General features: G+C 42.5%; 214 protein-coding genes, 13 pseudogenes, 4 riboswitches and 1 other annotated feature (2 of these 232 cut by a window edge). Of the genes and pseudogenes, 65 read left to right on the forward strand and 162 right to left on the reverse strand.

The genetic code is table 11. The features are described 5' to 3' along the window. The 5 genes from AC3ZVC_RS00870 to AC3ZVC_RS00890 all read right to left on the reverse strand — a co-directional run. Positions 1-39: the 5' end (the start) of a YjiH family protein gene (locus tag AC3ZVC_RS00870; RefSeq protein ID WP_490065863.1), read on the reverse strand. The gene continues 1329 nt to the left of window position 1, outside the view; 39 of the gene's 1368 nt are visible here — the first part of the coding sequence; it begins with the start codon at positions 37-39; its stop codon lies beyond the left edge, outside the window. A 16-nt stretch (positions 40-55) separates the two neighbouring features. Further along, a complete protein-coding gene (locus AC3ZVC_RS00875) occupies positions 56-1372 on the reverse strand; it encodes an aspartate aminotransferase family protein (protein ID WP_490065864.1) in 1317 nt (438 codons plus the stop codon). Positions 1373-1455: 83 nt separating this feature from the next. Then, positions 1456-2832 (reverse strand): sigma-54 interaction domain-containing protein, encoded by a 1377-nt coding sequence (locus AC3ZVC_RS00880; protein ID WP_490065865.1) that lies wholly within the window; start codon positions 2830-2832, stop codon positions 1456-1458. Between the two features lie 323 nt (positions 2833-3155). Then, positions 3156-5033: a ribosomal protection-like ABC-F family protein gene (gene abc-f / locus AC3ZVC_RS00885; RefSeq protein ID WP_490065866.1), complete on the reverse strand. Its 1878-nt coding sequence runs from the start codon at positions 5031-5033 to the stop codon at positions 3156-3158. A gap of 413 nt (positions 5034-5446) precedes the next feature. Then, entirely contained in the window at positions 5447-5596 is a 150-nt protein-coding gene (locus AC3ZVC_RS00890; RefSeq protein ID WP_490065867.1) for an RAxF-45 family protein, read from the reverse strand. Positions 5597-5758: 162 nt separating this feature from the next. On the opposite strand from AC3ZVC_RS00890, the gene AC3ZVC_RS00895 reads away from it, so the two are divergent. Then, positions 5759-6493, forward strand: a complete 735-nt coding sequence (locus tag AC3ZVC_RS00895; RefSeq protein WP_490065868.1) for a TspO/MBR family protein — start codon at positions 5759-5761, stop codon at positions 6491-6493. Between the two features lie 55 nt (positions 6494-6548). Here the strand turns inward: AC3ZVC_RS00895 and AC3ZVC_RS00900 are convergent, their stop codons facing one another. From AC3ZVC_RS00900 to AC3ZVC_RS00925, 6 genes are all read right to left on the reverse strand, one after another. Next, positions 6549-7502 (reverse strand): cation diffusion facilitator family transporter, encoded by a 954-nt coding sequence (locus AC3ZVC_RS00900; protein WP_490065869.1) that lies wholly within the window; start codon positions 7500-7502, stop codon positions 6549-6551. Positions 7503-7629: 127 nt separating this feature from the next. Then, entirely contained in the window at positions 7630-8262 is a 633-nt protein-coding gene (locus tag AC3ZVC_RS00905; RefSeq protein WP_490065870.1) for a response regulator transcription factor, read from the reverse strand. A 45-nt stretch (positions 8263-8307) separates the two neighbouring features. After that, positions 8308-9330, reverse strand: a complete 1023-nt coding sequence (locus AC3ZVC_RS00910; RefSeq protein ID WP_490065871.1) for a sensor histidine kinase — start codon at positions 9328-9330, stop codon at positions 8308-8310. Further along, positions 9327-10061: a cell wall-active antibiotics response protein LiaF gene (liaF, locus tag AC3ZVC_RS00915; RefSeq protein ID WP_490065872.1), complete on the reverse strand. Its 735-nt coding sequence runs from the start codon at positions 10059-10061 to the stop codon at positions 9327-9329. The genes AC3ZVC_RS00910 and liaF overlap by 4 nt, the downstream gene beginning before the upstream one ends. Positions 10062-10642: 581 nt before the next feature. After that, positions 10643-11281 carry a PspA/IM30 family protein gene (locus AC3ZVC_RS00920; RefSeq protein WP_490065873.1) on the reverse strand — a complete coding sequence of 213 codons (639 nt, stop codon included), beginning with the start codon at positions 11279-11281 and terminating at the stop codon, positions 10643-10645. A gap of 32 nt (positions 11282-11313) precedes the next feature. Next, on the reverse strand, positions 11314-11661 hold the full coding sequence (locus tag AC3ZVC_RS00925) for a lmo0954 family membrane protein (protein ID WP_490065874.1): 348 nt from the start codon (positions 11659-11661) through the stop codon (positions 11314-11316). Between the two features lie 246 nt (positions 11662-11907). Here AC3ZVC_RS00925 and AC3ZVC_RS00930 point away from each other — a divergent pair, with 246 nt between their 5' ends. Both AC3ZVC_RS00930 and AC3ZVC_RS00935 read left to right on the forward strand, forming a co-directional pair. Next, positions 11908-12069 (forward strand): hypothetical protein, encoded by a 162-nt coding sequence (locus AC3ZVC_RS00930; protein WP_490065875.1) that lies wholly within the window; start codon positions 11908-11910, stop codon positions 12067-12069. Next, positions 12054-12416 (forward strand): hypothetical protein, encoded by a 363-nt coding sequence (locus AC3ZVC_RS00935; RefSeq protein ID WP_490065876.1) that lies wholly within the window; start codon positions 12054-12056, stop codon positions 12414-12416. Before AC3ZVC_RS00930 ends, AC3ZVC_RS00935 begins: the two co-directional genes overlap by 16 nt. Before the next feature lie 142 nt (positions 12417-12558). Here the strand turns inward: AC3ZVC_RS00935 and shc are convergent, their stop codons facing one another. Further along, positions 12559-14463, reverse strand: coding sequence for a squalene--hopene cyclase (gene shc, locus AC3ZVC_RS00940; RefSeq protein ID WP_490065877.1), 1905 nt, complete (start codon positions 14461-14463; stop codon positions 12559-12561). Positions 14464-14593: 130 nt separating this feature from the next. Here shc and AC3ZVC_RS00945 point away from each other — a divergent pair, with 130 nt between their 5' ends. Together AC3ZVC_RS00945 and AC3ZVC_RS00950 are read left to right on the forward strand one after the other, a co-directional pair. Beyond that, positions 14594-15517 (forward strand): glycerophosphodiester phosphodiesterase family protein, encoded by a 924-nt coding sequence (locus AC3ZVC_RS00945; protein ID WP_490065878.1) that lies wholly within the window; start codon positions 14594-14596, stop codon positions 15515-15517. 76 nt (positions 15518-15593) lie between these two features. Further along, positions 15594-16529, forward strand: a complete 936-nt coding sequence (locus tag AC3ZVC_RS00950) for a VanW family protein (protein ID WP_490065879.1) — start codon at positions 15594-15596, stop codon at positions 16527-16529. Here AC3ZVC_RS00950 and AC3ZVC_RS00955 read toward each other — a convergent pair. Both AC3ZVC_RS00955 and rraA read right to left on the reverse strand, forming a co-directional pair. Further along, positions 16526-16786 carry a hypothetical protein gene (locus tag AC3ZVC_RS00955; protein ID WP_490065880.1) on the reverse strand — a complete coding sequence of 87 codons (261 nt, stop codon included), beginning with the start codon at positions 16784-16786 and terminating at the stop codon, positions 16526-16528. The two genes, AC3ZVC_RS00950 and AC3ZVC_RS00955, sit on opposite strands and share 4 nt — an antisense overlap. A gap of 94 nt (positions 16787-16880) precedes the next feature. Then, the gene (gene rraA / locus AC3ZVC_RS00960; RefSeq protein ID WP_490065881.1) at positions 16881-17360 is read right to left on the reverse strand and encodes a ribonuclease E activity regulator RraA; all 480 of its coding nucleotides are present in this window, start codon (positions 17358-17360) and stop codon (positions 16881-16883) included. Between the two features lie 235 nt (positions 17361-17595). Here rraA and AC3ZVC_RS00965 point away from each other — a divergent pair, with 235 nt between their 5' ends. Continuing rightward, positions 17596-17739, forward strand: coding sequence for a hypothetical protein (locus tag AC3ZVC_RS00965; RefSeq protein WP_214729147.1), 144 nt, complete (start codon positions 17596-17598; stop codon positions 17737-17739). A gap of 63 nt (positions 17740-17802) precedes the next feature. Here the strand turns inward: AC3ZVC_RS00965 and mutM are convergent, their stop codons facing one another. Next, a complete protein-coding gene (mutM, locus tag AC3ZVC_RS00970; RefSeq protein WP_490065882.1) occupies positions 17803-18612 on the reverse strand; it encodes a bifunctional DNA-formamidopyrimidine glycosylase/DNA-(apurinic or apyrimidinic site) lyase in 810 nt (269 codons plus the stop codon). 177 nt (positions 18613-18789) lie between these two features. Between mutM and AC3ZVC_RS00975 the strand changes: the two genes are divergently transcribed. After that, complete coding sequence (locus AC3ZVC_RS00975) at positions 18790-19281, forward strand: hypothetical protein (protein ID WP_490065883.1); 492 nt, start codon at positions 18790-18792, stop codon at positions 19279-19281. A gap of 73 nt (positions 19282-19354) precedes the next feature. On the opposite strand, the gene AC3ZVC_RS00980 is transcribed toward AC3ZVC_RS00975, so the two are convergent. From AC3ZVC_RS00980 to AC3ZVC_RS01000, 5 genes are all read right to left on the reverse strand, one after another. Next, on the reverse strand, positions 19355-20491 hold the full coding sequence (locus AC3ZVC_RS00980) for a trans-sulfuration enzyme family protein (protein WP_490065884.1): 1137 nt from the start codon (positions 20489-20491) through the stop codon (positions 19355-19357). A 118-nt stretch (positions 20492-20609) separates the two neighbouring features. Next, the gene (locus tag AC3ZVC_RS00985) at positions 20610-21803 is read right to left on the reverse strand and encodes a Ger(x)C family spore germination protein (protein ID WP_490065885.1); all 1194 of its coding nucleotides are present in this window, start codon (positions 21801-21803) and stop codon (positions 20610-20612) included. Then, positions 21800-23389 (reverse strand): spore germination protein, encoded by a 1590-nt coding sequence (locus tag AC3ZVC_RS00990; RefSeq protein ID WP_490065886.1) that lies wholly within the window; start codon positions 23387-23389, stop codon positions 21800-21802. Before AC3ZVC_RS00990 ends, AC3ZVC_RS00985 begins: the two co-directional genes overlap by 4 nt. Further along, a complete protein-coding gene (locus AC3ZVC_RS00995) occupies positions 23386-24507 on the reverse strand; it encodes a GerAB/ArcD/ProY family transporter (protein ID WP_490065887.1) in 1122 nt (373 codons plus the stop codon). The genes AC3ZVC_RS00990 and AC3ZVC_RS00995 overlap by 4 nt, the downstream gene beginning before the upstream one ends. Positions 24508-24687: 180 nt before the next feature. Next, on the reverse strand, positions 24688-24918 hold the full coding sequence (locus tag AC3ZVC_RS01000; RefSeq protein ID WP_490065888.1) for a hypothetical protein: 231 nt from the start codon (positions 24916-24918) through the stop codon (positions 24688-24690). Positions 24919-25322: 404 nt separating this feature from the next. Between AC3ZVC_RS01000 and AC3ZVC_RS01005 the strand changes: the two genes are divergently transcribed. Beyond that, the gene (locus AC3ZVC_RS01005; RefSeq protein ID WP_490065889.1) at positions 25323-26852 is read left to right on the forward strand and encodes an FAD-dependent oxidoreductase; all 1530 of its coding nucleotides are present in this window, start codon (positions 25323-25325) and stop codon (positions 26850-26852) included. A 112-nt stretch (positions 26853-26964) separates the two neighbouring features. Here the strand turns inward: AC3ZVC_RS01005 and AC3ZVC_RS01010 are convergent, their stop codons facing one another. The 6 genes from AC3ZVC_RS01010 to AC3ZVC_RS01035 all read right to left on the reverse strand — a co-directional run bounded on the left by AC3ZVC_RS01010 (position 26965) and on the right by AC3ZVC_RS01035 (position 35700). Further along, positions 26965-27099, reverse strand: coding sequence for a hypothetical protein (locus tag AC3ZVC_RS01010; RefSeq protein WP_258309396.1), 135 nt, complete (start codon positions 27097-27099; stop codon positions 26965-26967). Between the two features lie 75 nt (positions 27100-27174). Further along, on the reverse strand, positions 27175-28659 hold the full coding sequence (locus tag AC3ZVC_RS01015) for an amidase (protein ID WP_490065890.1): 1485 nt from the start codon (positions 28657-28659) through the stop codon (positions 27175-27177). 389 nt (positions 28660-29048) lie between these two features. Further along, the gene (locus tag AC3ZVC_RS01020) at positions 29049-30173 is read right to left on the reverse strand and encodes a DEAD/DEAH box helicase (protein ID WP_490065891.1); all 1125 of its coding nucleotides are present in this window, start codon (positions 30171-30173) and stop codon (positions 29049-29051) included. A 182-nt stretch (positions 30174-30355) separates the two neighbouring features. Beyond that, positions 30356-32734 carry an immune inhibitor A domain-containing protein gene (locus AC3ZVC_RS01025; RefSeq protein WP_490065892.1) on the reverse strand — a complete coding sequence of 793 codons (2379 nt, stop codon included), beginning with the start codon at positions 32732-32734 and terminating at the stop codon, positions 30356-30358. A gap of 396 nt (positions 32735-33130) precedes the next feature. After that, complete coding sequence (locus AC3ZVC_RS01030) at positions 33131-34372, reverse strand: ATP-binding protein (protein WP_490065893.1); 1242 nt, start codon at positions 34370-34372, stop codon at positions 33131-33133. A gap of 194 nt (positions 34373-34566) precedes the next feature. Next, positions 34567-35700 carry a zinc-dependent alcohol dehydrogenase gene (locus AC3ZVC_RS01035; RefSeq protein WP_490065894.1) on the reverse strand — a complete coding sequence of 378 codons (1134 nt, stop codon included), beginning with the start codon at positions 35698-35700 and terminating at the stop codon, positions 34567-34569. A gap of 271 nt (positions 35701-35971) precedes the next feature. On the opposite strand from AC3ZVC_RS01035, the gene AC3ZVC_RS01040 reads away from it, so the two are divergent. Beyond that, the gene (locus tag AC3ZVC_RS01040) at positions 35972-37237 is read left to right on the forward strand and encodes a S8 family peptidase (protein ID WP_490065895.1); all 1266 of its coding nucleotides are present in this window, start codon (positions 35972-35974) and stop codon (positions 37235-37237) included. Between the two features lie 497 nt (positions 37238-37734). Here AC3ZVC_RS01040 and tatC read toward each other — a convergent pair whose 3' ends face one another. The 4 genes from tatC to AC3ZVC_RS01060 all read right to left on the reverse strand — a co-directional run bounded on the left by tatC (position 37735) and on the right by AC3ZVC_RS01060 (position 42060). Beyond that, positions 37735-38460, reverse strand: a complete 726-nt coding sequence (gene tatC / locus AC3ZVC_RS01045) for a twin-arginine translocase subunit TatC (RefSeq protein ID WP_490065896.1) — start codon at positions 38458-38460, stop codon at positions 37735-37737. Between the two features lie 56 nt (positions 38461-38516). Further along, positions 38517-38705 carry a twin-arginine translocase TatA/TatE family subunit gene (locus tag AC3ZVC_RS01050; protein WP_490065897.1) on the reverse strand — a complete coding sequence of 63 codons (189 nt, stop codon included), beginning with the start codon at positions 38703-38705 and terminating at the stop codon, positions 38517-38519. Positions 38706-38714: 9 nt separating this feature from the next. After that, positions 38715-40355 (reverse strand): PhoX family protein, encoded by a 1641-nt coding sequence (locus AC3ZVC_RS01055; protein ID WP_490065898.1) that lies wholly within the window; start codon positions 40353-40355, stop codon positions 38715-38717. Between the two features lie 247 nt (positions 40356-40602). After that, positions 40603-42060, reverse strand: coding sequence for an alanine/glycine:cation symporter family protein (locus AC3ZVC_RS01060; protein ID WP_490065899.1), 1458 nt, complete (start codon positions 42058-42060; stop codon positions 40603-40605). A 275-nt stretch (positions 42061-42335) separates the two neighbouring features. Here AC3ZVC_RS01060 and AC3ZVC_RS01065 point away from each other — a divergent pair, with 275 nt between their 5' ends. Further along, entirely contained in the window at positions 42336-43544 is a 1209-nt protein-coding gene (locus tag AC3ZVC_RS01065; RefSeq protein WP_490065900.1) for an MFS transporter, read from the forward strand. A 327-nt stretch (positions 43545-43871) separates the two neighbouring features. Here AC3ZVC_RS01065 and AC3ZVC_RS01070 read toward each other — a convergent pair whose 3' ends face one another. The 9 genes from AC3ZVC_RS01070 to AC3ZVC_RS01110 form a co-directional block, all read right to left on the reverse strand. Further along, on the reverse strand, positions 43872-45203 hold the full coding sequence (locus AC3ZVC_RS01070; protein ID WP_490065901.1) for a CoA-disulfide reductase: 1332 nt from the start codon (positions 45201-45203) through the stop codon (positions 43872-43874). A 130-nt stretch (positions 45204-45333) separates the two neighbouring features. Continuing rightward, positions 45334-46122 carry a class II aldolase/adducin family protein gene (locus AC3ZVC_RS01075; protein ID WP_490065902.1) on the reverse strand — a complete coding sequence of 263 codons (789 nt, stop codon included), beginning with the start codon at positions 46120-46122 and terminating at the stop codon, positions 45334-45336. Positions 46123-46308: 186 nt separating this feature from the next. Continuing rightward, positions 46309-47586 carry a S8 family peptidase gene (locus tag AC3ZVC_RS01080; RefSeq protein WP_490065903.1) on the reverse strand — a complete coding sequence of 426 codons (1278 nt, stop codon included), beginning with the start codon at positions 47584-47586 and terminating at the stop codon, positions 46309-46311. A 667-nt stretch (positions 47587-48253) separates the two neighbouring features. Beyond that, positions 48254-49318: an S-methyl-5-thioribose-1-phosphate isomerase gene (mtnA, locus tag AC3ZVC_RS01085; protein ID WP_490068774.1), complete on the reverse strand. Its 1065-nt coding sequence runs from the start codon at positions 49316-49318 to the stop codon at positions 48254-48256. A gap of 13 nt (positions 49319-49331) precedes the next feature. Continuing rightward, positions 49332-50555: an S-methyl-5-thioribose kinase gene (mtnK, locus tag AC3ZVC_RS01090; protein ID WP_490065904.1), complete on the reverse strand. Its 1224-nt coding sequence runs from the start codon at positions 50553-50555 to the stop codon at positions 49332-49334. A 160-nt stretch (positions 50556-50715) separates the two neighbouring features. Further along, positions 50716-51531 carry an STAS domain-containing protein gene (locus tag AC3ZVC_RS01095; protein ID WP_490065905.1) on the reverse strand — a complete coding sequence of 272 codons (816 nt, stop codon included), beginning with the start codon at positions 51529-51531 and terminating at the stop codon, positions 50716-50718. A 105-nt stretch (positions 51532-51636) separates the two neighbouring features. Further along, positions 51637-51858 (reverse strand): hypothetical protein, encoded by a 222-nt coding sequence (locus AC3ZVC_RS01100; RefSeq protein WP_490069013.1) that lies wholly within the window; start codon positions 51856-51858, stop codon positions 51637-51639. After that, positions 51824-52138 (reverse strand): hypothetical protein, encoded by a 315-nt coding sequence (locus AC3ZVC_RS01105; RefSeq protein WP_490065906.1) that lies wholly within the window; start codon positions 52136-52138, stop codon positions 51824-51826. The genes AC3ZVC_RS01100 and AC3ZVC_RS01105 overlap by 35 nt, the downstream gene beginning before the upstream one ends. A gap of 21 nt (positions 52139-52159) precedes the next feature. After that, a complete protein-coding gene (locus AC3ZVC_RS01110; RefSeq protein WP_490065907.1) occupies positions 52160-52936 on the reverse strand; it encodes a hypothetical protein in 777 nt (258 codons plus the stop codon). Between the two features lie 128 nt (positions 52937-53064). On the opposite strand from AC3ZVC_RS01110, the gene AC3ZVC_RS01115 reads away from it, so the two are divergent. Next, the gene (locus AC3ZVC_RS01115) at positions 53065-54105 is read left to right on the forward strand and encodes a lactonase family protein (RefSeq protein WP_490065908.1); all 1041 of its coding nucleotides are present in this window, start codon (positions 53065-53067) and stop codon (positions 54103-54105) included. Between the two features lie 327 nt (positions 54106-54432). Here AC3ZVC_RS01115 and AC3ZVC_RS01120 read toward each other — a convergent pair whose 3' ends face one another. The 7 genes and pseudogenes from AC3ZVC_RS01120 to AC3ZVC_RS01150 form a co-directional block, all read right to left on the reverse strand. Next, positions 54433-55428 (reverse strand): zinc-binding dehydrogenase, encoded by a 996-nt coding sequence (locus tag AC3ZVC_RS01120; protein ID WP_490065909.1) that lies wholly within the window; start codon positions 55426-55428, stop codon positions 54433-54435. A 244-nt stretch (positions 55429-55672) separates the two neighbouring features. Next, a complete protein-coding gene (gene tyrS / locus AC3ZVC_RS01125) occupies positions 55673-56929 on the reverse strand; it encodes a tyrosine--tRNA ligase (RefSeq protein ID WP_490065910.1) in 1257 nt (418 codons plus the stop codon). A 284-nt stretch (positions 56930-57213) separates the two neighbouring features. Further along, positions 57214-57421 (reverse strand) — a binding site (T-box leader). Positions 57422-57643: 222 nt separating this feature from the next. Continuing rightward, positions 57644-57973, reverse strand: a complete 330-nt coding sequence (locus tag AC3ZVC_RS01130) for a hypothetical protein (protein WP_490065911.1) — start codon at positions 57971-57973, stop codon at positions 57644-57646. Positions 57974-58074: 101 nt separating this feature from the next. Next, positions 58075-58815 carry a type I methionyl aminopeptidase gene (gene map / locus AC3ZVC_RS01135; RefSeq protein WP_490065912.1) on the reverse strand — a complete coding sequence of 247 codons (741 nt, stop codon included), beginning with the start codon at positions 58813-58815 and terminating at the stop codon, positions 58075-58077. A gap of 110 nt (positions 58816-58925) precedes the next feature. Beyond that, positions 58926-59500 (reverse strand): annotated as a pseudogene (locus AC3ZVC_RS01140) (nucleotidyltransferase family protein). Further along, positions 59491-60123 (reverse strand): NUDIX hydrolase, encoded by a 633-nt coding sequence (locus AC3ZVC_RS01145; protein ID WP_490065913.1) that lies wholly within the window; start codon positions 60121-60123, stop codon positions 59491-59493. The pseudogene AC3ZVC_RS01140 and the gene AC3ZVC_RS01145 overlap by 10 nt, the downstream one beginning before the upstream one ends. Positions 60124-60141: 18 nt before the next feature. Next, positions 60142-60954 (reverse strand): DUF2268 domain-containing putative Zn-dependent protease, encoded by an 813-nt coding sequence (locus AC3ZVC_RS01150; RefSeq protein WP_490065914.1) that lies wholly within the window; start codon positions 60952-60954, stop codon positions 60142-60144. 83 nt (positions 60955-61037) lie between these two features. On the opposite strand from AC3ZVC_RS01150, the gene AC3ZVC_RS01155 reads away from it, so the two are divergent. The 6 genes from AC3ZVC_RS01155 to AC3ZVC_RS01180 all read left to right on the forward strand — a co-directional run bounded on the left by AC3ZVC_RS01155 (position 61038) and on the right by AC3ZVC_RS01180 (position 67070). Further along, positions 61038-61307, forward strand: a complete 270-nt coding sequence (locus AC3ZVC_RS01155; protein ID WP_490065915.1) for a hypothetical protein — start codon at positions 61038-61040, stop codon at positions 61305-61307. 216 nt (positions 61308-61523) lie between these two features. Next, a complete protein-coding gene (locus AC3ZVC_RS01160; RefSeq protein WP_490065916.1) occupies positions 61524-63293 on the forward strand; it encodes a LytS/YhcK type 5TM receptor domain-containing protein in 1770 nt (589 codons plus the stop codon). After that, positions 63262-63993 (forward strand): LytR/AlgR family response regulator transcription factor, encoded by a 732-nt coding sequence (locus AC3ZVC_RS01165; protein WP_490065917.1) that lies wholly within the window; start codon positions 63262-63264, stop codon positions 63991-63993. Before AC3ZVC_RS01160 ends, AC3ZVC_RS01165 begins: the two co-directional genes overlap by 32 nt. A gap of 479 nt (positions 63994-64472) precedes the next feature. After that, positions 64473-65924 carry a carbon starvation CstA family protein gene (locus AC3ZVC_RS01170; RefSeq protein WP_490065918.1) on the forward strand — a complete coding sequence of 484 codons (1452 nt, stop codon included), beginning with the start codon at positions 64473-64475 and terminating at the stop codon, positions 65922-65924. Then, positions 65924-66073, forward strand: a complete 150-nt coding sequence (locus tag AC3ZVC_RS01175; RefSeq protein ID WP_490065919.1) for a hypothetical protein — start codon at positions 65924-65926, stop codon at positions 66071-66073. Before AC3ZVC_RS01170 ends, AC3ZVC_RS01175 begins: the two co-directional genes overlap by 1 nt. Before the next feature lie 76 nt (positions 66074-66149). Beyond that, a complete protein-coding gene (locus AC3ZVC_RS01180) occupies positions 66150-67070 on the forward strand; it encodes a ketopantoate reductase family protein (protein ID WP_490065920.1) in 921 nt (306 codons plus the stop codon). Positions 67071-67336: 266 nt separating this feature from the next. Here AC3ZVC_RS01180 and AC3ZVC_RS01185 read toward each other — a convergent pair whose 3' ends face one another. Beyond that, positions 67337-69166, reverse strand: coding sequence for a M6 family metalloprotease domain-containing protein (locus AC3ZVC_RS01185; RefSeq protein ID WP_490065921.1), 1830 nt, complete (start codon positions 69164-69166; stop codon positions 67337-67339). Positions 69167-69400: 234 nt separating this feature from the next. Between AC3ZVC_RS01185 and AC3ZVC_RS01190 the strand changes: the two genes are divergently transcribed. From AC3ZVC_RS01190 to AC3ZVC_RS01205, 4 genes are all read left to right on the forward strand, one after another. Beyond that, positions 69401-69589 carry a hypothetical protein gene (locus tag AC3ZVC_RS01190; protein ID WP_214724141.1) on the forward strand — a complete coding sequence of 63 codons (189 nt, stop codon included), beginning with the start codon at positions 69401-69403 and terminating at the stop codon, positions 69587-69589. Then, positions 69589-69786, forward strand: coding sequence for a YwbE family protein (locus AC3ZVC_RS01195; protein WP_490065922.1), 198 nt, complete (start codon positions 69589-69591; stop codon positions 69784-69786). Before AC3ZVC_RS01190 ends, AC3ZVC_RS01195 begins: the two co-directional genes overlap by 1 nt. 65 nt (positions 69787-69851) lie before the next feature. Next, complete coding sequence (locus AC3ZVC_RS01200) at positions 69852-70430, forward strand: LytS/YhcK type 5TM receptor domain-containing protein (protein ID WP_490065923.1); 579 nt, start codon at positions 69852-69854, stop codon at positions 70428-70430. After that, entirely contained in the window at positions 70427-71107 is a 681-nt protein-coding gene (locus AC3ZVC_RS01205; RefSeq protein ID WP_490065924.1) for an ATP-binding protein, read from the forward strand. The genes AC3ZVC_RS01200 and AC3ZVC_RS01205 overlap by 4 nt, the downstream gene beginning before the upstream one ends. A gap of 87 nt (positions 71108-71194) precedes the next feature. Here the strand turns inward: AC3ZVC_RS01205 and AC3ZVC_RS01210 are convergent, their stop codons facing one another. Continuing rightward, positions 71195-71803, reverse strand: coding sequence for an exonuclease domain-containing protein (locus AC3ZVC_RS01210; RefSeq protein WP_490065925.1), 609 nt, complete (start codon positions 71801-71803; stop codon positions 71195-71197). A gap of 72 nt (positions 71804-71875) precedes the next feature. After that, positions 71876-72100, reverse strand: coding sequence for a hypothetical protein (locus AC3ZVC_RS01215; protein ID WP_214724133.1), 225 nt, complete (start codon positions 72098-72100; stop codon positions 71876-71878). A gap of 138 nt (positions 72101-72238) precedes the next feature. Between AC3ZVC_RS01215 and AC3ZVC_RS01220 the strand changes: the two genes are divergently transcribed. Both AC3ZVC_RS01220 and AC3ZVC_RS01225 read left to right on the forward strand, forming a co-directional pair. Next, on the forward strand, positions 72239-72961 hold the full coding sequence (locus tag AC3ZVC_RS01220; RefSeq protein ID WP_490065926.1) for a DUF3784 domain-containing protein: 723 nt from the start codon (positions 72239-72241) through the stop codon (positions 72959-72961). A 139-nt stretch (positions 72962-73100) separates the two neighbouring features. Then, complete coding sequence (locus AC3ZVC_RS01225; protein WP_490065927.1) at positions 73101-74057, forward strand: calcium/sodium antiporter; 957 nt, start codon at positions 73101-73103, stop codon at positions 74055-74057. 35 nt (positions 74058-74092) lie between these two features. Here AC3ZVC_RS01225 and AC3ZVC_RS01230 read toward each other — a convergent pair whose 3' ends face one another. The 5 genes and pseudogenes from AC3ZVC_RS01230 to AC3ZVC_RS01250 form a co-directional block, all read right to left on the reverse strand. Further along, on the reverse strand, positions 74093-74302 hold the full coding sequence (locus AC3ZVC_RS01230; RefSeq protein WP_490065928.1) for a hypothetical protein: 210 nt from the start codon (positions 74300-74302) through the stop codon (positions 74093-74095). A gap of 152 nt (positions 74303-74454) precedes the next feature. Beyond that, complete coding sequence (locus AC3ZVC_RS01235) at positions 74455-75921, reverse strand: cbb3-type cytochrome c oxidase subunit I (protein WP_490065929.1); 1467 nt, start codon at positions 75919-75921, stop codon at positions 74455-74457. Then, entirely contained in the window at positions 75921-76466 is a 546-nt protein-coding gene (locus tag AC3ZVC_RS01240; protein ID WP_490065930.1) for a cytochrome c oxidase subunit II, read from the reverse strand. Before AC3ZVC_RS01240 ends, AC3ZVC_RS01235 begins: the two co-directional genes overlap by 1 nt. A gap of 178 nt (positions 76467-76644) precedes the next feature. Then, positions 76645-77444 (reverse strand): annotated as a pseudogene (locus tag AC3ZVC_RS01245) (GNAT family N-acetyltransferase). Next, the gene (locus tag AC3ZVC_RS01250; RefSeq protein ID WP_490065931.1) at positions 77437-77922 is read right to left on the reverse strand and encodes a DinB family protein; all 486 of its coding nucleotides are present in this window, start codon (positions 77920-77922) and stop codon (positions 77437-77439) included. The pseudogene AC3ZVC_RS01245 and the gene AC3ZVC_RS01250 overlap by 8 nt, the downstream one beginning before the upstream one ends. Positions 77923-78066: 144 nt before the next feature. On the opposite strand from AC3ZVC_RS01250, the gene AC3ZVC_RS01255 reads away from it, so the two are divergent. Next, entirely contained in the window at positions 78067-79581 is a 1515-nt protein-coding gene (locus tag AC3ZVC_RS01255; protein WP_490065932.1) for a glycine betaine uptake BCCT transporter, read from the forward strand. A 40-nt stretch (positions 79582-79621) separates the two neighbouring features. Here AC3ZVC_RS01255 and AC3ZVC_RS01260 read toward each other — a convergent pair whose 3' ends face one another. Beyond that, a complete protein-coding gene (locus AC3ZVC_RS01260; RefSeq protein ID WP_490065933.1) occupies positions 79622-80485 on the reverse strand; it encodes an AraC family transcriptional regulator in 864 nt (287 codons plus the stop codon). Between the two features lie 489 nt (positions 80486-80974). Beyond that, positions 80975-83080 (reverse strand): catalase, encoded by a 2106-nt coding sequence (locus tag AC3ZVC_RS01265; protein ID WP_490065934.1) that lies wholly within the window; start codon positions 83078-83080, stop codon positions 80975-80977. A gap of 341 nt (positions 83081-83421) precedes the next feature. On the opposite strand from AC3ZVC_RS01265, the gene AC3ZVC_RS01270 reads away from it, so the two are divergent. Further along, positions 83422-84687, forward strand: coding sequence for an ATP-binding protein (locus AC3ZVC_RS01270; RefSeq protein WP_490065935.1), 1266 nt, complete (start codon positions 83422-83424; stop codon positions 84685-84687). A 38-nt stretch (positions 84688-84725) separates the two neighbouring features. Here AC3ZVC_RS01270 and AC3ZVC_RS01275 read toward each other — a convergent pair whose 3' ends face one another. The 5 genes from AC3ZVC_RS01275 to AC3ZVC_RS01295 form a co-directional block, all read right to left on the reverse strand. Next, complete coding sequence (locus AC3ZVC_RS01275) at positions 84726-85433, reverse strand: nucleotidyltransferase domain-containing protein (protein WP_490065936.1); 708 nt, start codon at positions 85431-85433, stop codon at positions 84726-84728. Positions 85434-85435: 2 nt separating this feature from the next. Beyond that, positions 85436-86026 carry a histidine phosphatase family protein gene (locus AC3ZVC_RS01280; RefSeq protein WP_490065937.1) on the reverse strand — a complete coding sequence of 197 codons (591 nt, stop codon included), beginning with the start codon at positions 86024-86026 and terminating at the stop codon, positions 85436-85438. A gap of 541 nt (positions 86027-86567) precedes the next feature. After that, entirely contained in the window at positions 86568-87113 is a 546-nt protein-coding gene (locus AC3ZVC_RS01285; protein WP_490065938.1) for a DinB family protein, read from the reverse strand. A gap of 105 nt (positions 87114-87218) precedes the next feature. After that, positions 87219-88043: an MBL fold metallo-hydrolase gene (locus tag AC3ZVC_RS01290; RefSeq protein WP_490065939.1), complete on the reverse strand. Its 825-nt coding sequence runs from the start codon at positions 88041-88043 to the stop codon at positions 87219-87221. Between the two features lie 97 nt (positions 88044-88140). Next, positions 88141-88515 carry a GNAT family N-acetyltransferase gene (locus AC3ZVC_RS01295; protein WP_490068775.1) on the reverse strand — a complete coding sequence of 125 codons (375 nt, stop codon included), beginning with the start codon at positions 88513-88515 and terminating at the stop codon, positions 88141-88143. A gap of 463 nt (positions 88516-88978) precedes the next feature. Between AC3ZVC_RS01295 and AC3ZVC_RS01300 the strand changes: the two genes are divergently transcribed. Further along, a complete protein-coding gene (locus AC3ZVC_RS01300; protein WP_490065940.1) occupies positions 88979-90658 on the forward strand; it encodes a hypothetical protein in 1680 nt (559 codons plus the stop codon). A 65-nt stretch (positions 90659-90723) separates the two neighbouring features. Here the strand turns inward: AC3ZVC_RS01300 and AC3ZVC_RS01305 are convergent, their stop codons facing one another. From AC3ZVC_RS01305 to AC3ZVC_RS01330, 6 genes and pseudogenes are all read right to left on the reverse strand, one after another. Continuing rightward, a complete protein-coding gene (locus tag AC3ZVC_RS01305; protein ID WP_490065941.1) occupies positions 90724-91569 on the reverse strand; it encodes an STAS domain-containing protein in 846 nt (281 codons plus the stop codon). Between the two features lie 80 nt (positions 91570-91649). Beyond that, positions 91650-92960 (reverse strand): MFS transporter, encoded by a 1311-nt coding sequence (locus AC3ZVC_RS01310; RefSeq protein ID WP_490065942.1) that lies wholly within the window; start codon positions 92958-92960, stop codon positions 91650-91652. Positions 92961-93167: 207 nt separating this feature from the next. Beyond that, a pseudogene (locus AC3ZVC_RS01315) lies at positions 93168-94359 on the reverse strand (class I SAM-dependent rRNA methyltransferase). Positions 94360-94662: 303 nt separating this feature from the next. Continuing rightward, a complete protein-coding gene (gene dctP / locus AC3ZVC_RS01320; RefSeq protein ID WP_214727479.1) occupies positions 94663-95961 on the reverse strand; it encodes a dicarboxylate/amino acid:cation symporter in 1299 nt (432 codons plus the stop codon). A gap of 111 nt (positions 95962-96072) precedes the next feature. Continuing rightward, positions 96073-96762 (reverse strand): response regulator, encoded by a 690-nt coding sequence (locus tag AC3ZVC_RS01325; protein WP_490065943.1) that lies wholly within the window; start codon positions 96760-96762, stop codon positions 96073-96075. Beyond that, on the reverse strand, positions 96752-98383 hold the full coding sequence (locus AC3ZVC_RS01330; protein ID WP_490068776.1) for an ATP-binding protein: 1632 nt from the start codon (positions 98381-98383) through the stop codon (positions 96752-96754). Before AC3ZVC_RS01330 ends, AC3ZVC_RS01325 begins: the two co-directional genes overlap by 11 nt. Before the next feature lie 193 nt (positions 98384-98576). On the opposite strand from AC3ZVC_RS01330, the gene AC3ZVC_RS01335 reads away from it, so the two are divergent. After that, positions 98577-99632: a TRAP transporter substrate-binding protein gene (locus tag AC3ZVC_RS01335; RefSeq protein WP_490065944.1), complete on the forward strand. Its 1056-nt coding sequence runs from the start codon at positions 98577-98579 to the stop codon at positions 99630-99632. Positions 99633-99722: 90 nt separating this feature from the next. Here AC3ZVC_RS01335 and scpC read toward each other — a convergent pair whose 3' ends face one another. Together scpC and AC3ZVC_RS01345 are read right to left on the reverse strand one after the other, a co-directional pair. Further along, positions 99723-101255, reverse strand: coding sequence for a succinyl-CoA:acetate CoA-transferase ScpC (gene scpC / locus AC3ZVC_RS01340; RefSeq protein ID WP_490065945.1), 1533 nt, complete (start codon positions 101253-101255; stop codon positions 99723-99725). Between the two features lie 132 nt (positions 101256-101387). Further along, positions 101388-102032: a LytTR family DNA-binding domain-containing protein gene (locus AC3ZVC_RS01345; RefSeq protein ID WP_214727469.1), complete on the reverse strand. Its 645-nt coding sequence runs from the start codon at positions 102030-102032 to the stop codon at positions 101388-101390. Positions 102033-102210: 178 nt separating this feature from the next. Here AC3ZVC_RS01345 and cbpA point away from each other — a divergent pair, with 178 nt between their 5' ends. Next, positions 102211-102855 (forward strand): cyclic di-AMP binding protein CbpA, encoded by a 645-nt coding sequence (cbpA, locus tag AC3ZVC_RS01350; RefSeq protein ID WP_490065946.1) that lies wholly within the window; start codon positions 102211-102213, stop codon positions 102853-102855. Between the two features lie 257 nt (positions 102856-103112). Here cbpA and AC3ZVC_RS01355 read toward each other — a convergent pair whose 3' ends face one another. The 14 genes from AC3ZVC_RS01355 to AC3ZVC_RS01420 all read right to left on the reverse strand — a co-directional run bounded on the left by AC3ZVC_RS01355 (position 103113) and on the right by AC3ZVC_RS01420 (position 116897). Continuing rightward, positions 103113-103568 carry a hypothetical protein gene (locus tag AC3ZVC_RS01355; RefSeq protein ID WP_490065947.1) on the reverse strand — a complete coding sequence of 152 codons (456 nt, stop codon included), beginning with the start codon at positions 103566-103568 and terminating at the stop codon, positions 103113-103115. A gap of 85 nt (positions 103569-103653) precedes the next feature. After that, a complete protein-coding gene (gene lhgO / locus AC3ZVC_RS01360) occupies positions 103654-104862 on the reverse strand; it encodes an L-2-hydroxyglutarate oxidase (RefSeq protein ID WP_490065948.1) in 1209 nt (402 codons plus the stop codon). Between the two features lie 121 nt (positions 104863-104983). Further along, positions 104984-106249 (reverse strand): (Fe-S)-binding protein, encoded by a 1266-nt coding sequence (locus AC3ZVC_RS01365; RefSeq protein WP_490065949.1) that lies wholly within the window; start codon positions 106247-106249, stop codon positions 104984-104986. Continuing rightward, complete coding sequence (locus AC3ZVC_RS01370) at positions 106242-107657, reverse strand: FAD-binding oxidoreductase (protein WP_490065950.1); 1416 nt, start codon at positions 107655-107657, stop codon at positions 106242-106244. Before AC3ZVC_RS01370 ends, AC3ZVC_RS01365 begins: the two co-directional genes overlap by 8 nt. Next, positions 107654-108373: a FadR/GntR family transcriptional regulator gene (locus tag AC3ZVC_RS01375; protein ID WP_490065951.1), complete on the reverse strand. Its 720-nt coding sequence runs from the start codon at positions 108371-108373 to the stop codon at positions 107654-107656. Before AC3ZVC_RS01375 ends, AC3ZVC_RS01370 begins: the two co-directional genes overlap by 4 nt. A gap of 15 nt (positions 108374-108388) precedes the next feature. Beyond that, positions 108389-110353: a TRAP transporter permease gene (locus AC3ZVC_RS01380; protein ID WP_490065952.1), complete on the reverse strand. Its 1965-nt coding sequence runs from the start codon at positions 110351-110353 to the stop codon at positions 108389-108391. 13 nt (positions 110354-110366) lie between these two features. Further along, positions 110367-111383: a TAXI family TRAP transporter solute-binding subunit gene (locus AC3ZVC_RS01385; RefSeq protein WP_490065953.1), complete on the reverse strand. Its 1017-nt coding sequence runs from the start codon at positions 111381-111383 to the stop codon at positions 110367-110369. Between the two features lie 268 nt (positions 111384-111651). Next, positions 111652-112146 carry a GNAT family N-acetyltransferase gene (locus tag AC3ZVC_RS01390; RefSeq protein WP_490065954.1) on the reverse strand — a complete coding sequence of 165 codons (495 nt, stop codon included), beginning with the start codon at positions 112144-112146 and terminating at the stop codon, positions 111652-111654. 216 nt (positions 112147-112362) lie between these two features. Continuing rightward, a complete protein-coding gene (locus AC3ZVC_RS01395) occupies positions 112363-113574 on the reverse strand; it encodes a benzoate/H(+) symporter BenE family transporter (protein WP_490065955.1) in 1212 nt (403 codons plus the stop codon). Between the two features lie 151 nt (positions 113575-113725). Continuing rightward, complete coding sequence (locus AC3ZVC_RS01400; protein WP_490065956.1) at positions 113726-114724, reverse strand: DUF3231 family protein; 999 nt, start codon at positions 114722-114724, stop codon at positions 113726-113728. Positions 114725-114808: 84 nt separating this feature from the next. After that, positions 114809-115594, reverse strand: a complete 786-nt coding sequence (locus tag AC3ZVC_RS01405; protein ID WP_490065957.1) for an STAS domain-containing protein — start codon at positions 115592-115594, stop codon at positions 114809-114811. After that, positions 115581-116225 (reverse strand): cobalamin B12-binding domain-containing protein, encoded by a 645-nt coding sequence (locus tag AC3ZVC_RS01410; RefSeq protein WP_490065958.1) that lies wholly within the window; start codon positions 116223-116225, stop codon positions 115581-115583. Before AC3ZVC_RS01410 ends, AC3ZVC_RS01405 begins: the two co-directional genes overlap by 14 nt. Position 116226: 1 nt before the next feature. After that, positions 116227-116595, reverse strand: a complete 369-nt coding sequence (locus AC3ZVC_RS01415; RefSeq protein WP_490065959.1) for a hypothetical protein — start codon at positions 116593-116595, stop codon at positions 116227-116229. After that, positions 116592-116897 (reverse strand): antibiotic biosynthesis monooxygenase family protein, encoded by a 306-nt coding sequence (locus AC3ZVC_RS01420; RefSeq protein ID WP_490065960.1) that lies wholly within the window; start codon positions 116895-116897, stop codon positions 116592-116594. Before AC3ZVC_RS01420 ends, AC3ZVC_RS01415 begins: the two co-directional genes overlap by 4 nt. A gap of 969 nt (positions 116898-117866) precedes the next feature. Between AC3ZVC_RS01420 and AC3ZVC_RS01425 the strand changes: the two genes are divergently transcribed. Together AC3ZVC_RS01425 and AC3ZVC_RS01430 are read left to right on the forward strand one after the other, a co-directional pair. Next, positions 117867-120929: an efflux RND transporter permease subunit gene (locus AC3ZVC_RS01425; protein WP_490065961.1), complete on the forward strand. Its 3063-nt coding sequence runs from the start codon at positions 117867-117869 to the stop codon at positions 120927-120929. 381 nt (positions 120930-121310) lie between these two features. Then, the gene (locus tag AC3ZVC_RS01430; protein ID WP_490065962.1) at positions 121311-121637 is read left to right on the forward strand and encodes a hypothetical protein; all 327 of its coding nucleotides are present in this window, start codon (positions 121311-121313) and stop codon (positions 121635-121637) included. A 4-nt stretch (positions 121638-121641) separates the two neighbouring features. Here AC3ZVC_RS01430 and AC3ZVC_RS01435 read toward each other — a convergent pair whose 3' ends face one another. The 3 genes and pseudogenes from AC3ZVC_RS01435 to AC3ZVC_RS01445 all read right to left on the reverse strand — a co-directional run bounded on the left by AC3ZVC_RS01435 (position 121642) and on the right by AC3ZVC_RS01445 (position 124757). After that, complete coding sequence (locus tag AC3ZVC_RS01435; RefSeq protein ID WP_490065963.1) at positions 121642-122076, reverse strand: GtrA family protein; 435 nt, start codon at positions 122074-122076, stop codon at positions 121642-121644. Continuing rightward, positions 122030-123067, reverse strand: a complete 1038-nt coding sequence (locus AC3ZVC_RS01440) for a glycosyltransferase family 2 protein (RefSeq protein WP_490065964.1) — start codon at positions 123065-123067, stop codon at positions 122030-122032. Before AC3ZVC_RS01440 ends, AC3ZVC_RS01435 begins: the two co-directional genes overlap by 47 nt. Positions 123068-123082: 15 nt before the next feature. Continuing rightward, positions 123083-124757: pseudogene (locus tag AC3ZVC_RS01445) on the reverse strand (DUF6044 family protein). A gap of 237 nt (positions 124758-124994) precedes the next feature. On the opposite strand from AC3ZVC_RS01445, the gene galU reads away from it, so the two are divergent. After that, positions 124995-125855, forward strand: a complete 861-nt coding sequence (gene galU / locus AC3ZVC_RS01450) for a UTP--glucose-1-phosphate uridylyltransferase GalU (RefSeq protein WP_490065965.1) — start codon at positions 124995-124997, stop codon at positions 125853-125855. Positions 125856-125859: 4 nt separating this feature from the next. On the opposite strand, the gene galE is transcribed toward galU, so the two are convergent. The 4 genes from galE to AC3ZVC_RS01470 form a co-directional block, all read right to left on the reverse strand. Continuing rightward, a complete protein-coding gene (gene galE / locus AC3ZVC_RS01455; RefSeq protein WP_490065966.1) occupies positions 125860-126849 on the reverse strand; it encodes a UDP-glucose 4-epimerase GalE in 990 nt (329 codons plus the stop codon). 260 nt (positions 126850-127109) lie between these two features. Further along, positions 127110-127679, reverse strand: coding sequence for a CBO0543 family protein (locus AC3ZVC_RS01460; protein ID WP_490065967.1), 570 nt, complete (start codon positions 127677-127679; stop codon positions 127110-127112). Positions 127680-127818: 139 nt separating this feature from the next. After that, positions 127819-128586 (reverse strand): MerR family transcriptional regulator, encoded by a 768-nt coding sequence (locus tag AC3ZVC_RS01465; RefSeq protein ID WP_490065968.1) that lies wholly within the window; start codon positions 128584-128586, stop codon positions 127819-127821. 127 nt (positions 128587-128713) lie between these two features. After that, positions 128714-129106, reverse strand: coding sequence for a hypothetical protein (locus AC3ZVC_RS01470; RefSeq protein WP_490065969.1), 393 nt, complete (start codon positions 129104-129106; stop codon positions 128714-128716). 840 nt (positions 129107-129946) lie between these two features. Here AC3ZVC_RS01470 and AC3ZVC_RS01475 point away from each other — a divergent pair. Beyond that, positions 129947-130819: an aminoglycoside 6-adenylyltransferase gene (locus tag AC3ZVC_RS01475; RefSeq protein ID WP_490065970.1), complete on the forward strand. Its 873-nt coding sequence runs from the start codon at positions 129947-129949 to the stop codon at positions 130817-130819. A 27-nt stretch (positions 130820-130846) separates the two neighbouring features. On the opposite strand, the gene AC3ZVC_RS01480 is transcribed toward AC3ZVC_RS01475, so the two are convergent. Then, positions 130847-132154 carry a uracil/xanthine transporter gene (locus tag AC3ZVC_RS01480; RefSeq protein WP_490065971.1) on the reverse strand — a complete coding sequence of 436 codons (1308 nt, stop codon included), beginning with the start codon at positions 132152-132154 and terminating at the stop codon, positions 130847-130849. Between the two features lie 238 nt (positions 132155-132392). Here AC3ZVC_RS01480 and AC3ZVC_RS01485 point away from each other — a divergent pair, with 238 nt between their 5' ends. Further along, positions 132393-132911 (forward strand): hypothetical protein, encoded by a 519-nt coding sequence (locus AC3ZVC_RS01485; RefSeq protein WP_490065972.1) that lies wholly within the window; start codon positions 132393-132395, stop codon positions 132909-132911. Positions 132912-133041: 130 nt separating this feature from the next. On the opposite strand, the gene AC3ZVC_RS01490 is transcribed toward AC3ZVC_RS01485, so the two are convergent. The 4 genes from AC3ZVC_RS01490 to AC3ZVC_RS01505 form a co-directional block, all read right to left on the reverse strand. Next, positions 133042-134268, reverse strand: coding sequence for a DUF819 family protein (locus AC3ZVC_RS01490; protein WP_490065973.1), 1227 nt, complete (start codon positions 134266-134268; stop codon positions 133042-133044). Between the two features lie 141 nt (positions 134269-134409). Then, complete coding sequence (locus AC3ZVC_RS01495) at positions 134410-134862, reverse strand: SRPBCC family protein (protein ID WP_490065974.1); 453 nt, start codon at positions 134860-134862, stop codon at positions 134410-134412. Further along, positions 134859-135206 (reverse strand): MerR family transcriptional regulator, encoded by a 348-nt coding sequence (locus AC3ZVC_RS01500; protein ID WP_490065975.1) that lies wholly within the window; start codon positions 135204-135206, stop codon positions 134859-134861. Before AC3ZVC_RS01500 ends, AC3ZVC_RS01495 begins: the two co-directional genes overlap by 4 nt. A gap of 136 nt (positions 135207-135342) precedes the next feature. Continuing rightward, positions 135343-136074, reverse strand: a complete 732-nt coding sequence (locus tag AC3ZVC_RS01505; RefSeq protein ID WP_490068778.1) for a DUF1836 domain-containing protein — start codon at positions 136072-136074, stop codon at positions 135343-135345. Between the two features lie 208 nt (positions 136075-136282). Here AC3ZVC_RS01505 and htpX point away from each other — a divergent pair, with 208 nt between their 5' ends. Beyond that, complete coding sequence (gene htpX / locus AC3ZVC_RS01510) at positions 136283-137164, forward strand: protease HtpX (RefSeq protein ID WP_490065976.1); 882 nt, start codon at positions 136283-136285, stop codon at positions 137162-137164. 132 nt (positions 137165-137296) lie between these two features. Here htpX and AC3ZVC_RS01515 read toward each other — a convergent pair whose 3' ends face one another. The 5 genes and pseudogenes from AC3ZVC_RS01515 to AC3ZVC_RS01535 form a co-directional block, all read right to left on the reverse strand. Further along, positions 137297-138166 carry a DMT family transporter gene (locus tag AC3ZVC_RS01515; protein WP_490065977.1) on the reverse strand — a complete coding sequence of 290 codons (870 nt, stop codon included), beginning with the start codon at positions 138164-138166 and terminating at the stop codon, positions 137297-137299. A gap of 448 nt (positions 138167-138614) precedes the next feature. Further along, positions 138615-139850, reverse strand: a pseudogene (locus AC3ZVC_RS01520) (IS110 family RNA-guided transposase). Positions 139851-140229: 379 nt separating this feature from the next. Continuing rightward, a pseudogene (locus tag AC3ZVC_RS01525) lies at positions 140230-140848 on the reverse strand (nitrite reductase). A 71-nt stretch (positions 140849-140919) separates the two neighbouring features. Then, positions 140920-142353, reverse strand: a complete 1434-nt coding sequence (locus tag AC3ZVC_RS01530; protein WP_490065978.1) for an MFS transporter — start codon at positions 142351-142353, stop codon at positions 140920-140922. Positions 142354-142718: 365 nt separating this feature from the next. Next, positions 142719-143498: an MBL fold metallo-hydrolase gene (locus AC3ZVC_RS01535; RefSeq protein ID WP_490065979.1), complete on the reverse strand. Its 780-nt coding sequence runs from the start codon at positions 143496-143498 to the stop codon at positions 142719-142721. 131 nt (positions 143499-143629) lie between these two features. On the opposite strand from AC3ZVC_RS01535, the gene AC3ZVC_RS01540 reads away from it, so the two are divergent. After that, a complete protein-coding gene (locus tag AC3ZVC_RS01540) occupies positions 143630-144040 on the forward strand; it encodes an Lrp/AsnC family transcriptional regulator (RefSeq protein WP_490065980.1) in 411 nt (136 codons plus the stop codon). Between the two features lie 170 nt (positions 144041-144210). Further along, a complete protein-coding gene (locus AC3ZVC_RS01545) occupies positions 144211-144414 on the forward strand; it encodes a hypothetical protein (protein WP_490065981.1) in 204 nt (67 codons plus the stop codon). Between the two features lie 459 nt (positions 144415-144873). Here the strand turns inward: AC3ZVC_RS01545 and AC3ZVC_RS01550 are convergent, their stop codons facing one another. From AC3ZVC_RS01550 to kynU, 6 genes are all read right to left on the reverse strand, one after another. After that, positions 144874-145470: an SAM-dependent methyltransferase gene (locus AC3ZVC_RS01550; RefSeq protein ID WP_490065982.1), complete on the reverse strand. Its 597-nt coding sequence runs from the start codon at positions 145468-145470 to the stop codon at positions 144874-144876. A gap of 85 nt (positions 145471-145555) precedes the next feature. Beyond that, the gene (locus AC3ZVC_RS01555; RefSeq protein ID WP_490065983.1) at positions 145556-146395 is read right to left on the reverse strand and encodes an STAS domain-containing protein; all 840 of its coding nucleotides are present in this window, start codon (positions 146393-146395) and stop codon (positions 145556-145558) included. Between the two features lie 772 nt (positions 146396-147167). Beyond that, on the reverse strand, positions 147168-148514 hold the full coding sequence (locus AC3ZVC_RS01560; protein ID WP_490065984.1) for a sodium-dependent transporter: 1347 nt from the start codon (positions 148512-148514) through the stop codon (positions 147168-147170). Between the two features lie 208 nt (positions 148515-148722). Beyond that, a complete protein-coding gene (gene kynA, locus AC3ZVC_RS01565) occupies positions 148723-149580 on the reverse strand; it encodes a tryptophan 2,3-dioxygenase (protein ID WP_490065985.1) in 858 nt (285 codons plus the stop codon). A 318-nt stretch (positions 149581-149898) separates the two neighbouring features. Continuing rightward, entirely contained in the window at positions 149899-150528 is a 630-nt protein-coding gene (gene kynB, locus AC3ZVC_RS01570) for an arylformamidase (RefSeq protein WP_490065986.1), read from the reverse strand. Beyond that, on the reverse strand, positions 150525-151796 hold the full coding sequence (gene kynU, locus AC3ZVC_RS01575) for a kynureninase (RefSeq protein WP_490065987.1): 1272 nt from the start codon (positions 151794-151796) through the stop codon (positions 150525-150527). The genes kynB and kynU overlap by 4 nt, the downstream gene beginning before the upstream one ends. A 173-nt stretch (positions 151797-151969) precedes the next feature. Between kynU and AC3ZVC_RS01580 the strand changes: the two are divergent. Continuing rightward, positions 151970-152586 (forward strand): annotated as a pseudogene (locus tag AC3ZVC_RS01580) (TetR/AcrR family transcriptional regulator). Positions 152587-152781: 195 nt separating this feature from the next. Here AC3ZVC_RS01580 and AC3ZVC_RS01585 read toward each other — a convergent pair. From AC3ZVC_RS01585 to AC3ZVC_RS01600, 4 genes are read right to left on the reverse strand one after another with little or no spacing between them, the layout of a single operon-like run. Next, positions 152782-153480, reverse strand: coding sequence for an ABC transporter ATP-binding protein (locus tag AC3ZVC_RS01585; RefSeq protein ID WP_490065988.1), 699 nt, complete (start codon positions 153478-153480; stop codon positions 152782-152784). A gap of 14 nt (positions 153481-153494) precedes the next feature. Beyond that, positions 153495-154952 (reverse strand): ABC transporter permease, encoded by a 1458-nt coding sequence (locus AC3ZVC_RS01590; RefSeq protein WP_490065989.1) that lies wholly within the window; start codon positions 154950-154952, stop codon positions 153495-153497. A 13-nt stretch (positions 154953-154965) separates the two neighbouring features. Next, the gene (locus tag AC3ZVC_RS01595; protein ID WP_490065990.1) at positions 154966-155841 is read right to left on the reverse strand and encodes a peptidylprolyl isomerase; all 876 of its coding nucleotides are present in this window, start codon (positions 155839-155841) and stop codon (positions 154966-154968) included. A gap of 14 nt (positions 155842-155855) precedes the next feature. Continuing rightward, complete coding sequence (locus tag AC3ZVC_RS01600; RefSeq protein WP_490065991.1) at positions 155856-157055, reverse strand: S1C family serine protease; 1200 nt, start codon at positions 157053-157055, stop codon at positions 155856-155858. Positions 157056-157483: 428 nt separating this feature from the next. Here AC3ZVC_RS01600 and AC3ZVC_RS01605 point away from each other — a divergent pair, with 428 nt between their 5' ends. Next, complete coding sequence (locus tag AC3ZVC_RS01605; RefSeq protein ID WP_490065992.1) at positions 157484-157951, forward strand: hypothetical protein; 468 nt, start codon at positions 157484-157486, stop codon at positions 157949-157951. A gap of 134 nt (positions 157952-158085) precedes the next feature. Beyond that, complete coding sequence (locus AC3ZVC_RS01610; protein ID WP_490065993.1) at positions 158086-158253, forward strand: hypothetical protein; 168 nt, start codon at positions 158086-158088, stop codon at positions 158251-158253. Between the two features lie 604 nt (positions 158254-158857). Here AC3ZVC_RS01610 and AC3ZVC_RS01615 read toward each other — a convergent pair. After that, a complete protein-coding gene (locus tag AC3ZVC_RS01615; protein ID WP_490065994.1) occupies positions 158858-159058 on the reverse strand; it encodes a cold-shock protein in 201 nt (66 codons plus the stop codon). A gap of 422 nt (positions 159059-159480) precedes the next feature. Between AC3ZVC_RS01615 and AC3ZVC_RS01620 the strand changes: the two genes are divergently transcribed. The 3 genes and pseudogenes from AC3ZVC_RS01620 to AC3ZVC_RS01630 all read left to right on the forward strand — a co-directional run bounded on the left by AC3ZVC_RS01620 (position 159481) and on the right by AC3ZVC_RS01630 (position 163371). Further along, positions 159481-160014, forward strand: coding sequence for an MEDS domain-containing protein (locus AC3ZVC_RS01620; RefSeq protein WP_490065995.1), 534 nt, complete (start codon positions 159481-159483; stop codon positions 160012-160014). A gap of 232 nt (positions 160015-160246) precedes the next feature. Then, positions 160247-160436: riboswitch (cobalamin riboswitch) on the forward strand. Positions 160437-160584: 148 nt separating this feature from the next. After that, positions 160585-162867 (forward strand): annotated as a pseudogene (gene metE, locus AC3ZVC_RS01625) (5-methyltetrahydropteroyltriglutamate--homocysteine S-methyltransferase); the annotation flags it as partial. 48 nt (positions 162868-162915) lie between these two features. Continuing rightward, positions 162916-163371: an acyl-CoA thioesterase gene (locus AC3ZVC_RS01630; RefSeq protein WP_490068779.1), complete on the forward strand. Its 456-nt coding sequence runs from the start codon at positions 162916-162918 to the stop codon at positions 163369-163371. A 37-nt stretch (positions 163372-163408) separates the two neighbouring features. Here AC3ZVC_RS01630 and AC3ZVC_RS01635 read toward each other — a convergent pair whose 3' ends face one another. After that, positions 163409-164017: a YitT family protein gene (locus AC3ZVC_RS01635; protein ID WP_490065996.1), complete on the reverse strand. Its 609-nt coding sequence runs from the start codon at positions 164015-164017 to the stop codon at positions 163409-163411. 95 nt (positions 164018-164112) lie between these two features. Between AC3ZVC_RS01635 and AC3ZVC_RS01640 the strand changes: the two genes are divergently transcribed. After that, the gene (locus tag AC3ZVC_RS01640) at positions 164113-164625 is read left to right on the forward strand and encodes a GNAT family N-acetyltransferase (protein WP_490065997.1); all 513 of its coding nucleotides are present in this window, start codon (positions 164113-164115) and stop codon (positions 164623-164625) included. Between the two features lie 281 nt (positions 164626-164906). On the opposite strand, the gene AC3ZVC_RS01645 is transcribed toward AC3ZVC_RS01640, so the two are convergent. The 7 genes from AC3ZVC_RS01645 to AC3ZVC_RS01675 form a co-directional block, all read right to left on the reverse strand. Continuing rightward, positions 164907-166796: a Xaa-Pro dipeptidyl-peptidase gene (locus AC3ZVC_RS01645; protein ID WP_490065998.1), complete on the reverse strand. Its 1890-nt coding sequence runs from the start codon at positions 166794-166796 to the stop codon at positions 164907-164909. A gap of 191 nt (positions 166797-166987) precedes the next feature. Beyond that, positions 166988-168211, reverse strand: a complete 1224-nt coding sequence (locus tag AC3ZVC_RS01650) for a YeeE/YedE family protein (protein WP_490068780.1) — start codon at positions 168209-168211, stop codon at positions 166988-166990. 206 nt (positions 168212-168417) lie between these two features. Continuing rightward, positions 168418-169716 (reverse strand): replicative DNA helicase, encoded by a 1299-nt coding sequence (gene dnaB, locus AC3ZVC_RS01655; RefSeq protein ID WP_490068781.1) that lies wholly within the window; start codon positions 169714-169716, stop codon positions 168418-168420. After that, positions 169716-170057 (reverse strand): replicative helicase loader/inhibitor, encoded by a 342-nt coding sequence (locus AC3ZVC_RS01660; RefSeq protein WP_490068784.1) that lies wholly within the window; start codon positions 170055-170057, stop codon positions 169716-169718. The genes dnaB and AC3ZVC_RS01660 overlap by 1 nt, the downstream gene beginning before the upstream one ends. Next, positions 170050-170802, reverse strand: coding sequence for a conserved phage C-terminal domain-containing protein (locus AC3ZVC_RS01665; protein ID WP_490065999.1), 753 nt, complete (start codon positions 170800-170802; stop codon positions 170050-170052). The genes AC3ZVC_RS01660 and AC3ZVC_RS01665 overlap by 8 nt, the downstream gene beginning before the upstream one ends. A 390-nt stretch (positions 170803-171192) precedes the next feature. Then, a complete protein-coding gene (locus AC3ZVC_RS01670; RefSeq protein WP_490066000.1) occupies positions 171193-172437 on the reverse strand; it encodes an MFS transporter in 1245 nt (414 codons plus the stop codon). A 447-nt stretch (positions 172438-172884) separates the two neighbouring features. Beyond that, positions 172885-173106, reverse strand: coding sequence for a hypothetical protein (locus tag AC3ZVC_RS01675; RefSeq protein WP_490066001.1), 222 nt, complete (start codon positions 173104-173106; stop codon positions 172885-172887). Between the two features lie 137 nt (positions 173107-173243). Here AC3ZVC_RS01675 and AC3ZVC_RS01680 point away from each other — a divergent pair, with 137 nt between their 5' ends. Further along, the gene (locus AC3ZVC_RS01680; RefSeq protein WP_490066002.1) at positions 173244-173645 is read left to right on the forward strand and encodes a hypothetical protein; all 402 of its coding nucleotides are present in this window, start codon (positions 173244-173246) and stop codon (positions 173643-173645) included. Positions 173646-173951: 306 nt separating this feature from the next. Here AC3ZVC_RS01680 and AC3ZVC_RS01685 read toward each other — a convergent pair whose 3' ends face one another. Continuing rightward, positions 173952-174431 carry an Lrp/AsnC family transcriptional regulator gene (locus tag AC3ZVC_RS01685; protein ID WP_490068786.1) on the reverse strand — a complete coding sequence of 160 codons (480 nt, stop codon included), beginning with the start codon at positions 174429-174431 and terminating at the stop codon, positions 173952-173954. A gap of 514 nt (positions 174432-174945) precedes the next feature. Here AC3ZVC_RS01685 and AC3ZVC_RS01690 point away from each other — a divergent pair. Both AC3ZVC_RS01690 and trmL read left to right on the forward strand, forming a co-directional pair. Then, positions 174946-175855, forward strand: a pseudogene (locus AC3ZVC_RS01690) (DMT family transporter). A gap of 155 nt (positions 175856-176010) precedes the next feature. Then, positions 176011-176480: pseudogene (gene trmL, locus AC3ZVC_RS01695) on the forward strand (tRNA (uridine(34)/cytosine(34)/5-carboxymethylaminomethyluridine(34)-2'-O)-methyltransferase TrmL). Between the two features lie 281 nt (positions 176481-176761). On the opposite strand, the gene AC3ZVC_RS01700 reads toward trmL, so the two are convergent. The 4 genes from AC3ZVC_RS01700 to AC3ZVC_RS01715 all read right to left on the reverse strand — a co-directional run bounded on the left by AC3ZVC_RS01700 (position 176762) and on the right by AC3ZVC_RS01715 (position 180007). Beyond that, positions 176762-177049 carry a hypothetical protein gene (locus AC3ZVC_RS01700; RefSeq protein WP_490066003.1) on the reverse strand — a complete coding sequence of 96 codons (288 nt, stop codon included), beginning with the start codon at positions 177047-177049 and terminating at the stop codon, positions 176762-176764. 593 nt (positions 177050-177642) lie between these two features. Beyond that, the gene (locus AC3ZVC_RS01705) at positions 177643-178581 is read right to left on the reverse strand and encodes an MFS transporter (RefSeq protein WP_490066004.1); all 939 of its coding nucleotides are present in this window, start codon (positions 178579-178581) and stop codon (positions 177643-177645) included. Between the two features lie 109 nt (positions 178582-178690). Then, positions 178691-178825, reverse strand: coding sequence for a hypothetical protein (locus tag AC3ZVC_RS01710; protein WP_490066005.1), 135 nt, complete (start codon positions 178823-178825; stop codon positions 178691-178693). A 72-nt stretch (positions 178826-178897) separates the two neighbouring features. Next, positions 178898-180007, reverse strand: a complete 1110-nt coding sequence (locus AC3ZVC_RS01715) for a flavin monoamine oxidase family protein (RefSeq protein WP_490066006.1) — start codon at positions 180005-180007, stop codon at positions 178898-178900. A 407-nt stretch (positions 180008-180414) separates the two neighbouring features. Between AC3ZVC_RS01715 and AC3ZVC_RS01720 the strand changes: the two genes are divergently transcribed. Further along, positions 180415-180837, forward strand: a complete 423-nt coding sequence (locus tag AC3ZVC_RS01720; protein ID WP_490066007.1) for a hypothetical protein — start codon at positions 180415-180417, stop codon at positions 180835-180837. A gap of 101 nt (positions 180838-180938) precedes the next feature. On the opposite strand, the gene AC3ZVC_RS01725 is transcribed toward AC3ZVC_RS01720, so the two are convergent. Further along, a complete protein-coding gene (locus AC3ZVC_RS01725) occupies positions 180939-181232 on the reverse strand; it encodes an antibiotic biosynthesis monooxygenase family protein (protein WP_490066008.1) in 294 nt (97 codons plus the stop codon). Positions 181233-181528: 296 nt separating this feature from the next. After that, entirely contained in the window at positions 181529-182569 is a 1041-nt protein-coding gene (locus AC3ZVC_RS01730) for an NAD(P)-dependent alcohol dehydrogenase (protein ID WP_490066009.1), read from the reverse strand. Between the two features lie 247 nt (positions 182570-182816). Between AC3ZVC_RS01730 and AC3ZVC_RS01735 the strand changes: the two genes are divergently transcribed. Then, the gene (locus tag AC3ZVC_RS01735; RefSeq protein ID WP_490066010.1) at positions 182817-183218 is read left to right on the forward strand and encodes a MerR family transcriptional regulator; all 402 of its coding nucleotides are present in this window, start codon (positions 182817-182819) and stop codon (positions 183216-183218) included. Between the two features lie 456 nt (positions 183219-183674). Here the strand turns inward: AC3ZVC_RS01735 and AC3ZVC_RS01740 are convergent, their stop codons facing one another. Both AC3ZVC_RS01740 and acsA read right to left on the reverse strand, forming a co-directional pair. Then, complete coding sequence (locus AC3ZVC_RS01740) at positions 183675-184937, reverse strand: L-lactate MFS transporter (RefSeq protein ID WP_490066011.1); 1263 nt, start codon at positions 184935-184937, stop codon at positions 183675-183677. 96 nt (positions 184938-185033) lie between these two features. Then, entirely contained in the window at positions 185034-186749 is a 1716-nt protein-coding gene (gene acsA / locus AC3ZVC_RS01745) for an acetate--CoA ligase (RefSeq protein WP_490066012.1), read from the reverse strand. Between the two features lie 278 nt (positions 186750-187027). Between acsA and AC3ZVC_RS01750 the strand changes: the two genes are divergently transcribed. The 3 genes and pseudogenes from AC3ZVC_RS01750 to AC3ZVC_RS01760 all read left to right on the forward strand — a co-directional run bounded on the left by AC3ZVC_RS01750 (position 187028) and on the right by AC3ZVC_RS01760 (position 188492). Beyond that, complete coding sequence (locus AC3ZVC_RS01750) at positions 187028-187690, forward strand: LytR/AlgR family response regulator transcription factor (RefSeq protein WP_490066013.1); 663 nt, start codon at positions 187028-187030, stop codon at positions 187688-187690. A gap of 83 nt (positions 187691-187773) precedes the next feature. After that, positions 187774-187935, forward strand: a pseudogene (locus AC3ZVC_RS01755) (MerR family transcriptional regulator); the annotation flags it as partial. A gap of 140 nt (positions 187936-188075) precedes the next feature. Beyond that, positions 188076-188492: a DUF1284 domain-containing protein gene (locus tag AC3ZVC_RS01760; RefSeq protein ID WP_490066014.1), complete on the forward strand. Its 417-nt coding sequence runs from the start codon at positions 188076-188078 to the stop codon at positions 188490-188492. A 156-nt stretch (positions 188493-188648) separates the two neighbouring features. Here the strand turns inward: AC3ZVC_RS01760 and AC3ZVC_RS01765 are convergent. Further along, positions 188649-189187, reverse strand: a pseudogene (locus AC3ZVC_RS01765) (group-specific protein). A 380-nt stretch (positions 189188-189567) separates the two neighbouring features. Here AC3ZVC_RS01765 and AC3ZVC_RS01770 point away from each other — a divergent pair. The 3 genes from AC3ZVC_RS01770 to AC3ZVC_RS01780 are packed head-to-tail and all read left to right on the forward strand — an operon-like array spanning position 189568 to position 190628. Continuing rightward, complete coding sequence (locus tag AC3ZVC_RS01770) at positions 189568-189933, forward strand: DUF2089 domain-containing protein (RefSeq protein WP_375350493.1); 366 nt, start codon at positions 189568-189570, stop codon at positions 189931-189933. Positions 189934-189946: 13 nt separating this feature from the next. Next, positions 189947-190336, forward strand: coding sequence for an SHOCT-like domain-containing protein (locus AC3ZVC_RS01775; protein ID WP_490066015.1), 390 nt, complete (start codon positions 189947-189949; stop codon positions 190334-190336). A gap of 10 nt (positions 190337-190346) precedes the next feature. Continuing rightward, entirely contained in the window at positions 190347-190628 is a 282-nt protein-coding gene (locus tag AC3ZVC_RS01780; protein ID WP_490066016.1) for a hypothetical protein, read from the forward strand. A gap of 180 nt (positions 190629-190808) precedes the next feature. Here AC3ZVC_RS01780 and AC3ZVC_RS01785 read toward each other — a convergent pair. The 6 genes and pseudogenes from AC3ZVC_RS01785 to AC3ZVC_RS01810 all read right to left on the reverse strand — a co-directional run. Next, a pseudogene (locus tag AC3ZVC_RS01785) lies at positions 190809-191003 on the reverse strand (MFS transporter); the annotation flags it as partial. A 99-nt stretch (positions 191004-191102) separates the two neighbouring features. Then, positions 191103-193439: an RNA polymerase recycling motor HelD gene (gene helD / locus AC3ZVC_RS01790; protein ID WP_490066017.1), complete on the reverse strand. Its 2337-nt coding sequence runs from the start codon at positions 193437-193439 to the stop codon at positions 191103-191105. 363 nt (positions 193440-193802) lie between these two features. Continuing rightward, on the reverse strand, positions 193803-195125 hold the full coding sequence (locus AC3ZVC_RS01795) for a TrkH family potassium uptake protein (RefSeq protein WP_490066018.1): 1323 nt from the start codon (positions 195123-195125) through the stop codon (positions 193803-193805). A 1-nt stretch (position 195126) separates the two neighbouring features. Further along, positions 195127-195783 (reverse strand): potassium channel family protein, encoded by a 657-nt coding sequence (locus AC3ZVC_RS01800; protein ID WP_490066019.1) that lies wholly within the window; start codon positions 195781-195783, stop codon positions 195127-195129. Between the two features lie 77 nt (positions 195784-195860). Further along, positions 195861-196009: riboswitch (cyclic di-AMP (ydaO/yuaA leader) on the reverse strand. A 218-nt stretch (positions 196010-196227) separates the two neighbouring features. After that, positions 196228-196791 (reverse strand): dihydrofolate reductase family protein, encoded by a 564-nt coding sequence (locus AC3ZVC_RS01805; RefSeq protein ID WP_490068788.1) that lies wholly within the window; start codon positions 196789-196791, stop codon positions 196228-196230. A gap of 186 nt (positions 196792-196977) precedes the next feature. Further along, entirely contained in the window at positions 196978-197547 is a 570-nt protein-coding gene (locus AC3ZVC_RS01810; RefSeq protein WP_490066020.1) for a DUF4256 domain-containing protein, read from the reverse strand. A 327-nt stretch (positions 197548-197874) separates the two neighbouring features. Here AC3ZVC_RS01810 and AC3ZVC_RS01815 point away from each other — a divergent pair, with 327 nt between their 5' ends. Continuing rightward, positions 197875-198813 carry a nucleoside hydrolase gene (locus AC3ZVC_RS01815; protein ID WP_490066021.1) on the forward strand — a complete coding sequence of 313 codons (939 nt, stop codon included), beginning with the start codon at positions 197875-197877 and terminating at the stop codon, positions 198811-198813. 51 nt (positions 198814-198864) lie between these two features. Here AC3ZVC_RS01815 and AC3ZVC_RS01820 read toward each other — a convergent pair whose 3' ends face one another. After that, on the reverse strand, positions 198865-199266 hold the full coding sequence (locus tag AC3ZVC_RS01820) for a hypothetical protein (protein ID WP_490066022.1): 402 nt from the start codon (positions 199264-199266) through the stop codon (positions 198865-198867). A gap of 206 nt (positions 199267-199472) precedes the next feature. Between AC3ZVC_RS01820 and AC3ZVC_RS01825 the strand changes: the two genes are divergently transcribed. Genes AC3ZVC_RS01825 through AC3ZVC_RS01835 form a run of 3 tightly spaced genes read left to right on the forward strand, consistent with a single transcriptional unit; the run spans position 199473 to position 200879 of the window. Then, the gene (locus tag AC3ZVC_RS01825; RefSeq protein ID WP_490066023.1) at positions 199473-199901 is read left to right on the forward strand and encodes a MarR family winged helix-turn-helix transcriptional regulator; all 429 of its coding nucleotides are present in this window, start codon (positions 199473-199475) and stop codon (positions 199899-199901) included. Between the two features lie 27 nt (positions 199902-199928). After that, a complete protein-coding gene (locus AC3ZVC_RS01830; protein ID WP_490066024.1) occupies positions 199929-200564 on the forward strand; it encodes a nitroreductase family protein in 636 nt (211 codons plus the stop codon). A 21-nt stretch (positions 200565-200585) separates the two neighbouring features. After that, positions 200586-200879 (forward strand): putative quinol monooxygenase, encoded by a 294-nt coding sequence (locus AC3ZVC_RS01835; protein WP_490066025.1) that lies wholly within the window; start codon positions 200586-200588, stop codon positions 200877-200879. An 88-nt stretch (positions 200880-200967) separates the two neighbouring features. Here AC3ZVC_RS01835 and AC3ZVC_RS01840 read toward each other — a convergent pair whose 3' ends face one another. Together AC3ZVC_RS01840 and AC3ZVC_RS01845 are read right to left on the reverse strand one after the other, a co-directional pair. After that, entirely contained in the window at positions 200968-201171 is a 204-nt protein-coding gene (locus AC3ZVC_RS01840) for a ChaB family protein (RefSeq protein ID WP_490066026.1), read from the reverse strand. 225 nt (positions 201172-201396) lie between these two features. Further along, positions 201397-201534: a hypothetical protein gene (locus AC3ZVC_RS01845; protein WP_490066027.1), complete on the reverse strand. Its 138-nt coding sequence runs from the start codon at positions 201532-201534 to the stop codon at positions 201397-201399. A 180-nt stretch (positions 201535-201714) separates the two neighbouring features. On the opposite strand from AC3ZVC_RS01845, the gene AC3ZVC_RS01850 reads away from it, so the two are divergent. Both AC3ZVC_RS01850 and AC3ZVC_RS01855 read left to right on the forward strand, forming a co-directional pair. Further along, positions 201715-202029, forward strand: a complete 315-nt coding sequence (locus AC3ZVC_RS01850; protein WP_490066028.1) for a hypothetical protein — start codon at positions 201715-201717, stop codon at positions 202027-202029. 34 nt (positions 202030-202063) lie between these two features. Next, the gene (locus AC3ZVC_RS01855; RefSeq protein WP_490066029.1) at positions 202064-202267 is read left to right on the forward strand and encodes a DUF2187 family protein; all 204 of its coding nucleotides are present in this window, start codon (positions 202064-202066) and stop codon (positions 202265-202267) included. 183 nt (positions 202268-202450) lie between these two features. Here the strand turns inward: AC3ZVC_RS01855 and AC3ZVC_RS01860 are convergent, their stop codons facing one another. The 5 genes from AC3ZVC_RS01860 to AC3ZVC_RS01880 all read right to left on the reverse strand — a co-directional run bounded on the left by AC3ZVC_RS01860 (position 202451) and on the right by AC3ZVC_RS01880 (position 204710). After that, positions 202451-202612: a hypothetical protein gene (locus tag AC3ZVC_RS01860; protein WP_490066030.1), complete on the reverse strand. Its 162-nt coding sequence runs from the start codon at positions 202610-202612 to the stop codon at positions 202451-202453. A 69-nt stretch (positions 202613-202681) separates the two neighbouring features. Beyond that, on the reverse strand, positions 202682-203134 hold the full coding sequence (locus AC3ZVC_RS01865) for a GNAT family N-acetyltransferase (protein ID WP_490066031.1): 453 nt from the start codon (positions 203132-203134) through the stop codon (positions 202682-202684). A gap of 169 nt (positions 203135-203303) precedes the next feature. Beyond that, positions 203304-203816, reverse strand: a complete 513-nt coding sequence (locus AC3ZVC_RS01870; RefSeq protein ID WP_490066032.1) for a GNAT family N-acetyltransferase — start codon at positions 203814-203816, stop codon at positions 203304-203306. A gap of 206 nt (positions 203817-204022) precedes the next feature. Continuing rightward, a complete protein-coding gene (locus tag AC3ZVC_RS01875; RefSeq protein ID WP_490066033.1) occupies positions 204023-204244 on the reverse strand; it encodes a hypothetical protein in 222 nt (73 codons plus the stop codon). A gap of 148 nt (positions 204245-204392) precedes the next feature. Beyond that, entirely contained in the window at positions 204393-204710 is a 318-nt protein-coding gene (locus tag AC3ZVC_RS01880; RefSeq protein ID WP_490066034.1) for a hypothetical protein, read from the reverse strand. Positions 204711-205723: 1013 nt separating this feature from the next. Between AC3ZVC_RS01880 and AC3ZVC_RS01885 the strand changes: the two genes are divergently transcribed. Further along, entirely contained in the window at positions 205724-209062 is a 3339-nt protein-coding gene (locus AC3ZVC_RS01885; protein WP_490068789.1) for a trifunctional glycoside hydrolase family 18/polysaccharide deacetylase/glycosyltransferase family 2 protein, read from the forward strand. A 93-nt stretch (positions 209063-209155) separates the two neighbouring features. Here the strand turns inward: AC3ZVC_RS01885 and AC3ZVC_RS01890 are convergent, their stop codons facing one another. The 5 genes from AC3ZVC_RS01890 to AC3ZVC_RS01910 all read right to left on the reverse strand — a co-directional run bounded on the left by AC3ZVC_RS01890 (position 209156) and on the right by AC3ZVC_RS01910 (position 213478). Beyond that, complete coding sequence (locus AC3ZVC_RS01890) at positions 209156-209767, reverse strand: hypothetical protein (RefSeq protein ID WP_490066035.1); 612 nt, start codon at positions 209765-209767, stop codon at positions 209156-209158. A 223-nt stretch (positions 209768-209990) separates the two neighbouring features. Beyond that, entirely contained in the window at positions 209991-210281 is a 291-nt protein-coding gene (locus AC3ZVC_RS01895; protein WP_490066036.1) for a hypothetical protein, read from the reverse strand. A 112-nt stretch (positions 210282-210393) separates the two neighbouring features. Continuing rightward, positions 210394-211911, reverse strand: a complete 1518-nt coding sequence (locus AC3ZVC_RS01900; protein WP_490066037.1) for a tripartite tricarboxylate transporter permease — start codon at positions 211909-211911, stop codon at positions 210394-210396. Positions 211912-211925: 14 nt separating this feature from the next. Continuing rightward, positions 211926-212384, reverse strand: a complete 459-nt coding sequence (locus AC3ZVC_RS01905) for a tripartite tricarboxylate transporter TctB family protein (protein WP_490066038.1) — start codon at positions 212382-212384, stop codon at positions 211926-211928. A gap of 89 nt (positions 212385-212473) precedes the next feature. Then, the gene (locus AC3ZVC_RS01910) at positions 212474-213478 is read right to left on the reverse strand and encodes a tripartite tricarboxylate transporter substrate binding protein (protein WP_490066039.1); all 1005 of its coding nucleotides are present in this window, start codon (positions 213476-213478) and stop codon (positions 212474-212476) included. A 265-nt stretch (positions 213479-213743) separates the two neighbouring features. On the opposite strand from AC3ZVC_RS01910, the gene AC3ZVC_RS01915 reads away from it, so the two are divergent. Next, positions 213744-213875, forward strand: a complete 132-nt coding sequence (locus AC3ZVC_RS01915; protein ID WP_285289083.1) for a hypothetical protein — start codon at positions 213744-213746, stop codon at positions 213873-213875. Between the two features lie 99 nt (positions 213876-213974). Here the strand turns inward: AC3ZVC_RS01915 and AC3ZVC_RS01920 are convergent, their stop codons facing one another. The 3 genes from AC3ZVC_RS01920 to AC3ZVC_RS01930 form a co-directional block, all read right to left on the reverse strand. Beyond that, the gene (locus AC3ZVC_RS01920; protein ID WP_490066040.1) at positions 213975-214337 is read right to left on the reverse strand and encodes a hypothetical protein; all 363 of its coding nucleotides are present in this window, start codon (positions 214335-214337) and stop codon (positions 213975-213977) included. A gap of 114 nt (positions 214338-214451) precedes the next feature. After that, on the reverse strand, positions 214452-215120 hold the full coding sequence (locus AC3ZVC_RS01925; protein ID WP_490066041.1) for a response regulator: 669 nt from the start codon (positions 215118-215120) through the stop codon (positions 214452-214454). A 3-nt stretch (positions 215121-215123) separates the two neighbouring features. Then, a complete protein-coding gene (locus AC3ZVC_RS01930; protein WP_490066042.1) occupies positions 215124-216734 on the reverse strand; it encodes an ATP-binding protein in 1611 nt (536 codons plus the stop codon). Between the two features lie 162 nt (positions 216735-216896). Here AC3ZVC_RS01930 and AC3ZVC_RS01935 point away from each other — a divergent pair, with 162 nt between their 5' ends. The 3 genes from AC3ZVC_RS01935 to AC3ZVC_RS01945 all read left to right on the forward strand — a co-directional run bounded on the left by AC3ZVC_RS01935 (position 216897) and on the right by AC3ZVC_RS01945 (position 220930). Further along, entirely contained in the window at positions 216897-218099 is a 1203-nt protein-coding gene (locus AC3ZVC_RS01935) for an NAD(P)/FAD-dependent oxidoreductase (RefSeq protein ID WP_490066043.1), read from the forward strand. 9 nt (positions 218100-218108) lie between these two features. After that, the gene (locus tag AC3ZVC_RS01940; RefSeq protein WP_490066044.1) at positions 218109-219767 is read left to right on the forward strand and encodes a bifunctional metallophosphatase/5'-nucleotidase; all 1659 of its coding nucleotides are present in this window, start codon (positions 218109-218111) and stop codon (positions 219765-219767) included. 722 nt (positions 219768-220489) lie between these two features. Next, positions 220490-220930, forward strand: coding sequence for a hypothetical protein (locus AC3ZVC_RS01945; RefSeq protein ID WP_214988250.1), 441 nt, complete (start codon positions 220490-220492; stop codon positions 220928-220930). Between the two features lie 58 nt (positions 220931-220988). Here AC3ZVC_RS01945 and AC3ZVC_RS01950 read toward each other — a convergent pair whose 3' ends face one another. From AC3ZVC_RS01950 to AC3ZVC_RS02000, 11 genes are all read right to left on the reverse strand, one after another. Continuing rightward, entirely contained in the window at positions 220989-222008 is a 1020-nt protein-coding gene (locus AC3ZVC_RS01950) for a MoeB/ThiF family adenylyltransferase (protein WP_490066045.1), read from the reverse strand. Further along, positions 222005-222772, reverse strand: coding sequence for a thiazole synthase (locus tag AC3ZVC_RS01955; RefSeq protein WP_490066046.1), 768 nt, complete (start codon positions 222770-222772; stop codon positions 222005-222007). Before AC3ZVC_RS01955 ends, AC3ZVC_RS01950 begins: the two co-directional genes overlap by 4 nt. Position 222773: 1 nt before the next feature. Further along, the gene (thiS, locus tag AC3ZVC_RS01960) at positions 222774-222977 is read right to left on the reverse strand and encodes a sulfur carrier protein ThiS (RefSeq protein WP_490066047.1); all 204 of its coding nucleotides are present in this window, start codon (positions 222975-222977) and stop codon (positions 222774-222776) included. Positions 222978-222991: 14 nt separating this feature from the next. Then, positions 222992-224113, reverse strand: coding sequence for a glycine oxidase ThiO (thiO, locus tag AC3ZVC_RS01965; protein WP_490066048.1), 1122 nt, complete (start codon positions 224111-224113; stop codon positions 222992-222994). Beyond that, the gene (tenI, locus tag AC3ZVC_RS01970; protein WP_490066049.1) at positions 224114-224722 is read right to left on the reverse strand and encodes a thiazole tautomerase TenI; all 609 of its coding nucleotides are present in this window, start codon (positions 224720-224722) and stop codon (positions 224114-224116) included. Positions 224723-225048: 326 nt separating this feature from the next. After that, positions 225049-225157, reverse strand: a riboswitch (TPP riboswitch). Between the two features lie 29 nt (positions 225158-225186). After that, entirely contained in the window at positions 225187-226971 is a 1785-nt protein-coding gene (gene thiC / locus AC3ZVC_RS01975; protein WP_490066050.1) for a phosphomethylpyrimidine synthase ThiC, read from the reverse strand. Positions 226972-227095: 124 nt separating this feature from the next. Beyond that, positions 227096-227209: riboswitch (TPP riboswitch) on the reverse strand. A gap of 220 nt (positions 227210-227429) precedes the next feature. Beyond that, the gene (locus tag AC3ZVC_RS01980; RefSeq protein ID WP_490066051.1) at positions 227430-228299 is read right to left on the reverse strand and encodes a cation diffusion facilitator family transporter; all 870 of its coding nucleotides are present in this window, start codon (positions 228297-228299) and stop codon (positions 227430-227432) included. A 191-nt stretch (positions 228300-228490) separates the two neighbouring features. Next, entirely contained in the window at positions 228491-228826 is a 336-nt protein-coding gene (locus tag AC3ZVC_RS01985) for a YmaF family protein (protein ID WP_490066052.1), read from the reverse strand. A gap of 41 nt (positions 228827-228867) precedes the next feature. Further along, the gene (locus AC3ZVC_RS01990; protein WP_490066053.1) at positions 228868-229656 is read right to left on the reverse strand and encodes a DUF2935 domain-containing protein; all 789 of its coding nucleotides are present in this window, start codon (positions 229654-229656) and stop codon (positions 228868-228870) included. 134 nt (positions 229657-229790) lie between these two features. Then, complete coding sequence (locus AC3ZVC_RS01995; RefSeq protein WP_490066054.1) at positions 229791-230348, reverse strand: hypothetical protein; 558 nt, start codon at positions 230346-230348, stop codon at positions 229791-229793. Beyond that, positions 230345-230686, reverse strand: the 3' portion of a protein-coding gene (locus AC3ZVC_RS02000; RefSeq protein WP_490066055.1) for an SCO family protein. It continues 294 nt past the right edge of the window; only the last 342 of its 636 coding nucleotides appear in the window; its start codon lies off the right edge, out of view — the gene reads right to left on this strand; it ends in the stop codon at positions 230345-230347. Before AC3ZVC_RS02000 ends, AC3ZVC_RS01995 begins: the two co-directional genes overlap by 4 nt.

Raw genomic sequence — 230686 nt, forward strand, 5'->3', positions numbered from 1 at the left:
TGTGACTGCTTGCGGTTTGACTCTAGTCTCAGCCTTCATTCTCATTCCCCCTTTTTTATTTGGCAACAACAGCTTTATGCTCTGTCAGTGCTTCATCCAAAACTTTTAGTCCCTGGTCAATTTGCTCTTTTGTCACGATCAGCGGCGGAATCATCCGAATGACCTCACCTGAATTTCCGCATAAGTAGAAAAGAACCCCTTTATCCAGTGAGGAATTCAAAATATCCATTACTGCATTTCCATCAGGCTTCCCCGTGTGCGGATCAATGATTTCAATGCCAATCATCAGCCCCAAACCTCTTACACTTCCCACAGCGGGGTGCTTTACTTTTAGTTCATGGAGTTTCTGTAACGCATAATTCCCCATTTGTTTAGCGTTTTCCAATAGATCCTCCGTTTTCAAAACTTCAAGAGAGGCTAAAGCTGCAGAGCAAGCAATTGGATTTCCCCCAAAGGTTGTTCCATGGGCACCCAACGGCCATTTCTCCATTAATTCTTTAGATGCTGCAGTTGCACTTAATGGAAGACCGGCGGCAATTCCCTTTGCAATTGCCATAATATCTGGAGTGACACCAAATGCCTGTGCCGCAAACCATTCCCCAGTCCGTCCAAAGCCGGTTTGCACTTCGTCAAAAATTAGTAAAATTCCATGCTGATCACAAATTCCCCTGATTTTTTTCATCCAATTTTTCGGTGGAATGACATAGCCGCCTTCTCCAAGGACCGGTTCAATAATCATACAGGCTACTTCTTCAGGGTCTACCTGATGCTTGAACAATGTTTCAACGTCCTTTTCCAGTTTCCTTGGGAAGTACTCCTCAGGGTCTTCTCCATATGGGCAATCCTTTTCATTGGCATATGGCAGCTGATAGGTCAGCCAGGATGGCTGCTGGTGCTTCCGGTATTTGCTCTTGGATGTGGAAACACTTAATGCCCCCATTGACCGCCCATGGAAACAGCCGGTGAAGGATACCACATAAGGTCTTTTTGAAACATACTTTGCCAGCTTAATGGCTCCTTCGATTGCCTCAGTTCCGCTGTTCGCAAAGAAAAAGCAATCCAGGTTTCCCGGCGTGATTTTTCCTAGTTCTTCTGCGAGTCTAAGTATCGATTCATAGATGATGACCCCTGATGGTCCGTGAACCAAATGATCCGCGCTGTCCTTGATGGCCTGTACAACTTTTGGATGGCGGTGGCCAACATTTTCAACTGCAATACCTGATGTAAAGTCCAAATACTCCCTGCCATCCACTCCGTAGTAATAGCAGCCTTCCGCTTTGACTACCGGCAAATTCGGATGGTCTTTCGCCATGCTTGGCGCTAATAAATTCGAGATATTTCCAACAAGATGACTCCAATTTTCTCCGTTCATACTATCCCCTCCTGAAACGCGCAAATGTAAAATTTATTATTTCTCTGTTTATCTTTAATGCAATAATCATGCCAAAGTATGTATTAACAATCATATTTTTTTAATTTTCTTACTACTGAAGGCTGACTGATGCCTAAAGCGCCTGCTATTTCAGTCGTTGTTCGAAAGCGTTTCTTTGCGTTGATTAAAACTTTTTTTTCAACTTCCTCCAGTATGGCAGGCAACGGCCGTCCTTCGAAATGCATAAAATTGTCTTTCTTCTCTTGCATATGATATTCATAAGGCAAGTCTTTTTTTGTGATAACCGAATATCGGCTTGTAACAATTAGCCTCTCCATTAGGTTTTCAAGTTCCCTTACATTCCCCTTCCACTCCAGCTGCAGCAAGTGGTCAACCAATGCCTTGTCCAGTTCCCGCGCACGATTATGGCGTTTTGAAATGGCATGGAGAAAATAGTGAATCAGAGCAAATAAATCTTCCTGCCTTTCTCTCAATGGCGGTATCTTCAGAGGCACGACATTAAGGCGAAAGAATAAGTCCTGCCTGAATTCCTTCGTCTGGACTGCTTTCTCAAGATCCTTATTTGTGGCAGCAAGCAAGCGAAAGTCTGCGTTTACAGGCTTGGTTCCCCCAACTCTATAAAACTTCTTATCCTGTATAAATTTCAGAAGCTTTGCCTGCAGATGTGCTGATAGCTCGCCAATCTCGTCCAGAAAAAGCGTGCCTCCCTTTGCCATTTCGGCAAACCCCATTTTCCCTTTATTTTTGGCACCTGTAAAAGCCCCGCCTTCATAGCCAAAAAACTCAGCTTCAAAGATAGACTCCGGAATGGCACTGCAATTAACTTCAATAAAAGGGCCGTCCTTGCGTATGCTATTTTGATGGATCCATTTAGCAAGAGCTGATTTTCCAACACCTGACTCTCCTAAGAGCAGGACTGTAACATCTACATCTCTAATCCTTCTTATCGTTTCAGCAATATTTTTCATCGGCTGGCTATCTGCAATGATTCCATCCATTTTGTTGCTCTTATTGCGCAGAAGATCCAGCTCGCTCTTTACCCTCGCCATTTCTTCTTCCACACTATTCAGGTATTCTTTTATGACGAGCAGTTCTGAAACATCATAAGAATAACTGACAATATGATCGATTTTCCCGGCTTCATTAAATACTGGAATGCCCGTCACAAGTATCTTTTTTCCTGATCCAGCCTTCTGTACTAAAATGACCTTCTTCTTTTTTTTTAATACTTCAGGGGTTATAGCAGGCTTGAAAACTCCTTTTCTCTCAAGCTCATAAACTGATTCTCCCAGCAGTGATTCCGGCTCAACTCCATAATGACTGCCGCTTCCTTTACTGACTTTTATAATTATACCGTCTGAATTGGTCACCATAATATCTTCTTCCATTGAAGAAATAACTTCTTTTTCATTATTCCAGTCCATAAAAAAGCTGTTCATTTGTATTCCCCCTACAATTATTCAATTGTGAATAATACAAATACCAATAAAACCCTAATCCAAAGAAGCAAGTTGCACTATTTTATTCAGATTTAAATAATTATTCAGATTTGTATAACACTATACAATATTTGTAGAACAATGGGAAGGTGTCTTCGTGAATTTTTTATAAAAATACATTTTTTTGTATTAAAAAAAGGCTTTTTTCTAGAAGATTGTTGTTTTTAAATAGAGTCCCTAAATTAAAACATTTATAATAAGTTTGGTTGATTGGAGCGCAAAGAAAAAACGAAGGCTAATCATCTGTTAGCCTTCTTTAATCTTTATAAAATAGCATCCAATCTTCCGTATAGTACCTCCCTTTGAACTTCTAATCCTTCTTTTTTGTCATAAAGGAATTGCAGCTTTTCCAAATCGGTTTCCGTTTCCAATGATTTCTCTAATTTTAGGAGAGAGGACTCGAGATTTTCAATCTCCATTTCCAGTTCCTCGGGTAATGGCTCTTTCTTTCCTTTTAAAGGAAGATCATCTTTTTTTGCCTTTATCAAAACTGGCATCTCTATTGCCGCTTTCCACTTATCCTCCATCTTTTTTCTCGCACGATTATAATTCCCTTCAAAAAAATGGACTTCCTGCTGATCAATCCAATAGATTTTGCTAAACAAACGATTGATAAAATAGCGGTCATGGGAGACAGCCAAAATGGTTCCCGAGAAGTCATCCAATGCATCTTCCAATACCTCTCTTGATTCGATATCCAGATGATTGGTTGGCTCATCGAGAATAAGAAAGTTAATATCCTGATGCATCAGCTGAGCCAGGCGAAGCCTCATTCTTTCACCTCCGCTCAAGCTTGATACCTTGCGGAAAACGGTATGGCCATAGAAAAGGAAACCAGCCAGAATATGGCGTGCATCCCCCTCTGTTACAGATAATTCCTCCCTAAAGGCATCAATCACTGTTTGATCAGTGTTATCTGAGAATACATGCTGAGACAGGTAGCCAATTTTAAGATTGCTTCCGCACCTGACTTCTCCTGTATCCGCTTCAATTTCTTTAAGGATCATCTTTACCAAAGTCGATTTTCCCGTCCCATTGTTCCCGACAATAGCGGTCCGGTCCTGAAATTGCATATGCATGTTGATGTTCCTGAATAGTTCTTGGCTGCCAAAGGACTTACTTATCTCCTTCATCACCACAACATCTTTTCCGCTTCGGTCGGCAGCATCAAGATCGATATTCATCTTTTTGCGGTTCAGCACTGGGCGGTCTAGTTTTTCCATGCGCTGGAGTGCTTTTTCCATGCTGCTTGCCCTCTTATGAAGGCCAGCATTGGGAGGATTGGATTGATTGGCCCATTCTCTCAGTCTTTTAATGGCTTCCTTCATTTTCTTTATTTTCTTCTGCTGTTCTTCATATTGCTGAAACTCTCTTAACAGCCTTTCTTCTTTCTCTTTTACAAAGCCGGAGTAATTGGTAAGGTATAGAGTAATTTCTCCATCTTCCAGATCAAGAATTTTGCCAACAGTCTCATCCAAAAAATACCGGTCATGCGATATCAGGACGACTGTTCCTTCATACCCCTTTATAAAGTCAGCAAGCCATTCGACTGCCTTGATATCCAGGTGGTTGGTCGGTTCATCCAGAAGAAGCAGATTCGGGCTTCTAAGAAGCATGTGGCCGAGGCACACTTTTGTTTTTTCGCCTCCGCTTAGACTGGTGAAGTCTTTATCCAGCAAGCTTCCAATATTAAGTCCATAGGAAATGCGGTCAATCTGGCTATCCATTTCATAACCGTTTTTCAGCGCGAATTGATCCTGCAGCTCTCCATATTCACTGATAAGTTTATTTAATAGATCTGGATCGGTTTCACAAGCCATTTGCTGCTCCATTTGCTTCATTTTAGTTTCCATTTCCAGCAAACCGGCAAAAGCTTTTTTTAAAACTTCAATAGACTTCATGTTAGCAGGATAGTCAGGTATCTGTGCCAGGTAGCCAATCTCACACCCCTTTCTCCAATGAATCTGTCCAGTATCCGGTACCTCAGCACCTGCAAGAAGTTTGAACAATGTCGTTTTTCCGCTTCCATTCCTGCCTGTTAAACCGATCCGATCTTTTTCATGGATTTCAAATGATAAATTTTCAAAGACATGGCTGCCCCCATACATTTTTCCAATTTGCTGTGCACTGCATGCGATCATACTCATTTCCTCCAAATTTTTTTAATGGCTGTTTTTTAACAAGTTGTGAGGAGTGGTTGATTTCCGCTCCAGGTTGCTCGCTTTCCGCGGGGCGGGCGGTGAGCATCCTCGGCGCGCAGCGCCTGTGGGGTCTCACCTGTCCCACTCCTCCCGCTGGACGTTGAATAAGCATCCTTGAATCATCACCGCACGAAGGAAATGCGAATGCATTTTCGAGGATCTCGCACCTTCCGCTCCAATCAACCAACCTTATTTTTAAATTTTTTTTAATCACAAAATCCATTAGAATAGACCCTTTTAAATTAAACGCAAAAAAGACCATAGGAAAGCATGCTCCTATGGCCTGGCTAGAGATCCAATTAAAAAGGAGAGCTTGAAGAAGCCCTCCATTTCACCGCTGTATTCTATAGTGGCTAAAGAGATGTTCTCACTGTTTTGTTTTTACTATGAAATTTGCTAAAAAAGGGCATACTTGTCCCGTTAAAAGCAAAACCATGAAAAATTGCACGGTAAATAGTAAGGAATTCAATCCATTCACCACGTGCAAAAACAGTTCCAATCATCTCTTCTCCACCTCCATTTCCAATAAGTTAGTTTTATTTTAATATTTCTTCAATTCAAAAGCAATGGGCATATACCTAAAGCTTCCATGCAATGTGCTCGTTAAGATTATTAAGGCCCAAAAGTGGAATATATATTCTATTAGGGAAAGGGGATGGAGACTTTTGATTTTTATCGTTCAAATATTTGCCTACTTGATCATGATTACAGTTAATGCGCTTGCAAATATATTGCCATTAAACGGACAGACAACAGGTGAAATTTCTAATAAACTGGACGTTCTATTCACTCCTGCAGGTTATGTGTTCAGTATCTGGGGGTTGATTTATTTACTGCTCGGCATTTGGATTGTGAGGCAATTTCCCGAAAAACGCAGAAACCTCCCAATCTATAAGAGAGCCAGTAATTTATTTATACTGACCTGCATTTTAAATAGCTTGTGGATTTTCGCCTGGCATTTCGAATTTTTTCTTATTTCAGTTTTCGTTATGATTTCACTGCTTTTTGCTTTAACCGGCTTGTATAGGAAAACAAAAAATTCGGACCCAGACTTTTTGGATATTGTACCGTTTTCCATTTATTTAGGATGGATTTCCGTAGCCACCATTGCAAATATTAGCTATTATCTTGTGAATATTGGCTTGATTGGGACCGGGCTGCCCGAAATATGGTGGACATATATCATGCTTGCTATCTCTGCCGCTTTGGCTTTAATGTTTCGCATTAAAAATGACGACTGGGTTTATCCCCTGGTATTTGCGTGGGCATTCATCGGGATTGGGATTAACAATATTTATGATTATCCAAACATAGCATTTGCAGCGTACTTCCTGACGGTTTTTACCGCTGCAGGAAGTATGCTGGCGACTAAACTAACAATCAGATATAAGTTTCACTAATCATTTCTTTTCGCTGCAGCAAAAAGGAAGCCTGCACTGCAAGGCTTCCTTTTCTTTATTGTTTCCACGTTTGGATTTGGTCTGTTTCCAATATTCCAATGGTCACATCACTAATATCCGGGTCATCGAGCAATTTGTTTCTTACGCCAATTTTAATATCATCAGCAACCGCAAGGGTCAGGCCTTCAACTAGCTCGATATAGCCCTCCACATGGTATCTTCTTCCCTCTTGGATAAGCCTCAGCTGTTTGATATCAACAACATCAGGATCATCAAGAATAATTTTGGCAATTCGGTCTTCAATATCTTTTGGTGCTGCAACACCGATCAGGCCCAATGTGTTCTCAAAACCGATTTTGATGGCGATTCCAACCAGCAGGAGCCCAATTAGAAGGGTTCCGACGCCATCGAGAAAATATAAGCCGGTAAAATGGGCTATCACAATGGATATTAGAGCAAGGAGTGCACCAAAGGTAGCAATGATATCTTCATAAAAAACAAGCCGTGTTGGAGGAGTGGCAAGCCCGACATTTTTAAATGCAACAGGCACTACTCCCAAGCCTTTGGCCGGAGTTCTGGTTTCATGGGCAATTTCCTTCATTGCCTTTACTAAAATAAAGCCATCTACCAAAACCGCCAGTACCATAACGCCCACATTAAGCCAGAGATCTGTCGATTCTTTCGGATGCTGAATCAGCTCCCATCCCTTATGTATGGTTTCGTAAGCCATTATGGAAATAACAATAACTGCTATCAGAACAAATAGATTAATGACCCTTCCAAATCCCGTAGGAAATCTCTTGGTTGGTTCCTTTTCAGCAAGAGCACTGCCAAAGAAGACAAATCCCTGGTTCAGGGCATCCGCAAGAGAATGAAGTGTTGTGGCAAGCATGGCTCCGCTTCCGCTCACCATGGCCGCTATCCCTTTGGCAATCGTTAATGCCGTATTTCCGAGAGCGGCCATTCCTGAAGATTTATTCCCTTTTTTTAGTAACGCTATAACTGACATTATATCACCGCCAAATTTTTTGTTTGTTTTATTGTTACCCTCCTGCACTGTATCTGAATCATGATTTTTTCGATTGCGGCTATTTGTGCAAAATAAAAAGAGCTAACAAATCATTAGCTCTTTCACTCTATTTTACCAGCGAGTGCTTGAAGGCATAGATAACAGCCTGCGTCCTGTCCTGGACCTGCAGCTTGCTTAAGATGTTGCTAACATGTGTTTTGACTGTTTTTAAGGCAATGAAAAGTTCGTCAGCAATTTCCTGGTTCGTTTTTCCTTCTGTCATTAACAGAAGAATTTCCATCTCACGGCTGGTCAGCTCTTCATGGGGCTGATGCTGGTTTTTCTGCCTCATTTTCACCATCATTTTGCCGGTCACTTCCGGCTCCAGCACGGATTGGCCATGGTAAGTGGAACGGACTGCATCCGCGATTTCACTTGCTTTGGAGGTTTTAAGCATATAGCTTGTAGCCCCTGCTTCAAGTGCCGGATACACTTTTTCATCATCCAGGAAGCTTGTCACAATAATGATCTTTGCTTCCGGCCATTGCTCGATGATATTCCTGGTTGCTTCGATTCCGTCCATTTCTTTCATTACCAGATCCATTAAAATAATATCCGGCCGCAATTTAAGTGCCATCTCAATAGCCGTTTTCCCGTTATCCGCTTCTCCTATGACTTCAATATCCGGCTGTGCCGTCAGATACGAAGACACTCCGATCCGAACCATTTCATGGTCATCGACAAATAAAACTTTAATCATTGGCCTCACCCTCTGCATTTAGTCTCGCCTCTTCGCAGACATTTTTTACATAATTGGAACCTTTACCTCAAGTCGTGTTCCTTTATCTTTCACACTGATGATTTTCATGCTCCCGCCGACTTCGGCTGCCCGTTCATACATATTTTGCAGCCCGTATGATCCGGCCTTTGTTTCCTCAACATCAAAGCCGACTCCGTCATCTGCCACACGGAGTATGGCATAATCATCCCTTTGAATAAGCAGCACTTCCAAATTATGCGATTTCGCATGGCGGAGTGTATTGGAAACTGCTTCCTGGAGAATTCGGAACAAGTGGTCCTCTACCCCTTTATCAAGCGGAAAGTTTTCCACCCTCCAATCAATCTCCAGCGCTACTTTTTGAAGCAATTCAACAAGCAATTCTTCAATTCCTTCTTGAAGCGTTTTGCCTTTCAGTGCAGCCGGACGTAAATGCAGAAGAAGAGCACGCATTTCAAGCTGGGATTGGTGAATCATTTCTTCTACCATTTTCAGCTGCTTCGCCTGCCTGCCTTCCTGGTCCTGCTGGGTTTCATTTATGGCAGACATCATCATGGATGCTGCAAAAAGCTGCTGGCTGACTGAATCGTGAAGCTCACGGGCCAGCCTGTTCCGTTCCTGAGAAATGATTTCCTGCATTCGGCTTTCAATATCTTCCGCTTTTTCATTTGCAAGCTTTTGAGAGATTTTTGCCTGATCAGCAATATGCTTTTGGATCTTTCCCACCCTGCCGGCAATGGACTGGAGTTCTTTGCCTGTATTCAGTTCATCAGCATCCAGCTGGCGCCCTTCCTCAACCTGATGAAGAAGGCTATCAACCGTCTGAAGCTTCCGGCGCCAATATAAGCCTGACATGAATCCAAAAATCAGGCCGATCGCCAGACTGACGCTTGGCACGAAGATAATAAACGGAATATCCAGTACCTCTGTTTCCCATAAATCACCCCAATCAGGAATGGGAAACATCGTGAAAAAGGAAGCAGTCAGGACAGCAAGAATCAGAAGGGACATGCTGGCCCCCCAAACAATTTGCCGCTGGATGATACTCATACACGTTTCACCTCTATATCGCCTACCAGCAGTGAGGTGAAGATCTTGATGCGCTGGCCCGATTTATCATAGCCTGGTGTCTGAAGCTGCAGTGCTTGGTTAAAAAGCTTTGATTCTTCATATTCAAATATTCTTGCAGCGCCTGCAATGGCTGAATGACTGACACTTACTTCCACATCGTAAGGAACAAGCACCTTTACATTGCCGATAAAATTCCGGATAAAGATGACGGTTTCTCCCTTTGGAAGGACGGTATAGCTTAAGTCAATAACAGAGTCGCCAATGCCCGTCTGTATATTAATATCATTCCATTCATACACTTGCTCGGGCGTTGTCTGCTGGCCGACAAATATATTGGAAAAAAGCGGATCTTTTTTAATGACCGTTTCTTTTTGAAGATTAACACTTGGTTCTTTAAACTCCGGCCTGATTTGTTTCGGTTCCTTTTTGGATTGCGCAAACTGAATCAGCAGATGAATCAGAATAGCCAGCAGGAAAAATTTTAACGTCATCATGCTAAAAATATTGATGAGCAGAAAAATTAACCCCAGCCAGAAAAGCCATTTTCCAGAGGTTCGCGGCATCCACTTTCTTCCAATATACACCATTCCAATTGGCACAAGAAGAGAGAAAATCACTCCCCTATTAAAAAAGGCAATTTCTACAAAAAGGACGACAATGCCCACCATTACGATCCAGCTTAAATAATCGCTTTTTATTTTATAGTTCATGAGGCATCCCTCCTTCTGCGTATTGGAATGATCAGTTAAGCGCAAGGCGCCTGCTTATCGGCGGCTTTATGAGCTCAACCGATGACGCCTGAAACCAGACAGTTATCTAAGTTCAGAAATTTAACTTATAAAAATAAGGCCGAAAAGGCGCAGCATCCCTACGCCTTTTTAGAATACCATTTTTTGTTCATAAAATAGAATGAGTTTTTGGTTTTTACGAGAAAAAAGAGACTGTACGGAGGATTAAGTGAGCCGTACGGTCTTTTTTAAAAAGCAGTTTTTTATACAGGCAGGATTTTTAATTTGGTTTAATGTTTATCTTGCACGTTTTTAAATAGCTTTTTCGCAAAGTTTGTTGCCTCAAACTAGTTTTAATTACTGAGTTGATTGGAGCGGAAGGCACTTGACTCCTGCGGGAGAAGAGGGAGCGGGAGACCCCGCAGGCGTGAAACGCCGAGGAGGCTCCCGTTCCTCCCCGCGGGTTCGCTGCGTGACTGGAGCGGAAATCAACGGGCAAGCTTTATAATCCAAAGACAACATTCTATACGAAAAGAGCCTTTTTAAACCTCTGACACGATGGATTATATAACAGGCTTCTTCTCGAGCTCTTTTTCCAGCTGAGCGATGCGGGCATCAATAGTACTGCGGTGGTATGAGCTTTTCACCTGGTGCTCGAGACGGTCAAGGTATGATTCGATTTCCTTGAATCTTGAGAAGGACTTATCAGAATAGCTGCCGTTTTCCAGTACTTTATCCATTTGATGGTTGGCGCGTGTAATGTTTTCGCGGCCCATCAGTTCCATGCGGCGGATGTGCATATCTTTGAGCTTATGCTTCATTTCCTCATATTTTCTTTCAAGGTCTCCCATTTGCTGTATTGCTTGAGTTAATAGATCTCTTAAGCGACTGGCACGCTCATCATATTGCGTTTGTTCCTGAGCTGCAAATTGGTAGAGTTCCTCTTCTCCTGCTTGTGAAGCAATTTCAGCCTGGCGTTTGCGCTTGCCTGCAAGCTCCATTGCCTGCTCGTATTCACGAGTGAACTCTTCTTTTAATGTATATTGGCGTTCCAAAAGCTTGCGGACCTTTTCTGTTTCGCGTTCACATTCGCGGAGATATTGATTAAGCAGCGCTATCGGATTCTTTTTCTCCTTTGTATCCAATGCTTCATGCAAGTCAGCCATTACCGTGTCTTTAATGCGTGTAAATAAGTTTGCCATATTGATCTCTCCTTTTCATGCTTTCATTTTTATTAGTTTTGTTTTAATTCAGCCCACTGCTTTTCAAAGTTCGCGAAAGGGTCATTGTCTTCTTCTTTTACGATAGAACTTGATTCGTTCCACTTTTTATAGACAAGGTAAAGCACGTATGCAGCTGCAACGCCAAGAATGGCCGGGAAGTTCGCTGCTGTAGCCATAAATGCGATGAGACCAATGATCCCGTAACCGAATTTAGCCAAAGTGCTATTGGCTTTTAAAAATTGTTTTACCACAAAATATAGAATCGCTGCACTTATTGCCAGCCCTGCCATTGGGCCTAAATTCGTAATCAGCACCATTGCTGCAACCCCACCTGCTATCAGTAATCCAAGTTTTTTCATTTTCATTTCCTCCTTTCTTGATTTCATCTTACCTGTATTTCGTTTTTGCTATAACGAGCCTCAGCTTTATTTTCATATAAGACCTGAGACGTAGCAGATGGTCGGTCTCCTTTGTCCATGTTGGCAAATATGGAAAAAGAATGTACGTTAATGTTCAAACATAGGGGGTACACAGGGGATATGCAAACAAATAAGGATGCCTAATATGCAGGCTTTTCTTAGAACATTAGAAATGGAGGTCCTCAGATGTTTGGCTATGATGATTTTATGAAGTTCATTCAGGCCTTTTTCGTTGTTTTTCCGGTGGTCACCCTTATTCACTTATTGGGGCACATTTTGTTTGCGGCCATATTTGGGGCCAAAGGGATCGCGTTGTCATCGGATCAGGCAAATTGCTTTTTTCACTGAAGTTTCTAGAGGTTAGACGCTTTTATTTTTGGTACGGAGGGTGCGAGTATGCCTCTTTAAAATATAATAATAAGCTGACAAAATCACTGATCTTCTTAGGCGGTTCGATTTTTAATGTAGCAAGTATTTTTATTGTTAACTATTTAATCCGCATTGATATTCTGGAGGTTTCCATGCTCTGGTACCAGTTCGTATATTTCTCGTTTTATTATGTATTTTTTGCCCTGCTTCCAATGGATATGGCTGACGGCACACTTAGTGACGGAAAAGCCATGTACAAACTATGGCGGAATAAAAATAAAGATGATTCATCATCAGACTGCCAGCTGGTTAACGAGAAAAGGTAGGGGATATTTGAATTGGCAGGGGCCTCTGTTAAGGCATATTGCCGTTTCAATACCCTGATGTTTGGATAGAAAATCAGCCTCTCCTCACTGCTAAAAAAGCAGCAAAGTTTACGTAAACAGCCAGTATAAAAAGGAAGCCCTCTTACTCCGGGCTTCCTTTTTGGTTGAATTTCTTCTCATAATGGCTTAGTGCCAATAATGGCCAGATATACCGGTAGCTGTGGTAATGCATATAGAAGAACCCGGCCATTCCCTGGCCTTTTGGGTAGTCTGTTGTCCAGTCATCTCTTTGTCCTTCGCGAATGAGAAAGGCAATGCCCTTTCTGATTTCGGGACTGTTTTCTTTCGAGACTGCAATGAGGGCATCCACTGCCCATGCGGTATGTGTCAAGGTGCTGGCACCCAGTGGGATATACCTCTTTTCTATATCGCTTCTGCAGGATTCTCCCCAGCCGCCATCATTATTTTGAGCCGACTTTATCCAATTAACTGCCTTCCTGATATAAGCCTCATCCGGTGATTCGCCTGCAGCGGCTAGACCAGTAAGAGCTGCCCATGTTCCGTACAGATAGCAAATGCCCCAGCGGCCATACCAGGACCCATCTCGCTCCTGATTCTTTTTCAGCCACTTTATGGCTCTTTTTATAGAATTGTCAGTTTGGTCAAGGGCAGTGTATTTCCCTAAATACTCCAGTGTTCTTCCGGTTAAGTCAGCTGTAGATGGGTCTGTGAGGATAAATTCAGCCCCCTGGATGGGCAAGAGATTCAACAGCTGGTTATCCACATTTTTTTCAAATGCCGGCCACCCCCCATCCCGGTTTTGCATGGATTGGGCCCACTCCTGCCCTCTCTTCATGGATTGCTCAAATACCGGATCCTGTAAAGCTTTCTTATGAATGCTTCTTAAGCTGGCGGTTGTATCATCCACATCTGGATGCATAGTATTAAAATCGGAAAATCCCCATCCGCCCGGGAGTGCTTTCCGATTGTGGACAATCCAGTCGCCATAACGTGTATGCTGCCTGGAAAGCAGATATTGATTGGCTTTTTGAATCATGTCGTCTGACTCATCAACCCCCGCTTCCTGAAGGGCATGTGCAATTAAAGCCGTATTCCATACCGCGGCATCTGTATATTGGATGTGAGTATGGCTATCGATGGTACTGGCCATTCCCTTTAACCCTTCTACAGCTTTTGTAATGACCGGATCCCTGGAAGTATAGCCGAGTGCAAGGAGTGCAAAGATCATATAAAAAGTGCTGCTAAAATAATTCAATAACGTTCCGTCGGGTTCCATTCGCTGAAGCATGTATTGCTTCGTGCCTTCAAGGGCCATGCTGCGGAGCCGCTCCGGAACGCCAATCAGACCTTTAACCAGGCTGGACAAGGAATTCATAAACTTTTTCCAATCATCAGAGCGTGTCTCTCCCCAAAGTTCCTCCCTATTTCCTGTTCCATAAAGTTCACTTAAATCGGGACTATTTTTTGTCCGGAGGCTGTATTTTTTGTTTCCCAGCAGAATAACCGGCAATAAATTAATTCTTGCAAAACTTGAAAGCTGATAAATGCTGATTGGGCAGGATGGCGGAAGCAGAACGATTTCAATGGGGACCGGAAAGATAATTGGCCATGGATATTGGCCCGTCATTGCCAGCATGATTTTTGTATACATACCAGCTTTCTTTATGCCGCCCTTTGATAAAATAAACTTTCTTGCCGCTGCCATATTGGGATCATGCCTTTGTTTATAGCCTGAGTATAAAAGGGCGTAATAGGCATCAATCGTTAACGACAAATTACCTTCCCCCTCGTCTCTAAAAAGCTTCCATGCCCCGTTATGTTCCTGGCGGCTTTCGATTCTCTCCGCCAATTTTTTAATAAGTGCTTCATCCTTCATTTTCAATGTCCGCAATAGGATAATCATATACGCATCTGTCATGATTCCTGTTTCAAACGGATGCCTCCAGGAACCATCTCCTGTCTGGGTTTTCCTAAGCTCTCCGATTAATCGGTTCATTTCTGCCTGGACTGGCTGCAATTTCCTCATTCCCTCACGATCAGATTTATATCAATATATTCTTTAATAGAGGGAAGGATTCGGGCTCTTATAGGAGAAGGATTTTTCATGTTATTAGCGAATTTTGACATATGGATTTTTTTAAGAGAGGAAAATGAAAATGCCGCAGCTGCAAATAGGCAAAACAAAAACCTATAAAGCACTGATGATGATAGCGGCCTTTGCTGCCGCTCTGGTCGCTATCCAGTTTCTGCCTGCAGAAAAACGGGAGGCTAAGCCTTTTTTCGAATCAGAAAGGCCAATGGTTATTGCCCACCAGGGTGGAGAATTATTGGCACCTTCGAACACAATGGCTGCTTTCCAGGGTGCTGTTGATATGGGCGTAGATGCTCTTGAATTCGATATTCACATAACAAAGGACGGGCATTTAGTGGCCATCCATGATGCGACTGTTGATAGGACGACCAATGGCACGGGCGCTGTTGAGGAGCTGACCTTGGAGGAAATACAAGCCCTGGATGCAGGCTATGACTTCGAAGATCTTAATGGAGAAAAAAGCTATAGAGGAAAAGAGACATATATTCCAACGGTGCATGAGATTTTTATTGCGTTTCCAAATATGAAGATGGTGATTGAGATCAAGGATGATATCCCTGCCAGCAGAATAGAGGAAGCTGCGGGTAATCTATGGACGCTGATTAAAAAATATGGAAAGGAGGAGCAAGTGATCGTTGTTGCTTTTGACCAGGAGATCGTGGATGCTTTTGCCGAAATTTCATACGGGAAAACCGCTTTAGCAGGCGGGCGGCAGGAAATAAAAAATTTCGTGATCATGCATACACTGTTCCTGCGCAATTTTTACAGTCCCAGCGTGGATGCATTTCAGATTCCTGTAAGAGAAGGCAAGATTGATTTGACTGCCAAAAAGTATATGAATGGAGCGCATCGCAGAGGAATTGCTGTACATTATTGGACAATAGATGATAAAGAAACGATGGCAGAGCTTATCAGGAAAGGAGCGGATGGCCTCATTACCAACCGGCCCGATGTGATGATCGAGCTTCTTGAAGAAATGGGCTATTAACGAGATCATTTTACTTTTTTCGGCACATGAAACCATGCCTTCCCGCCTATACTAAGGTCGGAGGTGTGCCAGTGATATGAAATTCTCATGGGTGTTCGGTTTAATGCTTTTAGTTCAATCTCATACGGCCAATCTTCCTGAACGCTTAATAATTGAAAGTGAAGGAAAATCCATTTCAAGCATGACCAGGGCTGAATATCAAATCCCTTTCCCAGGAACGTCCCTTATTGACCTTGAAAGGTATAATCAGTTCCTTGTCAAATTGGATCGCAGGACATATATACCGCCGGTAAATGCGTATATAGATGATACAGGAAAAATTATCTCTGAGCAGGCGGGCAGAAGGCTTCACCGCAAAGCGTTTACAGATCTATTTTATACATATTTTTATCAAGAAGGCCCGGCAAGAGTTGAGGTTCCATTGCTTTTCATTTATCCGAGAGTGGACCGGGATCTCCTTGCCCATATCCGCGTTAAGCGAATTGCCCAGTATGTAACGTATTTTAATCCGAATAATACAACACGTTCCCATAATATAGAACTGGCAGCAGAAGCCATCGATAACCATGTTGTATTTCCGGGGGAGACATTTTCCTTTAATCGTGTAGTTGGCAAGAGAACGAAGGAAAAAGGATATATGCGCGCCCCGGTTATCGTAAGGGGTGAGCTTTCAGAGGATATTGGAGGAGGCATTTGCCAGGTATCTTCTACTCTTTTCAATGCGGTTGACAGGGCGGGCGTCAAGGTTCTGGAGCGGTACTCCCACAGCAAAAAGGTTCCATATGTACCGCCAGGACGAGATGCAACGGTCAGCTGGTATGGCCCTGACTTCACTTTTAAAAACCGGTACAGCTACCCATTGCTTATTCGCGCAAAAGCCATACACGGCCAAATGGTCATCAGAGTGTTTTCCTCTGATGAAATCGATTATGAACCCCGCCCGGTGCCGGAAGCTTCGAAAATGCTCCCTGAAGAAATCAGCATTGAAAGGGAAGCCAACACTTTGGATTAATTTAAAAACAAACCGAGAATCATCATGATCAAACCGAAAATAGCTGCTCCGCGCTTAACACTCTTATTTTGCTGCGGTTTTAAAAACAAGCTTATGACAAAACCAACTGGAAGAACGAGTCCATTCAGACTAAAATTAAATGAGCCCAGGAGATAATAGCCGATTAGCTTTAAAAATAGCAGATGTTCATCTTCTTCCCTTTTGCGAAACAGGATATAAAGACCAGCAGCCCATAATAAAAATATAATGATAAACATACTTGCACCCCCTTTTCTATAGGTTATTCCCCTGTTTTAGGGAAAGTGCTTAAAAGCAGAAACACCCGCCAATAATGACGGGTGTTTCTTTCCTCTATAGGAGGCTTCTCGCAGCGACTATGACTCCATCCTCGTCTGCATAAACATAATCACCAGGCTTCCAATCAATTCCGCCGAATGTAACAGGAATATCCCGATCTCCTTTTCCTTCTTTTTTGCTTTTTAAGGGATTGCTGCCAAGTGCAATTATCCCGGTCTCCAAACCGCCAAGCTCCACGGTATCCCGGACACAGCCATAAATAATTACACCCGAGAGTCTTCTTGATTGGGCAATCTCACCGAGCCGGTCGCCCATTAACGCACACCTTTTTGAGCCGCCGCCGTCAACGACCAGCACATTTCCTTCTGGAATGGACTCCAATGCCCCTTTTACCAGCACATTATCTTCAAAAACTCTAACGGTTGAAATGGGGCCCGAAAACTTGCTTCTTTTTCCATACGATTTAAATTCCTGCTGGCATACAAGAAGCTCACTGCTGTATTCATCACACAGGTCAGCTGTTTTAAAATCCAATGAAATCTCCTCCTTTATTGAATTTCGGAATAGTACCCTTTTTGGGCACCCTGCTTTACACCAGTCCAACTTTGAAATACTCCCTGCCTTTATTCTTCGTGATTCATACTTCTGTTCCCTTCCTTTTTTCGCATTGGAAAGGGAAAGATTATCGATTTCAGGCATATACCTTAACTAAGGAAGCGCTTTCACATTCCCGTTTACTTCATTGGCTGATGAAAAGGGAGGTTAAAAGATGGCTTTAATGTGGACGATTACGGCAGGTTTTATGATTTCATTGGGGCTTGCCGGATTTATGCTTGTCTATTTCTTAAAAGGGGCAATGAATACCAAGGATTCCACGTCAGTGGACCCGGTTCAAAGAGATTCAGCAGAGTAAGGAGAATGGGCTGCCAGATATGGCAGCCTCTTAGTTTTGAGCACAGTAAGGGTGAATCGGGCGTTAATTTTGGCAATTCCTGCAGTAAAATGTTTTCCGTGACGAAATTTCTTCTTTTACAATGGGGCTGCTACAGCGAAGGCATGCTTCTCCTTCCCTGTCATAAACCCTGCACTGTTCATTATATCCCCCTGTTTTTGTGTCCCCTCTAAACAGCGGTTCCTCCATATAGCCCCCAAACTGGATGGCTCTCGTTAGAACACCCTTTAAGGACTGGTAGAGAATTTTGATTTCGTCCTCATCCAGTTCATCCGCTTTTTTCATAGGAAGCAGACCGGCTTCGAAGCAGATTTCATCGCTATAGCAATTGCCGATTCCGGACATAAACTGCTGATTAACAAAAGTAGTCTTCAGCATCCCCCTTCTGCTCCCAATTAGCTCATGGAACACAGGAAAACTGAATGTTTGATCCATAGGCTCCGGACCTAAGTCAGCCAGCTCTTTCTCCAATTCAGTGTCTGTTAAGAGGTGAAGATAGCCCAGTCTTAAGCCGATAAAATATAATTTTTTGTCCCCAAAGGAAAGGATGACCTGTTTTGTCCGATCAGGGCTGTCTTCGTCATTGCCAATATACATCCAACCGCCAAGCATAAGATGCAGCAGCAGGTTTTTGCCGGAACTTAGCTTGAAGATAAGGTGCTTGGCCCTCCGCTGAATTTCCGTGATTTGCGCATTTAATAGCTGGCTCTGAAATTGCCCGGGATTGATATTAATCGACTTTTCCCGGTTAATTTCCACACCCGTAATGGTTCTGCCAGCCAGCTGTTCAGTCAATAACCTTCTGTAAGTTTCCATTTCCGGCAGCTCAGGCATAGTATCAGCTCCTTCCAAAAATACTGTTACCTTAGTATTGAATGGAAAGAATATCTTCATCCCTTCGCGTTAAAAAAATTGCTGCTTGATTCTTTTATATAGGTTCATAAATATGTAACATAATTTCCCAATATTTTAATGGTGAAAATGGTACGATGATGCCAAGGGGGGCATATTATGCAAATCCGCCGTTCCACAAAGCAAATAGCACTTTTCTTTATCATCTATTTCGCTTTACTATGTTCCTTAATTTTTGCCGCTGCTGCCTTTAAGCCATCCTTTCAAAAGGAACAGCCCGCTGAAATTTCATCTGCCTTTACAAAGGAAATCCAAATCCAGGATGAAAAACAGAAAAGGAAAGCGGCTGAAAATGAAGGAAAATGGCAGCCCTCCAAGACTTTTATTATTACGGCTATTTCAATCGGCTCTGTCCTGGATATTATCATTGCCATCCTTTGGGCCCGCCATGAAAATAAAAAGAACCAGGAAAGCCAAACTTATAATCCTAATAAGCGGACAAATAAAAAATGGTTCTGGTACCTGGTATCGATGGGGATTGTTCTGCCAAAGAACGGCAAGTTGACGATCAGCTGGAAAAACTTGATTTTAACCATCCTCTTTTTGGTTTTGTTGAAGTTTTGGCTTTTTGAAAAGCTGGAGAGCATTTAGAGGATAATTTGTTATTGGGAAGAAAGCTTAACAAGAAAAAAGATTCCACGGCGTCGCCGGGAATCTTCTTCGTTTAGGCTAGCCCTTGTTTGATCGCATGAGTTAGCTGGGCAATAATATCTTCTGCATGCTCAATTCCGATTGAAATGCGTACAACATGGCTGGTTATGCCTAGTTTCCTGCAGGCTTCAGGAGGCAATGCCCTGTGTGAGGTTGTCAGCGGATGGGATACAGATGTTTCAACGCCTGCAAGGGTTGGGACAATTTTTACCCAGCCGAGTCCTTTGAAAAACTCATTCACTTTAATCCTGTCAGCCAATTCAATTGTCACAATCGCTCCAAAGCCGGCGTCCCCGTGCTCAAACGGATAATAGACTGTTTTAATATCCTGGTTTTCCTTTAGTGCCTCAGCCACTTTTTTAGCGTTAGAGGATTGCTGCTTCATTCTAAGTGCAAGCGTTTTGGCCCCCCTGCATGTCAGCCATGCTTCAAACGGACTTAAATTGGCTCCAAGGTTCACGATTTTTCCGCGCGCTTTCCCAATCAGCGCTTCGTCCCCAACGAGGACACCTGCTGTAATATCGCTGTGCCCGCCAATATATTTCGTTGCACTGTGCACAATTAAGTCAATGTCCGTAAGATACGGCTGGCAATGGGATGGGGTTGCAAACGTATTATCAATCAGGGATATAAGGTTGTGCTTTTTCGCCAGGCGTGCGACTTCCTCCAAATTTTCCACTCTCAATAATGGATTGGTGATGGATTCGGAATAAAGCAGTTTGGTATTGTCCCTAATTGCTTCCTCAACTTTCTCCATATCGGAAAAAGGTACGACCGTTACTTCTATTCCCAGCTGTGACAGCTCTTCTTTAATCAAATGAAAGCTGCCTCCATACAGGTCATCTGCAGCCACAATATGGTCCCCGCTTTTAACAACAGCCAGCACTCCGGCTAAAATGGCTGACAAACCTGATGATGCGGCTACACCAGCCGGTGCCCCTTCCAGCCCGGCAATTAAATCGCCAAGCTCATCCGTATTCGGGTTTCCTACCCGGGAATATAAATAATTGCCGTTTCCCTGGTAAAACCCCTCCAGTTCCTCAAGGTCATTAAAGGCAAAAGCAGAGGTTTGGTAAATAGGCGTCACTTTGCTTTTGATGGTCCGACCAGTCTTATTTTTCCTATGTAATACAGCGGTCTCAAAGTTCATCTGTCATGGCCCCTTTAAAAAAGAAATAAGGGCTGGACTATGCCCAGACCTTTGTTGCAATAAGCTTCCCACAAAAATAGGCTGAATTGTAAATCAATTTCGATAGAAAAATTATATCTTATTTAACTTCATTCAAAAAGCTTTTTGTCCTGATTCCTGATCTTCTAATTATAACTGTTGTATCTACATTCACATCTGCTTCTGCAAATTTTTCATCCCAGCTGTCTTCTACTTGTTTAAAGTCTTTATAATCCTGCCTTTGCACCACTTCTCCAAAGCCAAAAATATCCGCTTCGTACTCTTCCTGGACCTTTTTTATCGTCCCTGAAATGGCTTTTTCTAAATATTTTTCTGCACAGTTATCGCAATCAAAAAAAGTTTTCGCTTTATCAAATTGATTATTGCAATGGGTGCCATCCACGTACGCTTCAGCCCTTATATTAATATCTATTTTTGGCTGGCCGCCTTGAATTTCTCCGTTTATCTTCGTTCTTGTATTATACACCCTTAGCCCCATATAGCGATCTTCTGCACATTCTACTGTAATAGACGTTTTTATTATTTTATCCTGAATCCATAAATAGTTCCTTGAATCCTCTAAGGAAAGATAGCCCGCTAACTTATCCTTTTTAAATATTGCAAGGGAGTCGAGTATTACGAGAGCATCCGGAGTCACTTTTTTCATATTCTCGGAACTGAGACCCTTCTTTGGATTCCCCAGAACGGTAACGGCTGCCATGACAGGCTCCCGGCCAGAAGAAGTCCAGGCCTTTATGACATCATTCATTCTCACACCGGGGTCGCCCCCCCAATCCTTCATCATGGTATCAAGCTGCGTATGGAGCTTTAGGGAGGGAGACTTTTGGAATTGATAGGTTACCCTTAAGATATCAGCCCCCCGCATACCTCTAGCAATTAAAATATTGAAGTCATCACGAATTTCCCTGTTTCTTTCAAGATAATCAATAAAATCAATGATTCCTTCCTTAGCCAGTTCTTCTCCGATGATTAATGTCCTCATATGCGAATAGATCAAATGTCTCGAAATTCCTTCATTCACTTTGTAGGCCAGTTCAGCAAGCGAGTTGCCTTCCACACCATAAACGATAGAAGGAGCAAATCCGCTTGCTGTCTGTTTATTTAGTTCAGTCGCATTAATGCCCTCTACAGTCAGAATATATTTATCGTTTTCACCTTTGTCTACCGCCATTCCAGTAACAACGGTTATTTCCCCGAGTTCCCTTTGGTCCCAGCATCCTGAAAGCAGGATCATAACTTGAATAAGAATGGCCAAAAAAGCAACCTTTTTCAATTTGCCCGCTCCCCTTTCATAGGCGGAGGAGAAGGTGAACCTGTATTAGGCATTTTCTCAGGGTTCTGTGTTTTTAAGTAAGCAGGGCGCTGCCGCATGCTCCAGAACGGAAAACGAAAGAAAACATCTTTCTGCTGTTCAATAATAAACGGTGCAACTGGTGATAAATAAGCAACCCCAAATGATCTAAGGGAGCTTAAATGAGCTACAATAAACACAAGGACGAGCAAAACACCATAAAGCCCCAAGATAGCCGAGACAATAATCAGCATAAATCGCAATAGCCTTGCTGCCGCAGCAAAGCTATATGTCGGTGATACAAAATTGGCAATGGCAGTAATCGCAACTATAATGACCATGATATTGGAGATAATCCCTGCTTCGGCGGCAGCCTGCCCGATTACAAGCGCCCCTACAATAGAAACGGTTTGTCCAACTGCCCTGGGCATTCGGACACCGGCTTCCCGCAAAATCTCAAAGGTTACTTCCATAATAAGGACTTCAATTACTGCCGGAAAAGGAACACCTTCACGCTGGGCAATGATCCCCAGCAGGAGCGGTGTTGGCAAAAGCTCATGGTGAAAGGTTAAAATACCGACATATAAAGAAGGGGTAATCAGTGCAATCATAAATGCCAAATACCTTATCATTCTTAAGAAGCTGCCCATCATAAAATTTTGATAATAATCTTCTGCAATAGAAAAGAAATCAACCAGGACAGCCGGAACCATTAAAACAAACGGCGTGCCATCAACCAAAATAGCAATCTTGCCATCAAGCAGATTTGCCGCCACCGTATCAGGCCTTTCTGTATTTAGCGCAAGCGGAAAGGGTGTGGCCGTTTTATCTGCGATCAGCTCTTCAATATTGCCGGATTCAAAGATGGCATGGACCTTTATTTTTCTAAGCCTTTTACGAACCTCCTCCACCATTTTTTTATTCGAAATGCCTTCCATATAGCTAATATAGACAGAAGTATTCGTCTCGGATCCGATGATAAACTTCTCGAAGCGCAAATTTCTGTTTTTTATTCTTCTTCTTAACAGGCTTACATTAGTGGATATTGACTCAACAAATCCATCCTTTGGTCCCCTGATAACTGTCTGCGTGCTCGGCTCTGTAATCGATCGCTCTTCACTGCTTGTCATGGAAAGGGAGAGTGCCTTATCAAAGTCTTTAAAAACGATAATGATATTTCCGTAGAGCAGGGCAGTAATAATGTCATTAAACGTTTCAATGAGCCGGTAGCCCGCCCCTCCAAATTTCTCCTTGCATAACGATTTCAGATCATCCTCCGTTGTTAGCTCAAGTCCATCATGCTTTCCACTGAGTGATTGCAAGAAGGTTTCTTTCAGCTGTTTTGTATCAACCATGCTTGTAAGATAGACAAGCAGTGCATCCTTGCCTTCTGTTTTCAGCTCATCCATGCTTAAATCTATAGTGTTTCCGAACTCTTCCTTTATTTTTTCCTTCAGCTGCTCTAAACTCAGCGTTTTGAGGTCTTCTCCAGCCTCTGGAGGTTCTTCAACTTGGATAGGAAGCTCTTTCTTCTTGCGCATCTTTAAAAGTGATTTAAGAATACTCAAAACTTCATCTCCTTTGCACTGGATTTAGACTTTTTCTTTCTTAGCTTCAAGATTAAAACGAATAACAGAAGCGACGGAAAACCGAACTGCATCGGCAGGTGCAGATAATATGGAACCAGCTCAAGCCCCTCCTGCCAATGGTCACCAAAGTTAACGGAAATCAAAACGGAAAACACGGATACAATCATCGCCACCGGCAGGGAAAAATACCGGTATGGAAGCCGGAAGGTATATTCAAGGCCTTTTAACCCCGCAAACATAAATACTGAGCCTTTAATCAATATCCCCAGCATCATGATAAAAACAACCAGCGCATCGATTCTCTCGATAAAGTTTCCAATGGAGACTTCCCGTGCTGAACTCAGCATTGGAAAATTGGAGCGCAGCAGCGCATCCACTCCCAGTGTGACAATCATAAGAAACATGGCAAATAGCAGGAGTGCTCCTGCTATTCCCACTCCCATTAAAGACACACGCATACAATATTTAAAATTAGTCACAACCGGAAGAATCAGTGTAAACGCAATCAGCTCACCAAAGGGAAACACAATAAGCGTTGGGAATAATGCTTTAAAAACAGGCTGAAATCCATCTCCCAGGACTGGCTGCAGTTCAAACAAGTTCACGTTCCCGCTGGCGAATAAAAGGATCGTGAGAAGAAACAGAAACCCGAATAAATACGGAGTGAAAATCTCCGAGGTTCTCCCGAGCACTTCAAGCCCCAGATATAAAATATAGGCCATCAGCATACATATCGTCAGTGAAATGACTTCGATTGGCGTTGACGGGAGAATGGCAGAAGCAATCAATTCGCCAAAGTCACGGACCACCCGGCTGGCAAGGTACAGAAAATAGATGATATAAACAATAGAAAGCATAATAGCAATGGGCCTTTTAAAACAAAACTCCATAATTTCAAACAGATTCTTTCCTGGCATCCGGCTAATGATAAAATAAAAAAACAGCATGATCCCAAGCCCGATGACAACCGAAATCGCGATGGCGATCCACGCGTCTTTTTTTGCATCCCCGCCAACTCCAACAACAATGGCACTGCCTAAAAGGAAATTGATCAATAAAGTCAGCAGCTGGCTAAGAGAAATGTTCTCCTTTAACATCTAATCACCATTCCCTTTTAATAAAAAGCCTTGGACGTCTGCATATACTGGATCACAGCCTAAAATCCAATCAGAGTTTTCCGTTCCTTGTGCTGGGCATAATTCTAATCCACTCACTAAAAGCTGCGGTTTTTGCTCTTTGTTCTCCTCCAGCTCAAGGCACATTGCTAAAGTATAGGATCAAGAAGAGCGTGATTGTTTTCGCGCTTTAAAAATACGAAAATCAGCTACAATGCTGGATACCAATCCAACGGCAATCGTAACAAGTATAATCATTCTTCCAGTGGCAACCTCTGAAAACAGCAAATTTTTTAAAGCTTCCCAAAAGGTGAAATCAAAAATTTTCATATCAAATTCTGTGGACAAAAGAGCCATTAGTATAAAAATTGTCAAATAGCTAAACGTAACCATCGCAGATACCCCATTAACATTCGATACTGTTTATCTTTTCTCACACTGTTTTTTTTATCCAAAAATACAATAAAAAACCCTTCTCCCGGCAGGAAGAAGGGGTGTTGCTGTGTTCGATTGTGAAGCTGCGCGCGTTCTCATGCTTTTTTACAACAATGATTAAAAGATTTATGCGCCGTGTTGACCGATCATTGCGTTGTCATCACTTCTTCACAGAACAACAGGTTATAAAAGGATAAGCGCCTTCCTCCTTTGCCTGCACCAGTAATTTCAAGAGAGATAGGATATTCAGGCCTGATTAATAGCGGCCTGAATGGGTATGGTTAGATAAAGACTGGAATTTGTATACAAATAGGATTTGAAGGAAAAATTATGAATGAATATGACCTTACAGGAGGACAGGTATGACAACATCCAACCATAAAATGCCCCAGTATCCGGAGCCTTATTGGAGAGAAGAGGAGCTTCCGGCTTTCGACAGACTAAGAGAGGATGCCCAAACAGAAGTTGCGATTGTAGGAGGCGGCATAACCGGAATTACAGCTGGTTACCTCCTTGCCAAAGAAGGTTTCAAAGTGGCCATTCTTGAAGCCGGCAATATTTTAAACGGGACCACAGGCCATACAACAGCGAAGGTTACTGCCCAGCATGGGTTAATTTATGATGAATTGATCAGCCATTTCGGCGAGGACAAGGCCAGGCTGTACTACCAGGCCTCAACTGATGCCATTGAGTTTGTTCGAAATACGGTTTCGGAAAAACAAATTGACTGTGACTTCAGCAATGAAGAAGGAATCATTTATTCTGTTTCTGATGAGTATGCAAAAAAAGTGGAAAAAGAGTGGCAGGCATACGAAAAGCTCGGCATTAACGGCGGTATGAAGGACAGCATTCCTTTTAACATTGATACAACAGCAGTCCTGGCCATGCATCATCAGGCTCAATTCCATCCGCTGAAGTATTTGAAAAAGCTGCTCAAGGATTTTGTCGATATGGGCGGAACGGTTTATGAAAATACTACTGCAACTGATATTGAAGAAGGCAGCCTGCCTGATGTAGTGACAAGAGACGGGCAGCGCCTGAAGTGCAAATATGTCATTGCTGCTTCCCACTTCCCTTTCGCGGACATGAAGGGATTCTATTTTGCCAGATTATCTCCGGAGCGATCGTATGTCCTTGGGGTGAGAACGAAAACCGATTTTCCTGGAGGCATGTATTACAGTGCCGATTCCCCAACCCGATCTCTAAGGTATACGCCTTATAATGGAGAAAAATTGATTTTGGTGAGCGGTGACAGCCATAAAACGGGCCACGGACCTGATACGATGCAGCATTACACGGCTTTGGAAAGCTTTGCTGAAAAGGTGCTCGGCATTACTGATTATCCATATCGCTGGTCTGCCCAGGATTTATATACACTCGATAAGATTCCTTATATCGGACCTATTACTTCCAAGCAGAAAAATATTTTTGTGGCAACCGGCTATCGAAAATGGGGTATGACGAACGGTACTGCTGCTGCCATGCTGATTAAGGATTTGATTATGGAAAAAGAAAATCCATATGCAGAGCTGTTCACTCCTTCAAGATTCCAGGCTGATCCGAGCATTAAGAAGTTTATTACTGCAAACACGGATGTAGCCGGCCAGCTAATTAAAGGGAAGCTTGAATTCGTGCCAAAGGAAACAACAGACCTGGAGAACGATGAGGGCGGAGTAGTCATGATTAAAGGCAAGCGGACCGGGGCCTATAAAGATCCTGACGGCCAATTGCATCTGGTTGACACAACCTGCACCCATATGGGCTGCGAATGCGAATGGAATCACGGCGACCGTACCTGGGACTGCCCGTGCCACGGCTCCCGCTTCTCCTATGACGGAGCAGTCGTCGAAGGACCTGCAGAAAAACCGCTAAAAAAAGTGGAAGCAGATTGATTTAAGAGTACCATTAAAAGTACCAGGTACCTATACCAGTTGCGCAAAGTGGTATAGGTACCTGGCACCAAAAAAAAAATCCTCCTTCAGATGAAAGAGGATTTTTTTATTGTTAGTCTTGTACGTTGTTTTCTTTCTTTTCTTTGCTTCCAGTTGTGAATTCTACAAGTTCTTCACTTGTTCGCTGTGGTCTGTGTTTATTGTTGTTGCGCTGTGCGTTGCCGTTCCCTTTCTTTGTTCTGCCCATATTCTCACCTGCTCCTTTTTTCTTTTTCAAAAGTAGTATGAGTATTATGGCAGGCTCTTATTCTTTTTTGAATGCTTACGATAAACCGCCAAGCTCCGGAGCCTTTCTTTTCTTTGTCGCCTGCTCATAGGCATAAGCAAGTTTAATTAAGGACGGTTCACTATAGGCAAGTCCTGTAAAGGTTATTCCCACAGGTTCACCTTCTGGCGTGTATCCGGCTGGAACCGTAATAGAAGGATAGCCTGCTTTGGCAGGAATTCCTGCTCCAAAGTTATTGGGGAACACGATTGCATCAAGCTGATGCTCCTGCATCACATGGTCAATGCCCTGTTCAGTTGATAGATAAATATCCTTCTCTAATGAGGAGATATAAGCTTTTTCTGTAAGGCTTCCGCTTGTTTCTTCCGACTCTGTTAAAATAGTTTGACCATATTTTAAGGTTTTCCCGCTGTTTTTTTCGTTAAATTCAATGACATCGGCCAGCGAGCGGATATTTAAATGCGGTGCGACAGTACGCAGATAGGCATTCAAATCTGCCTTAAATTCGTATGTCAGCACATCATAGCTCCACTCTGCTTTTGTGGAAGGAATCACTACTTCCTCCACTACCTCTGCTCCAAGCCTTTTCAATTGGGCCACTGCCTCGTTCATAACAGCAAGCTTCTCTTCGCTTAAATACTCGAAATACGTTTCCCTTGCGATGCCAATTCGGGATCCTTTCAAGCCATCATGATCAAGAAACTCTGTAAAATCTTTTCCCTGCAGATCTTGATTTGTTAAGGTAATGGAATCATTCTCGTCAGATACTGCCAGCACACTTAATAAAATAGCCGCATCCCTAACAGATCTCGCCATTGGTCCTGCGGTGTCCTGGCTATGTGCGATCGGGATAATGCCCGTTCGGCTAATGAGCCCTACCGTCGGTTTAATGCCTACAAGGGAATTCTGGCTTGCAGGGCTCAGAATGGAACCTGATGTCTCAGTTCCGATTGCTGCCGCGGCAAAATTGGCTGCAATCGCTGCACCTGAGCCTGCACTCGAACCTCCAACATCAAACTTGCCGGGTCCATAAGGGTTCAGGGTCTGTCCGCCCCTTGAACTATATCCGCTTGGCATCCCTTCTGTCATAAAATTGGCCCATTCTGTCATATTTGTTTTTCCCAGGATAACCGCTCCTGCTTTTCTTAATTGGGCAGCCACAAATGAATCCTTTTGTGCACAATGATCTTTCAGAGCAAGCGAACCTGCACTCGTATGCATTTTATCTCCAGTGTCAATATTGTCTTTTAGCAAAATAGGAATTCCGTGAAGAGCACTTCTCGGACCCGCCTTTTTCCTTTCTGCATCAAGTGCTGCCGCTATATGTAAAGCCTCCGGATTTAGTTCCAGAACGGAATTGAGCGCAGCACCCTGCCTATCCTGCTCCCCGATCCGCTCCATATACAACAGAACGAGTTCCCTGGAAGTAACCTCTCCACTCTCCATCTTATCCTGCAATTCATCTATCGTAGCTTCAAGCAATACTTCATCGTGAAACTTTTTCAGTCTCAAATTCTCCATCTTATGTATCCCCTCATTCTTTAGTAAAGTAAAACCTGCCTATTAAATTCGCTAGGATATAGGGAATTTCCTTTTTAAAAAGGCTCTGTTAAATTTGCCTGTTGATTTCAGCACGAGGCACTCCCTTTCCGCGGGCGGTCCGGGAGCCTCCTCGTCGCTTTGCTCCTGCGGGGTCTCCCTTTGATCCGCACTCCCGCAGGACTTTGAATAAGCTTCCTCGAATTTACACCGCACGAAGGAAATGCGAATGCATTTTCGAGGATCTCGTGCCCTCCGCTCCAATCAACAGGGTGCTAAAAAACAACAATAAGCTTTAACAGAGCCTTAAAAAAAGTACCAGGTACCTATACCAGTTGGAGTGACTGGTATAGGTACCTGGTACTGTGCTTTTAAACGATTTCTCCGCCGCGCATAACCTTTTTCTCTGCGGTTTGGCCGAGTTCTTTAGTGAATTTTTTGAGTTCGCGTTCTTCTCTTTCGGTGACGAGAGAGATAACCGTTCCGCTGGCGCCAAATCTGCCTGTTCTGCCTGAACGGTGGATGTATTGGTTAATATCTTTCGGGAAATCAAAATGAACAACATGGGTTACTCCCTTGATATCCAAGCCACGTGCTGCCACATCGGTTGCAATCAGCATATTGGTTTTGCCCGTCCGGAAATTTTTAATGGCTTTTTGCCGGTCAAATTTACTTAGGTCGCTGTGAAGTGTGCTGGAGGCAATATTTTTAAAATCAAGCTTCTCGGCCATCACGGTCAGATTTCCGATATCCTTCACAAACACCAAAGCCTTAATGCCTTCCAGCCTGGATATCTTTTCGAGCATTTTTATTTTATCCCGTGATTCGGCAACAAAATAAATATGATCGACAGCTGCAGCCTGAATCGTTTCATCCTTTTCGACACGAATGACTTCAGCATCTGCTGTCAGTTCTTTTGCAAACTGTTCGATAACCGGCGGCAGGGTCGCTGAAAAAAGCAGAATCTGTCGTTCTTTCAGCGTCGATTTAACAATATTCTGGACCGCCTGTGCATGCTCGGGCACTAATAGCTGATCGCCTTCATCAAGCACAACTGTCTTAACTTCATGCATTTTCAGCTTCTTCTGCTTAATTAGCTCCAACACACGCCCAGGTGTACCCAATGCGATATGAGGATGCTTCTTTAATTTTTCAAGCTGCCTTTTCACATTGGCTCCGCCGATAAAAGAGGCAGCTTTAATGCCGCTTCCCTCCGCCCATTTTTGGACCTCCTGGAGGATTTGCATCACAAGCTCCTGGGAGGACGCTAAAATAACTGCCTGCACTGCCTGTTTATCAGGATCAATTTTTTCAAGCACCGGCAGCAAGTATGCAAGTGTCTTGCCTGTTCCGGTTGGTGATTCTGCAACAATATCTTTTCCTGCCAAGGCAGCCGGGATCGCTTCTGTCTGAATCGTCGTCGGCTGGACAAATGCGGACTTTTTCCACACTTCCTGGATAAAAGGGTTCATATTTTCAATAATAGATTGTGTCATAGGTAACTCCTTTAAACTTAATTGCGTTATATCATATTTAATAATAGTATAGCCGAAAATCGGAAAAAATGAGTATCGGTAATGATACTAGCTTATAGGCAGGTAGTTGTCCAGCAAATCAGCGCTCATAACAGGAAAAGGCCCGAAGCCCAAAACAGGGATCCGTGCCTTTTCCAAAAATCTTATTTGTGAATCCATACGGCTCCAGCAGAGTTGTCCTTGGCTTCACCGATGACTTCAAACTTCAAACCGTGTTCAGGAACAATTCGTCCTGCATCAGGAATAAGGTCATTCTTGTATGTTTGTGAATCATCAAATAAAGGGTTTCCTTTTAAACCAGCATAATTGTAATCACCGCGTGATGGGGAACTTACTTCCCAGGCAGGTGATTGATCAAGAGAGAACGCAGCATCCGCGATTTGATATCTTGTGCTTCCGATTATAGAAGGTTCTCCATTTTTGTCACCGACGATTGCCTCAGGATGGGAATCGACTACTCCAAGGAATCCTTCTCCAGGGTGTTCGCCAACCCAGTTATCCGTAAAGCTATCATCTGCGTACCAAACAACTAAACCGGTATTGTATTTTACACCTCTTGAGGATGCTAATGCTGTATCAGAACCTGCATGGTTTCTCCATTCTAAATAGTAGTGATTCTTTGCAAAGCTAATGCCATTGGAAACAATGAATCCTTCAAGAGTCATTGGCGTCTCGCCTTCCGCATCATCAGAGAAAATTTCACTTCCATCAGCTATCACTGAAATGTTATCCATTGCAAATCCATCTAATGCCAGACCGCCATCAGTTACATATTCAAATGTAAGGCTTACTTTGCTGCCTGCAAATTGGCTTAAATCGTATGATTGGTCTACCCATTGGCCTTTCGACGATTCAGCGCGGGTATCTCCATCTGTATCTTCATCACCAATTACATCAAGCTCAACCTCTTCACCGTCAGCTGTCTGTGCAGTAACATATAGATAGTCATAATCGAACTCAATATCATAAAACATTTTTGCATTAAATGTTGCTGTTGCTGCAGCTGTTAAATCAATCTCAGGTGTTGTTAAAGCTGTGTGCAGGTCATCGCCTTTAGTGCTGTAGTAATATTTCTCGCCGAAAGCTGGCTTAATACCCTGCACTTCTTTTTCAGGAAGATTTACTTTAACAATTCCCGGATTTTTAGATTTCGTGACACTTTGGTCAATGACAGTCGACAGTCCATTTTCATCAATATCTTCATAATTAACTTCAGTGATATTAGCCCAGTTTCCGCCCATTAGCTTTTGGAAGAATTCCTTGTTTTGCGGGGAGAAGCTTGTAGGCTCTGTTCCTGCAATATTTCCATTCCAGCTGCCGCCGCTCATGACAGACCAGGAAGCAATCGGCTCACCATGTCCAGAATAGATTGTATCGTACTCATCCGGCAAACCTAAATCATGTCCGAATTCGTGGGCAAATACCCCAACAGCTCCATCTTCAGGCTGGATTGTGTAATCAAAAGCGCCCATTTTTCCGCCCCAATAATCAACCTTGGCAGTTGTATCCGGAACTGCAAATACTCCGCCAAGTGTCCAGCGGTGAGACCAAATGGCATCGTCACCAATCACTCCGCCTCCAGCTTCCTGTCCTGTACCAGCATGGATGATCATCAGGTGATCCACTAAACCATCTGGTTCATTGAAGTCACCATCTGCATCTAAATCATATAGGTCATATACATCATATTCGGAAAGGTCCATTCCTGCATTAACCGCTGCCTTTAAAGCTTCTTTGACTAAATCCCTCGGTCCTTTTGGAGCCAAATTATCATGGCCTCCGTCCGGATTATCATCGCCGTACTCTTTTGCCGTACCAGGGACTGTAAGCCAATCTGAAACCGTTCCATCCACAGTATAGCTTCCGCCTGACTGCTCTTCATAAAACTGTTTGAAGGTCTTAACTTTGTCACCGTTGAAAAGCTTAAACTCCTGATCTCCGAACATAAGCTGTTCATAATGCTCGCGGCTGAAGTCGTCAGCATACATATAGCCTTCTTCCTGCTCTACATTGTTGTGTTTAAGGTCTTCGAACTCTGTCAGTAGAACAAGTACCTTGTCTGTTCTTACTCCACCTTTATAAGTTTCCTCTTTGGCAGTTGCAACTTTTACACCTGATTTTCCATCTTTAAAGCTATCATGACCTTTGTTAAGCTTTTTTGATAATTCTTCTTTTTGCTTGGTTAGAAAATCTTTTGCTTTTTTATCAAACTCATCCTGCTTATTGTCTTTTTCAGTTTTGCCTGGTTTTTCACCCTGCTTTTCTTTTATATAAGCTTTAACCGCCTTTTCAACTTCTTGCTGAGAAGCGTCTTTGGCAATTACCCCTCTCTCTTTTAATGCTTTACCCAATCTGTCCTCATCCACTATATTTAAGTCGATTGGAGCAGACAGTTCTTCTGCTGATACTTGTGAAGGGGCCGCTGTAGTTCCTGCAAAAGATCCCGCAAATAAAGCAGCAGCCATCATCGTGCTGGCTGTAATTGAAGATAAAACCTTAAACGGTCTATTCTTATTACTCATTCTTGTAGCCTCCCTATTTCTTCGCTTTTCAAAATTTCTGAACATTGCGAGATTAATTCTATCAAACTATTCAAACTTTTTTAATAGTCCGATAATACCGTTATACTTATATTTAATAGGGGAAGTTACAGGTAATTCCTCTCATTCTATTTATAGGAAATTATAAAAAATAGGAATTTATATCTGTTTTGAGCAAGATAGAAAAAGAGCAACGGTAAATTCCGGTGCTCTTCTCCCCATTATTAATGGGCTCTATTCCCGCCTTCTGCTTTCTCTTTCAACTCGTTCGCCAACAGCGAAAGGCTTTCTCTGTTGTATGGTTGACTTCCTGGATGGATTGGATGATGCGTGAATAGAGGCTGTGCAGTAAAACGCACACCCTCTATTTTTTCGTTTCTATTTAATTTTTTTTTGGCTTAATGGGATATTGATGTTCACAACTGTGCCTTTCCCTACTTCACTGTCAAAAGCGATACTTCCGTCATGTTCTTCAATGATCTGATTGGTAACCATCAGCCCCAAACCTGTACCATCTGACTTGGTCGTATAAAATGGGTCGCCAACTCGATCGATGTTTTCAGCCATTATGCCGTAGCCCTCATCTTTAACGCGAATCAATACTCGCTGTCCCTGTAGCATTTTAGCAAAAATAGTAATGGTTCCGCCGTCAGGCATTGATTCGATAGCATTTTTAACGAGATTTATAAACACCTGCTTCATTAGCTTCTCATCACATTCAACTTTCGGAATATTTGCCATGTCTTCTGCAGCAAATGTGATATTCTGATTGGAGGCCTGCTCTTTCATAATGGAAATAACGTAGCTAAAAAGCGAGTTTAAATCTACTTTTTCAAACACTGGCTGCCTTGGCTTACTCAGGAACATAAGGTCATCAGCGATCAAATTGATGCGGTCTATTTCCTCTATCATGATTTGATAGCGGTCCCGGTCTTCCGGATGCCTTTCCATCTGCAGCTGTGTAAACCCCTTTAAGGCGGAGAGGGGATTCCTGACTTCATGCCCAACCACTGAGGCCATCTGCCCGACAGCAGCCAGCTTTTCTGTTTGCCGCAGCTCCTGAAAAACAGTTGTCAGGGATTGAATATAGGAAAAGAAACGATTCAGAAGCACATAAGAAACACTTGAAAAAATGACCAGCAGCACGATGGGCACCATGACCTTTTGGCTGCTCAGCAGAAAGCCTGCAACCAGATACTTACTTACCATTCCCCCTGTAACAATCCAAAAATAACGCTTATTGACAAAGAGCGGAGCGAATATGATAAAAAACAGCTCTACAGCGTTTCCTGTCTGAAACTCCTTGGATTCACCAAAGTAAATCATCATGCTATTTGTAAAATCAATCAGCACAAAGCCGATAAAGTACAAGTATTTTACCTTAAAAGGACTGCCTGTTTTAAAGAAATACACCGCCGCCGGCAAAAGGCCGATAATGGCCAAATAATAACCTAATCCTAGTCCGCCTTGCGGAAGTCCCGGAGTGCCCCCTGCATTGAGAGGAAGGAGATAATAATAAAATAAATCATAGAGTGTAAAAATAAGATAAAACAGCCACATAAAAAGCCTGACTGCTTTTGTTTCTTCATTTATTAATGTCACTTGACTAAAACCCTTCATAAAAAAGCTCCTCGGTTAACTCTATTAAAATGATTCCAATAGCATTATTATAAACGGTTGAACCCATCATTGTATATTTTTCTTCATTATAAGGTGTTCTTCACACCTAGATCAGATTAAAAAGCCGGCCTGCGAAATGCAGACCGGTTCTCGTGTGGATGGCTAAATGAGCAATTGTCGGTCGAGCCGCGGATTTACGGCTTTAATATAACCTTTATACAATCATCTTCATGGTCGTTAAATATTTTATACGCGCGATCAGCTTCTTCCAATGGAATCTGATGTGTAATAATCGATTTCGGATCGAACTCCTGATTGGTGATTTTTTTGAACAGTTCTGGCATGTAATGCACGACCGGAGCCTGTCCCATTTTAATCGTGATGTTTCTTGAGAAAAACTCTTCAAGCGGAAACATGTTATAGGTTAATCCATATACGCCTGTCAGCTGGACGGTTCCAAACTTCCGGACTGCTTTCGCGGCAATTTGAATAGGGCCTAGCGTTCCACCCTGCAGCTTCAGCTTTTGCTCAACCTTTTCAACAGCGGATTTTTTCCCGTCCATTCCCACACAATCAATGACCACATCTGCCCCGCCCTTAGTAATTTCTTTTATATATGCACCCATGTCATCATATTTTGTAAAATCGTAAACTTCTACATCATTTGTAAGCTTGGCGTGGTTTAGCCTGTAATCCAAATGGTCAACAGCAATTACCCGTTTGGCTCCCTTCATCCAGGCAAACTTTTGGGTCATTAATCCGATGGGCCCGCACCCTAGTACCACAACTGTATCACCCTTTTTCACACCAGAATGCTCCACGCTCCAATAAGCGGTCGGCAGGACGTCAGATAAAAACAACAGTGATTCATCCTCCAGCTCACAGGATTCCGGTACAACAAAAGGCATGAAATTGCCGAAAGGGACTTTTAAGTATTCAGCCTGGCCACCCGGGTGGTTCCCGTATTTTTCTGTGTAACCAAAGTAGCCTCCTGCGTCTTTATGGGGGTTGGAGTTATCGCATTGGCTCTCCATTTCGTTCTGGCAGTAAAAGCAATGTCCGCAGGAAACATTAAATGGGATCACAACCCGGTCTCCTTTTTTTACTCTCGTTACATCAGGCCCTGTCTCTTCAACAATCCCCATGGGTTCATGCCCAATAATATAGCCGGGGCGCAGTGGCATGTTCCCCTGATATAAGTGGAGATCCGAACCGCAAATGGCCGTTGACGTGATCCTGACAATAATATCATCCCGTTTCTCAATTCCTGGATCCTCTACATTTTTCACCTGAATATCTTTAGCTCCCTGATAGGTTACAGCTCTCATCTTTCACACTCCTTCAGCAATTTACTAGGCTATACCCTGCTGGAAGGTAGGTTAACTCCATTTATATCCAATCCCCTCTTGTAATATTTACCTATAATTAGAAGAATATTTTCTGGAAGATTAAAAGATAGATACAGCTTTTCTCAGATTAATAGTCAAAAATGCTCAAATACGAGGCATATAGGAAAGTTTAACTATTTTGAATTTTGTGAATATAATTGAAGTACAGCATTTAGCTGTGACAAATACATAGTTTGAGAGGAGACTTTGGATGAAGAAAAAAAGAGTAATTGGGTCAGCAGTACTAAGTGTGGCAATGGGGCTTTCTGTATTTGCATCTGGGGCTTTCGGCCAGCAGGTTGAGAGCAACGAGACGTACCGGGTCATGATTCAGGGACCAGGCGCTGAACAAGCGAAGGCTAAAGCAAACTATGGCGTGCGCTGGGATTTCGGGAAGGACGGTTTTACCACAACAGTAAACGTAAAACAGTATCAAGCCTTATTGAAAAATAAGAATTTGGAGATTGAGAGAGTCGATCAGGTAAGCCTTGCTCCTGTCAGCAAGGAATCTGCCGCCAAGCCGGGAGCAGAGGCTGCAGCCGTTCCGAATGATAGCACCCCTTGGGGAATTGAGGCTATTTATAATGACAGTGCTATTCAAACTACTTCAGGCGGAAACGGAGTAAAAGTGGCGGTGCTCGACACTGGAGTTAATACAGCACATACTGACCTGGCAGGACAGGCGGAACAATGTAAAGACTTTACTCAAAGAAAATCTCCTTTAATTGATGGAAGCTGCGGGGATAAAAACGGACATGGCACGCATGTTGCCGGAACTGTCCTTGCACATGGCGGCGCTAGTGGACAAGGTGTGTACGGTGTTGCACCGGACGCCGACTTATGGGCATATAAAGTGTTGAACGACAGGGGTTCAGGCTACTCCGATGATATCGCCGGTGCCATTCAGCATGCGGCAGATCAAGCAGTTAGCACGGGATCAAAAGTAGTCATTTCCATGTCTTTAGGTGCAAGTTCTAAGAGTTCATTAATCGCTGATGCGGTTGATTATGCTTATGGTAAAGGCGTTTTAGTTGTGGCTGCAGCTGGAAACGATGGCCCTTCAGATAACACAATCGGCTATCCTGGCGCATTGGTAAACGCGGTTGCAGTTGCTGCACTGGAAGACGTTCAGGAGAATGGCTCATACCGTGTAGCCGACTTCTCTTCTCGCGGAAATCCTGCAACTGACGGCGACTATTTCATCCAGGAACGCGATGTTGAGCTTTCCGCACCAGGCAGAGCGATTGAATCTACTTGGTTCGATGGCACTTACAACACAATCAGCGGTACTTCCATGGCTACTCCTCACGTATCAGGATTGGCTGCAAAGATTTGGGCTGAAAACCCTTCATTGACTCATGTTGGTCTTCGCGCAGAGCTTCAAACCCGCTCCAAGCAATATGACATCCTTGGCGGAACAGGAGCTGCAGCTGGTGATGATTACGCATCAGGATTCGGTTTCCCTCGCGTGAAATAATAGAATGGTAGAAAAGCTTGGATTCCTTTTAGGGATCCAAGCTTTTTTGGGGATGAGTTGATGATATATCCAAAAATGCACCCCAGCCGGTGCGTGTAAAAATACCAATTTGCAAATATACTTGAAAATCTGCAAATATATAAGGGAATTTGCAAATAAAAAGCAGAATTTGCAAAAAAGTCCTGAACAAGAGAAAATATACTCCTTCAGCTTTAGTTTTAAATGCTTTTTTTCTATAGGCTCTTTTCTAAAAGATTGTTGGCATTAAATTCATTTTGTAAAAAAACTTTGATAAATAAGGTTGGTTGATTGGAGCGCAAGGTGCGAGACCCCAGCGGGAGGAGTGGGACAGGTGAGACCCCACAGGTGCTTGCACCGAGAAGGCTCACCGCCCGCTCCGCGGTTCGCTGAGCGTCCTGGAGCGGAAATCAACCACTCCTCACAACTAGTTTAAATAGCAACAAAGTTTGCGAAAACAGCCTTTCTATAACCATTTTCTACTGCAAAGCCGCCTGTTTTTTCTGTTTTCGGTTATAAATGAGCTTTGATAAGCTGACACTTGCCTCATACAGCAGCAATAGCGGCAGCGTGACCAAAATATCAGATATGAAGTCAGGCGGTGTGACCAAAATGGCAACGACAATCAGCACAAAATAAGCATATTTTCTTATTTTCTGCAGCGAATAGGGATTGATGATGCCAAGGCTGGTCAGGAACATAATAACAACCGGCAATTCAAACAAAAAGCCGAATGGCAGTGTTAAATGCAGAACGAATTTAATATATTTTTCTGTTGTAAAAAAGGCTGTAAACATCTCACCGGATAAGGCCATCAGAAAGTTCAGCACGAGCGGCAGCAGGACGAAATAGCCAAATGATATCCCTGTTAAAAACAAGAAAAATAGAGCCGGAATATAGGATAAGGTCACTTTTCTTTCTGTTTTAGTCAGTGCCGGGCTGACGAACAGCCAGATTTGGTGGGCAGCAACCGGGATAGCCCCTGCTATCGCTACAACGGATGCGAGCATAAAATAGACCCAGAGAATTTCGGAAGGTCCCAGAACAGCCAGCTTAAAATCCAAATCTTTTACAAGCCATTCATAAATATCACTCACAAAAATAAAGGATAGTGCTAAAAATACAATAAAAGTAACCGCAATAATAATCAGTCTTTTACGAAGCTCCTCAAAATGCTGAAGGACGTTGACTGCCTGATCATTCATGTTCAAACACCTCAATAGCAAAAGGAAGGAAGAAACTATCTTCCTTCCTCTTATTTTTATAGTAATTCTTTCTTCTTCTCTTCAGCTGGCTGGTCATCCGACACAAGTTCGCGTGTTGATTTCTTAAACTCTTTCAAGGTCGTTCCAAACGCCCTTCCGATTTCCGGCAGTTTGGATGGACCGAAGATGATCAGTGCCAATACCAATACTAATATCAATCCTGGAATTCCGATGTTTGATAGCATAATAACCTCCTAGTATTTAAAGCCTGTGATGGCAACGACACCCGGACGCGGCATTGTATCTCCCTTGCGGTGAGGCCATCTGCTTGTCAGGTTGTTTAAGTCTGCGGATTCTTCCCCGGGATGCTGGATGGACAGGAATAATGTTGTTTCGTTTGGAGTAAAGGACGGTCCTGTCAATTCGGCTTCTATCGGCGCAGATGCAAACTGGAAAGCTTCGCCAACATTTTTTCCGATTGTCGGGATGACGAACATGCCATTATTGGCAAAGTGTGTATAAATTCCGCTGTTCAGCTTGCTTGAAGACATATCTGTAACAGTCCAAAGGTTGCCGAGGCTATCAAAGGTCAAATTATCGGGCGCACTGAATCCGCTTTGCTTTCCGCCGGCTGCAAAAATCTCAAAATCGAATGTAAGAGCACCAAGATCATCATCTTTTTCTATGAATCTAGTAATATGACCATGGAAGTTTCCATGTCGATCATTATTTGTATGAGCGATAAATACAGTTTTATCAAACGGGCTGATTTCCACGTCTTCAGGACGGTCTGTAGGCGTTCCGCCGACCAGCAGCGCCGCTTCATGACAGTTGACGACAACATCGGCCTGAGTCTGGAATTTGTTTAATAGCTCCGCCTTGTCCTTTGCTGCTTTACGAACATTTTCAATCGTTAAAGGCACCCATTTGCCGCTGCCCATATTGGCCACATAAAGAGTCCCTTCTTCCAGAAGATCAGCATTCGCTTTCCCGCGTGATTCCACATATTTATTTCTGCTGATAAATTTATACACACAGGCGTCTTTTTTGTCATCGCCCATATACACCACAACACGGTTGTCATTTGTCAGGCCGACAGATGCGTTTTCATGGTTAAAGCGTCCCAGAGCGGTATGCTTGCGCACCTTAAAGTTAGGATCGAATGGGTCGACTTCCACAATCCATCCATAATGAGTATCGTTTAGGCCTGCGTCCTTTGCTGTATTTTCAAAGTTTTCTTCTGCGGATAAAACTGTTCCCCATAAAGTCATGCCGCCCGAGCAGTTCGCAAAAGTTCCTTGGACATTTGTTGCGCCGCCAACTGATTTTGAACCTTTCGCAGGGCCTGTCAGCTGAAATGGTGTTAGTCCAGAAACGCGTCGCGCATATTTTGAATTAGTATCCATTTTCCATGTACCTTCTTTGTCTCGGTACACTTCGATGATGGATCCACCCTGGTTATATAGCATTTTTTGAACCTGAGATTCAGTATATTTGCCGCTTGCCGGCTTAGCTCCATGTACGAACATTTCACTCGAGTATTCATGGTTCACCCACAATAAGCCACGTTTGTCTCCATCAATGGGAAAATATAATGTAAAGTCATTGTTAAAGCCAAATGTATCCCCTTTTTGGTTGATAACATCTCCATACGCTGCCACAACATCATACTTATACCCACGCGGAAGCACCAGGTCATCCTTATCCGTCGGGTCAATCGGCTTAAAGTTCAAACCAGAGATTTTCTTTTGGAACCCAAATAGATGGGATGCAGCTTCTGCACCTTTGGCTTCCGCTTTTGGCACCATTGTGCCTAAACCAGCAGAAGCGACTGTTAAAGCTCCTACTCCTGTACCTACATACGTTAAAAATTTGCGGCGATTTAATTCAGTCATCCTTTCGCACCTCTTCTTTTCATTTAATAATGCTTGCAGCTTATTTATGTATCAATCCCAAGTACAATATTAGGGAAGGAATATTAAGAGAATGCTAAGGAATAGCCGGAAAATTGTAAAAAAAAATTAAGAATTGTAAAAATCAGAAAGGTGGAGGCGCAGTGATAGACTGTTATGAAAGATTAGATTACCCTCTTATCCAATAAAAAAATGCCCGGCATCTGCCGGACATTTTTTAACTATTCTATCAAGATACTTTTTCTTCCTGGTGCTTGTATTCTTCTTCCCAATACTCGGCGTTTTTGATGCCAAGCTTTTTGGAATTGAATACAGGATCGAGACCTTGTTTCTTTTGGGCTTCGTAATCTTTTAAAGCAATCAGGGCCGGTTTCGCAAGGATCAGAATGGCGATAACATTGAGCCAAACCATTAATCCCAGGCCAACATCCCCAAGTGCCCAGGCAAGGCCTGCCGTCTTGACGGAGCCATAGAAAGTTGCACCAAGCAGCACAAACTTAAGAACGAACATGGCAATTTTGCTATTTTTGCCGCTTACTAAGTAGGCTACGTTTGTTTCGGCCATATAGTAGTAAGCCATAATGGTTGTGAATGCGAAGAAAAATAGCGATACAGCAACAAACCCTGCACCGAATCCTGGAAGAACAGATTCAACTGCTGCCTGTGTATAACCAGGGCCAGCTTCAACTCCAGGAAGGTTTTCTACGATAGGAGTCTTTCCATCTGCTCCGACAGTATTGAACATTCCAGTAAATAGAATCATGAACGCTGTTGCGGAACATACGAATAAAGTATCAATGTAAACAGAGAACGCCTGAACAAGGCCTTGCTTTGCAGGGTGGGACACTTCCGCAGCAGCCGCAGCATGCGGGCCTGTACCCTGTCCAGCTTCATTGGAATAGATTCCGCGCTTTACGCCCCAGGCGATTGCGCTTCCGATGATGCCGCCAAACATGGAATCGGCGCCAAAGGCACTGCTAAAGATTAATGAGAATACGCCAGGCAATTCTCCGATGTTCATGCCAATAATAACTAAAGAAACAAGAATATAACCTACTGCCATAAACGGCACTGTATATTGGGCAACCGTTGCAATACGCTTTACCCCGCCAAAAATGATAAGAGCCAGCAAGCCGACAACAACGAGGCCGGTTACTGATTTACTGATACCAAATGCATTTTCCATACCCAAAGCAATGGAATTTGACTGGATCCCCGGCATTAAAAGAGACATTGCCAAAAGAGTCGCAACCGCGAAGAGTACGGCAAACCATTTGATTCCAATCCCTTTTTCAATGTAATAAGCAGGCCCGCCTCGGTAGACACCGTCTTTTTTCACTTTGTAAATTTGGGCTAAAGTGGACTCAACGAATGCGCTGCCTGCTCCGATAAAAGCAATGGTCCACATCCAGAAAACGGCACCAGGACCACCCATTGCGATCGCAGTGGCAGTACCGGCAATGTTACCAGTTCCTACGCGGCCGGAAAGAGCAATAGATAAGGCCTGAAAAGATGAAACACCCGCATCGGAACTTCTTCCTTTGAACATAAGCAAAACCATGTCTTTGATGTGCCGGACCTGCAAGAATCGGGTTAAAATCGAAAACAGCAGCCCTACTCCAAGCAAGATGTAAATAACTGGTGTGCTCCATAAGATCCCATTAAGCTGATTAACAAAAGCTTCCAAACAACTTCCCCCTTTTTATTATATATTCTGAATCTTTTTCCTATTAAGAATTATAGTTTATAGACTGTTATATTACAATGGTTTTTTAACGGTCATACGGAATAATGTCATAGAACTTTTTGGCTTGCTTTACTTTTTCCGGGAGTGAGTTCGTTTTGTTCAATGATAATGGGATAAATAGAATTATAGAGAACATAAACCTTCCTATTTTCGGAAATTTCCGCTATTATATATTTAGGGAAACGAAATGTTGACCGGAAAGAAGTGTTTCAAGCATGAATAAACAAACAAAACGCAATTTAATGATCATGTGGTTCGCCAATTTCTTTGTGGCAGGCAGCATGACAATGGTACTTCCATTTATTTCTTTATATATAGAAACGTTTGGAGATCATTCTTCAACCTATGTTCAGAATTGGTCAGGCTGGACGTTTGCCATTACGTTTGTCACCGCCTTTCTTTTTTCGCCTGTTTGGGGAAGAATCGGAGATCTTTTCGGACGCAAAAAAATCCTGATCCTATCCGGAATTGGAATGGGTATTTCCATATTTCTGATGGGGTATGTGACTAATGTCTGGCAGCTGTTCTTCCTTAGATTATTTATGGGAATCTTTACAGGCTTCATCGGCATGTCCCAGGCATTTATTTCGACCCAGACACCTAAGGAGATTGCCGGCAGAGTGATGGGTACCCTTCAAACAGGAAGCATCACTGGCTCCCTGATGGGACCGCTGCTCGGAGGGGTTCTGGCAGATTTATTCGGGTTTGCAGATACATTTAAATGGACCTCTGTCGCCATCTTTGTTTCCGCGCTCCTCGTATTTTTTACAAGGGAATATAAAGTTGAAACCCAAAAGGGAGAAAAAACCCGGTACTCAAGTAAAGCCGTAATCCAGCATATTATCCGCAATCCGATTTTACTGACGGTAATGCTGATCTCAACGCTTGTACAAATGGCCCATTTCAGCATTCAGCCAATCCTATCTTTATATGTCAGCGAATTGCACGGACCGGAAAATTTGGCCTTTTTTGCCGGAATCGCCTTTTCTGCAGCCGGTGTCGGTAATTTATTAATGGCAAGGCAATGGGGGAAAATTGGGGACCAGCATGGATATATCAAGACTTTAGTTGTTCTGCTTCTCCTTGCAGGCGTATTTTACTTGCCGGGCGGATTTGTCACAAACATGTGGCAGCTGGTCCTTGTCCGTTTTGCGCTTGGTGTGACAATCGGGGGCATTATTCCTGTCCGGATCGCCTATATCCGCCAGGAAGCGCCGGTTGCCATGCAGGGTGAAGTGCTTGGTTACAACACAAGCCTGCGTTTCTTCGGAAACATTATCGGACCTGTTCTGGGCGGTTTAATCTCTGCTTACTTTGGCTTTTCTGCAGTTTTCGTTGTGACCAGTTCACTGCTGATTTTAAGCGGACTGATTTTGCTGGGTGCGATGAACCGCCATCCGAAACTGGCGAAGGATTCTTATTAGCGGAAGCCGTGTCCAGGGGTAGAGAAAATTTTGCCCGATTACTTTTTATGAACGATTAATTCATTTTATCGGTGAAAATCTTTTTTTCATCGCATTATAATATAAGAATTGAACGTAAAAAGCTGCCTCCAGGAATGAAAGGAGGCAGCTTTCTGTTTATTCGCTAAAATGGCAGACGCCAAGTTTATTTCCATCAAGGTTTTCGAACTCATACCACTTTACAGTCCCATCATACTGAATCTGCTCTGCTGTAACCTCGTGCCGGAGCAAATGGCGGCTTTTTACAGAGCCAAATGCAAAAAGCCAGCGTTTCAGCTGGCTTTGCTATTACTTAGCTGCATTGCTGGCGATATGGATGGCATCCCAGACACCTGCAAATGGCGGTGCATAGCATAAATCAACCATGCCAAGTTCATCAGCAGGCATATTGTTGTGAATGGCTACGGCAAACACATCGATTCTCAGGACGACGCCTTTGTTGCCGATTGCATGAGCGCCAAGTATTCGGTTCGTTTCTTTTTCACAAATGAGCTTTATCCAAATGGGTGTTGGATTCGGATAATAGCTCGGATGGTCTGCAGCCTTCACAAATTCGGTTGAGTAGCCGATGCCCATCTTTTTCACATCTTCCTCGGAAAGCCCTGTTCTGCCAAGCTCCATGTCAAAAATTTTAATGGCGGCACTTCCCAGTGTTCCCACATACTTTTCATGGCTGCCGGCTATATTGGCTCCTGCAAGGCGGCCGCATTTATTGGCATTGGTTCCGAGAGGGATATAATCATTTTCTTCAAGTACTTTATGATAAACTTGCGCACAGTCACCTGCTGCATATACATCCTCAATATTGGTGCGCATTTCGCGATCGATAATGATGGCGCCATTTTCCGCTAATTCAATGCCCGACCCTTCCAGGAATTTGGTCGCCGGCCTTACGCCAACTGCAACCAGCACCAAATCAGCTTTATAGGTGCCTTTGTCTGTTTTAACACTTTGCACTTTTTTGTCCCCGCTGAAGCTCTCTACCTTTTCACCCAGGTTCAATTCAACACCATTTTCCCGGATTTCTTTTTCGGCAATTTCTGTTATTTCTTTATCAAAAGGCGCAAGAATTCGCTCTCCCATTTCGATGACTCTAACGTTTTTGCCGATTGTTTTCATTGCTTCGACCACTTCGATTCCGATGTAGCCTCCGCCAACAATGACGATATCTTTAACTTCCGGTTTATGGGCAATTTCTTTTAAAACCATTCCATCTTCAAGTGTTTTCAGCACATGAATGTTCTCAAGATCTACTCCGGGAAATGGGGGCATAACCGGGAATGTACCTGTACCAATCATTAGTTTATCGTATGTATCTGTAAAAGTTTTATCAGCTGCAAGGTCTTTAACCGTTACTTCTTTCTTGTTGGTATCCACTTTTACGACTTCATGCTGGAGGAAGGTTTTGATTTCCCTCTCAGAAAATTGTTCTTGTGTCCGTGCAATCATTTTTCGATAATCATCATTTTCACCTGATACATAATAGGGAAGGCCGCAGGCTCCATAGGATAAAAACCTGCCTTTTTCATATACGGCAATTTCGGCTTTCTCATCCATTCTTCTAAGCTTTGAAGCGGCCGACATGCTCGCTGCCACCCCGCCAATGACTAATAGTTTCATAGGGATCTCTCCTAACGTCTTATTCAATGACCGATTTTTATTAAGCTTTTTCAACATAGCTTTAGTTAAAAGGTTAAAATTATGCACTTCTGCAAACAGCGTCTATACCCTTATAGCTATCCTATTTTGATCATTTTAAAACGTTTTTAAGGACTTCTTCAGTTACTTTTCTGACTATGGTTTCGACCATTTCTTCAGATATCCCTGCCGTTGTTTCAGGTTTCCATTCGCTGCTGGGAGCTGGGATTCCGCCTGTGTGGATGCCCATTTTTCCACGGATGGAAATGAGCTCAGCGATTTGTCCAGTGCTTAATTCATTTGATTTTTTAATAATATGGTTGGAATATAGGAGCATAAGCGCATAATGCTCGAGTGACTCCATCCTGAAATAGGCTTCTGTAATGTCACGGCCCCAGGTTAATGCACCGTGGTTGGCAAGCAGAACAGCATTGTAGTCCTTGCAATATGGCGCTATGGAATCAGGCACTTCCTGTGTGCCAGGAGTAGCATACGGTGCAACCGGAACCTTACCAAGCAAAACGATGGCTTCAGGCGAAACGGGCTTATCAAGGCTTATGCCGGCAATGGCAAATGATGTCGCCACAGGCGGATGGGCATGGACAACTGCGGTTGCATCCGGATTTTCCCGATATACTCTCAGATGCATTTTCACCTCTGAAGACGGCTTACTCTTTCCTTCTAAAACATTGCCAGATAGATCCATTTTAACCATCATCTCAGGGGTCATAAAGCCTTTGCTTACACCTGTTGGCGTTGTCCAGATTTCGTTATCACCAGTTTTGATTGAGATATTTCCGTCATTAGCCGCTACAAAATTTTTATTGTACACTCTTCTGCCCATTTCACAGATGAGTTCCTTTGCTTCATGGTCGCTTATATATGATTGTGGTTCAGCCATGGCTGCCATCTCCTTTCCTATTCACATCCTCTCCTATTGTATATTCAAAATCAATTGGCTTCAGCAATTTTTATAACTTTTCACCTTTCGCTAAAATCTGATCATTTCCGCGGAAATATTTTTACATTTCGCGGTAAAAAAACCGCCTGATCATTGGACCAGACGGTTTCGGGGGTTATCTAATTATTATCTTACGCGAGGGTATCCGAAGCCTGATGCGTAGTCATCGCCAGTTGCTGCTCCGTAACCGCCTTTAATATCATACTGCTTTGCACGGTTTCTAAGCTCTGTGCGAAGCTGTGTATGGCTCATATAAGAATTGGAAGACCAAATTTTAGCTGCAAGGCCTGCTACGTGAGGAGTAGCCATGGATGTGCCGCTGATTGTGTTGTAGCCGCCGTTATACCAAGTGGATTCGATGCTTGCTCCCGGTGCGGATACTTCCACATCTCGCTCTTGGATATAATAGTCGCCATCCGTGTTCGGGTTGCCGCGGGATGAGAAGTTGGCTACACGGTATGTACCGTTTTGCTGAACATTTTCAAGGGCCGCAACGGCAATTGCATTTGTTAAAGCACCCGGGTAACCAATCGTATTAGCGCTATAACCGGAGTTTCCTGCTGCGGCAACAATAAGGACACCTTTGCTGTATGCATAATCAACTGCGCTCGCAATTAATGAGTCTTTGCCGCTGGAACCAAGTGACATGTTAATCACTACTTTTGAACCTGTGCGAACCGCTTCGTCTGCAACATGGCGGATCGCTCCTGCGATATCATCGGAATATCCAGAACCGTTATCGCCTAAAACTTTGTACGCCCATAATTTTGCCTGGGGCGCTACGCCATAAACGCCAAGGCCGTCATAGCCTCCATGCGCCAAAACCGTACCCGCTACGTGCGTTCCGTGACCCTGGCGGTCAGTACAGGTTCCGTTCACCATGGAAGAATATGATTGTGTGAAATCTTTACATTGCTCAGCAGAGCCTTCCAAGTCAATATGATTTGTATATACGCCTGTATCAAGAACAGCAACTTTAATTCCGCTTCCGCCTGATGTACTGCTAATGTAACTGTTATTATAAATAGATTCGATTCCCCATGGAGTCTGGTCGCTTGGATATCCTGCTGCTTCTAATGAGATTGAGTTATTCTTGGATGAAGAGGCTTCCGTTCTGGCTGTATCGAGTGTTACCTCGCTTACTTTTTCAATCGTTATGTTCTTGTTCTTTAAGAGTGCCTGGTACTGTTTCGAATTAACCTCTGCAGTAAGGCCGTCTTTTCCAAAATCCCAACGTTCTTCGATCTGCGCTTTTACATTTGCACGCTCAGCTGCAGGTCCCTGGATAAGAACTCGATAAGATTCATTTGCCTCTGGCCCTTTCGCAAATGCTCCTGCTGTAAAAACGGATAAACCCATGGTCATACTTAGAAGTGCTGCTCCTAATGCCCTTTTTTTCTTCATCCTTTTCTCCTTTCAAATCCTTTATTTTTTCTGTCGGTTCTTGTTGCTTTTTAAGTATATTTAAAACATTCTGACTTTAACAATGTGCTAAATTATGTAATTTACAAACTCTGGAATCAGGCATAGATTCATAGCTTCTAAAAAAGTATCAGGTCTTTTGATATATTTGCAAATGTTTTCCACTACTTCCATATTGTTTAATTCATAATTTTTTACAAAAATAATAATATTTTACAGTATTTTATAGTCTGAAAGTTTTATTTGAAGAGTCAAATTACACTCATTTTTTTGGTTGCAGCAGGGATATTTTCCTAGTGAAACGCTTTAAAGGTTTAAAACATAGTCTCTTTTCAAATAGGTTGTTGTTTTTTCCTATGAATTCAGCCTTTGATTTCCGCTACGGGCACTTGCTTTCTGCGGGGAGGAACGGGAGCCTCCTCGACGCCCTGCGTCTGTGGGGTCTCCCGCTTCCTCTCCTCCCGCAGGACATTGAATAAACTTCCTCGAATAGACATCGCACGAAGGAAATGCGGCAGCATTTTCGAGGATCAAATGCCCACAGCGAGATCACCTCAGCGAATTAAATTGAGTTATTGAAAAACAACAGACTTTACTAAAACACCCACATCAAAAAAAGCCTCCTGCCATTTGGCGTGGAGGCTTTCATCTATTTTTTGAACATTTTAGGCAGGCTTTCAGTAAATGGGGCATATGCAATGCCGTTTTCTGTGATAATGCCTGTGATCAATTCATTATCTGTCACATCAAATGCTGGATTGTACGTCTGCACACCCTCTGGTGCCATCGGCCTCTCATACCATTTGGAGGTGATTTCTTCAGATGGCCTTAGCTCGATATGGATGTCCTCGCCTGTCTGGCATGTGAGATCCACTGTTGAAAGGGGCGCACAAACATAGATTGGGATATGATAATGCTTGGCTAGAATCGCAACTCCGGATGTCCCGATTTTATTGGCTGCATCACCATTTGCTGCTACCCGATCACAGCCAACGAGTACGGCCTGAATCTTGCCTTCTTTCATCACAATGCTGGCCATATTATCGCAAATCAGCGTGACATCAACACCTGCTTCTTTCAGCTCCCAGGCTGTCAGACGGGCACCTTGGAGAAGCGGGCGTGTTTCATCCGCATACACTTTAAAATCATACCCTTGTTCCTGGCCAAGATAGATTGGGGCCAGTGCAGTCCCATATTTTGCGGTCGCGATGGTTCCCGCATTGCAGTGAGTCAGGATGCCCCAGCCGGGCTTGAGGACTGAAAGAGCATGTTTGCCGATTGATTCGCATACCTCTTCATCTTCAGCACGAATATTTTCAGCTTCCTCTTTCAAAGCAGTTTTCACTTCAGATGCACTTTTGCCTTCTTCCTTTTGAAAGCGGGCTTCCATACGGTCAAGCGCCCAAAACAGATTAACGGCAGTAGGCCTTGAAGAGGCAAGGTATTCCTTCGCTTTTTTAAAGTCGCTATAAAGTTCTTCAAAAGTCTCTGCACTGGATTTCTTTGTGCCTAAATATACTCCATAAGCAGCGGCAATGCCAATCGCCGGCGCGCCGCGAACCTTTAAATGATAGATTGCCTCCCATATATCCTTTAATTCTTTTAAATGCAGAAAGTTCTTTTCGTTTGGAAGAACTGTTTGGTCTAAAAGTATAAGAGCATCGTGTTCATCGTCCAATCTGACAGACTGGATCACATCCATTGGTTTTCCCATCATGCTGCCTCCTCTAGAATCTTTTTTCACAGCTTTTAAGAGCGCCTACAAAGTCTGCGCCTGTTTTGAAAGATTCCCTATCCATAATAAACACTTTGCCGGCTGCCAGACAAATTTTTTCTGCAGCAGCTCTGCTGGTCGGGTCTTCAATTGATGTGACATCTTTTACAGATGCCAATCCGATAATTCTTCTGCAGAGTTCAAGCCCGGCTACAGCCGCTGTGTCGCGAAGAACTGTATCCAGGTAGTATTCTTTAAAGCCATCATAACGGGCTGTTTGTTCAGCTGCTTTTTCATCCCAGACCTTCAGAAATTTATCCTTAAAAAGGTCTACGATATCTTCAATCGTATTTTGGAGATATTCCTTTTGATCGGCTCTTAATTCTTCATCTGCAATTGTATATTTTGCGTTAACATAAGCGAAGATCAGGTTGGCAAGGACGTTTCCGATATCGTAGCCGGCAGGTCCATAAAAGGCGAATTCCGGATCGATGATTTTAGTAGAATCTTCTTTTATAAAAATAGACCCGGTGTGCAGGTCGCCATGAAGAAGAGACTGGGCATTGGACATAAACTCAAACTTAAGCTTTGCCGTCTCAAGCTGCAGCTTCGGATCTGACCAGATTTCCTGTTCTGCATACGATCTTGTTCCCTCAAATACTTCATTTCTAGGACAATCATAAAATGGCTCTGTAAATACAAGGTCCTCAGAAATTTCACATAATTCAGGGTTGGTGAATTTTTGGACAAGCGCCTTCTTTTCCTTATGTCCCATCACTACGTCTGATGTAAGCAGTAATGTATTCACTAGGAACGTTGTTATATGGTCTGCAAACAGCGGAAACTTTTTATGCTGCATCAGTGCGGTTCTCATGATCGTATGGTCGGACAAATCCTCCATGGCCGTACAGTTCATAATCGGATCATAATGATACACCTTTGGCACGAACCCTGGCGCCAGCTTGTTTTGAATCTCTAAAATCTCAAATTCAATACGGTTGCGGTCAGGAGACAGCTTAAATTCATCAGAAATTCTGGCTACAGGGCCAGCCTGCTTTATGATAAGAGACTTATTATTTTTACGATCAATCAGTTTAAATACATAGTTTAAGTTGCCATCCCCAATTTCCCTGCACTCCAATTCCACACCCGGTGCAAAGAAATCCAGCCTTGTTTTTGCGTACTCGATGGCTTCCTGTTCATTCATAGTAAAATAGGCAGATGTGAAAACCGTCATGTTAAAAGCCCTCCTCATTCCCATACGAAACGTTAAAATAATCTATGATTTCGTGTATTTTATATATTTTAAAATATCTAAATACTATCATGGGATGGGAGCTTCGACAATCCTTTTTTAATAGAAAAGAGCTGCCATGATAGCAGCTCCGGTGTTTTTCTTATTTAATGCTCGTAATTGCCTGCTGTACGGTAGAGTAGACTTCAAGCGAAGAAAGGTCAATTCCCAGGTTGACTGCGCTTTTCGCCAGATCGGGGCGCACGCCTGTTGCAATTGTATTCACTCCTGTCAGGAGGAGGATGTTGCGGATATCAAAAATATGCTTGGCAATTTGAATGTCGATATTGACTGTGCCCGAAAAGTCGATAATGAGGGTTTCGATGCCCAATTGATTTACTTTCGGGACCGCTTTTTCAATAATGATTTGTGCCCGGTCATAGTCGATGTTCCCGATCAATGGCAATATCGCGATACTATCCTGGATCGGCACGATGGTTGCGGAAAGTTCATTTACCTGTAATTGCGTTTCTTTTAATCGTTTTTGTGTATGGCGTTCGAAGGCAAATACGGTTTCATTGATGCTTATATCAAGCATATGGTTTACTTTTTTTACAATGGTAATGGTCTCATCAGCCGTTAGCCCATGATCTTTACCGATTGTTTTAAGTCTATCAGTAAATACGATGCGTGTGTCCGGATAGCGGGTGACGATATCTGAAATCTTTCCGCCCATTGATGCCGCCCGTTCCCCGTTTCCTTTGCTCCATTCAACCAGGCCGTCAGGAACTTGATCGCCGTCATTCGCAATCATCTTTCCCAGAAATTTTATAAACTCAATATACATCGAAACAGCAGCGTCAAATTCTTGTTTTGGAATCTCAAAACCGAATCTGTCCACAATTTCTGCAACGATTTCTTCCGATAATCCCTCCGCATTTTGAGTAAGATACGCTGAAACTTTTTGTATAGGCTCCATCTGTATGTATATCTCCTCTCTTATGTCATGCTTCGATTATAACCTACTACCTCTTAAAATTGGCAGATTGGGGAAATAAATAGGATCATTTTACTTGGGTTGTATTCACAAATTTTTTTGTATAAACGATGGACCTTTTCTTTCCACAGGCACTTGCTTTCCGTTAGTTACTGCCACTGGCAAATAATGATTGATACTTTCCATGACCCGGTTGAAGCGCAGCCTAGCCTGTTCTCGCTGATCGGCCTTCCCCATTTCGCAGATCAAAGGCCAAAGATTAACCCAATCATTTTTACTGGCCCGCCTGATTTTGATTTTTTTGTTCATAATCTTCTTCCTTTATGCTGCTGGCGAGCAGGGATTGGAACTTTTTGAACAGCTCCTGAATTTCATTGTCCTGATTGATCAGCGGCAGCATATTATGATACTCCTTTTCAGACTTGAAATAGCTGATTTCTGTCCACTTTGATTGGTCTTCTTTGCTTTTTAAGACAGATATCTGAACATCAATGTACTTTCGGTAGATTTCTACGGCTTTCTTCTGTATATCCAGCAGTTCCTGTTCATTTTCAGGCCGGATGTGGTATTCATAGAGTTTAACAAACATAATGGCTCCTTTGTGTATGTTTTATGGGTTATCCTGCATCATTCCAAGTTTCCGATAAATACTCAGGGATTCTAGTAAAAATTTCTGGCTATAGCCAGTCCTCTCATGGATTCTGGATGCCCATTCTTCAATGGAACTGGCTGGCTCCTCCTTATATAATCCTTCTGTAGTACTCAGAAAGCTATGCCAATTATAAAATTCCCAGTGGGCCGTTTCGTTTTTAAAAGAAACCCTTTGCTCCAGCAGCGGCTTAGGTTTTATCCTATTTTGCGAGTATTCGGCTGCTTCCAGAAACGTGTTCATAGCAATTGGTGATGTGTCATATGCCTGCCTCGATACTTTACCGTTTGGGCGATGGTAGGAAATCTCAAGCCCATTCTCTATTGTAGACAATTGGACTTCTGCTGCCGGGAAGAATCCGCTTAACTTTTCCGAAGTAAAATTCTCTGCCGCTTGATCGATTAAGATTGGCTGCAGCCATTGGTCACCGAGATCACATAAATAGCGGCGGCCATCTTCATCGACAGCCACTGCTGCCGCATGGGAAGAAGGTGTATGTAACTGGTGGCCAACCGGATAGGCATGGATTCCAGCCTGCTTAAATTCATGAAGAAGCCAGATGGCCAGATCAAAGCAGTTTCCCGTGATTCCGAACTGTGCACGATGTTCCTCCATAAGGGAGACATCCCGCTGTTTCTTCAGCCTACCTTTATCGTAATACCATGCTTTCGATAAGGTCTCCATCGGAAATCTGTCAAACTTTCTCCAGACTGACATTATGGAATCGGGAGCGTGCATTACAATCTTCCTCTCATATTTCTCTCCTTTGTATATTCTTTTTCCGTCGAAAAATTCCTCTTCCTTTTGATTGCTGTGGAAATTATGATAGAGTATTTTTCAGAAACAAACATTAGAGGAGGCTTCTTATGGCCAAGTACATTGGATTTATTGGTACATATACAAAGGGAGAAAGCGAAGGCATCTACTCTTTCGTTCTGGATTTGGAAGCAGGCAAAATTTCAGACCCAAAAGTGGCGGCAAGATTGGATAATCCAACCTATTTAACGATTAGCAAAGATAATAAATATCTATACTCAGTGGCAAAAGAAGGCGAAGCTGGCGGGGTGGCTGCCTATCGTTTGGACAGCAGCAGTTCATTGGAAAAAATCAACAGCCAGGTATCAGCCGGATCTCCTCCATGCCATGTGAGCGTTGATTCTGAAGGACGCAATGTGTTTAGTGCGAACTACCATAAAGGAACCGTAGAATCTTACTTAACCGAGGAAGATGGCTCACTTGGGCCTGCGGTTTCTGTGATGGAGCACAGCGGATCAGGCCCGGACAGCAGGCAGGAAAAGCCGCACACTCACTATGCCGGGCTAACTCCTGATGAAAGATATGTGATCGCAGTGGATCTGGGCATTGACCAGGTAATTACTTATGAAGTTAATGATGGTGTTTTAAAAGAGCAAAGCTCATTATCTGTAAAACCAGGCAGCGGCCCAAGACACCTTGTTTTCCATCCGAATGGAAAGTATGTTTATGTCATGACTGAGTTTAGTTCAGAGGTTCTGCTGCTTCAATACCACGAGGATGGCAGCTTTTCACAGCTGCAAGCGATTTCAACGCTTCCGGAAGGGTTTAAGGAAAATAATCAGGGCAGCGCCATCCACATTTCTTCCGATGGACGATTTGTTTATGCCGGAAATCGCGGGCATGACAGCATTGCCGTTTTCTCTGTAAATCAGGATAATGGAGAGCTTACATTTGTGGAGCATACCTCAACGGAAGGAAACTGGCCGCGCGACTTTGTACTGGATCCTTCTGAAAAATTTGTGGTGGCCTCTAACCAGAATTCCAGTAATATTGTTTTATATAAGAGAGATGAGGAGACAGGGAAGCTGACACTGCTGCAATCAGACGTGGCTGTGCCGGATCCGGTTTGTGTGAAATTTTTACATGCGTAGGAAAGCGGAGGCCTCCCTCGCCATCGGCGGATTTGAGGTGGGCTAAGGACCACAGGCGAAGGAAGGGTTCTTCAGCTCTATTGCATAGCCAAGCTTTGGGAAAGATGCGGGTCAAGGGCACCCGTTCTTAACTGGATAGTAAAAAGGGTGAGAAGCTGCTTGTTTGCAGCCTCTCACCCTTTTTTCATTGCAGATTAACGGGATTAGACACACCATATGAGTGGCACTATTACTCTGATTAGGTCCTTTCAATATTGGGTTCACCACTTGAACGGCACTATTCACACCGATTAGGTCCTTTCAATATTGGACAATGAAAGTTTCACTTCATTCGCTGACTTTAAAGGCGATTTTGCCCCATTGTTCGGCATTTTCGATTTTATCAAAAGCCTGCTCAAATTTCTCAAGCGGCAGAAATTGATCGAGGACTGGCCTGATTTCATGCTTTTCAATAAATTGAAGCATCTCGTGGTATTCCTCGGCGCTTCCCATTGTGGAGCCAAGCAGATTTTGCTGCGCATAAAACAGGCTGCGGAGATTGAGTTCAAGCTGGTCGCCTGAAGATGAGCCAAATGTAACGATGGTTCCGCCGTTCCGGAGAATGCCGAGTGATTTATTGAAGGTGGCAGGGCCGACAGATTCAATGACAAGATCGACCTTTTCCCCGCCAAGTGCTTCATTCCAGTCTTCGTTACTGTTAAGAGCTTTGTCTGCGCCCAATTGGAGCGCCTTCTCGCGTTTTTCCTCCGAACGGGATGCCACGTATACGGTTGCTCCTGCTGCTTTCGCAAATTGCATGAGGAAAGTGGCAACGCCGCCGCCGATTCCCGGAATAAATACCTTCATGCCGGCTTTGACCTTTCCTCTCGTGAAAAGAGCCCGGTAGGCTGTCAGCGCTGCAAGAGAAAGGACACCCGCTTCTTCCCAGGTTAGATAGGCTGGCTTGGGTGCTGCGTTTTCAGCTGGAATCACGATATATTCGGCAAACGTTCCGTGGAATGGCAAGCCGACGATTTCAAATCCGGCTGGCGGAGCATCGCTGTTTTCTTTCCAGCCAAGCCCCGGGTTGATGATCACTTCATCGCCAGTTTTTACATTTGTGACACCTTCACCAACTGCATCAATGATGCCTGCTCCGTCTGAACCGATGACAAGTGCCGGCTCTTCCGGCTTGTGGCGGTTCAGGACGAATAAATCACGATGATTTAATCCGGCTGTTTTTAATTTAACTCTAACTTCCCCTGCAGCCGGCTCCGGCTTTGTCATTTCCCCATAGGTTAAGCCGCCGCGGCCTGTGTTTCCTTCATGAATGATGGCTTTCATCTAAATACACCTGCTTTTCTTTAAAAATTTCGTCTATTTCTATCATATCTTGAAAAGGGCTAGTAGAAAAAGCGATATGACTTGGATGCTTGCAGTGCAGGCATCTGATTTTTGCCTTTTATGCGTCACTTTTTTGTTTTATGAGTTAATTTCGGATTTTTATGCTTCACTTTTCTTTTCTTATGAATCACTTTCACTGCTTTTTGCGTCACTTTTCAAATTTATGCGTCACTTCCCGGTATGATCACGTTTGCTGGCTTAGCATTAATTTTACAAATTTTCTTTTACCAGCCTGAAGGACCAACCCGTCTGTAATTTTCACTGTTAGCTTGACGTCGCTCACTTTTTCACCGTTTAAGCGGATGCCGCCATTTGCAATCATTTTTCTTGCTTCAGTCTTGGAAGGCAGCAGACCGAGTTCGGCAATCAAATCGGTAAGGGGCATTTCATTGGCACCCTTCCATTTAACCTCTGGAATATTTTCCGGCATGGCGCCTTTTTGAAAAATCGTTTTGAAATGCTGTTCGGCTTTTTCCGCTTCTTCGGTGCCGTGGTACATGCGGACGATGGTTTTTCCCAGCTGCATTTTGGCGTCGCGCGGATGAAGAATGCCTTCTTCCAGCTGCTCGGCAATTAGTTCTTTATCAGCAACCGGCAAATCCGTCACAAGATTAAAGTACTTATCGATGAGCTCATCCGGAATGGACATCGTTTTGCCGTACATATTATTGGGGTCTTCATCCACACCAATGTAATTGTTTTTCGATTTGGACATTTTCTCTTTTCCGTCCAGGCCTTCAAGCAGGGGCATAAGGATGACCACTTGTTTTTCTTTTTCAAAATGCTCTTGAAGATGGCGGCCCATTAAGACATTGAAATGCTGGTCATTGCCGCCAAGCTCAACATCGCTTTCAAGAACAACCGAATCGTATCCCTGCATTAATGGGTAGAAGAATTCATGGAGCGAAATCGGCTTTCCGGCAGCCAGGCGCTCTGAGAAGTCGTTGCGCTCAAGCAAACGGGCAACTGTAATGCTCGCCGACAGGCGGATGACATCTTCCAGGTTCAGATCTGCGAGCCACTCTGAATTGTAGTGCAGATCCACTTTTTCCATGTCGAGCACCTTGCTGAACTGCTCGAAGTATGTTTTGGCATTATGCTTAACCTCTTCAGAAGTAAGCTGTTTGCGAGCTGCAGACTTGCCTGTCGGGTCGCCAATTTTTCCTGTGAAATCGCCAATGATCAGCTGGATGATGTGGCCGTTTTCCTGGAACTGCTTCAATTTGTTTAATACAACCGTATGGCCAATATGGACATCAGGGGCAGAAGGATCGAGCCCCAGTTTAATTTTTAATGGCTTGTTTTGAAAAATGGATTTCGCTATTTTATTTCTCAATTCCTCTACGGGAAGGATTTCCTGGACGCCATTGCGATAAACCTCCAGCTGCCTCTCCACTTCCTGGTTCTGTTCAGCCGTCAGTTTTTCAATAAAATTCTCCATGCCCCTCATCCTTTCTTTTTTATGGCTTTAATACAAAAGGCTCTTTTCGTATAGATTGTTGTTTTTGGACTATAAGGCTTGCCCGTTGATTTCCGCTCCAGTCACGCAGCGAACCCGCGGGGAGGAACGGGAGCCTCCTCGGCGTTTCACGCCTGCGGGGTCTCCCGCTCCCTCTCTTCCCGCAGGAGTCAAGTGCCTTCCACTCCAATCAACTCAGTAATTAAAACTAGTTTGTAAGCAACAAACTTTGCGCAAACAGCCATACAAAAAACCACGCCCCTAATGAAAGGGACGTGGTTAACGCGGTACCACCCTTTTTGAAGATTGCTCTTCCACTCAGCGGAATAACGGTCCGTGCCGTTCCTTGCTACTGCCGTTCACAAGGAAAGTTCCAGAAGGTAATTCACGCTTATCTTTGTGCTGATTTGCACCACACATCAGCTCTCTAAAACAGGGAGATAAGCAGCTACTGATTCCTGTCATTACTTTAGATTTGAAATTATTTTCATCATTTTAGCGGATTGGGGAGTAATGTTCAAGTAGTTTTTCAAAAAAGAGGATACAATGTGCGGGATAAAAATGGGGATTGAAATGAGACTTAAGAATGCTTGAGAATTATTTCATCCCCATGGACTTTTGTATTCTGGGGATTTCTTTTTTGTTGTTCCATGTTTCTTTTTCGAGAATTTCCAAACTAACTTCCTGGGTTTCCATTCAATCCTTTAGTTCACCAAATTCCTTTGCATTTTGAAGTCTGAGCTCACTAATTTCAGCTTTTAATGCTTCTTGGCCAGATATTAAAGCACCAAGCAGGCCGGTATGTTCTTTTTGTGTAATACCCTGAAGTTTAATGGTTTCCCCATGTTCCTTCAATGTTTCTCCCTGCTCCTTTAGTGTTTGGCCTTGCTCCTTCAAAAGCCCACTATGTTCCCTTAGCGTTTCGCCTTGGTTCTTTAGTGTTCGTCCCTGCTCTTCCAGCAGCAATCCATGCAAGTCCACCTTTTCGTTGATCTGCCCCAAAGCTTTAAGTATTTCTCGGTCCATTTTTTCACCTCCTCCTGTTTTTTTTATTATATCATTCAAGAAATAAAACATATACAAAAAACAGGGACATTCAGCCTATGCAGATGCCCCTGTCCTTACTTCTATCTTGTTAATATAATCGGTCCTTCTTTTGTGACGATAACGGTGTGTTCACACTGGGCGACGTGGCTTTTGTTCGGTGTGACGAAGGTCCAGCCATCGCTCATTTCTCTTACTTCTTCGTCACCGCTTGAGATAAACGGTTCGAATGCGACAACCATGCCTTCTCTTAACAGCTGCTTATCCCATGGGTCAAAATAGTTTAGGATGTGATCGGGTTTTTCATGAAGAGAGCGGCCAATTCCGTGTCCGGTCAGGTTCATGATGACAGAGTAACCGTTGTTTCTTGCGACTTTTTGAACGGTTTTTCCAATCAGGCTTAGCTTGCCGCCGGGCTTTATTTTTTTCAGTCCTTCTTCAAATGCTTCCTTGGCTGTGTCACAAAGCTTCTGAAGCTTTTCGTCCTCGCCGACTACAAAAGATAGGCCTGTGTCTGCAAAATAGCCATCCTTTGATCCCGAAACATCGATATTTACAAGGTCGCCTTCTTTAATGACACGGCTTCCTGGTATGCCATGCGCAACTTCTTCATTGACGCTTATGCAAGTAAAGCCGGGAAAATCATATTCTCCCTTAGGGCCCGAGATGGCACCATGCTTTTCAAAAAGCTCGCCTGCAAAATCATCAAGCTCCCTGGTTGTGACGCCAGGCTTTGTTCTTTCAATCATCGCATCGCGGATTTCTGCGACAATTTTGCCGATTTCCTTCAATTTTGCTAATTCTTCTTCATTTTTAACAATCATATTGAATCCTGCCTTTTCTTTAGTTGTTATTTCTCTATTATAGTCTAAATGGAGTGCGCTTAATAAGAATTCGCATTAACCCTTGCTAAAAAACGCTCCTTTCGTCTCAATCAAACGTTTGATTGAATCGCCTCAACCCCTGGCCATATGGACTTCCAGCTCTTTTTTTCAATTCGCTGTCTGTAGATCTCAGCCAGCTTGTTCTCTTCTGCAAAGTAGGGTGTAGGCTTAATTCTCAAAGCAAGCAAATCTTCAATTCCGCATGGTGCGGTTAAAATGACCTCGTTGTGCTCATTAAGCTTTAGGCCAAGGGCTGTGGCAGTTTCCGGGAATTTTGAGATGGCATCAACTGATGAAGAATATGGCGGAATGTCATTGACGAGGTGCATTCTTGCTTCATTTTTAACAGACCACGGAACTTCCGGCATATGTGAGAGCAGCTTTGATTCGAGTTCTTTTTCTGTATCTTCGCTAAGATCGCTTTTATCAAAGTATATGACATCTACATCCGGCAAGTGAGTTCTTTTGCTAAACCTTGCAGGACATCACAAACCTTTGCTCTGACAAAACCGGCGCAAACCCACCAGTCAGGCAGATTTAACGACATCGCAGCATAAAGAATGGCCAACATCCATTCGTCCTCTCTGACCAGATTCACGATATCCTTTTCCGTCTTTATGAGCATTTTTCCGTCTCCAGTTCACGGATTGAATGCAGTACACGCCTGTAATAGTAATCCTCATGGGGAACGAAGTCTTTTTTGGTTACCTGCCTGCGGACCTGGACTCTTTTTTCATTGCTGATTTCAAATCCTTCTGACGTAATGGATTCTTTACCGTTGAACCATAGCTCATAGAAATCCTCCATAGCGATCCGGACAACTCCAGATACCTCTTCAAGCTGCGGATTGAATTCATCTAGCTGATGAGGGCTGCGATATAGAAAAACATGGGCCAATTCTTTGTCTATAAAATTTTCTTTTTCCGCGCAATAATCAATTACGCCGAAGGGAATGAGTTCTTCGAAAGCAACGCTAATTCCAAGTTCTTCCTCTACCTCCCTGATTCCATCCATGACAGATTCATGGCTTAAAAGATGGCCGGCTGCTGTAATGTCCAATAGGTCCGGATAATCCTTCTTCTCCTTGCTGCGGTTCTGAAAATAAATATAATCCTGGTTCTTTTCTTTGCTGATGAACCAGCAGTGGAAGGTTTCGTGCCAGAATCCCTTTTTATGTACTTCTTCGCGTGAAGCCACACCGATTTGCTTCCGTTCCCCATCAAAAATGTTGAGAAGCTCTGTTTCCATTTGCGATGCACCCCTTCTCTATTTAGTAATAAAAGCATTAAAAATGTTGAGCGGATCTGCTTTATATAATTCACGGTAACTCCGGATCTTCTCCTGCTCAGCATACTTGCGCACCATTTTATAAGCAAAGGAATAGCCCGCGAACACAGGGATTCCCATTTCACGATTGCCAAAACAGATTTTGCTTTTCAGAACATCGTCTGTCGTATCTATGTTATCCTTTGCAATTTGCTGATAGGCCTGCTCGGCTTCCTCTGTAAGATTCTCCTTCCACCAGCGTTTGTCATCAAAAAGGGAAAGGCTGAAGTATTCAGCACCTCCCTCCATTTTATACCAATCAGCCAGGGTAAAGGTATCCAATGTGAGAGAATAGATTGGATTTTCCGGAGAAGCATGGTGCATTTCATGGGCTAGCATATACTTTAAGAATTCTCGATCCGGTTCAGGCGGGATGGCAATGACAATCGTATCCGCTCCTACGGTATAGCCATTTGTCCAAAGGGATTGATCGTATTGTTGAAACCATGGAAATGGAAGCGCCGGCACAATGGTAATGGAAAGGCTTTGGAAATGAAGATGGTTTTCCACCTCTGTTATGGTTTCATTGATGATGGTTGATATCTCCTTTCGATTCCAGCTATAAGAAAAAATCTCAGCCTCCGATAATGTTTCAAATTTAAATAACTGAAATCTCCTGGCGGGCTGATCCCAATCCTGCATCCATGTCTTCTTGCTGAACAGAGGACTGAGCTGTGTTTGGAGCCAATTTTTCAAGTTATCCCGGTTTTCTATTAAGTTGGCAGGAGTGATTTGATTGAGAGTATAGACCATGGCTCCAGGCTCCTTTTAATTGGTTTTATTATCCATACTTAGGTACACTTGAGGAAATTGATTATTCTGGGAGGTTTTGAGATATGGGCTGGGCTGAGTTTGGAAGAGTGAAAAATGAATATAATGAAACATTTAAAGAAATCGATGAAAAGCTGCTTCAGCTGATTCAGGAAAGAAAAGCCAATACGAAAGGAAAGCGCTTTTTCCCTCCGATGGAACTGATGGAAGAGTGGGCAAAGAGATATGATATGGAAGCTCCGGAAATTGGCTGGTTCTTTAATAGTCTGGACGACCGGAGCTATCCGTTTATTCCAGGATCAAGTGCCTTCCACTCCAATCAACTCAGTAATTAAAACTAGTTTGTAAGCAACAAACTTTGCGAAAATAGCCAGATTTTATCATATTATCAACTCCCATATGCACAGCACAATTGCATTTGATATCCATTCGACATACATACTGGAAAAGCCTTTGGAGGATAATGAAGAATTGCAAACCGGCCATTTTTAATTTTCTCTTTAATCTATTAAAATAAAGGATAATGAACTTGGTTAAAGGGGCCATGCCGAATGTTGGAGCTGCTGATTACGATGCTGGAACGGCTTGGAATTATTGTTACGATTGCGCTGATCGTGACAAGGTTCCGCTTTTTCAGAGAAATGATATATGGAGAAAGATTAAAGAGGCAGCATCAGTATAAGGCGATCCTCTTTTTCGGATTTTTCGGGATAATCGGCACTTATACTGGTCTTTCCTTCAATACCGATACCCTCCAATTTAATCGCTGGGCATCCGAGCTTGCCTCAGATGAAGCCATTGCTAATTCGAGGGTTATAGGGGTCGTGCTCGCAGGATTGCTTGGAGGATACAAGGTCGGAATTGGCGCCGGGATTATTGCCGGCCTCCACCGTTTTACACTTGGCGGGTTTACAGCGATCGCCTGCGGTTTGGCTTCCATTGTAGCAGGGTTGCTTGCCGCATTTTTTCATAAAAAGAATGAGCATGTGAAGCTTTCATCAGCTTTTTTCATTGGAGCAGCGGCGGAAGCAGTACAAATGCTGATTATTCTTAGCATCTCCCGCCCTCTGGAAAAAGCGATCGCGCTTGTAGAAATGATCGGCATTCCCATGATCATAGCAAATGGCCTTGGGAGCGCCCTTTTTCTCCTTATTATTAAAAATGTGATCAATGAAGAAGAAAAAGCAGGCGCCTTTCACGCCCAAAAAACACTGCGGATTGCAGACCAGACGCTTGCACATCTCCGCAAAGGCATCAGTCATGATTCCGCCTTAGCTGTCTGCAAAATTTTACATAAAGAGCTCCAGGCGAAAGCCGTAGCCATTACCAATCATACGGAAATTCTTGCCCATGTCGGCCTCGGAGATGACCATCACCGTTCCGGAAGCGCGATCCAAACGCAAATTACGCGGGATGTGATTCAGCACGGGGAGCTGGTGGTTGCCAATGACCGGACCATCCACTGCCGGGAAGAAAGCTGCCCACTCGGCGCAGCTGTTATAGCTCCGTTAAAACTTCGGGGTGAAACGATTGGAACGCTGAAGTTCTATTTCAGCTCTGAAAAAGAAATTAATAATCTGGTGATGGAGCTTATATCCGGGCTAAGTGTGCTGCTTAGCAATCAGCTGGAAATCGCAGAAGCTGACAAAGCGTATCAGCTGGCAAAGGAAGCCGAGATCAAGGCATTGCAGGCACAGATTTCACCGCATTTTTTATTTAACTCTTTGAATACGATTGTATCTCTCGTTCGGATTGAACCGGCCAAGGCACGAAAACTGCTCGTATCGCTATCCCATTTTTTACGGCAAAACCTGACGGCTACCACGGTCAGCGTTACAACACTCGAGCAGGAATTGAGACATGTCAAGGCGTACCTGTCAATTGAAGAAACCCGATTCGTCGACCGGCTGGAGGTTATCTATGATATTGATGAACACATCCTTTACGAAAAAATCCCGCCGCTTACGCTGCAGCCGATTGTTGAAAATGCCGTTAAGCATGGGATTAAGAATAAGGATCAGGACTGTCTTATTAAAATTACGATTAAAAAACAGGACGGCATGACGATGGTAAGGGTAGAGGATAACGGCCAGGGCATGAGCAAGGAAAGAGCCGCGCAGATTGGCAAAGGAACCCTGCAGTCCGAAACTGGATCGGGGCTGGCGCTTTATAATGTAAACCGCAGGCTGACAATGATGTTTGGCGATGAAGCTGCATTAAAAATAAACAGCACCCTTGGCGATGGCACAGAGATTCATTTTTCCATTCCACAAACGGAGGAAGTTGCAGATGGACAGAGCGATACGAACTTTAATAGCTGATGATGAACGATACAGCAGGGATGAATTGAGACACTTACTGGAGGAGTTCCCTTCGATTCAGGTGGTTGGGGAAGCTGATTCTGGAGAGGCCGCGGTAATGAAGGCCATCCAGCTTCAGCCGGATGTTGTCTTCCTTGATGTGGAAATGCCAAAAATGAATGGGATGGAAGCTGCTAAGTCGTTAAAAGAATTAAAGAAAGTTCCTCATATTATTTTTGCGACCGCGTATCCGCAGTTTGCTGCCGAAGCCTTCCGCTATGAGGCAATCGATTATTTGCTGAAACCCTATGACGAAGAACAGCTGGAGCAAACGATCAGGCGGATTGAAAAGCTGATCGGACCAGGAAAAGAAACGGAAAACAGCAAACCGCCCGGCAAGCTGGCTGTCGAAGAAGACGGGGAGATCCTTTACCTGGAGCCCAAAGATATTTTGTATATTTACAGAGATGAAAAAGTATCACGGATCATCACCAAAAACAGAGAATATGAAACCAAAACTCCGCTAAAAGATTTGGAAAGCCGGCTCCTTCCCTTCTCCTTTTTCAGGATTCACAAAAGCTATCTCGTGAATCTGGATTATGTGACGCGGCTGACTCCATGGTTCAATGGGGCCTACCAGCTTGAAATGGAAGGCCGGGAAGAAATGCTGTCAGTGAGCCGAAATTATGTGAAAGCATTAAGGGTGAGGTTGGAGTTGTAAAAAGCATCGGGAACGGTGCTTTTTTTTGATTTTGGAGAGATGGGGGATGAGATGGGGAGTGGGATTGAGTCTTGCTGTGGGGCTTGTGGTGTAGTTACTCGGTTGCGTCCTTTGGAGTTTTGATTTGCGTCGTAATTATTTGTTTCCCATCATATGTAAGCTTTTACACGAATGAAAAACGAACCGCCCGTCAATATGTGGATATCCTCCATCCTTTTCATATCCTGCCTGTGGAAAACCAGTTTTTCCATTGCTAACCGCAGAATATGTGGACATTTCAGTGGATAACGGTTCTAATCGCTAGAAAATGATGAATTTTGTCGAAAATCTTATACCCACTCCTGCATCTTAATCCTCCTTTATTGCATTTTAATCTTCATTTTTTACATCTTGGACACAAAATGTTCAAAATCTATTTTTCTAATTTATAATCTATGTAAACGCATTCATTTAACTTTTATAATAAAGGGGGATTTACCATGATTACATTTCTAGCCGGTATTGCTCTTTTAATTATCGGATATTTTACGTACGGAAAGTTTGTGGAAAGAGTATTCGGTGTTCAGGAAGAGAGATCGACTCCTGCCTATACGCATCAGGATGGGGTTGACTATCTGCCGATGAGTACGAAGAAGAACTCGCTGATTCAGCTCTTGAATATTGCGGGTACAGGTCCTATTTTCGGACCGATTCTAGGGGCGCTATACGGTCCTGTCGCATTCATCTGGATTGTGATTGGCGCGATATTCGCTGGTGCTGTCCACGATTATTTAACCGGAATGATTTCCATCCGCAACCGCGGTGCCCACTTGCCGGAGCTTGCAAGCAAGTTCCTGGGTAAAGTTATGAAGCATGTTGTGAACGCTTTCGCTGTGCTTCTTCTGCTATTGGTTGGTACGGTGTTCGTTTCAACGCCAGCAAGCTTGCTTCATGTTTTAATGGACGGCAAAGTTGCACTTGGCATTATTGTCGCTGTGATTTTCGCTTACTATATCCTGGCTACTTTAATGCCAGTTGATAAGATTATCGGACGCCTTTACCCTTATTTCGGTGCTTTGCTTGTCATCAGTGCCCTTGGAGTAGGGATCGGATTACTTGTTAAGGGAGCACCAATTCCTGAATTATCGCTGAGCAACTTCCATCCTGATAACTTGCCTATTTTCCCATTAATCTTCTTCACGATTACATGTGGGGCACTTTCAGGATTCCATGCGACACAGACACCGATTATTTCTCGTACGACTCAACGTGAAAAACAAGGACGTAAAATTTTCTACGGCATGATGATTGCAGAAGGTGTTATTGCTATGATTTGGGCAGCTGCAGCCATGAGCTTATTCAACGGTCCAACTGGATTGAATGAATTGTTGGCAGCAGGCGGTCCTGGAGCAGTTGTGAGTGAAGTATCTACTATGATGCTTGGTGCAGTAGGCGGTACGCTTGCCGTTCTTGGTGTCGTTGTTCTTCCAATCACATCCGGAGATACTGCTTTCCGCAGTGCGCGTATGATTATCGCTGAATACCTTAACATTGCTCAAAAGAAAATGTCCAGCCGTTTGTGGATTGCTGCTCCTCTTTTCGTAGTATCTTTCGTTCTTACGAAAATTGACTTTAATCTATTGTGGAGATACTTCAGCTGGGCTAACCAAGCGACAGCCGTAATTGCTCTCTTTGTAGCAGCGATGTATCTTTATATCGCCAAGAAGAACTACTGGATTGCCCTAGTACCAGGAACTTTTATGCTGGTGATGGTGATCACCTACATCTTAAACGCGAAGATTGGTTTCGGTCTTCCAATGAATATTTCCTGGATTGGAGCTGCAATCGGATCGGCAGCACTTGTCGCCCTATTCTTTAAAGCAGCAAAGAATGCACGAAGAAACAACTTCCCTCTTGATGATGACGTTTCCAACTGGAAGGGTGCAGCCTAATGGGCTGCTGCAGTCCTAACTTTCGGGAAACTGTCAAAGAACAAGAGGATAAGGTAAATAAAAAAGGCAGTGAAAAGATTCCCTTACTTGCTAAGATGGCTATGGTCATCATAACCGCAGGAGGATTGCTGACAGCCTATCTTTTATAGCTAAAAAAGTGCACGTCCCAACGCGTGCACTTTTTCCTATATAATGGAATTAGAAAAATTCAAGGAGGGAAAGTGAATGAGAATTTTAACTGTAGGAGCTGGCGCCATTGGCGGCTATTTTGGCGGAAGGCTATTGGAAAAAGGCGCGGATGTTACCTTTCTGGTTAGGGAAAAAAGAAGGCAGCAGCTTGAACGGAATGGATTGTCTGTCGAGAGTATCCATGGGGACATGAGGATCGCAAACCCCAAAACCATTACAGCTGGAGAAAAAGCAGAGGAATTTGATGTGATTCTTCTATCCACCAAAGCATACCATCTGCAGGGAGCGATTGAAGATATTCGTACATATGTAAGCGAAAAAACAGTGGTTCTCCCCCTTTTAAACGGTATTGCCCATTTAGATATGCTGACAGCCGCTTTTGGAGAAGAGAAAGTACTTGGCGGGCTCTGCTTTATCGAAACGACCCTTGATGAAAACGGAAAAGTGATTCAAACAAGCCCGATTCATGACTTCGTATTCGGCGAACGTTCAGGTGAAAAAACAGAGCGGATTCTTAAGATGCAAGAAGCTTTTTCTGGTACAAAAGCGAACTTCCGGCTTTCTGAAAATATTGAGCAGGAGATGTGGCATAAGTATCTGTTCATTTCTACCCTCTCAGGCGTTACATCCCTTTTCCGCTCTCCCATTGGGCCCATCCGCGAACAGGAATACGGGTTAGCCACTGTAAAAGAGTTGCTGAAAGAAGCTTCAGCCGTTATGAGAAGCATTGGTGCTCCTCTCGCTGAAGGCATTGAAGAAGCACAGGTGCAAAAGGTAAACGAAATTGGCTACGAGATGAAATCTTCCCTGCAGCGGGATATGGAAAAACAGCAGGCAATTGAAGCGGATCATTTCTTCGGGTATTTATTAGAGAAGGCTAAAGATCTAGGCTTTGAAGCACCTGTAATCGCTGCGGTGTATTCAAACTTGAAGGTTTATGAGAAAAATAGTTTGTGAGGTTGAGGCACCTGTTGAAGCAGGTGCTTTTTTTTAGGCAGTGTTAACGCAAAATATTAATATTAGCACCCTGTTGATTGGAGCGGAAGGCACGAGACTCCTGCGGGAGAAGCGCGTCAGCGGGAGACCCCGCAGGCGCGAATGCGCCGAGGAGGCTCCCGGACCGCCCGCGGAAAGCGAGTGGCTGGAGCGGAAATCAACAGGCCAATTTAACACAGCCATAGAAAAAACCCGAGCAGGATTTCTCCCCTCGGGTTATAGGTTTATTACTTCACACTGCTGTTGAAGTTATAGAAGAATTTAGCTGTGATTGAGCCGTCTTTATTTTCTTTAATGTCTGTTACATGGATTCCGGAATCAGCTGGCACATCGCTGTTACCCTTCCAGAAGTAGTAAGAACCAGAGTGAACATTTCCGGATACCGGTGTGATCTTACTTCCTGTTTTGAAGAAGTCGCCTGCGTTACCGCGGTTCAAGTTTTTCTCAAGTTCATATAAGCCGTCTGCCTGAAGGACAGATAATCCGTAGTGTGTAACTTCAGTACCGTCACTTGCTGTTTGGGACTGATTGTACTGGAAGCGCTTGTTCATCCAGTTTTCCACATTGTTAGGGCGGAAGCCGGCAGTTTGGTAAAGATTGATGATGTTTTCATCCACATGCCATGCTACTAAGCCATGAGAATCTGCACCTTGGCGGATTAAGCCTTTGTTGAAGCCGTCCTGTTGAACGTTTTCGAATAGGAAGTATTCAGTACCGTTAGAGCCTGGCACTTCCATTTTTACGATGCCGTTGTCAGCGGCCTTTTCGTCGTTGATTGGAGGTAAAGTGATTTCTTTAACACCTTGACCTGGTTTTACTTCAACTGGATTCACCCATCCTAAGAAAATCTTAGAGAACGGATCAAAGTGAGTTGGTGAGTTTCCTCCGTATACTGCAGCGTCCGGATAGCGCATCCAGGAACCGCCTGCCATCATGGAGTAGTTACCAACACCCTCGGAAGAGTAAACTGTATCATAGAAATCAGGCAATCCTAAAGCATGTCCAAATTCATGGGCATATACCCCTGTTTGGGCCGGGAATGGACCTGTTTTTGCTTCTTCTTTGTAAGTGTTTGTAGCTGCATCAAATCCGGCAACGTTACCGCCGATACCTGGCTGGATGTTATAGTTGTTCACAACTACGCCATCATAAGTCATATCTTCTGCTACTGTTTTATCAATCCAAGCGCCTTGTGACATACCTGCATACACATCTGCTGGTTTGCCAGTTTCATAGTATTTACCATAATATAAAGCACTTAAGAGGCTCCACTTGTGAGACCAGAACTGTGCTGGATCGCGGCTGAATTCGGCTCCTGTACCTTCATGGATTACGAAAATATTAGGAACTTCTCCATCTACAGCATACTCCGAGAAATTAACCTGCTCGTCAGCAGCTTTTAAAAGATCACGGATGAATTCACCTGTATGTGCATCACCATTTACATTTCCTAGTACATATTTGCCGTTTTCAGCATATTTGCCTTCTTGATCTAGATAGTATGAAGCCCCTTGTGGCATCTCTACCCATACAAATTCTGTATTTTCTTTACGAACCAAGTTGGTTTTACCATAACTGGATTCTTTATAAGCATTTTGCATTGTGCGGTTCTTTGGAACGTCTGGACCATCATATTTCTTGAACTGCTCCAGCTCATATGGATTATATTCTGTTCCAAAAATTAAATCCTCGTAATAGTGCGCTGGAACTTGTCCTTTCATATCCCCGACAGGCTCGTCCCCATCCGGATATTTTGCTAGAAGAACTAGAACTGGAATATCCCCTGTTGCTTCTTTATATGCAACATGATTGTCACCAGGCTGCTGGAATTTTGTTCCCAAATTACCTGCCTTTTCAGCCGGATCTACCTTCGATAAATCAATTCCCAATTCCTTTGCTTTTTCAGCAAGTTCAGGTGCAGCTCCGACATGATCTGCCAGACTGATCTGATATTTACTTTCCTGCTTAGCTTGAGTATCTGCCGGTCCCACTCCTGCAAAAACGGCACTTCCAGCTAAAGCTAGGGATAAAGCTGATGTTGATAGAACTTTTAACAAGTGACTCACTCCCCTATTTATTTCTGCACTCTAATTATTTCTATACTCTAAATAGTATAAAATATTCAGTATTTTCTAAATAGGAAGAAAGGAGGGTTTAATAGAAAACTTCGTGGTCCGAAAGACTTATTTTTCTGAAAAGTTACAGGTGAAATGATCATTTCTAAAGTAAAATTTCTTTTATCAGGTTAATGATTTATAATAGAGGGATATGTAAATAAAGGAGATTCTAACATGACTCATATAGAAGAAAATGAAAGAAAAAAGATTAGCCTTAAAGAAGCGATGAAACAGCAGCTTGAAAGCAAAAAGCAGAACCAAGCGGGCGGAAAGTTTAATAATAGCCCTGTGAAATCAGCTAAAACATTAAAGAGCCAGCAAACGAAAAAAACGAATAATCAGCGGAAACGGACGGGTGTGTAATGAATGGACAGAACCGGGCAAACATTGCCCCTGGAAACAAAGTGAAAATTGTACTAAAAAAGGATCAGCGAACGGGAACTCTGACTGAGGGAACAGTAAAGGATATTTTAACGAAATCGCCTACCCACCCTCATGGAATCAAGGTTAGGCTAGTAGACGGCCAGGTCGGCCGGGTGAAAGAGATTTTACACGATTAAGATCAATCTTCTTTAGGAAAGATGAATCCCTTGGCATCTAGATCTTATTTATTTGGAGGGAAATCTTGGTTACACTGATCAAACCTTTACTGGTTAATATAACGATACTATTTTCTTTTACGTTTAACGGGAATTTGTTTTTTCCTTTCCAAACAAAAACCCCTCTTACATTGAAACAAAAATTAATTTATGGACTTCTCGGCTCATTTGGAGCCCTTCTGTGCATGTTATATCCGATTGAAACTTTGGGTGAAACGCACTTTGATTTAAGAATGGTCGCCATCATGATTGTCACTCTATATGCAGGCTGGCTGCCTGGATCGATCGTGCTTGTGAGTGTTGTCATTACGCGCTATTTGATTGGCGGGCAGTTTATCCAAATCGGTATTTTGGTTTCTGTATTAGCCTTTATTGTTACCTTTGCCTTAAGAAGGATCTTCCTGAATTCTAATCACAAGGTCCTCTCAGGGACTATGATTGCACTTTTATATTTCTTTATTTATATTTCCATCCTCGCTTCTGCGGTTATTTTTTTGGATACTTTCTTTTACTTGGTTTATTTCATCGCGTTTTATATTACATTTATCGCGCTGATTTTGTCATCGAAAATCTGTTCAGGATTAATAAGCAAGTCAATGAAATGATGTATGTTGATAAGCTGACTATGGTTGGCCAGCTTGCAGCTTCCATGGCACATGAAATCCGAAATCCCTTATCAACTGTCAGGGGCTTCATCCAATTTTTGAGTCAGGATACTTCTGATGAAAACTTAAAAAAGTTTTCGCCGCTTATTTTGGAGGAATTGGATCGAACAAATAGCATCATTACGAATTATCTTAAAGTCTCTAAGCCTGAACAGTTTCAGATTTATAATGTCCCCATGCATGAGGTGATTCAGGATTGTGTTCTCCTAATGAGGCCGTTTGCTTCTTACTCTAATGTCGTAATTGATTATGATGACAGCGGTCCTTTTTATGTGCAGGGTGATGAACATCATTTAAAACAAGCGATCATGAATGTCATTAAAAATGCGATTGAATCGATTCCAGAACAGGGATACGTAAAGATCCGCACACTTCCGGATTATTTTAAGAGCGCTGTTGAAGTAAGAATTGAAGATAACGGCCGCGGGATGACCCCTGAGCAATTGAAGCATATTGGACTGCCTTTTTATACAACGAAAACGAAAGGCACGGGCCTTGGCAGTATGGTTACAAATAAAATTATCCGCGAAATGGAAGGTTCCATTGAATATGAAAGCACTGTCGGCAAAGGGACAACGGTAAGGATTGTTCTCCCCTTGTTAAAGACGGAATCATGAAAAGAGTGCCTGCTCAAATGAGCGGCACTCTTTTTGCTGTATATATCAAGCTTTGAAGGCCATTCAATCAAACGTTTGATTGAAGTTTTATCCAAGTCTGCCCTGTGCTGCCGGCTGATATTTTCTCATTGGGCCTTTGGCCAGAACATCCCGCATATACAGATAGCCCTTTGGATTTGTTTTTTTCAGCAGTTCAAGCAGATATGTAATATCGTCCATCGCCCGGTGCGTTTGGCTGTCCGCAATCTGATGGGATTGCAAAAGTGTCAGCAGCTTGCTGTTTGTAAAACCATAGTCCTTCCACGGAACGCTTCTCATTGTACAATACCACTTTAATTCATTTACATCTTCAGGATACATCCGGTACAAAAAGCTCCTGTCAAAGGATGCATTATGTGCAAATGCGGCATCTGCATGATAGAAAAATTTCTTTATTTTCATATCATCAAAGCTTTTCCCGCTGACAGCTTCATAGGGAATGCCATGGACTCTGAAAGCGCTGCTGTAGTTATTTTTCGCAGATTTGCTTATGGGCTCTCTTAAAAAAGAGGCCTTGTCCTTAATATCAAGAATCTCCCCTGTATCAGAACGATAGGAAAACAGCTTCAAAGCCAGCTCGATAATTTCATCGGAAATCGGCCCAAGTCCCGTCGTCTCCACATCCAGCAGCAAACCCATTTTTTCCTGGTTTTTCATGGCCAGCCTCCTCTATCCATTTTTAATTAAGCATATAATAGAGGAGTACTGAATTCCAGCAGAACCACTCTCTTATATTTTTTTATTATTCTTTAATCGATCCACATAATCGGCATGATAGTTTTGATGCATATATTCACGGTTCTTCATAGAATAAAAGTAGCCGGTGGCTAAGGATAAGAACGCAAATAGAAACCCAACACCAAAGCCGAAGTTATGATAGCCCATTACGATGCTGATGATGGAAGTAAGCATTAGCGTCAGCAAAATATAAAATAAGATATTTTTGCTTTTCAAGGCGCTGCCTCCTTTGTTTAATTTTATATTTATTTCAATTTATTTGTTAACAGAATCCACAATCATTATAACAAAAAACGAATCTAATCAACTGCTTTAATCGTAAGAATAGTAATAGCATGTAAGGAGGTTTTTACCATGATGGGGCTTGTGATTGTACAGATTGCGGTCATTGGACTTTTTCTGGTTCTTGGATGGGCCGTCCGTTTTAAAAGGGCTTACTGGCTGATTTCAGGATTTTCACTTCGGCCTGAGGAAGAGAAAACGAGATTAATTGAAAATGGATACCCGCAAAAAACGGGCAGCTTGCTGATTGGCACTGCTCTTGGTATGCTGCTTCTTCTGCCCTTATCGTTTACCGAATTTCGATTTGCCATGGAAGTACAATTCGGATTTATGATAGTTGTTTTGCTCGGGGGATTTATTTATATATCCATATTTGAAGTAGCAGAAAAAAGGAAGCGCAGCTACATCATTGGGATCATTGTTTTTAGCTTGACGCTTGGACCCCTTATTTATTTTACTGTATCCAGCCACAAAGGTTATGAAATGTCACTGACAGAAGATGGTTTCAAAATCTCAGGGATGTACGGAGATGTGTGGGCGTATGAGGACATTCAAGACGTACAGCTGTTAGAACAGATGCCTGAAGTAACATGGAAGCAAAATGGGATTGGCCTGCCAACTCTGGCACAGGGACATTTTAAAGTGACTGGTTATGGAAGCAGCCTATTGTTTATTCAAAAAAGATTTTCGCCTGTGCTTTATATTGAATTGGAGGATGAGCATGTGTTTGTGAATAGCAAGGATGGCAGGGTGACTCGCGAATGGTTTGAGCAACTGCGCATGGAAAGCAAATAAAAAATCAGTGGTCGCTGTCAAAGAAACCGGGCGGCCATTGTTCGGAATGAAGCATATCTAAAAGGCTAAAACTTGAACGAGAGTGAAAACACATCCATAATAAGATAATCATAGTAAAATTTGGAGGTGCCTAAAAAACTTGTCATACATACTTTTAGTCATAGGATTTGCCCTCCTGATTGCAGGGGCGAACTTCTTTGTAGAGGGAGCTTCGAAAATTGCCGGTTTCTTGAAGATTTCTCCGCTTTTGATTGGTTTGACAATTGTGGCGTTTGGTACGAGTTCACCTGAAGCGACGGTCAGTATTCTGGCGGCACTGAATGGCAATGCGGACGTGGCGCTTGGAAATGTTATTGGAAGCAATATTTTTAATATTACGCTTGTGGTTGGAATTACAGCGATGATCAATCCCCTGCAGGTGGAAAGCGAGACAATTCGAAAAGAGATTCCTTTTACCTTGCTGGCAAGCATAGCCTTGATGATTTTTATCAGTGACAGAGTATTGGAATCCGTCAGCGAAGATATTGTGACCCGCGGCGATGGACTGATTCTGCTCTTGATTTTTGCTGTATTCATGTATTATTTGTTTGAAGTAGCTAGAAAAAGCCGCAGCAGTACACAAGGTGAGGAAGTAAAAACGAGCGGCTCCATATGGACGAAGCAAATACTGATTACACTGGCCGGCCTGGCAGCGATCATTTTTGGCGGAGATTTGGTGGTCAGAAGCAGCACAGAGATTGCGGTTTCGCAGGGAATGAGCGAAACACTTGTTGGCTTGACGATTGTGGCAGTTGGTACCTCCCTGCCAGAATTGGTCACCTCTATTACTGCAGCACTTAAAAAGCAAAGTGAGATCGCACTCGGGAATATTGTTGGAAGCAATATCTTTAATATTCTTTTTGTACTTGGTGCAGCCGCAACGATTACTCCATTGGGAGTTGACCCAAAGATCATTGTAGATATAACGATCATGATTCTGCTGACGGTCGTGCTCCTGGCGTTCTCAAGAACCCACTATGCAGTAGGTAAATATGAAGGCAGCTTCCTAGCAGCAGCTTATATCATCTACTTGATTTATATTATTGTGCGGAATTAAAGTCAGAGTCGGGCCTCCATAGGCCCGGCTTTATTTTATAGGGCTGATGTTTCCGAAAAATACTGCTGTTTTCCCGGTTTTAAAAGCTGCCAGCATAGATAGAGAGAAAGAAGCAAATTGAAACCGGATAATAGGACGATTGTATAGCGAAGCGGAAAAATATCTCCCAGCACGCCGATACCGAGCAGAAAGACGATTTGTGCAACGCTTTGGATGACGCCGATGACACTTGTCATTCTGCCCATGATTTCAACAGGTACATTGTTTTGGTAAAAGGTTTGTTGAGTCCACCTGCATAATATTGGAATAGTTACAATTTTTAGTATAGCACATAGGAACAGCCTTCTTAGGCCAGAAAAATAAAAAGGCGCTGGAGAAGATTCTCCAGAGCCTTTAATCAGCTAGCGGCCGAATTTTTATTATAAGAAACCGTTGAGCCGACATTTCTTAAACCAGCAAAAAACCTAGCGGTGAAGATAATCGCTGCCAGCACAATAAAAATTCCGCTGACAGCCCCCACCTGGTCGGATAATACCCACTGCGGCAAGTGCTCGGCCCATCTCCTTGGTGCACCGATTCCACCTGCATACAAAAATGAACCGACGAGACCTGTAAAAAAGGAAAAGTATAGAGCGATGCCAAACGTATCGATGCTCGTATGCGTTTGATTGGCTTCGGTTTTATTAAAGTAATACATAAAACCGATGATCATCGCAATCAGGCCCATTCCCATATACGTATGAAAATGTCCGGGAACCCATTTTGTATTATGCATCACATGATTGACAACTATGGTCGCATCAATGATCGCGGGGATTGCTCCTGCCACCCAGCCAAACATCGAAAGAAAGAACAGGCTTGAGGCAAAATCCCATTTCATTCGCGAACGATAGACAATCATCAATGCACCATAGGCGGTAACGACCATAACGGGCAGGCCGTTGGCATAGGAAAAGACTTGCCCGATGATGAGCATCCATTTTGGGACCGCAAAGTCCATCAACAGATGATGAGTATAAATCATTAAGGTAAAAAGAGTGGAACAGTTCCAGGCAATCAAAAAGATCTTATTCGATTTCCATGGCCTTCCTGTATATTCAGAGAGGACTTCATAAACTGCAATAACTGCCATATATATCGTGCAGTTGGCGAAGATATGGCCAAATGCGTAGGTTAAGTGCTTGGCAAGCAACGGGTCAATTGTAATCGCCGGGTTTATAATATTCAGAAGTGAGGCGAGGAGCACCGTTGCCCCTGCCAGAAGAGCCGTCGAGTTGGTGATAATGACCATGGCTGTTGCCACTACGGCTGCTGGCGGTCCATAGCCTTCTTTCCCTCTGAAGATGATATCCCACCCGAGTGCCTTGCCAAGTCCTCCATAAACCTTTGTCAGCCTGGCAGCCAAATACATATAGAGAATTAAAAAGCCAATGCCCAGGATCAGCATGCCTGATAAAAAGAATATCGCCCCTGCTGCCCCATAAAGCTTGGCCGATTGGGAAGGAAGCGGATATAAAAACGTCCAGCCATCTGAAAAATGAAAGACGAATATAGCAATCAGAACCATGGCAACCCCAATGAAGAAAAAAGCAAAATTTACTATTAAAATGGCAGGATTCAGTTTGACGTATCTGGACAGGAAATACCACAATATAGCTGTACCGCCCAATGCAGCAATCCCAACCATCCCTGTTCCGTGTGCAGTCATTATTTTATAAAACCACTGTGGGGTTATGCTGATCATATTCCCCTGATTCATAAGCATGATGACACCAAAAGCCATCATCAGGATTAAAACCATTGATACTGCAGCCAAATACCATATAATCGTTTTCTTAGCCAAAGGGTGGATGCTCTCATTCATCAAAGGCTTCCCCCTTCCGGTTCAACAACAATCTCTTTCACCATAACATGGTGGCCGGTTGAACAATATTCAAGACAGAGTATTTGATAAGTCCCGGGTTCTTCAAAGGTATAATAGACGGTATTTGTATACTCCGGCATAGCCTGCGTTTGCGCGACAAGCTCCATTTTTTCATTATACAAACCAAATCCATGAGTAACATCGTCTGCTGTCACTTTAAATTGAACTTGGTCGCCTGCCTGGAATCGGTCCTCGCTCATCTCCCAGGCGTATTGGATTCCAGTAACCTCAACGGTTTTTATTTCATTTAGCCCGGTCGCTTTCGCCTGATGGCGGTCATATGGCAGTCTTCCAAGCGTCATGACACTGGCAAAGCCCATAATCGCAATAAGGCCGAGAAAGTAGAACTTCCTGATTTTATACCCCTTTTTCTGTATGTGACCATAATCCGCACTGCGCTTTGATTCACCGTAGACAAAAGCAAAAGCCAGTGCCAGCAGAAACACAAAAAAAACAGTCGCATACATGGCAATCTGTTGATACATCCATACCCCTCCCATAAAATGTTTGATCATGAAACAAGGCATCCCCAATCCCCTGTTCAGTTTCACAACCAATTTTATGGGATTTCAATATTAAATTCGGTGATATATGTCCTATTTAACGTACTTTTTTAAATATTTTGCAAAAAATAAGATGCCCTTGATCCGGACATCTTTTTCACTAATTCCTATCTATTGTATACATCATCCAAAAGCCGATATCTTCAAAACCTATTCGCTTATAAATCGCCCCTGCTGCGGGGTTGTCGTAAAACAGGCACAGTTCTTTATTTTCTGCAAGAAGCTGCCTGCAGAGCTTGACCATGCATTGAGTCGCATACCCTTTTTTCTTGCTGTTTTCGGCAGTAGCTACGCCTACAACCATAGCAGAAAGGGAATTTTCAGCTGTGGTTGATGCAGTACTGACCATTTTTCCATCATCCTCTATATAATAGGAACGGGAGATCCATCAGCCAAGACACGCCTTTTCCGTTTTACCGTAATCATTGAATCGCTGAATTCAGGAATGCTGTTGAGCAGCTCCACAAGCTTTTCTGCATCTTCCGGACTTGCCTGCAGTACAGCCGATGTATCTGTACGTTTTGCTTCCTTATTCAATGCTGTGCATTTTGCATAGTATGTTTCCCGCTTTCTTTTTATCCGGCCGCTGACATAAGGCTCAATTTGTGCTGTAACTTCTTTTAAACCGGACATCATTCCAAAGCCGGGATCTTTCAGCATGATTTCTGCAAAGCACTCCGCATCAAATGTTCCTTCTGCAAATGGAATGTAATTTTCTTCATACTTTAATAAAACCGCCTTAAGATCTCCGCTTTCATTGAATTCTCCCCATACCTTTTGAAAATCCTGCTCATACCCGTATTGCTCAATGTCTCCTATAATAAACAGGTTCTCTGCCGGCTTCTGCTTTAAAAAGCGGAAGCACATTTCGTGGTCTTGTTCAGTCAATCTTCTAATCATGTCTTTTTCTCCTTATTCCTTCTAATTTTCTCCCTAAAAGATTCGCTGATACCGGTTCACGTTTCAGCTCCCTCGCCCAGACAGACAGCTGGCCGATGTGATGAATTTCATGAGCAATGATGTGATGGAGGATTTCCTCCTTTTTGAAATCGCCTTCCATCCATGGCGGGCTAACCTGCTCACCCCCTTGAACCGGCCACTCCTTTTGAAAAAATCTTTCAAGCTCTATCCGGTACCCATCTGATAACGCCTTCACTTTTTCCAGTGTTCCATGATCAGAATATAACGGATCTTTCACTTCTCTCCCTTCAATGACACAAACCCAGCTGTATTCTACATCCACAATGTGAAAAAGTGTTTGTAAAATGCCGCCAACTCCCCCGGTTCTTTCAGCCTTAAGCTCATCCAGGGAAAGCTTTCGGCACCATTCAAACCAATCATCACGAACTTGCCAGTTATAGCGGAATAGTGTTAGCAATTTGGGACCTCCCTGCTTTTTATGCTTATATGAGAGTTCTTCAATTTATGATAAATTCCTCCAAATTTATTATTTCATTCGCATAATTCCTCCTGTTGTATTCAATCCTATAAGAAGTGGTCTATGCAGAAAGGGGATTGAAATGTGAAGAAGAACTTAGTGGTTTTTTACATATCAGTTGCTATCCTAATATTGCTGGTTTTATTTGGCGTTTTTGTGCCGGATGCCTTGGAGGAAGTAACAGCAAATGTCCAGACCTTTATTACCGATAAGTTCGGATGGTATTATTTAATACTTGTTTCGTTCATTGTCCTTGTTTGCTTATATTTTTTAATCAGCCCATTGGGAAAAATAAAGCTGGGCAAGCAGGATGATAAACCTGAATTCTCACGCCCTACCTGGTTTGCGATGCTGTTCAGCGCCGGGATGGGGATTGGGCTTGTTTTCTGGGGAGCTGCTGAACCCATTTATCATTATGCAGTGGGGTCCCCTACTGGAGGTCAAGTAGGAACAGATCAGGCAATTCGTAATGCCATGCGGTACACATATTTTCATTGGGGGATTCATGCCTGGGCCATTTATGGCATTGTCGCTCTTGTTCTTGCTTATTTTAACTTCAGGCATGACGAACCTGGATTGATCAGTGCAACACTCCGGCCAATTCTTGGTGATAAAGTAGAAGGCACTACCGGAAAAGTGGTCGATATAATCGCCGTTGTGGCGACTGTCATTGGGGTTGCAACGACATTAGGATTCGGGGCGATGCAAATTAACGGAGGGCTTTCCTATCTTTTTGGCATCCCCGTTAGTTTTCCGGTTCAGGTAATAATTGTTCTGATTGTCACGGTCTTATTTATGATTTCCGCATGGTCTGGCCTCGGGAAAGGGATTAAAATTCTCAGCAATGCCAATATGCTTTTGGCTGTCCTTCTTTTCCTGCTGACTTTTTTTCTCGGGCCGTCCTTATTCATTCTCAATTTATTTACAAATACACTCGGTACTTATCTGCAATTCCTGCCAAGCATGAGTTTTCGGATTGCGCCTTTAAATGAGGATGTACGGGCCTGGATTAACGGCTGGACCATTTTTTACTGGGCATGGTGGATTGCCTGGGCACCTTTTGTCGGCATCTTTATTGCACGTGTTTCAAAAGGAAGAACCATCCGCGAATTTGTTTTCGGAGTACTGCTTGTGCCGTCATTGATCGGATTCATTTGGTTTTCCACTTTTGGCGGGTCAGCGATTATGCAGGAGCATAATGGGGTTGCGAAGATTTCAGAACTGGCTACAGAGGAAGCGCTGTTTGGCGTCTTCTCGAATTTTCCGTTCGGGACAGTGCTCTCCATTATTGCGATTATCTTGATTTGCACCTTCTTTATTACCTCTGCCGATTCCGGCACCTATGTACTGGGGATGATGACTACAAATGGCTCGCATCATCCGGGGAATCGAATCAAGTTTATCTGGGGAATTATGCTATCCACCATTTCACTCGTACTAATTTACTCAGGCGGTCTGCAGGCACTGCAAAATACGATGATTGCAGCTGCTCTTCCGTTTTCCATTATCATGGCATTAATGACTTTCAGCTTGATCAAAGCTTTGCAGAAAGAAGCGAAGGAGCTCGGGATTGGGAAGATTCCAAAGAGGAAGCCTTAATACAAAACCTGCAGATTTGACGTCTGCAGGTTTTTGATGTTTATTTTACCGGAATCCAAACTTCGGAATAATAATCCGGACTAGATGCATCACCCGCTGGGTAGACTTCCATTTCAGGTGCTCCCGCATGCTCAAAACCGCTCGACGGGAACCATTCCGAAAAGATTTTTTTCCAAGTATTTTGCATGGCATGCGGCATGGCGCCATGCACTTCAAATACAGCCCATTTGGATGCCGGAATCTCCATGCTTTCGAGGCTCTCCAGCTTCTCGCCTTTGTAGCTGGCTGTAACCCAATAATCCATGCTGTCAGGCTTTGTGTTTCGTTTATCCACACAAATGCCGAGAACTCCTTTTACTTCCCCATTATTTAATTGGAACAGCTTGTCGCTTGTTCCGTCACGATTCACTTCTTCCCACATTTTCGGTATGCCGGAAAGATTCTCTTCATTGCATAAAGAGAATTCTTTCTTTACTCCAGCCACTTGAAAAGCGCCTTTTTCCACAATTGAGTATTGCATTGGTTCTGCTCCTTTCAGACTCACCTGAATGGCCAGGCGGTTATATGATTTGAGCTTTCCAGTAAAATTCCTTGCTTCAGTCGGTGTAATCCCATGCTGCCTGCGGAAAGCTTTCGTAAAAGCTTCGGGAGTGTCGTATCCATATTTGTAGGCAAGGTTAATAATTTTGCAGTCTGTTCGGATCAGCTCCTGTGCTGCAAGAGTCAATCTTCTGCCTCTGATATATTCTCCAACCGGCATTTCGGTGAGAATGGAGAATGTTCGCTGAAAGTGAAAAGCAGAAGAATTCGCTTGTTCAGCAGCTTTCTGGATGGAGAGGTCCTCTTTGAGCATATGCTCTTCTATATAATCAATCGCCTTTTGCAGTGATACGATCCATGACATTCTTGATCACTCCCTTGAATACATCCTAACAAGTTTGAAAATGGGTATCCTGTCTTTTCGTGCTTTGTTTTGGCAGGCAGACTCTTAGAAATTCTTATTTTAGGTGGGAAATACCTGCTGAAAGAGCAATGTTTTTATGAAAAAGTCACTCTGGAGGAATTGTTGAAGCTCCAATGGTTGGGTTGAAGCCTTTTACCGGCCATTATTGGTAAAATACCGGCCAATTTTAGCTAAATACCGGCCGAAATGGATGATTTACCGGCCAAGCAGCTCTGGCAGCCGCGACATACATTATTTATCGGTCACTTCAGGAGGTTTATCGGTCAGATTCTTCATTTATCGGTCACTTTTCTATTTTATCGGTCAAATACTTAGGTTTATCGGTCAGATTTCAAATATATCGGTCACTTCCTAATTTAACAAGGTTTGTTCCGATTCAGCAAAAAACCAGCTGCTCCCATAAAGAGCAGCTGGCCACATTTCAGTATCTTATATGACACGTTGCCAATGGCGATGTTTGGCAATCGCATTGATTACACTTTCGCTGAAGGATTGGATATCATCATTATTTCTGTTTGCTACAATTCCCATTTCTGCGAAGGTTTTCGATTGGGTGCCTTCTTGCCCCAGCGCATCCTTGGCCTCTGCAGGCAGCAATTTTTCTCCTTCGCTGCCAATGGCGATCGTTTTAAAATGCTGGAATGCTTCACGAACAAATTCTTTCGCTTGCGGCACCATCTTTAGTGCCTCTGCGCTTTCTTTTCCGCCAGCTACATAGACTGCGTCATACATAACAGAGTGGCTGGTCAGGAAGGTTTGCTTCACTTCCAGTTCTCCGTCATCCCCTTTGATCATGCCAAGGTTTTTGCTGACAATTTCAGCCGTAATGCCTGCTTCCTTTAAGGATTCCATTAGTTTGCTGACTTCCTTATAGTTAAAACCATTATCAGCGAGAATGGCAGCTTTTCTCGTTTTAGGAGATTTTGCTGTATTCATCTGGCTTAAAGCCGGCGATGATAGCGTCACTTTGGATTCATTCGCAGCATCCGGCACTTTTGCGCCAACACCCAGGGCAATTTGCTCGGCAAGGAAAGCATCTACGTTGCTGAACATATCGACAACCTGCTGCTGAACATCTTTGCTTTTTACCTTTCCGACTTCGAAACGGAACGCTTCAATGATATGCTGCTTTTCAACCTCAGACATGCTGTTCCAGAACATTTTTGCCTGGCTGTAGTGATCCTTAAAGCTATCGCTGCGCTCACGCACCTTTCGTCCTTCAACCTTCTCCTGATAATGAACATAGCCGCCTTCCTCTTCAGCTGCAGGACTTGGGTCATTGTTCTGCAGGGAGTTCTTGTGGTAGGCGACCGGGCCTTTATTAATCGTCATGCGATGATAGCCGTCATACTGATTGTTATGGAATGGACAAACCGGCCGGTTGATCGGAAGCTCATGAAAGTTCGGTCCGCCAAGGCGGATCAGCTGGGTATCCGTGTAGGAAAATAAGCGTCCCTGAAGCAGTGGGTCATTTGAAAAATCAATTCCTGGGACAACATGGCCCGGATGGAAGGCTGCCTGTTCCGTCTCGGCAAACACATTATCCTGGTTGCGGTTCAGCGTCATTTTTCCCATAATCTTAACCGGCACCAGTTCCTCAGGCCAAAGCTTTGTCGCATCTAAAATATCAAAATCAAAGGCGAATTCATCTTCTTCATCAATCATTTGAACCCCAAGCTCGAATTCAGGATGATCCCCCATTTCAATCGCTTCCCATAGGTCGCGGCGATGGAAATCCGGATCTTTTCCGGCAAGCTTTTGCGCTTCGTCAAACACTAGGGAATGCGTGCCAAGAACCGGCTTCCAGTGAAATTTCACAAAACGTGCCTTGCCCTGCTCGTTTACAAACCGGAACGTGTGAACGCCAAAGCCTTCCATCATGCGGAAGCTGCGCGGAATGGCACGGTCCGACATTGTCCACATGATCATATGGGCTGTTTCGGTATTATTAGCGGCAAAGTCCCAGAACGTATCATGGGCCGTTGAAGCCTGGGGCATTTCATTATGAGGCTCCGGTTTGAATGAGTGAACGAGATCCGGGAACTTGATGGCATCCTGGATGAAAAACACCGGGATGTTATTTCCGACAAGATCATAATTCCCTTCTTCCGTGTAAAATTTGGTGGCAAAGCCGCGTGCATCACGAACAGAATCTGCGGAGCCGCGGGAGCCTGCTACCGTTGAGAACCGGACAAAAACCGGTGTCTTAACCGATGGATCCTGAAGGAACTTTGCTTTTGTATATTCAGCCATTGATTCGTACACCTGAAAGTAGCCGTGTGCGCCGAAACCGCGGGCATGGACTACCCGCTCTGGGATTCGCTCATGGTCAAAGTGCGTCATTTTTTCCCGGAAGTGAAAATCCTCCATCAAGGTTGGACCGCGGGAGCCGGCTTTTAAAGAATGCTCATCATCTGAAACCTTTACACCCTGATTCGTCGTCAGTTTTTTGCCGGAGTTATCCATGCGGAACTCCTCCAGCTGCTTGTCCTTGCTATGCTCATTAACACCTTTGTTTTGCGGATCTTGTTTCAAGTGTTCATTCCTCCTTATTAAAAAGAAGCGGCTTGCTTCCGTTTTACCCTTTCTATGTAACTACTATAGGAAATACCCCCGAACACGGCAGGTAAACTGCCAATTGAAAAATATATTTTTAGAATGTAAGGAAAGCGTAAGCGCCTTGCCCCACCCCCGAGAAGCACAAGACAGTCTTCGGAAAGGCGTACTTTGTCTTTTGGGGAGCTTATTTTGCTATATTTTTGATTTTTTCTGACAATTTACATGGAAATGTGCTAAAATTTTAAATCAGTTATTGTCAATAATAGTAAAACAATATAGAATTTTCTTATAACCTCTTATGGCAGGCAGGTGAAACGGTGGAAATTACGAAGCATTTTTTCTTTAATCTATCGCTTTTAATCATCATTTTATTTTTTGTGCTCGTATGGGCGGATAAAAGCTCTAAATTCCGTTTTTCGAAAGGCTGGTCACTATTTTGGTTTTTGTTTATGATGTGGATTTGCTTTCAGTTTTCCTATCAGCCGGACCCGCATTATTTCTATGATTTGAGAATGATTATAGTGATTATCGGCGGTTTATATGCTGGGATTGGCCCGCTATTGGCTGTAGCAGTTATTTTGATGAGAGGCTTTTATGGGATAGAGCCCGGCTTTTATACAAATATCTTTTTATATTTTCCGCTGGGGATGATCCTCTGGAGGATGTATCCGTGGTTTTGGAGGCAAGCTGCCAGGAAACGGATTCGCGTAGCAGTTTTTATGGCTATGATTATAAGTGTGCTGACCGTGATTACAATGGAAATATCGATCCCGCCGCAAAACCGATTTGACGCCTGGTTTGCCTATCTAGTGATTCCGCCACTGGGAGTTGGCATGATTTCTTATGTGATTGAGTTCGCCAAGCGAAATCTTGATATCCGCGAAAATATGGTCCGGACAGAAAAGCTGGAGGCTGTGGAGCAAATGGGCGCAGCGATTTCACATGAAATTCGGAATCCTTTAACAGCGGCTATTGGTTTTGTCCAATTATTGCAGGAACAAAAACTGACTCCTCGTAAGCGGCAGGAATATCTGACCATTGTAAAGGCAGAGCTTGAATCTGCCGAGCAGGTCATCCAGAACTACTTGACCTTTTCGAAGCCATCTTTAGATAAAATAGAAGAAATAAATGTAAAGAAAGAACTAATACAAGTCATTAACATATTAAAACCTACCGCCAATCAAAACTCAGTAGAGATTAATTCAGATTTTGCCCTTCTGGGTTCGATCGAAGGGGATCGCCAGAAATTTCACCAATGCTTCTTAAATATTCTTAAAAATGCAATTGAAGCGATGCCGCGCGGCGGACAATTATACATAGAAACACAATATAGCAGCAGCCACATAACCATTGAAATAAAAGACACCGGCATCGGAATGACCGAGGAACAGCTTCAGCGCCTTGGTGAACCCTATTATTCCACAAAGGGCTCAAAAGGAACGGGCCTTGGAATGATGGTTGTATTCAGTATCGTGAGGGCAATGCAAGGCAGTGTGAAAGTCCAGAGTGAATTGAATAAGGGCACTGTGTTCACTTTTTCTTTTCCCTCTTATACGCCGGCTTTGAGAAAGAATGAGGCTTAAGAAAAACAGCTGAGCCTCCCAATTTTGGGAGGCTTCATTTATTTTCCGAGCGAGAATCCTTCAAATAATGGACCTCCATGCGGCTCCAGCATTTTCTCTGTAAGTTCAATAATATTGGTTTTAATGCCATCTCGATAAAAAATGTCAAAAGCGGCAATAAACTCCTCTGCAAAGACAGGATCATATTGCTGTAACGCTCTTGCTGTCCATTTCGAAGAACCGATCCACTGCCTGTTGGTCCTTAGAACAAACTCACTCAAAAGCTCAGCCAGTGTCCCTGCAATGAAGATTTCTTCTCCCCTGTTGCGGCTGCCTCTCAAATCATCTACAGCATCTGTAATAAAGTAACGTTTGAGAAGAATTGTCTCCTCTGTCCAGGCTTCCGGCCCCTTAGCAAGCAGACTTAGTGCTTCTTTTTTAATTTCCTGAAGAATGCCGCTGTCCTTCAAGGGCATGCCTTCAGCCACCATCCTTGGCAATGACGGCCGCCCCCGCTCCGCATCTTTGCGAAAAAAATCCTTGTAAGAGTCCAGATTATGGACAAATACTTCTATCGGCCAGCCAAAAGCGATAAACGATTCCCGATAGGCAGTCTTTATTTCTGAATCGAACACAACAATATCAAGATCCGATGTGTCTGTTTCCTCTCCTCTGATCACACTGCCTGCAAGCACTGCTGCCTGGCAAACGGGAAAATGCCGCGTGATAAATTCCTGTGCTGTCTCTGCTGAATGAATCTTTTTCATGATTATTTAATCTGTTCCTTTTCTAAATGGTTCGTGCAGTTATACAATTCGCAGTCCCACTGGCTCTCTTTTATTAAAAGCGTGGTAAGGGAAGTATTTTTCGGTGGATGGGTCAGGTCGGCATGTGGAACCAGTTCTCTTAGGAGATGCCGGATAAATGAGCCGTGGCTGACCACCAGCACATTTTCTCCCGGGTGCTTGGCTGAAATTTCCTTTATGAATTCCATGCCTCTATCGATTACGCTATCATGCGACTCGAATCCAAGATCCATTTCACGCCAGCCGCTGCCCCATTTTTCAAGCCGTTCTGCTTCTGTGGTGCCTTCAATTAATCCGCCGCCGACTTCTCGAATTCTTGAATCAAGCTGGAGAGGGATCGTACTGATTTTCTCCTTAATGGTTTCCGCTGTTTGCCGGGCTCTTAACAGATTACTGGCGTATATGACATCCCATTTTTCAGCGCTGAGCCGTTCAGCTAATAGCTTTGCTTCAGCCAAGCCTTCCTCATGCAAGGGAATATCCGAGCTTCCCTGTGCCCTGCCCTCTTTATTCCAAGATGTAATGCCATGCCTGATCAAACCAATTTTTGTCATATGTACACGTCCTTTCGAATTTTATAATATTCCTTAAAAAAGCAGCCGGTAATTTGAGCAATGCAAATAGCAGCAAGAAAGCTGCAGATAACTGGGGGATTTAGCAAATAGTATTAAAAAGGATCTTTTCTAAAAGATTGTTGTTTTTAAATAGATTTTGCAAATAAAAACATTGATAAATAAGGTTGGTTGATTGGAGCGTAAGGTGCGAGACTCCTGCGGGAGGAGTGGGACAGGTGAGACCCCACAGGCGCTGCGCGCCGAGGAGGCTCACCGCCCGCCCCGCGTTCGCTGAGCATCCTGGAGCGGAAATCAACCTCTCCACTACTTGTTTGAAAAGCAACAAAGTTTGCGAAAACAGCTATTAAAAAAATGCAAATAGATTGGCTAGTTCTGCAAATAGAAAGATCACTTTGCAAAAAATATAGTAGTCTCTTAATCTATGTATAAGAAGAGCGGTACCAATTGAGTACCACTCTCCGCAATGTTTTCAAACGCTAGAGTCCAAACAAAAGAGACTTAAACCAACCTTTTAGATTTCTCAACTTTCATCCCGTTTGCTATAGCCTTCCGCTTTCATATACCGCTCTTTAATCAATTTTCGGTGGTGACGTTCATGTCCGGCAATAATATAGGCAATTGCCCTGGCGGTTACTTCGGTTCCGTTGGCATTACCAAACTGCAGCAGAGTTTCCTCCTCCAGGCTTTTTAAAAGTGCAAGGGTATTTCCCCGAACAACCGAAAACTGATCCAATAGCTGACGAATGGAAAAACGATTAAAATTCCCTTTTTTCACATATTCATTATCATCATATCCAGGCAGCATTGCTGCTTCTCCTCTGCTGATGCAAAGCAGACGGTAGACCATGATGCGCTCGGTGTCAGTAACATGGCCGATTACTTCTTTAATGGTCCATTTTCCTTCCGCATACCGGAAGCTGGCCTGGTCCTCATTAAGATTTTTTAGTAGATTAGCAGTCTCTGTTACTTGTTTATCAAGAATCTCCAGCAAATCCCCATCTGGTACGGAATTAACATATGCTTCGTAATATGGTGCATATTCGTTTGCTTCAGGTTTTTTCAGCATGGCTTCCACCCCTCTTTATTCCCTAATTTTACTAAAAAGTACGGATATAGTCATCCTTCAAGTGAATAGGATTCATGAAAAAGAACGAGCATGCTGCCACACTCCTTAAGTCTGAAAAAGCTCTCCCCTGACCGCCTTTATATATCTTTCTGCCGAACGCTGTACAGCCAGGTGTGCCTCTTTTTCTATGACCTTATGAAAAGCATTGTATAGACGGTCATAGGCAAGCGGCTTCACTTTACCGGCCATTCTTTCAACGGTTTCAGGCGGCAGAGGAATGAGGTTCGGGTAGCTGTACATAAAGCTGACCCATTGGCGGTCCGCAACAACCTGAATGATATCACCGGTCAGCAAAACCCCTTTTCCATCATGGCCCATTTGCCAGTGAAGGACTGCACCGCCTTTAAAGTGGCCGCCAAGGCGGTGAATTTCAATTCCATCATGAAGCTTCAAACTTTCTCCGCTCCAGAAAATAATATGGTCACTGTCTCTCATCACCCATTCCCTGTCATCTTCATGAATGTAAACAGGAACGTTAAACCTTTCCGCCCATTCAATCTGGGAGGAGTAGTAATGGGGGTGTGAAAGCGCAATTGCGTGGATTCCGCCAAGCTCGTCTATCGACTGAATTGTCGCTTCGTCAAGATAGGAAATGCAATCCCATAAAAGATTAAAGCCATTATTTTGAACCAGATAAGCAGTCTGGCCGATTGCGAATTCAGGTACAGTTTTGATGCTGTAGAGATTAGACTCTTCCTGGGATATTTTATTGTTATAAGCACTGCTTTTCTGCATTTCATCCAATGTGGTCCATTCCTGGCCTTCCTGTGCCACATACTGCCGTTCTTCCTGGCAGATTTGACAGCTTTCAGGCTGGTGATCCGATGGCGGATATTGAATACCGCACGTGCTGCATATATATTTTTCCATAAAGGTTTGCCTCCATTTCACTGGCTGGTTATAATATCCATTTTACAGACAGAAGTTTACTGCTAAATCGCCGGATGGACTGAAACTGGCTACACCTTTAGTCGCAAATTTTAGGATTATATTTTAAGCCTAATGTAAATATTTCAAAGCCTAAATTCTCATAAAAGCCGGATTTCTCTTCCTCGGCCAGCAGCTGAAGATGCAGCTGTGACTCTGTGCAGCGCTCTGCCATCAGGCGCACCATTTCCCTTCCAATCCCTTTGCTGCGATAAGCAGGTTCTACGATTAACCCGCAAAGATAGGCATTGATGATGCCATCAGAAATAATCCGCCCCGTGCCAATCAGGCGCTCTCCATCATAGGCGCTAACCACAAGCCAGCTCTGCTCCATCGCTTTATAGAGCCTTTCTTTCGGCAGCTTCAAAAAATCATTCCAGCCGTCATTTTCATATAAGCGGTATAATGGCTCCATCTCCGGAATCTTTTTATCATATCTGATCACTTGGATTCTCCTTTCATACCAGATTGCTCATTTCTTTCTATTTAAGGTTGTAAAATACCTCTTTTAGGCGAGTTGACGATATTTCCGGAAAGTTGCTGATATACCGAGTTAGTTAATGATATATCGTTGGAGTTGATGATAAAAGTTTGTTAGTTGATGATATTTTAATAGGAAATAAATAGGCCCTTATTTAGAGTCATCCCGGCAAAAAAGTTGCTATATGACAATAAAACGTTAATCTTTTAACAGTTTACCAAAATATACTCGCATGATACTTCACTATGCTCAGTCGTTTTGGCTGTAAGGTCATATGTTGACGCATTGTCTTTTTCACAAATCTGTATAACTTCACTAAACCATTTCTTTTTGCTCACGGAACTTTTTTTCATTCCATCCGTAGATAAACATATCGAACTTATTAGGAGAGATATTAATGGGAAACATCTTTATTTTTTCGCTCATTGCCGGACTGGCAGCCTCTGTCCTGCTGATTCCTTTAAGCTATATGGCAAAGTCTGAAAAGGAAGGTAAAAAGCTGGGGACTGGCATCATGGCCGGAACCATTGCCGTAACCGTACTGCTTGTTTTTGCCTTTTATTATTTAAGCAATCTTGACCGGAACTTAAGCAGCATTTGGCCGCTTGCCATTATTGCCTCTCTCGGCGGAGCCTTTCTTGCAGCCGGGAAGGAACGAATGATTAAAGCAATCCTTTTTATAGGAAGCCTTATTGTCGGTGTTTACTTCCTAACTGCTTTTCTCTTTAATGCTGATGAAAAATATGAAAGTGCAAAAATGAAGGAGCAAACGGAGATTGAGACATTTGACGAAACGGAAACGCCGGCTAGCGTGCCTCCGCAATTTGCCCGCAATAAGATGAAAAAGGCTTTTGGCCAGGTTCCGAATACCAGCTATTACGAACTCGGCAGCCTGCAGATCCAGAAGGTCAATGGGGAGTATGTATATATTGCGCCCGTTGAGTTCTCCGGCTTTTTTAAATGGTTGAACGGGGATAAGACACCTGGTTATTTTACCATCAGTGCGACAGATTCCTCAGCCAATCCAAAGTTTGTGAAAAGCGATATGGTCTACACGCCATCTTCCTATTTTAATAAAAACATTGAGCGCCATATCCGCATGCAGTATCCACAGCAAATCTTTTACGGGGATGTTCAATTAGAGGTGGATGATGATGGCAAGCCTTATTATATCCGGTCTTTCGGTGAGTTTATCTCGGCCCGAAATGGTTTTGACCTTCAGGGAATGGTCATGGTTGATCCAGTGAGCGGAAAAACCAAGGTCTATAAGCTTGAGGATGTTCCTGCATTTATTGATGGGGCCGTGTCTCCGGAAACCGTCAGCCTGCAGAATAGCTACTACGGCAATTATATTCATGGCTTCTGGAACAGCAAGTTTGGCAAAACCGATGTGAGGCTTCCTTCAGATGAAGGAACGGAAGCAAATGTCAGCCCGATTTTTGATGAAAATGGAGACATGTACTATTTTACTGATTTTACAAGCCCGAAAGAAGGTGTCGATTCAATGCTTGGGTACTCACTGACCAATTCCAGGACAGGTGAAGCGACCTTCTTTACCGGCAATCTTGAGGAGTCGTATATGGATTCACAGGGTGCCCTGCAAATCATTGAGAAGAAGTTTATTGAAAAGAAATGGAATGGCGAAATGCCTGTTCTGTATAACTTCTACGGAGAAGCGAGCTGGCTGACGCCGGTTCTCGATGCCAATGGCTTTTTGCAGAATTACTTCATCGTATCTGCTGCCAATCCGGAAATTTCCGCATATGGCACGACGCCAAATGATGCTTTAAGGCTTTATAAAACAGCTCTGCAAAGAGGCGGCGGCACAGTGGATGGAAGCTCGAAAGCAGAGGAAAAACAGATAAGCGGAACCGTTTTGAGGGTCTACAAGGAAAAAACCGGTGATTACACCGTTATCTCGTTTTTACTCGACAACCGTCAGAGCTATGTTGTTTCAGCTGAAACCGTTCCAATGGCGATCTATTTGCAGGAAGGCGATCAGGTGAATATGAATTATCTGGAGACAGGCGAAGCATTCCTGCCTGTGAAGGGCATGACCATTAAAGGGTTGGAATAAGAAGTTACTGAACGAGTGTTCTCACAAAAAAACACGATGAAGAGCTCCTTCATCGTGTTTTTTTATTAGCTTGGTATGAGGCTGGCTGATTTGATTGCACTTGAGAGTGTGGACTTAATGCTTACGTGATCAAATGAAAGACCGAGCTGGACAGCGGTATGAGCGATTTCAGGCCTTAACCCGGAGATTGTGGTTTTTACTCCGATGAGGCTTAACGCTTCAATCAATTGGAATAACTGATGGGCCACCATCGTGTCGATCATGACAACACCTGAAAGGTCCATGAATAGCTGATTCACACCCAATTTATTGCATTGCTGAAGGGTATTTTCAAGCATGCTCTTTGCCCGGGCTGTGTCGATATCCCCAACGAGCGGCAATAGCGCGATGTCTTGAGTTAAAGAGATGACGGGGGAACTTAATTCACGGATTAAATTCTGCTGGGCCTCCAGCCTTTTTTGGGAATGGTTATTATACTCTTCCGTAAACCACGTTACGACTTCACTAAAAGACTTCACCACAATTCGGCGCCAAGTAGTTACCTGGCTGCAATCAAACTGGCCTTTATTTGTTTCAGCAAACTCATCTATTAAATTCAAATACTGCTCCTGAGTTGTAAAGAATTCACGGAGAATTGATTGCAATGGCGTGCTTAGATGTCCTTCATCCTGCGCTACTTTTACAATCCATTTTTCGAACTCATTAAAGAATGATTCTTCATCTTTATTAAAGACTTCACAGAACTTCTGATGAAATTCATAGTTTTGCTGTTTAACACTTTCAATAATGGCCGGATCGTTGGAGCTATAGATTCCAGCGCTCTCTCGTTTTTCCAGATTTTTATACCATTCTTCTGTCAATTGCCTTGTTTTCTCCAGCAAAAATTGATATAAGTCCTTATTACGATGCATCCTATGACTCCCCTTACCGTTCAAATTTTCTATTAATATTTTAACTGATGAGGAAAAACGTGTCGATTTTAAACCACTCATTAGCTATTTTTTACAACGATATGGCCACCTGTATGCTTGTAGTTTACTTCTTGTTTAGGAAGCAGCATGCTTAAGGCTGAAGCGCCAATCAGCAGAATGATGGAAGCAATAAAGGAAATATCATAGCTTCCTGTCAAATCAAATAAAACACCCGGGACAAAGGAACCCAGCGCAGATCCAAGCTGGTGGCTGAGATAAATCCAACCGATAACTGCACCGACTGAGAGGTGTTTGAAGTATTCTGTTGCCAGTTTCATGGTTGGAGCTACCGTTGCAAAATTTACGACACCAAAGCTGATCGCAAATAGAATCAGCAGATGTGATTCTGAGATGAAGAAGCCAAACAGGGAAGCATCATTAACAATGACTAATAATAGAACAATCGTTAGGGCTCTCACTCCGTATAAAAAAGCCAATATCCTTCTGCAATTCCACCGGTCTGCCAGGAAACCGGACACGACTGTACCCAAAATATTAAAGCCGGCCAGCAAGCTGACAGCCGCTCCTGTAATGCCCGGTGTAAAACCGCAATACTGTGCAAAAGGAATAAGGTGTGTATCCATCAAACCTGTCGTTGTGACGCCGCAGACGAAAAACGGAAGCATGAGAAACAGGAATTCTTTGCGCTTCATAAGCTGGAAGATTGATAGAGTTGCTTTGGGGGCTTCTGTGCCGCCGTTCTTGCTGTTTTCTGTGTCTTCCTTTGCGCCATAGGCTTTTATGTTAATGTCAGCTGGATTCGAACGGACAAACAGGATAAGCAGCGGAAACACGACTAAAATCAGAAAGCAGCCTAATACGATAACGGTCATTTTCCATCCGAGCTGATCGATAAGAAACAAGGACAGCGGGACGAGAACGAGCTGACCAGCTGCCGTTCCGGCGGACATGAGCCCCATGGCCATCCCCTTTTTATCCGCAAACCAATTCGCCACAGCTATCGTTCCCGCCACATTGGAGGCACCGCCAAAACCAATGGACGCAATAACCCCATATATGATCATCAGCTGGACAGGATCGGTTGTGAAGAAGGTGAGAATCGTAGATAAACCAATCAGCAAGATGCTGCAGGATAATATGTAGCGGATTCCATACTTATCAATTAGCCTGCCGACATAAGGCTGGGAAATGGCGAACACGATATAGCTGATAAACGCAACTAAAGAAATGACGCTGCGATTCGTGGAGAATTCAGTCTCCCACGGGGTCATAAAAGCCCCAAACGAAAGCCTCACCCCTTGTGCGGCCAGCAAAGCAACAAACGTCAAAAACAAAATCACCCACGCATAATGAACCCTCAAACGCTGCACAATGTAAACCTTCTTTCTGGTGACAGGCACCTATACCAGTGGGCATCAACTGGTATAGGTGCCTGGTACTTTTTTATCCATAATCATACCATAAAATATTTATATTTTTCGGAATTTTGTCGGTAGATGAATGCTTATAGATAAATACAGAAGGTGCCAGGTACCTATACCACTTCCGTTAAGTGGTATAGGTACCTGGCACTCAGTTCATAGCTTTTGTATAAACGCGACCTTGAGGTAGTCTCCCTCTTTGAATTCCTTGATTGTGCGAAAGTCTTCCGGGAGGGTGAATTCTTCAAGGATTTTGTATCGGTCCCCTGTTTGCCCGAACGCTTTTTTAATGAAATCCTTGAATTTTCTCATGTTAAAGGTGCTGCAGTTGGATGAAGCGACGATAATGCCGTTCTTTTCTGTGATTTGGATGGCTTGTTCGAGCAGCTCCGGATAATCTTTTCTCGCACTGAATGTATGCTTTTTGGACCGCGCAAAGCTAGGCGATCCAAGATGACCATATCAAACTTCAGCTGCTTTCGGACCGCATATTTAAAGTAGTTAAAGACATCTTCAACGATTATATCCTGCGCTTCATAGTCAATGCCATTGACGCTGAACATTTCGATTGTTTTGCTTTTGCTGCGGTTTGCCAGGTCAACACTTGTTGTCTTTGATGCCCCGCCCAAAGCGGCAGCAACTGAAAAAGCCCCCGTATAAGAAAAGGTATTTAATACGGTTTTGCCTTCCGCATACTTGTCCCTGATTGTTTTTCTAACATGTCTTTGGTCAAGGAAGACGCCGACCATGGCACCTTCATTCAGATAGATCGGATAGTTAATCCCGTTCTCTTTCACCATCAGCGGAAATGATGCCCGCTCTCCTGCTACAAAATCATCATCCTCCATATAGGTGCCTTTCACGGCAAAGCGCTTCTTCTCATAAAGGCCTTTCACATCTGCTGTCTTCATGAGGGCTTCTACAACCGTTTTCTTAAATGTGTAAACCCCTTCACTGTACCAGCTGATGACATAAAAGCCATCATAAAAATCAATCGTGATGCCTCCAATCCCGTCACCTTCCCCATTGAAAACCCGAAAAGCGGTTGTATCCGGATCTTGAAAAGTGCTGCACGCCTTTCGAAGGCTGTTTTAATCTTCTTTGCAAAAAACGTTTCGTCGAGGGGTTCCTGCTGATTGCGTGTCAGCACCCAGCCTCTCCCTTTATTTTGCTTGCCATAATAGCCTTTTCCGATAAACTGGTTGTTCTCATCCACAAGCTCAATCATTGCACCCTCTTCAATCCCCTTCGGAAGCCGCTGAACAGACTCCTCTGTCACCAGCGGATACCCTGATTGAAAATTCTTTTTATATTTTGACGCCACAGTTAATTTAATCGCTTTACTCATGCGTTCACCCAATCATTTTTTAATGTACTGTCATTGTAGTATTTTAACATTAAAAGTGCCAGGTACCTATACCAGTTGACTGAACTGGTATAGGTACCTGGCACCAACAGGATCCCATTTTTCGCCTTTATTCGGCATTTTATTTTTCAATCAAACGTTTGATTGAAAGTGCTGTTATTCCTTCTGAAATCTGAACTTTTCCCGGGAAATGAATGAGAGGATTGTCGAAAGTCCGTTAGTGAAGATCGACAAATTTCAACTCATTCTAAAAGGCCATCCCCCAAATGGAGAATGGCCTTTTGATTATACAGCTTGCTTTGTCTGATTATCCTGCTTCAAAAGCTTCATTTCACTGATAGCTCTTTTACTCTTATTTTCATCAAATTCATTTTCGCTCTTCGCAACAACAATGGTCGCAATTCCATTTCCAATCAGGTTAACGATCGCTCTTCCTTCACTCATGAAACGGTCAACACCAAGCAGCAATGCCAAGCCTTCCAGTGGGATAACCTGAAGGGCAGCCATCGTTGACGCAAGGACAATAAATCCGCTTCCTGTAACACCTGCAGCACCTTTGGACGTTAGCATTAACACTAATAGAACCGTAACTTGCTGGCCGATTGTCAAGTCAACACCGAATACCTGCGCAAGGAAAACAACCGCCATCGAAAGGTAGATGGATGTACCGTCCAGGTTAAAGGAATATCCAGTTGGAATAACAAGTCCAACAACGGATTTGGAGCAGCCGATGCGCTCCATTTTATCCATCATTCTAGGAAGCACTGATTCTGAAGAACTTGTACCCAGCACAATCAAAATCTCGTCTTTGATAAACTTCAAATAATTCCAAAGGCTGAATCCGTACATCTTGCAGATAATATTTAAAACGACAAAGATAAACAGTGCCATTGTAATATACACAGACATCATCAGTTTGCCCAACGGCACCAAAGAAGCCAGGCCAAAGTTTCCAATTGTGTAAGCCATTGCACCAAATGCACCAATTGGAGCAGCCTTCATCACATAGCCAATAATTTTAAAGAATACTAGTGACAGCTTATCCAAAAATTCGGTAACGATTTTTCCTTTTTCACCAAGAGCTGCCAAACCGACTCCAAACAGGATGGAGAAGAATAATACTTGTAAAATATCACCTTTTGCAAAGGCATCCACCATATTATGAGGGACAATATGAGTAACAAACTCTATCCAGTTGATGCCCTCTCCGCCATTTTGCGTATACTGGGATACATCCCCTTTTTCCAGCTCGTTAAAATTAAGGCCAGCACCAGGTTTTATGACATTTACAACGATAAGACCGATCATTAAAGCAAGTGTTGTCACAATCTCAAAGTAAATGAATGCTTTGCCGCCAACCTTGCCGACTTTTTTCATATCTCCCATTTTTGCAATTCCAAGGACGATGGTTAAGAAAATAATCGGGGCAATGACCATTTTTACTGCGTTAATAAAGGTATCGCCTACCGGCTTCATCTCTTTTCCGACTTCAGGCCAAATGAGCCCGACCATTACACCGATAAAAATAGCAGTTAATACTTGAAAGGTTAAATTCTTATAAATCCGCTGCTTTTTCAACTTCATCTCATCTCCTTTTTTCTAACAATTCTTTCTATTAAGAATGATAGCGTTTTCAGATGAGAGAGAGAAGTTTATGGTCATAACGGATGTTTTGTTCATTTTGGTCTCCGTTTTTCACTTATTCGTTACATACCGATTTACAGGTCTCCCCACTCCGCCATATTGGACATCCAGCCTGATTGCCCCGCTCTTCTCTAGAAAGTCCAAATAGCGGCGGGCCGTGACCCTGGCAATGCCGATCGCACTGGCTACTTCCTCTGCCGACCGGGGTTCATCCTGTTTCTGCATAAAGGCTGTAATTTCGTTCAAAGTGAAATCATTCAGGCCTTTAGGCAAATCACTTCGGGCTGCATGTCTCTGCTCGGCATAAATAAGAGCGTCCAGCTGCTCCTGGGAGATCGTTCCTGATTCCTTAAGGCTTTCCCTATAATGGCGGTATTTTTCAAGCGCCTGCTGGATTCGGTTGAGCTTAAAGGGTTTAATAATATAATCCCTGGCACCGTTTTGAAGCATTAGCTTAATGGTTTCCTTATCCTTGGCAGCAGAAACGACTATCACATCTGCATTCAGCTTTTGCTTTCTAAATTCCTGAAGTGTCTGGATTCCATCCTTTTTAGGCATAAAAATGTCTAATATAACAAGATCCGGGTTCAGTTTTTTCACAAGGGAGATGCCTTCCTCCCCATTCCCGGCCACTGCAATAATCTTAAAGCCCTCCACACTGGTGATAAACTCTTTATTAACCTCCTGGACCATTGGATCATCTTCAATCAGCAGCACCCTGATTTCCTCTTTACTCGCCATGTGATTCTCCCTCCGCTTCCATCGGAAAAGTGATCGTGAAAGATGTTCCTTCACCTTGCTTTGTTGCAACCTCTATGCTGCCTTCCCCTTTTTCTACTATTTGTTTAACCAGAAAAAGCCCGTACCCTGTTCCGCCTGATTTGTTTGCTGTAAACCCTTTTTCATAAAGCTTCGGTAAAATATCTTTCTCTATGCCGCTTCCATTATCTTCAACCAGTACAGCACAGATATCCTCTGTCTGTTCCAGACTAATATCAATCCTTCTATTCTCATGCTCCGTGTGCTCAAACGCACCAAATGCATTTTCGATCAGATTCCCCAATAGCAAAACAAAATCGTGATGATCAAGCCGTTTTGGAAATTCTTCAAGATTGCTGTTTTGATCGATGACCACAGTAATACCCAGTTCCTTGCCGCGCCTCACTTTACTTAATAAAAGGCCGGCTACAGCATCATTCTTTATTTTATCACCCAGGAAGTTAGAAATGCTTTCCTGCTCTTCCGACGCATCGAAAGCCAGTTTTAATGCTTTATCTGATTTTCCGAGCTGTATTAACCCTGCAATCGTATGAAGCTTGTTCATATGTTCATGGTTCTGAACCCTGAGTGCTTCAACAAAGCTCTTCACCCCGGTCAGCTCCTCCGCAAGCTTGGCCACTTCTGTACGGTCCTGGAAAATGGCTACTGCTCCAATCCTTTCATTGTCTTTTCGGATTGGAATCCTGGTGCTTAGAATGACCTTTCCGCTCACAATAATTTGTTCATTATAAACAGCACGATTGCTCTCGACGATTTCTGGAAGTCTGGTATCTTTTAAAACGGTTCTGATATTTTCACCCGCAACATTTCCTGTAACGTTAAAAATTTTCTTTGCTTTTTCATTAAAAACGGTTATATTTTCCTGATTGTCAATGGCAATGACGCCCTCATTAATCGAATGGAAGGTTGCCGTTCTTTCCTCAAGCATTCTTTTAATTTCATAGGGCTCGAGCTGGAACATCTGCTTTTTGATATGGTTCGCAAGCATTAAAGAGCCGATTAGCCCAAATATTAGCGTCAGCATCACAATAATGGTTATGTCATCGATTAATTCATCTATAATCTCGATAAAAGATGGTACCTTATTGCCTACAACCACAACACCAATCTGATTCAGGCTGTTATCTTTAATAGGGATGAAAGCCCGAATAAAGGTTCCGGCCTCCCCCTTTGCCTTGGAAAAATAAATATGCTCCGCAAAGGCTGGTTTTTCATCCTCGCCTTCAGATTGCTGGCCAATCAATTCTTTTACCGGGTGGGAATACCTGATACGCTGCATATTCATGATAACAATATAGTCTGTTTCATTGATGATCCGGATTTCCTCTGCTACCTTATTAACTGTCTTCCAGCCTTGTGGCTGCAGAATTCCCTCTTTCACGTCTGACAGCTCAGCCACCGTTCTGGCTGTGTTCATGGATCGGATCCGAAGTTCCTTTTCTTCCTTTTCCTGTATATTTGTAATGATAACCATTCCGCCAATCAAAAGGGAAAAAATAACGATGGTATAAGATAGAATGGTAATTTTCCAGCGGATAGGCATTTGTTTCAATTGAGGGAACCTCCCTTCTATCACTAGCATCTTTACGGTTCCGTTTCTTCTAAGTATGATAACATTAAAGTGAATCTTCCATGAGTGTGTTTTTTTCACACTCATAGTTAGATGAACCAATCGGGCTTTTACGGACAGTTTGCCCTCCAGCTTTCTTCAACGATTACATAAGTAAATTACTGCCCGTTAATGAGGGGTAATGGTTTTTAATAGGAGGCTTCAGATGAAAAGCACATTAGGCTTCATTCTCCTTGCAGGCACGGTTATAATCATGGCAGCTATCTTTGCTTATCAAAGCCTATTCCCGCGCGAAGAGATTCCCTATGATGATGATCAGGAAGGACTTAAGGAACAAATCGTATTAAAATTCAGCCATGTCGTCGCTGAGAATACGCCCAAGGGCCTTGCTGCACAAAAATTTGCAGAGCTTGTTTCTGAAAAATCAAATGGCCAAATTAAAATAGAGGTTTTTCCAAATGGCAGCCTCTATTCCGATATAGAAGAAATTAATGCGCTAAAAGATGGACAAGTCCACTTTATCGCACCTTCTACATCCAAGCTTGGCATGCTTTCTCCTCAATGGGGCGTGCTGGATTTGCCCTTTGCTTTTCCAACCCGCGAAGCCGCTTTGGAAGGGTTAAGCGGGGACATTGGCAGGCAGCTTTTGCAATCCTTGCAGAGTGACGGGATTAAAGGGCTTGCCCACTGGCCAAATGGATTTAAGCAGATCACCTCAAATAAAGGGCCTATTCAGAGTCCTGTGGATATGAAAGGGCAATCCTTCCGAATTATGCAGAGTGACGTGATTGAGGCCCAATTTAGCCGCTTAAATGCGGATGCTATTCAGGATTCCTTCAATTCCACTTACCAGCTGCTTGAAGAAGGCAAGGTGGACGGCGAAGAAAATACCATCTCAAATATTTACTCTAAAAAATTCTATAACTTACAAAAGCATTTGACAATCAGCAATCATGGCTATCTGGGCTATGCAGTCATGATGAGCGAGAAAGTCTGGGACGAGCAGACTGAAGAAACAAAGGAAATCTTGCTGGAGTCCATGCAGGAAACAACCGCCTGGAATAACCGGCAAGCCTTTGCCATGAACGAAGAACAGCTCACGACAATTAAGCAAAACTCCTCCATTCAATTCCACAAGCTGACAGACCAGCAAAAACAGGAATGGAAGACTGCCCTTGAGCCTGTATATGAAGAATTCTCAAAAGAAATCGGCAGCAAATTAATAGATGAAATAAAGGAATTGCGTGCTAAATATGAATAAAAAAGTACCAGGTACCTATACCAGTTGGCTGAAGTGGTATAGGTACCTGGTACCAAAAACTCTGGGCTGCTTTTGCCCAGAGTTTTTTCTTTAGCAGAAGCTCCATTGCTGGGCAGCTGCGGCTGTTTCTTTTAGCATGGTTCCCTTTGCGGCAAAGTCTGTGTGCCAGGAGAGCGCTTTTTCGAGCACATGCGGTGTTTGGCCTCCTCTTGTGAGGGCTTCCTCGTAATATTCGCGAAGCTGGTCACGGTACAGCGGGTGTGCACAATTTTCAATGATCAGCTCCACGCGCTGTCTTGGAGCCAGGCCGCGCAGGTCGGCATACCCTTGTTCTGTGACGATGACATCCACATCATGCTCGGTGTGGTCAATATGTGAAGCGAATGGCACAATGCTTGAGATCTTGCCGTCTTTGGCAATTGATTTTGTAACAAAGATAGCCAAGCGTGCGTTGCGTGCAAAATCACCCGATCCGCCGATGCCGTTCATCATTTTCGTTCCGAGGACATGAGTGGAATTGACGTTTCCATAGATATCAAGCTCGAGCGCCGTATTGATCGAAATGAGCCCGAGGCGGCGGATGATTTCGGGATGGTTGGAAATCTCCTGCGGGCGCATAATTAAACGGTCTCTGTACCGTTCAAAATTTGAGAATACTTCTTTCATTTTTTCATCTGAAAGAGTAATCGAACAGCAGGATGCAAAATTCACTTTGCCTGCATCCATCAAATCGAATACAGCGTCCTGCAGTACTTCCGAATAAACTTCCAAATTCTCAAACTCAGAATCAAGCATACCGTGCAGCACCGCATTGGCCACTGAACCGATTCCGGATTGAAGCGGTGCCAGACGATTTGTCAGCCTGCCTGCTGCAATTTCCTTGCGGAGAAACTGAATCAGATGCTGGGCCATAATGACGGTTTCTTCATCTGGCGGCACGATGGTAGAAGGGGAATCCTGCTGATTCGTAAACACGATTCCTCTTACCTTCTCCAAATCGACCTTGATTCCAGGCGCTCCAATCCGATCATCCGCTTTTGTCAAAGGAATCGGATCCCTTTCCCCTTGCTTGCCCGGATCATATAGATCATGCAATCCTTCGAGCTGTGTGGATTGCGCAAGATTGATTTCGATAATAATAGATTTGGCATTTTCTGCAAAAGATAGCGAGTTTCCGATTGAAGTAGAAGGAATGATCATTCCATCCTCCGTTACCGAAACCGCTTCCAAAATAGCGAAATCAATAGGGTCCATGACATTCGCGCGCACAAGCTCGGCTGTGTGAGACAAATGCTGGTCCACAAACAAAAAGTCTCCCTGGTTGATTCCCTTTCTCATCGTTGGATCTGCCTGGAATGGAAGTCTTTTCCCCAAAATGCCCGCCTCGGCAAACAGCTTATCCACATCAGACCCCAGAGAAGCCCCTGTATAAACATTCACTTTAAAATGTTCATTTTTGGCACGGTCAACCAAAGCAAATGGAACCGCTTTCACATCACCCGCACGTGTAAAGCCGCTTAACCCCAAAGTCATTCCATCCTGAATCCAGGATGCTGCTTCCTCAGGTGTGACAACTCTGTCGTGCAAACGTGTATCTTTAATCCGATCTAAACTTTTCTCCATAATGCTCATCCCCTCTACCATGATATATATAATCATTTTACCCGCCTAAAGAGAGAGGATTGAATTTTTGGATTATATTACGGAAAATTCCGATAAAACAGCAAATTCACAGTCCAAAACAGCATGAATTTTCTAAAAACCGAGCAATTTGCGGAAATAGCTGGAATAGGATTGGCTGACGGGCACCCGATCTCCATTTTTCATGGCCAGCAAAAAAGTTGAATGGGTATCAGGATAGATCTCCTTTATATGATTAACATTTACGATGAATGAACGGTGGCAGCGGATAAAACTATCTTTCGGAAGCGAGTACTCAAAGTCCTGAAGGGAGTATTTATGAGTGCCAGATTTATCACCTGTATGTACATAAGTCTTCTTATCCTTTGCTTCGAGATAGACAACCTCGGAAAAAGGAATGGGAATCCAGCCATCATTCGTTTTCATCGTGACAACGGATTTACCGTCTGTCAAAGCCGGAAAAATCGCTGTCACACAGCCTTCCAGCTTCCCTTCATGCAAAAACGGCACAGCCATTCCGTGATAAGGAACCCCAAATACATCCCGATCTATAAACTCGGAGACTCTTTGCTGTGTCCGTAAAGCCTTATGAGCGATGGTTCCTTCTTTAACAATGTCACCAGGCCTGATTTTCAAATCAATTCGCTTGCTGGGCCGGTAATAGATATATTCATTCGTATTGGAAACTGCAATAGAAATCTCATCGGAAAACAGTTCTCCGATCACGTCCAAAAGAGACACAACTGTAATGCTTTCCACGTTCCTTCAGCACCTTTCATGATGATTGCCTATTTCTATTTTACAAGTTTTCGCAGAGGGATTCTATGAATGAGTTTTAATAAAAATCTTATCATTCACCGGAGCTCTCCAGCATAGAATAGAGGATTATAACCCATTAGAGACCATATAAGGGTTAGGGGTAAAGGAGGATGCTGATATGTTAATTCGCCATCAGATGGTGGAGAAAACAGATGTCCGCTATTGTGATGAAACCTTTAATTTGGAAAAGGCGCTGCAGTTTTTAAATGAAACAGGTTATCGCTGTGTCCCGATTCTGGATCAAACACATACAAAGTTTATCGGCAATATTTATAAAGTTGATATCTTAGAATATAAAGAGAATCATTCGCTCGATGAGGCCATAACTGCTCTAGCCACTGATCAGGAGACAGTAATTGATGAAAATGATTCCTTTATGAAGGCTTTTTTTACGCTAAAAAGATTTCCCTATCTCCCTGTGGTGAATAAAAATGATAAGTTTGTCGGCCTTCTCACGCACGCAGCTGTACTGGAGCTGCTGGAGGAAGCATGGGGATTGAACCGCGGCAGCTATACACTTACAGTGGGCAGCTATGGTACGCAGGGGACCTTGAAGAAAATGACCAGCATCATCAGCAAACACAGTGATATTCAGGGAGTCATCTCACTCGATTCCTCAAATTTCCACGTCAGCCTCATTCGCCGGGTTCTATTCACATTGCCGAAGGATACCACGAAGGCAACCTTGGATAAAATAAAAAAAGAGATGGACCAAAACGGCTTCCGGGTGATTGGTGTCGAATGCCATGATGGGAAATGCTAATCGATAAGGAAAGACTGGATGTTGATATTGCCCCCTATTGAATGGACAGGATGGAGCGAGATTATCACTTCCTTCATTCGATATTGATTAGGGGATGCTCATGACAGTTTGGGAAGAAAGTCAAAGGAAGGCCCTGCATAAGCATTGGAGCCGACTGCGACGACCTCGCACGTTCCCGGAGTGCCTGGCTCGAAAAACAACAGGCGTGTTTCAGAGGGAAGATAAAAAGCCGTTCCAGCGATGGATCGGCTTTTTTCCTAACGGTTATTGCGATGGACGAATTCCTGGTATCCATAAATAATCCAGGCATATGAGGTGAAAAATAGGAAAATATGTACAGGCTTAAATTTGACCAATCTATATAAATCAAATCTTTGATACAAGTAATTGAGCGGAAAGGCAAACAGGAAATCCACGATCGCATTAAGTGCTAGGTAGCGTTTAAAGTTTCCAAAGGTAAAATGAAAAATCCATAATGTTCCTATAAAGAAAGGGCCAGTGATAAAAATCATATCATTGATAAATTTATATCTTGTTCCCCCTTTAACGGTCCACCATTTAAAAGGAATCGCCAATATACTCATGCCCAAAACTAAGATTCCGGCAAAAGCTGAAACCGTAGAAAATTTATTAAAAGACTTTTTAGGCAGAAAAAATATGGTCAGCCAAGGAACAACGAGATGAAGCAGCCTAATCACGTTTGTCGCATTCATTAATGAATTCCCCTTTCTGCCATATTATTCTACGGGGAATTTAGAAATATTCGCCAATGATAAACCTGCTTCAGCGGTTAATGACTTAAACTGCAGAATCCAGCCTAAAAGTCCCTTCCACTTTCTTCACAATTTCTTTCCCGATTTCAATTGACGCTGTTGCTGCCGGGGAAGGTGCATTTAATACATGAATGGAGCGTTTGCTTGGCACGATGAAAAAATCATCGACAAGAGAGCCGTCGTCCTTCAGAGCTTGCGCCCTAACACCAGCTGGTCCGGGAACGATATCATCTTTTTGGATATCTGGCATTAGTTTCTGGACATTTTTCATAAATAGCTCTTTTGAAGCAGAGCGGATCATCTCATCCACTCCCTCTTTCATATACTTGCCTGCAAGCTTCCAAAAGCCTTTATATGAAATAACCTCCATCAGGTCTGCCAAGTTGATATCTGTCTTTTTGTAGCCTTCGCGTTTAAAGCTTAGGACCGCATTTGGACCAACATCGATTGATCCATTAATCATTCGTGTAAAATGAACGCCCAGAAATGGGAAGTTGGGATTAGGCACCGGGTAAATTAGGTTTTTAACCAGGCTGCTTTTCTCTGGCTTCAGCATATAATACTCGCCCCTGAAAGGGACAATTTTTACATCCGTTTTTAGTTTGGCAAGCTTTGCAATGCGGTCAGATTGGAGGCCGCCGCAGTTAATATAGTAAGCCCCTCTTACTTCTCCCCGGTTCGTTTCAACAATCACTTCCTGCGTGGTTTCATCGATGGATACTACCTTATGGTTCAGCAGAATGTCGCCGCCTTTTTCCCTGATCAATTCAGCCATCTTCTCCGAAACCTGCTTATAATTCACAATGCCCGCCATAGGAACATGAATGGCTTTTTTCCCATTCACATGCGGTTCGATTTCATGCAGTTCACTTTTATCAATCATCCGGATTCCCAAATCGTTTTCAAGCCCTCGCTGATACAAGTTTTCCAAAAGGGGCAGCTCATAATCCTCGCTTGCTACAATCACTTTGCCGCAGATATCCACTTCAAGCCCATGTTCCCGGCAAAACTTCGTCATGGATTCACTGCCTTTTTTGGCCAGCTTTGCTTTATAGCTTCCAGGTTTATAATAAATACCTGAATGGATGACCCCGCTGTTATGGCCCGTTTGATGGGCTGCAACATGGTTTTCCTTTTCAAGGATTGCTACTTTAGCTGCAGGAAACCGATTTAATAGCTCCATCCCTGTTGAAAGGCCAACAATTCCCCCGCCAATAATGATGTAATCATACATACTCCTCCACCCTTTCTATAAGGCTCTTTTCTTATAAATGGATCTTTTAACTTTTAAATTCAGCCCGTTGATAAAACTTAATTTGCAGTTTAAAAGCAACAACCTTTAAAAAAGCCTTCTTTTATTTATGGTCGATCCCACAAGCTTCTGCCAATAATTCAACAATATGGACAACCCGCACCTTATCTTCGAGACCCTCGCGTTTGACGCCGAGGCACATTTGCAAATGGCAGCCAGGGTTGGAAGTGACAATGGTATTTGGTGAGACCTTTTGAACATGTTCCATTTTTGCATCGAGTAATTCCATGGATTCTTCATAGTGGACAATATTATAAATTCCGGCCGAACCACAGCACATATCCCCTTTCGGGAGGGGCACATACGTCATTCCCGGTATTGATTTCAATAGTTGGACAGGATCCCCTGCTACCTTCTGTACATTTAAAAGATGGCAGGATGGCTGGTATGTCACAATGCCTGCCATTTCTTTTTGAAAGGTGATTCCGAGTTTGTTCAATATTACACTTATATCTTTATTCTTTTGCACAAACACCTTCGCACGCTCAGCCCAATCCGCCTCATCTGCGAGCAGGTGGTCATATTCAACGAGCATGGCTCCGCACCCGCCAATGCTATTGACGACAAAATCAAAATTTCCTTTTTCAAAAGCAGCAATATTTTCTTTCGCCAGCTTTTTGGATGTATCCTTATCACCGCTATGGTTTTGCAGGGCCCCGCAGCAGGTTTGCTCTTTTATTACAGTGACTTCGCAGCCTGCATGCTTCAGCAATTTAATGCTAAGGTCATTGATTTTGGCAAAAAACACATCCATAATGCACCCTGTAAAAAAGGCCACACGCGCTTTCGTCTCACGCTCAGGAGTCTGGGTACTTCTCCTAAGCTGTTTATTTGGCATTTCAATGGCCGGCGTTATCTCTTCAAAAGCACGAAGCTGCTCGGGAAGAATGCCCAGCATTTTGCTTTTGCGTGCAAATGATTCCATGCCTGTTTTTTGGTAACCGCGAAGTGATGCTCTCATTGCGGCCAGCAGCTTTTTATTCGGCAGAGCTTTTTGCAATGCCATGTTTTCCAATAATGGCGCTGGTGTGGCAGCAGCTTTTACTTCCTTAAATGATTCGAGGATTTTTCCATATTGCACATTAGTTGGGCATGCCGTTTCACAAGCACGGCAGCCAAGGCATAACTCCATCGACTCCGTAATTTCGTCGATGGTTATTTTTCCTTCCGCAGCCATTTGCACAAGATTAATACGGCCGCGGGGGGAATGCCTTTCTTTTCCCATGGTGGCATAGGTGGGGCATGCGGGGAGACAATAGCCGCATTGGACACAATCAAACGTTTCTCTGTATGCTAACTGACTAGTCATGGACTAACACAAGCTTTTGCCCTTTTTTCTCGGGAAAAATTTTTCCCGGATTCATAATGTTATTCGGATCCCACGCTTTTTTCATTCTTTTCATCATGTCCAACCCTGCTTCCCCAAGCTCCATTTCCATAAATGGCGTCTTCATTGTCCCGATTCCGTGCTCCCCTGAGAGGGTTCCTCCCAGTTCTATGGCTACTGTGAAAATTTCCTCAACGGCTTTTTCCACACGCTTCATCTCTTCTTTATCCTGTTTATCGGTAATAATATTCGGATGCAGATTTCCATCACCCGCATGGCCGAATACAACCAGATCGATTTCATATTTTGCTTTGATTTCCTGCAATCGCCGGAACATTTCTGGTATCTTGCTTCTTGGAATGGTGGCATCTTCCGAAATCTTCGTCGGCTTTTTCCTGACAATGGCAGGAGAAACGAGCTTTCGAGCTTTCCAAAGCTTTTCAGCAGACTCCTCATCCCTGGCAATGATGGCTTCCCTTGCCCCCACTTCCAGGCAAACCTGTTTGACCTGTTCACTTTCGTCCCTGATGGCAATCGGATGGCCATCAAGCTCAATAAGAATTATGGCATCCACATCCACTGGCAGACCGATCGGCTGAAAATCTTCAACGGCCCGAATCGAAGACTGGTCCATAATTTCCATTTTGGATGGCAGGATGCCGGAAGTAAGCACTGCTGAAATGGCTTTTCCGGCATCAATAATATCATCAAAAATAACCATCATCGTCTGGGTTGCCTGCGGTCTTGGGATCAGCTGGAGAGTCGCCTCCGTTATAATGCCTAAAGTTCCTTCCGATCCAACAATCAGTTTTGTCAGGTCATAGCCGGTAACATTTTTGACCGTCCGCCCGCCTGTCCGGATAATTTCTCCTTCTGGTGTTACGATCTCGAGCCCGAGCACGTAATCCTTTGTGACCCCATACTTTAAACCGCGCGGGCCGCCGGCATTTTCCGCCAGATTCCCTCCGATGGTTGAAACATGGGAGCTGCTTGGATCAGGCGGATACATAAGTCCATGCCTTTTGGCTTCTCGATCAATATCCGCGGTTATGACCCCTGGAGATACGATGGCAACCGTATCGTCCCGGTCAATTACCAAAGTCTGCGTCCACAGTGAAAAATCCAAAACCATTCCTCCATGGACAGGGAGCGGACCACCGCTTAGGCTTGTTCCCCTGCCTCTTGGATAAACTGGAATTTTCATTTCATTAGCGAGCTTTACTATGCCTGCTACTTCCTCCGTTGAGATGGGCTGCAGGATAATCTCAGGAAGGTAAGCGCCAAAAGATCCATCATATGAATAAGAAACCAAATCTGCCTTTTCAAGCAGTATTCGCTTTTCGGTTCCCATTATGCTCTTTATACGGTCAACAATCTGTTCGGTGATCACAACGGCACCTTCTTTCCTTCCTCTTCGTTCACTCTTAATTTCTTCCTAACATTTTCGAGATGGATTCTCATAGCATCCGAAGCCAGCGTTTCATCCCGTTCTTTTATGGCTGTAAAAATACTTATATGTTCATGAAAAACCTGTTCCCGCTTTTCCGGCTGCCCGACGTTTTTCTGAAGTGAAAAAGCAATCGCTTTCCGGTAAAGATCATCAATGTTTTCCATTACTTGTATCATAAATCTGTTTTTGGTTGCCCCTATCAGATGTTTGTGAAAATTAGCGTCAGCCTGGTCCCCCACTGCTTCCGGATTCGTTAGCGTAATTTCAAATTGATCCAGCGCCTGTTTCATTCTATCCAAGTCAGCTTCATCACGACGTAAGGCAGCAATAGCTGCTGCCTGTGTCTCCATGATGATCCGCATTTCAAGGAGCTCAAAAACCTGCTCCATTGGAATTAATTGAATGGCTAAAGATTCAAGCATGTCAGCCATATTGACTTCTTTAACAAAGCTTCGTCCTCCTTGCCTGGATCCAATAATTCCGCTGGCAGATAGGACACTCAATGCTTCTCGAACAGGCGCACGGCTGACGCCAAACAGTTTGGCGAGTTCATTCTCGGATGGCATAGGCTGGTTTTGCGGGAACTTGCCTTCCTTAATCATATCTTTAAGCTGATCTAACACTTGAGCCGAGATTTTTTTTCGTTCGATTTTCATTGGCTGGTAAGCTCCTTATATGGTGATTTCTACTGAACTGCTTTTCTTCACTCTTATTACATGGAAGAGAATCGCAAACACACAAAGTCCAAGTCCTGCAATATCCGTTATCATGCCTGGTTTAATCAGCATTAAAGCCCCGGCAAACATAAGTACTCTTTCGACAATTGTCAGCTTGGCATTCAAATAGTTTCCTAGTGCACTGGCTAGAGCATAAATTCCTAGTGTGCTGGTGACAACAACAAGAGCTACAGATACAGCAGATAAAGCTTCACCATCAGCAGGCTGGAGCAGAATATTAGGATTGTAAGCAATCATGAATGGGATAATAAAGCCCGGAAGTGAAATCCGCAGCGCTTCCCATGATGTTTTCATTGCATTGGCACCGGCCAGTCCAGCAGCTGTATACGATGCTAAAGCTACCGGCGGTGTGATGTTGGACAATGCACCAAACCAGAACACAAAGAAATGTGCTGCGATCGGGTTTACTCCAGCTTCAACAAGGGCCGGGGCAGCTGTAACGGCCACCACGATATAAAGAGCCGTTGATGGAAGTCCCATACTTAGGACAATACAAGTGAGCATAACTACGATTAAAATCAGCCACAGATTTCCGCCTGTTAATTCAACAATATTATAAGCCAGTGTGGAGCCGATGCCTGTCATTGTTACGACACAAATAATGATCCCTATGGCCGCACAGGCAATCCCTACCTGGATGGTCCCTTTTCCGCCTTCGATAAATGCCTCAATTGTTTTTGAGATTGTAATCCTTGAAGATTTGTCTTTTGCCAGCCAGCTCGCTAAAATAACGGACCCGATTCCGGCAAAACCGGCAAATAGGGCTGTTTTTCCCATTAATAATGTTGTGATAACAACGATAATCGGAATAAGCAGAACGCCGCGCTCCTTCAGGATTTGAACAACATTTGGAATGTTTTCCTTGCTGATTCCTTTTAAACCTTGCTTTTTCGCTTCGATATCAATGGCAAAGATCAGTGCGATATAATAAAGGAAACTAGGAATGATCGCTGCCAGGATGACCGTCGTATACGAGATTCCCAGAAAGCCGGCCATAATGAATGCGGCAGCACCCATGATTGGCGGCATGATCATACCGCCTGTTGATGCAGCTGCTTCAACAGCTCCAGCAAATTTAGGCTTCAGGCCAATTGATTTCATCAATGGAATGGTGAAGGCACCTGTTGTTGCCACGTTGGCAACGGCGCTTCCGCTTAAAGAACCTGTCAGAGCACTTGAGATAACAGCAACCTGCGCAGGGCCTCCGCGCTTTCTGCCTGCAATCGCCAGCGCCAGGTCATTAAATAGCTGCGTTGCACCGCTGACCGACAGGAAGGCTCCAAATAGAACAAACATAACGATAAAGGTGGAGGCAGTTGAAAGTGTTAGTCCCAATACCCCTTCTGTTGTCATATAAAGACGATATAACAAACGCTCCAATGAAAAACCGGCATGTCCGAAAATCCATGGAAAGTAGGTTCCGAACAAGGCATATACGATAGCACCGCCGCAGAGGATCGGAATGAAAATTCCGACTGCTCTCCTGGCAGCTTCCAATAACACGATGATGGTGATCGCTCCGAAAATGTAATCTATCATAATCGGCTGCGAACCTCTGTCCACATGAATCGTCGTATAATTCAAAAGCAGATAACCAAGACCAGCAATGGAAAGAGCTGCAAAAATGTAATCCGGAACTGTAAACCTTTGCTGATTAGAAGCCTTACTTGCCGGATACAGGAAAAATGTCATGACCAGCAGAAGGCCAAGAAAAATTAGGTTTCTATAAATCTCTTGAATATTGGATAACCCGTTTGTATAAATAGCAAAAATTGAAAACAGGACAGCAATGGCTGCAGCCACTTTTTTATATGGCCCCTGCAGCAAGCGCATGCCTCCCCCCGCTTCTTTATCCAAGTCTGTTGGCTGAATTGCTTGTTCACTAGTTGGTTTTGTCATCGTGTGCCCTCCTTTATTTCGCTTCCGGCGGTATTAGGTTTTCCGGTATATCCAAACCGGCTTCTTTAAAATATTTATAAGCTCCTGCATGCAATGGAACCGATACTCCATCCAAAGCTGTTTCCAATGTCATTTCTTTGGCTGAACTATGCACTTCATACATTTCATCCAGATTTTCATATAGTGTTTTTGTAAGAATGTAGATGGTTTCTTCGTCCATTTCTTTTGTAGTCGATAAAAGGTTCGGCTGGGCAATTGTGTTGATGTCCTTGTCCACCCGCGGATAGGTTCCGCCTGGAATCACATAGCGGTACCAGCTGTCCGAGACAGCATTAATGGCATCCAATTGTTCATCCGTCACTTCTAAAATCGATGCTTTTACATTACTGGCATACATATCCGTTACAGCTGAAATAGGAATACCAGCAGGAAGGGATCCTCCATCCAATCTTCCATCTCTCATAGCTGAAACCGTATCACTATAGCCAAGATATTCAGGTGAAATATCTTTTTTCGTAAGTCCAAGACCTTCCATCATGACGACAGTAGACTGTTCTGTACCGCTTGCCTGCGGCCCTACAGAAAAGCCTGTCCCTTTGATATCTTCAATCGTTCCTGTTTTCACTTTGTCGTTCATAAGGACAAAATGCTCCACGTTCGGCCAAAGCATCGAAATCGTGCGAAGGTCCTCATAACGTTTTCCATCAAACGAGCCACTTCCTGCATATGCCTGAGAAGAGATCAATCCTTGCAAAATAGCTAATTGTGCTTCCCCTTCACGAAGGAGCTCGATATTCTCGATGGATCCGGCAGATGACTGACCGCTCGCTTGGATCTTCTCGCCCTTTAAGTGACTGCTCCAAACATTCGCCATTCCAACTCCGATTGGATAATATGTACCTCCTGTTGATGCAGTAGCGACCGAAACAAATCTTTTATCCTTGTTTTTAGCAGCTGTCTGTACCCCAACAATCGTGATAAACACAAGTGTTAGGATAGATATAATAATCTTCCACTTTCTTTGAATCACAAAATCCCACCCTTTCAGTAAAATGTAAGCGTTTTTCTAAACTTGTATTACAAGTATACAAGATTATTTGTTAATAATTCAACGAAAATTCTAATTTTTTGTTTTATTATGTAAGATCAAAGACTAAATTCCTTGGTATTTCGACCTTTTTCAACATATAAATAGTACATATTACCCGGTTCAAATCGCGCGTTCTTTAAACAATATTAGTGATACTTGGCATTGGACAAAAAAAGGCCATTTTCCTAATTAGAAAATGACCCTGCACTTATAGAAGTTTCCCCATATAATATTCATCCGCAAACTCGCCATTTATCAGCAGAGAGTGTTTTTTAATGCCCTCGATTTGGAATCCGGCTTTTTTGTAAAGTGCCACTCCGGCTTCATTTTTTACAACTGTTGTTAACTCCAGGCGGTGGATACTTCGCTCACGTGCCCAGCGATCCAGCTCCTCAAAAAGCATTGTGCCAATTCCTTTTCCCCTGTGCCCGCTGGCTATTCCAGCGACCAAATAGGCAGTGTGCCTGCTTCTCCTGGCAGCGCCGCCAATGGCCATTAAAAAGCCTATCAATTGGTTGTCTTTCTCCGCAATGATAATGGTGGAATTTTCCTCCTTTTTAATCACTTCGATTCTTTTTCCTTGTGCTTCCGGTGACGTCTGTCTTTCACCAGGCTCGAAAAGCATATATTCTGATTCGTTTTCCACCTCAGTAATCAGATTGGCCAATGCTTCGGCATCGGATGGCTTTATGTGGCGAATCATTGGAAATCTCCCCTTTATTTTTCTATTAAACTAACATCCTTGTTTTTCCGGCTCTTACTTCAGCCATCTTCCCGTAAAAACTTTCTTCCATCTCGATGCCAAAGAAGTTATAGAATTTGATTAGTCGTCCAACATTCTGGCGATATCTTCGAAAAGACAGACACAAGTCATGTTTTTCGCGTTTGCAGAGAAGTAATTCATTGCAGGAAATGGCACCTACCTCTCTACTGTCCGAGCCAATACCGCTCCAGCAACAAGTCCCCAGACGGGTGCGCTGATGTGGAGAAAGGAAATGCCGGATAGGGTGACAATGAAAGCGGCGAGTGCACTTAGGCGGTAACGATTGCCGGAGAAGCCCAATTGCAGGCTTGAGTGCAGAACGCCAATCAGCGCGAATCCAGCCAGAAGCGAAACAAATGCCTGCGGCAGCGACTGGATAAAGGGCACAATTTTCCACGCAAAAATTCCGAATACAATGGTGATGGCACCCGCCACGACGGCTCCCATATATCTCTTCTCCCTAGGCCCCGAATCCGGCCCGGCACAAATGGCGCTCATCATTCCAGCGATGTTGGCACACTGTCCGCCAAAGAAGCTCGTAATGACAGAGAAGACCCCGCTTGAAGAAACAATTTTTCGAATCGGCGGCTTAAAGTTAGAGCTTTCCAGTGCTCCTATTCCCGGTGCCGCATCATTGCTTAAAATCAGCATTGCCAGCGGAAGCGCAATCGTCACAAGGCCCATCCCAGTGAATTCCGGTGTCTGCCATGACGGCAGAAAATAGGAGATTTCCTTGGCCGGCTTCAAATCTGCTGTTAAAAATAAAACCAGGAAGGCAGCAACTACCGCTGCCAGTACTGGAGGAAACTTCTTAATATATCTGGTAAAAATCAGAAAACTGATTAAAGCTGCCCCTCCCACTAAAGGCATTTCTTGTATAGCCGGAACGAGCTTCGCCACATAACTGGCAACCAGCCCACCGAGCATGGATGCGATCACTTCTTTCGGCACCCACCCGATGATTTTTGTAAATAACCCCGAGATGCCAACCAGAAAAATCAGCAAACCCGACATCACATAACCGCCAATCAGCTCAGGATACGTATACTGCGCTGTAATAGTCGCTAAAAAAGCTACACCTGTTATGGAATGGCCGCCTGTAATCGGAATCCTGTACAGCAGCGGCATAAGGATGCTGTACACGCCCCCGAAAAAATAAACCGCAAACATCCAGTTGATGGTTTGCTGATCGGTAAATCCCCCGGCAGCCGCTGCCTGTAAAATGATAAGCGCTGGCCCCGTCATCACCATCGTACTTGCAATAATTCCCGATGATATATTTTCACCTGTTAAGTCTTGAATCATTGAATGCTTATTTAATTTTACTTTTGATTTGTATTCGCTATGCCTTTCCTCTGGCAAACCCATTTCCCTGCCCCCGACTTCCGTATATTTTAATTACTATCATGATTTTAAACAGAAAAATTGTCAAACTATTTCGCATACGGAAGCTTTGTCCAGCAAAAAAAAGAAATACCCATAAAGGATATTTCGACAAAATTCGGGTGGTACCTGGTACCTATATGAGATTCCTTCGTTCTTCCATTTGCGGCGGTTCTTCCATCCAGCCGTTTTGGATCATGATTTTGGCTCCGCGGTGGGCGTATTCGAATATGTCTTTTGAGAAGATCCCTGCTTTGGTGGGAATGTCATTCCGCAGGCTGAAGGCTGTACCGATTGCATTTTTTCCTAGTGAGAAGCTGCAGAAAAGGCTGGTGCAGTACATCATCAGTTTATCGGAAAATGGGGCTGCGGTTGAGCGTGTGGCATTTCCTCCTGCTCCTAATGGGGCTTGAATCCCGTCCTCGAGCATCATTTCGGAAAATTCTTTAATGATGCTTTTAGCCAGTTCCGCACCTTCCGAAAAGTATTTTCTTACTTCTTTTTCCTGTGCGCATTGGGCAAAACCGGTAATCAGCTGCATCCCAGTTGCATTTGCTTCAATTGAATAATGAAGCTGACTAACCTCGACAGTATTCATCGTCCGTTTCTGACCGAACGTACTTGTTCCTTTTAAATAGCTGGTATCTTTTACGAACTCCGCTTTTTTTGGCATGGTCACATAAGGCGCGCGGCTAAGCAGACCTTTTTCAAGCAGATATCGGGTGCATTGCCGCGAATAATCCTGGGTTTGAGCTGTAAGGTCTTTATACAGCAAAATAATATCCTCCCGGTAGGACATGCTTAAATGCAGGGTATGCAGACCCATGCTGATCGAGGTCATCAGGCGCACAAACATAATATCAAACCCGTTGCTGTATAATTTCGGTGCATCGGGAATCACGTCCTGTTCCGTGAACCCAACCGGAATTGCTGCCCCTTCATCCTTGAATATTTGTACAATCTTCTGTACATAAGGGTTAACTTCTTCACACAGACTGGTCATAATATTCTTCGCTTCTTCATCATCCGCTTTTTCAATAAAATAATCGAGCATTCTTAACAGCATCGTTTTCTGCTGATATGTCATCCATAAGGTTCCGAGTTCATTTGATGTAATTGCTGGTCTTTCAGGCATACATGATCCCCCATCATTAAAGTTATTATTATACTTCCTTAAAATGTAAAAACCATGCATGTATAAGGGCAAAAAAAGAACCCCCTAAGAGGCTCCTAGATCTTTCCGATCAAAATAAACACTTAATACTTGCTTGAGGGATTGGTCAAGCTGCACCCATTCATCAAGCTCATAGTTATTTAATACCTTTGCAAGGTTTGGCTTAATGCCGATTAATTTTATAATGCTGCCTGTCATGAAGTTCAATGTTTTAATAAGCTGGGTGAACTTCTCGATGCCTTTGTCCTCCACTTCTCCTACGGCTGTGAGATCAAAGAGAATTTCATCATATTCACCGGCAAACACAGACTTTAGGCAGCTTTCGGAGATCACATTAATTTTATCTGCCGTAATATCCCCAAACAAAGGAATCAGACACATGGATTCCGAAAGAGGAATAAACGGGCCTGATAATTGGTTCAAGCGGATCAGAACCTGTTCAAGTTCTTCCTTTTTCTCCAAAAGCTCAAAATCAGTTGAGGCAAGGCGTCCCTGCAGCTCCATCAGTTTATTCATCAGGCCTTCATTTGAGCTGTCTTTCGGCAAAAAGATCATATTGGCGCAATCATCACTGTCCCACAGAATGTGGACATCAAATAGTGCCAGCGGAGCATTCTTTGTCTTCATGTTAAGCTCCAGCTTAACCGGTTTCATCCCAGGCTCCCGGCTGTAATGGATCAGCTTCTCGATGCTTTCTTCATCTATTATACTTTTCAGATGGCCATCGCTAAGGTCAAAGCACTCCCTCGCCAAAGTGGAATAGCTTAGTATTTTTCCGTGCATGTCCGCTAATAAAAAGGCGAGCGGAAGCTGTTGGTCAAAATATTGCATTTTTTTGTCCTCCCGCCTGGTAGTTTTGCAGCCATTTTTTCGTTTCCGGCAAATTGCGGAGGATAACCGTATCTTCCGTGCAATAAGGAAGCAGATCATATTTATCCGCTAAGCGCCCGCCAAGAATGACGGCCGGTTTATGTGGCAGCTTTGAAAATTCTGCCGCATATTCCTTAAGCTTTGGCAGGTGATAGACAATGCTGACCGACAAGCCAATCACATTTGGCTTCCATTCCTTTGCAGTTTTAAGGGCATATTCCAAAGGCAGGCTGGGGCCAAAATATTTCGTCTCCCAGCCGTTCTCTTCAAATAAACTGTTCACCATTTTCAGGCCAATATAATGCTGCTCGCCATCCAGGCAAAGAAACATGGCTTTCTGTCCGGATTCTATTTTATCGCGGTTATAAGCCAGTTTTGACAGCACAAAATCACATGTAGCCGTAGCTAAATGTTCATCCGCAACCGTTATTTGATTCGTCTCCCAGAGAAAGCCAATATGCTGCATCGCAGGCGTAATTAAATTTTGATAGACTTCCAGTCGCGAAAGGTCCTGATGCTTCTGAATATGCGCCCACACTTTAGCAGAATCTCCTTCAAGCAAAAAGGAAGCAAGTGTCTCAGCATGCTGCATATTACACCTCTCCCTTCTCTGGTACGCCTTTCAGTACAGCAATGGCTTCGGATAAATAAAGAGTGAACATCTCTGCTTGCTGTTCATCTTCTCCTCTTTCCTCTCTCAGCACAGTTTGAATCAATTCAAAGTTGTCAATCAAATGCTGCGTTTTCATTCCATGCTTCGTTAAAATGCCATCAAGCCAAACAGCATAATCCGTGAAAAATGCAGATTGATTTAATTCATAGGCCGATTGGAGATGCTTCATATGGTGATGGTTATCTTCACGGCACTTCTCTTTCCCTTTCTCGCCAAACCGTTCCAGTAAGGAAGGCTCCCGTTCATAAATCATTGCCGTTACTTTGTTGACGACCGCATCAAAATTCACTTAGCCACCACCTTATATTGCGACACCTTCGGAACGACCGCAGCCAATTCCTGATCCGGGTATTTTTTCTCCAAATCATGGATTCTCTTAAAATCCTCGCTTCGAACCCAATTTAAATAGCTTTCCTTTGTATCAAAAATCAGCTGGACCGTCAGTTCACCAGGGCGCTTATCATTTTGCAGCAGCAAAAAGTCGACAAACCCCTCTGCCTCATCAACCGACCGTGAGCGATTTTTATATATATGAATGACTTCCTCCGATTTCTCATCAGGAACATCAAAGGTTGAAAAAACCGTATACATGTATTCTCCTCCTTTTTGGGAGTATTCTGGCTTTTCAAGTATAACATAGTGTTAAAGTTTGTCCTTTTTGGAGGGTTTGGTGATGTTTCGTTACGCAGGCGGATTAGCTGATTCATTTGACTGCTGTGCGGTTTTTGGACTTTCATCTGTTCTTTAACTACCATTATCTTTCCCTCTCTTCAATTTTGGTCGGAATCCAGCTCTTTTACCACCATATTCTCTTCGTCTTCCCATTTTTGATCGTTAATCTGGTTCTTTAACTACCATATCCAATCCCTCTCTCGCTTTTGGTCGTTAATCCTTCTTATTAACTACCATTTCCTCGCCTTCTCCGATTTTTGGTCGTTAATTCGGCTCTTTAACTACCATATCCATTCCCTCTCCTCACTTTTGGTCGTTAATCCTTCTTATTAACTACCATTTCCTCGCCCTTCTCCGATTTTTGGTCGTTAATCCAGCTCTTTAACTACCATATCCATTCCCTCTCCTCGCTTTTGGTCGTTAATCCTTCTTATTAGCTACCATTTCCTCGCCTTCTCCGATTTTTGGTCGTTAATCTGTTCTTTAACTACCATATCCATTCCCTCTCTCGCTTTTGGTCGTTAACCATTCTTATTAACTACCACTTCCTCACCCTTCTCCGATTTTTGGTCGTTAAGATAACCTAAGCCTTTATTTAGTACTGTCAAGTGGTTCCATATCCAATTTCATCCATTACCTCTAACGATCTCAGCCTTAAGCCTGAGAGAAAGATATGTCTCTGGCTCGTTATGGCTCTTGTTCATCCGCGTTAAGATGTTACATGTAGGAATTGTTAAGTTTTTCCTGCAAACAAGGTCTGATTTTAGCGAAATAGGTCGTACGAATTATTGGAATTTTAAAGTAGAACTAGTTATTATTACCTATTTTTCTGTGTATAATTAGATCTTGGGTGCAAATTTCCACTATTAGGGAGCAAGGAGAATGTTTATGAAATTATTGAAACTGATTGTAGAGAGAAAGATTTTGGTCGCATTAATGACGGTATTGATTTTAGCCATCGGCAGCTATTCAATTTTTGAATTGGATAAAGAATTAATGCCGCCTGTGACGATGGATGGCGCTTATGTGGAGATAAGCGCCGGTGAGATGGCAGCCATAGAAGTGGAGCGATCGATCACCACCCCCTTGGAGCAGCAAATCAGGGGGATTGATGGAGTAGAAGGCATAGACTCGACTACAAATATTGGGCGCAGCTCTCTGCAAATCACCTTTGAACAGGGCCGTGGCGATGAATTGTTTAAAGAAGTTGAGTCGATCGTAAATGCGGCCAAAGGCGAAAATACCGCAATCACAGATGTTATGGCAGGACAATACGGAACGGCCCAAAGCTATGAGTTTTATATGGATGTTTCCGGCGGCACCATGGAGGAAATGACCGATTTTGCTAAAAATGTCCTCGAACCCCGTTTGGAGGCATTGCCCGAAGTCCGTGACGTATCGCTTGCTGGCGTGCAGGAGCATGAAGTTACGATTGAATTAAACCGCACCGAAATGGCGGAAAAAGGGCTGGATGCCACAGCAGTCATCGGTGCGATCCAGCAAGTGAACAATGAAGCAACACTTGGAGAACTGAGCAGCGATTCCAACTCTCCTTCCCTTCGCTGGAACACAAAATTGGAAAATGTGGGCGATGTAGAAAAGATTAGAATCCCAGCACAGGCAGGTTTTATTGAACTGAAGGAAGTGGCAGACGTTTCCCTTCAGCCGCTAGAAAGCTCCTCCTTTGTCTGGAAAAATGGCACAAAGGACTTTATCTTTGTCCAGGTAGGTCGTGTTGCGGATGCTACCCAAATTGACATGGCGGCTGCCGTCCGCGCCGAAATCAAAAATATTCGTGAAGATGGATGGGTTAAAGGCTTCGAACTGAATGAAATGGTTGCGCAAGCAGATTATGTCCAGGAATCCATTGATGGGGTAACCGGCAATATCCTGATTGGAGGCGTCATCGCGATTGCGATCCTGCTGATCTTTTTGCGTAATCTAAGGGCCACTTTTATCATCGGCCTGTCAATTCCCACTTCTATCCTGCTGACTTTTACAGCAATGTGGGTCTTTGATTACAGCTTTAACATCCTGACCCTGATTGGTTTGGGGCTTGGAATTGGAATGATGGTCGATTCCTCCATTGTTATTTTGGAATCAATCTATCGAAAGAAAGAGCAAGGCTTGGGCAAGCTGGAATCCGTTCTGGAAGGAACGAAGGAAGTATCATCAGCTGTTATTGCTTCCATGCTGACAACGATCGTTGTATTTCTGCCGATTGGCCTGATTGGCGGAGACATGGGGCAATTCATGATTATGCTGTCAGCTGTTGTGGCGATTACTTTGATCAGCTCAGTCATTATCTCGTTCACACTGATTCCGTCTCTTTCTGAAAAATGGCTGAAGCTCCGCAAATCGAAGAAAGAAAGCAAAGAAGGACCCATTATGCGCCTGTATAGCCGGATTGTCGCGTGGACGATCAAGAAAAAACGCTACAGCTTTGCAATGATTGCGATCTTCTTCCTGCTATTTGCCGGATCACTAACGCTTGTGACAAAAATCCCAATGACCATTATGCCGGATATGTTCAATCGTTACACCGAGCTGATGGTTGACCTGGAAACAGGCGTTTCAATAGAAGACAAAGAAGAAATTGCGCAAAACATAAATCAAAAACTGCAATCCATTGAAGATGTTGAGTCCAATTACGTCATGGATAACGGCGGAATGTTTTACACCATTATCAACATGACAAAGGGCGACAACATTACGAGAGAGCAAAAAGATATTAATGAAGACATTATGAAGGAACTCCGCAGCCTATCAGAAACCCTTCCGGTTGAAAATGTTCAGGGGGCCATGTCTGGTGGAGGCAGTTCTCCAGTTCAAGTAAATATTCTGGGCGAGGATTTTGAAGAATTGCAGGCTATTGCCGGTGATTTTACAAAAGAACTTGAAGGTATTGATGGCATTGTTGGTGTGACAAATTCCATGGAGCGCACATCAGAGGAACAGATTATCGTTTTAAAGGAAGAAGCGATTGAAAAAGCAGGATTAACACAGCCGCAAATCAGACAATTCATCGAGCAGGCCTTTTTGACAATGCCAGTAGGTGAAATGACTGTCAACGAAGAAAATGTACCCCTTGCTTTGAAATGGGCCGAAAAAACAGATTCCAAATCGTCCCTATTAGATTTAAAAGTCCCAACCGCACAGGGTGAGAAAGCTTTATCTTCCTTTATCCAATTGGAGAGTGTCGAAACACCGAATGAAATTTCCCATCTTGATGGCGAGCGTTTCCTCTCCATCTCGGCTGATATGGAAGGAAAAGACCTTGGGGCAATAAACCGGGACGTACAGAAACTGATCAATGACTTTGATGCACCGGCTGGCTATTCGGTTTCGGTTGCCGGCGACCTTGAGCAGCAGCAGGAATTAATTATGGATATGGTGTTTGTGTTAGCCATCGCGATCTTCCTTGTATACCTGGTGATGGCTGTCCAATTTAACCACCTTGGCCATCCGCTCATTGTTATGTCCGTGATCCCGATGACAATCGTTGGCGTCATTCTCGGATTGTTCCTTACACAAATGGAGCTTAGTGTCATGTCAGGCATGGGAATCGTGATGCTGATTGGAATTGTGCTCAATAATGCCATTCTCTTGATTGACCGGACGAATCAGCTTCGTGCAGAAGGCTCCTCTGTGGAAGAAGCCCTTTTGGAAGCAGGGAAAAACCGGATTCGTCCAATCTTTATGACCACCTTGACAACAGCCGGCGGCATGCTTCCGCTTGCAATGGCATCCGGAACTTCCGGCAACTACCAGGCCCCTATGGCTACGGTCATTATTTCCGGTCTGCTATTTGCCACCTTTATCACCCTGCTGCTGATTCCAGCCGTTTACCGCTTGTTCACAACCTCCAGCCTTCGTTTCGGCTGGCTGAAGAAAAAGCGGAAAAAGGAACGCAGGGAGGTTAAAGCAGTACCAGGAACAATAAACAATTAATGTGCTCACCCCCTCAAATTTGAGGGGGTTTTTTGCAATGGCTGTGTTAAAGCTCAATGTTGATTTTTAGCACCCTGTTGAGTGGAGCGGAAGGCACGAGACTCCTCGAAAATGCTAACGCATTTTCTTCGTGCGGTGTTTATTCGTGGAAGCTTATTCAATGTCCTGCGGGAGAAGCGTGTCAACGGGAGACCCCGCAGACACGAATGTGTCGAGGAGGCTCCCGGACCGCCCGCGGAAAGCGAGTGCCTGGAGCGGAAATCAACAGGCAAATTTAACAGAACCTTTGCAATAATTCCTAGGCAATCGCGGATGTTTTACACAATATGGACAAGGGCTCTTCCCTTCTGAATTTCCTTTCATATATTGTTAGCAGTTTAAATGAAAGGAGAGTACCTATGTGCCACTATTGTGTTGAATATCATTATTTCAAAAAGAAAGTCTGCCATGATCCGCACTGCAAAATCTGCTGCAAAAAGAAAGACAGCCATGAACATCGCTGCTGCAAGAAATGCTGCCACGACCACAGCCATCACTGTTCCTGCAAGAAGTGCAGTCTCGATTTCCACCATTGCTGCAAAAAGAAGAGCTGCGGCTGCTAAAATTGCTTTTGTAAAAATAGGATACAAGCTTTACATTAAAAAGCAGGTTATTCCTGCTTTTTTTGATGTCATTTTATACATGGATTCCTCTCGGTTACCTGGATGAAGAGTCATTTAAAAACAAAGTACTTCTGGCCAAAATAATTGGTAAATGTGTAAATTGCTGCTCCCATGAATACCGCAAGCTCCACACGGGAAAATTCATACCCCAAAAGGTTAAAATCTCGCACGATCTCTGCGGCCAAATCGCTTATTGAATAAGAAAGAAAGTAACTAGATAAAATGACAGAAATAAAACGGTAAGCACTCTTTTGAATGCTGGCGTTACTCTGAAAAGTAAAGGTCCTATTCAGAATGTAGCTGATGGCAGCTCCAATGCTATTTCCGATAAAAGTAGCGATCCAGTATGACGTTCCGATTAGATTCAAAAGGATAAATATAATCGATAGACCCGCCAGCGTATTAACCGCTCCAACAAGCAAAAAACGAATAAAGGTATTAGTTCGTTTCAGATAATTTTCCAAAATGAATGCCAGTGAACTCATTTTCAGTTCCTCCGTCCGCAGCCAGGTGAGGAGAAATAGGCATATTAAAAGCATCAATTTCTACTGAAAATTTAGGTCTCCTCTTTGTTTCTTTATAGATTTTCCCGATATATTCCCCAACCAAGCCAATCGCCATAAGCTGCAGCCCGCCAAGCATCCAGATTGAAGTGATTAAGGAAGTCCAGCCGGTTTCGGTTTCACCAAAAAACCTTAGTCCAAGAAAGTAAATGCCAAATAGCAGACTAATAAAAAAGGAGCATATCCCCAATGCCATGACCATTCGGATCGGAGTAACAGAGAATGAGGTAATGCCTTCAAAGCAAAAGGCAATCATTTTTTTCAAAGGATACTTGGACTCTCCCGCAAGCCGTTCTTTACGGTCATAATACACTACGGCCGTTTTAAATCCGAGCATTGGCACGATCCCACGCAGGAACATGTTTGTCTCCTCATATCGCTGCAGCTCTTCCAGCGCACGTTTGCTCATTAAGCGGAAGTCTGCGTGATTATAAACAAGATCGACTCCCATCTTCTTCATCATCTTATAGAATCCCTGAGCAGTGCTTCTTTTGAAAAAAGTATCAGTATCCCGTTTTCTCCTTACACCATAGACAATTTCATACCCTTCCCGGAATTTCAGCATAAACTCCCGTATTACTGAAATATCGTCCTGAAGATCCGCATCGATTGAAACAGCACAATCGGCAGCCTTTCCTGCTGCTGATAAACCAGCAAGCAATGCATTCTGGTGACCCACATTTCTGGAAAGCTTTAGTCCCCTGACCTTATCATTATTTAAGCTTTGCTTATAAATGATCGGCCAAGTCCGGTCTTTACTTCCGTCATCCACAAATAGAATTTTGCTTTTATCCGATACTAGATTTTCGTTCTCGAGTTCTTCAAGCAATTGGCTTAGTTGTCTAATCGTTTCCGGCAGTACCTCCTCTTCGTTATAGCAAGGAACCACGATGGTGAGTACTGGGTTGTTCATTTTTTTTCCTCCTGATTATATGGCTTTATAAAGGTAGATTTTCCATACAGAGCTTTTTGATTCAAAAACCTTTTCCAGGTGCAGAGCATTATCTGCAGCATTATCGATGGGAACGGATGAGAAAATATAAGAACCACCCATTGCTTTGAATGCATCTGTATTCAATTGAAGGTTTTTCAGCCTTTTTTTCGTATGCTTTTTAAACATATAATGCTTTCCGAGCTCGTCCGTAAAGAAATAGCACCTTCCACCCCATTCATCAAAGTAGATGCGGATTCTTTTGTTTTTTTCCAGTTCCTTTTCAATTATTTTCCGAAACTGATATTTGTATGTTAAGGGGTAAAAATTATTATACGCATCCAAAGTGTAGAAGCCATTATACTGGGCGATGGCAGGGTGAAGGCCGATGCTTGCGACACGGTAATCCTCCTGCGGGCGCCCAATATAGTTCTTAATATCAGTAAACTGCTTTTCTGCATAAAATTGCTTTACAGTTGGCTTTTCCTGAAAAAGAATTTCCTCATTAAAGAATGATGCGACAATCACTTGTGCCAGGACAAAAACGGGAACCAGCCGCCTCCAAAACTGGCCACGGGACCAAATGATTTTCAAGGACAGGGCAAAAAGAACATAAATAACCAGAGGCCTTAAAAAGTGATACCTGGCAAAGTTGAATGTATCAAGAACATGAAAGCGCTCAGTAAGCGGCAGCCAGCCTTTGTAAAACCAGAAGGCATACCATGTTGATAAAGCAAAGTTTAGAAAAAACAGAAACAAAAACACCTTTTCCTCTTTCCAGTTCTTTAGCCAAATAATCATGAAAAGGGCTAAGAGCATAAGCGGGAGGATGACTAAGGTGTGGACCGTCGCTGCATGGTGGTGTCCCAAAGCAAAATTTTTAAAGGTTAAGCGGACGCAATGCCAAAAGGTTAGCCTTGCATGGAAATATTCATCACGGCTGTTTGGTTCATCGTCAAATAGAAAGGAATAAACAAGCCGGTATTCTACGATAAAAAATATTCCGGTCATATAGGCAATCGATAATAGAAATGGCCAATTCCACTTTCTTTTCCTGATTACATCTGTCAGCCAAAAGATTCCCATGGCACTCAGGAAAAAGAAAAACCCGAGAACGATGCTCGCATACATGGGCAATAAGGTTAAGACAAGGATATTTCTCCAGGATCTCTTCCCCTTGCCTGATATTTAAGAAGGCCCAGAGCGCAAGCGGCATCCCAAGCGTACTTAGCATACCGGATGGCCAGAATGGAGTGAATGAAAATGCCAGTGCTGTCCCAATCGTAACCGGAGCCCATTTCTCTTCTTTTAAAAAATGCTTTTTCAAAAGCAAATACATTCCAATAAAAGCAAACACTCTTGTAATCGTCTGGCTGAGCGCATAGGCAATCATGGCCGGAAAGAGAGCATAAAGCCAAACAATTAAGGTCAATTCAGAGCCAAACGCATTCCGGGATAGGTTTCCGTTCATAATTTGCGGAATGACTGCATCAATCGGCCCTGTAAGCTCACCGCTTTCGGCGAGGACTTTATACCAGGCAAGATTGGAATCCAAATTATCGTGAACGCGAATATGAGCGTTTTCACCTAATATGTACAACGGAGACACAAACAAAGCCAAAGCGATAAAGGCGAGGATAAGAAGGTTTTTTTCGGCTGTTATTTTATTCAAAAGCAATCTTTACACCTCTAGGTTCAAGATTATTTACAGCTTAGGGTTCACGAACCTGCGCAAAATATTCCTTAACAGCCATACTGAGGATAATAAAGGGGATAATACAACCTGCCGGTAACATAAAAATAAAAGGAAACTGCCTGCAAGCTGATGTATTACCGTAACCCATAGATAGCCTATTACTAAATGGCGGTTCATGCTGGGGGAAGACTGTGGAAAAATGGGAGGGATTTTATGATTAAAAAAGCGGTTATTCCTGCTGCAGGCCTGGGGACGCGTTTTCTGCCGGCCACAAAGGCTCAGCCAAAAGAAATGCTCCCTATCGTCGACAAGCCGGCCATCCAATATATTGTTGAAGAAGCAATCGCTTCAGGGATTGAAGATATCATCATCATAACCGGGAGGAATAAAAGGGCCATTGAAGATCATTTCGACAAATCAGTTGAAATGGAGTTATTGCTGAAGAAGAACGGAAAGCTGGAAATTCTTGAAGAAGTTCGCGGAATTTCCAATCTGGCAGATATTCATTATGTCAGGCAAAAGGATCCTCTTGGGCTGGGCCACGCCATTTTATGCGCAAAAAAATTTATTGGCCATCAGCCCTTTGCCGTCCTTCTTGGTGATGACATCATTGACGGCAAAAAGCCGGCATTGCTGCAGATGATCGAGCAATATAACAAAATGGGCACGAGTATCCTTGGATGCAGTGAGGTTCCCATTTCTGAAGTTAATAAATATGGGATAGTCGGTTACTCAGAGCAGCAGGGCGCATTATATAAAGTTGACAGCCTTGTTGAAAAACCTTCAATCGCTGCCGCTCCTTCGACCCATGCTATTATTGGCCGTTATATTTTAACTCCATCTATTTTTGAAATGCTTGAAAACGGCAAGTTTGATAGCAAAGGAGAATTACAGCTGACAGATGCGCTTCATTTATTGCTCTGCCGCGAGAGAATGTATTCTTATTTAATCCAGGGCAATCGTTATGATGTTGGCGATAAATTTGGATTTTTAAAAGCCTCAATTGACTTCGCTTTGCAAAGGCCTGAGCTGAAAGAAAAACTATTGATGTATTTAAACCAAATTCGTCTTTGATTTTTCACCTTTTATATCCGTCAGGGTGAGACTTGTGCCATTTCCATGCATCTTGAATGATCTGGCGGATGGATGATTTTTTTGCATGCCAGCCCAGCAATGCTTGAGCTTTGTCTGATGACGCTATCAATTCTGCCGGATCACCTGGTCTGCGGGGTGCTGCCTTTTCTTTCAAGTTTGTCCCCGTAACCTCTTCAGCCGCTCTAACAACTTCTTTTACAGATATTCCTTTACTGCCTCCCAAATTAAAAACATTGCTGTCCCCTCCACTTTGCAGGTAGCGGAGAGCCAGCAAATGAGCTTCTGCCAGATCTTCTACATGAATATAATCCCTTATGCATGAACCGTCCCATGTGGGATAATCATCACCGAATATAGATACTTCCTCTCTTTTTCCCAGTGCCGCCTGGAGGATGATCGGAATTAAGTGTGTCTCCGTTTTATGGTCCTCGCCTATTTCGCCTGTTCCCTTTGCTCCGGCCGCATTGAAATAACGGAGCGATACGAACCTTGCACCGGATGCTTTCCCCCACCATGCAGCCATCCTTTCAATGGCCAGCTTTGTCTCGCCATATGGATTGGCAGGCTGGAGAGGTGCGTCTTCCCGTATTGGCTGGCTTTTCGCCTCACCGTAAACAGCAGCAGTGGATGAAAACACCAAATAGCCAACCTTGTATTTTGTCATTGCCTTTAGAAGGTTAAGAGAGCCTATCAAATTATTATCATAGTATTTTAGCGGATCATTCATCGATTCCCCTACCAGAGACGAGGCTGCAAAGTGAAAAACACCCTCAATCGGCTCCTTTGAAAAAACCTGATCCAGGAATTCTATCGACCTGATATCGCCCTCATAAAAAGCGGCTTTCGGATGAACCGCTGCCCTGTGGCCCGTTTCCAGGTTATCGATAACCACCGCCTCATACCCTTTTTCAATGAGTAAGTCTACAGTATGGGAACCAATATATCCCGCTCCGCCAGTAACCAAGATTACCATACGATCACTCCTGCTAACCTGTCTTTTATACTCAATGTTTCTATATGCAGGAGCAATCAGGAATATTCCTTTAACGCTAGTAGCCGGGACTTGGAGTACACCATGGAAAAGCTTTTTTTCTTTACAAAATTAAGTGCGATTAATGCGCCAGGCGATTTACAATATGCTCCAGCGAGAGCAGATAAATGGTTTTGATGTAATGCCTGCTAATGAGCTGTCAAATGCCAGACATGATGGGAGAAAAAAGACCACTCTCATCCTTATAGCTGTTCACTGCTTTTTCCCCTGTGGAGCATCGACTTTATGCCCATGATCAATAAACGAACCGTCAAAAACATGAGAATAAAGCCTATAAACGAATACGTATGCTTCCAATGAATCAATTCGAACATATGTAAAAGGCTAAATAACGGTTCAATGATATAGGCAAAAATCGCCGCAAGGATAACCGAAGCAATGCCAAAGCTTTTCCATGTGCTGAAGTATTGATATATCAGCATCCCTAAAACCGGGATCACCACAAAATCTGCAGGCATTAATGGCGGAATAAAATGAAATAATTTATCGGGGTAGCCCCATAATAGAAGATCCACACCCATAACATCCAGGAAACAAGCAATCATTCCGCAGATTAAGCCGTAAGCAAGGATTTCAAAAAAACGCTCCCTGTCCACCAGCCTCCACCAAATAACAAAGGGAAGAACGGTGGCGGTCACTAACAGCCACCAATTAAAGCTCCATAAATCTTCTTGCACCCAGTGTTCAAAAGAAACATCCCTTAACGTTTCCCTGACTTTTTGCACCTCTTCGTATGAAGGAAAATTACTCATAGTATCACCTGCCAGCGCGAGCGCGAGTTAATATGGTTTCTATTCATCTTTCCCCATGCAAAAAGTAACATACAGTAAGCCGATATATTTAATAAAAAATACATGCAAAAAAGCGGCTGGCCGAAGCCTGCCGCTGTACCTATTTGCTTTGTTGTCCTGTATAAATTAAAATTGCATCTCTTAAAAACTCTGCAGCATGAGGATGAATTTTATCATAATAGGCTTTAAACCTTTCGTCTGCCACATACATTTCTGCCAGGCCTGCATGTGCCTCTTTGCTATATTCACTCCAATAAAACGTGATCCACTGCTTATGGAGATCTGCTGCTTTTTGCGCAAGGTCTCCTGCCGGATCGCCTGCTTGTATAGCTGCGGCTAAGGTGCTGTTCACCTCTTCACCCAATTTCGTTACAGCCTCATGCTGTTCCTTTGTCATATTCATCATCTTGGCATTCGATTGATCAATCGTCTCATTTCCATATTTTTCACGGATCTCTTTCCCGTATTTTTTCTCGTTATCATCAATCATCTTCTTTTTAAATCCTTCAAACTTTTCCTTGTCTGACATGGCCGTTCTCCCTTCTGCTGACATAATGGTTTTTTCCACATTATCAATAAGCAAATCCAGCTGCTTTCTTTTCTCCAGGAGTTTCTCCCGATGCTCATTCAATGCACCGGCAGCATCAAAAGCAGGTGCGGTGATGATTTCCTTGATTTGATCCAGGCTGACGCCAAGCTCTCTGTAAAAAAGAATCTGCTGCAGCCGATCCACTTCCTGCTGGCCATAAATCCGGTATCCCGACGAATTGGTTCTTGCCGGCTTCAGAATCCCAATTTCATCATAATACCTCAGAGTCCTCGAACTCACCCCAGCCAGCCTGGCAAGCTTTTGCACTGTATATTCCATGCCTTTGATGTCCTCCTTTCGAAAATAATGAATGAAAGTACTTTCTGTTTATTACGATACACCTTTACGCAGCGTGAAGGTCAAACCTTTTTTATAAAAAAAATTGCCTGTTTTTTGAAGCGTTTTTTTAAGAATCCAGTTTTTTCACAAGAAGGGCTGCGGTCATTTTTGAGAGCCTGCATCCCTCCAGGTCCTGCTCTTTAATCAATCCAAGATCCAGTGCAGATTTAATTTTTCCTTCATCAGGCTTTTTTTGAATAAGATCAAGGAGATTCAATTCTTCCAGCTTTTGAACAGTCGTTGCCTGATCAAATTTTTCTGTTTTTCGAATCTGCCTTTGCAGTTTGTAGTTGTTAATTGTGACTTCTCCTTTCTCATTCTTTCCGACAGCCGTATCGAAATACTGATGGAATAATTCTTTTAATTTATCCAGCTCACTTTCCAGATCCTTTTTCCTGCGGCTCAGCTCAACAAAACGGACCAGCATATCCTTCGTAATAATGCTCTCATTGTTTGTCATATGATTCGCCTCTTTTCTTGGATGATACTTCATATTATTTTGGAAGAGGCGGTGTTATGCGTGTCCTAAAAGAACATTTGTTTGTGTTCTTGTTATAGAAGACTGAATAGGTATTTAATGGGTATATTCAATTTTTCGCGGTTAACAGGCTAATGTTTTCAGGTTAAAAAATGCCTGGCAGCCGCTTTTGATTTAAATGCATATTAATTTGCGCAGCGAAATAATATTTTCACTGCAAGCCTCCAGTTCGGACGGGCTGAAACGCTTTGAAAAAGGAATCGCAGAATACGGGGAAGCAATCTGTTGCCTGAGGGCTTAAGGAGACCTATCTTCTCTCTTTGAGATGATCTTCGGCTTCATGAACGCTTCTTGGCGACCTTTTTTCTCTCTCCGAGGTGATTTTCGGCTACATGAACGCTTCTTGGCGACCTTCTTTCTATCTTTGAGTTGATCTTAGGCTTCATGAATGCTTCATGGCGACCTTTTTTCTCACTTTGAAATGATTTTCGGCTTCATGGACGCTTCACGGCGACCTTTTTTCTCTCTCCGAGGTGATTTTCGGCTTCATGAACGCTTCATGGCGACCTTTTTTCTCTCTTTGAGATAATATTCGGCTTCATGAACACTTCATGGCACCCTTTTTTCTCTCTTTGAGATGATATTCGGCTTCATGGACACTACTCCTATGACTTCCTGCTCATGAATGTTCCAATGCATCTTCATAACTCTTTATGGTCATCCCCCTTCTCCTTGATAAGATTTCTCTTCATAAACTTGCAGGTATTCCCCAATTAAAGAAGTATATTAGTAGAAAAGACCAAAAAGATAAGTGGAGGCCATATGAGATCCGAAACCGAAATGATGAACCTGATTTTATCAACAGCCAGGAATGATGAACGAGTTCGTGCTGTCATCCTCAATGGTTCACGCGCGAATCCGAATGTAAAAAAAGATATCTTTCAAGATTACGATATTGTGTACCTGGTGAGAGATATCGATTCTTTTACCCGCGATCATAGCTGGGTGGATGTGTTTGGCGAGCGGATTATGATGCAGCTGCCGGAGGAAAAGGTGCTGCCGCCTGCTGATGGGCTTGGCCGCTTTCCTTATTTAATGCAGTTTATGGACGGGAACCGTATCGATTTGACCTTAATTCCGGTTGAAAAAATAGATGAGCTTCTGCTGCCTGACAGCTTGAGTGTGCTGCTTCTCGATAAAGATGGGCTCATGGGTCCCATGCCGCCTGCTTCAGACCGGGATTATTGGGTTCAAAAGCCGACTGCTCAGGAGTTTGCAGATATCTGCAACGAGTTTTGGTGGATCAGCATGAATATCAGCAAAGGGCTTTGGCGCAGGGAGCTAACGTATGCGATATTTATGCATGAGCAAATCAACCGCCATGTGCTGATTAAGATGATGGAATGGAAGGTCGGCATCCAGACGGATTTTACAAAAAGCGCTGGGAAGTTTGGCAAGGACTTGCCGGTTTTTCTAGATCAAGGGGAATGGGCGCAGTTCGAGGCTACTTATTCTGACGCTGATTTTCATAACATTTGGAATGCTCTTTTCGCGATGTGCGACCTTTTCAGAAAAAATGCGATTGAAGTCGGGGATAAGCTGGGCTTCACCTATCCTTATGAAGACGATAAAAGGGTTACCGCATTTTTAAAGCATGTTCGGAATCTGCCTGTGGATGCCAAGTCCATCTATTAAAAAAATCCCCTTATCCAGGGGATTTCTCTAGTTATTCTTCAATTCGAATTGCTCAAACGCAGACCAGTTCACCATTTTTTCCATGAGAATGGATATGAACACGCCCATAATCAGCCCATTTGATATAAATGGCTGGATCAGGACTGGCAAATCAGCGAACAGCGCAGCCGGTGTGTTCATTAAACTGATGCCGATCAGTACCGGAGCTGCCAGGCGAAAAATCGTATTCGAGTTAAAGATTTTTCCGTTTAAGCTGTTAAAAGCCGTACCGAAAAGCTGCAGATAAGCGACAAACAGGACAGCATTTCCGACCGTAACCGGCATGCCTGCCAGCCATGTTCCCAGCGGCGGGATCAGGCCGATCGCGGCCAGCAGTGCGCCCCCAAGGATAAATGGCGTTTTCATAAAAATTCGTGTACTCTGCAAAAATCCAATGGATGATGTGAATGGTGTATACGGCACCAGTCCGAATCCGCTGCCGATCACAGTGAAAACGGCTGTAAAAAATATGGAACCACGGTACTCCCGCTGACCGGATTCTTTTTTAAAAAGTGTATCCCCTGAGCTAATTGAAGCAACTGTGTTGCTCAGGTTCATCAAACCAGCAAAGAACGTAACCGCGATAATCCCGATTTCGAGGTTAGGCTGTCCCAGCGGAAACAGCGTGAAACTCACATCTCCAGCAGCTGCGCCTTGCTGAACTTCACTCATAAAGAGCAAATCATAGCCGATCCAGCCGGCCAGCAATCCGATTAAAATTGAAAAATTGCTGACGATTCCGTTCCCTTTTAATTTTAGCAAACTGACAAAAATGACAAGGGCAAAAGAATATAAAGTGACGGGAACATCCATCGTGCCCTGTTCACTGACTTTCATCATGCCTTTGAAAAAGATAAAAATCAGCTGGAAGGTTAATAGAAACAGATAGACTGACATCACCATCGGGTTGAAAATCGTTTTTAATAGAGATATTCCATTAAATGCCGCGAGAATCAACGTAACGGCTGAAGCTAAAAGCACTCCTGTGGCGATTCCGCCGCCTATTTCGGTATAACTCATTCCCAGGGAGGATGCCGACAATCCCAAATTTAAAATAACTCCCCAAAGCAAGCCGGAATGCCCCTCCATCAACGGATAGCGATGCCCTTTCCAGCCCTGAAAAATCGACGCAAGCCCTGTAAATACAAGCGAGGCTCTCAGCATCATCGCAATCGTTTCATCCGGCAGCTGGAAGACCGTTCCCACTGAAATCGGGATCATCACTGTATTCGCAAATATAAAGAAAAGCCATTGTACGGAAGAAAAGATCGTAACGGAACCAAACCGTTTATTCATGCTGCAAACACCGCTTTCAAATCTAAAAGTTTCGTCTCTCTAAAAATCAAACTAGCTATTATTATAATATAAATCCTGATAAATTTCCTTGGATTTCACTTGAAGAAAACTGGAAAATCGCTAAAAATGGCTGAATTCAGCCAAAGCGGCCGGAAACCTAGTTATATGCACTGACAAGCTCTTCCCTCTTTCAATACTATATTATGTATGAATTATTTCGGATAGGGATGTGAGAGCTTTGTCATCGGATATTCATTCTCAATCCAATCTTTTGTCTCCAAACGAACGGCAAGCTATTAAACTTTGGATATCAAATATGAATAAATGGAAAAGCATGGGCATTTATAATAAGATGAAACTGGCCAAAAGAACCATGAGATTAAGGTATAAGTTGCTTGGCTATGGCCATAGCCGAATGGTTTATGACATGGGGAATGGTTTTGTTTTAAAGGTGGCCACTTCAGAATGGGGCATTAGCGGGAATAAAACAGAATTTGAACTTTTTACAAAAAGTCCTCCAGAAATAAGAAACCACCTGTGCCCTGTCATACAACATGGACATGGATGGATCATCATGGAAAAAATGCCTGTGAACGTTTCGGATCACTCACGATATCAAAATAGTATTAACCACTTGCGAACAAAATTTACTAGCCATGGTTTAACACCCAAAGACATCAGGAGAGCAAATTTAGGATTATCCAAGGATGGGGTCATAAAAGTCATTGATTATGGGAATTTCATCCAAAATAAATAACCCGCAAAAAGTTGCGGGCAGTTTTTTTTGCAAAGGATTGTTTCTAAATAAAATGCTTCCGCATCCTGGAGCGGAATTCAACCGCTCCTTACTACTTATTAAATAGCAACAAAGTTTGCGATAAGAGTTCTTACATAAAAGCAGAAAACCACAGTCCAAGCGTGGTGCCGACATAGTTGCCGATAATGTAGCCAATCGTTCCGACGACCAGAATGGGGCCAATCAGATCCTTCCATCCTTTCGCAATTGCCATAGCCGCAGCTGTTGTCGGGCCGCCGACATTCGCATTGCTGGCAAGCAGGATTTCTTCGAGGTCATATTTTAATAGTTTGCCAGCAGTTAATGAAACGGCCATGTTCACCAGCACAATGATAAAAACGAATACCAAAAGCAGGGGAGCATTTTGAATGATCATTGGGATGGATGCTGGAATACCGATCACAACAAAAAACAAGTAAATAAGGAAGGTCCCGATTTCCTGACTTCCGTTAATCGATTCAAAGTACTTTGGAAACAATGCCAGGGCAAGGAATGTAAGGGTTGTCAGCATCAGATACCTGTCCCCGAATAGCCCATTAAGCAGATTTAAAAAGAATGATGTCTCATCTCCGGAAGGTATGAGTCCGTCCAGGAATTCTGCTATTTTAAAAGAGACGATGACAAGCAGAAACGCGGTCCCTACGGATAGCGCCATGTCCTTCAGCGAAATATCCTTCCTCTTCCAAAAGCTTTCTGCAAGCGTTTTGCCCTCTTCTCCTATACTTCCGCTTTCCACTTTTTCAACATACGGTGCCTTAAAACGGCTCCTGAAAAAACTCATCGCCGGAATCATCATCAGGACAACAAAATAAATGGCCATCATTAAATTGTCTGCCACTACGGCTGAAGAGACCATTTCTCCCGGTGTTTCAAACTTCGCCGCCATAGCTGCAAAATTCACTCCCCCGCCAATATATGACGCACTGAGCATAGCGCCAATTTTATCAAGCATCGGGATATGATCCTTTAGTAAAAAGAAACTGATGATCACACCTGCAACGGTCCCAATGGAGCTGATCAGAAAGATAATCAGCAAGCGGCCGCTTTCCTGCCATATTTTTTTAAAATTCACATGGAAAAGCAGGAGCGGAATGGCGAGCGGGATAATAAAAGTCCATACCGCATCATAAACAGGCGAGGCTGTAGGAATAATGCCGGTATTCGATAGAATAATAGCACCAATCAGCGCGACAATGGCACCCGAAATTTTTGCGGCCCAGTTATAGCGCTGCTCCAAATAAATACTCGCTGAAGCCCACACCACGATAATCCCCCACAAAGTCACATAATCATCAGCTTTAATCAGGGTTTGCTCCAAAATCTGCATCCTCCTTTTTACAGTTTTTTATCACTATAAACATATTAACTATATCAAACAAAAAATTCAAAATATTCAATTTCGCCCCAAAAGCCCCATTCGACAAAATTCGGGTGGTACCTGGTACCATCACCATTTAATTCAAATTTTCAGAGCTTCCTCTCGAACCCGCTGCATAAATTCTTCTACCACCTTGTGGTTGTTTTTTTCGCCGCCCAGCTTCAGCATGGCCCTTCCGACAAAGTTAACTCCCTTATTTTGACCTTCGTAAATAAACTTTGTATGGTTGTCATCAATTTTTAGAAGCGTAAAAGCCAGCCTGATTTCAAAGGCCTTCCCAAGGACAAATTGGATTTGCTTATGCTTTTTGGCTTCGTCATTTTTATAGTCCAATGTTTCTACGATATACGTTTCAAGGCGCTTGCCTTCTCTGTAGGTTTGCCGATGTTTCGCCCCAGCTTCCTGTTCTGTTTTTTCTATTAATGTATGCTCCTCGACCTTTGGCATTATTTTTTTGATCTGTCCGTCCGAAAACAAACTCCACACTCTTTCAATATTCGTCTCAATCATGATTTCCTCTTTCCACTCAATCACGATTCTTCCTCCCTCCCTGATTCCAAAAACGCATCAATTTCTTCCATCTGAAGCCGAAGCTCCTCCATTTGCATCTGTATGAGCTCCCTTTTTTGCAGCAGTAATTTTTCCAAGTTGGCGAAGGATTCGTCTTCCATCACCGAAATCATTTCCTGGATGGTAAATCCTAATCTTCTAAGTTTTATTAAAAGGATAGCCAAGAAATAACTTCCATCATCGTAGTACCGGTAATTGTTTTTTGCATCAATATAAGCAGGCTCGAGCAATTTCACTTCCGCATAATAGCGCAGTGTTTCTTTGCTTAAGCCAGTCATCTCGGCAAATTCACTAATCTTGTACATCATTTCCTCCCACTCCTATCATAAACTGAGGGGTGCACCACACGGTCAACAGGTATTTGAAAGATTCTTTTAATAAAAATGATGTCCCACCCCTGATAGGCAAAAACATCGCCTGCTGTAAAACTGGCGATGTTTTTAGTTACCCATTTAAAAACAGGGTAGCAGTCACATATTTTTTTGTAAGCGACTTATAGTACGCCGATAGGACCGTTAAAGATGCGGTGACAAGGATATTGGAGACGATGTCTTTTTGCTGGTCGGTTAATTCCTGAAAAGTCTCCAGCGTCCTCAAGGCTTCTTTTTTGATGCACTGTTCGATCTGTTCGTGCATGCTTTCCCCTACGATGTTTTGATGATGTGCTTTTTCAAAAATAGCTGCGTATGCCGAATAAAAAGGGATCGGCTCAATCACATCATCTGTCCGGTCATCAAGATCATTGAATAAGAGTGCGAGAATTTTCCGGATCGAGTCGAAATCAAGAGTTGCTTTCAGATCCTCCACGATAAAAAGCATTGCGGCCTGGTCGACTGAATACTTTTTTCCAAGCTGTGGACTTCCTATTAGCTCCTTTACATCCCGTTTCACCCAGTTTTGCACCGCAGTTGATGATAAATTGGTAAATTCAATCTGGTTTCCCAGTGCAACAATTTCATTTATCGAAAAGCCGATCTTTTGTAGGTCAGCCCTCAGCAATTTTTCGAAAATGGCAGGCATTTTTGTATCTAAGAAAGCCTCCATTGATTTACCGTTTTTTTGATGGGCAGCTTGCCACGCATTCTGAAGGATTTCTTTGGGTGAATAAGTCCCTTCCCCTTTTAATGAGATGAGAAAATCAGCCATGCCTTTTCTCGATAGCTGGAATAATTCCAAGGTTATCAGCCCCTGCGTTCTTCTATTAGTTGTCTCCATCCTAATTGTTTCCTATTTAACAGTCAATGGCTTTCCCTTTTGTTTACCCTTTTAAAACTTTGGTTACGTTATTTAATTCTTGTAATTTTATTAGAAAAAATATAAAATATAGTCAGATGACAAGTTCATAAGACCTCGAAATAAAAAATATAAATATAAGGGTGAGGAAATGGGTAAGCGCATATTCTACTTTTTATTGACGAACGTTCTAGTTCTATTGACGATCAGTATTATTTTCTCGCTGATTGGCGGAGGAAATTATATTAATGCCCAGGGAGGCATTGATTTCGGTGCCTTGCTGGTTGTGAGTGCTGTCATTGGTTTCTCTGGCTCCTTCATTTCACTCTGGATGTCCCGCTGGATGGCCAAGAAAATGATGAATGTCCAGGTGCTGGATCCAAATGGAGCCTTATCATCAGCTGAACGCACTATTGTGGAAAAGGTTCACCGCCTATCCAGAGCAGCAGGCTTAACACATATGCCTGAAGTGGGAATCTATCATTCTCCTGAAGTGAACGCATTTGCCACTGGGCCATCTAAAAAACGTTCTCTTGTAGCAGTTTCGACTGGATTGCTGCAGGAAATGGACGACGATGCCATTGAAGGCGTCATTGCCCATGAGGTTGCACATATTGCAAACGGAGATATGGTTACCATGACACTTCTTCAAGGTGTCGTGAACACATTTGTTGTTTTCCTTGCACGAATTGCAGCATGGGTAGCATCCCGTTTTGTTAGAGAAGAAATGGCGCCAATCGTTCATTTCATTGCTGTAATCGTGTTCCAAATCGCCTTCTCGATTCTTGGCAGCCTCGTTGTCTTCGCTTATTCCCGTCACCGTGAATTTCATGCGGACCGTGGCGGCGCAGATCTAGCCGGCAAGGACAAAATGGCACACGCCCTGCAAATGCTGAAGGCATACTCAAACCGTATCCAGGGTGAACAGCAAACTGCGATCTCTACTTTGAAAATTAATAATAGAACCAAAGCTTCATTGTTCTCAACGCATCCGAATTTGGATGAGCGGATTAGACGTTTGAGCATGAAATAAGAGGAAAGGAAAAAGGACGGCAGTGTAAATTATCCTGCCGTCCTTTTTCCTTTGGTGGCTGTATTTTACTAAGAAAATGCCGTTTCACAAAAAAATGATCAGTTAAATTAGTTGAGTGAAGATAAGTTTGCGTTAGTCGGACTGCTTCACACTAAGTACGGTGATCGTAACCAAGATGACCATCATTCCAAGAAGTTGAATGATGGTCAAATGATCTCCGATAATCAGAACGCCAAATAATGAAGCTGTGACCGGCTCTACCATAGCAACCATCGAAGCAGTTGTCGGGGCAGTCCGTCGAACGCCAATCACATAAAATATAAATGAAATTCCAGCACCCACGATCCCTAATAGAAGAAACCATCCTATGTCACTTGACGTCACCACAGCAGCTGCTTCATCCTTATCCGTAAAAAGAAAAAGGATGAGACATAAAGAAAAAAAGGCGAGGGTTAACGTAGTCTGCGGCTTTCCGATAGAAGAGGCATTTTTAAATCCGAATATAAACAATGCATAGGAAAGGCCAGCAGCCAGCCCCGCTGTCGCCCCTAGAAAACTTACTGAAATTGATTTGGTGTTGTAGGCACCCGTAAGCAGGGTAATCCCTATAAGTACACCTGCAATGCAGCCCCATTTAAACCAGGTTGAACGTTCTATTCGCAACAAAAAAGATATTAAGAGGACGAAGACAGGAGCCGTGTACATTAAAGTAGCAGCCACAGCAATGCTTGATGCTTGAATACTTAGAAAATAGAAAGTGAAATTTCCAGCGACACCAACACCCGCCAATAGGGACCATATGTATAAACGAGTGGAGGAGGTCCGATTTTGTCTAAAGCTAAAGAGAAACCATGCAAAAAAACATATAAATCCAACAGCCCCCCGGTACAGTGAAATCACAATAGGATCCCAGCCCTTGGTCAGTAAAATATCGGCAATTCCTCCACTAATGCCCCAGCATATTGCGGCTAGCATCACTAGGCCTACCCCCGCAAATTTCATCGTGTGCCTCCTAAAGATAAGTATTGGTTCTGATTTTTGATCAAGCTAGTAGAAACCTCTCGCGACCTTAACGAAGATTTAAAGACAAACAATTCTCTTCAAGCTCCTCATCAAATATATGTTTTTAAAAAAAGGTATTAACCGTAATTCCCTAGATTTCCTACCTAAAACCTAAATCAGCTTACATGCAATATGGACGGTATCCTCTAAAAGAATAAATGAAACAGAAACCAACCAGTTTCCCGATGGTTGGTTTTTAATTGCAAAAAATATGCCCCTCTCGAGTGAGAAGGCTTTTCATTTTTATTGAACTAAACCAGCTAATAGTTTGTCAATATTTTTCAATAAAAACTTAAAATATCTCATGCTATACTAAAAATGTGCATACCAAATAACCTCCTTTAGTCTGTTTTTGGAAGGTTTTGTACTATTTTGTTTAATTTAGGTTCTAAGCTATATCTTGGAAAGTCGCTTTGTTTTTTAAAAGGGCAAATATCCAGTGTAAGAGCTTATTTACACAAGCAATAACAGCTACTTTAAAAGGTTTTCCTTCTTCACGTTTTTTATCATAGAACTCTCGTAATTTCTTATTTCGAGGAATAATTTCATCGCTTGTTTTGCTCTTACGACAGTCACGAATCGCACAACGAACAGCCATATATAAGGCGTGACGAAGTCTACTGGAGCCTCTTTTAGTGATTCGGTTTTTGGTGGCTGTAAACTTACCAGATTCGAATACACTAGGATCAACTCCAGCGAAAGCTACGAGTTTTTTAGGATCAGTAAATCGATCTATCTCCCCAATCTCTGAAATGATCGTTGCAGCGATCTTTTCACCGATACCAGGGATAGATTTGATAATATTATATTCTTCAACTTCTTTTGCGAGGGCATCTATCTCTGACTCTAACTTGGATAGGTGCTCTTTGTATTGAAGAATGATGTTTATATACATACCAAGACTCAAAATATGACTCTGATACAAAGTCTTTTCAAACGGATTTCTGTCTGCGGCAGCTTTGAGTTGAATGGCTTTTTCATTAGCCCATCTGTATGAACGGCTTTTACATAATTGAGCGATTTTGTCAGATATGGTTTCAACACTTGCCTCTAATATATCTTCAGATGAGGGAAACTCTGAAAGAGTTAACAGTGATACTACTGAATATAAGTCGCCAAAAACCCCTCTATATTCAGGAAAGACCTGGTCCAGAATGGCTTGAAATTGTAGCTTTGTTTGGATTAATACCCCAGTTATATTCTCGTGCTGTCTGGTAAGATTTCGGAGGTTTAAAAGTTGAACTCCACGCTTTTTATATGGCTCAAGATCCTCTTTATAAAATAACTCGCAGAGATGGTAAGCATCGACCGCATCTGTCTTTACTTTCCGAAGACTTGAACTTTTAGCTTTATAAGAAATCAGTGGATTAATGATGATCATTAAATATCCACGGTCCTCCAAGTATTGAACAACAGAGGAATGATAATGTCATGTTGCCTCTAGGACGATAGGTGGTTTCTTACCTGTTTCTCTCTTTACGACCTCCAGAAACTCTACAAGTAAATCAAGACCTTCAATAGTATGAGAAACTTTAAAACTCTTACGATATGGTTTGCCTTTATCTAAAAATGCCTGAACTTGACTTTCCCCTTTTGAAACATCCAGACCAATGACTGGATTCATTTCTAATTCCTCCTCCTAAACTAGTAATTTGCCAGTACCCCTAATTCCTCCATGCAGTGTCACAGCTTCGCTTGTTATACGGAGATCTAAGTCCCAACCAGCCTCAATCATGTTTCTACAAGTAGGGGGCGAACCGTTTAGCTGACGGGGTCGAAGGCCCCACGGGCAGTTACGTTCTACCCTGGCTACTGATATAATAAGACCAAATAAAAAATGGTCAACCAGAAATATTTAGCATTCTGGCTAACCTTATAATACGAAAGTGGCAGTTTAGCTCAATATGGGGTTCTGTTATTTCATACGAAAAAAGCCTGACGTTTAGAAGCGTCAAGCCAGATTAACTATGAAAAAAGAACAAACAAAAATATTGAAATTTTTATTAGCTTATTAATTGATCGCTACCTATCCGTGTCAAAAATTTATAGAATGTCTCCCGTTTTTTACCCATTTGTGAATATAAATCAATTATCTTTTCTACTGAATAGTACAATTCATTTGGTGTTAGATTCTCCATTAATAAAGAGCCAACTTGTGCATCTTTCCCCTTTGCTTTCCCTCCAACATATAAGTTATAATTTTCTCTAACTTTCATAACACCGATGTCATTTAACATTGGTTCTCCGCAACCGATAGGACACCCTGTATATGCAACCTTAAGGGGAAAGGGGACAGGTTTACCAGCGATACGGCGATTTAATTCTTTCGCCCACTGGCATTCCTTCCTCTTCTTCACCTTTACAAAAATTACAGGTTCTTAAACTCTTTACAAAGTTTCCAACTGGATAACATTCCACCCCCACACTTTTGAATTCTTCAATAATCTCGCTTCGTTTTACTTCAGGTATTTCTATATACAGTTGCTGAAACGTCGTTAATTCAAGTTCCTCATCTTCGCCCATATATTTAGAAATTTTCATAAGCTGTTTCGAGTTAAGTTTTGCCCCAAAACCTATTCCTCCATTTACGGCGATTTTAATCTTGTTAACTTCCTTCCCCATATTAATCTCTCCCTGCTCTTTAATTACAACATGACTCTTGGATACACGAAGATAATTACATCATGGCGGGGCTAATCGTTTGATACGTCTTGTTTTTGTGAACGGACGAACAAAAGTGCCAATATAACACCTAGAAAAGCAACTATACCAGACCATAAAAATGCTTGTTGAAAACCTTCATTTAAAGCGACAATCGGGGATCCTGCGTCACTAGAGGCAGTTGTCGCTCCAGCAATCGCAACCATAATGGCTAGTCCCAATGCCGATCCAATCTGGTAAGTAGTGTTATACAATCCAGATGCAAGACCTGACTCCTCTGATTTAACGTTGGATACAGCAGCTGTGGTAGCTGGCAGATAAGCAAGGGCATTGCCGAGAGCGGCTAATAACAAAGCCAATACTACACTTGTCCAATAGCTTCCATTTACTGATGTGTTTAAGGAAAACAATAGTCCCGAACTACCGAGAATAAGGAACCCGATAACCATAGTAATCTTCAATCCAAGTTTCTCCATTGTTTTTCCAGCTACGGCAACCACAAATACTGCCATCAATATTGGGGCAGGTAATAAAGCCATTGCTGCTGAGAAAGGAGCAAATTTCAATACCTGTTGTAAATACAATACAAGGAAATAAATTATCGGAACCCATGAGATTGATAACAAGACAAGCGAAACGTTACCGATAGACAAGTTTCGAGTCTTAAATATACGAAGTGGAACAAGTGGTTCCTTTTTAATAACCTGAATTATAATAAATATGATGAACAACAAAGCTCCAACAGACAAGGACCATACAGTTGATGGTGAACCCCAACCGCTGTGTTCTGCGTTTGCAATACCATAAACCAATAGAACTAAAGCAGTTGTAACGGAGATAGCTCCAGCATAGTCGATGCGTCCACTCATACGTTTTCCTTTTTGTAATAGTCCTGGTGACAAGAGCAAAATGATAATACCAATAGGGACGTAGATTAACAACGCCCATCTCCAACTTAAGAACTCCGTAAGGATACCTCCGAGAACAATACCGATTGAACCACCTGCTGCCCCTGAAAGTCCCCATAAAGCAAGAGCCTTATTTAGTTCTTTCGGATTTCCAGCAAACAGTATCATGACAATAGAAAGAGCTGCTGGTGCAATCAATGCAGAACCAGCACCTTGAACTGCCCGTGCGATGTTAAGAACTACATCATTCCAAGCCAAACCTGCAAGCAGGGAAGCCAAAGTCAAAATTGAAAATCCCCACATAAAAATACGACGATGCCCGAATAAATCGCTCAGCCTTCCTCCCAATAACAAAAGACCTCCGAAAAAGATAAGGAAAGCGGTCATTACCCATTGTAAATTTTCTTGTGAATAGCCTAAAGTTTCTTTGATAGATGGTAAAGCAACCTGAATAATGGCACTGTCCATCATAACCATGAAATTCGCAAAGCCTAACAAAGCAAGTGCTTTCCAACGTTTAGGATCTGCTTGTATAAGTGTTTGTGAATCTGCCGACATAAAAAATCTCCCCCAATCAAAACTTAAATATAGGATACCTTAGTAAGGTATATTTTCTTTAAAAAAATAATTTTTACCCCTCATTCTAATTAAATATTTTCCTTCCCTCTATGGAATACATATGAGGTGTATATTTAATCATAAAACATAACTTCATTTTTTCCACCTTATCACCTCACAAACCTAATTTACTATACCCCCCTAAAGTATGTCAATATGTTTTTATATAACTTTTTTTATTTCAAACTACAAATAAAATAGCTCTGAACAGTTAATCAGAGCTATTATCTAATAATAAGTTATATATTTCGGAACATGTTAATGCATAGCTGTGGATAACTTAAGAACTCAGTTTGTTTTTACTCTTATAATGAGTAAGATTCACCGTCATTCGGCACTAGCACATTCGATGCGATACCTTTTTCATTAACAAAGCTCTTTAATTCTTCTCTAGACAATGTCCAATGGTTTACTGCTTCCATGTGGACAGAAATAATTTTTGCGTTAGGGACAGCCTTACAAACTTCATAAATGTCATCTTTATCCATTACCAGTGAACCGCCTACTAGGAATTGATTATCTCCGCCATTTACAACAATAATTTCTGGTTTGTGTGTTTCGATTACGTCTTGAACAGCACCATACCATACCGTATCTCCAGCTACATATAAAGTTTTTTCATTTGTATGTCGAAAGACAACGCCACACACTTGACCAGCATGCTGTAAGATTTCGCCTCTGCCATGCTCGCCTTTTGTTTTAATTAATTGTATATCTTCAAAGACTGTACCTTCCTGTAAAACCTCTACATTTTTGAAACCAGCGGTTCGAATTTCTGTCGCATCTTCTTCATTTTGGGAAAATATTTTAATTTCTTTTGGCAATGCTTCTTTAGCAACGTCATCCCAGTGGTCAGGATGCAGATGAGTGACAATGACAGCATCAATATTAGATATAATATTATCAATGGCTGTTGGTAAGCTTACTAAAGGATTATTTTGGTCTTGCCTTGGTGCAGGGGGTAAACCTACACCAGGTCCAAAAGGCGGGAGAGTTCCCTTTTCTGATAACATTGGATCTATTAAAAACTTTTTACCTGCATAATGAACAACGAGCGTAGCGTTTCGAATTAGTTGTATTTTCATATATATTAACTCCTTTTGTTTGTAATTTCCCCTATAACAACATATATTCTATACTATGACCCGATGACGAATACATAGATTAAATAAAGTGTTTTGGTGGTTTTACTTTATTTATGAAAGGAGTTATATAAATGTTAGATAACACGGATATTCTTATCCTAGATGAACTATCCAAGAATAGTCGGATTACAATGAAAGAACTGGGCGAAAGAGTCCATTTGACTGGACCAGCTACTTCGGCAAGAGTGGCAAAATTAGAAGAAAATGGGATTATAGAAGGCTATACCATTAAAATAAACCAAGTAAAGATGGGGTACCCTGTTCACGCAATTATACATATTTTTACTAAAAGCACAAATCATCAACATTATTTATCGTTCATAAAAAAACAAGATCAATTTATCATAAACAACTACAAAGTTAGTGGAGAAAGCTGTTATCTTCTCGAATGCAAATTTCCATCCAATGAAATATTAGATGAATTTTTGACAGACTTAAGTAATTATGTGAGCTATAAATTATCTATTGTTATTAATAAATAGTGGATTAAAAAAAGAAACTTTGTGAAAAATGCACTTAAACAAACGGGTGCTTATGTTCAGAATCAGCTGCCGAACCAGGTGACATTTTCTTTTTGAACAAACGGTGCAGGTTAGTTACACATGGAACTTTTAATATGGATAACCGTTTAATTATAAAAGGGGGAATTACATTGGTTCAAAAGCTATTTTATGTCTTGATTGCATTAACATTATTTTTGATTACTGGATGTTCTAATGGAGAAGAAACTACCAAAGTATCCATTGATAGTACTGATGCTGAAGAAGTTTTATCATTGGACCCCGATGCTGATATTTTTCAGTATGATGGAGTTATCTACAAGACTAATATTGATTGGGTTGAAGAATTGTCTTAAAAAAAAGACGTTCAAATCGGTGAAATCAAAACCCAAAATGATACTAATACAGTTTTTAAAGATGAAATGGCGAACAAACTTCCAGTTGGTGCAAAAATCTTTTCAGCCAAGGAAAGAGGAGATATTTTAATTGTAGAATTAGAAGGAGAAATCTTGAAATACCTTGCAATTGTTGAAGGGTAATCGTTTTTTATAGTCATCAAACTGTCAAAGATTGTGAAGAAGTGTACTTAAAGTAAAGGGTGCTTATGTTTAAGATTAGTTGCCAAACCGTTGTAAGAGTTATCGTCAACTTTCTTATTTTTTTTCGGCAAGTTCGCCTGTATATCCTCAACTTCGCTTATATTTCGGTAACTTCACTGATATATCATCAACTCATCCCCTTTTATCGTCACCCTCCCCCCGCCGAGTTAATCATTCAATGCGGTTGGAGATTGCCAGTTTAAAGCCTCTCCTTGTTCAATCAAACGTTTGATTAAACCGATACACCAAAAACCGCTCATTCTCATTCTGCTTTCCCAGACCAACTTCCTTCATCATCTCAAAAGGTGTGCTGTTTTCCAGGTAAAAAATATAATCCTCCGATGGATAATAGAGAATGATATCAATCTCCCGCTGGTGTTCTTCAGCAGACCTCAGAATATTGTTGACCACTTTCATGAAAATCTGCACGGTAAACGGGTTAAAAAAGTAAAAACGGTTGTCTGCAGCCGAAATTTCATATTCCTGCGCCAGGCAGCACTGAAATTCAATACGGTCTTTATTTCCTTTATAACGCTGTAAATTGGCAGCGGCCTCTTCATAAAAATCCTCACTCATCTCCACACCTGCTGCGGAAGCGCCAAACTTATGATGAACATAAAACGGCAGCCGGCCTTTCCCGCAGCCAAAGTCTACTACCCGGTCACTGCTTTTCAGTTCATATTCAGCAAACAATTTTTCCAAACCCTCATAAGGGGTAGGCTCATAGCGGTGATAATGGAAATATTTGTGAAACCCTATCTGCTCTCCGCCCGTTTCGATATTTAGCAACTCATCCATATCTGACTCTTTCATGCTTTACTCCTCCGCTAAAAAAGTGCCTGGCACCGCCATATGAAATTTCCAGTGGCAGTGCCAGGCACTCTAGTATGTATTTGGACTATTTCGGCGTACTCAACACCAAATATTCCCGCAATGTTTGCTGCAGCGTTCCCTTGGTTTCTGCCTGCTTCTCGAATGTCACGCCAGCATGGATCATTTTGCGGACAAGTTCAGCACGCAAGCCCGTAAGCACTGCATCGCAACCCATCATTTTGATGCCGCTCAGGATCTTTTTAAAGTGTACGATCACGTCAATTTCCATATCCGCGATGCCGGAAAGGTCCATGATTAAGGTCTGAATCTTGATTGAAGAAATATCCATCAAAACTTTTTCTTCGATGGTCTGGATGCGGTAGGAGTCAATCATGCCAATAAGCGGCAGCACTGCTACTGAAGTACTGATTGGAATAATCGGCACAGATAAATGCTCAACCAGTTTCCGCTGGGATTTCAGCATATCATCCTTATAATCCGAATAGCTGATGAAGAAGTTATTCAGAAATTCGTCAACATGGTCATTGACCTCTTTTTCCAGATTATAAAAGGTTTCGCGCGATGTATCCGTATCCTTTATCTTGTCAAACTGATATAGAAAATGCCATAGCGTACGTCTGATAGCCTGAACCCATTCCAGTTTGAATGAAAGAGTCAGGGAATGCTCCGCCCATGCCACGCCTTCCTGCTTGGCAAACGCAATCAGCTCTTCCTCTCTATTTTCTGCTACAAATAACGCCAGCTTCTCGGCGTTTTTTAAAAGGTCGATATTTCCCCTTTGTAAAATATCATTAATTTTTGAAGCCACATTAACAGCCTCTGATAATAACTTTTGCTGAAAATTTTCACGGTTCGCAACGATGAATTCCGCAATATCCTTGCTATCCCTGTAAGTTGCTTCCATTTTAAGCATACGCCCCTTTTTATTCTGAATAGTATACACTTTCGTTTTAACGGTGGAAAATCCTCCCAAAAACTTAAATATGGAAGATGTTGCTCTTATTTTATCAAACGCTAAATGATAATACCCTGATTAAGCTCCTGTTAAACCACGAAATTAAATTTCTTTCAGGATTGGCGAGTTTGTGTACAGCAAATAACTAAAGCTCCGCGTTTTGATCAGTACTCTTTCAGCTGTGCCATGCTGAAGTTTCGTCCCCGGTATAGGTGTCATATGCTTACATCAACAATTTCATTAAACGGAATCTAATGGCCATTTGACTAAAAGGATGTCATCTGCCTTTTTCACTTTATTATCAAACATGCCCAATCCCCTGCTTTTTTATCATTAATTTTCATTACGCTTATTCATTAGGAACGTTTCGCTTCAAAGGAAAAAAGCGCCGCAGACGGGCGCTTTCTTTTTAAATGGCTGTTTTCTAAAAGATTGTTGTACTTAAATAGATCTGTGAATAAAACATTGTTAAATAAGGTTGGTTGATTGGAGCGTAAGGTGCGAGACTCCTCGAAAATGCATTCGCATTTCCTTCGTGCGGTGATGATTCAAGGATGTTTATTCAAAGTCCAGCGGGAGGAGTGGGACAGGTGAGACCCCACAGGTGCTGCGCACCGAGGAGGCTCACCGTCCGCCCCGCGTTCGCTAAGCATCCTGGAGTGGAAATCAACCTCACCTCACTACTTGTTTAAAAAGCAACAAAGTTTGCGAAAACAGCCTTTTAAATAAAACCAAGTGTACTCATGAACACAACAATAATCGTAATCGGAACGACCCATTTCATCAGGAAGCTCCAGGTTGAGTACAGGGCAGGCGATAGTGTGCTGCTGAGTGCGAATTCGTCCTTCACAAGCTGCTTATTCATTTTGTATGAAATAAACAGCGCGATCAGCAGGCTGCCGAGCGGAAGCAAGATATTGCTGACAAGGAAATCTGTTGCATCAAAGACATTTTTCCCGAAAATTGTGAAATCTCCCAGCAAGCTGAATGACAAAGCTGCAGGTATTCCAGCCCCAAACACAACCAGTCCTGAGATCCATGAGATCTTTTTCCGTGAGTGTTTTCCGTTCTCAATAAAAGCAGATACGATGATTTCCAGCATGCTAAACGAAGAAGTTAATGTTGCAAATAAGAATAGAAGCAGGAAGATCGCCAGGAAAAATTCGCCCATTGGAATTTGTGAAAATACTGCCGGCAAAACCATGAACAGCAGGCCGGGACCTTCTGCAGGCTCGAAGCCAAATGCAAACACAACAGGGAATATAGCCAGACCAGCCAGAATGGAAATAAAGATATTCATGGTCACAACGGAACCGGCTGATGCAGGAATGCTTACCTTTTTATCCAAGTAAGAGCTGTATGTAACCATGCAGGAAAAGCCGACCGCAAGCGCAAAGAATGACTGTCCAAGTGCGTAAAGGGCAGATTCACCGGTGATTTTGCTGAAGTCCGGGTTCAGGAAGAACTTAACCCCTTCCATTGCCCCATCCAATGTCAATGCACGGATCACAAGCACAATAAAAAAGACGAATAAAAGCGGCATCATATATTTGCTTGCTTTTTCAATTCCATTTTGTATACCGAACGTAATAACAATAATATTAATGAGCAAAAAAGCAGCAAGCCCGAAAAGTGTTAAACCAGGTGTAGAGGTGATGCTTCCAAATAATTCAGGGTACGCCGCATCTGGTGTAATAATTTGGCCTCCAATGGCCATCACACTATAAATCAGCACCCATCCCCCTACAACCGCATAGAAGGAAAGCAGCAGGAAACAGCCAATGACACCAAGCTTTCCGGTAATCGTCCACCAGCTGTTGGGAGCCAGTTTATAGTAAGCAGATACCGCCTCTTTCTGTGCGCCACGCCCAATGATGAACTCTGAAACAAGCATAGGCAGCCCGATCAAAACAGTAAATACAATAAACATAAGTAAAAATGCACCACCGCCGCTCGTTCCAGCTACGTACGGAAACTTCCAAATGGCCCCCAGGCCGATCGCTGCACCGGCCGAGGACATGATAAAACCAAATTTAGATGACCATTGCTCTCGATTTTTTGTACTCATAGTACCCCCTGTAAAATGTCTCTATTTTTATCGTAAATCAACGGCAGGAATACGCCCGCTTAAGGATAATGAATAGCGGGGATAATTAAGCTGTCCGTATAGTATGAAGGAACGCAGACTAAGCTCGCCACGACATGTGGCAGCTTCTGCGTGACCCATCGATTGTGAGCCGAAGCAAACCATCAACCGGAGTGAATCCCTTTTTATTTTATAGCTCAGTGCGGATATCCCAAAGCTCAGGGAAGAAACGCTGATCCAGCACCTTTTTCAGGTAGCCGACACCTGAAGAACCGCCTGTTCCCATTTTAAAGCCGATGATTCTTTCCACCGTTTTCATATGGCGGAAGCGCCACTGCTGAAGCCAGTCTTCAATATCCACAAGCTTTTCTGCCAGCTCATAAAGCTCCCAATACTTTTCAGGATTTTTATAAACAGTCATCCAAGCGTCGCGGACGGAAACATTTTCTTTGTATGTTCTTGTTACATCTCTATTTAGGATTTCTTCGTCAATAGCCAGACCTGCTTTGTGGAGCGCGCGGATTGCTACATCGTAAAGGCCTGGTGCTTCGAACGCCTTTGTTAATTTCGCATGCAGCTCAGGATCCTTTTGGTAGATTTTCAAAACATGCTCCGTTTTGTATCCTAACGCAAATTCTACCATACGGTACTGGTAGGATTGGAAGCCAGATGCCTGGCCAAGAGAATCACGGAACTCCATATACTCGGATGGCGTCATTGTGGACAACACATCCCAGGCCTGGATAATCTGCGATTGCGTCTTCGAAACACGCGCAAGACGCTTCTGTGCTGTGGACAAGTCGTTGTTTTCGATCGATTCAATGGCTGCGCCCATCTCATGAAGAATCAATTTCATCCACAGCTCACTCACCTGGTGGATAACAATGAACAGCATCTCATCATGATGGCCGGAAAGCCGGTTTTGTGCAGATAGGATCTTATCCAGCTGCAGGTACTCGCCATATGTCATATTGTTTGTAAAATCCGTATGAATACTTTTTTCCGATGTAGTTGCATTAACATCCTGATGGTTTTTTTCGTTGATCATGGTGGATCCTCCTTGTGTTTTGGTTCTGGTTCTACATGTAGTTACGGTCCGGTGTACCAGCATTTGAACACTATCTTCTTGACTGAAGAGGCCGCTGCTATGGACCTCACATATTGAGAAACTGGCTTTGGCTGGTAATTCCCGCTGTTTGGCCGGTATTTTACTAGAATTGGCCGGTAGCTGGTTTTTCTGCTCGCTAATTCAGGTCTGGATAGCTGCAAAATTGCTGTTTGGCCGATAAATCTTAAAATTTTGCCGATAACTGGACGGTTCCGCCCAATAATTTCCTCAAATCAGCCATTCCCCGTCCAATAATCTTTAAATCGGCCGAATAACCGCCCGTACCGGACTGCCATCCGCGTCTTTAATCGGCAGCGGCAAAGCAATCAGCTCATAATTGCCTTCTTCTACATCATCAAGCATAATATTTTCTAAAATATGAATGCCATTCCGATATAAAGCATGGTGCGTTTCCATGTCCTTGCTGTCGAGCGGGTCGACGGATGGAACATCCACACCCAGAAGGCCCACCCCCTTACTGCCCAGGTAGTCAGCCATATCCCCCGCCAATTCTGAAATCCTTTCCGGGAACACTTCCGGATTATTCGGAACCGCTGTTTTCAGCAGCACACGTTCCACACCTTCCAAATCAAAACCCTGCAATACTTCAGCATCCACGCGATCATAACCAGACACATCAATCACACGCGCAGGCCCGATATACAGCTCGATATCAAGATCAATAATCTTCTCGCCTTCATCATTAAAATGAAACGGCGCATCGACATGGGTACCGGTATGCAGGCTGGTTGTGATCCGGCCAATATTGACCGATCCTGTTTGTTCTTTTGTAAAAGCCGTTTCATAGCTGAATGGCGTATCGCCGGGCCAGTGTGCAATATCGCTGCTTAATGGCTGTGAAATATCAATCCACCCTTTTTTCGTCATGCTACGACTCCCCGTTTGTTTTCATATTGCTTGTATTTTTCCTCTTCCATAATGCTCTTTAAAATTTGAACGGTTTTCCAGACATCCTCAAATGTATTGTAAAGCGCAACCGGTGCCAGCCTAATTCCATTCGGTGCGCGGAAATCAGGAATGACACCCTCCGCCTTCAAAGCCTTACAAATTCTGGCCGCTTCCGGATGCTCCAGATAAATATGACCGCCGCGCTTCTTCTCGTCAAGCGGATTTCGCAGAACAAAACCGTGCCCGTCCAGCTCATGCTTAAATAAATCGATCAAATAGCCTGTCATTTTAAGAGACTTCTCGCGGATCTTTTCCATCCCTACTTCATTAAACATGCTGAGAGAGCCAATAATCGGCGCCATGCTAAAAATATTCGGCGTTCCGATTTGGTATGCGCCTGCATCCTCAGCAACTGTAAGTTCATGCTCCATATCAAATTGCTTATCTTTGCGGGAGCTGAACCAGCCGGCAAGACCTGGCACTTTGCCAAAATGGCGCTTGTTCACAAACAATCCGCCTGTGGAACCTGGTCCGCCGTTCAAATGCTTATAGTTGCACCAGAAAGCAAAATCGGCATCCCACGCACTCAGTTCATGCGGGATGGAACCAACCGAATGGCATAAGTCAAAGCCAATCCCGATGCCGCGCTTATGCGCCTCGGCAGTCAAATATTCCATATCCAGCACCTGGCCGCTGCGATACAAAACGCCCGGCAGAACAATCAGCGCAATCTCATCTGTCATCGCCGCGACAATATCTTCTTCCTTCAGCGTATGGCCATCCCCGCTCTTTACCTGGACAAGATGCTCGGCAGGATCATAGCCCTTCAGCTTAACCTGACTTTGCAGCGCATAAATATCGCTCGGAAAATTTAATTCGTCCGCCAATATTTTCGTTCTTTTTCCTTCCGGCTTATAAAAAGTAGATACAAGCTGGTGCAAGTTAACAGTCGTGGAACCGCTTACAATTACTTCCTCCGGATTTGCCCCTACGATTGGCGCCAGCTCTTTTCCAAGTGTTTCAGACAGATAGAACCAAGGATTGTCCCCTTCTGTCCAGCCATCGATACCATGGTTCTTCCAGGAATCCAGCAAATCGAGAAGCGATTTTTCCGCTCGCTTGGAAAGCAGGCCAAGGGAGTTTCCATCCAAGTAAATTCCGTTTTCCTTTATATAAAACTCTTCCCGGTAAGATGCCAGACCATCCTGGGCATCCAGTCCGATTGCATATTCGCGTGTAATATCCATAGATTTCCAACCCTTCAGAATATTTATTATTTACGCAAATTATATAAGTTTAATTGACACTATGTCAATGATATAATGTCAATAAGGTTGTCAGAAAACTCAAAACCATTTAAACTTATTAAAAATACTTCAATGTTCGAAATATAAAAGCAAACTGGCAAAGGAATGAAAACATGACAAACTCAATTGACCAATTGCCGGCAAGGCAGCAGCAAGCCATTAAAACACGGAATAAACTCCTGAAAGCCGGAAAAGAAATTTTTCTCGAAAATGGCTTTCAAAAAGCGACCATCTCACAAATTATTAAAAAAGCCGAAACAGGCTACGGAACAGCGTATGTTTATTTTAAAAATAAAGATGAGCTTTTCATCACCTTGATGGAAGATTTAATGAACCAATTTTACGAAGTGGCCGAGATGCCCTTCAAACCGCAGACAAAAGACGAAGCCTATGAAAATATCAAAAAGCAGGTTCGCCTTTTCCTGCAGCTGGCTTTGGATGAGCAGGATATGATGAAGGTGGTAAAAGAAGCGATTGGCGTCTCACCTGAAATCGACCATAAATGGTATAGATCCGCGAACGATTCATCGAGCGGATTTCAGTGGACATCCGCTATGCCCAGGAGCAAAAACTCGCCAAGCAGCATCTCGATCCATCTCTCACCGCAAGAGGCTGGTTCTATTCCAATGAAATGTTCATGTGGGAATTGGTTATGAACGAGGATAAATATGAAATGGAAGACATCATTGTGAACCTGACCAGTATGTATACGGGCGGGTTGTATGAATAAAGAAGAATTCGCGGGGTAAATCAGCGTCATTTTACTAGTTTTGCGCTTCCCTTTTTCGATTTATGCGTCAGTTTTGTTGACTTATGCATCACTTTTAGATTTTATGCGTGACTTCCCATTCCACCGTTTGGTTTAAAGTCAAAAATCGTTCGTAAAAAAGGTGCCTTCCCCCCACCCCGGGGAAAGGCACCTTTTTCAATTCGAAACCAGCTCTCGATTATTTGACGAAACCGTAATATTCCCTTTCAACAGCTTCACCGTAACATCCGAATCCCGCGCAATATTCGGGTCATGCGTAACGACGATCACGCACTTCTCTTCCTCATGAGCAAGCGATCGCAGCAACCCAACAATCTCTTGAGCCGTATCTTCATCCAAGTTCCCAGTCGGTTCATCCGCTACAATCAGCTCGGCATCACAGCACAATGCACGTGCAATGGAAACACGCTGCTGCTGTCCGCCGCTCAATGTGAGGACTTTTTGCCGTGCCTGGATCTCGGCTATCCCGACCCGCTGCAGCATCTCCAAAGCAATCGCCTTTTTATTTTTTGTGGAAGACCCCGTAATCTCCATCGCAGTCAGGACATTTTGGAGCGCGGTCATATAGGGAAGCAGATTATAAGATTGAAAGACAATGGAGACATATTTGTTCCGGAAACGCGTCAGTCCGATTTTTCGGATATCCTTCCCCTCATACAGCACTTCTCCCTCTTTTGGGACATCGAGGGCGCTGGCCAGCGCCAGGAACGTGGTTTTCCCGGAGCCGGATGGCCCAATGATGCTGTAAAAATTCCCTTTCTCAAAGCTAACATTAATATTTTTCAAGATTTCATGTTTTTTATTTTCGTGTTTATACCAATAGCTAATATTGTTGAATTCCAGCAATGAACTCATATTTCCATCTCCTTTTAATCCTGCTTGCTAAGAATGGCTTTGGGCTGAAGGCGCAGAACCGATAACGAAGGCAATAATGCTGACCCAGCTGCAATCACCAGGCCGATTAGTGCCAGAAACCCAAGATCCTCTGTTGTCACCTGGACATTCAGCTCATCAACTGTTTCCACTGATGCTTGAGCCTGCATCATTCCCGGTCCAAAGCCGCCCATGCCCCTTCCTCTGAAGGATTCAGGTGTATTCGTCTGTTCCGCGGACGCTAACTCCTGATTCAAGAGCTGATCGCCAAGCTGGCCCGCCACCACATTGCCGCTTGCTGTTGCAATGCCGAGCGATAGAACCGCCACCACTAAGATTTCGGCAATAAACTGGCCTGCGAGCTTCCATCTTTTTTCGCCGATGGCCAGCAGAACGCCCATTTCATACTTTCTTTCACGGATCGACATCATGACAATTAAGCCCAAAATAATCGCCCCGGCTATGGATACCAAGTACACAATATTATTCGAAAAGCTGGCTACGTTCTCAATCGGCCCGACCATCTGCTGATACAGCTGGTCATCGGCATCAAGCTTGAACGTTTCAAAATCAATGCTGCTCTCAATCTTTGCCTGGTCAATAAAGCTTTGCATTTCAGCAGGGTCATCAATGTAGTAAATGGCGCTATCGATCGAATTTTCATAATCCGCCCCTTTTATTGCCGCTGCCGCTGTATATGGAACGTATAGCTTGTTATATGGATTCAAGGCTGTAAAATCCATTGCTTGATCAGAGCCGGCGGACGCCGTTTGATAGATTCCGATAATTTCAAGCTCCACCGCCACCGCTTCGGCCCGCGGGCTGGAAACCGTGATCGTATCGCCAACAATCAACTCGTTTTCTTCTGCTAATGTCTGTTCAATCAGTGTTACATTTTTTCCAATATTCTCTTCTGTAATCCCGCTGCCTTCAACAATCGCTGAAGTTCCATCCATAAATTCTGCAACAGAGTCTGTAAAGGCAACTCCCTGCAGGCTGACATCTCCCTGCATCATTCCGCCCGGCATGCCTCTTCCAGGCTCCTCCCCTTCATTGCTTTCTTCCGACGTATCGGACGCAGCCGACTCGCTTTCAATCGGCTCAAAATCGGAGGCTAGTCCAGTAGTGGACGAATAGAAATTATAGCCTTTAATCTGATCGTAAGAAGTTAGCTCCTCTGCGGTTTCAAGCGGAACCGGTACGGACTGGAAACGCACCCGCTCCCCTTCGCTTTGCTCGGACATCGCCTGTTCTCTCAGCTTATCTATATCAGCCTGCAAGGTGACATCAGCCCCCAGCTTTTGCCGGGCAAGGTCTCCGGATTTTTCTGCAGCTGTCTGGATCGACAAACCTGCCAGCACTAATACACAAATTACCGTGAATACGAAAATCTGCAGAATGCTTTTCCCTTTTCGTGCTTTCACACTTAAAAAAGCTCGCTTTAAAAAATTCATCTTAATTTTCCCCTCAGCCCTCTAAAAAGTTCTTAATCTCATATTCTTCAAATTTTTCTTCCAGCCATGCGGTGTATTCTGTCTGCATCTCTGTTTCGAATAATGTATTTTTAATCTCTTCCTTAACATCCTCATAGACCGCTTCCTTGGCTTCCTGCTTTTCTGCTACCTTGATGACGTGGTAGCCATATTCCGTTTTAACGGGCTCGCTGATTTTTCCCGGCTCCAGAGAGAAAGCGACCTCTTCAAATTCAGCGACCATGTCTCCCTTTCCGAAAAAGCCGAGGTCTCCGCCTGCATCTTTATTGCTGTCATCGGTCGAATATTCTGCTGCCAATTCGGCAAAGTCCCCGCCATCATTCAGCTTCTCAATGACTTCTTTTGCCGCCTTCTCATCTGCTACTAAAATATGGCTCGCAGACACCTGTTCCTCCTGGGCAAAGCTGTCTTTGTTTTCATCAAAATAGGCTTTCATATCCTCTTCCGAAATCTCAATCCTTGGTTCAAGCAGCTTTTTCGTTGCCAGGTAGGATTCGATATCATCCTCAAAATCAGCCATCGAGAGGCCACTAGATTCGAGCGTCTGCTTTAAAGCATCCTCACCGCCGTATGATTCCGCATAAGCAGCCTTTTCCTCGTCAATTTCTTCTTGTGTCACTTTCACATTCTCTTTCTTTACTTCCTGATCAATTACTTTCTCGGTGATCAGCGAATCCAGAAGCTCCTGCCCGTACTGGGCAACGAGCTGCTCATGCAGCTCATCCTGACTGATTTTCTCGCCATTAACGGTAGCTGCCGCGTCATCCTGTATGGTAAAAAAGATGGCTGCAGCTGTCCCGATTGTAAAAACACTGCCTAAAATCCAATATAAAACTTGCTTATTCTTCATCGTGTTCCCCTTTCCTAATTCGCTTTCTGATTACTTGTTAAAGTCACTTCAGCTGTCTTCAATTCGTCCCCGCGGTAAAATTCGATTTTCACCTGATCGCCAATCGAAAAATCGCTGTATAAATGCTTGCGTAGATCTCCTGAATTCGTAATTTCCTTGCCTCCGATGCTGACGAGAATATCCTCCACCTGAAGGCCGGCTTCCGTTGCAGCCGAATCCGGATCAATATTCGCTACAATCGCTCCGCTTTTCACGCCATCAGGCAGATAGCCCAAATATTGAGGGGCCACTTCGTCAAAGCTTGCCAGTCCAATGCCAAGATACGGCCGGACCACTTGTCCCTTTTCAATCAGCTGATCAATCAGCGTTTTGACCTCATTGCTTGGGATTGCAAATCCAAGGCCTTCCACACCGCTGTCCGCGATTTTCAGGCTGTTGATTCCAACCAGCTGCCCGGCTGTATTCATCAATGCTCCTCCGCTGTTGCCGGGATTGATGGCGGCATCCGTCTGAATGACATTTAAATTCCATTCCCCTGCAGATGTGCTGACTTCAATGGACCGGTCCACCGCGCTTACGATTCCTTGTGTCACCGTTCTGGATAAATCAAGGCCAAGCGGATTGCCGATCGCCAGCACCTGATCGCCGGCCCTTAGCTTGGAAGAATCGCCAAACGGCATGGCAGCTACTGAGACGTCTCCATTAATTTTCAGCACTGCAATATCTGTTAGCGCATCCGTACCAACCAATTCTGCCGTTACCTTCTCGCCGTCATGCAGTGTCACCTGAATCTCGCTGGCATTTTCAATCACATGGTTGTTCGTCACGATATAAGCCGCATCGTCTGTCTTTTTAAAAACAACCCCCGACCCCGTACCGCTTTCGGCAGCTTCACTCGTTTGGCTGAACGGATTATTGTTTTGCTGCTGCATATTCACAACCCCGACAATGGCTTTGGAGGCTTGCTCAATGGTATCCGCCAGTGAATTGGATGAAGCAGACACTGGAGTCACGTGTAGATTGGAAGAGCTTTCAGCTTGTACACTTTCTTCCGGAACGGTCTCCTGTGGTGTGTCTTCCTGGAAATACGGAACGGCTGTCAGCGTAAGCGCCGACCCCAGCACACCAGCCGCCACGGTTGAAAGGAATCCCTTCCATACCGGCTTTTTTACCGCCCCGTTTTCTGTTCTGCTTTCTTCGTTAAAATCCGTCATGATTAAACACTTCCTTCTTATCTATTTTGAAATTGGTATAGTTGTCGTTTGCCTTACAAGTCATACTTTAAAGGCCCAATGTGTCAGGAAAATGTCAAAGGGGTATTTTCTAAATATTTTTCGAAACAACACAAAAAAGCCCAGAGTTATCTGACTCTGAGCTTTTCTGTCTTTATATGGGACAAGGGGACAGGCTCCATGTCCCAAATAAAAATGATTATTCGAGAAGGTGTACTTTTTCGCTTGGATAAAGGCTCTTTACATGCCCATCTCTCGCAAAGTGTACAATATTATATTAACAGTGTGCAATTGTAGAGAGCTTTGTCCCTTTCCATTACTAAGTTAATCATCAGGAAAAAATAGGTTTTTTTTTAGGATATTGGATACTTTAAAAAAGAGTTTAAAAGCAGGATGAGGTGAAATCGCTTATGATAAAAATGAGGCATTTACTATTTAATCTCTCTATAATAGTGATTCCGTGGTTATCGCTGTTATTTATAGGAAAGCGCAGTTTCAAACGTTATTCTTTTGCGGGCGTTATTATTATTATTTTTGAGATCATAAATCACATGTATGGACACAAGCGGAATTGGTGGAAGTTTTACGATAAGCGGAAATCATTTTTTAAGGATGAACTTCCGTTTAGTATTGGTCCCTATATGCCTCTGTCCATGTGGTTACTTAAATATTCATATGGAAACTTTAAAAAGTTTATATTGCTTAATGTTATTGCTGATGGACTCTTTGCTTTTATCATCATTGATGTACTAAAAAAACTTAAGATCATTAGTTTGAATCGGTTAAATCATTTTCAATTTTTCATCTACCTTCACTACAAAGCCTATATATTATATGGAGTACAGTATTTGTTTGAAAAAGCAAGAAAATTTAGCTGATAAGGGAACAGAGGGACAGGTCCCTTGTCCCACTGTTTCAAGTAATAATCCAGGACAGTGAACCTGTCCCCTTGTCCCTGGAATAGTTTCACAAATATTAAGCAATCTAAACTGTGTATGGGAGGTGAAAATATTTGTCACATCAAAACAGTAAGACAGAGAAGCAAAAAGCTAAATCATTAATAGATAATCATCAAACTGCAGGTTCAGAGTATCACAGAGAGCATGCTGGCAATGTTGAAGGATACGGTCAGCCGCACCCAGTTAATGGTGTTGATAATATGACCAAAAACAATGATTAATTCTGTTTAAGAGTGGACTAAATGTTAGTTCACTCTTTTTGCTTTTTTTAATACGATATAACCGTTTATATTTTTTCTTATTAAACAAACCTGCACGGAATAAGATAAAGCTGGCACGTCGACATATTAGCTGGTTCCGCTAACCTTTAGGTCATAAATAAAAAAGCTACCGGAAGTGGCAGCCGAATGACAGGATAGCTTAAAAAGATAGACATAAGTCTGCCAAAAATAAACTTTAGTCATCCTTCATAGATGAGCTTGGGAGAATTTAACCCAAGTTTTTTATTTAGAGATCCACTCTTGTTTAACTAACTCGCCCCGTCAGTAAAAGCCGCTTATTTGGCAGCTGATCATAAACATAAGTTATCTGTTAGTTGCATTACAAACAAGATAGAGTGACAATTATCAGCTACTCTCTACAATAGAACTTTAAACTGTTTAGTCATAGCAATTAGGACAATACGTAATAATATGATAAACTTTGTATACCATTTGATTTACTGTGTACATGTGCCCTGCTCATTCGGAAGTGGGGTTCCTTACTTTTAAGTTCATTAAATAAAAAAACAGGCTCGTAAAGAGCCTGCTTGAGTTTGGTTTTTTATTAAGATTTACGCACGTTAGCTGCTTGAGCTCCACGTTGACCTTGCTCAACATCGAAAGTCACTGCTTGACCTTCTTCTAAAGATTTAAAACCTTCGCCTTGAATAGCTGAGAAATGAACGAATACGTCTTCTCCACCTTCACGTTCGATGAATCCGAAGCCTTTTTCACTGTTAAACCATTTCACTTTACCATTTTCCATATTTGTTGCCTCCTTGTGCGTAAAAACACACATTGTGTTACTATCCTTGCTCTCAGTGATCATCAAGACGTAAAGTTTTACTCAAACTATCCTTTACACCGAACAAAAATAATTCTAGTTTAGATTAACATTTCTCACAAGTATGTGCAAGAATACATCAAATGAAGCATCGTTTGTTTAAGTACAAACTTTTGTCCTCTCCATTATCCAATCAATAGCATAAATTTTACGGATTTTCATTACAGCATTTAAACGAATGTGTTTCATTTACGTTAGAAGAAAAAGTTTAATAGACTCTTCTTTACCTGCCTTGTTATGATGTCTCCTTTCATGGAGATTCCTGCTGGCGAAACCATTTTAATATCAAAGTATGATAAACTTATCTACAGGCATAAAATGACAAAATCCAATGGGGTGCAAATTTGGGAAGTATACATTTAAGAGAGGTTCATGAAATTCATAACCTTACTAAGGGGCATGTATTATATTTTTTTAAGAATCAGGACCAATATATATCAAATGTCATAGATTTTGTTATTTCCGGCTTGGAACTAAATGAATACTCCATCATTGTAGAAAATGACCGAATTACTCCATTGATTAAAAAAGGACTCACAACGTTATTGAATAAAAGCTGCCTTGAAAAAGTAAAGTTCGTCAATAATTATGACTTCTATTATGCCAAGGGAGACTTTAGAATTAATTCTATTTTTGATTATCTCCCGAACTTAATTGAAGGTTGTGCAGAACACGATTTAGCTGTCCGGAGCTGGGCTCATGTAGAATGGCGTGATGAACAGGAAGTCAGTAAAAAATTATCGGCTTCTGAAAAAGAGGCAGATCTAATTGTTGCCAAAACAAAACTTCTATCTATTTGTGCCTACGATTCAGAAAGGGTTAGTAAAGAATTTAAAGAAAGCCTTAAATCCTGCCATAACTTTCTTATAAATGAATGAGTGAAGAAACACGACAACCAAGATTGACTATTAGCAAAACTTGTCTCACCTTTATCCGGTAAGACTAGGTATTTATTTTCTTCTTGAACTGCTTCCCTTGAAGTAGATTTGTGGAGAGTTCTGTATTAAAAATCTTTTGACAGCAGCAACATCCCGTGCTAGTATTTTCATTAAATTTAAATATTTTAAATTTTTTGCGGAGTTTTCTGATCCGCTTGCACTACCAGACAATTTCATACGAAATGCTTCAGGTGCTGAGCAAAATCTGCTCAGTTAAAAGGGAAGTCCGGTTAAATGCCGGCGCGGTCCCGCCACTGTATTGGGGAGCGACTTATCATCAGACCACTGTTTCATTTGAAATGGGAAGGGATTAAGTTGCTGTGAACCAGAGCCAGGAGACCTGCCTGTTGTATGCACTTGTACTCTACGGGTATATAGAGAGGAGTGAGGTAAGCACGTTGGGAAAACTGTAATGGCCCCAACCTATTTGACTATGCACATTTATCTCTCTTTTCGATGAAAAGAGAGATTTTTTATTTTCGGAAAAAAAATACGGGGAGTGTTTCAATATTGGCATACGTAAGGAGCTCTAACTTAGGATATCCACGGATCGGAGAACACAGGGAATGGAAAAAAGCCTTGGAGCAGTATTGGGCCGGGAAATCTGACCGGGAATATTTTTTAAAGCAAATGGAAGAATTGCGGCTGGCTCATCTTCAAAGGCAGCAGGAGCAGGGAATAGATTTGATACCTGTCGGTGACTGGAGCATGTACGATCATGTCTTGGATACAGCGTTGATGTTTGGGTTAGTTCCAAAGCGCTTTAAATATGATGGCGGCAAAGTCCCATTGGAGACCTATTTTGATATGGCACGAGGCAGTTCTTCTGCGGTTGCCTCCGAAATGACGAAATGGTTTAACACAAACTACCATTATATCGTGCCGGAATTGGACCAGACGGTACCGGTGCTTGCCGAAAACCGGCCACTCGCATTATTTAACGAAGCAAAACAAAAGCTTAACATCATCGGCAAGCCGGTTATCCTTGGCCCGGTCACCTTCGTAAAACTATCGAAAGGATATAAGGAAAAAGAGTTAAACGAAATGGTACACCTTTTTGTCCCTCTTTATGCTCAAATTCTAAAAGAACTGCAGCAGGCAGGCGCTGAATGGGTTCAAATGGACGAACCGATCTTATGCAGTACTTTTTCGGAAGAAGACATCGAGCTTCTTAAAGAAGTCTATGAAACATTATGTAATGCTGCTCCAAACATCAAAATAATCCTGCAGACCTATTTTGACTATGTAGATTATTTTGAAGAAGTTACTGCCCTTCCCGTTCATGGAATTGGGCTGGACTTTGTCCATGATGGAGGAAAGAATCTTGAAGCTCTAAAAGAGTTCGGTTTCCCTCAGGAGAAAGTGCTGGCAGCAGGTATTATTGATGGCAGAAATGTTTGGCGGGCAGATTTGGAGGACTGTTTCAATCTCCTTGATGAAATTTCTGAATACGTTTGTCCAGGGCACTTGATTGTACAGCCTTCTTCAAGCCTTTTGCATGCTCCGGTAACGGTCAGAAACGAAGATACACTCGAGACGACTATAAAAAACGCCCTCTCTTTTGCCGATGAAAAGCTTCGGGAAATTAACATTCTTACATCAGGCTTAAATGATGGAAGAGAAAAAGTTGAAAACGACATTGCCGCCAGTTCAGCTGCACTCAAGACCTTAGCTGACTCACCTGAACGCAAGCATACGGAAGTTCAGAAGGCTATCGAAAATCTGCATACGTTTAAAACGGAACGGAAAGCTCCTTATGAAATCCGCAATAAAGCACAGGACGCTGCTTTTAAGCTGCCCATTCTGCCAACGACCACGATCGGCAGTCTCCCGCAGACACAGGAAGTTCGGAAGCAGCGGCTGAAGTGGCGAAAAGGTGAACTAACAAGTGAACAGTACGAAGAATTTATAAAAGCAGAAATCAAGCGATGGATCCACATTCAGGAGGAGCTGGGTCTGGATGTGCTTGTACATGGGGAATTTGAAAGAACCGATATGGTAGAGTACTTTGGGGAAAAATTGGGCGGTTTTCAATTCACAAAATTCGGATGGGTTCAGTCTTATGGCTCACGATGTGTAAAGCCTCCAATCATATTTGGGGATGTCTTTTTCAAGACTCCCATTACACTGAAAGAGTCCCTCTATGCCCAATCACTGACATCTAAACCTGTAAAGGGCATGCTGACGGGTCCGATCACCATTTTGAATTGGTCATTTGTCCGGAATGATCTTTCCCGATATACAGTGGCAAATCAAATCGCCCTGGCGCTGCGTGGGGAAATCAAAGCACTTGAGAAGAACGGTATCGGGATGATCCAGGTCGATGAACCGGCCCTTCGTGAAGGCTTGCCATTAAAAAGGAAGAATTGGGACAGCTACTTGCATGCTGCGGTCCATGCTTTTAAGCTGGCTACCTCTTCTGTTCGGAACGAGACCCAAATTCATACGCATATGTGCTATTCCAATTTTAAAGACATTATCGAAGCAATTGATGCTCTTGATGCTGATGTCATATCAATCGAGACTTCCAGAAGCCACGGGGAACTGATTCAAGCCTTTGAAGACAGCACCTATAAAAAAGGCATCGGGCTTGGCATTTACGATATTCACAGTCCCCGAGTACCGAGCCGTGAGGAAATGGCCAGAAATATTGACCGCGCCCTTCAAGTCCTTGATCCAAAGCTGTTCTGGATTAATCCAGACTGCGGATTAAAGACACGCAGGACCCATGAAACAATTGAGGCTCTGAAGGTTATGACGGAGGCCGCCCAGCAGACGCGAGAAAAACTGCTTACGGGTTTGCTTGATTTTAATGACTGCAATGCGGCCAAAGCCCATTCAGTGGAACGTTCGAAAACCATCCAGACAAAACTGGTTCTTCCGCCCGACACCAATCACCTTCAGACCATATTTGGCGGCAAGGTCCTTTCTTATATAGATGAGATTGCTGCTCTGGCAGCCATGAAGCATTCCAACCACGCTGTCGTTACAGCTTCCATTGACTCTGTCGATTTTTTATCTTCTGCCACAGTCGGAGACGCGCTTAGCCTGGAAGCCTATGTCACTTCTACAGGCAGGACCTCAATGGAGGTGTATGTAAAAGTCAGATCCACAGATTTGCTGACAGGCGACAGCAAGCTGACAACCGAATCTTTTTTGACTATGGTTGCCGTAGATGAAAATGGCCGTCCGGTGCCTGTCCCAAAAGTAATCCCGCTATCAGACGAAGAAATCAGGCTCCATGAAACAGCAGCTGCCCGTAAAGAGCATCGTAAAAATAGAGCGAGTATACGATAAAAGAATAAATAAGTAAAAGGCCGTCTTGTGCGGCCTTTTAATGAACCCGATGATTTTCTGCAAATTTCAACTTAAATTCCAATTTGTACATAACATCGATAATCCGCGTCCCGATCATTTGGCAAATTATCGCATAAATAATAACTTTCCAGTCAACGACAACCCCGGTGATCAATAACAGGCTGCTGTTTATGTAAAAAAGCGTTCTGCCCGGTGCAGCCCCTCTTGCTTTTGAAATAATTAAAGCCAAAATGTCCATGCCGCCCGAAGAGGCTCCCATTCGAAATAGAATTCCTACTCCAATTCCAAACACAACAGCTCCGAGTAAAAGATCCAGCAGAACCGGATTCAGCGGCTCTGTTACAAGTGGAGTAAGAGAATCAATCGTAATGGAAGTCACGGAGACGCAAAACAGCGTCCAGATCACACTGCTTTTTCCCAGCCACTTGGCAGCTGCCAGTAAAAGGCTCGCGTTCAGCACCCATAAAGTAACCGAGTAAGGCGTGTCCAATAAATAGTTTAATATAACAGCTAAGCTTGCAGCGCCGCCCGACGGGATGAAATGCGGAAATAAAAAAAATGTCATGGCAATGCCCTGAATCGCAGCAGCTATTCCCAGTATCAAAGACTTATAGAGTACGTACATAACAAAATCTCCTAACCGTTTTTTCCTTACTCTATCTTATAATATTCTCATATAATAAGAAACCTCATGATAGAATACACGTAAGAGAGGTGTGCATGATGCCCTATCACTTTGAAACTGAACGCCTTCTGCTCAGAACGATGCAAACTGCTGACCTGGATGATGTTTTTCAGGTCTGGGGTGATGCTCAGGTCATGAAATACTGCGGCGGCACCAGCACAAAGGACCGCATACAAAGCTCCATCGAATTTTATAAGCAGCTGCACGTGGAAAAAGGCTACTCGGTTTACACTGTGCAGTTAAAAGAAACCTCATCTGTCATCGGGGTTTGCGGATTTAATCCAACAGAGAATGAAGAAGAAGCTGAGCTCCTTTATCACTTGAACCGGCATTACTGGGGAAAAGGCTTTGCTGAAGAGGCTGCCGCTGCCTGTGTAACTGACATAAGAAAAAATAATCCGCAAATGAAGAAAATCATCGCGGCTGTCGACCCTGCTAATCCTGCTTCATGCAAAGTTTTATCAAAAATCGGCTTACTAGCCAAAGGAATGAAGTGGTTTGAAGATACGCAGCAGGAAGAACTCTATTTTGAACTGGATTTAACGTAAAAAGCTGGCCTAGGAGCCAGCTTTTTTGCTCTTTTAAAATTTCTTCGCTAATTTTAGTGATTTATTCGCTAGTTTCCTCCACTTGTTCGCAAAAATCACCGGTTTGTTCCTCCCCGCGGTTCGCTGCGTGACTGGAGCGGAAATCAACGGGCAAGCTTTATAGTCCAATAACAACAATCTATACGAAAAGAGCCTTTTAGAAAAACTTCTTAAAAGCTTTATGTAAATAAACAACTATAAGAAAAGCCTGCATCATGATGCAGACTTCCCCTTCCATTCTATTAGAATCCAATTGCCTTTTTCCCATTCACAACTGGAAGGCTGATAAAACTTTGTCCAAGATCCACTTCAAATGTGGCACCTGTTGTCGAAGGAATCGCCCGTCTGCGATCACTGCCTGCTATAATCACTCCGATTCGGTGTCCTTCTTTAAATACGTAATCCTCAGGCAATGCATTCCATTCGAATTTATAGCTTTTTCCTTCTTTTAAGGAGTCATCCAGCTCGATGGTTTTCCAGTTTTGCGGATCGAACCATCCTCTTGTAACGACTTCATATGGTGCAGTATGTGTGGTTTTTTCTGTATCTTTGTAACACGCATCATCTGTGGAAATGCTCTCTCCCCAGCAGCTTTCTGTATCAAGGGTTTTTATGCCTTCACCCCGGCTTTCATGGTTGATGCGTGTATCCGTTCCATAGTCCACAATTAAAACGGTTAAATTGGAGTCTTCTTTATCGACTTTTGCCCTGAGTGAGATTTCAGGTATGCCGCTAAACCTTACATCCTCTTTAAGTGGTTCAGATAGGAATGCCAGTCGGTCGCTTTTTACAACTGTTTCATTGGATACCATCTGCTGTTCTGTTTGCTGCGGGTTATCGGTAAACGATTGCTTTACATTGCCCTGTACAGGACCTGTTGTCAAAGTGCCATTTGTATGTTCATTTTCTCCTGGGCCCAGACGTATTTTAACATTTGCAGCATCTTTATCCGGCCATGAGGATTGAGTTTTCCACACATCTGCCCCTCTTTCAATATCAACCGCCGGCTCGTCCATAATGCCGTTTTCAATATCCATCAGCCAATAATCAAACCAGCGGTGGAGCGTATCTACCCACTCCGCCCTTCTGAAATCAAACGGATCGACATGACCGGTTTGGGTAAGCCACAGTTTACGCGGGACATCTTCTTTAGAAAGGGCTGTCCACCAATCAGCAAGGTGATTCATTTTAACATTGTAGTCATTTAACCCATGAACCGCAAAAACACTTGCCTTTACATTTTTTGCGTCCTTAACGTAATTTCTCTCATCCCAGAAATCATTGTAATCTCCTGATGGATCGTCTGCTTCTGCGTTCAAACGATTAAAAACAGGCTGGCAGGCATCTTTTCGGGAGCTGGTGACAACTCTGCTTGCCAAGCCTCCTGGACCGTTGTTGTAATATGTAAGCCCTGCGTACCGATAATAATTATACCAGCTGCTAATGGCCCCGATTGGAACAATTGTTTTTAATCCCTCTACTCCAGTGGCCGCAACCCCGTTGGCTAACGTACCATCATACGATTTTCCAATCATGCCGACATTCCCGGTTGTCCAATCTGCTTTCACTTCCTGATTGTCCTCATCCCAGGCTTTCGCACTGCCATTCATCCATTCAATGACTACTCTTATACTTTCAATCTCTTCATAGCCGCCAGTCGTCGGGCACCCATCTGATTGGTTCGTTCCGACCATTTCGGGTAAAGCCACTGCATAGCCTCTGGGAACAAAATAGTTATCATAAAAAAGAGGAAATTTCTCATTTATGCCGTCTTTGTCCCGGTCTTTCACTTCACTTTCATTTCCTCTGCCAAGGCTTTCATAGTAAGGGCTGGCATCCATGATTACCGGTACCTTGAGTCCTTCTTCCGTTTCTTTAGGACGAATAATATCCACGGCAATCCTGTCTGGTTTTCCGTTTTCATCCGAATCAAGAGTGGACTCGACATAGACAGTCTCACGAATCGCCTCTTCAAATGAATAAATTGGCTGAGACTTGAGGTCCTCGATTTGTGCTGCCTGTCCTGGTTTTTCTTTCGCAACTGCATGACCAGCCGTGTAGGTAAAAGTTGATAGAGTCATAGAAATGACGGCTAACATAGCTGCAGATTTGAGAAGCTTTTTCTTTTTCATAAAATCCCTCCTCTGTATTTGACCTTTATTATATTTCGAGTTATGAAATATTAATAGATTACTTTTTCCTAAAATTATATATTTTTCTAAATATTTCTATTAATCTCTCCTAGGATAATAGTCTTGCTAAAATTCTTTGCTATTCCAAATAAAAAAAGCTCGGCACTCAACCTGAGTACCAAGCCTTTTTATTAACAAACCGAATCCGTAGACTTCGGATTCTTCAAGCCAAACAACGGACGGATGAACAGTGCTGCACCTGTTCCGAGCATCGCCATGATTGCCCATACCCAGCCGTGCAGGCTGAAGGACGCGATTCCACCGAAGTAGGCGCCAATGTTGCATCCGAAAGCAAGACGTGCGCCATAGCCCATCAGAATACCGCCAACAATGGCTGCACCTGCTACGCCAGGCTTCACTTTCCCTGGCTTGAACGTTCCCTGCAATGCTGCGGAAATAAAGGCTCCAAGCATAATGCCAAAGTTCATGACACTTGTGGAATCAGACAGCACAGTGCTTTTCAGCGCCGCCAGGTTTTTATCTGTAGCAAAATATCCCCAGGATGTTACGTCGATTCCCATCGCCATTAAGGCTTTTCCACCCCATAGAGCAAATCCGGATGTGATGCCCCAAGGAGAACCTTTTATTGTTAACGTCAAAGCATTCAATAGTGCCAAAACAATTGCTGCTGCAAATAATGGCCAAGAGCCTCTTAAAATCTTTTTAAAGCCAGTTGTAGTCGGCAGTGCCTTCATCATCGGCGCATTTTTCTTTTTCGCAATTTGCAGTGTAATCCAGTAAATCAGTGCAAACAATGCCATTTGCACCACCCAGGCACCACCGTAGCCAAGCCCTGTTGACTCAGCAAGTGAAAATGGCTGCAAGGCAGGTGTTTCTTCCATCCAGAAGGCAAAATGATAAGCACCTAAAGTCGAACCGGCAATAAAAGCGAGCAAGGTCAGAATCATGGAAGATTGGCCGCCGCCTAAGGAATACAATGTGCCCGATGCACATCCATTGCCGAGCTGCATGCCAATTCCAAACAGGAAGGAACCAACAATGACACTGACACCAACGGGTGCAACAGATGCACTAGGCGTTGCTCCAAAGAAACTGAATCCCGTGCTTAAAATAATCGCAAATAAAGTCGTCGCAACAGCCAGCATCAGCATATGCGCCTGCAGTCCCTGTCCGTTGCCGACAGATGCAAAGCGCCTGAAAGCGGATGTGAATCCGAAACGGGCATGAAGCAACGTCATTCCCAAAGCAATTCCAAGGATAAACAGAACTCCATGTTTGATGCTTGCTGCATTAAGAATTGAAATAAATAGAATAATAGCTGCAAAAACGCCAGCTGCAACAAATGGCTTCTGTACAGGATTAAGGTTCGTCACCACGGTAGTGGGAGCAGACATCCATTGCTTGCCAGCATGATTTTTTAACTCAAGAGATGAATTATTTTTTAATTCTACCTGATCCAAACCATTCACTCCTTTTCTCATCATATTAGTCGGATTAAAGCACTATTCTATACTATATTTTGTATAATGTAAATGGTGAAATGGGAATTAAATGGATTGCACAGCGGCAATATTTTTCCAAGTACTCTACGCTCAGTACCTCATCCTGCCAAATCCCCAAATTTCCCAATCTCCTTTATAAACGCCAGCCGCACCGTTCCGATCGGACCATTCCGCTGCTTGGCGAGTATAATTTCAATCGTATCCTGCTGTTCCGATTCTTTGTCATAATAATCATCCCGGTACAAAAAGGCGATCACATCCGCATCCTGCTCAATCTGGCCGCTCTCCCGCAAATCCGACAGCATCGGCCGTTTATCCTGGCGGCTTTCCACACCCCTGCTCAGCTGCGAAAGAGCAATAACCGCGACATTCAAATCCCTTGCCATCGTCTTCAGCTTCCGGCTGATTTCGCTGATCTCACCCTGTCGGTTCTGGTGCCGGCTATCCCCTATAATCAGTTGTAAATAATCGATCATGACCAATATGCGTTTATCTTTGCCGTACTTCCTGCGCGCCTTCCGAACCTTGGACCATATATACTGAATGTCCATTCCGGCCTGGTCAAAAATATGAAGCTTTGCTTTGCCAAGCTCCCCCATAGCACCGGAAAACTGCTGCCAATCTCCAGTGCCGAAATAACGATTCGGATTCCGCATTTTAACCGAGTTGATTTCCCCTTTACAGCTGATCATTCTTTTCAAAAGCTGCTTTTTGGACATCTCCAAGGAAAAGATAAGCGCAATATCCTGATCGGCTGCATTCAACGCCATATTGAGGGCAAACGCTGTTTTTCCGACACTCGGCCTTGCTCCGACTATGATTAAGTCAGACTCCTGAAAGCCGCCGGTCAGCCTGTCCAGCTTCGTAAAACCGGAAGCAATTCCGGTCATTTCACCACAGTCCTTATCCGACTCCTCGTAAAGCTCGATCAAAGCTGGCATGACCTCTCCAAGATCTTCATCGCCAATACGATCTTCAATTAGCATGAGGTCATGAATGCCTTCCTTCAACACCCCGGCAATATTTCCTGTCTGGGCATTCTGCTGAATTCGGCCTGCAATCTCAACAGCCTTGCGCTTTTGGTAATATTCAAGAACCGTATCCTGGTAAAACTTGAAATTGGCAACAGTCGGCACACTCCCCGCAAGCTGCGTGATATAACTGATTCCGCCGATGCTCTCCAGGTTTTGGTGGCCGGCTTCTTCGACAACAGAAATCACATCGACCGGTTTGCCTTTTGCCTCAAGCTGGTGAATAAGGGTTAGCAGCCGCTTCAGCCTGGCTAAATATAAGTGCTCCGGCCGAACCGTGCAATCCTTTACGAGCCCTTCCTCCAAAAACAGTGCACCGACTAATGCTTCCTCTGCCTCCTGGCTATACAAACCGTATCCCTGCATCAAGCTTCACTCCTCCTGATTCCAAGAATCTCCCGCATTTTTGCCAGTTCAGCCTGCACCACTTCTTCGCTTGCCGGCTTCCAGGCTATCGGGACAATGCAGTCTGTATCCAGGCAATTAGGAATGGCTCTGGAAACCATCTCAGATTTACGCACCAGATCCGAAATCTTTGGCGGATATGGCGATTCCTTAACATGCAACAGCAAGTTCCTCCTCAGATCCTCAACGTCATGACTCTGCAGCACTTCATGCCAGGAATCAATTTTTCGCTGATTCACCTCAAACTGCTCATAATAAACGGCAATCAATGCCAGCAGCGTATACGTCTCCCGCTTAGTCATCAAGGTTAAAATCCTCCTCGCGCCACTGCTTAGCCTGCGGCTTTTGATTCAAATACGACTCAAACCTGGTGCCAAACAGTGTTTCCGGCCTGAGGAACTTGCTCCAGTACGGATCATGAAACCATTCTTCCGCTTTCAGGTCGATCACCTTTTTAAAATCATCCAGCGTAAATCCCTCAAGACACCTGGCCCGGATCAGGTTCCTCGTTTTCTTGGAGCCTGTCCGATAAGCCGATTGGGTTTTGGCATTCAGGTATTCAACAACCGCAGCATAAGGGATATCTTTTTTCTCTGCAGTAGTCTCTGTAGTAGTCTCTGGTATTGCTTGCAGCACGCTGTCATCCTCGATATCGCAATCTGTTCTAATCGATCCGGCATCCTGATAAACTCGATGTTCCATTCCGGAGGTTCCAAAGGAGGCACCCAATTCTTCCAGCTTCTGATAATCGATGGTGTACCATTTTGTCTTATCCATTTTACTTGCATTAAAATTGCCAGAGATCAGCAGCCCTTTTTCCTCAAGCGAACGAATCGTCCGTCCAATCGTCGCATTCGACCAAAATGGCATCTGCTTCTGCCAGTCTTTATATGTATTGTAAATCCACGTGCGCCCTTCCTTTTTATGTCTGCTCATCCTCAGCCAAAAATGAATCTGCTGAAGCAGTACCGCTTCATTCAATCCCAGCTTTTCCGCCAATGACGGAAGAATCAAAACCGGATTTTCATTAATTAATAGATTGCTCATCGTGACCCCTCACCCTTTTAGAAAAAATAATTTGGACCGTTTGAACAAGTTGCGAAGTTCTTTCTGCCATCTTCCATTACATCAGTCCCCTCATCTATATAATATGAATGAGACGCCCAATCGGACATGGTGAAATAAAATATCCCAAGCAGCTGTGAACATTTGGTGAACGAAGAAGGGTTAATTTATATAAAAAAGAAGACTGCAGATATCTCCCCACAGTCTTCTAAACTTGTTTAAATTCAGTAATCATCTGGTGCTGCTTTTTTTAAATGAACCCTCGTGCGTTTGAATTTGAGTTTCCTGTATCCTTTTTATAAAAATTTACGACTTTAATAGTATGCCCATTTCTATCAACAGGTCAATGGACCATACCTCCGGCCTATTAACTTATGATTCATGCAATGCCGGTTTTCCCGCTTCGATTAGTGTTTTGTCACGGCCTAATAATATGGCCAGCAAGAGGATCAATACGCCAGTTCCAATGAGGAGCCACTCAATGTCAATAATATCTGCAATCGGTCCGAATATAAGCATTCCAATCGGCATCATTGAGGTTGAGATCATACCCATGACCCCAAAGACTCTTCCTAAATAGTTCTCTTCGATCTTCTCCTGCAATAAAACGGTTGTTGGTGTATTAAAAATTGGCACGGCAACACCGAATAAAGCCATGAATACTAAATAGATCCAAAAAACCGGTACAATCCCAAGCGCAAATGTACAGGCTCCCATAATGAGACTTGCAAATGTCATTGTTGTAATTTTATTTTTAAAGCCTCCCCAGGAAGCAATAATTCCTCCGCCTGCCATCATGCCTATTGAAAAAGCAATTTCGATTGCGGTCAATTCCCACACGTCACCGCCAAAGCTGCGTGTAACCTGCAGCGGCGTCAAAAAGGCTGCAGGGGCCATCAAAACAAAAAACACGGCAAAAAACAGGAAGAACTTCTTCAGAAAACCATGGTTATTGACATATTGTAAGCCTTGTTTAAAGTCACTGAAATAGCTCGCTGTCTGTTTTTCCGATGCCTTCTCATGCACAGAGATTTTTAAAAAGGCTAACAGTGTGACAATCGCAATTGCTGCCGTAATCACATCAATAAAAAAGATGATTTCAAGGGAAGCCATTGCTAATAGAGCGGCACTGACCATTGGAGATACAAACATAATTACAGCTTGAATGCTTCCATTTGCCCCATTCACCTTCGTCAGTTTATCCTTTGGGACAATTTGCGGCAAAATAGCTCCGACAGCGGGTGTCTGAATTCCTGTCCCAAGGGCACGAATCGCTGCCATGACAAAAAGCAGCCAAATGGCGTCATAACCCATTAAAAAGAGTATGGCGAGAATCAGTGTTGAAAATGCAATAAGACCATCTGCTAAAATGATCAGCATTTTCCGGTTATAGCGATCCGCCCAAACACCAGCAACCGGGGATAAAAAAAAGGTCGGGATAAAGCCGCAAATGATGAACAGCGTCATCATCACACCAGACTCTGTTGTTAACGTAATATGCCACATAATCGCATATTGAACCAGGGATGATCCAAATAGCGATATCGTCTGGCTGCTTAAAAAGAGAATGATATTCTTTAGCCAATTTTCCTTTGGATTGATATTTACAGTGTTCATCGATAACAACTCATTTCTATTAAATTTTATAAAAATAAGCCATACCTACATTCACTTACATCAAATGGTTCTATATACTCTTTTTTTAAAGAACGCAAAAAAGAGGGGAGACATATCCCCTCTTAAAAAAACCGGTAAATGCAGGTTTCCTTAAAAATAGACAGACCAATCCCGTTGCTCTGAACATAGGCAGAGCCTTCAAACGTATTCAATTAACGAATGAAAAGCGGGTATCTTAGTCTAATTGATGCTGTCAAAAGGAAAACCTCCATTTCATCTATAAGTAAAGTAATAATAACAAATGGGCTTCACTAACGCAATGGCTTTTAAAAAGGTTTGAAGCGGAAGTCCATTGGATTTTATCGACATGAACTACTGTGTTGATCTGTCCCTTCAACCTAACTACCTGCTAAATAGAAGGTGTTGCGATCCATTCAAATTCGTCTTTCAGCTTTCATAAGCATACAATAAGATTTCCATTCCGCTATGAGTCTTGCGCCAATCGTAAACCACGATGACATCCTTATCCGTTCTGTTTTCTACGTCAGCTTTAAATTTATTTTTAACTTCCTCGATAATTATTCGCTTATGTTCATATTTCCCTGAGTTCACTTCTCTTCGATCATCGTAGACAATTTTGTAATCAAGGAGCTTATTTGAAATATTCACGAGGTGCCTCCCTTCAATAAATATGGCTTTTCACCATATACTTTTACATATTATACCATTCATAAGACTACATGAGGGTTATTTGAATTGATTATTCTCCATATTTTGGATATGGTTTTAGAAGGGAGGTTTTTCAGTTGGAACAGTACAAAGGATTTTTTATAACCTTGGCACTCATTTTGATCATCGTGCTACTTAACAAATACTTAAACTGGTGGGTAAAGGGCATCATTGTTGCCTACTATTTGGTCGTTTCTTACATTTTCATTTCAGTGAAGGACAAAACTGATCAGCAATATGAAAAGATCCGTCCGGTACCTGAAGCCTATTGGGACAAAAATACAGAGTGGGTTTACACAATCGCGAATTATTTATTTCTTCCCTTCATCGGGATCCTCCTTTTCATCTACTTTAAATGGTTTACTAAGGCTCAAAGCAGGAAGGCAAAGGTACTTATTGCAATAAGTTCAATTCCTGCCGCTTTTCTCGTTATCTTTTTTAGTTTTTTATTTTTGTTTGGTTATGGATATAGACCTTAGCACCTATGGGTTTTAAAAAGGAACTATTAATATAGGAGGTTAAAATAAGTAGAGAGGCCACTACTAATTGCCTCTCTAGAAAACAACTAAACTTCATCACACCAACACTTTTATGCGTTTATACTTTAATCAGTTGAAATAATGTTCAGAATAGAGTAAAATTAAATTGGTCGAACTATCACTAGTTGACCCCCTATTATCCTTGAGCTTAGGATTTTCTAGGCTCTTTTTTTGCTTGTTTTTCAGAAAAAGTGCAGCATAAAGAGGCTAGCCGCGCTTTTCGCCTGATTATTTTCTGAGGTCACTTTACTTCCCGCCTATCGGCAGCACCGTCGAATCCTTAATCTCCCGCAACGCCAAACTGGTTTGTATTTTGGTAATCCCCAATTCATTTAGCCTTCTAATGAACATTTCAAGCCCCTTGCGATCCTTGCAGGCCACTTTTAATAGATAATCGTACTCCCCTGTTAAACAATGGCACTCCAGGACCTCCTCCATCGATTCCAATGTTTTCTCAAGAGATTCCAGTTTTTCAGCCAGATGCTGATTCGTGCTCATAAACACAAAGCACAATAGATCAAAGCCCAGCTTTTCATGGTTTAAAATGGCGACCTGCTTTTTGATATAACCTTCCGTTTCTAATCGCTTGATTCTTGCATGTACAGCTGGCGCCGATAAGTTAACCCGCTTTGAAAGCTCCAGATTGCTTAGCTGTGCGTCCTTTTGAAGCAAATCCAAGATTTTAACATCTACATTATCTAACACCTTGCTTACAATCGATTCCACCATCCATCAGCCCTTTTCAATTATTCCAAAAACGCGCAAAACCACATGCTTAAAATGAATTTTTTAAACTGATAATCTATAATACTTACATTTATTTTGAATTAATCCAATTATACAAAATGTTCTTTTGTTCATGAAGGGAAATGTTAAAATAATTCATATAGATAATGTCATTGTGCACAATGGCTCTAATTCTTTATTTGAAATACTCTTTTCCATAGATTGTTGTGTTTTTGCTTATTAATTCAGCCCGTTGATTTCCGCTGCGGGCACTTGCTTTCCGCGGGGAGGAACGGGAGCCTCCTCGGTTTCACCTGCGGGGTCTCCCGCTCCCTCTCCTCCCGCAGGACATTGAATATTCTTCCTTGAATTATCACCGCACGAAGAAAATGCGGATGCATTTTCGAGGATCAAGTGCCCTCCGCTCCAATCAACTCAGCGAATTAAACTGAGTTATTGAAAAGCAGCAAACTATACGAAAAGAGCCATTTAAAAAGAAAAGGGGCTAAATGAGGTGAAATATTATTCTTTATTGCTATTAACCAGCTTTCTTTGGGGCGGTAATTTTATTGTGGGAAAAACACTTGTGGAGCACGCTTCTCCTACTGCCTTGACTATTTTAAGGTGGGCGATTGCGGTCATCTTTCTGATCCCGCTTGTTTGGCGGAAGGAGAGAAAGCTGATTCCGCCGAAAGCATCCATTCTGCCTTTGTTTTTAATGGGGATTACTGGTGTAGCCTTGTTTCAGGCACTGCAATTCATGGCTCTGGAAAAGACATCGGCAACGAATGTTGGTTTAATCTCCACATTAAATTATGTTCTCCATTGCAGCATTCTCTTTCTTTTTTCTAAAGGAAAAGATTAACACGCTTCAATTATTTTCAATGTTCATCTCACTGTTTGGCGTTTTGCTCGTCCTTTCAAAAGGGAACTTGGAATTATTATTTTCCTTGCAGTTTAATATGGGCGATCTCTATATGATGGCAGCTGTAGCCATGTGGGGAGTTTATTCGGTCTGCAGTAAATGGGCGATGGCCACCGTCACACCAATGATGTCAATCCTTTACTCCGGCATTTTCGGCCTTCTTGTCCTGCTTCCTTTTAACATTTCAAGCTTCAAGGTAACGAATCCAGATGCTTCTTTTATTCAGTCCATTTTGTATACTGGCCTGATCTCAACCGTTCTGTGTATGGTCCTTTGGAACATCGGGGTGAATAAACTCGGCCCAAACACATCAGGGTTATTCTTGAACTTTAATCCCGTTTTTACTGCCGTTTTAGCCTTTGCTTTTTTAGGAGAAAAAATGACTTGGATTCAAGCTGCAGGCAGCGTCATTGTCGTTGCAGGCTACTTTTTATTTACACTTTTTAAAACCAGGACGATTAAAATGGCGGTGCCGACTCCTGTATATACACCTGAGTGAGGCACTTAAACAAAAGCCATAATAAAAGTCTCTGTCCCTTGCTTGGTGACAGACACTCTTTATTTTCAAAAATTTCCCCTTCGAAAACCACTGGATTGGCGGGTTTTTTTATTGCTATAATTTGAAGGGTACTATAAAGATAGAGGTGACTATTCTTGGCCATACATGTTGTACTATATCAACCAGATATTCCGTCTAATACCGGAAATATTGCACTTACTTGTGCTGCAACGGATACAGCCTTGCATTTAATCCGACCACTTGGCTTTTCAACTGATGAAGAAAAGATAAAACGGGCAGGTTTTGATTTCTGGGAATCTGTAAATATAACGTATTATGATTCAATGGATGACTTTTTTTCAAAAAATCAAGGTGAGTTTTACTATATCGAGACCTTTGGTGAAAAAACACATTCATCCTTTGATTTTAGTGATGAATCAAAGGAACATTATTTTATGTTTGGAAAAGAAACAACGGGTTTACCAAAATATTGCTAGAAACAAATAAAGATCACTTTTTGAGAATACCAATGAATGATAATGTTCGTTCACTTAACCTTTCGAGTACAGCAGCTATATTGGTGTATGAAGCTTTGCGCCAGCAGGGATTCCCCAATCTAAAATAAAAAACTCTTCCGCCTTGGAAGAGTTTTTGTTTGATTTTTCCATAAAGAGGTGTTGGTTGCTTGCACTCCAAAAGAGTTACTTTGTCACAGGGCATTAACCTTAGGATTACTCTTCTAGTTACCTGTCAGCTACTGAGCGTCTTGGCACTTACTTAGGTTGGACTTTCACTATTAGCAATTAGCGGCTTTGCTGGGCACACTAAGAAAAGGCTGCTTTTTAGCAGCCAAATCTTAAGTAATGCACCCTATAATTGAACAACTGAGCAGCTTCAGAACAAATGTCACTTTTCAGGTTTCAGAATAGTTCTTTGTAAAGGAACGCCTCCAATAGAAACATTTCGTTCAATGAAAATATAGGCACGGCCATCAATGATAAATTTTCGATTTCCTTTATAACTGACCTCTTTCCCTTGTTTGGCAAGTTCATGCTCTATCGCTTTAACATACTCGCTAAAATTCATATACCTCTTATCAAAATCAATGGTAATATGGTCTTTTCGATATCCCATAAGCCAATTAAAACCAAGCAAGCCTAGCCCAATCATCGCTATAAATAAAATTATTTCCATATCGATTTTTCACCTCATTTTTATTGATCAATTCCTTTCTCCATCTATGATTAATGTATGATTTATAAAATATATCGTTTCTAATAAACAATGAATTCAACATATTCAACTTCAACCCAATAAACACTAGCAAAAATAACGAATGCTACCCCGTTGGTTTTAAAACTCATTAATAGCAGAAATTACGCTTTTTAATATTTCAATAGATTTTATTGGTTCTTTATCAAGCTCTAAACCGTGATTTGCACCATCGGTTATTTTTTAGCTACTCCTCCAAAAGCTTATAAATTTCATCCTCGATCAACATCTTTAATTTATTTAAAATGACCAATTGTCCCTTTGACATTATTAGTTTCATGCCGTTTATATTGGACCATAGATACAATACCAAGAATCGGCCCAATCGCTAAACATGCAAAGACCCATTCCCAACCAACAAACCTCTGAATAATAGGGATTAGATTTATAGAAAATATAGTAATTAGGAAACCAATGCACATTTGAAAAGTAAGGGCTGTTCCTACATACTCAACTTCTGCTACTTCTGAAACTGCGGCAGAAAACTGGGCGGAATCTGAGATGACAGACATTCCTTAAACTATTGAAAGTAGTAGAGTTAACCAAATAAATTGACCAAAAGTAAAACCAATCAAGATACAGCAAATAGCACTGATAAACATAGAAATAATCGTTAGATTGGCTCTGCCAATTTTATCTGAGACTAGCCCACCTACTACACAACCAATTCCCCCTGCAATTCCGATTGTAATAAAAGAGGATAATGCAATGAACCAAGGAGAAACCCCTGGTGAATAGCTAGTAAAACTAGCGGTCAAAAAGATAGGAATCCACGTCCACATCGCATACAATTCCCACATATGCCCAAAGTAACCGTAGTTCGCTAGCATTACTGGTTTATTCGATACTACCTTTTTAATTAATTTAAAAGAGAAAGGTAATTTTTTTGTTGTTACTGGAGCATCTTCTAAAACCCAATTGACAATTATAGCTGCCAGTAGTGCCAATATTGAACTACAAATAATCACTAATTGCCAATTTAAAGAAGTAGAGAACATAACAATAAAATGTGGCAAAGAGGACCCTAGAGTTAATGCGGCTATTAGGATACCAATCGCAAGCCCGCGTTTTTTTGGAAACCATTGTGATAAAATTTTTACAGCTGTCGGGTATACACCAGCAAGTGATACACCAGTTAATATCCTAAGTAGGATACCGGAAAAAGCTTGATCTACTAGTATAAGTGCGACATTCAATAATGCCCCTAGAAACGCTGAAACGGCCAAAACCTTTCGGGGATTAAAACGATCTGCTATCCCAAAATATGAACTAACTAATGCACCTATTACAAAACCAACTGGGACAGAAGCAGACAACCATGCTTCTGAGTTGGGGCTAAGATTCCACACTTGATTTAGTTCGGGTGCTATAACCGAAGCACTAAACCACAAACTTAATGCACATAATTCAGCTAATCCAATCCATACTAACGCTCTCCATGAACCTCGAATCATATTTTCCCCCTTTTAAATAAAATATTGTAATTATACTGGATATTTAAAATATAAACATTTAAAACCAAAAAAGGTCTGCCGCAGCAACCTTATTCTTTCATTTTTTATTTCACCCTTCCCTATTTCCGCATGCCTCTACACGGAGCAGCACTTGTCCTTTTCCAGGCTGGGTAAGTGGAATCTCTACCAGTTTCATCTTTTCGCCTTTGGACGGAATTTGTATAGCTTTCATCACTTTCATCATACATTACCTCCTATAATTTAATAACTTCTCCAACATTATTAAACTCAGTTATACGATACTCTTTATAGGACGTTACAAAGGCTTGTTATTTAAATTAGTAATTTCAAAAACTGCCTGTTCAGCTGCCAGCAGTGCACCTTCAAGATGTCCGCCATATTGTGAATTACTCTCTGTACCAGCAAAAATAATTTTCTTTTCCCATACCCCTGATTTTGGTGGTTGACCATAGCTCGGAAAATCTCTAAGCGGGTCCAAATCTTCCTCAACAGTCGTTTCGGAATCTCTGGACCAATCCTTGTAAAGGATAGCCCTTACGTTTTGGGCAGAGGTTCCAAAGAGCCTAACCAATTGATCAACGACCAATTTTAAAACTTTATCCTCTCCCAGTTCTCGGCGCGTTTTCGCTGGCATTCCAAAGAAACCAAATAATGCACCAGATTCTGTTTCGGAAGAAGCATCATGGATTTCTTGTAAGGGTCCAACCCAGCTCGTTACGAATCCAGAGAGCCCTGATTCCCTCCAAAAGGGACGATCATAAATTGCAACTGCCTTGGCCTGCCCTGCCATCCACGTAGGTTTGCTTACAAGGTCAGTTATGATATTAGGAGGGAGAGAAGGAGAGAATTCAATATGATGCGCCACAATCCGAGGCGGCAATGCTAGGATAACAGCACTTGCCGAAACGTTTTTTCTCTTTCCATCAGCAAGGTCTGCTTCAACCGTGATAGCACCTGCTTCATCGAGTCGAATTGCTGTAACTCGCGTTTCAAACTCGACTATCCCTGAGGGAATAGTATCTGCTACAGCATCAATAAGAGACTGCACACCTCCTTTGAATCGAATCGACCTTTCAACAGAATTTTCTGGCAGTACATAACGCTCTGGCGGCTTATTTTGGAATCGTTCTGAAAGCATTGCCCCTTTTGTGTACTGGGCAAAAGTTTCTAATTTCAGTTCTTTAACAAGATTGGTAATATTGCTCTCATACTCCGGCCAGAACCATGTAGGCCCGAGGTCAAATTTACCTAGGTCAGGTCTGTATGGGCCTGAAGTGCTCAAGACCCTACCGCCAAACCTATCTCTAGCCTCTAGAACGTTACATTTGATGCCCTGTGCAGCAAGTAGGGACGCAGCCCTTAAGCCACTTAAACCGGCACCAACAATGACTACAGGATTGTTCACATTCTTTCCTCCTTCCGACTGTGTGTATGCTGTATAAATGTATATATGAAAGAGCTTTTCCTTTTTAAATTTCTCTACTCTAAATGAGCTTTCCCTCTGTACCAAAATGTTTTTCATCATTCTGCCAGAATTCAATCTTCATTAAAATCCCCCAATGGAAATAATCCGTAATGAAAGCAAAGCACCAGTATAGAAACTAGAATGTGCTACAAAAATGAAAATCTTTGCTACGTAGTATTTAGCCTAATACGCCAAAACAGTTTATTTCTCTTATACCTATAACCTGGACCTTTAGCATAATAAGAAAAAGATGCTTTAATGACAGCTCATAACCTTAATCAAAAGACCACAACAAGCAAAAGCATAAAAAAATAACCTTTGGAAATGATACAACCGAGGTGGTCTTTTTGGTTCGTAAAATATTGCTTTCATTAGTTTATATATTTTTCCTGCTTAATCTATCCATAGTAAGTGCACAAAGCAGTAAGAATATTGAACTTCTTGATATTGAAAAAAATAAGATAACAAAAACAACCCAAACTAATCCGGAGATACAATTAGAAGCTGAAAAAATTATTAAAGAAATTGATGATCTTGTTAAAAAGTTAAAACCTGTCCCAGACAAAGGTTATATGGTTAAAATACCCCTTGAGCCATCTTACCGATTAGAAAATAAATGGATGAATGCAATGGTTGATGAAGTGATCATTATTATTCCAGAAAATGAAAAGCCATATTTACTCGTATTCGATGATGAGAATAATCCTTATTTTTTTACATTCGATACAACAATCGATCTGTTACGAAACACTTTAGATTTACCGCAATAATAGACCTCGTGTTTCACAATCCTGCTCCGTTATCATATAAATTCGCCGCTGTTTTGAAAGTCTGGGCCATCATTATTTACGTCCGTGACTACAATAACAAATTAAAGAGAAACGCCTTCAAAATGTTCAACTGTTGGAAATGGGTCATAAAAATGATGCAGCTGTTTTTTCCATTCTTGATACTCTTTCGATTGCCTAAATTCAACTGTATGGTCTTCTAATGATTCCCACTTCACCAGCAATAAATATTTACCCTTAACTTCCAAACATCGCTGCAGCTCATGAGATATGTACCCTTTCATTGAAGAAATAATTTTTGAGGCTTTACGAAATGCTTCTTCATATTCTTCTTCCATCCCTTGCTTAACTTGCAGCATTACAGCTTCTAAAATCATGAAAATAACCCCTTTCCTAAATGTATATCTTTTTATAAGTGTTTTTCTTATTTTCCCATTTAACTTACCTGTCTGGCTAGTCGAATAATTTTAAAAAACTGCCGCAGCAGTCCTTTCGCACACTGAGCTGGTACAAAGTTATCCCTTCTTTATCCCGAAAAAACAAAGTCTCTGACCTGTGATCAAAGACTTTGCTTTTTTAAATAGGCTGTATTCGCAAACTTTGTTGCCGTTATAAAAAACTGTCCTAAAAGCCAGGATTTCAGGACATCTTATTTACCAAACCATTGCACAGCTCACATTGTGCTGATATCAATTACGAATCGATACTTCACATCTGAAGCTAATACGCGTTTGTAAGCTTCGTCAATCTGGTCGGCAGTAATGACTTCAATCTTAGGAACAATGTTATGCTTTGCACAGAAATCCAGCATTTCCTGAGTTTCACGGATGCCTCCAATCATTGAACCTGCAAAGGAACGGCGATGACCAATAAGAGAGAACACATTTACTGACAATGGCTCTGCAGGGGCACCTACGTTTACCAATGTTCCGTCAAGAGTGAGCAGTGAGAAGTAAGCATCGATGTCGATCTTCGCACTTACCGTGTTAATAATTAAGTCAAAGGATCCGGCAAGTTTCCCGAATGTTTCCGGATCACTTGTCGCATAGTAGTGGTCTGCACCGAATTGCAAACCATCTTCCTTCTTATTCAATGTTTGTGAAAGAACGGTCACTTCTGCACCCATCGCATGTGCAATTTTGACAGCCATGTGGCCAAGACCCCCCATACCGACAACCGCTACTTTCTTTCCTGGACCTGCCCCCCAATGATTTAGCGGCGAATAGGTGGTAATCCCTGCACAAAGCAGTGGTGCTGCAGCGTCAAGCTCAATGCTATCAGGAATTCTGACGACGAAGTCCTCTGTTACGACAATGTGGGTAGAATAGCCGCCTTGTGTAGGCTCGCCGTATTTGTCCACACCAGCGTAGGTAGGGACATTTCCTTTGAGGCAATATTGTTCTTCTCCTTTACGGCAGTTATCACATTCGCCACAGGAGTCAACCATACATCCGACCCCTACCCGGTCACCAACCTTGTACTTTGTGACCTCGGCTCCTATATCTGTGACAATTCCTGCAATCTCGTGCCCGGGTACAAGCGGATAGTTCACGGGACCCCATTCTCCGTGTGCAGTATGGATGTCTGAATGGCATATTCCTGCATAGTTAATTTCAATTAGAACATCATGCAAATCCAGGTCTCGCCTTTTAATTTCAGCCGCTCTAAACGGTTTGTCCGGACCGTCAACAGCTCGTGCTTTAGCAGTTATCATAAATTAAAACCTCCAATAATTATATGTTCAAGAGAATGGCTTGAACCAGGTATAAATGAAGTTCCCATATGCCTGCTTCTTCTCTTGCAAAACCATGTTAATCCTTATAGTTAACTCTAGGTCAAGCGATACATAAAAAATTTTTTCCCTATAAAGTGACTTTGACATACAGAAGATACCATGCTAACATCCCTTCATAACCTCTAGTTAACTCGAAGTCTATATCTATAAAAATAGGAGATTAATAATGAAGACATATTCGATTAGTGAAGTGGCAAAGGAATTGAATCTTACGGTATATACTCTTCGATACTACGACAAGGAGGGACTTATGCCTTTTGTCGAACGTACACCAAGTGGAAACAGATTGTTTAAAGAATCCGATATCAGCGCTTTAAGAGTAATTGAATGCCTGAAAGCCACAGGGATGCCTATTAAGGAAATAAGGAATTTCATTGATTGGTGTTCTGAAGGGGATGCCACGCTAAAGCAAAGGTATGATATGTTTCTGGAACGAAAAGCAAATGTTGAAGCACAGATGGAGGAACTAAAAAAAACGATGGAAGTGATCGAGCATAAATGCTTATACTACAAGACTGCATTGGATGCCGGAACGGAAGATATTCATAATAAAGATAAAATAATGTAAGGGGGCATAGCTCCCCCTAATCACTAACGCATTAATACAACTGTGGTCAGGCGCACTGGTATTCTTATCGCCAGCGAGTTTTAGATTCCTTAAATTAAATAAAGCTGACAACCCAAAAAATATTATTCTCATAAACCAATTATCTCTATTTAGCGTTATTACAACTGAGAAACTTTTACTCTCTTTTATCCCTTCTGTCTTAACACCAAATAAAAAGAGGTATGATCAGAGCGGTTTACATTCTTCCAAACCCGATGGCATTCCCCATATTCTAATGCTCAAAGATTTGTCCAGTAAATAAGGATGCTATTTGGGAGCTCGCCAATATCACTCCTCGGGCTATGGGCCGGGCTAAGAAAAAAGAAAGAACTAAAACCTTTAGGCTCTAGTTCTTTAGCTCAATTTCCGAGCTTATAATATCAGCTTTGGGGATTGCAACGCACAGGCACCGCGATGTTAGGCAATTCCTCTTTGTTGTTGTTTGAGTTCTTTTCCGTGTTTTTTGATTTCTAATCGAAGTAAGATCGAGACAAGGAATCCGACGATAATTAATGCTGTAAATACATAGAAGACAGGAATGTAGCTTTCTGTTCTTTCTCTAATTTGTGATACTAATAGTGGACCTAAAATGCCGCCTAACGACCATGTTGTTAATAAATAGCCGTGAATGGCACCAAGTTGTTTGGTTCCGAATAAATCTCCAATGAATGCAGGGAGGTTTGAGAAGCCGCCGCCATAACAGCTCACAACAATTAAAATTAGTGCTTGGAACACTAATACATTTGTTATATTCGGAAGTGTGACAAAAGCGATTAATTGCAAGATAAAGAACGTCATGAATACAGTACTTCGGCCGATATAATCGGAAATGGCTGCCCAGCCAAGTCTTCCGCCGCCGTTAAAAATCCCCATGATCCCTACCATCGCAGCTGCTCCAGCTGCGGATAATCCAACAACTTCTTGAGCCATAGGAGAAGCGACAGAAATCATCATAATACCAGCTGTAGTATTAATCAGCATCATCATCCACAGCATCCAAAAACGCTTTGTTTTCACAGCTTCTTTTGCAGTTAATTGAGACAAATCTTTTTTAAAGACTTTTTTTCCAGCTGCAATCTCTTTTTTCAGCCCATGTGGCATCCAGCCTTCAGGTGGAGGTGCAATATAGGAAGCGCCTAGTACCATAAGAACAAAATAACTGATCCCTAAAATATAAAAAGTCATTTGAATACCGATTGATCCCATGAGGCTAGCTGCAACCGGAGCTGTAATCAGAGCTCCCGTACCAAAGCCCAAGACCGCCATGCCAGTGGCTAACCCTCTACGGTCAGGGAACCATTTAACGAGTGTCGATACTGGTGAGATGTAGCCCAGGCCCATTCCTAACCCACTTGCTAAACCATAGGTAAGTAGGAAAAGAACGAGGGAGTCCATCGCAACGGCAACGCCGGCACCGGCTTGGCCAGCTCCAAAAAGGATCGCTGCAAGGATCGCTGATTTTCTTGGGCCATTTCGTTCAACAAAATTGCCAAAGAAAGCTGCTGCGGTTCCTGCAAGCGCCATCATAATCGTAAAGGCTAACGTAATTCCTGTCGTTGACCACCCCATTGCATCATGTATGGGATTTGTATAGACACTGTATGCGTATGCAGCACCAATGGAAAGGTGGATCGCAATCGCAGATAAAGCAATCAACCACCTATTTTTACTAGTTTTCATGTTGTTTCCCTCCTTCAATTATTTGATCGTTTTTAAATATCTCGGCTCACGAATAGATGGGAAGACCTTCTATTCATGAGCAGCCAGAGATTCCAACTAGTCTTCCATTGTAGATAAATCACCTGTCGGAATGTCGAGCTCCCAAGCCTTTAACACTCTTCTCATAATTTTACCGCTTCTCGTTTTTGGCAATTTATCTTTAAATTCAATTTCTCTTGGAGCGGCGTGGGCAGCCAATCCTTTTTTTACAAAGTTACGGATATCCTCTTGAAGTTCAGCGCTTTGCTCATATCCGTCTCGTAACGCTATAAATGCTTTAATAATTTCCCCACGCACAGGATCTGGTTTTCCGATGACCCCTGCCTCAGCTATAGCTGGATGTTCAACAAGTTTGCTTTCGATTTCAAAAGGTCCAACACGTTCACCTGATGTCATGATGACATCGTCGATACGTCCCTGGAACCAGAAATATCCGTCTTCATCCATGTAAGCCGAGTCTCCCGAAACATACCAATCTCCTGCAAGAAAATAGGATTCATATTTTTCTGGATTGTTCCAGATTGCCCTCATCATTGATGGCCAGCCTTTTTTGATTGCTAGATTGCCCATTCGGTTTGGAGGCAGGACGTTCCCTTCGTCATCCACAATCGCAGCTTCGACCCCAGGAATTGGTTTGCCCATGGATCCTGGTTTCATTTCCATGGAAGGGTAGTTACAGATGAGCTGGGATCCCGTTTCTGTCATCCACCATGTATCATGGATTCTCAGGTTCGTGACTTTCATGCCCCACCGGATTACTTCAGGATTTAGCGGCTCACCTACACTTACGATATGTCGCAACGAAGAAAGATTATAGTTTTTAATAAGGCCATCTCCAGCTCCCATTAACATTCGGAAAGCTGTCGGAGCACTATACCAAACGGTTACGTTATAATTTTCGAGGGTCTGGTACCAATCAGAAGGGCTAAATCGTCCACCGCGGATGACGCTTGACACACCCGCAAGCCAAGGGGCAAAAACTCCATAAGTGGTTCCTGTCACCCAGCCTGGGTCTGCAGTACACCAGTAGACATCATCGTCTTTTAAATCGAGGACCCATTTAGCAGTTTGGTAGTGTTGGATCATCGCGTTGTGTACGTGTAAAACGCCTTTAGGCTTTCCTGTAGAACCTGACGTATAATGAAGGATCAATCCATCTTCACGATTAACCCATTCAACATTGAGCGCAGTGCTTACTTGATTAAAGTTTTTAGTAAAATCAATGTACGTTTCATCTTCTTTTACATCTTCTCCAACGATAACGACTTTCTCAAGATTAGGAAGTTCGCTAACTGGGACACGTTTGAGCAATTCAGGGGTTGTAACAAGGACTTTTGCGCTGCTGTCTTCAAGACGATCCTTTACAGCCCCTTCCATAAAAGCTTCAAATAACGGCCCAACAATGGCACCAAGCTTTATTGTTCCTAGGAAAACGAAATAGAATTCTGGAGACCGAGGCATAAAGATGAACACTCGATCACCTTTGGTTACGCCAAGGTTTTTTAAAACATTTCCAGCCTTATTCGAGTAATCTTTCAATTCTTTAAACGTATATTGTTCTTTTCTGTATTGATCTGAATAATAGAGAGCCACTTTGTTTGCTTTTTCTGTCCCGGCGTGGCGGTCGATGGCTTCATGTGCGATGTTGACAAGGCCGGTTGTGTGCCAAGAAAAATTTTGTTCTACTTGAGACCATTGGAATGAGTTGTAAACTTCATCATAATTTTTTAAGTTGTAATTATCCTTTTTTACAGAAAGAGTTTGTGTTGTCATTTTGAATCTCCACCTTTTAGATTTTATTGGGTTTTGCATTTTTGAAGCGCTTTCATTTTCGTTGTATAATAAAAAGTGATAGAGGCAAGTAGTATGAGTAAAACTTTTAAGAGGTGCTTTGCTAATATTTTGACAATTCTATCTATTTTAAAAACTATATATTAGTTTGATTGATTTGTGACAAAAATGTGACAAATTATAATATTGAAGGACAGAATACAAATAAATGCGATCAAACAAAAAATAGATGGATGATTTTGGAGTGGGAGAGAGAAATCATGGAAAGCAATGTTGTACGTCAAATTTCGAAATTCATTGAGGATTGGGTTCCAACAGAGGCTTCTATCGCAATTGCAGGTGGAGATAAGTATGTAACATACATCCCCGGGGTTCATGATATTCAAATTATACAAGGTCAGCCGATTCCTTCGGGGAGTATTACGGAGCGTGTATATTTGCAGAAACGTCGAGTTGAATCGATGGTGGATGAATCCGTTTTTGGTATTCCTTATTATGGAGTTGGTTACCCGCTTGGGGATGCAGAAACAGGTTTCAGCGGGGCTTTAACCGTTATTTTGCCGCCAGATTATTCGTTTAAAAACCACAAACCGCTTTCTTTTATTGTCGGCAGAAAAGAGGATCTGTGGATTCCGATCCCTATTGAACAGGTGATGTATATTGAAAGTAAAGACAAAAAAACATTCATTTATACAGAAAATGGCTGTTATCATTCAAAATTTCCTCTTAAAACATTGGAACAACGATTACCAGACATGTTTTTCCGAATTCATCGCTCTTATATCGTAAATATTTTTTCGATTAAACACATCTCCCGCGACCTGACATCCAATTTAGAGGTTACATTAAAAGGATCAGGGGGTACCATTCTTCCTGTAAGCCAGAGCTACGTCCAGCGCGTTCGAAAAAACTTGGGATTTTGAGGTGTGGTGCCTAGAGGGACAAAGAGACAGGTTCCATGTCCCAGGCGGATTATTTGGGACAGTGTACCTGTCCCCTCGTCCCTTTTGATATGTTTCTGGAACGAAAAGCAAATGTTGAAGCACAGATGGAGGAACTAAAAAAAACGATGGAAGTGATCGAGCATAAATGCTTATACTACAAGACTGCATTGGATGCCGGAACGGAAGATATTCATAAAAAAGATAAAATAGAGATTAATAATTAATAGAAAGCCACCTGTATTTCATAAACTTTTCTATTTCTCAGTTGATCAATAGTAATATGCTATAGATGAATAAATATGTTAACCTATTATTATTCTAGTTAACTTTTAAACGTAATCGTCCTGTCGACTGGGGGAATTTTATGTATAAGCTGCGGGGTCATCATCTTTTTTGCCTTTTGGGTTATCGGGGGATGGGCTATTCCCAGGAATATGTGGAAAATATGACACGCCTGCATCAAACCTTGAGGACCAATCCCAAGACATGGATTCAGCTTGTAAAGGGACCTGATCAGCTGTGTGAAAAGTATCCTAACTCAGGTGAGTACCACTGCCAGCACGACAATATTTATGAAAGAGATGCTGCTATTTTAGAGAAATTGGGGCTTAATATCGGGCAAATCCTATATTGGAAGGACATTGAATCTAGCATCCAAAAGTATGTTGTGCCCTCTGATATTCAAACCATATGTGAAACTTGTTCCTGGCGCTCCTACGGGGTTTGTGAAGAAGGTATTCAAGAGATTCTTGAAGGGAAGGGGCTAAGGGAGGTTAAATAAGTCCTCCCTTTTAATATGTTGTATTTTTGTAAATAGTAATTCCTTTACAATTAACGGAATGTATTCTCATATATCGATTATCGTTCCTGTAAATTAATCTGCCCCGTTAGCACAATAAAAAAAGCTGCCTAAATTGATGCTCCGGCCTTCAACTCATTAAAGTTGGTTCCAAGTTATTGTTTCTACATCTTTTATTTCCACTTCACCAATACTTAGTAAATGTGGAATGTAAGGAAACAAACCAAACCTGTTACCTTTTTCATTCTGAGTTTTGTAATATTCAAATGTATCTCTTGGCAGTCCTCTCATTTCTTTATAATCCTCAATATCCAAATGCTTAATTTCATCCTCTTCAAATATTCAGCAAGACCTCTGTATTTTTCTTTTGTGTAAAGGTAATAAGCATTCTGATTATCTTTGAGTTTCTCAATGGGAATCTTGAAAAAGTGTTGAACCTCTTTTGTTTTTATACCTAAACTAGTTAATGCTTCATAGACGTAATAAGGATGCAGGGGTAAAAAATGAAGAACATCATTCCATAAGCAGTTAAGTTTAGGAATCTGCCTTGTCAGTAATTTTGATCTCTCTGGATGGTCAAAATACTTTTTGGTATAACTGTTATACAAGTTAGGATGAGCTTCTTTTAATGAATTTAGAGGAATTAGATTGTCTCCCTTCATCTCTTTTGGAACCATATGATATACAAAACTCTGCACGACAGCACCTCCAGGTTTTGATACTAATTCAACTAGAAATCCTTATTTTCCTGTTAGCTTAAGTGCATTTCTTCACAATCTTCTTTATATACTTTTTTATGAATAGCCAATTTCTTTATTAAGTGTAATTCAACAATCTGGTCCCTTTCATGAATAAGATGCTTTTCTTATTTTGGAAAAGCGCCCTTTAATGGAGTAATAAGTAACTTGAATCAATTGAATCATTTTAATATAAAATCAATAATGTTTATTTATAAATTAATTATTTTAACTTTTACTAAATAAAAATTAAATTTAATTATTTACAATTTCATTTTATCGATATATAATCAATTCGAATTAAAGGAAGGAATTTCAAAATGGCCTATAAAGTAATAACAAATTGTCCTGTCTGCAGCAAAACATTAAAGATTACAAAGCTGCAGTGCTCTCATTGTCACACTACGATTGAAAATGAATTTGAATTATCTAAGCTGGCGTCATTATCAAAGGATCAGCTTCATTTTGTGGAAGTATTTTTAACATGTAGAGGGAATATCAAAGAAGTTGAAAAAGAACTGGGGATATCGTATCCGACGGTTCGAGGCAAGCTAACAGACATTATTTCATCTCTTGGATATGTGCAGAAGAAAAAAAATGAAGTAGACGAGAAAAAGGTTGTCACCATGCTGGAAAATGGCGAAATCACTCCAGAAGAAGCCATTAAGCTATTAAAAGATGAATAAGGAGGAATTTACCATGAAAGACGAAATTACAAAAGTGTTAACAATGGTGCAAGAAGGGAAAATTGATGCAGATAAGGGATCAGAACTGATCCAAGTATTAAAAGAGAAAGAAGAAACAGGTAGTAAGCTATTAGAACAACCGACTAAGTATTTAGATAAAACATTAAAAATTCGTGTTGTATCAACTGAAAATGATAACGTCACAGTCAATTTGCCCTTAAAACTTGTCAAGGTCGTATTAATGACTGGGCACAGCATCGCGTCGAGTATTCCCCAATCAGAAAAATATGTAAAGGATATTGACATAAACCTTATTATTGAAGCTATTGAAAATGAATTGGATGGCCAAATTGTTGATGTTAATTCGGCAAACGGAGATACCGTTTCTTTCATCATTGAATAGTGATTTGCTTATGCTGTATATAAAAGTGAAAGCAAAAGACGTCCGGTTCACCATCCCAATTCCATATGCGATTTTAAACATTGCTTTTTCAATTTTGTCATCAAAACATTTCCATCAATATGCAAACAAATGGACAAAAGAGCATTTCGAAAGAAAAAAACTGGGTTTTATTATTCCACTGATAGACAAAAAAACACTTAAGCCAATCGTGAAGGAACTGAAAAATCAAAAAGGGATCCTGCTGGTAGATGTCAAAGCTAAGGACGGTACTGAGGTAAAGATTAGACTATAATTTTTTATAGAACTACACTGCTTTTTTATTTAACTCACGTATAGCGGCAGCGTCAGGAAACCACTTTTACTACGTAAAGAAAGGCCTATTTAAAAAGTGTAATTTCTCGCTTACAATACTGAGAAATTAGACTTTGGCTACTTCAATCAGCGGGGAACCCCCCACTGATTGAAGTTTCACTTTATAAGAGAAGCGCTGAATGAAGAACGCACTCGCTGGTATTAAAATACCGTTAATGAGCATATAGCCGGTAGACAGCCATTGTACCGCAGTTGCATTCACATCGAATTCTTCCATAATGGATGGCAGGGCAACGTTTAGCAATGTTTCATTCAATATCGCAACAAAGGCCCCGATAAATAGAATAGCGATCATGCCATATGGCGTTTTTTTTGAACAGCATTGGTTTCCTGCGACATATAGAATCAGTCCTGCTTTCTATGTGAAGTTTGTTTATCGTATAAATCAACTGAGTCAAGCTTCGATGAAACCTTCCCGCAATACGTTTCGCAAAAACGGGCTCGGTTCACCTACACTGTAGAGCTGCAAGTTATGCATAGCTCTAGTGCAGGCGGTATAGAAAACTCGGCGCAGGCTTTCATCTCCGTATACATGCTTCGATGCATCATAAATTATGACAGCCTCAAATTCGATGCCCTTGGACAAATACGACGGTACGACAACCACTCCTTGCTCATATTCAGTCGAGCTGCTCTTCAAGAGTTTAATGTCATCGATGCCGGACAGGGCTTCATAAGCACTTAAACTTTCTTCAGCAGATTTGCATATGATCGCGATACTAGTATGACCTAGATTTCGCAAATTTTCGACTTTGGAGGCAATGCAGCTGTGCAGTTCTGCGTGATCATCTAATTTTTTCAGATCGGGTCGCTTGCCGTCGCGTTCAAAAGGAATAATCCTATCTCCATTAGGAACGAGTCGCCGTGTAAATTCAATGATCGGTTTTGTGGACCGATAGCTCCGAGCTATATTGATCACTTCCGTTTCATCCGGTCCGTAAAGGCTGGTAAGTGTGTTGAAATCCATATTTTCGCTGGCATGGGCGAAAATGGCCTGATTAAAGTCACCGAGCACCGTCATCCTTGCCGCAGGAAACAAGCGCTTCAAAAACTCAAATTGAAAGGGGGAATAATCCTGAGCCTCATCCACAACGATGTGTTTAATCGAGCTGTTCGTCTGAAAGCCTTGAATCAGCTCTTTCAAAAGTAAATACGGAGTAGCATCCTCATAAAAAAGTTTATCTTCATCCAGCATTTCAAGCGTTGTTTGACAAATAGCCTCCCACTCCGCTGGCGTCTCTCCTTCAATCCAATGATTGATCTGATTAGAATCAGCAAAAAGCTGCTTGTATATCGCCTTAAAATCGACAAAACGAAGCGCCCGAATTCGTTTTCGCAGCGGCTTTAGCTTTTGTCGAACAATCAAGCGTGCTAACGCTTCGGGCTCGATTTCATAATCATGAATCGACTCTCCTTTAAAGCCGCGTTTTTTTGCCAGGTAGGCATGTGCCTTGTGAAAATCTTCGTTGCTAAGCAGCTCGATTTCCTCCTGCACCCATGGCTTAGATCGTTCAGCCTTTTCGGCTTCATTTATTTGCTTAATTAGCCAATCCTTCAATTTTTCGAGTCTATTATGAAAGCGGAGTGAAGTATCATGACTGTAAAACCTTTCTGCTATTTGTTGTACAGTAACAATCGGATTCCCTCTAAAGGCAATGTCCTTAAATAGCATTCCTGATGTTTCCAGTGACTGTCTATATGATTGGATTGCCTCAAAAAAACGGGTAGATGCTTTAAAACGGATACTCGCAAGCCTTGACGTGTAAGAAGGAGTATTCGCCGCAGTTAAAACATATTCCAGTTGCTCGTAAGGATTTTCAACATGAAACTCTTTACTCAGACGATGATCCAAATATTCCTGAAATGTGACCTGCTGCATATTCTCTTCACCAAGTTCTGGCAGCACATTGGACACGTAACTGCTAAACATGGAATTAGGCGAAAAAAGAATGATTTGATCAGCATTCAGATGATCTCGATATTTATACAGCAAATAAGCAATCCGCTGCAGGGCAGCCGATGTCTTGCCGCTGCCGGCTGCACCGTGAACAATGAGCAGCCTCCCGCGGTCATGACGGATAATCCGGTTTTGCTCCTGTTGAATGGTCGCTACAATATTGTGCATTTGTTTATCAGTGCCTTTGCCCAGAACCTGCTGTAAAATTTCGTCTCCAATGGTGAGACTCGTATCGAACATGGATTCAAGAATGCCGCCGCGGATAAGATATTGCCACTTTTTCTCCAATGTGCCTTGGATTGTGCCTCCTGGTGTTTCATACTTAGCCGGACCAGGCTGGTAATCGTAGTAGACACTCGAGATCGGAGCCCTCCAGTCGTAGATAAGGAAATCATCGCCACTAGAATCACTAAGCGAGGAGATGCCAATATAGATTTGGTCCTGAGTTGAAGTACCTTCTTCCATAAAATCGATCCGGCCGAAGTAAGGAATCTCCTGCATTCGGCGCAGCGTGGACAACCGCTTGGATGCATGTCTATGGGTGGTTTGGCTTACGGACAGAGCTTGAGCCTCCTGCCTCAAGCCGATAATGGTCTCAAGGTAATCATCAAAGGTATCGGTATTAACCTTGATTTCATCCCAAAAGTGTTTGCGGATCTGAACCACTTCGTTTTTACGCCTTGAAGTTTCTTCTTCCAACTTGTTGATTTCCTCCGTAATGGTCTCCATTACACCGTCTAATCGTTTTTGCTCCTGCAGAAGTTCCGAATTCATGCAAACACTCCTCGTAAAAAAATTTTATTAAAAGAGTTGACTACAGACCGGTGGACATTGTATAATTAAGATAGGGATAATATACTTAAATCAACTAAAGTAATGCGCACCTATATAAATTTACCACAGGATCACCTATTTTTCAATGCATTTGGCTTGAATAGTATGGATAAATTTTGCTGAATTTTCTTCAATTACTTACATACAATATGAAAAAGAGTAGTATTTATCGTTTTCAGCGTAAATACTACTCTTTTATTTTTTTATATGGAGTACCGCAAAAATAAGATGCCTGACCCCCTTAGTCACTTACGCATTAATGCAACTGGGGGCAGGCACCTTTATCTGATGGTCTTGTTTATATCATCCAGTAAGAACGTCCTCGTTAGGATACTTCACTTTTGCTTTATCCTGATTTGCCAGTGAGAATGCCATGGTCAAAGGACCGAGTTTCCCCGCAAACATGATAAAAATAATAACACTTTTTCCGATAAAAGTAAGCGATCCTGTTATCCCCATGGATAAACCAACTGTTCCAAATGCGGAGATTACTTCAAATACAACAGGTAGAAAAGGTGCCTCTTCTGTAATATTTAATACGAAGATGGCAATGCAAATTAAAAAAAGACCGATTGTTGAGATTGCTAAGGAACGTAAAACAATGGTCAGGCTAATCGTCCTTCTTCCTAATACCGTATTTTCTTTTCCTTTTAGGAAAGTGATGACGGAAAATAAAATGACCAAGAATGTGGTCAATTTAATTCCTCCGCCTGTTGAGGCACTCCCGGCACCAATAAACATTAAAAGCAGGAAAAGAAATATAGTATCTTCATGCAGTGACGCGATATCCAACGAATTAAAGCCGGCTGTTCTTGGTGTTACCGCCTGGAAATAAGAAGCCCACAGCTTTTCTCCCCAGGAATTTAATCCCCCGAGTGTGTTTGGATTATTGTACTCCAGCGCAAAAATAATGAACATGGCTACAACATTAATAACAAATGTTCCGATTACCATCATTTTGGAATGAAGGCTCATTTTTCGAAATTCCTTCTTGTTCCATATATCTGCTAACACAGTAAAACCAATTCCGCCAATAATAAATAATAATGTAATGACAATGTTTATCACCGGATCACCCACATAGCCCATCAGGCTGTCTGACCACAAAGCAAACCCGGCATTATTGAAGGCTGAAATAGAATGAAAAAAACTATAATACAAGCCTTTTCCCCATCCAAACTCAGGCACCCATCTAAGTGATAAAAACACCATGGCTACAAGTTCAATAATAATGGAAAATATAAATAAATTTCTAACTAGATAAATAACTCCTCCAATAGAGGTTTGATTTAATGCCTGCTGGACGATTAAGCGCTCCTTAATTCCAATCTTTTTGCCAAGCACCATATAAATGAGAATAGCAAAAGACATGATTCCCAGCCCGCCTAGCTGTATTAAGGAAACAATAACGATCTCTCCGAAAAGGGTGTAGGCAGTTTCCGTATCCACAACGGCAAGTCCGGTTACTGTCATGGCTGATGTAGCGGTAAACAGTGCATCTATCCAGCTTACTGATTCGGTCGCTGCAAAAGGCAGCTTAAGTAAAAGGGTTCCTAACACTATACATATAGCAAAAACTAAAATAAGCAGCTGAGATGGGTTAAGTTTGATTATCCCCTTCTTCACACTACACTCCTTCTTTCTCAAATCGGTTAATATCTTTGTTATGACCCATAACGATCAAAACGTCATCCTTTAAAATGACCTCCTCGGCTGATGGGGACACGATAATTTCTTTTCCTCTTTGAATCCCAACAATATTGCACCCGTATTTTGCTCTAATATCAAGTTCTATTAGCGATCTATTATGAACCTTTTTGGAAGCAATAATTTCAACCATACTGTAATCCTCTGATAGCTCAATGTAATCAATAATTTTATCTGAAACAATATGGTTCGCTATCCTTTTTGCCATATCCCTTTCCGGATGAATGACACGGTCCACACCTATTTTTTCAAGGACTCTTGCGTGGTACTCGTTATGCGCTTTTGCCCATACTTGCGGTATCCCTATTTCTTTCAATACCAATGAAGTCAGGATGCTCGATTCGATATTTTCTCCAAAAGATACAAAAGCATGATCTATGTTTCTAACACCCACTTGCTTCAAAGCTTCTTCGTCAATCCCATTAATTTGAACAGCAAAGGTAACAAACTGGGAATAGAGATTCACTTTTTCCTGATCAATATCTATTGCTAAAACCTCAGCACCCAATTCATGAAATTCTTTAACCAGGCTGCCGCCAAATCGCCCTAAACCAAATACAGCATATTGCTTTTTCATAACAAATTCCCTTCCTTTCTAAAAATGAACACAAAAAAGACCATTCTTAATAAAAGAATGGTCAATGGCAGCATTAACCCTTCTCTCAGTAGCGCTTACGGAGTTAGCTGTCGGATTAGGGATTGAGAGTATCCCTTCTCAGCTTAATTTGCCAAGATTCACCCCAAGATAAACATGGTTTATCAGAATTGGTTCCCCCGCTCAAAAGATTCAGCTTAAGGTATATATAAAAAATAATAAATTTAAATTACTCCTTTTATTTTCTGGTGTCAATACTATTTAATAAAACTTATCAATGGCAGTTTAATAATTCTGCAAAGCGCTTACATAAAGATAATAATATTTAGCCTAAGGGCTTAAAAAATGCCTGCTAATAAACCGATGAATAACATAATAATAATTGGCTGGAATGAAAGAACCCCACACCCTTAATACAAAAAATAATCAATCCCTATTCAAATGATAGATTAACTGGACAACGCCTGAGGAGAACGACCTTGTATGAACCAATTTCAAATTTAATCTCTTTTGTATATCATTAAACAACGGTTTTCCTTCTCCCAAAATAACAGGATGAACAGATATTCTAAACTCATCAACAAGCCCTAAATTAATAAAACTGGTAATAAGGCTGGCTCCACCATATAACCAAATGTCTTTACCAGGCTTATTCTTTAACTTATTGACTTCTTCCACTATCTGATCATTTATAAATATCGCTTGATTATCCGTCCCTTTAAGCGATCTGGAAAACACATATTTTTGTTTGCTATGAACTGCTTCCCACATTTCTTTTTCAGTTTCTGCATCTTCTATTTCTGGAGTAAATTGCCCCCATAGTTCATAACTCTTTCTTCCATATAAAATGGCATCAATTTGATTTAAGAAATGATTAAACTCCATGTCCGGGTCCATTATGCACCAATCAACTTCTCCATTTTTCCCTTCAATAAAACCATCTAACGTAACTGCTAAATCTAAAATGATTTTTCTCTGCTTTCCCTCCATAGACAAAGTTATGCCTCCTTTTAGTTGTTTAAATATTAATTTTCGCTCCATAAAAGGAAAAAACCCGCACAGGATTGGCGAGCTTTCTTATCGTAATCACCTGATATTAAAAGAGCGACATGAAAGCCTTTCTCTAGGTGATCCGTTCTTAAAAATCAAATTTATTTTTGACTGTCTGTACAAAATTCAGACTCTTAGCGAGCCACGGAAACCCCTAGCACCATAATAGGAATCTGCTCCGTTATGGTACATAAAGACAGTGTCGTAGCGACGGTCACAAAAGATAGCCCCGCCCAGTTTTCTAATATTAGCAGGTGTTTGCACCCAGCTCGACGTTTTCATATCGAAATGATCTAGCTTCTGCAGCTCCCGGTATTGTTCCTCTGTTAAAAGTTCAATGCCCATGGAAGCGGCCATATCAATCGCGTTATTTTCTGGTTTATGCTTTTTCCTTGCCTCCAGCGCTTCACGGTCGAAGCAAACACTTCTGCGGCCTTTAGGACTTTCCGCTGAACAATCATAAAAAATGTATTCATCCTTCTCTTGATCATAACCAACAACATCCGGTTCACCGCCAGTTCTTTCCATTTCATTGAGCGACCACACTTTTTCCGCATGAGCTTCAAGCTTAGCTTGGATTTTAGTCCATTCAAGACCTTCGTGGCGGTGCCTATTTTTTTCAAAACGGGCTTTCAATGTTTGGAGTAATTCTTCACGTTCTTCTAGTGGCAACTCCTTTTTATTGCTCTTTGTCAAATTAGTTTCCTCCTTATTCATAATGGTTTTGACTATATGTAGATATTTTTTTCATGCAAATAGCTATGTGAATTCAGTTTACAATACAGTATATAATTGAGTAAACCCACTCCTCCACAAACTGGCTCGATACAAATAAAAAGATATTACTTGGACTTCCTCGTTATCACAATAAAAGATGCTGACCAGTCAGTTATATAAAAGAGACAGCTTCTTCATCATCGTATTTTTGGCAGTTTGTTCAATTAGGTTCCCCGCCTTAATGGCATAACCTCCTGCCTCATAAGATATATTTATAGAAATTAACGTTTTTATTGGGGGGAGAAAATGAAAAACATCATTTTGTTTGCAGACCCTGGAATTGATGATTCCATTGCCATCATATATGCCCTTCTAAATCCAAAAATAAATATATTAGCGATCGTGTCCAGCTATGGGAATGTTACAAAAGAACAAGCAACAGACAACATCGCCTATTTGCTCAAACTGGCCGGCAGAACGGATATCCCTATAATTGGAGGAGCTAATATTCCTTCATCCGGGGAGACTCCCAGGTTCTATCCTGAAATTCATGGCGAAGAGGGATTAGGTCCAATACGTCCCCCGGAAGAAGTAAAAGGAGAATTAACCAATTTCTCGGAGCTCTACAACATCATAAGAGAGAACCAAGATGTAACAGTAGTCGATGTGGGGAGAAATACCTCTTTAGCTTCCCTTTTTCAATTAGGGGAAAATATTTCAGATAGCATCAAGGAATTTTTTATAATGGGAGGAGCTTTTATGGTTCCTGGAAATGTAACCCCCTCAGCAGAAGCCAATTTCTATGGTGACCCTATCGCCTCTCAGCTGGTACTGACAAATTTAGATAATGTATATGTTGTTCCGCTCAACGTCACGAACAGAGCGATCATCACAATGGAGCATATTAAAATGATTCAGGAGATGACTGACAACCCAGTTATTGAGATTTTGGATGAGGTAATGGAGTACTATATAGAAGCATATAAAAAACTCATCCCTGGCATTAATGGTGCCCCACTACATGATGTTTTAACACTCTTCCTTATGGTCAATCCGGACATGGGCCGTACGATTAGAAGAGAGGTGAACATATTAACATCGAATGACGGAAAAGGTACTTCCATTGCGGATTTAAGAGTCAGTTCCAAGCCCTCTGAAAAGAATATAAACATTTATCTGGATTTTAATTATCAGGGATTTATTGAAGATTTTATAAAAGTTATGAGCTCTTCAGGAAATTCGTAAGCAGCAAAAATAAGGTGCCTGTCCGCTTATAAGGCAACTGAGGTCAGGCACCTATCTGCTAGACATTTTCCGTAATTTAAATAAACTCATTTTCTCCTCCAAATCTCCATCTTCCTTCCAAACGATAAAAAAGAGAAGTTCAGATTCCTTATCATAATACCCGCAGTCATCACGGCACTCCCAATAAATGTAACCACCCTTATTGATCGAGGGAAAACCCATATTATTATAGTGTGGATGAAAAGCCGCTTCTGCACTTTGAATTTTTTCTTTTCCTTTATACCTAACCTCAATGGTATAGCTGCCATTAAGTCCATCCAATTTGGAGTTAATCTCTACGTACCAATTTTCGTCTTCCCCCATATACCTAACCGTTTTGGTTTTAACCATCAACTCATAGAATGAATACAAAAGAAGAACTACCATTAATGATCGAATTAGTTTTTTATACATAAATTAAACCACCTCTTATATAAGAGATGTTTCCTTTTCCAAAATATGATTGATTGCATGCCTATTAAAACCTTTGAAACTATACCCTGACCCTGGAGCATCCTTTTATCCTTAAGCTTATCTGTTTGACTTCCAATAACGAAAGGAGTATATTAATTGATGCATCAATAATTGACGTATCAATCATTAAAAAGGTGGAGGATGCTTTGAATAATTTTTCCAAGGAAGAAGAACTCATTGCCCAGCGGCTGTTTGAGCTTAATAAACAGACCTTGCCGAAGTTTGAACGCTGTACAGGGATCAGCCAGTCACGGCTAGAGATTCTGCGTCAGCTTTTTGAAGCAGAGGAAGTCACCCAGCGGGCACTTCAAAAAAAGGTAAATATTGACCATGCAGCTGTCACCAGGCATCTTAAGCAGCTTGAAGAAAAAGGAATGGTCATCCGCCGAAAAAACCCTGAAGATAATCGCTTTACTTATGTCCGCCTGACCGAAGAGGGCAAGAAGAAAATCGCTGCATACTGCGAAGAAAAGCAGCGTTTTATTGGCAATATCCTAAAGGGATTTTCAGATGAAGAGCGCACAACGCTTTTAGATATGCTAACACGCATTCAGGAGAATGTAGAGAACATTTAATAACACCACGAAAAGGGAGAGTTCATTATGAATAAAACAGCCATAAACGACTTTAAAGAAATTGTGACAGGACGCCGTTCCATCCGCAATTACGATCCTAACGTAAAAATCAGCAGAGAAGAAATGGCCGAAATCCTGGAGGAAGCCGCTTTAGCTCCTTCCTCCGTTAATCTGCAGCCATGGCGCTTTGTGGTTATTGATTCAAAAGAAGGCAAAGAAACATTAGCTCCGCTGGCAAAATTTAACCAAAGACAAGTCCAGACTTCTGCAGCGGTTATTGCCGTTTTTGTGGATATGAAAAGCGAAGCATTTATCGAAACGATTTATAATACAGCCGTGGAAAGAGGCTACATGCCTGCGGAGGTAAGAGATCAGCAAGTTCCAGCCATCAAGGGTCTGGTAGAAGCCATGACATTTGAACAAAAGAAGGAAATGAACCTGATCGATGCCGGCCTTGTTTCCATGCAGCTGATGCTTGCTGCCCGTGCCCATGGCTATGATACAAACCCAATCGGCGGCTATGAAAAAGACCGCATTGCTGAAGCATTTGATTTGGACAAGGACCGCTACTACCCTGTTATGCTGATTTCAATCGGCAAAGCGGCTGACCAGGGATACAAATCTGTCCGCTTGCCTGTTGATACCATCGCGGAATGGAGATAAATCTAGAGGAGGACTTGGAAAATGATTATTATTCATGCAGATTTTCAAATTCAGCCCGAAAAGGAAAACGACTTTCTGGCTGAAATCCGACCGTTAATTGAAGCTTCAAGAACAGAGGAAGGCAATATCTCTTATGACCTTTTAAAAGATACAGAAAAAGCCGGTTCCTACACGATGGTTGAATTATGGAAGGACATGGACGCTGTGAAGTTCCATAATCAAACAGTACACTTTACCGGATTCATCGGGAAGGCTCAGCAGTTTATGGCTGCTCCTCCGCAGGTAAAGCTATATAATGCGGATGCAGTAAAATAAGGATCTATTATAACAAAAACGCTTGGATTCCAAGCGTTTTTGTGTTTTAACAACAGCAAAGGAAAACTTTTCCTTCACTGGACTCCTGCTAGTCTTCCTTCTTCACCCATTCATCCTCTTCATTTTTCTCATACTTTTTCTTCACGGCACTCCAGGCAACCTTAAAGGCCGTTTCCTCCTCATCATACTCCTCGCTTGCCGAGTTAAAGGCCTCCTTAAAGATTTCCTGTGCATGATGTGGCAGATTGTCTTTAACAGATTCCGGCAGCTCGCTCAGTTGATCATATGGCATGAAGATTCCCCCTCTGCTTCTATTCTGTTAGGTATTTTTCCTGAAAAGGCAGTTTTCAAACACTTTTCGCCCATTTGCAGGGAGCGATCACCCATTGTTTCACAAAAAGACGCTTGGGATTTAAAAACCCCAAGCGTCTATATCCTTGGCCATTAAAAAAACTGCACCAATATCTCTACACACTGATTGCAATATTAAATGAATAAAGGGATTTCTAATCCTTTTTTACTTTTTGTTCTCTTTATGATCATATGCAATCAGAATGACCTCTTCTCCCTTTTCCTCGCTTAACTGTTTCTCCAGGTTATGCACCTGCTGAAGATCCCCATCCGACAAATGTGCAAATTGATATTGCTTATCCATTTTCATCACCTTTTCATAAGTTTTCAGGATACATAAAGTATGTGTTTTCCAAGCATTTTTATACAAAAAAGCGATGTTGTTCAGGGCTGCCAAGTAAACAAATTGTAACTAGAATGTCACTGTATTCGTGTTGTTTGTCATGATCTTCTCGGTATAGACTGATTCTGAGGAGTGAAAAAAATGAAAACAGTAGCTGCATCACAATTAACTTTTAAGAAAAAGTTATCTATGATTGAACAAAGGTCACTAGAAGACACGGTTAAGAGATGGCTCAACGATCCAGAGGGAAAACGAAAGGACATACTCCCCCTTCAGTACACGGAAGACGTGTTTGCGAAGTTAGAGAGCAAAAAAGAAAGTCAATTTACCATTTATACAAACGAATATTTTAGATATGTTACCTTAACAGAAGATAACCAAATTATTATTGGCGTTTTAGACTCCAATCATTCCCTGCTGCATCGGGTATTAACTTTAGATCATCTTTTAGTATAGTTTTTAAAGTTTTTATTGAAGCGGAGGACTAACGATGACGAAGAAAACAGCGAGCATAGGGGATCGCATTTCTTTTCAAAGAAAAGAAATAACCATTGAAGGCGTTGTTGGCGCTGTAAGGGACAATAGTGTCATTGTTGAAATTTCAATGGAATCAAGCCAAAGGTTACATTATGATACAACCAAAACCGTTGTTAAACATTCTAATTATGCAGTATTATCATCCGGGACATCTTAATACTTTTACTTACATACGGTCAATATGCCGCATTTTTGTTTATCTGCTAACGAAGAGATGAAATTATGTACTTATACAAAAAACTCGCCATCACACTGTGGCGAGTTTTTTGCAAAATAAATTACCGTCATTTTGGTACTAATGTTTAGAAAATGTCCCCAAATAGCTGCGGACCCCTACCTTTTAGATCCCCCAAATGGCAATGCTCATTACAGCCAGCACCAGGCTCAGCAGCAAGGACATGCCCCAATGCTTCTTTTCGGTCATCTTAAACAACACATTCATGACTGAACTAATCGCAAGAAAAATAAAGAAAACAAACAAGAAAATCATAAATTCCATCATAGCCTATCCTGCTTTCCATCTTGTTTCACCAGAAAATAAGAAGCGCTTCCCATCATCCCTCCGAGACCTCTAGCCGATCTTTTTAATAACCGCCATTTCTTTTCCGAACCGATCACCATGATCCACAAATCCTAAACTTCTATAAAGGTTATGTGCTCCCATGTTTTCCGGATGATATCCTACAACAATTGTCTTCGCGTCGGGCAGTTTAGCCATTTCAGCAATCATCAGCTCAGTCGCTTTTTTGCCTATGCCCTTGCCTTGATACTTCTTATCGATCATAATTCTATAAATCCAGTAGCCCTCAAGCTCTTCCTGAACTGTGTTGAACATCAAAAAGCCAACTGCTTTATCTTCAAAATAGATGGCGTATGGCTTTAAAGTGGTTTCAAATTTGCTTTGGGCAATAGAAACGGCATTGGGCTCGAGATAAGCTTCCTGCTCTTCCGATACCTCTAATAAACAGCAGTCATACCAGTTTTCTGCATGTAATCCCTCAATTATAACTTTTTCTGTATTCACTATAATTCCCCTTTTCGTTTTTTGGGGAAACGCTAACAATTTGTTAATTAGGCGTTAACCCCTTCATTTCACTTACAGTTAATGCCAAGTTGTTTACCATAATGAACGCCTCCTTTAACAAAATTGTCTGACTTGTTAATCTTAACATATCCTCTATGAAAACTGGATGCTATTTCCACTCTTCTTTCAACATCGCATAATAATACTCATCCCACCACTCATCGCCGTGGGGAATACATTTCTTGAAAAAGCCTTCCCTCCTCATCCCGATTTTCTCCATCACCCGGTAGGATGGAGGATTCTCCGGCTGGCAGGTCGCTATAATCCGATGCAGGCCAAGCTCCTCAAAACCATACTTCAGCACGGCAAAAGCAGCTTCTGAAGCATAGCCTTTATTATAAAACTTCGGATTAAACACCCAGCCAATTTCGTATGTATGATCGCCAAAATACTTATGAAAAGAAATATGGCCAATCAGGACATTTCCATCCTTTACTAGGACGGGGAAATGCTCTGCGCTTTCTCCACTATGTGTGCGGACAAACTCTTTCGCAGCTTTTTCCGAAAAAACACCTTCTGGGATATACGTCATCACATCAGCATCTGAAGTATATTCGTAAACGTCCCGCCAATCTTCTTCCTTAAACTTGCGAAGGATTAATCTCTCTGTTTTAAGATTCATTTTCTATTCCCCTATTAAAATTTATAATGATATTATTCGTCTATTTTGAAAGAATTCCCTTCTCCATTTCAAAGCGGCTAGTGTATATTGTCTTTCAATGGCAGGTGCAAAGGATCATCCCCTTTGCACCTGCGTTTATAAAGCACAAAAAAGCACCCGCATGTTTTTTTGCAGGTGCTTTTATCCCTTTATTTCACAAACTATTATTAATTATTTTCCTCTGAAGGTTCTTCATCCATGTCCGGTTCTTCTTCATCCATATTCTCTTCACTAGGCTCTTCCGTTGCATCAGGTTCCTGGTTATCTTCCTGATTCTCCAGTTCCATGTTTTCTTCCTCTTCCGGCGGCGGATCCTGCTCGGAAGCACATCCTGCTAACATTAATCCTGCACCTAACGGGATAGATAATAGAAGATTCTTATATTTCATGTGATGTCCTCTCCTTTTGCAGTATTATGTTTCGTATTTTGTCTTTTCCCGGTAACCAATTTTATAAACATGGAGGGTAAAAACAAGGATGAAACGAAAAAGCGGAGTGGAAACCTTTTCCCACTCCGTCTCAATTTATCAATTCCCATTAATACTTCTGTACCTTCTCTTCCATTTCTGACGGCTTGAGCAGCTCATAATCCGTCGTTTCTTTGAGCTCTTCTATTTGGCTAACAGCCTCTTTATATAGGATTTCATCCTCGTATTCCTGCTGGAAGTACATACTGTTTTCCTGTGATTCAGCTAAGATCTGCACTTTCATTTTCAGGGCAGCCCCGGATGCACTGTCTTCATCGCCAAATATCATTCCCCCTGGGTAAGCCTCTGATTGGCTGATAAATATACGTCCTTGGTTGTTCTCCTTGGCAAAATCGACTGCTTCTGATAGAGAGTCTGCATATTTCATCCTATCACCTCTCTTATCCTTTACCTCTGCGGAAAAGGAGTTCAAACATCCGGGATTATCCCGCCTCAAAAAATTCAGCCTATTCCAATTACGATCCATAATCAAAATTGTGTTTCCATCCAGGTTCAATGTAGCTTTACTATATGGGCTTTTTTATTTCCCTTAGCTCTTTTCGTATAGATTGTTGTTTTTGGACTCTAAAGCTTGCCCGTTGATTTCCGCTCCAGTCACTTGCTTTCCACGGGGAGGAACGGGAGCCTCCTCGGCGTTTCACGCCTGCGGGGTCTCCCGCTCCCTCTCTTCCCGCAGGAGTCAAGTGCCTTCCACTCCAATCAACTCAGTAATTAACACTGGTTTGTAAGCAACAAACTTTGCGAAAACAGCCTTTCCCTTTAATTATCCTGAATTACCATTTAAAAATAAAAGAATTTTTTTAACCTACCCCCAAAATTTTAAAATAACAACCTAAGATTTTGTTGATAGTCATTTTTTGTCGAAAGAATCTGTCCGGTGGAAGTTCAATGTTTAAGGGAACTTCCAGTTAACTGCCCAATGGGTTGTTTACAGATATTAATTGTATAAAATCATTCTAAAAGATTTAGTTATACATTTTTCGACACTACACCTAGGGGGAGTTTTACTTGAATGAAGTTTTTAGGTGGGTTGTCAGATCATTGTTTGCACCCGTCACCGGAAATAAAGGAGCGGTTGCGAGTACACTTGGTTTTTTTCTGGCCTTTTTGCCTTTAGATAACTTAGGAATTCCATTTTTGCTTGCTTTTTTATTACTAGCTTTTTCACTTTTGCTGCGTCTTAATATCATCGCCATATTCCTTGGAACGTTGATAACCGTTTTTATTCCTAACATTCGTCATTTACCGCTTCTGGAGTTACATGTGTTAGAAGATTACTGGTTGTTTTCTTCGCTAAAAAATTCTGAAGCTATTGCCTCCGGTGCCTTTGGAGGCTTGATTGGCCTTGTCTGCTATTTTTTCTTCCACTGGTTTTACAACCTGGGGTTAAAAACAAGGGAGCATAACCAGGAACATGTTTTTCTTGATCCTGCAAAAAGGCGCTGGTCCATCATTAAACGAATGAGTGTTGGCTTTACTATATTAATTGTTGTAGTATCGACTTTTTTTATCGAAAGCCTAAATACGAATCCAACATTTCCAGAGCTGCAATTGAATAAAAGCACAATAAAGAGCGGGATTGAGCCGATTAACAAACGCTTCAGTGAAGAAGAGCTTGCTTCACAGATTCAAAAAACGAATCCTTCCCCTCTTAGCACAAAAAACACGGAACAATTAAACACAGCACAAATCTCCAATAAACAAGAAGTGTATGGCTTTTACGTCAATTGGGACGAGAACAGCAAAGCCTCTTTCAAAAAAAATAGAGATTCCATTACAACTTTAGTGCCCGAGTGGCTGCAGGTTACACCAGACCTAACCCTGAAGGCCGCCACTGACCGCTCTATTGTTAAAGAGGCAAAAGAACATGATATTAAGATACTGCCATTAGTGAATAATTTTATAAATAATAAATGGGATGGCAATGTCCTGCACCGGTTATTCACTACTCCCGGCGCTGAAGAACGTTTTATTAAAGATATGCTAGCTTATGTGAGAACAAATGGCTTTGACGGAATTAATATAGACTTTGAAGGAATAAATCCAAATGACAAAGACCATTTCACTCAATTCATGGATAAGGTTTATAAGAGATTCCACCAGCATGGTCTTATGGTCACATTGGATGTCCCGCCAAAGGATAATAGCTATGATTATGCTTCCTTAGCAAAAAGCGCTGACCGTGTGATCGTCATGCTATACGACCAGCACTACTCCATAAGTGAGCCCGGTCCTGTGGCCCAAACCGATTGGGTCAAGGAAAACTTGTACCAACCTGATATCCCTTCAGAAAAATTGATTGCAGGCTTAGGTACCTACGGTTACGACTGGGAAGAAAACTCCAGGAAGCCCGCAGCTAACATGACGTTCGGGGATATCATGAACCTGGGCAGTGGAACGGGTCTCACAATCAATTGGAGCACGGAAGCTGGCAATCCTTATTTACGATACATACAAAACGGGAAAAAACATACTGTGTGGTTTTTGGATGCTGCTACTTTTTATAATCAAATGAGTCTCGCAATCGATAGCGGCTCAAGGGGAATAGCACTTTGGCGCCTGGGATCAGAGGATCCGTCTATCTGGAATTTCCTGAATAAACCAAAGGAAATCCTTAATCCATCCCATGCCCTGAGTACTTTTGATAATCCTTTGCCAGTTCTCCATACGGGAGAAGGGGAAGTTTTAAAAGTCGCCTCTCAACCTGAAAAAGGCAAAAGAACGATTCAATTAGATTCAAATGGGTTGATTCAATCTGAATCTTATGTCAAATTTCCAAAACCTTTTGAGGTGGTCCGTTATGGAAAATCCGACAAGAAAGAAGTTGTCCTTTCCTTTGATGACGGTCCGGACCCAGCCTATACACCAGAAATATTGGACATTTTGGACAGGTATAACATTAAAGGCACCTTCTTTGTAGTAGGCGAGAATGCTATGATGCATCCTCAGCTGGTAAAAAGGATTTATGATGAAGGCCATGAAATCGGCAATCATACATTTACACATCCTGATATATCAACCATCTCGCCATCTCGTTTTAGAATGGAACTAAATGCAACTCAGCGTTTAGTTCAGGGGATTACAGGCCATTCGATGACCGTTTTCCGGCCTCCATATGTAGCCGATACTGAACTACGCACAAGAAGCGAGCTGGTGTCAATCATGCAGGCTCAGGATCTTGGCTATACCATGGTCGGTGAATCTATTGACTCTGCTGATTGGAAACATCGTTCTAGTAATGAAAGTGTCAATCAGGTATTGAATCAGCTTCAAGAAGGAAATGTGATTTTGCTGCACGATTCAGGCGGTGACCGCTCCAATACTGTAGAAGCCTTGCCTATCATGATTAATGAACTTAAAAAGCGAGGCTACACATTTACCACCGTTGCTGATCTAACTGGAAAAGATGATAGTGAGATTATGCCCCCAGCTGAACAGGACAGCCCTTATTTGGTCTATGTCAAGGCGGTATTCAAGGTAATTCAAGGCTGGAATGCAGGATTAAGCATCCTGCTCTACTCAGCTATCCTTTTAGGAATCTTACGGCTTACTATCCTATTTTTCCTATCCAGAAAACAAGTAAAAAGGTATAGAGAGACCCAGATTGATCCGAGCTTTACACCATTTGTCAGTGTCGTTATTGCTGCCTATAACGAGGAAAAAGTAATTTGCAAAACAATCAATTCTATACTATCCAGTGATTACCCGGCTTTTGAAATACTGATTGTCGACGATGGATCAAAAGACAATACTTCTGCAGCAGTTCAAGAAGCTTTTGCAAACCATCCTCTTGTCAGATTAATAAAAAAACCTAATGGAGGAAAATCCTCCGCTGTCAACCTGGGTTTTAAAGAAGCAAAAGGGGAAATCGTAGTTGCTCTTGATGCAGACACACTTATCGCCGAAAATGCCATCTCTTTGCTCGTAAACCATTTTAAAGAGGAAAATGTGGCTGCGGTTTCAGGTAATGTTAAGGTCGGAAATAAGGGGAACCTCCTTACCAATTGGCAGCATATCGAATATGTGACAGGCTTTAACCTGGAGAGAAGGGCCTTTGCCGCTCTCAATTGCATTACAGTTGTACCAGGTGCGATTGGTGCTTGGAGAAAGACAGCGGTAGAAGAAGCAGGGTATTTTAAAGAGGATACTCTGGCAGAGGATACTGATATCACTCTTACACTTTTACGCAATGGGAAAAGGATTGAATTTGAAGAAAAGGCTTATGCCTATACAGAAGTGCCGGAAGATATTAAAAGTCTGGCAAAACAGCGTTACCGGTGGGTTTACGGTACTTTACAATGCTTATGGAAACATCGTGAGGCTTTATTCAATAAAAACCATAACTCATTGGGATATCTTGCCCTTCCAAACATGTGGCTTTTTCAATATATTTTTCAACTTATATCGCCTCTTGCAGATATATTATTCATTATGGCCCTTTTTACCTCACACCATGAAAAAGCAGCCATTGGATTTATTCTTTTCTACTTAATGGATTTCTTTACTTCTCTGTATGCTTTTCGATTGGAGAAAGAAAGCCCTAAACCACTGGGTTCATTGTTTTTGCAAAGAATTTTGTACAAACAGCTTATGACTTATGTGGTGATTAAATCCATCTTCTCTGCCATTAAGGGAGTAACCGTAGGCTGGAATAAACTAAAACGAAAAGGGAATGTAACTCAAGAAACCTCCATCGTGAAAGTTAAGAAATCTATATAATGAAATCTTCTCAGAGGTCTTTTCCATTTCGGGAAGGCCTTTTTTCTATGAACAAAAAAGATCACCTTCTCTTGGTGACCCTTTTCGAAAAAATCAATTGTTCTTTCCGTTGTTTTGTTTTTTATCCTGAACGCTCGCAGCCTTTTCTTTTGCGGTTTGAGAAACTTCTTGTCCACGGGGTAGAGCGGCGGCTGCACTATTTGTATTTTTCTCTATCGGTGCAGGCTTTGTCGTTGGTGCTTTGGCGCTAGTCTCCTGTTTCGCGGCAGTACTTATTTCTTTCGTTTCCGCCGAATTGGATGGAGTTGTTTTTATTGGCGCTTTTGTGCTTGGCACAGTTGCCGTTGCTGCATCAGGTGTTTCTGTCTCTTTTATACTAACAGGATTTGTTGCAGTACTCTTGCTGAATTTTTTCGAATCCTGCTGAATAGCTGGAGCAGCCCTATCATTCTTGTTTCCGTTTTTAACAGAATTATCATCAGAAAGCTTTATGTGACTTTCTTTTACACTGATAGTTGGTGTTTGATCTTCCACCTTTTTTTCTGCTGGTCTGGTTACATCTGCTTTTTTTAGATCTCTGTATATAGTGAAAGCATTTTCCGTAAATTGTTTAGCTAATTGATCGACTAACACGGCGTTAGTGACAGAAAACGTTACAGATCCCGCTAATACCATGGCAAGAGCTCCCTTGGTTAGTGTGTTCATATAATTCCCCTCATGTTTTATGTATGATCGTATGTAAAGAATACGAGTGAACCAAATTGTATTATGGGGGTATAGTAAAACAGTATTTTTGATTTTTTATCAGAAATGCTTAATCAATATAGACAATATCCATGTTATTGGCCCTCCATTAGAAAATAGAAAAAGCATCTGTCACCATAACAGACGCTTTTACGTACTATATCGTTTTATTCAGCAAAACAAATTAATTCTCCGAATCCTCTTCATTCATATCCATATTACTTTCTTCACCAGTATCATCCATGCCGCCTTCATCAGCTGGCGATTCTTCTTCCATTCCTGGATCCTGCATCTCGGTATCATCTGTTGTGCCCGGATCCTGCATTTCTGTATCTTCGTTATGATTTTCTTCCATTTGATTATCCTCTAATTCCACTTCTTCTGTTTCCGGTGGCGGCTCCTGATCAGTGCCACATCCTGCCAACAATAATCCTGCACTTAATGGGACCGATAGCAATAGCTTTTTATATTTCATCTGTTGTCATCTCCTTTGGCAGTATTATGGTTACATTAGTCCATTCCCGTCTTGTTTTTGGATAAACAAGCTATCTCGGAAAAAACGGCCTAAGGAGATGATCTCTGCTAGATTAGCTAATATTTTTCTTCTGGTCGGAGTTTACTGGTACATATTTCTTCTTATTTGTAAACAACGGAACCAAAATCGTCAGCAAGCTAATGCCAATGAGCGTTAAAGCAATCGGCTTATCAAGGAAGATGGATAGGCTGCCATTAGAAATCGTTAAAGTTTGCCTTAAAGCTTGTTCCATCATACCCCCCAGGATAAAAGCGAGGATAAATGGAGCGGCCGGGAATGAAAACATTCTCATCAGGAAGCCGATGATCCCGAATGCAACGAGAAGATACAGGTCAAATGTGTTAAAGCTGATCGCGTATACTCCTATCAAACTAAAAATAATAACCAGCGCGATTAATAGCGGCCTTGGAATTCTAAGCACCTTTGCAATGTAAGGAATCAAAGGCAGGTTAAGAATCAGCAAAAAGATGTTTCCGACATACATACTCGCAATAATTCCCCAGAACACCTCTGGACGGTCTTGTATTAGCAATGGACCCGGCTGCACGCCTAAAACCAAGAATGCTCCCAATAAAACAGCAGTCGTCCCTGAACCTGGGATTCCCAAACTTAGCAATGGCACGAACGCCCCACCAGTGGCCGCATTATTAGCCGTTTCCGGGGCTGCCAATCCTTTAATCGAACCTTTTCCAAATTCCTCTGGGTTTTTCGCCATTTTTTTCTCGGTAATATACGCAATAAAAGAAGCAATCGTCGCTCCTGCACCAGGCAGGACACCGATAATAAATCCCAAGAATGATTGCCTTGTCATCGGCCCTCTCATTTCCTTCATATCTTCCCTGGAAATGCGCAGGCTTCCCAGCTCTTTATTATTGCTCATTGTATCGTCTTTACGATTTAATACAAGTGTACAAACCTCAGCTAGGGCAAATAACCCCAGTGCTATGACTAAAAAGTCTATTCCTTCGAGCAAGTTGGGATTGCCAAATGTAAATCGGCTTGTACCTGTTTGGCTATCAATCCCGATTGTCACGACGATAAAACCTAAAGTAGCTGAAATAAATGCTTTAATCGTTGATCCCTCTGACAAACTTGAAATCGCTGTCAGTCCCATAAACATTAAGGCAAAATACTCAGCCGGACCAAACGAAACAGCAACAGCCGACAGCAGCGGCGTGAATAGCATTAACAAAATAACACTTACCGTACCGCCCGTAAAAGAAGCAATCGCTGCGATCGCCAGCGCTTTGCCGGCTTTCCCCTGCTGCGCCATTGGATAACCATCGAAAGCAGTTGCCACCGTTCCGGCTACCCCAGGTGCATTTAAGAGAATGGAAGAACTCGACCCTCCGAATATCGCCCCGTAATAAACTCCAGCCATCATCACTAAAGCAACTGTTGGATCCATACTGTAGGTGATCGGGATCATAATGGCAATGGCACTAATTGGCCCCAATCCAGGCATCATCCCGATAAAGGTTCCTACAAATACACCGATAAAAACAAACAGGATTCCCTGCAAACTAAATGCGACTTGAAATCCTGTCATTAACCCTTGAAATGCATCCATGCTTTTCCCTCCTCTTAAAATGGAATAATGCCTGCTGGCAGATTAATTCGAAGCAAATAATTAAATAATCCGTAAATAGCTAAGGAAAAAACAACCGACACAATCCCATTTGCAAGATGTTTTTTATACCCCAGGAATAATGAACAGCTGAAAATAAATAGTGTGGTCATTATTAAAAATCCAAGAACTTCAAGCAAAGAAATATAAACTAAAATAAATGCCAGTACAGCCAGCAGCACGAATAAATTGCTCTTGCTCAAACTCCTCTTTTGCTTCTCCGCTTCAGTTTCTTCCTTCTTATCAAAAAACAGCAAAACGGCAAAGAATAATAAAAGAAAACCCAGCCCTTTAGGGACAACGTCAGCATCAATAATGGCATTAGGGTATTTTGGAAGATTGTAGCTTAGGATTAAATAAACTCCTGCAATAACCGCGAGGATAAGCGCCATTTTTTGATTGATTCTTGTAAGCATTCCTATCACCTCTTTTAATAGAATGAAAGATAGAACAGCTTTAGATGTTCTATCTTTCTATTAATCTTTCATGTTATTTGGGCAAAAGCTTATCGGGCCAGCCCTAATTCTTCAAGCAGTGTCTCCATATCTTCCGCTTCTGTCTTTAAGAACTCACTGTACTCTTCACTGTCCATATAAAGCTCTCCCCAGCCATACTTTTTGCGGATTTCCTCCCAAGCTGGTGAATCGTTTAGCTCTTTAAATTTTTCCTCATAGTATTTTACAGCGGCAGGATCCATGTTCGGAGGTCCGAAGAAGCCTCTCCAGTTAATGAATGTCTCATCGATTCCCTGTTCTTTAGCAGTTGGGAAGTCTGATAAAACCTCCCCTTCCAATCGCTCTTCAGAAGTAATTCCAAGCACTTTAATTTTTCCTGCTCTTACTTGTTCAATCGTTTCAGCAACACCTGTTGTATAAACATCGACACTTCCATTCAGAACAGCCGTTAACCCGCCTGCATCAGGATCTGAAATATACTTAATCTTTGTCACATCAACTCCGGCTGCTTTCGCGATTTTGACAAATTGCATATGGTCCATACTTCCCGGAGACGAGGTACCGATTACACTTACACTTGCAGGATCCTTTTTCATATCTTCAAATAAATCATTCAGGCTGTCCCATTTGGCATCTGCTTTTACTACAAATGCACCATAATCGGCAATGACATTCACAATTGGTGTAAAGTCTTCATATCCATATTCAGATTGTCCGTTTAAAGGAACCAATACTAATGGAGGTGACCCAACAAACATATGGTGCGGACTTCCATCCTTACCGGCGACATAGGCCCAGCCAATCGCTCCCCCTCCGCCAGCTTTATTGACAACAGGCAAGCGTTTATCAATGATTTTTTCTTGTTCAAAAACTTGAGATGCCATCCTTGCGGTCGTATCCCAGCCGCCGCCCGGCCCTGCAGGTGCCGTAATTTCAATTGGCTGTGATGGTGTCCACTCCCCATTAGCACTTGTATTTCCGCCAGATGATTGGCTTGAACATCCGGCAGTCACAAGCATCATCAAAGCAGCTGCCGTACCCAATAATTTTTTCATTGTATTTCCCCCTTTGTTCTGCTAATTCTTCCATCCTTAAACGCTATAATAAGTCAGAAAAATAAAAATGTAATCGTTTTCAAAATATCCTGCATAAAAACCTTTGTGGCTATTTTGTTCATTTTGTTCACAGAAGGGGGATTAACCTGGAGTAGCTACAGGAAGTAATCAAATAGCATAGCATGAAAAAAAGAATGCAAACTAAAATCGCGGGTGTCTTTCATTGGCATCCTTGAAGCTGAAAGCAAATAAGGGTGGTGAAAAAGTGGCTAAAAACAAGAAAAACAAATCTGAACATCAGAACAATGCTCTTCCGAAAGATGTTGAATTTGCGGACGACAGAGCAAACGGCCTTGAAAGAATCGCTTTAAAAGCACAAAGAGAACACAGAAAGTAATAGAGAATGGGGACAGTCCATCTGTCCCTATTCATTCAGACTAAGGAGTGTATATTGGATATTCTCTGCACATTCAAGTAAGAACCAAATGAATTGAACTCAATCCTTCTCTTTGCCCTTGCGCCGGAAATCGGTATAGTATATTTTCCGTTCTGGCCGCTCTGATTCCATGTTTTGAATGAAATTTGCTTTTACCTTTTCCAATAACAAGCGCTTCAATTTCTCCAGCCTGACCGGACCGAATCCATGTAATCTTTCTGGAATCATTACTTTGAAATCCCCTTGCTGTTTATACAGGCGAATCGTTCCATGTCCCGTTCTTTCAGTCTTCCCTGATGTATAAACAAATTCAAATCGCTGCTCTATGAAGGAAGATACTTCAGGAAGTCCTAAATTTTCATAAATCGGAGGAAATTGATGATAGACAGGAGGATCGGTGAACTTTATTGAAGTAATGTTCACTTAAACCCTCTCCTCTCACGGTTTGTATAATAAATATCATTGCCAATAAAAGATGCAATCATTTCACTTTAATAAACCAATAAAAAAACACCTCTCTATAAAGAAAGGTGCCGCTTATATCAAATAATACTTTCGCTCCGGCCTGCCGACAATGCCATATTCCAGCTCGGCCTTAGCTTTTCCTTCGGATATTAAATACTCCAAATATCTTCTTGCTGTTGTTCTCGAAGCACCTAAATGCTCGCTTAATTCTTCTGCGTTAATCCCATACTGTAAACTCTCCATTGTTTCCTGAACCTTTGTCAGTGTTAATGGATCGATTCCTTTTGGAAGAGATACGGGATTTGCTGTAGGAGGACGTCCCAAGATGACCTGATCAATGACAGACTGATTAAATTCTTTACCAGACTCCAGCACATCTCTCCGGTTCATCACCTTTTCCAGGGCAGCCTTAAATCTGTTAAAATCAGCCGGCTTAACAATATAATCAAGGACCCCATTGCGAATAGCAGGCTCTACCACTTTTTTCTCTGTGGAAGCTGTGATGAGAATGACATCCAGCTTTGGATATTTACTTCTCAGTTCCGGAAGTAAAGAGACCCCGCTTCTGTCCGGCAGATAGTTATCCAATAATAATAGATCTACCTCTTGTTTTTCTAATAGATCGATGGCTTCTAATGCATTTAAGGCCTTGCCCACTACCTTCACACCATTTATTTTTTCTAAAAATTGCTCATGAATGGAAGCGACACGGAAGTCATCCTCTGCAATAGCGATTTTCATGGACTATTCACCTCTCTTTGTTGGATTCGGGATATTTTTAGGAAGATAAATGGAAATAACCGTTCCTGCCCCAGGCTTGGATTGAACCTCAATCGTTCCGTTCAGGCTTTCCACAGCTTGTTTGACAATGGCCAACCCAAACCCTCGATTTTGTTCTCCCTTTGTAGAGAAGCCTGTCTCAAAAATCCGTTCTGCTTCATGTTCTGGAATGCCTGGTCCGTTATCATAGACCTCGATAACCAGATCCTCTCCTACATCTATCACAAAAAATGTTACTTCACCGTCATTCTTTCCCTCCACCGCCTCAAAAGCATTGTCGACCAGGTTTCCGATAATTGAAATGACTTCTGCATAAGATAAATGTGCCGGCAATGCTTCCATGCTGCTGTTTTCATCAATAATAAATTGAATCTTTTTCTCCGAAGCTTTTCCTAATTTCCCGAGCAGCAAAGCTTGAATTTTGGGGTCATGAATTTGTTCAAAAATGATCTTATTCTGGCTTTCGATCGCAGAGGATTCAGCCTGGATCATTTTAATGGCTTCATCATACTTCCCCAATTGCAGCAGGCCTGATAACACATAAAGTTTATTGGAAAATTCATGGGTTTGCGCCCTCAGATCCTCTGAATATTTTTTTACTTCTGTTAAAGTTTGGACCATATTATTTATTTCTGTCTTATCCCTGAACGTTGAGACAACGCCAATAACTTGATCATTTTCAATGATAGGAGTGCGATTGATGATGACATTTTTATTTCGCAATGTTACCTCATGATCCCGGTCGGGTTCTCCTGTTTGGAGCACTCTATAGACGCCCGTGTTTGGAAGAATCGTTTCCACTTTTTGATTCAAGATATCGTCCTTCACACCCAATAAGTTTTTAGCTGATTGGTTGATCATTCTAATAAATCCGTGTTTATCTACAGAGATAATTCCTTCTTTTATGGAATAAAGGATCGCATTCCTTTCCAAATACAGGGAGGTCATCTCATAGGGTTCCATCCCCAAAGTGGTTCTGCGGATATTCCTTGCCAGCAGGTAGCTTGCGATCATCCCAATTAGGATAACGAATAAAGAGATAAAGCCGATCTCTTTTCCACGCTGAATTGCTTTCTCTTGCAGGTCTTCCATTAAATACCCAACTGATACAACACCGATAATCTGTCCTTCCTCATTTTTAATCGGCCCCTTTCCTCTGATGGACCTGCCAAGGGAGCCCTTTGCCTTGGATATATAAAACTCGCCATTTAACGCCTGGCCGTTATCTCCCCCAACCATTGTCTTGCCAAGCTTATTCTCATCCGGATGGGCAAAGCGTACCCCGTTTGTGTCTCCGATTACAATGAACTCCGCTCCTGTTTCTTTTCTGATTTTATTAATCAGCGGCTGCAAGACCTTTGACGGCTCATCTTGTTCAAAAGAAGATACAACCGTAGGCATGGCCGATACAGCGATGGCCAGCTGAAGAGCCTGGTTGCCCATTTGCTTTTCAACATGCTTATATTCAATCACTAAAGAAATTACGAGAAAAATTAATATGATAAAAATGGTATTTAATATGTTAGAACCAATAATCTTTGTTTGCAGAGACATCGGAAGTTTTTTGGTTTTCATAGGCACCCCGGAATGAACGAAAATTTATAAATCTATTAATATTCTAATAATATTTCCTTCCTTTGTCATCTTGGTCTTTTTCGTTTTTATGCCTTTACACATAATAAGGAACCTTTCGTGGAAAAATAAACTGCTATTTTTCACAGAAAGGACGATCTCCAAATGGATCTTTTTCAGGGCAGATTATATTGGCCGGAGACAAGCAGGAATTCCAACGAGTACGAAAAGCTTGACAATGATTTGGAATGCGATGTGTTAATTATAGGCGGAGGTCTTTCCGGAGCTTTGTGTGCCTTTTTGCTTGGAGAGTATGGAGTGGATACCGTCCTGATCGAGAAACATAAAATCGGTGCCAGGGTTTCATCCGCAAACACAGGAGTCCTTCACTTCATGTCCGATCTGTTGCTAACTGACCTGATCATACAAATAGGCGATGAGAAAGCAGTCTCTTATTATAAGCTCAGCCAAAAAGCAATAGATGAGCTTGCCCGCATTGCAGCTGCTTCCGGCACCGAATCAAGCTTTGAAAAGAAAAGCAGCTTGTATTTTTCAAGCAGCAAGAGCGATCTGTCAAAGCTGAAAGCTGAGTATAAGCTCTTATCCAAACTGGATTTTCCGGTTGCCTTCATGGATGAAAAGGAAATCAAGTCCAAGTTTCCATTCACCAAACCAGGTGCGATTTATACCCTTGGTGATGCCCGGGTAAATCCAATGAAATTTTGCCAGGCAGTGGCAGAGAGTGCAGCCGGCAAAGGTGTGAAGATTTACGAAAACACGGCAATGAAGGATTACGAACTTGGTGATAAGAAACATACTTTTAAAACAAATGGCGGCACTATTTCCGCCCAAAAAGTTATTTTTGCAACCGGCTATGATACGCTGGATTTTATGAACACGAAAAAAATCACCCTTTCCCGGACACATGCGGTTGTTACCGATCCTCTCAGCGACCGTGAGCGATGGTACGAAGATTGCCTGATCTGGGAAACGAAACGGCCATATTTATATATTAGCCTTAGTGATGAAAAACGGCTCATTGCCGGGGGCCTTGATGAAACCGAGCCTCTTGGCGAATATGGCAGAAAAGAATTTAAACGGAAAACAGAAAAGCTGTTGGAATCTGTCAAAGAGCTATTCCCTAATTTAAAAGCGAAAGTGGAGTATGAGTACAATTCGCTTTATGCCAATACATTTGACGGCCTCCCTTTAATCGGTGAACATCCGAAACATAAGAACGTTTACTTACTGCTTGGATTCGGAGGAAATGGAACAGTCTGCAGCATGATTGGCGCCATGATTATTCGGGATTTAATAAAATATAACTACCATCCGGCTGCAGATATTGTCCGGCTGGATCGCAGTTAGGTGGTTAATATGAATAACTTTATGATTATTTTACTGGTGAGCGTACAGTGGCTGTTTCCTTGGCAGACTGTATCAGTACCCGCAGCCTGGGATAAACAGGGCCTTTCAGAAGATTATCACGGCCATATTGACGAACGTTCAGAGTCGCTAAATCCTCACATTAAGCTCCTGGGCATAAACGACTTCCATGGCCAGCTGAATGTAACCCGGCAGGTCAATGGCCAGTCCGCCGGCCGCGCTGATTACCTGGCTGCCTACCTTCGCCAGCGTGCAGCTGACAGTGAAAGTACGATACTGCTTCATGTCGGTGATATGATCGGAGCAAGTCCTCCGGTTTCGGCTCTTTTACAGGATGAACCCACCATCCATTTCCTCAATAGGATGGGATTTGATATTGGAACAGTCGGCAATCATGAATTTGATGAAGGAGCTGCTGAACTGATTCGGCTTCTGTATGGCGTCAAACCTACGGCAACCGCAGGTTTTACCGGATCCCGATTTCCATGGGTGGCAGCTAATGTGATCAGCAATCATACAGGCAAGCCCCTCCTTCCTCCCTATAAAATTTTAAAAAGAAGCGGGATACCGATTGGCTTTATTGGAGTCGTCATGAAGGAAACACCGAATCTTGTGGCGCCAAGCGGGGTAAAAGGGTTGACGTTTACAGATGAAGCAAAAGCCATTAACAAGTATGCCAGCGAGCTAAAGAAAAAAGGAGTCAGAGCAATTGTTGTGCTGGCCCATATACCCGGAAAGTCAAAAGAAAGCGGGGAACAGCCCACCGGCACGTTAATCGAATTAGCTAAAAATGTGGACGATGAAGTGGACATTCTATACGGCGGCCATAATCATGCTTATTTAAATAGCGTAGTTGATGGGAAATTGCTGGTACAATCCTATTCATATGGAACGGCCTTTTCAGATGTGGATATTGAAATCGACCGGATCACAAAGGATATTGTCAGCAAGCAGGCGGAAATCATGACCGCTTATCACGAGAATATCCAACCCGCTAGCGACATTACCCGGATGATCGAGAATTATGAGAAAAGAGTTGAACCGATTGTAAACAGAGAAGTAGGAACTGCTGCGAATCGGATTACGGCCGAACGGAATCAAAGCGGTGAATCCGCTCTTGGCAATCTCATTGCCGACTCCCAGCTCGCTGCCATGAACACTGATTTCGCTTTCATCAATCCCGGCGGAATCCGGGCTGACATTGATGCAGGCAGCGTGACTTGGGGCAACCTGTACACTGTCCTTCCTTTTAATAATCCGCTCGTCAAAATGAATCTAACCGGCAGGCAAATCCGCGACGTCCTGAATCAGCAATGGCAGCCAAATGCTACTAGAATCCTGCAGATATCTGGTCTCTCTTACACATGGGATGACAGCCTGCCCCGCGGTAAAAAAGTAATCGATATCACCCTAGCGGATGGAACAAAGCTCAATCCCGGCCAGAGCTATTCAGTCGCCGTAAACACCTATCTGGCTGAAGGCGGAGACAATTTCACCGTCTTCCGTAAAGGAACAAACAGAGAAACTGGGCCAACGGATATTGAGGCGTTAGTCGATTATATTCAAAAGCTGCCGCAGCCGTTTAGTACGGAGATTGAGGGGCGGATTCGAAAAATAGATAACGAAAGAAGGGCGAATCCTCGTGACTGAAACACATGAGGATTCGCCCTTCTTAATTTCTCTAATAAAAATCGGACTGGCCGCATATTCTTTTCTATAAAAAATAGTTAATGAGAGAGTGGTGGCATGAAAAAATATACTTATTTCTTGATGCTTTTTGGAGTTTTCTTTCCTATTTTTCAAAAAGCAGCCATTGTAATGGATAACATACGATTATGTTCAAACTATTCCCTGCTTATCGGATTCCAGCTTTATGGTTTAGACTCAATGAGAAACCTGCTAATCTCTGCTCTTGCAGCTCTATTTTCATTTTTTTTCACAAATGTATTTATGAGTTGGTACAACAACTATAAGAATTCCTGACTAATCAGCTCTCGTTCGTTTTTTTACAGTTTCGCAAATTGTCATATAACCCAAAACCAAAAAGGCTCTGTTAAAGCTTATTGTTGTTTTTGCACCCTGTTGATTTGCAGCGGAAATCAACAGGCAAACTTAACAGAGTCAAAAAAATTGAAACAGCGTCACCATAACTGCCATTCTAACCTAAATAGGTTTTAAATTACCTGCTATTTCCTTAACTTACTATACTGTACATGATCCAAATCCCCCGTTTAACATTAACGGTATACCGTATCTTTATTTCAGATTCTGCCAGTTTCTAACCAATTAGACCTATTTCACATGAAAAGCCTATTCCCCTTTCCAGCATGCTTGTATAATCAAGTCAACGGTACAAATTATAGGAAAGGATTGTGATAAACAAAGTGCTTTATATTTGGGATATCGAGAAGATTATTAAAAACACCTTAGCAGAACATCGTTTGAATATAAACTATGAATTCAACAATAAACTTAATGCTCCTATGAACTATAACGTTTCAACTAATACAATAAAATTTAACTACCTGCAAGTGAACGGATACATAGCCAAAATTAATTTCAAAATCAGAGAGACTGAAGAAAATATTGTCAAATTGCTTCTTTATCATGAAATCGGCTATTATCTGGATTTCAAGAAAAACAAACATGATATCAAGACTTTAATGTACGGAGAAGATGAGGAAATAGAGCAGCTGATGTCTGTAATTGAAAGAAACTCGTGGGAATATGGACGGACATTGGTACCTGAACATCTAGTAAACGCTTATGATCAAGTACGGGAATTGGATAAACTTCTGTTAAAAAGCCGGTAAGGCCAAATAAAAATGCGCCCCCCGATATATCATTCGGAGGCGCATTTTTATGTTTACGTTAACCTAAAAAGCGATGATACAGGCTTTTAGCCTGGAGAACGTCTTTTACCCCATGAACCAGCACTCTTCCATCTTTAAAGACGACCAACCTCTTCTCGCCGATCGAAAACGAAACCAAATAAGGATTGCTCTCTACTTTGATTCCTTGAGACACCAGGACTTTTTCCAGGTAGGCAAAATCAATATTCTGAAGGGCTGAAGGTCTTATTTGCACGGTATCCCTGCCACATAACAGCGCTGCCTTTGTCTGATTTTCATAAGATAGAAAGGGGTATGCTCTGCTGCTCCCACATGATGAACACTCAGGATTTTTTAGAGAAGATACGTTAATAGAACTATAATGATTTTTCCAAATATCAAAAGAGACAAGTGTCCCCCTTAATGATTCGAAGTCTTCTGCTAATATTTTTAATGCTTCTGCAGACTGGTGAGAGACAACCATTTGAATGGCAGGCTGAATAACACCCGCCGTATCGCAGGTGATTCCCCCTAATGGCAGTTTGTCCATCAAGCATTGCAGACAAGGTGAAACCCCCGGCAAAATAGTATAGCTCAATCCGTAGCTTCCAACACAGCCTCCGTAGATCCATGGAATCCTATGCTTTTGAGCTATATCATTGATTAGAAAGCGAATATCAAAATTGTCTGTTGAGTCAATGATTAAATCTGCACCTACAATCAGCTCTTCTAATTCCTGTACCCCAACATCCATAATGCGGGGGATGATTTGCACCTCTGAATTAATGGCTTTCAATCGGTTAGCTGCGGCAATGACTTTTGGCGTTTTTTGCTCAGCATCTTCTTCACAATAAAGCTGCTGGCGCTGCAGATTGGTCCATTCCACATAATCGCGATCGGCGATTGTTAGTTTGCCGACGCCTGCCCTTGCGAGCGTTTCTGCGTTTGCAGCACCTAATGCACCAGCGCCCACAATTAAAACATGTTTTTCTCCAAGCTTTTTCTGGCCTTCTTTGCCGATTGGAGGGAATAAGATCTGGCGGGAGTATCGCACATTCAACTAAAAACCATTCCTTCCGCCGGGCTGCTTGCTGTTGCGTACCGTTTTTTGGGCATCCTGCCGGCCTCGTAGCCTAACCGCCCTGCTTCAATGGCCAGTTTCATTGCTTTTGCCATTTTGACCGGGTCTTTGGCAGAGGAAACAGCAGTATTTAATAAGACTCCATCTGCCCCCAGCTCCATGGCCAATGCCGCATCTGCGGGGCTCCCAATCCCGGCGTCTACAAGAATCGGCACTGTAGCCTGTTCAATAATAAATTGTAGATTAACAGGATTGATAATTCCCTGCCCTGAACCAATTGGCGAAGCACATGGCATTACCGCGTGGCAGCCCAGTTCTTCCAGCTTTCTTGCAAGGACTACATCATCAGAGGTATACGGAAGGACGATAAAGCCTTCGTTTAATAGGATTTCTGCTGCTTTAAGTGTTTCAACCGGATCGGGGAGAAGTGTCTTGCTGCAGCCGATTACCTCAACCTTGATCATGTCGCAAAGCCCCGAAGCCTTGGATAGCCTGGCAATCCGGACAGCTTCCTCGGCTGTACTTGCTCCCGCCGTATTGGGCAGCAATTTATATTTCTTTAAATCCAGCTTTTCCAAAAAGTTGGGCTGATTCGCTTCAAAAATGTTCATGCGGCGTACAGCAAACGTAAGCACCTCAGTATCAGAAGCTTCTACCGCTTCCTTTTGAACATCAAAATTTGGATATTTTCCAGTTCCCAGCAGCAGCCGTGAGTTAAATTCATAGGGTCCAATTTTCAACATATCATCCGCCTCCTACAAAGTGTACGATTTCAATTCGATCTCCATCCGTTAAAACGGTTTCAGCATGCATCGATTTATCTAAAATAGTTTGATTTAATTCAACAATGACTACCTTTTGCTCCAGCTCGAAATGTTTGAGCAGAAGGGGAACGGTATTGACTGTATCCGGAAGCTGAATACCTTCCCCATTAATGACAACTTTCATAAAAGCACTCCTTTTTACGAATGGGCTATAGATTCAAGGCGGGACAGCTCGAATGGGTTTGATGTCTCTGTTTTCCCTTCAAGGATGTCTGCCATGAGCTCTCCTGTTGCCGGAGCAAGGAGGATCCCATTCCTGAAATGACCAGCCGCAATATATAATCCCCTGTAGGCAGGATGTTCTCCTAAAAAAGGCTGGCCATCAGCCGATTGCGGACGGATTCCTGTCCAGGCACGCTCCCATTCCGCATTCGCTATGCCCGGAATCAGGTTTTTCGCCTTTTCCATCAGCGAAGATATCCCTTCAAGAGTTACCTTCTCATCAAATGAATTTACCTTAACGGTCGCTCCTACTACTAATCTCCCTGATCGCTTAGGAACGATATAGCATCCATGTGAAAAAATAGTCCCTTTTATAAGCGGTCTCTCGGCAGCGACCGAGAAGCATTCTCCTTTAACCGGAATAATCGGCAGTGACAAGCCTGTTTTTTCAAGAAGCATCCTGCTCCAGGCTCCGGTGGCGACTATAACGGATTCTGCCAGGAATTCTCCCAGGTCGGTTATGACCCCATGAACTTTTTCATCTTTTAAAATAAGCTCTGATACACTTGTATACTCATAGATTTCTGCGCCGAGGGCCCTTGAAGCTTTTGCAAAGGCAAGTGACAATTCATATGCTTGAACCTGGCCATCATTTGGTATATACATGGCACCCCGCAATTTGTCAGACACGGATGGCTCCCGTTTGATCAGTTCATCAATCGAAAGCCACTCAGCCTGCTCACCCGCTTTTCGCTGGCTTTCTATTAGTCTTTTTAATTCCAGCTCTTGATCTTCATCAGCCGCCACCTTATACATGCCCTTATTTTCATAGCCAATATGTACATGTGATAGCTCTTCAAGTTCAGGGACAAGTCTCGGAAACATGCATCGGCTTTTACATGCCAATTGGAAAAGCGGTCCATCTTCTGTCAGCTCCGTTTGTGCACCTAAAATTCCAGCTGCGGCTCCGGAAGCCTTGCCGGCTATTTTCCCCTTTTCCAAAACAGCTACTTTATATCCTCTTTTCGATAGCTGAAAAGCAATGGAGCTTCCGTTAATGCCTCCCCCAACAATAACGGCGTCATACACTTTTCTCATTCACTGTCCCTCCTCGTTTAATTTCTTTAAAAATAGCTTTGCTGCCTCAACAGGATCCTTTGCCTGCAAAATCCCTGACATCACAGCAATGCCATCTGCTCCCGCCCCCACAACTTCAGGAACGTTCTCAGGTTTAATGCCGCCAATAGCCAATACCGGGATATCATTTCTCTTTTTAACAGCCTCCAATGCCCCAATTCCTCTTGGCGGAACTCCCTTCTTAGAATCTGTTTCAAAAATGTGGCCAAACAGAACATAATCTGCTCCTTGTTTGGTTGCCTCTTCGGCTTCTTCAAGAGAATGTACGGAACAGCCGATTGGCATATCAGGAAAATGCCTTCTTACAACGTGGACTGGCAGACTGTGAAAAGCAAGCTGCACACCCGTTTTAAAGGCCCACGCAACATCCACCCGATCATTTATAACGATTTTATGAATAGGGATTCCCTCTTTAAGAAGCAGCTTTAATCCTGTATATAGCTCCCTTGAGGTTCGCTGTTTTTCCCGTAAGTGGAATCTATCTGTAAAGGGTTCAAGTTCACCTGCTATTTCAGCGAAAGCCTCTAGAGAAAGCTTTCCATCCGATATAACATGCAGCTGTTTCGTCATCGCGATATCTCCCCTCTTTTTAAATGCTATTTACTGTTTAACAAATAGGCTGTTTTCGCAATCATTGTTGTTTTTAAAAGTAATAAGGAGTGGTTGATTTCCGCTCCAGGATGCTCCCTTTCCGCGGGGCGGGCGGTGAGCCTCCTCGGCGCGCCTGTGGGGTCTCACCTGTCCCGCTCCTCCCGCCGGAGTCTCGCACCTTACGCTCCAATCAACCCAACCTCGTTTGTCTCAATGAACCTATTCAACAACCAATCGCTTAGAAGAGAGCCTACAAATAAAAAACCGCCTCCAAAAAAAGAAAGCGGCTGTACGGGGCTTTTAATATCCCCGATCCTCCACTTCCCTACGCTGGTATATTCCAGATCAGGTTCCAAGGGTCTTAAAGTATTTACTTCAATCTCAGCCTGCAAACAGGCACCCCCAGCGAATGTAATGGCTATTAAATTAAGAAAAGATTATTTTCACTGATAAATATTTCCACCCGTTTGTTTGAATTCATCTGCTTTTTCTTCCAAGCCTTTCTTTATCGCTTCCTCCGTACCAAGCCTTTGCTCCTTAGCATAATTGCGAATATCCTGAGAAATTCTCATGCTGCAAAATTTGGGCCCGCACATGGAACAAAAGTGTGCTGTTTTTGCCCCTTCAGCCGGCAACGTCTCATCATGGTATTCCAATGCACGTTCAGGATCCAGTGATAGATTGAATTGATCCCTCCATCGGAATTCAAACCGGGCTTTTGACAGGGCATCATCTCTTTTTTGTGCGCCTGGGTGTCCCTTTGCCAAATCCGCGGCATGTGCAGCTATTTTATAAGTAATGACACCCTCGCGGACATCATCCCGATTCGGCAAACCCAAATGTTCTTTAGGGGTAACATAGCAAAGCATTGCGGTTCCAAACCAGCCTATCATGGCAGCCCCGATTGCAGAGGTAATATGATCATATCCGGGAGCGATATCAGTGGTAAGGGGGCCGAGTGTGTAGAATGGCGCTTCCTTGCAGATTTCCAATTGTTTATCCATATTCTCTTTAATTAAGTGCATTGGAACATGGCCTGGTCCCTCTACCATAACCTGCACATCGTGTTCCCAGGCAATTTGGGTCAGTTCCCCAAGAGTCTCGAGCTCTGCAAATTGAGCCTCGTCGTTGGCATCTGCAATCGATCCCGGCCGCAATCCATCCCCCAGTGAGAAGGCCACATCATAGGATTTCATAATTTCGCAGATTTCTTCAAAATGAGTATATAAAAAGTTTTCTTTATGATGATGCAAACACCACTGGGCCATAATGGATCCGCCCCTCGATACAATTCCGGTTAACCGTTTTGCTGTTAACGGAACATACCGAAGAAGAACACCTGCATGAATGGTAAAGTAGTCAACCCCTTGCTCCGCTTGTTCAATTAGGGTGTCACGATAAACCTCCCACGTAAGATCCTCGGCGATGCCGTTAACCTTTTCGAGGGCTTGATAGATTGGAACTGTGCCGACTGGGACTGCAGAGTTTCTGATTATCCATTCACGTGTGGTATGAATATTTTTACCTGTGGATAGATCCATAATCGTATCTGCTCCCCAGCGTGTAGCCCAGGTCATTTTTTCTACCTCTTCTTCAATAGAGGATGAAACTGCAGAGTTTCCAATGTTCGCATTAATTTTAACGTGGAAATTCCTGCCGATTATCATTGGCTCCGTTTCCGGGTGATTGATATTGGCAGGAATGATTGCCCTGCCCCTTGCTACTTCAGAACGAACAAATTCAGGGTCCATATTTTCTCTAATGGCTATAAACTCCATCTCGGGAGTAATGATCCCTTTTTTGGCATAGTGTAGCTGGGTGACATTTTCTCCTTTTTTCGCACGCAATGGCTTGCGGGCTAATCCTGGAAAAACTTTATGATTGGCACGCGGATCATTCTCCCTTTCATACCCATTATCCTCAGGCTTAATTTTCCGGCCTTCATACTCTTCAACATCTTCGCGCTCATGAATCCAACCATTTCTTAGTGCAGGAAGTCCTTTTTTAAAATCTGCCAAATATTGAGGATCAGTATAAGGGCCGCTCGTATCATATACACGAAGCGGCTCATTGCTTTCTTCTCCAAAAGTTCCGCTCGTGGGACTTAGTTCAATCTCACGCATAGGAACCTTCATATCAGGTCTGGATCCTCCCACATAGATTTTTTTGCTGCCTGTAAAACTCGACATAATGGAAATACGCTCTTGATTTAATGAACTTGCAGTCATTCGAATCTCTCCCTTATAAAAATGTAAGGACGAGATCTAGAGCCAAGGAAGTGCCAGAGATGTAAAAAAGCCGGTCCATATAAATATGGACCGGCTTAGCCGTAGATGTTTTGTACAAAAAAACTTTTGCACTCACTAACTTCCCCACGCTGGTATGATCCAGATCAGGTCCAAAGAGTCAAGAAACTTAACGTGTTTCTTTCTCAGCCCAAACTATTGGGCACCCCTAGTTATTGCTATTAAAATTCAACTTCAGTATACATAAAGCAGGAAATAAATAAAAGGTTTTTTTTAAAACTCCTCCAATATTCACAAAGAATTTAATACCTTCCCTTCCAGCAGGAGCAGTCGCAAATCTCGTTATCCAGGCCCTTTATACTATTGTACATTCATTTGTCTAACACCCAGAAAAGCCTGTCCAAACCGGCAATAGGCATTTTATTTATTTCTTGCTTTCCTTAATTCGGCTCCACATGAACATGAACATCATACACCCCATAATCATTCATCATCACTTGCTCCACATGTGTCGCAATATCATGGGCTTCTTTAATATCCAGCGCGGAATTAACAAGAATGACCACATCTATGACTTCATTGTTTCCATAGCTTCTGCCTTTAATATCTTTGATCCCTTTAACCCCATCTACTTTTACAATGACATCCTGATAGTGTTTGATTTTATTTTCATCAAAGCCATCTGAAAGATCATGGGAAGCCTGCCTAAAGATATCCCAGGCTGTTTTGCATATTAAAAGACCGACAATAATGGCCGTCACGGGATCAAGCCAGGGCATATTCAATTGTGATCCAAATATCCCAACGGCGGCCCCAAAACTTACCCAGGCATCAGAGATATTATCCTTTGCCGCTGCCATTACAGCTTTGCTGTTAATTTTAAGGGCTAATTTTTTGTTGTAACGATAAACAAAGTACATGGCCAGGCCGGAAAATACGCCGGTATAAGCGGCCATAATGTCGGGAGACTCCTGCACCCCTTCAAACATGGAGGAGACAGCATTCATCAGCACTTGCAGCCCCACTGCTGCCATGATAAAGGAGGCAACCATCGAAGCTATTGTTTCACTTTTCCAATGTCCATACCCATGATTTTTATCAGGCGGCCTCTGTGAAATTCTCAAGCCGATGAGGACAGCAACAGATGCTATGATATCGGTTGTATTGTTAAAACCATCTGCTTTCAATGCAGCAGAGCCACTCATATAACCAATTACTAGCTTTAAGACAGAAAGACATATGTAAGCCGCTATACTAATAACGGCAGCCCGTTCTCCCAGTTTTAGATTCTTATACTTTTTCTCTTCCATACACTTGCCCCCTATATAGCACCTGACTATATTACCAACTAGAATGCAGGTGGGTCTAGAGCAATCTTTTTGGACACTTTTAACTAAATAGGCAATATACAAGTAAGTTGAATGAGGGAAAAATTATATTCTTAATAAACAGAACGAGCCAACCTATTGGTAGGTTGGCTCGTTCTGTTAGATATATATAACTATTTATTACCTGGAGCTGGCTGGTCAACACCCCTTATCCGGTGCCGGTGTCCATCATCTTCGGTTGTATAAAAATCATAGTAATGGACATGCATTCCATTTCCTACTGGAATCGCTGGTCCGGAGTATGCCTTATAGTAGTGAGTATGCCCGTCTTCAAACACAACATATCCCTCGGTATAATGAATATGGTTTTGACCTTGAGTCTGAATGGGAGGAGAAGAGACATCCAGGCATTGGTGAACATGCCCATCATTAACCGAAGTATAATCAACTGAACCATGATTATGGTGTGGAACAAATCCGCTTACGAAATCATTTTTATTTGTAGCCATTTATTCAACCTCACTATTAAAAATTATTTCTTATAAGCAAGTTAAGCCTTATTCAGGCTAGCTTCAAACAAATCAATGATCTCCAAAAACCTTTCAGCTTCCCTAAATGTATGGTCGGCCAGAAGCGGGTGAATATTGCTCTTGATTCGGCATGCCTCAATTAATTCTCTTGCTGTTTTCTTAAAGTCCCTTAACGAAGCAACGGATACTTTATTCTGGTTTAAAAATTGACTAAGTAAAGGTTTTGTTTCTGATTGCGGCTGCATGGATTCTAGATCAACAGCCTGAAATACCAATTGGTCAAAATCATGGCTAAACTCCCTGGCCTGTTCAACTAACTTTCTTTCCGAAGGATCTAAAAGATGGCCGATAAACTTGGCATGATCAGCCATAATTTTAAGGAAGAAAACATTCTCTTCAATAATAGCTTCTGGTTTTGGTGCGAGTATCCCTGCGTTAAGATCTTTTAAGCGATTGGCAAAATATGCAGCTTCCCTGCTGATATGGTCGATTAATAAAGGATAATTATTAGAACGAATTTCGCAGCGCAATGTCAGACCCAGTACTTTCCTTTTATAGCTCCAGATAGCAGCTGCTGCTTGATAAACTTCGTTATTAAAGGCCTGAACTTGACCTAGTTCTGAGTTGACTGTAAATCTAGCCAGCCTTTCCTCTATTCTTTCAAAAAGAGCAATAAATTGTTGCGCTTCGGCAATTAATTGTTTCTGTTCGTACGTAAACCCCAAACTTAAAAATAAGGCATGCTCTTTCATAATTCTGGACCAAAATTTAATTTCGTCCAGCGATCTTGCCACAATTGGATCCGCCATATTATCCCCCCTGATTTTCACACTCCCTTCCATATATATGAATGGTTTTGAGTATTAATGCTACTTAACTCTCCTAGCAAAAATCATGACAAGCCAATCAAAAAACTGCTGCCAGATTGGCAGCAGGCATCCTTTTATTCATACTTCGAAAAATCCATAAAATAGCTATAAACCAAGTAAACGACCATAGCAAATGCTGTTGAGATAAATCCCCATCCCAATGTAATCTGTTCGATCACCAAATAGTTATTGCACAGCTGCACAGGCGACCAAATATACAGCCATCCCAACCCCAGGAATACCACGGTAAAAAATATGATAAGAGCATGTTTTCCGAAAGAACTAAGCTTTGGCCAGCTGTCCCGCAAAGGCACCCCTGCCAAAAATGGCAGCGAGATGAATTTAAAGGCTTCCACACTTGTCAGCGTCAAGGCTTCATCCATCGTCCTTGGAAGGGACCAATACACCATGATGATGGTAAACAGCAGAATACCCGGAACGCCGTTTTCATTCCATTTTTCAAAAAACTGAGGAAAACGCTGCTGAAAGAACTTCGCCATCAGAAATCCCGCAAACACCAGCATCGGCATTTGCATATGCATATGGGTAATCATGATGGACTCCAGCAAATTGGCTACAGGCGGGAGAATTAAAGCAAGAAGCAGTAAGAAACCATAGACTGATTGCTTCATCTTTTATCCCCTCCGCTCTGTAAAATCTCCGTTACCTGATCCGCAGCTTCATCAATGAGCGTGTAATCCATGACTTCCATTAATCGTCCTTCAGGATTCACCAGATAGAAGGCGGAGTTATGGGCAAAATTTCCGTACTCATCCGGAATAACAATGACACCAAAACGATCTAGTAGTGACTTCAGCTCCTGCTGATCCGGAATCCTCGCCATTCTCCACGTTTCCCCGTCACTGCCAAATGCCTTTCGATACGTATCAAGTGTCTCAGGATCATCCCGCTCCGGATCAAAGCTGATGCTGAGGAATTGGATGTCCTTGCCGATGTATTTCTTTGGAAT

This window comes from Cytobacillus sp. C11.1, from assembly GCF_058145115.1.

Bases quoted from the DNA above. Each gene is read 5' to 3' on its own strand.
- AC3ZVC_RS00875 (WP_490065864.1), bottom strand. From the start codon at position 1,372: ATGAACGGAGAAAATTGGAGTCATCTTGTTGGAAATATCTCGAATTTA.
- AC3ZVC_RS00880 (WP_490065865.1), bottom strand. From the start codon at position 2,832: ATGAACAGCTTTTTTATGGACTGGAATAATGAAAAAGAAGTTATTTCT.
- abc-f (WP_490065866.1), bottom strand. From the start codon at position 5,033: ATGATCGCATGCAGTGCACAGCAAATTGGAAAAATGTATGGGGGCAGC.
- AC3ZVC_RS00890 (WP_490065867.1), bottom strand. From the start codon at position 5,596: ATGATTGGAACTGTTTTTGCACGTGGTGAATGGATTGAATTCCTTACT.
- AC3ZVC_RS00900 (WP_490065869.1), bottom strand. From the start codon at position 7,502: ATGTCAGTTATAGCGTTACTAAAAAAAGGGAATAAATCTTCAGGAATG.
- AC3ZVC_RS00905 (WP_490065870.1), bottom strand. From the start codon at position 8,262: ATGATTAAAGTTTTATTTGTCGATGACCATGAAATGGTTCGGATCGGA.
- AC3ZVC_RS00910 (WP_490065871.1), bottom strand. From the start codon at position 9,330: ATGAGTATCATCCAGCGGCAAATTGTTTGGGGGGCCAGCATGTCCCTT.
- liaF (WP_490065872.1), bottom strand. From the start codon at position 10,061: ATGAACTATAAAATAAAAAGCGATTATTTAAGCTGGATCGTAATGGTG.
- AC3ZVC_RS00920 (WP_490065873.1), bottom strand. From the start codon at position 11,281: ATGGCAAACTTATTTACACGCATTAAAGACACGGTAATGGCTGACTTG.
- AC3ZVC_RS00925 (WP_490065874.1), bottom strand. From the start codon at position 11,661: ATGAAAAAACTTGGATTACTGATAGCAGGTGGGGTTGCAGCAATGGTG.
- AC3ZVC_RS00930 (WP_490065875.1), top strand. From the start codon at position 11,908: ATGTTTGGCTATGATGATTTTATGAAGTTCATTCAGGCCTTTTTCGTT.
- shc (WP_490065877.1), bottom strand. From the start codon at position 14,463: ATGAGGAAATTGCAGCCAGTCCAGGCAGAAATGAACCGATTAATCGGA.
- AC3ZVC_RS00945 (WP_490065878.1), top strand. From the start codon at position 14,594: ATGCCGCAGCTGCAAATAGGCAAAACAAAAACCTATAAAGCACTGATG.
- AC3ZVC_RS00950 (WP_490065879.1), top strand. From the start codon at position 15,594: ATGAAATTCTCATGGGTGTTCGGTTTAATGCTTTTAGTTCAATCTCAT.
- AC3ZVC_RS00955 (WP_490065880.1), bottom strand. From the start codon at position 16,786: ATGTTTATCATTATATTTTTATTATGGGCTGCTGGTCTTTATATCCTG.
- AC3ZVC_RS00965 (WP_214729147.1), top strand. From the start codon at position 17,596: ATGGCTTTAATGTGGACGATTACGGCAGGTTTTATGATTTCATTGGGG.
- mutM (WP_490065882.1), bottom strand. From the start codon at position 18,612: ATGCCTGAGCTGCCGGAAATGGAAACTTACAGAAGGTTATTGACTGAA.
- AC3ZVC_RS00975 (WP_490065883.1), top strand. From the start codon at position 18,790: ATGCAAATCCGCCGTTCCACAAAGCAAATAGCACTTTTCTTTATCATC.
- AC3ZVC_RS00980 (WP_490065884.1), bottom strand. From the start codon at position 20,491: ATGAACTTTGAGACCGCTGTATTACATAGGAAAAATAAGACTGGTCGG.
- AC3ZVC_RS00995 (WP_490065887.1), bottom strand. From the start codon at position 24,507: ATGTTAAAGGAGAACATTTCTCTTAGCCAGCTGCTGACTTTATTGATC.
- AC3ZVC_RS01000 (WP_490065888.1), bottom strand. From the start codon at position 24,918: ATGGTTACGTTTAGCTATTTGACAATTTTTATACTAATGGCTCTTTTG.
- AC3ZVC_RS01005 (WP_490065889.1), top strand. From the start codon at position 25,323: ATGACAACATCCAACCATAAAATGCCCCAGTATCCGGAGCCTTATTGG.
- AC3ZVC_RS01010 (WP_258309396.1), bottom strand. From the start codon at position 27,099: ATGGGCAGAACAAAGAAAGGGAACGGCAACGCACAGCGCAACAACAAT.
- AC3ZVC_RS01015 (WP_490065890.1), bottom strand. From the start codon at position 28,659: ATGGAGAATTTGAGACTGAAAAAGTTTCACGATGAAGTATTGCTTGAA.
- AC3ZVC_RS01020 (WP_490065891.1), bottom strand. From the start codon at position 30,173: ATGACACAATCTATTATTGAAAATATGAACCCTTTTATCCAGGAAGTG.
- AC3ZVC_RS01025 (WP_490065892.1), bottom strand. From the start codon at position 32,734: ATGAGTAATAAGAATAGACCGTTTAAGGTTTTATCTTCAATTACAGCC.
- AC3ZVC_RS01030 (WP_490065893.1), bottom strand. From the start codon at position 34,372: ATGAAGGGTTTTAGTCAAGTGACATTAATAAATGAAGAAACAAAAGCA.
- AC3ZVC_RS01035 (WP_490065894.1), bottom strand. From the start codon at position 35,700: ATGAGAGCTGTAACCTATCAGGGAGCTAAAGATATTCAGGTGAAAAAT.
- AC3ZVC_RS01040 (WP_490065895.1), top strand. From the start codon at position 35,972: ATGAAGAAAAAAAGAGTAATTGGGTCAGCAGTACTAAGTGTGGCAATG.
- tatC (WP_490065896.1), bottom strand. From the start codon at position 38,460: ATGAATGATCAGGCAGTCAACGTCCTTCAGCATTTTGAGGAGCTTCGT.
- AC3ZVC_RS01050 (WP_490065897.1), bottom strand. From the start codon at position 38,705: ATGCTATCAAACATCGGAATTCCAGGATTGATATTAGTATTGGTATTG.
- AC3ZVC_RS01055 (WP_490065898.1), bottom strand. From the start codon at position 40,355: ATGACTGAATTAAATCGCCGCAAATTTTTAACGTATGTAGGTACAGGA.
- AC3ZVC_RS01065 (WP_490065900.1), top strand. From the start codon at position 42,336: ATGAATAAACAAACAAAACGCAATTTAATGATCATGTGGTTCGCCAAT.
- AC3ZVC_RS01070 (WP_490065901.1), bottom strand. From the start codon at position 45,203: ATGAAACTATTAGTCATTGGCGGGGTGGCAGCGAGCATGTCGGCCGCT.
- AC3ZVC_RS01075 (WP_490065902.1), bottom strand. From the start codon at position 46,122: ATGGCTGAACCACAATCATATATAAGCGACCATGAAGCAAAGGAACTC.
- AC3ZVC_RS01080 (WP_490065903.1), bottom strand. From the start codon at position 47,586: ATGAAGAAAAAAAGGGCATTAGGAGCAGCACTTCTAAGTATGACCATG.
- mtnA (WP_490068774.1), bottom strand. From the start codon at position 49,318: ATGGGAAAACCAATGGATGTGATCCAGTCTGTCAGATTGGACGATGAA.
- mtnK (WP_490065904.1), bottom strand. From the start codon at position 50,555: ATGACGGTTTTCACATCTGCCTATTTTACTATGAATGAACAGGAAGCC.
- AC3ZVC_RS01095 (WP_490065905.1), bottom strand. From the start codon at position 51,531: ATGGAGCCTATACAAAAAGTTTCAGCGTATCTTACTCAAAATGCGGAG.
- AC3ZVC_RS01100 (WP_490069013.1), bottom strand. From the start codon at position 51,858: ATGAACAAAAAAATCAAAATCAGGCGGGCCAGTAAAAATGATTGGGTT.
- AC3ZVC_RS01105 (WP_490065906.1), bottom strand. From the start codon at position 52,138: ATGTTTGTTAAACTCTATGAATACCACATCCGGCCTGAAAATGAACAG.
- AC3ZVC_RS01110 (WP_490065907.1), bottom strand. From the start codon at position 52,936: ATGCACGCTCCCGATTCCATAATGTCAGTCTGGAGAAAGTTTGACAGA.
- AC3ZVC_RS01115 (WP_490065908.1), top strand. From the start codon at position 53,065: ATGGCCAAGTACATTGGATTTATTGGTACATATACAAAGGGAGAAAGC.
- AC3ZVC_RS01120 (WP_490065909.1), bottom strand. From the start codon at position 55,428: ATGAAAGCCATCATTCATGAAGGAAACACAGGCCGCGGCGGCTTAACC.
- tyrS (WP_490065910.1), bottom strand. From the start codon at position 56,929: ATGGAGAATTTTATTGAAAAACTGACGGCTGAACAGAACCAGGAAGTG.
- AC3ZVC_RS01130 (WP_490065911.1), bottom strand. From the start codon at position 57,973: ATGGACCGAGAAATACTTAAAGCTTTGGGGCAGATCAACGAAAAGGTG.
- map (WP_490065912.1), bottom strand. From the start codon at position 58,815: ATGATTGTTAAAAATGAAGAAGAATTAGCAAAATTGAAGGAAATCGGC.
- AC3ZVC_RS01145 (WP_490065913.1), bottom strand. From the start codon at position 60,123: ATGGAAACAGAGCTTCTCAACATTTTTGATGGGGAACGGAAGCAAATC.
- AC3ZVC_RS01150 (WP_490065914.1), bottom strand. From the start codon at position 60,954: ATGGTCTATACTCTCAATCAAATCACTCCTGCCAACTTAATAGAAAAC.
- AC3ZVC_RS01155 (WP_490065915.1), top strand. From the start codon at position 61,038: ATGGGCTGGGCTGAGTTTGGAAGAGTGAAAAATGAATATAATGAAACA.
- AC3ZVC_RS01160 (WP_490065916.1), top strand. From the start codon at position 61,524: ATGTTGGAGCTGCTGATTACGATGCTGGAACGGCTTGGAATTATTGTT.
- AC3ZVC_RS01165 (WP_490065917.1), top strand. From the start codon at position 63,262: ATGGACAGAGCGATACGAACTTTAATAGCTGATGATGAACGATACAGC.
- AC3ZVC_RS01170 (WP_490065918.1), top strand. From the start codon at position 64,473: ATGATTACATTTCTAGCCGGTATTGCTCTTTTAATTATCGGATATTTT.
- AC3ZVC_RS01175 (WP_490065919.1), top strand. From the start codon at position 65,924: ATGGGCTGCTGCAGTCCTAACTTTCGGGAAACTGTCAAAGAACAAGAG.
- AC3ZVC_RS01180 (WP_490065920.1), top strand. From the start codon at position 66,150: ATGAGAATTTTAACTGTAGGAGCTGGCGCCATTGGCGGCTATTTTGGC.
- AC3ZVC_RS01190 (WP_214724141.1), top strand. From the start codon at position 69,401: ATGACTCATATAGAAGAAAATGAAAGAAAAAAGATTAGCCTTAAAGAA.
- AC3ZVC_RS01195 (WP_490065922.1), top strand. From the start codon at position 69,589: ATGAATGGACAGAACCGGGCAAACATTGCCCCTGGAAACAAAGTGAAA.
- AC3ZVC_RS01205 (WP_490065924.1), top strand. From the start codon at position 70,427: ATGATGTATGTTGATAAGCTGACTATGGTTGGCCAGCTTGCAGCTTCC.
- AC3ZVC_RS01210 (WP_490065925.1), bottom strand. From the start codon at position 71,803: ATGAAAAACCAGGAAAAAATGGGTTTGCTGCTGGATGTGGAGACGACG.
- AC3ZVC_RS01220 (WP_490065926.1), top strand. From the start codon at position 72,239: ATGATGGGGCTTGTGATTGTACAGATTGCGGTCATTGGACTTTTTCTG.
- AC3ZVC_RS01230 (WP_490065928.1), bottom strand. From the start codon at position 74,302: ATGGGCAGAATGACAAGTGTCATCGGCGTCATCCAAAGCGTTGCACAA.
- AC3ZVC_RS01235 (WP_490065929.1), bottom strand. From the start codon at position 75,921: ATGAATGAGAGCATCCACCCTTTGGCTAAGAAAACGATTATATGGTAT.
- AC3ZVC_RS01240 (WP_490065930.1), bottom strand. From the start codon at position 76,466: ATGTATCAACAGATTGCCATGTATGCGACTGTTTTTTTTGTGTTTCTG.
- AC3ZVC_RS01260 (WP_490065933.1), bottom strand. From the start codon at position 80,485: ATGTCATGGATCGTATCACTGCAAAAGGCGATTGATTATATAGAAGAG.
- AC3ZVC_RS01275 (WP_490065936.1), bottom strand. From the start codon at position 85,433: ATGAAAAAGATTCATTCAGCAGAGACAGCACAGGAATTTATCACGCGG.
- AC3ZVC_RS01280 (WP_490065937.1), bottom strand. From the start codon at position 86,026: ATGACAAAAATTGGTTTGATCAGGCATGGCATTACATCTTGGAATAAA.
- AC3ZVC_RS01285 (WP_490065938.1), bottom strand. From the start codon at position 87,113: ATGCTGAAAAAACCTGAAGCAAACGAATATGCACCATATTACGAAGCA.
- AC3ZVC_RS01290 (WP_490065939.1), bottom strand. From the start codon at position 88,043: ATGGAAAAATATATATGCAGCACGTGCGGTATTCAATATCCGCCATCG.
- AC3ZVC_RS01295 (WP_490068775.1), bottom strand. From the start codon at position 88,515: ATGGAGCCATTATACCGCTTATATGAAAATGACGGCTGGAATGATTTT.
- AC3ZVC_RS01300 (WP_490065940.1), top strand. From the start codon at position 88,979: ATGGGAAACATCTTTATTTTTTCGCTCATTGCCGGACTGGCAGCCTCT.
- AC3ZVC_RS01305 (WP_490065941.1), bottom strand. From the start codon at position 91,569: ATGCATCGTAATAAGGACTTATATCAATTTTTGCTGGAGAAAACAAGG.
- dctP (WP_214727479.1), bottom strand. From the start codon at position 95,961: ATGAAGTTGAAAAAGCAGCGGATTTATAAGAATTTAACCTTTCAAGTA.
- AC3ZVC_RS01325 (WP_490065943.1), bottom strand. From the start codon at position 96,762: ATGGCGAGTAAAGAGGAAATCAGGGTGCTGCTGATTGAAGATGATCCA.
- AC3ZVC_RS01330 (WP_490068776.1), bottom strand. From the start codon at position 98,383: ATGCTAGTGATAGAAGGGAGGTTCCCTCAATTGAAACAAATGCCTATC.
- AC3ZVC_RS01335 (WP_490065944.1), top strand. From the start codon at position 98,577: ATGAAAAGCACATTAGGCTTCATTCTCCTTGCAGGCACGGTTATAATC.
- scpC (WP_490065945.1), bottom strand. From the start codon at position 101,255: ATGGAGAAAAGTTTAGATCGGATTAAAGATACACGTTTGCACGACAGA.
- cbpA (WP_490065946.1), top strand. From the start codon at position 102,211: ATGTTAATTCGCCATCAGATGGTGGAGAAAACAGATGTCCGCTATTGT.
- AC3ZVC_RS01355 (WP_490065947.1), bottom strand. From the start codon at position 103,568: ATGAATGCGACAAACGTGATTAGGCTGCTTCATCTCGTTGTTCCTTGG.
- lhgO (WP_490065948.1), bottom strand. From the start codon at position 104,862: ATGTATGATTACATCATTATTGGCGGGGGAATTGTTGGCCTTTCAACA.
- AC3ZVC_RS01365 (WP_490065949.1), bottom strand. From the start codon at position 106,249: ATGACTAGTCAGTTAGCATACAGAGAAACGTTTGATTGTGTCCAATGC.
- AC3ZVC_RS01375 (WP_490065951.1), bottom strand. From the start codon at position 108,373: ATGAAAATCGAACGAAAAAAAATCTCGGCTCAAGTGTTAGATCAGCTT.
- AC3ZVC_RS01380 (WP_490065952.1), bottom strand. From the start codon at position 110,353: ATGACAAAACCAACTAGTGAACAAGCAATTCAGCCAACAGACTTGGAT.
- AC3ZVC_RS01390 (WP_490065954.1), bottom strand. From the start codon at position 112,146: ATGATTCGCCACATAAAGCCATCCGATGCCGAAGCATTGGCCAATCTG.
- AC3ZVC_RS01395 (WP_490065955.1), bottom strand. From the start codon at position 113,574: ATGGGTTTGCCAGAGGAAAGGCATAGCGAATACAAATCAAAAGTAAAA.
- AC3ZVC_RS01400 (WP_490065956.1), bottom strand. From the start codon at position 114,724: ATGCCTGAAAGACCAGCAATTACATCAAATGAACTCGGAACCTTATGG.
- AC3ZVC_RS01405 (WP_490065957.1), bottom strand. From the start codon at position 115,594: ATGCAATATTTTGACCAACAGCTTCCGCTCGCCTTTTTATTAGCGGAC.
- AC3ZVC_RS01410 (WP_490065958.1), bottom strand. From the start codon at position 116,225: ATGCAGCATGCTGAGACACTTGCTTCCTTTTTGCTTGAAGGAGATTCT.
- AC3ZVC_RS01420 (WP_490065960.1), bottom strand. From the start codon at position 116,897: ATGTATACGGTTTTTTCAACCTTTGATGTTCCTGATGAGAAATCGGAG.
- AC3ZVC_RS01425 (WP_490065961.1), top strand. From the start codon at position 117,867: ATGAAATTATTGAAACTGATTGTAGAGAGAAAGATTTTGGTCGCATTA.
- AC3ZVC_RS01430 (WP_490065962.1), top strand. From the start codon at position 121,311: ATGAAAGGAGAGTACCTATGTGCCACTATTGTGTTGAATATCATTATT.
- AC3ZVC_RS01435 (WP_490065963.1), bottom strand. From the start codon at position 122,076: ATGAGTTCACTGGCATTCATTTTGGAAAATTATCTGAAACGAACTAAT.
- AC3ZVC_RS01440 (WP_490065964.1), bottom strand. From the start codon at position 123,067: ATGAACAACCCAGTACTCACCATCGTGGTTCCTTGCTATAACGAAGAG.
- galU (WP_490065965.1), top strand. From the start codon at position 124,995: ATGATTAAAAAAGCGGTTATTCCTGCTGCAGGCCTGGGGACGCGTTTT.
- galE (WP_490065966.1), bottom strand. From the start codon at position 126,849: ATGGTAATCTTGGTTACTGGCGGAGCGGGATATATTGGTTCCCATACT.
- AC3ZVC_RS01460 (WP_490065967.1), bottom strand. From the start codon at position 127,679: ATGAGTAATTTTCCTTCATACGAAGAGGTGCAAAAAGTCAGGGAAACG.
- AC3ZVC_RS01465 (WP_490065968.1), bottom strand. From the start codon at position 128,586: ATGGAATATACAGTGCAAAAGCTTGCCAGGCTGGCTGGGGTGAGTTCG.
- AC3ZVC_RS01470 (WP_490065969.1), bottom strand. From the start codon at position 129,106: ATGACAAACAATGAGAGCATTATTACGAAGGATATGCTGGTCCGTTTT.
- AC3ZVC_RS01475 (WP_490065970.1), top strand. From the start codon at position 129,947: ATGAGATCCGAAACCGAAATGATGAACCTGATTTTATCAACAGCCAGG.
- AC3ZVC_RS01480 (WP_490065971.1), bottom strand. From the start codon at position 132,154: ATGAATAAACGGTTTGGTTCCGTTACGATCTTTTCTTCCGTACAATGG.
- AC3ZVC_RS01500 (WP_490065975.1), bottom strand. From the start codon at position 135,206: ATGATGTACAAGATTAGTGAATTTGCCGAGATGACTGGCTTAAGCAAA.
- htpX (WP_490065976.1), top strand. From the start codon at position 136,283: ATGGGTAAGCGCATATTCTACTTTTTATTGACGAACGTTCTAGTTCTA.
- AC3ZVC_RS01515 (WP_490065977.1), bottom strand. From the start codon at position 138,166: ATGAAATTTGCGGGGGTAGGCCTAGTGATGCTAGCCGCAATATGCTGG.
- AC3ZVC_RS01530 (WP_490065978.1), bottom strand. From the start codon at position 142,353: ATGTCGGCAGATTCACAAACACTTATACAAGCAGATCCTAAACGTTGG.
- AC3ZVC_RS01535 (WP_490065979.1), bottom strand. From the start codon at position 143,498: ATGAAAATACAACTAATTCGAAACGCTACGCTCGTTGTTCATTATGCA.
- AC3ZVC_RS01540 (WP_490065980.1), top strand. From the start codon at position 143,630: ATGTTAGATAACACGGATATTCTTATCCTAGATGAACTATCCAAGAAT.
- AC3ZVC_RS01550 (WP_490065982.1), bottom strand. From the start codon at position 145,470: ATGAAAGAGTCAGATATGGATGAGTTGCTAAATATCGAAACGGGCGGA.
- AC3ZVC_RS01555 (WP_490065983.1), bottom strand. From the start codon at position 146,395: ATGGAAGCAACTTACAGGGATAGCAAGGATATTGCGGAATTCATCGTT.
- AC3ZVC_RS01560 (WP_490065984.1), bottom strand. From the start codon at position 148,514: ATGAGTACAAAAAATCGAGAGCAATGGTCATCTAAATTTGGTTTTATC.
- kynA (WP_490065985.1), bottom strand. From the start codon at position 149,580: ATGATCAACGAAAAAAACCATCAGGATGTTAATGCAACTACATCGGAA.
- kynB (WP_490065986.1), bottom strand. From the start codon at position 150,528: ATGACGAAAAAAGGGTGGATTGATATTTCACAGCCATTAAGCAGCGAT.
- kynU (WP_490065987.1), bottom strand. From the start codon at position 151,796: ATGGATATTACACGCGAATATGCAATCGGACTGGATGCCCAGGATGGT.
- AC3ZVC_RS01585 (WP_490065988.1), bottom strand. From the start codon at position 153,480: ATGAGTTCATTGCTGGAATTCAACAATATTAGCTATTGGTATAAACAC.
- AC3ZVC_RS01590 (WP_490065989.1), bottom strand. From the start codon at position 154,952: ATGAATTTTTTAAAGCGAGCTTTTTTAAGTGTGAAAGCACGAAAAGGG.
- AC3ZVC_RS01595 (WP_490065990.1), bottom strand. From the start codon at position 155,841: ATGAAGAATAAGCAAGTTTTATATTGGATTTTAGGCAGTGTTTTTACA.
- AC3ZVC_RS01600 (WP_490065991.1), bottom strand. From the start codon at position 157,055: ATGACGGATTTTAACGAAGAAAGCAGAACAGAAAACGGGGCGGTAAAA.
- AC3ZVC_RS01605 (WP_490065992.1), top strand. From the start codon at position 157,484: ATGATAAAAATGAGGCATTTACTATTTAATCTCTCTATAATAGTGATT.
- AC3ZVC_RS01615 (WP_490065994.1), bottom strand. From the start codon at position 159,058: ATGGAAAATGGTAAAGTGAAATGGTTTAACAGTGAAAAAGGCTTCGGA.
- AC3ZVC_RS01635 (WP_490065996.1), bottom strand. From the start codon at position 164,017: ATGTACGTACTCTATAAGTCTTTGATACTGGGAATAGCTGCTGCGATT.
- AC3ZVC_RS01640 (WP_490065997.1), top strand. From the start codon at position 164,113: ATGATGCCCTATCACTTTGAAACTGAACGCCTTCTGCTCAGAACGATG.
- AC3ZVC_RS01645 (WP_490065998.1), bottom strand. From the start codon at position 166,796: ATGAAAAAGAAAAAGCTTCTCAAATCTGCAGCTATGTTAGCCGTCATT.
- AC3ZVC_RS01650 (WP_490068780.1), bottom strand. From the start codon at position 168,211: ATGTCTGCTCCCACTACCGTGGTGACGAACCTTAATCCTGTACAGAAG.
- dnaB (WP_490068781.1), bottom strand. From the start codon at position 169,716: ATGCAGGGATACGGTTTGTATAGCCAGGAGGCAGAGGAAGCATTAGTC.
- AC3ZVC_RS01660 (WP_490068784.1), bottom strand. From the start codon at position 170,057: ATGACTAAGCGGGAGACGTATACGCTGCTGGCATTGATTGCCGTTTAT.
- AC3ZVC_RS01665 (WP_490065999.1), bottom strand. From the start codon at position 170,802: ATGAGCAATCTATTAATTAATGAAAATCCGGTTTTGATTCTTCCGTCA.
- AC3ZVC_RS01670 (WP_490066000.1), bottom strand. From the start codon at position 172,437: ATGAACACTGTAAATATCAATCCAAAGGAAAATTGGCTAAAGAATATC.
- AC3ZVC_RS01700 (WP_490066003.1), bottom strand. From the start codon at position 177,049: ATGGAAATAATTTTATTTATAGCGATGATTGGGCTAGGCTTGCTTGGT.
- AC3ZVC_RS01705 (WP_490066004.1), bottom strand. From the start codon at position 178,581: ATGATTCGAGGTTCATGGAGAGCGTTAGTATGGATTGGATTAGCTGAA.
- AC3ZVC_RS01710 (WP_490066005.1), bottom strand. From the start codon at position 178,825: ATGATGAAAGTGATGAAAGCTATACAAATTCCGTCCAAAGGCGAAAAG.
- AC3ZVC_RS01725 (WP_490066008.1), bottom strand. From the start codon at position 181,232: ATGATTTTAGAAGCTGTAATGCTGCAAGTTAAGCAAGGGATGGAAGAA.
- AC3ZVC_RS01730 (WP_490066009.1), bottom strand. From the start codon at position 182,569: ATGATAACTGCTAAAGCACGAGCTGTTGACGGTCCGGACAAACCGTTT.
- AC3ZVC_RS01735 (WP_490066010.1), top strand. From the start codon at position 182,817: ATGAAGACATATTCGATTAGTGAAGTGGCAAAGGAATTGAATCTTACG.
- AC3ZVC_RS01740 (WP_490066011.1), bottom strand. From the start codon at position 184,937: ATGAAAACTAGTAAAAATAGGTGGTTGATTGCTTTATCTGCGATTGCG.
- acsA (WP_490066012.1), bottom strand. From the start codon at position 186,749: ATGACAACACAAACTCTTTCTGTAAAAAAGGATAATTACAACTTAAAA.
- AC3ZVC_RS01750 (WP_490066013.1), top strand. From the start codon at position 187,028: ATGGAAAGCAATGTTGTACGTCAAATTTCGAAATTCATTGAGGATTGG.
- AC3ZVC_RS01760 (WP_490066014.1), top strand. From the start codon at position 188,076: ATGTATAAGCTGCGGGGTCATCATCTTTTTTGCCTTTTGGGTTATCGG.
- AC3ZVC_RS01770 (WP_375350493.1), top strand. From the start codon at position 189,568: ATGGCCTATAAAGTAATAACAAATTGTCCTGTCTGCAGCAAAACATTA.
- AC3ZVC_RS01775 (WP_490066015.1), top strand. From the start codon at position 189,947: ATGAAAGACGAAATTACAAAAGTGTTAACAATGGTGCAAGAAGGGAAA.
- AC3ZVC_RS01780 (WP_490066016.1), top strand. From the start codon at position 190,347: ATGCTGTATATAAAAGTGAAAGCAAAAGACGTCCGGTTCACCATCCCA.
- helD (WP_490066017.1), bottom strand. From the start codon at position 193,439: ATGAATTCGGAACTTCTGCAGGAGCAAAAACGATTAGACGGTGTAATG.
- AC3ZVC_RS01800 (WP_490066019.1), bottom strand. From the start codon at position 195,783: ATGAAAAAGCAATATGCTGTATTTGGTTTAGGGCGATTTGGCGGCAGC.
- AC3ZVC_RS01805 (WP_490068788.1), bottom strand. From the start codon at position 196,791: ATGGAGGGAAAGCAGAGAAAAATCATTTTAGATTTAGCAGTTACGTTA.
- AC3ZVC_RS01815 (WP_490066021.1), top strand. From the start codon at position 197,875: ATGAAAAACATCATTTTGTTTGCAGACCCTGGAATTGATGATTCCATT.
- AC3ZVC_RS01820 (WP_490066022.1), bottom strand. From the start codon at position 199,266: ATGTATAAAAAACTAATTCGATCATTAATGGTAGTTCTTCTTTTGTAT.
- AC3ZVC_RS01830 (WP_490066024.1), top strand. From the start codon at position 199,929: ATGAATAAAACAGCCATAAACGACTTTAAAGAAATTGTGACAGGACGC.
- AC3ZVC_RS01835 (WP_490066025.1), top strand. From the start codon at position 200,586: ATGATTATTATTCATGCAGATTTTCAAATTCAGCCCGAAAAGGAAAAC.
- AC3ZVC_RS01840 (WP_490066026.1), bottom strand. From the start codon at position 201,171: ATGCCATATGATCAACTGAGCGAGCTGCCGGAATCTGTTAAAGACAAT.
- AC3ZVC_RS01845 (WP_490066027.1), bottom strand. From the start codon at position 201,534: ATGGATAAGCAATATCAATTTGCACATTTGTCGGATGGGGATCTTCAG.
- AC3ZVC_RS01850 (WP_490066028.1), top strand. From the start codon at position 201,715: ATGAAAACAGTAGCTGCATCACAATTAACTTTTAAGAAAAAGTTATCT.
- AC3ZVC_RS01855 (WP_490066029.1), top strand. From the start codon at position 202,064: ATGACGAAGAAAACAGCGAGCATAGGGGATCGCATTTCTTTTCAAAGA.
- AC3ZVC_RS01860 (WP_490066030.1), bottom strand. From the start codon at position 202,612: ATGATGGAATTTATGATTTTCTTGTTTGTTTTCTTTATTTTTCTTGCG.
- AC3ZVC_RS01870 (WP_490066032.1), bottom strand. From the start codon at position 203,816: ATGAATCTTAAAACAGAGAGATTAATCCTTCGCAAGTTTAAGGAAGAA.
- AC3ZVC_RS01875 (WP_490066033.1), bottom strand. From the start codon at position 204,244: ATGAAATATAAGAATCTTCTATTATCTATCCCGTTAGGTGCAGGATTA.
- AC3ZVC_RS01880 (WP_490066034.1), bottom strand. From the start codon at position 204,710: ATGAAATATGCAGACTCTCTATCAGAAGCAGTCGATTTTGCCAAGGAG.
- AC3ZVC_RS01890 (WP_490066035.1), bottom strand. From the start codon at position 209,767: ATGAACACACTAACCAAGGGAGCTCTTGCCATGGTATTAGCGGGATCT.
- AC3ZVC_RS01895 (WP_490066036.1), bottom strand. From the start codon at position 210,281: ATGAAATATAAAAAGCTATTGCTATCGGTCCCATTAAGTGCAGGATTA.
- AC3ZVC_RS01900 (WP_490066037.1), bottom strand. From the start codon at position 211,911: ATGGATGCATTTCAAGGGTTAATGACAGGATTTCAAGTCGCATTTAGT.
- AC3ZVC_RS01905 (WP_490066038.1), bottom strand. From the start codon at position 212,384: ATGCTTACAAGAATCAATCAAAAAATGGCGCTTATCCTCGCGGTTATT.
- AC3ZVC_RS01910 (WP_490066039.1), bottom strand. From the start codon at position 213,478: ATGAAAAAATTATTGGGTACGGCAGCTGCTTTGATGATGCTTGTGACT.
- AC3ZVC_RS01925 (WP_490066041.1), bottom strand. From the start codon at position 215,120: ATGAAAATCGCTATTGCAGAGGATGACTTCCGTGTCGCTTCCATTCAT.
- AC3ZVC_RS01930 (WP_490066042.1), bottom strand. From the start codon at position 216,734: ATGAAAACCAAAAAACTTCCGATGTCTCTGCAAACAAAGATTATTGGT.
- AC3ZVC_RS01935 (WP_490066043.1), top strand. From the start codon at position 216,897: ATGGATCTTTTTCAGGGCAGATTATATTGGCCGGAGACAAGCAGGAAT.
- AC3ZVC_RS01940 (WP_490066044.1), top strand. From the start codon at position 218,109: ATGAATAACTTTATGATTATTTTACTGGTGAGCGTACAGTGGCTGTTT.
- AC3ZVC_RS01955 (WP_490066046.1), bottom strand. From the start codon at position 222,772: ATGTTGAAAATTGGACCCTATGAATTTAACTCACGGCTGCTGCTGGGA.
- thiS (WP_490066047.1), bottom strand. From the start codon at position 222,977: ATGAAAGTTGTCATTAATGGGGAAGGTATTCAGCTTCCGGATACAGTC.
- thiO (WP_490066048.1), bottom strand. From the start codon at position 224,113: ATGAGAAAAGTGTATGACGCCGTTATTGTTGGGGGAGGCATTAACGGA.
- tenI (WP_490066049.1), bottom strand. From the start codon at position 224,722: ATGACGAAACAGCTGCATGTTATATCGGATGGAAAGCTTTCTCTAGAG.
- thiC (WP_490066050.1), bottom strand. From the start codon at position 226,971: ATGACTGCAAGTTCATTAAATCAAGAGCGTATTTCCATTATGTCGAGT.
- AC3ZVC_RS01980 (WP_490066051.1), bottom strand. From the start codon at position 228,299: ATGGAAGAGAAAAAGTATAAGAATCTAAAACTGGGAGAACGGGCTGCC.
- AC3ZVC_RS01985 (WP_490066052.1), bottom strand. From the start codon at position 228,826: ATGGCTACAAATAAAAATGATTTCGTAAGCGGATTTGTTCCACACCAT.
- AC3ZVC_RS01990 (WP_490066053.1), bottom strand. From the start codon at position 229,656: ATGGCGGATCCAATTGTGGCAAGATCGCTGGACGAAATTAAATTTTGG.
- AC3ZVC_RS01995 (WP_490066054.1), bottom strand. From the start codon at position 230,348: ATGAAGCAATCAGTCTATGGTTTCTTACTGCTTCTTGCTTTAATTCTC.